210 protein-coding genes, 2 tRNA genes, 1 pseudogene and 1 riboswitch (2 of these 214 running past the window's edge) are annotated in these 230686 nt (G+C 58.4%); of the genes and pseudogenes, 108 read left to right on the top strand and 105 right to left on the bottom strand.

The window, feature by feature from the left end:
* From ACR3EM_RS14875 to ACR3EM_RS14865, 3 genes are all read left to right on the top strand, one after another.
* Positions 1-1062, top strand: partial view of a TfuA-like protein gene (locus ACR3EM_RS14875; RefSeq protein ID WP_480471424.1) — the 3' portion only. It extends 276 nt beyond the left edge of the window; 1062 of the gene's 1338 nt are visible here — the last part of the coding sequence; its start codon lies beyond the left edge, outside the window; its stop codon occupies positions 1060-1062.
* A gap of 30 nt (positions 1063-1092) precedes the next feature.
* On the top strand, positions 1093-2403 hold the full coding sequence (locus ACR3EM_RS14870) for a gluzincin family metallopeptidase (protein WP_480471423.1): 1311 nt from the start codon (positions 1093-1095) through the stop codon (positions 2401-2403).
* 137 nt (positions 2404-2540) lie between these two features.
* Positions 2541-3458: a pentapeptide repeat-containing protein gene (locus ACR3EM_RS14865; RefSeq protein ID WP_480471422.1), complete on the top strand. Its 918-nt coding sequence runs from the start codon at positions 2541-2543 to the stop codon at positions 3456-3458.
* Positions 3459-3510: 52 nt separating this feature from the next.
* Here the strand turns inward: ACR3EM_RS14865 and ACR3EM_RS14860 are convergent, their stop codons facing one another.
* The 4 genes from ACR3EM_RS14860 to ACR3EM_RS14845 all read right to left on the bottom strand — a co-directional run bounded on the left by ACR3EM_RS14860 (position 3511) and on the right by ACR3EM_RS14845 (position 7201).
* Complete coding sequence (locus ACR3EM_RS14860; RefSeq protein ID WP_480471421.1) at positions 3511-5232, bottom strand: adenylate/guanylate cyclase domain-containing protein; 1722 nt, start codon at positions 5230-5232, stop codon at positions 3511-3513.
* 126 nt (positions 5233-5358) lie between these two features.
* Complete coding sequence (locus ACR3EM_RS14855; protein WP_480471420.1) at positions 5359-6021, bottom strand: GNAT family N-acetyltransferase; 663 nt, start codon at positions 6019-6021, stop codon at positions 5359-5361.
* Positions 6022-6143: 122 nt separating this feature from the next.
* Entirely contained in the window at positions 6144-6443 is a 300-nt protein-coding gene (locus ACR3EM_RS14850) for a lipid-A-disaccharide synthase N-terminal domain-containing protein (RefSeq protein WP_480471419.1), read from the bottom strand.
* Positions 6440-7201 carry a glycosyltransferase family 2 protein gene (locus tag ACR3EM_RS14845; protein WP_480471418.1) on the bottom strand — a complete coding sequence of 254 codons (762 nt, stop codon included), beginning with the start codon at positions 7199-7201 and terminating at the stop codon, positions 6440-6442. The genes ACR3EM_RS14850 and ACR3EM_RS14845 overlap by 4 nt, the downstream gene beginning before the upstream one ends.
* 117 nt (positions 7202-7318) lie before the next feature.
* On the opposite strand from ACR3EM_RS14845, the gene ACR3EM_RS14840 reads away from it, so the two are divergent.
* The 7 genes from ACR3EM_RS14840 to ACR3EM_RS14810 all read left to right on the top strand — a co-directional run bounded on the left by ACR3EM_RS14840 (position 7319) and on the right by ACR3EM_RS14810 (position 16279).
* A complete protein-coding gene (locus ACR3EM_RS14840; protein WP_480471417.1) occupies positions 7319-8806 on the top strand; it encodes an ArnT family glycosyltransferase in 1488 nt (495 codons plus the stop codon).
* A gap of 154 nt (positions 8807-8960) precedes the next feature.
* Entirely contained in the window at positions 8961-10088 is a 1128-nt protein-coding gene (locus ACR3EM_RS14835) for a LacI family DNA-binding transcriptional regulator (RefSeq protein ID WP_480471416.1), read from the top strand.
* A gap of 29 nt (positions 10089-10117) precedes the next feature.
* Positions 10118-11473 (top strand): ABC transporter substrate-binding protein, encoded by a 1356-nt coding sequence (locus ACR3EM_RS14830; RefSeq protein ID WP_480471415.1) that lies wholly within the window; start codon positions 10118-10120, stop codon positions 11471-11473.
* A gap of 57 nt (positions 11474-11530) precedes the next feature.
* Positions 11531-12763 carry a carbohydrate ABC transporter permease gene (locus tag ACR3EM_RS14825; RefSeq protein WP_480471414.1) on the top strand — a complete coding sequence of 411 codons (1233 nt, stop codon included), beginning with the start codon at positions 11531-11533 and terminating at the stop codon, positions 12761-12763.
* Complete coding sequence (locus ACR3EM_RS14820) at positions 12763-13971, top strand: carbohydrate ABC transporter permease (RefSeq protein WP_480471413.1); 1209 nt, start codon at positions 12763-12765, stop codon at positions 13969-13971. The genes ACR3EM_RS14825 and ACR3EM_RS14820 overlap by 1 nt, the downstream gene beginning before the upstream one ends.
* Before the next feature lie 5 nt (positions 13972-13976).
* Positions 13977-15224: an MGH1-like glycoside hydrolase domain-containing protein gene (locus tag ACR3EM_RS14815; RefSeq protein ID WP_480471412.1), complete on the top strand. Its 1248-nt coding sequence runs from the start codon at positions 13977-13979 to the stop codon at positions 15222-15224.
* Complete coding sequence (locus ACR3EM_RS14810) at positions 15224-16279, top strand: ABC transporter ATP-binding protein (RefSeq protein ID WP_480471411.1); 1056 nt, start codon at positions 15224-15226, stop codon at positions 16277-16279. Before ACR3EM_RS14815 ends, ACR3EM_RS14810 begins: the two co-directional genes overlap by 1 nt.
* Positions 16280-16442: 163 nt before the next feature.
* Here the strand turns inward: ACR3EM_RS14810 and ACR3EM_RS14805 are convergent.
* A tRNA-Arg gene (locus ACR3EM_RS14805) sits at positions 16443-16519 on the bottom strand.
* 38 nt (positions 16520-16557) lie between these two features.
* Here ACR3EM_RS14805 and ACR3EM_RS14800 point away from each other — a divergent pair.
* Positions 16558-17658, top strand: a complete 1101-nt coding sequence (locus tag ACR3EM_RS14800; RefSeq protein ID WP_480471410.1) for a LacI family DNA-binding transcriptional regulator — start codon at positions 16558-16560, stop codon at positions 17656-17658.
* A gap of 6 nt (positions 17659-17664) precedes the next feature.
* Positions 17665-18876: a winged helix-turn-helix domain-containing protein gene (locus tag ACR3EM_RS14795; RefSeq protein ID WP_480471409.1), complete on the top strand. Its 1212-nt coding sequence runs from the start codon at positions 17665-17667 to the stop codon at positions 18874-18876.
* Positions 18877-18883: 7 nt separating this feature from the next.
* Here ACR3EM_RS14795 and ACR3EM_RS14790 read toward each other — a convergent pair whose 3' ends face one another.
* The gene (locus tag ACR3EM_RS14790; protein WP_480471408.1) at positions 18884-19774 is read right to left on the bottom strand and encodes a helix-turn-helix transcriptional regulator; all 891 of its coding nucleotides are present in this window, start codon (positions 19772-19774) and stop codon (positions 18884-18886) included.
* Positions 19775-19938: 164 nt separating this feature from the next.
* Complete coding sequence (gene hpaR, locus ACR3EM_RS14785) at positions 19939-20373, bottom strand: homoprotocatechuate degradation operon regulator HpaR (RefSeq protein ID WP_480471407.1); 435 nt, start codon at positions 20371-20373, stop codon at positions 19939-19941.
* 136 nt (positions 20374-20509) lie between these two features.
* Here hpaR and ACR3EM_RS14780 point away from each other — a divergent pair, with 136 nt between their 5' ends.
* Positions 20510-21919, top strand: coding sequence for a pyridoxal phosphate-dependent decarboxylase family protein (locus ACR3EM_RS14780; protein WP_480471406.1), 1410 nt, complete (start codon positions 20510-20512; stop codon positions 21917-21919).
* On the opposite strand, the gene ACR3EM_RS14775 is transcribed toward ACR3EM_RS14780, so the two are convergent.
* Positions 21916-23058, bottom strand: a complete 1143-nt coding sequence (locus ACR3EM_RS14775) for a DUF3095 domain-containing protein (RefSeq protein WP_480471405.1) — start codon at positions 23056-23058, stop codon at positions 21916-21918. The two genes, ACR3EM_RS14780 and ACR3EM_RS14775, sit on opposite strands and share 4 nt — an antisense overlap.
* Before the next feature lie 145 nt (positions 23059-23203).
* Between ACR3EM_RS14775 and ACR3EM_RS14770 the strand changes: the two genes are divergently transcribed.
* The 4 genes from ACR3EM_RS14770 to ACR3EM_RS14755 all read left to right on the top strand — a co-directional run bounded on the left by ACR3EM_RS14770 (position 23204) and on the right by ACR3EM_RS14755 (position 28323).
* On the top strand, positions 23204-24376 hold the full coding sequence (locus tag ACR3EM_RS14770) for an MFS transporter (protein WP_480471404.1): 1173 nt from the start codon (positions 23204-23206) through the stop codon (positions 24374-24376).
* A 15-nt stretch (positions 24377-24391) separates the two neighbouring features.
* On the top strand, positions 24392-25426 hold the full coding sequence (locus ACR3EM_RS14765; protein ID WP_480471403.1) for a glycosyltransferase family 4 protein: 1035 nt from the start codon (positions 24392-24394) through the stop codon (positions 25424-25426).
* 113 nt (positions 25427-25539) lie between these two features.
* On the top strand, positions 25540-26562 hold the full coding sequence (locus tag ACR3EM_RS14760; protein ID WP_480471402.1) for an aspartate-semialdehyde dehydrogenase: 1023 nt from the start codon (positions 25540-25542) through the stop codon (positions 26560-26562).
* Positions 26563-26694: 132 nt separating this feature from the next.
* Positions 26695-28323, top strand: a complete 1629-nt coding sequence (locus ACR3EM_RS14755) for a DUF4139 domain-containing protein (protein WP_480471401.1) — start codon at positions 26695-26697, stop codon at positions 28321-28323.
* Positions 28324-28385: 62 nt separating this feature from the next.
* Here ACR3EM_RS14755 and ACR3EM_RS14750 read toward each other — a convergent pair whose 3' ends face one another.
* The 3 genes from ACR3EM_RS14750 to ACR3EM_RS14740 all read right to left on the bottom strand — a co-directional run bounded on the left by ACR3EM_RS14750 (position 28386) and on the right by ACR3EM_RS14740 (position 30998).
* A complete protein-coding gene (locus ACR3EM_RS14750) occupies positions 28386-29504 on the bottom strand; it encodes a DUF1996 domain-containing protein (RefSeq protein WP_480471400.1) in 1119 nt (372 codons plus the stop codon).
* Positions 29505-29717: 213 nt separating this feature from the next.
* Positions 29718-30254 (bottom strand): SRPBCC family protein, encoded by a 537-nt coding sequence (locus ACR3EM_RS14745; protein WP_480471399.1) that lies wholly within the window; start codon positions 30252-30254, stop codon positions 29718-29720.
* 93 nt (positions 30255-30347) lie between these two features.
* Positions 30348-30998 (bottom strand): carbonic anhydrase, encoded by a 651-nt coding sequence (locus ACR3EM_RS14740; RefSeq protein ID WP_480471398.1) that lies wholly within the window; start codon positions 30996-30998, stop codon positions 30348-30350.
* Positions 30999-31128: 130 nt separating this feature from the next.
* Here ACR3EM_RS14740 and ACR3EM_RS14735 point away from each other — a divergent pair, with 130 nt between their 5' ends.
* The 3 genes from ACR3EM_RS14735 to ACR3EM_RS14725 all read left to right on the top strand — a co-directional run bounded on the left by ACR3EM_RS14735 (position 31129) and on the right by ACR3EM_RS14725 (position 33710).
* Positions 31129-31530 (top strand): hypothetical protein, encoded by a 402-nt coding sequence (locus tag ACR3EM_RS14735; RefSeq protein ID WP_480471397.1) that lies wholly within the window; start codon positions 31129-31131, stop codon positions 31528-31530.
* A gap of 63 nt (positions 31531-31593) precedes the next feature.
* A complete protein-coding gene (locus ACR3EM_RS14730) occupies positions 31594-32976 on the top strand; it encodes a leucyl aminopeptidase family protein (RefSeq protein ID WP_480471396.1) in 1383 nt (460 codons plus the stop codon).
* Positions 32973-33710, top strand: coding sequence for a C40 family peptidase (locus tag ACR3EM_RS14725; protein WP_480471395.1), 738 nt, complete (start codon positions 32973-32975; stop codon positions 33708-33710). The genes ACR3EM_RS14730 and ACR3EM_RS14725 overlap by 4 nt, the downstream gene beginning before the upstream one ends.
* Here ACR3EM_RS14725 and ACR3EM_RS14720 read toward each other — a convergent pair.
* The 10 genes from ACR3EM_RS14720 to ACR3EM_RS14675 all read right to left on the bottom strand — a co-directional run bounded on the left by ACR3EM_RS14720 (position 33707) and on the right by ACR3EM_RS14675 (position 44679).
* Positions 33707-34057, bottom strand: coding sequence for a DUF2794 domain-containing protein (locus ACR3EM_RS14720; RefSeq protein WP_480471394.1), 351 nt, complete (start codon positions 34055-34057; stop codon positions 33707-33709). The genes ACR3EM_RS14725 and ACR3EM_RS14720 overlap by 4 nt on opposite strands.
* An 80-nt stretch (positions 34058-34137) precedes the next feature.
* Positions 34138-35802, bottom strand: a complete 1665-nt coding sequence (locus ACR3EM_RS14715; protein WP_480471393.1) for an ABC transporter permease — start codon at positions 35800-35802, stop codon at positions 34138-34140.
* A 93-nt stretch (positions 35803-35895) separates the two neighbouring features.
* A complete protein-coding gene (locus ACR3EM_RS14710) occupies positions 35896-37113 on the bottom strand; it encodes a phenylacetate--CoA ligase family protein (protein ID WP_480471392.1) in 1218 nt (405 codons plus the stop codon).
* Positions 37114-37132: 19 nt separating this feature from the next.
* The gene (locus ACR3EM_RS14705) at positions 37133-37966 is read right to left on the bottom strand and encodes an ABC transporter ATP-binding protein (protein WP_480471391.1); all 834 of its coding nucleotides are present in this window, start codon (positions 37964-37966) and stop codon (positions 37133-37135) included.
* Positions 37967-38074: 108 nt separating this feature from the next.
* The gene (locus ACR3EM_RS14700) at positions 38075-39358 is read right to left on the bottom strand and encodes an ABC transporter substrate-binding protein (RefSeq protein WP_480471390.1); all 1284 of its coding nucleotides are present in this window, start codon (positions 39356-39358) and stop codon (positions 38075-38077) included.
* Positions 39359-39432: 74 nt separating this feature from the next.
* Positions 39433-40509 carry a branched-chain amino acid ABC transporter permease gene (locus tag ACR3EM_RS14695; RefSeq protein ID WP_480471389.1) on the bottom strand — a complete coding sequence of 359 codons (1077 nt, stop codon included), beginning with the start codon at positions 40507-40509 and terminating at the stop codon, positions 39433-39435.
* Positions 40510-40512: 3 nt separating this feature from the next.
* Positions 40513-40770 carry a hypothetical protein gene (locus ACR3EM_RS14690; protein ID WP_480471388.1) on the bottom strand — a complete coding sequence of 86 codons (258 nt, stop codon included), beginning with the start codon at positions 40768-40770 and terminating at the stop codon, positions 40513-40515.
* Between the two features lie 2 nt (positions 40771-40772).
* A complete protein-coding gene (locus ACR3EM_RS14685; protein WP_480471387.1) occupies positions 40773-41759 on the bottom strand; it encodes a branched-chain amino acid ABC transporter permease in 987 nt (328 codons plus the stop codon).
* Positions 41760-41837: 78 nt separating this feature from the next.
* On the bottom strand, positions 41838-42656 hold the full coding sequence (locus ACR3EM_RS14680; RefSeq protein WP_170694891.1) for an ABC transporter ATP-binding protein: 819 nt from the start codon (positions 42654-42656) through the stop codon (positions 41838-41840).
* Positions 42657-42735: 79 nt separating this feature from the next.
* Positions 42736-44679 carry an AMP-binding protein gene (locus ACR3EM_RS14675; RefSeq protein ID WP_480471939.1) on the bottom strand — a complete coding sequence of 648 codons (1944 nt, stop codon included), beginning with the start codon at positions 44677-44679 and terminating at the stop codon, positions 42736-42738.
* Positions 44680-45121: 442 nt separating this feature from the next.
* Here ACR3EM_RS14675 and ACR3EM_RS14670 point away from each other — a divergent pair, with 442 nt between their 5' ends.
* On the top strand, positions 45122-45790 hold the full coding sequence (locus ACR3EM_RS14670) for a class I SAM-dependent methyltransferase (RefSeq protein WP_480471386.1): 669 nt from the start codon (positions 45122-45124) through the stop codon (positions 45788-45790).
* Positions 45787-46707: a hypothetical protein gene (locus ACR3EM_RS14665; RefSeq protein WP_480471385.1), complete on the top strand. Its 921-nt coding sequence runs from the start codon at positions 45787-45789 to the stop codon at positions 46705-46707. Before ACR3EM_RS14670 ends, ACR3EM_RS14665 begins: the two co-directional genes overlap by 4 nt.
* 135 nt (positions 46708-46842) lie before the next feature.
* Here the strand turns inward: ACR3EM_RS14665 and mutT are convergent, their stop codons facing one another.
* The 3 genes from mutT to ACR3EM_RS14650 are packed head-to-tail and all read right to left on the bottom strand — an operon-like array spanning position 46843 to position 49320.
* Entirely contained in the window at positions 46843-47241 is a 399-nt protein-coding gene (mutT, locus tag ACR3EM_RS14660; RefSeq protein ID WP_170334201.1) for an 8-oxo-dGTP diphosphatase MutT, read from the bottom strand.
* Positions 47238-48464, bottom strand: coding sequence for a bifunctional glutamate N-acetyltransferase/amino-acid acetyltransferase ArgJ (gene argJ / locus ACR3EM_RS14655; RefSeq protein ID WP_480471384.1), 1227 nt, complete (start codon positions 48462-48464; stop codon positions 47238-47240). The genes mutT and argJ overlap by 4 nt, the downstream gene beginning before the upstream one ends.
* Before the next feature lie 7 nt (positions 48465-48471).
* Positions 48472-49320, bottom strand: a complete 849-nt coding sequence (locus ACR3EM_RS14650) for a peptidylprolyl isomerase (RefSeq protein ID WP_480471383.1) — start codon at positions 49318-49320, stop codon at positions 48472-48474.
* Between the two features lie 176 nt (positions 49321-49496).
* On the opposite strand from ACR3EM_RS14650, the gene secA reads away from it, so the two are divergent.
* The 3 genes from secA (at position 49497) to ACR3EM_RS14635 (ending at position 54808) form a co-directional block, all read left to right on the top strand.
* Positions 49497-52214: a preprotein translocase subunit SecA gene (gene secA / locus ACR3EM_RS14645; RefSeq protein WP_480471382.1), complete on the top strand. Its 2718-nt coding sequence runs from the start codon at positions 49497-49499 to the stop codon at positions 52212-52214.
* Positions 52215-52314: 100 nt separating this feature from the next.
* Entirely contained in the window at positions 52315-53235 is a 921-nt protein-coding gene (locus ACR3EM_RS14640) for a hypothetical protein (RefSeq protein WP_480471381.1), read from the top strand.
* A gap of 25 nt (positions 53236-53260) precedes the next feature.
* Positions 53261-54808, top strand: coding sequence for a phosphate ABC transporter substrate-binding/OmpA family protein (locus tag ACR3EM_RS14635; RefSeq protein WP_480471380.1), 1548 nt, complete (start codon positions 53261-53263; stop codon positions 54806-54808).
* 3 nt (positions 54809-54811) lie between these two features.
* Here ACR3EM_RS14635 and radC read toward each other — a convergent pair whose 3' ends face one another.
* The 13 genes from radC to dnaK all read right to left on the bottom strand — a co-directional run bounded on the left by radC (position 54812) and on the right by dnaK (position 66421).
* The gene (radC, locus tag ACR3EM_RS14630) at positions 54812-55567 is read right to left on the bottom strand and encodes a RadC family protein (protein ID WP_480471379.1); all 756 of its coding nucleotides are present in this window, start codon (positions 55565-55567) and stop codon (positions 54812-54814) included.
* 35 nt (positions 55568-55602) lie between these two features.
* The gene (locus tag ACR3EM_RS14625; protein WP_480471378.1) at positions 55603-56337 is read right to left on the bottom strand and encodes an ABC transporter permease; all 735 of its coding nucleotides are present in this window, start codon (positions 56335-56337) and stop codon (positions 55603-55605) included.
* Positions 56334-57062 (bottom strand): ABC transporter ATP-binding protein, encoded by a 729-nt coding sequence (locus tag ACR3EM_RS14620; protein WP_480471377.1) that lies wholly within the window; start codon positions 57060-57062, stop codon positions 56334-56336. Before ACR3EM_RS14620 ends, ACR3EM_RS14625 begins: the two co-directional genes overlap by 4 nt.
* Entirely contained in the window at positions 57059-57733 is a 675-nt protein-coding gene (tenA, locus tag ACR3EM_RS14615) for a thiaminase II (protein WP_480471376.1), read from the bottom strand. The genes ACR3EM_RS14620 and tenA overlap by 4 nt, the downstream gene beginning before the upstream one ends.
* Entirely contained in the window at positions 57730-58665 is a 936-nt protein-coding gene (locus tag ACR3EM_RS14610; RefSeq protein ID WP_480471375.1) for an ABC transporter substrate-binding protein, read from the bottom strand. Before ACR3EM_RS14610 ends, tenA begins: the two co-directional genes overlap by 4 nt.
* 20 nt (positions 58666-58685) lie before the next feature.
* Positions 58686-59651 carry a ThiF family adenylyltransferase gene (locus ACR3EM_RS14605; RefSeq protein WP_480471374.1) on the bottom strand — a complete coding sequence of 322 codons (966 nt, stop codon included), beginning with the start codon at positions 59649-59651 and terminating at the stop codon, positions 58686-58688.
* The gene (locus tag ACR3EM_RS14600) at positions 59648-60244 is read right to left on the bottom strand and encodes a thiamine phosphate synthase (RefSeq protein WP_480471373.1); all 597 of its coding nucleotides are present in this window, start codon (positions 60242-60244) and stop codon (positions 59648-59650) included. The genes ACR3EM_RS14605 and ACR3EM_RS14600 overlap by 4 nt, the downstream gene beginning before the upstream one ends.
* Complete coding sequence (locus ACR3EM_RS14595) at positions 60241-61005, bottom strand: thiazole synthase (protein ID WP_480471372.1); 765 nt, start codon at positions 61003-61005, stop codon at positions 60241-60243. Before ACR3EM_RS14595 ends, ACR3EM_RS14600 begins: the two co-directional genes overlap by 4 nt.
* 2 nt (positions 61006-61007) lie before the next feature.
* Positions 61008-61202: a sulfur carrier protein ThiS gene (thiS, locus tag ACR3EM_RS14590; protein WP_480471371.1), complete on the bottom strand. Its 195-nt coding sequence runs from the start codon at positions 61200-61202 to the stop codon at positions 61008-61010.
* Positions 61186-62163, bottom strand: coding sequence for an FAD-dependent oxidoreductase (locus ACR3EM_RS14585; protein ID WP_480471370.1), 978 nt, complete (start codon positions 62161-62163; stop codon positions 61186-61188). The genes thiS and ACR3EM_RS14585 overlap by 17 nt, the downstream gene beginning before the upstream one ends.
* Positions 62160-62963 (bottom strand): bifunctional hydroxymethylpyrimidine kinase/phosphomethylpyrimidine kinase, encoded by an 804-nt coding sequence (gene thiD / locus ACR3EM_RS14580; protein ID WP_480471938.1) that lies wholly within the window; start codon positions 62961-62963, stop codon positions 62160-62162. The genes ACR3EM_RS14585 and thiD overlap by 4 nt, the downstream gene beginning before the upstream one ends.
* A 47-nt stretch (positions 62964-63010) precedes the next feature.
* Positions 63011-63116: riboswitch (TPP riboswitch) on the bottom strand.
* 174 nt (positions 63117-63290) lie between these two features.
* Positions 63291-64439, bottom strand: a complete 1149-nt coding sequence (dnaJ, locus tag ACR3EM_RS14575; RefSeq protein ID WP_480471369.1) for a molecular chaperone DnaJ — start codon at positions 64437-64439, stop codon at positions 63291-63293.
* Between the two features lie 74 nt (positions 64440-64513).
* Entirely contained in the window at positions 64514-66421 is a 1908-nt protein-coding gene (gene dnaK / locus ACR3EM_RS14570; RefSeq protein WP_480471368.1) for a molecular chaperone DnaK, read from the bottom strand.
* Between the two features lie 213 nt (positions 66422-66634).
* Here dnaK and ACR3EM_RS14565 point away from each other — a divergent pair, with 213 nt between their 5' ends.
* Positions 66635-67237, top strand: a complete 603-nt coding sequence (locus tag ACR3EM_RS14565; RefSeq protein ID WP_480471367.1) for an alpha-ketoglutarate-dependent dioxygenase AlkB family protein — start codon at positions 66635-66637, stop codon at positions 67235-67237.
* Between the two features lie 57 nt (positions 67238-67294).
* Here the strand turns inward: ACR3EM_RS14565 and ACR3EM_RS14560 are convergent, their stop codons facing one another.
* The gene (locus ACR3EM_RS14560; RefSeq protein ID WP_480471366.1) at positions 67295-68116 is read right to left on the bottom strand and encodes an ABC transporter permease; all 822 of its coding nucleotides are present in this window, start codon (positions 68114-68116) and stop codon (positions 67295-67297) included.
* A gap of 123 nt (positions 68117-68239) precedes the next feature.
* On the opposite strand from ACR3EM_RS14560, the gene cysQ reads away from it, so the two are divergent.
* The 7 genes from cysQ (at position 68240) to ACR3EM_RS14525 (ending at position 76146) form a co-directional block, all read left to right on the top strand.
* Positions 68240-69037, top strand: a complete 798-nt coding sequence (gene cysQ, locus ACR3EM_RS14555; protein WP_480471365.1) for a 3'(2'),5'-bisphosphate nucleotidase CysQ — start codon at positions 68240-68242, stop codon at positions 69035-69037.
* A complete protein-coding gene (locus ACR3EM_RS14550; protein WP_480471364.1) occupies positions 69037-69837 on the top strand; it encodes a 3-deoxy-manno-octulosonate cytidylyltransferase family protein in 801 nt (266 codons plus the stop codon). The genes cysQ and ACR3EM_RS14550 overlap by 1 nt, the downstream gene beginning before the upstream one ends.
* Positions 69834-70817, top strand: coding sequence for a UDP-glucose 4-epimerase GalE (gene galE / locus ACR3EM_RS14545; protein ID WP_480471363.1), 984 nt, complete (start codon positions 69834-69836; stop codon positions 70815-70817). Before ACR3EM_RS14550 ends, galE begins: the two co-directional genes overlap by 4 nt.
* Positions 70814-71860 (top strand): glycosyltransferase family 2 protein, encoded by a 1047-nt coding sequence (locus tag ACR3EM_RS14540; protein WP_480471362.1) that lies wholly within the window; start codon positions 70814-70816, stop codon positions 71858-71860. The genes galE and ACR3EM_RS14540 overlap by 4 nt, the downstream gene beginning before the upstream one ends.
* A 147-nt stretch (positions 71861-72007) precedes the next feature.
* Positions 72008-72994, top strand: coding sequence for a glycosyltransferase family 2 protein (locus ACR3EM_RS14535; RefSeq protein WP_480471361.1), 987 nt, complete (start codon positions 72008-72010; stop codon positions 72992-72994).
* On the top strand, positions 72991-74688 hold the full coding sequence (locus ACR3EM_RS14530) for a DUF5927 domain-containing protein (RefSeq protein WP_480471360.1): 1698 nt from the start codon (positions 72991-72993) through the stop codon (positions 74686-74688). The genes ACR3EM_RS14535 and ACR3EM_RS14530 overlap by 4 nt, the downstream gene beginning before the upstream one ends.
* 6 nt (positions 74689-74694) lie before the next feature.
* Entirely contained in the window at positions 74695-76146 is a 1452-nt protein-coding gene (locus ACR3EM_RS14525) for a nodulation protein NodH (protein WP_480471359.1), read from the top strand.
* Here the strand turns inward: ACR3EM_RS14525 and ACR3EM_RS14520 are convergent.
* The 8 genes from ACR3EM_RS14520 to hslO all read right to left on the bottom strand — a co-directional run bounded on the left by ACR3EM_RS14520 (position 76130) and on the right by hslO (position 85381).
* The gene (locus ACR3EM_RS14520) at positions 76130-76648 is read right to left on the bottom strand and encodes a L,D-transpeptidase family protein (protein WP_480471358.1); all 519 of its coding nucleotides are present in this window, start codon (positions 76646-76648) and stop codon (positions 76130-76132) included. The two genes, ACR3EM_RS14525 and ACR3EM_RS14520, sit on opposite strands and share 17 nt — an antisense overlap.
* Positions 76649-76710: 62 nt before the next feature.
* Positions 76711-77496 (bottom strand): ion transporter, encoded by a 786-nt coding sequence (locus tag ACR3EM_RS14515; RefSeq protein WP_480471357.1) that lies wholly within the window; start codon positions 77494-77496, stop codon positions 76711-76713.
* 22 nt (positions 77497-77518) lie between these two features.
* Entirely contained in the window at positions 77519-78742 is a 1224-nt protein-coding gene (locus tag ACR3EM_RS14510; RefSeq protein WP_480471356.1) for a class I SAM-dependent RNA methyltransferase, read from the bottom strand.
* Positions 78743-78792: 50 nt separating this feature from the next.
* Positions 78793-80625, bottom strand: a complete 1833-nt coding sequence (locus tag ACR3EM_RS14505) for an ABC transporter ATP-binding protein (protein WP_480471355.1) — start codon at positions 80623-80625, stop codon at positions 78793-78795.
* The gene (locus ACR3EM_RS14500; protein WP_480471354.1) at positions 80622-82460 is read right to left on the bottom strand and encodes an ABC transporter ATP-binding protein; all 1839 of its coding nucleotides are present in this window, start codon (positions 82458-82460) and stop codon (positions 80622-80624) included. Before ACR3EM_RS14500 ends, ACR3EM_RS14505 begins: the two co-directional genes overlap by 4 nt.
* Before the next feature lie 194 nt (positions 82461-82654).
* Positions 82655-83809 (bottom strand): CCA tRNA nucleotidyltransferase, encoded by a 1155-nt coding sequence (locus ACR3EM_RS14495; RefSeq protein WP_480471353.1) that lies wholly within the window; start codon positions 83807-83809, stop codon positions 82655-82657.
* Complete coding sequence (locus tag ACR3EM_RS14490; protein ID WP_480471352.1) at positions 83806-84405, bottom strand: CoA pyrophosphatase; 600 nt, start codon at positions 84403-84405, stop codon at positions 83806-83808. The genes ACR3EM_RS14495 and ACR3EM_RS14490 overlap by 4 nt, the downstream gene beginning before the upstream one ends.
* Positions 84395-85381, bottom strand: coding sequence for an Hsp33 family molecular chaperone HslO (gene hslO, locus ACR3EM_RS14485; RefSeq protein WP_480471351.1), 987 nt, complete (start codon positions 85379-85381; stop codon positions 84395-84397). The genes ACR3EM_RS14490 and hslO overlap by 11 nt, the downstream gene beginning before the upstream one ends.
* Before the next feature lie 77 nt (positions 85382-85458).
* Between hslO and ACR3EM_RS14480 the strand changes: the two genes are divergently transcribed.
* The gene (locus ACR3EM_RS14480) at positions 85459-85905 is read left to right on the top strand and encodes an NUDIX hydrolase (protein ID WP_480471350.1); all 447 of its coding nucleotides are present in this window, start codon (positions 85459-85461) and stop codon (positions 85903-85905) included.
* On the opposite strand, the gene ACR3EM_RS14475 is transcribed toward ACR3EM_RS14480, so the two are convergent.
* The gene (locus ACR3EM_RS14475) at positions 85902-87176 is read right to left on the bottom strand and encodes a PP2C family protein-serine/threonine phosphatase (RefSeq protein WP_480471349.1); all 1275 of its coding nucleotides are present in this window, start codon (positions 87174-87176) and stop codon (positions 85902-85904) included. The two genes, ACR3EM_RS14480 and ACR3EM_RS14475, sit on opposite strands and share 4 nt — an antisense overlap.
* Before the next feature lie 143 nt (positions 87177-87319).
* Here ACR3EM_RS14475 and ACR3EM_RS14470 point away from each other — a divergent pair, with 143 nt between their 5' ends.
* The gene (locus ACR3EM_RS14470) at positions 87320-87649 is read left to right on the top strand and encodes an Hpt domain-containing protein (protein ID WP_480471348.1); all 330 of its coding nucleotides are present in this window, start codon (positions 87320-87322) and stop codon (positions 87647-87649) included.
* Here ACR3EM_RS14470 and ilvA read toward each other — a convergent pair.
* Positions 87646-88872: a threonine ammonia-lyase IlvA gene (gene ilvA / locus ACR3EM_RS14465; RefSeq protein WP_480471347.1), complete on the bottom strand. Its 1227-nt coding sequence runs from the start codon at positions 88870-88872 to the stop codon at positions 87646-87648. The genes ACR3EM_RS14470 and ilvA overlap by 4 nt on opposite strands.
* A gap of 58 nt (positions 88873-88930) precedes the next feature.
* Positions 88931-89662 (bottom strand): hypothetical protein, encoded by a 732-nt coding sequence (locus ACR3EM_RS14460; RefSeq protein ID WP_480471346.1) that lies wholly within the window; start codon positions 89660-89662, stop codon positions 88931-88933.
* Between the two features lie 175 nt (positions 89663-89837).
* On the opposite strand from ACR3EM_RS14460, the gene ACR3EM_RS14455 reads away from it, so the two are divergent.
* The 3 genes from ACR3EM_RS14455 to msrA (ACR3EM_RS14445) all read left to right on the top strand — a co-directional run bounded on the left by ACR3EM_RS14455 (position 89838) and on the right by msrA (ACR3EM_RS14445) (position 92261).
* Positions 89838-91064 carry an argininosuccinate synthase gene (locus ACR3EM_RS14455; protein ID WP_171171502.1) on the top strand — a complete coding sequence of 409 codons (1227 nt, stop codon included), beginning with the start codon at positions 89838-89840 and terminating at the stop codon, positions 91062-91064.
* Between the two features lie 138 nt (positions 91065-91202).
* Entirely contained in the window at positions 91203-91484 is a 282-nt protein-coding gene (locus ACR3EM_RS14450) for an SCP2 sterol-binding domain-containing protein (protein WP_480471345.1), read from the top strand.
* 105 nt (positions 91485-91589) lie between these two features.
* A complete protein-coding gene (gene msrA, locus ACR3EM_RS14445; RefSeq protein ID WP_480471344.1) occupies positions 91590-92261 on the top strand; it encodes a peptide-methionine (S)-S-oxide reductase MsrA in 672 nt (223 codons plus the stop codon).
* Here the strand turns inward: msrA (ACR3EM_RS14445) and ACR3EM_RS14440 are convergent.
* A complete protein-coding gene (locus tag ACR3EM_RS14440; protein WP_480471343.1) occupies positions 92258-93130 on the bottom strand; it encodes a ribokinase in 873 nt (290 codons plus the stop codon). The genes msrA (ACR3EM_RS14445) and ACR3EM_RS14440 overlap by 4 nt on opposite strands.
* Positions 93131-93133: 3 nt before the next feature.
* On the bottom strand, positions 93134-95389 hold the full coding sequence (locus tag ACR3EM_RS14435) for an NADP-dependent malic enzyme (protein ID WP_480471937.1): 2256 nt from the start codon (positions 95387-95389) through the stop codon (positions 93134-93136).
* Positions 95390-95550: 161 nt separating this feature from the next.
* On the opposite strand from ACR3EM_RS14435, the gene mutS reads away from it, so the two are divergent.
* The gene (mutS, locus tag ACR3EM_RS14430; protein WP_480471936.1) at positions 95551-98166 is read left to right on the top strand and encodes a DNA mismatch repair protein MutS; all 2616 of its coding nucleotides are present in this window, start codon (positions 95551-95553) and stop codon (positions 98164-98166) included.
* Positions 98167-98196: 30 nt separating this feature from the next.
* On the opposite strand, the gene ACR3EM_RS14425 is transcribed toward mutS, so the two are convergent.
* Together ACR3EM_RS14425 and hrcA are read right to left on the bottom strand one after the other, a co-directional pair.
* Entirely contained in the window at positions 98197-98760 is a 564-nt protein-coding gene (locus ACR3EM_RS14425) for a nucleotide exchange factor GrpE (RefSeq protein ID WP_480471342.1), read from the bottom strand.
* Positions 98761-98770: 10 nt separating this feature from the next.
* Positions 98771-99835, bottom strand: coding sequence for a heat-inducible transcriptional repressor HrcA (hrcA, locus tag ACR3EM_RS14420; RefSeq protein WP_480471341.1), 1065 nt, complete (start codon positions 99833-99835; stop codon positions 98771-98773).
* A gap of 112 nt (positions 99836-99947) precedes the next feature.
* On the opposite strand from hrcA, the gene rph reads away from it, so the two are divergent.
* From rph to ACR3EM_RS14400, 4 genes are read left to right on the top strand one after another with little or no spacing between them, the layout of a single operon-like run.
* Positions 99948-100661 (top strand): ribonuclease PH, encoded by a 714-nt coding sequence (gene rph / locus ACR3EM_RS14415; RefSeq protein ID WP_480471340.1) that lies wholly within the window; start codon positions 99948-99950, stop codon positions 100659-100661.
* Positions 100658-101272 (top strand): RdgB/HAM1 family non-canonical purine NTP pyrophosphatase, encoded by a 615-nt coding sequence (gene rdgB, locus ACR3EM_RS14410; RefSeq protein ID WP_480471339.1) that lies wholly within the window; start codon positions 100658-100660, stop codon positions 101270-101272. The genes rph and rdgB overlap by 4 nt, the downstream gene beginning before the upstream one ends.
* Positions 101262-102416, top strand: coding sequence for a radical SAM family heme chaperone HemW (gene hemW, locus ACR3EM_RS14405; RefSeq protein ID WP_480471338.1), 1155 nt, complete (start codon positions 101262-101264; stop codon positions 102414-102416). Before rdgB ends, hemW begins: the two co-directional genes overlap by 11 nt.
* A 3-nt stretch (positions 102417-102419) precedes the next feature.
* Positions 102420-102773: a YbaN family protein gene (locus ACR3EM_RS14400; protein ID WP_480471337.1), complete on the top strand. Its 354-nt coding sequence runs from the start codon at positions 102420-102422 to the stop codon at positions 102771-102773.
* Here ACR3EM_RS14400 and ACR3EM_RS14395 read toward each other — a convergent pair.
* The 7 genes from ACR3EM_RS14395 to ACR3EM_RS14365 all read right to left on the bottom strand — a co-directional run bounded on the left by ACR3EM_RS14395 (position 102763) and on the right by ACR3EM_RS14365 (position 110135).
* Positions 102763-103656, bottom strand: a complete 894-nt coding sequence (locus tag ACR3EM_RS14395; RefSeq protein ID WP_480471336.1) for a ParB/RepB/Spo0J family partition protein — start codon at positions 103654-103656, stop codon at positions 102763-102765. The two genes, ACR3EM_RS14400 and ACR3EM_RS14395, sit on opposite strands and share 11 nt — an antisense overlap.
* 20 nt (positions 103657-103676) lie before the next feature.
* Positions 103677-104480, bottom strand: coding sequence for a ParA family protein (locus ACR3EM_RS14390; RefSeq protein ID WP_480471335.1), 804 nt, complete (start codon positions 104478-104480; stop codon positions 103677-103679).
* On the bottom strand, positions 104473-105096 hold the full coding sequence (gene rsmG, locus ACR3EM_RS14385; RefSeq protein WP_480471334.1) for a 16S rRNA (guanine(527)-N(7))-methyltransferase RsmG: 624 nt from the start codon (positions 105094-105096) through the stop codon (positions 104473-104475). Before rsmG ends, ACR3EM_RS14390 begins: the two co-directional genes overlap by 8 nt.
* A complete protein-coding gene (mnmG, locus tag ACR3EM_RS14380; protein WP_480471333.1) occupies positions 105093-106961 on the bottom strand; it encodes a tRNA uridine-5-carboxymethylaminomethyl(34) synthesis enzyme MnmG in 1869 nt (622 codons plus the stop codon). Before mnmG ends, rsmG begins: the two co-directional genes overlap by 4 nt.
* Before the next feature lie 12 nt (positions 106962-106973).
* On the bottom strand, positions 106974-108260 hold the full coding sequence (gene mnmE / locus ACR3EM_RS14375; RefSeq protein ID WP_480471332.1) for a tRNA uridine-5-carboxymethylaminomethyl(34) synthesis GTPase MnmE: 1287 nt from the start codon (positions 108258-108260) through the stop codon (positions 106974-106976).
* 31 nt (positions 108261-108291) lie between these two features.
* The gene (gene rho, locus ACR3EM_RS14370) at positions 108292-109563 is read right to left on the bottom strand and encodes a transcription termination factor Rho (protein WP_480471331.1); all 1272 of its coding nucleotides are present in this window, start codon (positions 109561-109563) and stop codon (positions 108292-108294) included.
* Between the two features lie 122 nt (positions 109564-109685).
* Positions 109686-110135 (bottom strand): CopD family protein, encoded by a 450-nt coding sequence (locus ACR3EM_RS14365; protein ID WP_480471330.1) that lies wholly within the window; start codon positions 110133-110135, stop codon positions 109686-109688.
* Positions 110136-110539: 404 nt separating this feature from the next.
* Here ACR3EM_RS14365 and ACR3EM_RS14360 point away from each other — a divergent pair, with 404 nt between their 5' ends.
* Genes ACR3EM_RS14360 through dnaQ form a run of 4 tightly spaced genes read left to right on the top strand, consistent with a single transcriptional unit; the run spans position 110540 to position 113274 of the window.
* Positions 110540-111139, top strand: a complete 600-nt coding sequence (locus ACR3EM_RS14360; RefSeq protein ID WP_480471329.1) for a Maf family protein — start codon at positions 110540-110542, stop codon at positions 111137-111139.
* The gene (locus ACR3EM_RS14355; RefSeq protein WP_480471328.1) at positions 111136-111969 is read left to right on the top strand and encodes a shikimate dehydrogenase; all 834 of its coding nucleotides are present in this window, start codon (positions 111136-111138) and stop codon (positions 111967-111969) included. Before ACR3EM_RS14360 ends, ACR3EM_RS14355 begins: the two co-directional genes overlap by 4 nt.
* A complete protein-coding gene (gene coaE / locus ACR3EM_RS14350) occupies positions 111966-112559 on the top strand; it encodes a dephospho-CoA kinase (protein ID WP_480471327.1) in 594 nt (197 codons plus the stop codon). The genes ACR3EM_RS14355 and coaE overlap by 4 nt, the downstream gene beginning before the upstream one ends.
* Positions 112552-113274 carry a DNA polymerase III subunit epsilon gene (dnaQ, locus tag ACR3EM_RS14345; protein WP_480471326.1) on the top strand — a complete coding sequence of 241 codons (723 nt, stop codon included), beginning with the start codon at positions 112552-112554 and terminating at the stop codon, positions 113272-113274. Before coaE ends, dnaQ begins: the two co-directional genes overlap by 8 nt.
* A gap of 25 nt (positions 113275-113299) precedes the next feature.
* Here the strand turns inward: dnaQ and secB are convergent, their stop codons facing one another.
* Positions 113300-113803, bottom strand: coding sequence for a protein-export chaperone SecB (secB, locus tag ACR3EM_RS14340; RefSeq protein WP_480471325.1), 504 nt, complete (start codon positions 113801-113803; stop codon positions 113300-113302).
* Between the two features lie 54 nt (positions 113804-113857).
* A complete protein-coding gene (locus tag ACR3EM_RS14335; protein ID WP_480471324.1) occupies positions 113858-114358 on the bottom strand; it encodes an FxsA family protein in 501 nt (166 codons plus the stop codon).
* Positions 114359-114466: 108 nt separating this feature from the next.
* On the opposite strand from ACR3EM_RS14335, the gene ACR3EM_RS14330 reads away from it, so the two are divergent.
* The 3 genes from ACR3EM_RS14330 to ACR3EM_RS14320 are packed head-to-tail and all read left to right on the top strand — an operon-like array spanning position 114467 to position 116750.
* Complete coding sequence (locus ACR3EM_RS14330) at positions 114467-115126, top strand: Tim44/TimA family putative adaptor protein (protein WP_480471323.1); 660 nt, start codon at positions 114467-114469, stop codon at positions 115124-115126.
* Positions 115123-116163 carry a murein transglycosylase A gene (mltA, locus tag ACR3EM_RS14325; RefSeq protein WP_480471322.1) on the top strand — a complete coding sequence of 347 codons (1041 nt, stop codon included), beginning with the start codon at positions 115123-115125 and terminating at the stop codon, positions 116161-116163. Before ACR3EM_RS14330 ends, mltA begins: the two co-directional genes overlap by 4 nt.
* Positions 116163-116750 (top strand): Smr/MutS family protein, encoded by a 588-nt coding sequence (locus tag ACR3EM_RS14320; protein WP_480471321.1) that lies wholly within the window; start codon positions 116163-116165, stop codon positions 116748-116750. The genes mltA and ACR3EM_RS14320 overlap by 1 nt, the downstream gene beginning before the upstream one ends.
* A gap of 8 nt (positions 116751-116758) precedes the next feature.
* Here ACR3EM_RS14320 and ACR3EM_RS14315 read toward each other — a convergent pair whose 3' ends face one another.
* Together ACR3EM_RS14315 and hslU are read right to left on the bottom strand one after the other, a co-directional pair.
* Positions 116759-117856 carry an alpha/beta hydrolase gene (locus ACR3EM_RS14315; protein ID WP_480471320.1) on the bottom strand — a complete coding sequence of 366 codons (1098 nt, stop codon included), beginning with the start codon at positions 117854-117856 and terminating at the stop codon, positions 116759-116761.
* A gap of 99 nt (positions 117857-117955) precedes the next feature.
* Positions 117956-119263, bottom strand: coding sequence for an ATP-dependent protease ATPase subunit HslU (gene hslU / locus ACR3EM_RS14310; RefSeq protein ID WP_480471319.1), 1308 nt, complete (start codon positions 119261-119263; stop codon positions 117956-117958).
* A 189-nt stretch (positions 119264-119452) separates the two neighbouring features.
* Between hslU and ACR3EM_RS14305 the strand changes: the two genes are divergently transcribed.
* Both ACR3EM_RS14305 and ACR3EM_RS14300 read left to right on the top strand, forming a co-directional pair.
* Positions 119453-119854 (top strand): DM13 domain-containing protein, encoded by a 402-nt coding sequence (locus ACR3EM_RS14305; protein ID WP_480471318.1) that lies wholly within the window; start codon positions 119453-119455, stop codon positions 119852-119854.
* 104 nt (positions 119855-119958) lie between these two features.
* Positions 119959-121200 (top strand): MFS transporter, encoded by a 1242-nt coding sequence (locus tag ACR3EM_RS14300; protein ID WP_480471317.1) that lies wholly within the window; start codon positions 119959-119961, stop codon positions 121198-121200.
* Here ACR3EM_RS14300 and hslV read toward each other — a convergent pair.
* Positions 121192-121749 carry an ATP-dependent protease subunit HslV gene (gene hslV / locus ACR3EM_RS14295; RefSeq protein WP_170334334.1) on the bottom strand — a complete coding sequence of 186 codons (558 nt, stop codon included), beginning with the start codon at positions 121747-121749 and terminating at the stop codon, positions 121192-121194. The two genes, ACR3EM_RS14300 and hslV, sit on opposite strands and share 9 nt — an antisense overlap.
* 196 nt (positions 121750-121945) lie before the next feature.
* On the opposite strand from hslV, the gene ACR3EM_RS14290 reads away from it, so the two are divergent.
* Positions 121946-122143, top strand: coding sequence for a DUF1127 domain-containing protein (locus tag ACR3EM_RS14290; protein ID WP_480471316.1), 198 nt, complete (start codon positions 121946-121948; stop codon positions 122141-122143).
* Positions 122144-122199: 56 nt separating this feature from the next.
* Here the strand turns inward: ACR3EM_RS14290 and ACR3EM_RS14285 are convergent, their stop codons facing one another.
* From ACR3EM_RS14285 to regB, 10 genes are all read right to left on the bottom strand, one after another.
* Complete coding sequence (locus ACR3EM_RS14285) at positions 122200-122562, bottom strand: Lin0512 family protein (protein ID WP_480471315.1); 363 nt, start codon at positions 122560-122562, stop codon at positions 122200-122202.
* Positions 122562-122909 carry a Lin0512 family protein gene (locus tag ACR3EM_RS14280; protein ID WP_480471314.1) on the bottom strand — a complete coding sequence of 116 codons (348 nt, stop codon included), beginning with the start codon at positions 122907-122909 and terminating at the stop codon, positions 122562-122564. The genes ACR3EM_RS14285 and ACR3EM_RS14280 overlap by 1 nt, the downstream gene beginning before the upstream one ends.
* Before the next feature lie 75 nt (positions 122910-122984).
* Positions 122985-123305, bottom strand: a complete 321-nt coding sequence (gene trxA, locus ACR3EM_RS14275) for a thioredoxin (protein WP_480471313.1) — start codon at positions 123303-123305, stop codon at positions 122985-122987.
* A 60-nt stretch (positions 123306-123365) separates the two neighbouring features.
* Entirely contained in the window at positions 123366-126725 is a 3360-nt protein-coding gene (gene addA / locus ACR3EM_RS14270; protein WP_480471312.1) for a double-strand break repair helicase AddA, read from the bottom strand.
* Complete coding sequence (gene addB, locus ACR3EM_RS14265) at positions 126722-129649, bottom strand: double-strand break repair protein AddB (RefSeq protein WP_480471311.1); 2928 nt, start codon at positions 129647-129649, stop codon at positions 126722-126724. Before addB ends, addA begins: the two co-directional genes overlap by 4 nt.
* Complete coding sequence (locus tag ACR3EM_RS14260; protein ID WP_480471310.1) at positions 129642-130328, bottom strand: nucleotidyltransferase family protein; 687 nt, start codon at positions 130326-130328, stop codon at positions 129642-129644. The genes addB and ACR3EM_RS14260 overlap by 8 nt, the downstream gene beginning before the upstream one ends.
* Positions 130325-131329 carry an aminoglycoside phosphotransferase family protein gene (locus ACR3EM_RS14255; RefSeq protein ID WP_480471309.1) on the bottom strand — a complete coding sequence of 335 codons (1005 nt, stop codon included), beginning with the start codon at positions 131327-131329 and terminating at the stop codon, positions 130325-130327. Before ACR3EM_RS14255 ends, ACR3EM_RS14260 begins: the two co-directional genes overlap by 4 nt.
* Positions 131326-131796, bottom strand: a complete 471-nt coding sequence (gene tsaE / locus ACR3EM_RS14250) for a tRNA (adenosine(37)-N6)-threonylcarbamoyltransferase complex ATPase subunit type 1 TsaE (protein WP_480471308.1) — start codon at positions 131794-131796, stop codon at positions 131326-131328. Before tsaE ends, ACR3EM_RS14255 begins: the two co-directional genes overlap by 4 nt.
* A gap of 41 nt (positions 131797-131837) precedes the next feature.
* Positions 131838-133331 carry a PAS-domain containing protein gene (locus ACR3EM_RS14245; protein ID WP_480471307.1) on the bottom strand — a complete coding sequence of 498 codons (1494 nt, stop codon included), beginning with the start codon at positions 133329-133331 and terminating at the stop codon, positions 131838-131840.
* Between the two features lie 65 nt (positions 133332-133396).
* On the bottom strand, positions 133397-134788 hold the full coding sequence (gene regB, locus ACR3EM_RS14240) for a sensor histidine kinase RegB (protein WP_480471306.1): 1392 nt from the start codon (positions 134786-134788) through the stop codon (positions 133397-133399).
* Between the two features lie 89 nt (positions 134789-134877).
* Between regB and ACR3EM_RS14235 the strand changes: the two genes are divergently transcribed.
* From ACR3EM_RS14235 to ACR3EM_RS14225, 3 genes are all read left to right on the top strand, one after another.
* A complete protein-coding gene (locus ACR3EM_RS14235) occupies positions 134878-135495 on the top strand; it encodes an SCO family protein (RefSeq protein ID WP_480471305.1) in 618 nt (205 codons plus the stop codon).
* 86 nt (positions 135496-135581) lie between these two features.
* Complete coding sequence (locus ACR3EM_RS14230; RefSeq protein ID WP_050604676.1) at positions 135582-136136, top strand: ActR/PrrA/RegA family redox response regulator transcription factor; 555 nt, start codon at positions 135582-135584, stop codon at positions 136134-136136.
* An 88-nt stretch (positions 136137-136224) separates the two neighbouring features.
* Positions 136225-136596, top strand: a complete 372-nt coding sequence (locus tag ACR3EM_RS14225) for a VOC family protein (RefSeq protein WP_480471304.1) — start codon at positions 136225-136227, stop codon at positions 136594-136596.
* On the opposite strand, the gene ACR3EM_RS14220 is transcribed toward ACR3EM_RS14225, so the two are convergent.
* Positions 136593-137186 (bottom strand): HD domain-containing protein, encoded by a 594-nt coding sequence (locus ACR3EM_RS14220; protein ID WP_480471303.1) that lies wholly within the window; start codon positions 137184-137186, stop codon positions 136593-136595. The genes ACR3EM_RS14225 and ACR3EM_RS14220 overlap by 4 nt on opposite strands.
* 207 nt (positions 137187-137393) lie before the next feature.
* On the opposite strand from ACR3EM_RS14220, the gene ACR3EM_RS14215 reads away from it, so the two are divergent.
* The 4 genes from ACR3EM_RS14215 to ACR3EM_RS14200 all read left to right on the top strand — a co-directional run bounded on the left by ACR3EM_RS14215 (position 137394) and on the right by ACR3EM_RS14200 (position 140672).
* The gene (locus ACR3EM_RS14215; protein ID WP_480471302.1) at positions 137394-137711 is read left to right on the top strand and encodes a hypothetical protein; all 318 of its coding nucleotides are present in this window, start codon (positions 137394-137396) and stop codon (positions 137709-137711) included.
* 102 nt (positions 137712-137813) lie between these two features.
* The gene (gene ahcY, locus ACR3EM_RS14210; RefSeq protein ID WP_480471301.1) at positions 137814-139202 is read left to right on the top strand and encodes an adenosylhomocysteinase; all 1389 of its coding nucleotides are present in this window, start codon (positions 137814-137816) and stop codon (positions 139200-139202) included.
* Positions 139203-139216: 14 nt separating this feature from the next.
* Positions 139217-139963 carry an extensin-like domain-containing protein gene (locus ACR3EM_RS14205; RefSeq protein WP_480471300.1) on the top strand — a complete coding sequence of 249 codons (747 nt, stop codon included), beginning with the start codon at positions 139217-139219 and terminating at the stop codon, positions 139961-139963.
* Between the two features lie 367 nt (positions 139964-140330).
* Positions 140331-140672: a DUF2853 family protein gene (locus ACR3EM_RS14200; RefSeq protein ID WP_480471299.1), complete on the top strand. Its 342-nt coding sequence runs from the start codon at positions 140331-140333 to the stop codon at positions 140670-140672.
* Between the two features lie 210 nt (positions 140673-140882).
* On the opposite strand, the gene ACR3EM_RS14195 is transcribed toward ACR3EM_RS14200, so the two are convergent.
* The 4 genes from ACR3EM_RS14195 to tsaD are packed head-to-tail and all read right to left on the bottom strand — an operon-like array spanning position 140883 to position 143632.
* A complete protein-coding gene (locus ACR3EM_RS14195) occupies positions 140883-141305 on the bottom strand; it encodes an EVE domain-containing protein (protein ID WP_480471298.1) in 423 nt (140 codons plus the stop codon).
* A complete protein-coding gene (locus ACR3EM_RS14190; protein ID WP_480471297.1) occupies positions 141305-141574 on the bottom strand; it encodes a YciI family protein in 270 nt (89 codons plus the stop codon). The genes ACR3EM_RS14195 and ACR3EM_RS14190 overlap by 1 nt, the downstream gene beginning before the upstream one ends.
* Before the next feature lies 1 nt (position 141575).
* Positions 141576-142538 carry an NAD(P)H-dependent glycerol-3-phosphate dehydrogenase gene (locus ACR3EM_RS14185; RefSeq protein WP_480471296.1) on the bottom strand — a complete coding sequence of 321 codons (963 nt, stop codon included), beginning with the start codon at positions 142536-142538 and terminating at the stop codon, positions 141576-141578.
* On the bottom strand, positions 142535-143632 hold the full coding sequence (gene tsaD, locus ACR3EM_RS14180; protein WP_480471295.1) for a tRNA (adenosine(37)-N6)-threonylcarbamoyltransferase complex transferase subunit TsaD: 1098 nt from the start codon (positions 143630-143632) through the stop codon (positions 142535-142537). Before tsaD ends, ACR3EM_RS14185 begins: the two co-directional genes overlap by 4 nt.
* A gap of 97 nt (positions 143633-143729) precedes the next feature.
* Here tsaD and ACR3EM_RS14175 point away from each other — a divergent pair, with 97 nt between their 5' ends.
* The 3 genes from ACR3EM_RS14175 to ACR3EM_RS14165 are packed head-to-tail and all read left to right on the top strand — an operon-like array spanning position 143730 to position 147234.
* Positions 143730-144443 carry a uroporphyrinogen-III synthase gene (locus ACR3EM_RS14175; RefSeq protein WP_480471294.1) on the top strand — a complete coding sequence of 238 codons (714 nt, stop codon included), beginning with the start codon at positions 143730-143732 and terminating at the stop codon, positions 144441-144443.
* Between the two features lie 54 nt (positions 144444-144497).
* On the top strand, positions 144498-145736 hold the full coding sequence (locus ACR3EM_RS14170; protein WP_480471293.1) for a COG4223 family protein: 1239 nt from the start codon (positions 144498-144500) through the stop codon (positions 145734-145736).
* Between the two features lie 10 nt (positions 145737-145746).
* Complete coding sequence (locus ACR3EM_RS14165; RefSeq protein ID WP_480471292.1) at positions 145747-147234, top strand: heme biosynthesis HemY N-terminal domain-containing protein; 1488 nt, start codon at positions 145747-145749, stop codon at positions 147232-147234.
* A gap of 9 nt (positions 147235-147243) precedes the next feature.
* Here the strand turns inward: ACR3EM_RS14165 and ACR3EM_RS14160 are convergent, their stop codons facing one another.
* From ACR3EM_RS14160 to ACR3EM_RS14140, 5 genes are all read right to left on the bottom strand, one after another.
* A complete protein-coding gene (locus tag ACR3EM_RS14160; RefSeq protein ID WP_480471291.1) occupies positions 147244-148017 on the bottom strand; it encodes a citryl-CoA lyase in 774 nt (257 codons plus the stop codon).
* A complete protein-coding gene (locus ACR3EM_RS14155) occupies positions 148014-149201 on the bottom strand; it encodes a CaiB/BaiF CoA transferase family protein (protein WP_480471290.1) in 1188 nt (395 codons plus the stop codon). Before ACR3EM_RS14155 ends, ACR3EM_RS14160 begins: the two co-directional genes overlap by 4 nt.
* A complete protein-coding gene (locus ACR3EM_RS14150; protein ID WP_480471289.1) occupies positions 149191-150702 on the bottom strand; it encodes a tripartite tricarboxylate transporter permease in 1512 nt (503 codons plus the stop codon). The genes ACR3EM_RS14155 and ACR3EM_RS14150 overlap by 11 nt, the downstream gene beginning before the upstream one ends.
* Before the next feature lies 1 nt (position 150703).
* Complete coding sequence (locus ACR3EM_RS14145; protein WP_480471288.1) at positions 150704-151186, bottom strand: tripartite tricarboxylate transporter TctB family protein; 483 nt, start codon at positions 151184-151186, stop codon at positions 150704-150706.
* Positions 151187-151255: 69 nt separating this feature from the next.
* Positions 151256-152236, bottom strand: a complete 981-nt coding sequence (locus ACR3EM_RS14140; RefSeq protein ID WP_480471287.1) for a Bug family tripartite tricarboxylate transporter substrate binding protein — start codon at positions 152234-152236, stop codon at positions 151256-151258.
* 109 nt (positions 152237-152345) lie between these two features.
* Here ACR3EM_RS14140 and ACR3EM_RS14135 point away from each other — a divergent pair, with 109 nt between their 5' ends.
* The 11 genes from ACR3EM_RS14135 to ACR3EM_RS14085 all read left to right on the top strand — a co-directional run bounded on the left by ACR3EM_RS14135 (position 152346) and on the right by ACR3EM_RS14085 (position 163941).
* Positions 152346-153014 carry a response regulator transcription factor gene (locus tag ACR3EM_RS14135; protein WP_480471286.1) on the top strand — a complete coding sequence of 223 codons (669 nt, stop codon included), beginning with the start codon at positions 152346-152348 and terminating at the stop codon, positions 153012-153014.
* A complete protein-coding gene (locus ACR3EM_RS14130) occupies positions 153004-154371 on the top strand; it encodes a sensor histidine kinase (protein ID WP_480471285.1) in 1368 nt (455 codons plus the stop codon). Before ACR3EM_RS14135 ends, ACR3EM_RS14130 begins: the two co-directional genes overlap by 11 nt.
* Positions 154350-155348, top strand: coding sequence for an ABC transporter substrate-binding protein (locus ACR3EM_RS14125; protein WP_480471284.1), 999 nt, complete (start codon positions 154350-154352; stop codon positions 155346-155348). Before ACR3EM_RS14130 ends, ACR3EM_RS14125 begins: the two co-directional genes overlap by 22 nt.
* A gap of 77 nt (positions 155349-155425) precedes the next feature.
* A complete protein-coding gene (locus ACR3EM_RS14120) occupies positions 155426-156508 on the top strand; it encodes an MHYT domain-containing protein (protein ID WP_480471935.1) in 1083 nt (360 codons plus the stop codon).
* A gap of 139 nt (positions 156509-156647) precedes the next feature.
* Complete coding sequence (locus tag ACR3EM_RS14115) at positions 156648-157481, top strand: FAD binding domain-containing protein (RefSeq protein WP_480471283.1); 834 nt, start codon at positions 156648-156650, stop codon at positions 157479-157481.
* Positions 157482-157493: 12 nt separating this feature from the next.
* A complete protein-coding gene (locus tag ACR3EM_RS14110; RefSeq protein ID WP_480471282.1) occupies positions 157494-157988 on the top strand; it encodes a (2Fe-2S)-binding protein in 495 nt (164 codons plus the stop codon).
* On the top strand, positions 157985-160402 hold the full coding sequence (locus ACR3EM_RS14105; protein WP_480471281.1) for an aerobic carbon-monoxide dehydrogenase large subunit: 2418 nt from the start codon (positions 157985-157987) through the stop codon (positions 160400-160402). Before ACR3EM_RS14110 ends, ACR3EM_RS14105 begins: the two co-directional genes overlap by 4 nt.
* Before the next feature lie 115 nt (positions 160403-160517).
* A complete protein-coding gene (locus tag ACR3EM_RS14100; protein WP_480471280.1) occupies positions 160518-161369 on the top strand; it encodes an AAA family ATPase in 852 nt (283 codons plus the stop codon).
* The gene (locus tag ACR3EM_RS14095) at positions 161369-162559 is read left to right on the top strand and encodes a vWA domain-containing protein (protein WP_480471279.1); all 1191 of its coding nucleotides are present in this window, start codon (positions 161369-161371) and stop codon (positions 162557-162559) included. Before ACR3EM_RS14100 ends, ACR3EM_RS14095 begins: the two co-directional genes overlap by 1 nt.
* 12 nt (positions 162560-162571) lie before the next feature.
* Positions 162572-163381 carry an XdhC family protein gene (locus tag ACR3EM_RS14090; RefSeq protein WP_480471278.1) on the top strand — a complete coding sequence of 270 codons (810 nt, stop codon included), beginning with the start codon at positions 162572-162574 and terminating at the stop codon, positions 163379-163381.
* 107 nt (positions 163382-163488) lie between these two features.
* Complete coding sequence (locus ACR3EM_RS14085; RefSeq protein ID WP_480471277.1) at positions 163489-163941, top strand: SRPBCC family protein; 453 nt, start codon at positions 163489-163491, stop codon at positions 163939-163941.
* A gap of 10 nt (positions 163942-163951) precedes the next feature.
* Here the strand turns inward: ACR3EM_RS14085 and ACR3EM_RS14080 are convergent, their stop codons facing one another.
* From ACR3EM_RS14080 to ACR3EM_RS14065, 4 genes are read right to left on the bottom strand one after another with little or no spacing between them, the layout of a single operon-like run.
* The gene (locus tag ACR3EM_RS14080) at positions 163952-164956 is read right to left on the bottom strand and encodes an aldose epimerase family protein (RefSeq protein ID WP_480471276.1); all 1005 of its coding nucleotides are present in this window, start codon (positions 164954-164956) and stop codon (positions 163952-163954) included.
* Positions 164957-164962: 6 nt separating this feature from the next.
* The gene (locus ACR3EM_RS14075) at positions 164963-165712 is read right to left on the bottom strand and encodes a phosphate/phosphite/phosphonate ABC transporter substrate-binding protein (protein ID WP_480471275.1); all 750 of its coding nucleotides are present in this window, start codon (positions 165710-165712) and stop codon (positions 164963-164965) included.
* Positions 165709-166326 carry a response regulator transcription factor gene (locus ACR3EM_RS14070; protein WP_480471274.1) on the bottom strand — a complete coding sequence of 206 codons (618 nt, stop codon included), beginning with the start codon at positions 166324-166326 and terminating at the stop codon, positions 165709-165711. The genes ACR3EM_RS14075 and ACR3EM_RS14070 overlap by 4 nt, the downstream gene beginning before the upstream one ends.
* Complete coding sequence (locus ACR3EM_RS14065; RefSeq protein ID WP_480471273.1) at positions 166323-168713, bottom strand: ATP-binding protein; 2391 nt, start codon at positions 168711-168713, stop codon at positions 166323-166325. The genes ACR3EM_RS14070 and ACR3EM_RS14065 overlap by 4 nt, the downstream gene beginning before the upstream one ends.
* Before the next feature lie 243 nt (positions 168714-168956).
* Here ACR3EM_RS14065 and ACR3EM_RS14060 point away from each other — a divergent pair, with 243 nt between their 5' ends.
* The 5 genes from ACR3EM_RS14060 to ACR3EM_RS14040 all read left to right on the top strand — a co-directional run bounded on the left by ACR3EM_RS14060 (position 168957) and on the right by ACR3EM_RS14040 (position 176202).
* Complete coding sequence (locus ACR3EM_RS14060; protein ID WP_480471272.1) at positions 168957-169919, top strand: TAXI family TRAP transporter solute-binding subunit; 963 nt, start codon at positions 168957-168959, stop codon at positions 169917-169919.
* 107 nt (positions 169920-170026) lie between these two features.
* On the top strand, positions 170027-172651 hold the full coding sequence (locus tag ACR3EM_RS14055) for a TRAP transporter permease (RefSeq protein ID WP_480471271.1): 2625 nt from the start codon (positions 170027-170029) through the stop codon (positions 172649-172651).
* Positions 172648-173079, top strand: coding sequence for a universal stress protein (locus ACR3EM_RS14050; protein ID WP_480471270.1), 432 nt, complete (start codon positions 172648-172650; stop codon positions 173077-173079). Before ACR3EM_RS14055 ends, ACR3EM_RS14050 begins: the two co-directional genes overlap by 4 nt.
* 73 nt (positions 173080-173152) lie before the next feature.
* Positions 173153-174901, top strand: coding sequence for a gamma-glutamyltransferase (gene ggt, locus ACR3EM_RS14045; protein ID WP_480471269.1), 1749 nt, complete (start codon positions 173153-173155; stop codon positions 174899-174901).
* Between the two features lie 95 nt (positions 174902-174996).
* Positions 174997-176202 carry an MFS transporter gene (locus ACR3EM_RS14040; RefSeq protein WP_480471268.1) on the top strand — a complete coding sequence of 402 codons (1206 nt, stop codon included), beginning with the start codon at positions 174997-174999 and terminating at the stop codon, positions 176200-176202.
* Positions 176203-176261: 59 nt separating this feature from the next.
* Here ACR3EM_RS14040 and ACR3EM_RS14035 read toward each other — a convergent pair whose 3' ends face one another.
* Together ACR3EM_RS14035 and ACR3EM_RS14030 are read right to left on the bottom strand one after the other, a co-directional pair.
* On the bottom strand, positions 176262-177737 hold the full coding sequence (locus tag ACR3EM_RS14035; RefSeq protein WP_480471267.1) for an NAD-dependent succinate-semialdehyde dehydrogenase: 1476 nt from the start codon (positions 177735-177737) through the stop codon (positions 176262-176264).
* A gap of 2 nt (positions 177738-177739) precedes the next feature.
* Positions 177740-179017 (bottom strand): 4-aminobutyrate--2-oxoglutarate transaminase, encoded by a 1278-nt coding sequence (locus tag ACR3EM_RS14030; protein WP_480471266.1) that lies wholly within the window; start codon positions 179015-179017, stop codon positions 177740-177742.
* 151 nt (positions 179018-179168) lie between these two features.
* Here ACR3EM_RS14030 and ACR3EM_RS14025 point away from each other — a divergent pair, with 151 nt between their 5' ends.
* The 8 genes from ACR3EM_RS14025 (at position 179169) to ACR3EM_RS13990 (ending at position 188298) form a co-directional block, all read left to right on the top strand.
* Positions 179169-179735: a cupin domain-containing protein gene (locus tag ACR3EM_RS14025; protein WP_480471265.1), complete on the top strand. Its 567-nt coding sequence runs from the start codon at positions 179169-179171 to the stop codon at positions 179733-179735.
* 137 nt (positions 179736-179872) lie between these two features.
* Positions 179873-180394, top strand: coding sequence for a VOC family protein (locus ACR3EM_RS14020; protein WP_480471264.1), 522 nt, complete (start codon positions 179873-179875; stop codon positions 180392-180394).
* Between the two features lie 70 nt (positions 180395-180464).
* Positions 180465-180815, top strand: coding sequence for a hypothetical protein (locus ACR3EM_RS14015; RefSeq protein ID WP_480471263.1), 351 nt, complete (start codon positions 180465-180467; stop codon positions 180813-180815).
* 113 nt (positions 180816-180928) lie between these two features.
* Positions 180929-181897, top strand: coding sequence for a carbon-nitrogen hydrolase family protein (locus tag ACR3EM_RS14010; RefSeq protein ID WP_480471262.1), 969 nt, complete (start codon positions 180929-180931; stop codon positions 181895-181897).
* A gap of 42 nt (positions 181898-181939) precedes the next feature.
* A complete protein-coding gene (locus ACR3EM_RS14005) occupies positions 181940-184672 on the top strand; it encodes an aminotransferase class I/II-fold pyridoxal phosphate-dependent enzyme (RefSeq protein WP_480471261.1) in 2733 nt (910 codons plus the stop codon).
* Positions 184673-184694: 22 nt separating this feature from the next.
* Positions 184695-186143, top strand: a complete 1449-nt coding sequence (locus ACR3EM_RS14000) for a biotin carboxylase (protein WP_480471260.1) — start codon at positions 184695-184697, stop codon at positions 186141-186143.
* Between the two features lie 8 nt (positions 186144-186151).
* Entirely contained in the window at positions 186152-187141 is a 990-nt protein-coding gene (locus ACR3EM_RS13995; protein ID WP_480471259.1) for a C45 family autoproteolytic acyltransferase/hydolase, read from the top strand.
* Positions 187142-187242: 101 nt separating this feature from the next.
* Positions 187243-188298, top strand: a complete 1056-nt coding sequence (locus tag ACR3EM_RS13990; protein ID WP_480471258.1) for a glycosyltransferase family 2 protein — start codon at positions 187243-187245, stop codon at positions 188296-188298.
* Here ACR3EM_RS13990 and ACR3EM_RS13985 read toward each other — a convergent pair.
* A complete protein-coding gene (locus ACR3EM_RS13985; RefSeq protein WP_480471257.1) occupies positions 188295-191474 on the bottom strand; it encodes a glycosyltransferase family 2 protein in 3180 nt (1059 codons plus the stop codon). The two genes, ACR3EM_RS13990 and ACR3EM_RS13985, sit on opposite strands and share 4 nt — an antisense overlap.
* A 217-nt stretch (positions 191475-191691) precedes the next feature.
* On the opposite strand from ACR3EM_RS13985, the gene ACR3EM_RS13980 reads away from it, so the two are divergent.
* The 6 genes from ACR3EM_RS13980 to ACR3EM_RS13955 all read left to right on the top strand — a co-directional run bounded on the left by ACR3EM_RS13980 (position 191692) and on the right by ACR3EM_RS13955 (position 200018).
* Positions 191692-192843: a GSCFA domain-containing protein gene (locus ACR3EM_RS13980; protein ID WP_480471256.1), complete on the top strand. Its 1152-nt coding sequence runs from the start codon at positions 191692-191694 to the stop codon at positions 192841-192843.
* Positions 192844-192855: 12 nt separating this feature from the next.
* Positions 192856-193662, top strand: a complete 807-nt coding sequence (locus ACR3EM_RS13975; protein WP_480471255.1) for a class I SAM-dependent methyltransferase — start codon at positions 192856-192858, stop codon at positions 193660-193662.
* Between the two features lies 1 nt (position 193663).
* Positions 193664-195442 (top strand): FkbM family methyltransferase, encoded by a 1779-nt coding sequence (locus tag ACR3EM_RS13970; RefSeq protein WP_480471254.1) that lies wholly within the window; start codon positions 193664-193666, stop codon positions 195440-195442.
* Between the two features lie 436 nt (positions 195443-195878).
* Positions 195879-197225: an HAD hydrolase-like protein gene (locus ACR3EM_RS13965; protein ID WP_480471253.1), complete on the top strand. Its 1347-nt coding sequence runs from the start codon at positions 195879-195881 to the stop codon at positions 197223-197225.
* A 242-nt stretch (positions 197226-197467) separates the two neighbouring features.
* On the top strand, positions 197468-198646 hold the full coding sequence (locus tag ACR3EM_RS13960; protein WP_480471252.1) for an aminotransferase class III-fold pyridoxal phosphate-dependent enzyme: 1179 nt from the start codon (positions 197468-197470) through the stop codon (positions 198644-198646).
* A gap of 352 nt (positions 198647-198998) precedes the next feature.
* A complete protein-coding gene (locus ACR3EM_RS13955) occupies positions 198999-200018 on the top strand; it encodes a GlxA family transcriptional regulator (RefSeq protein ID WP_480471251.1) in 1020 nt (339 codons plus the stop codon).
* A 97-nt stretch (positions 200019-200115) separates the two neighbouring features.
* On the opposite strand, the pseudogene ACR3EM_RS13950 reads toward ACR3EM_RS13955, so the two are convergent.
* Positions 200116-200325 (bottom strand): annotated as a pseudogene (locus tag ACR3EM_RS13950) (transposase); the annotation flags it as partial.
* Between the two features lie 224 nt (positions 200326-200549).
* Positions 200550-200636: transfer RNA gene (locus tag ACR3EM_RS13945), tRNA-Leu, on the bottom strand.
* Positions 200637-200834: 198 nt separating this feature from the next.
* Between ACR3EM_RS13945 and ACR3EM_RS13940 the strand changes: the two genes are divergently transcribed.
* Positions 200835-201818, top strand: a complete 984-nt coding sequence (locus ACR3EM_RS13940) for a complex I NDUFA9 subunit family protein (RefSeq protein WP_480471250.1) — start codon at positions 200835-200837, stop codon at positions 201816-201818.
* On the opposite strand, the gene ACR3EM_RS13935 is transcribed toward ACR3EM_RS13940, so the two are convergent.
* Positions 201819-202622, bottom strand: coding sequence for an undecaprenyl-diphosphate phosphatase (locus ACR3EM_RS13935; protein ID WP_480471249.1), 804 nt, complete (start codon positions 202620-202622; stop codon positions 201819-201821).
* A 229-nt stretch (positions 202623-202851) separates the two neighbouring features.
* Here ACR3EM_RS13935 and ACR3EM_RS13930 point away from each other — a divergent pair, with 229 nt between their 5' ends.
* The 8 genes from ACR3EM_RS13930 (at position 202852) to ACR3EM_RS13895 (ending at position 215078) form a co-directional block, all read left to right on the top strand.
* A complete protein-coding gene (locus ACR3EM_RS13930) occupies positions 202852-204285 on the top strand; it encodes an NAD(P)-dependent oxidoreductase (protein ID WP_480471248.1) in 1434 nt (477 codons plus the stop codon).
* Between the two features lie 29 nt (positions 204286-204314).
* A complete protein-coding gene (locus tag ACR3EM_RS13925) occupies positions 204315-204749 on the top strand; it encodes a GFA family protein (RefSeq protein ID WP_480471247.1) in 435 nt (144 codons plus the stop codon).
* The gene (gene gltB / locus ACR3EM_RS13920; RefSeq protein ID WP_480471246.1) at positions 204746-209278 is read left to right on the top strand and encodes a glutamate synthase large subunit; all 4533 of its coding nucleotides are present in this window, start codon (positions 204746-204748) and stop codon (positions 209276-209278) included. Before ACR3EM_RS13925 ends, gltB begins: the two co-directional genes overlap by 4 nt.
* A gap of 184 nt (positions 209279-209462) precedes the next feature.
* A complete protein-coding gene (locus ACR3EM_RS13915; RefSeq protein WP_480471245.1) occupies positions 209463-210413 on the top strand; it encodes a Hint domain-containing protein in 951 nt (316 codons plus the stop codon).
* 38 nt (positions 210414-210451) lie between these two features.
* Positions 210452-211192, top strand: coding sequence for a monofunctional biosynthetic peptidoglycan transglycosylase (gene mtgA, locus ACR3EM_RS13910; RefSeq protein ID WP_480471244.1), 741 nt, complete (start codon positions 210452-210454; stop codon positions 211190-211192).
* A gap of 60 nt (positions 211193-211252) precedes the next feature.
* Positions 211253-211918, top strand: a complete 666-nt coding sequence (gene fzlA / locus ACR3EM_RS13905; RefSeq protein ID WP_480471243.1) for an FtsZ-binding protein FzlA — start codon at positions 211253-211255, stop codon at positions 211916-211918.
* A 56-nt stretch (positions 211919-211974) separates the two neighbouring features.
* The gene (gene queG, locus ACR3EM_RS13900) at positions 211975-213012 is read left to right on the top strand and encodes a tRNA epoxyqueuosine(34) reductase QueG (RefSeq protein WP_480471242.1); all 1038 of its coding nucleotides are present in this window, start codon (positions 211975-211977) and stop codon (positions 213010-213012) included.
* Between the two features lie 62 nt (positions 213013-213074).
* On the top strand, positions 213075-215078 hold the full coding sequence (locus tag ACR3EM_RS13895) for a hydantoinase/oxoprolinase family protein (protein WP_480471934.1): 2004 nt from the start codon (positions 213075-213077) through the stop codon (positions 215076-215078).
* A 24-nt stretch (positions 215079-215102) separates the two neighbouring features.
* Here ACR3EM_RS13895 and msrA (ACR3EM_RS13890) read toward each other — a convergent pair whose 3' ends face one another.
* Both msrA (ACR3EM_RS13890) and msrB read right to left on the bottom strand, forming a co-directional pair.
* Positions 215103-215615 carry a peptide-methionine (S)-S-oxide reductase MsrA gene (gene msrA / locus ACR3EM_RS13890; RefSeq protein ID WP_480471241.1) on the bottom strand — a complete coding sequence of 171 codons (513 nt, stop codon included), beginning with the start codon at positions 215613-215615 and terminating at the stop codon, positions 215103-215105.
* A complete protein-coding gene (gene msrB, locus ACR3EM_RS13885) occupies positions 215615-216061 on the bottom strand; it encodes a peptide-methionine (R)-S-oxide reductase MsrB (RefSeq protein ID WP_480471240.1) in 447 nt (148 codons plus the stop codon). The genes msrA (ACR3EM_RS13890) and msrB overlap by 1 nt, the downstream gene beginning before the upstream one ends.
* A gap of 143 nt (positions 216062-216204) precedes the next feature.
* On the opposite strand from msrB, the gene ACR3EM_RS13880 reads away from it, so the two are divergent.
* Positions 216205-216726: a glutathione peroxidase gene (locus ACR3EM_RS13880; protein WP_480471239.1), complete on the top strand. Its 522-nt coding sequence runs from the start codon at positions 216205-216207 to the stop codon at positions 216724-216726.
* Here the strand turns inward: ACR3EM_RS13880 and ACR3EM_RS13875 are convergent.
* The 5 genes from ACR3EM_RS13875 to ACR3EM_RS13855 form a co-directional block, all read right to left on the bottom strand.
* Positions 216702-217589, bottom strand: a complete 888-nt coding sequence (locus ACR3EM_RS13875; protein ID WP_480471238.1) for a DMT family transporter — start codon at positions 217587-217589, stop codon at positions 216702-216704. The two genes, ACR3EM_RS13880 and ACR3EM_RS13875, sit on opposite strands and share 25 nt — an antisense overlap.
* A 111-nt stretch (positions 217590-217700) precedes the next feature.
* Entirely contained in the window at positions 217701-217988 is a 288-nt protein-coding gene (locus ACR3EM_RS13870; RefSeq protein WP_010442901.1) for an HU family DNA-binding protein, read from the bottom strand.
* Between the two features lie 130 nt (positions 217989-218118).
* Complete coding sequence (locus ACR3EM_RS13865) at positions 218119-219582, bottom strand: AMP nucleosidase (protein WP_480471237.1); 1464 nt, start codon at positions 219580-219582, stop codon at positions 218119-218121.
* Complete coding sequence (gene ade / locus ACR3EM_RS13860) at positions 219579-221381, bottom strand: adenine deaminase (RefSeq protein ID WP_480471236.1); 1803 nt, start codon at positions 221379-221381, stop codon at positions 219579-219581. Before ade ends, ACR3EM_RS13865 begins: the two co-directional genes overlap by 4 nt.
* Before the next feature lie 167 nt (positions 221382-221548).
* Positions 221549-222424, bottom strand: a complete 876-nt coding sequence (locus tag ACR3EM_RS13855; protein ID WP_480471235.1) for a LysR family transcriptional regulator — start codon at positions 222422-222424, stop codon at positions 221549-221551.
* 114 nt (positions 222425-222538) lie between these two features.
* On the opposite strand from ACR3EM_RS13855, the gene ACR3EM_RS13850 reads away from it, so the two are divergent.
* Both ACR3EM_RS13850 and ACR3EM_RS13845 read left to right on the top strand, forming a co-directional pair.
* Positions 222539-223294 (top strand): class II aldolase and adducin N-terminal domain-containing protein, encoded by a 756-nt coding sequence (locus ACR3EM_RS13850; protein ID WP_480471234.1) that lies wholly within the window; start codon positions 222539-222541, stop codon positions 223292-223294.
* Positions 223295-223317: 23 nt separating this feature from the next.
* Positions 223318-224304 (top strand): sterol desaturase family protein, encoded by a 987-nt coding sequence (locus tag ACR3EM_RS13845; RefSeq protein WP_480471233.1) that lies wholly within the window; start codon positions 223318-223320, stop codon positions 224302-224304.
* Positions 224305-224330: 26 nt separating this feature from the next.
* On the opposite strand, the gene ACR3EM_RS13840 is transcribed toward ACR3EM_RS13845, so the two are convergent.
* The gene (locus ACR3EM_RS13840) at positions 224331-224963 is read right to left on the bottom strand and encodes a class I SAM-dependent DNA methyltransferase (protein WP_480471232.1); all 633 of its coding nucleotides are present in this window, start codon (positions 224961-224963) and stop codon (positions 224331-224333) included.
* Positions 224964-225050: 87 nt separating this feature from the next.
* Between ACR3EM_RS13840 and ACR3EM_RS13835 the strand changes: the two genes are divergently transcribed.
* Together ACR3EM_RS13835 and ACR3EM_RS13830 are read left to right on the top strand one after the other, a co-directional pair.
* Positions 225051-225917 carry an SDR family oxidoreductase gene (locus ACR3EM_RS13835; protein WP_480471231.1) on the top strand — a complete coding sequence of 289 codons (867 nt, stop codon included), beginning with the start codon at positions 225051-225053 and terminating at the stop codon, positions 225915-225917.
* Positions 225918-225956: 39 nt separating this feature from the next.
* Positions 225957-226940: a glycosyltransferase gene (locus ACR3EM_RS13830; protein WP_480471230.1), complete on the top strand. Its 984-nt coding sequence runs from the start codon at positions 225957-225959 to the stop codon at positions 226938-226940.
* Here ACR3EM_RS13830 and ACR3EM_RS13825 read toward each other — a convergent pair.
* Positions 226937-227719 (bottom strand): aldolase/citrate lyase family protein, encoded by a 783-nt coding sequence (locus tag ACR3EM_RS13825; protein WP_480471229.1) that lies wholly within the window; start codon positions 227717-227719, stop codon positions 226937-226939. The genes ACR3EM_RS13830 and ACR3EM_RS13825 overlap by 4 nt on opposite strands.
* A 64-nt stretch (positions 227720-227783) precedes the next feature.
* The gene (locus ACR3EM_RS13820) at positions 227784-229400 is read right to left on the bottom strand and encodes a GMC family oxidoreductase (RefSeq protein ID WP_480471228.1); all 1617 of its coding nucleotides are present in this window, start codon (positions 229398-229400) and stop codon (positions 227784-227786) included.
* Positions 229401-229740: 340 nt separating this feature from the next.
* Between ACR3EM_RS13820 and katG the strand changes: the two genes are divergently transcribed.
* Positions 229741-230686, top strand: partial view of a catalase/peroxidase HPI gene (katG, locus tag ACR3EM_RS13815; protein WP_480471227.1) — the beginning only. The gene runs 1256 nt beyond the window's last position; only the first 946 of its 2202 coding nucleotides appear in the window; it begins with the start codon at positions 229741-229743; its stop codon lies beyond the right edge, outside the window.

Genomic DNA, 230686 nt, shown 5'->3' with positions numbered 1-230686 from the left:
GGCGTCGGACGGGTGTTCGAGGACTACCTCAGCGGCGCGATTATGGATGATGACGAGGTGGCGGTGCTGCATGGCCCTGCCGAGTTGGGCTTTATGCCGCTGAGCGAGCCGATGGTGTCGATCCGTGCCACGCTGGAAGTGGCGCAGACGGCCGAGGTGCTGTCGGCAGAGGATGCTCGGACCTTGTTGGACGCAGCCAAGGCTCTGCACTATCGCGACCGGGTTTGGGACAAGGTGATCGCGGCGGCGGGCACCATCTCGGGTCTGGACGAATTTCGGGACTGGCTGCCCGAAGGGCAGGTGGATGCCAAGGGCGATGACGCCCGCGCGATGCTGGCGCAGATGGCGCGGTATCTGGAGGCAGACACCGACACTGCTGCCGCGCCGCGCGTCGAACGCACGTTGGCCTGGCGCGAGCTGCGGGATCGGGTCAATTCAGAAACCACCCCGCCAGATCAGGACACGCGGGCACTGGTGGATGAGTTGCGGCTGGACCCCGACCTCTATGCCCGGTTGCGCGACCGCGCCGCTTTGCATCTGCTGGCGCGGGATGAGGCGCGCAGGGCCGAACACCAGCCCGATCGTGATACCCTGCGAAAACACATGGCCGCGCACCGGTCTGCGGCCCGCCTGCCCCGTCAGGCCGATCTGATGGAGTGGCTGCAGGACAATGACCTGACCCCCGCGCAATACGAGGCGATGCTGGCCGACCGCGCCCGCAAGGATGCGGCCATCGCAGCGCGGGCGGATGATCTGGATGCCGCCGTGCTAGCCGAGCTGCGCCACGATGGTCATTATGCAGCGTTGCGTGACCGGGCGCGGCGCAAAGCTGACCGTATCGAGACGTTGGATCGGGTGAATGGCCGCACGAACCGAACGCAGTCGCTGATCTGGTATTTTGAAACACGTCTTGACCAAGCGGTACCGGATGATCTTGAATCCTATGCAATCGCGCTGGGCCTTGAAGGGCGCGAGGCGTTTCTTGATCTGATTGAAGCCGAATTCATCTTTTGCCACGCCGGTGGCGACCCCGAGGATCAGCAGCCCGATACGCGGGCCTAAGGTTAGCCGGGACGATAACGGGAGGGGACATTGACGATCTGGCCCGATTACTCGGAAAACGAAACTCCGGGCACGCGGTTCCTGTTGTATCCGCAATCGCCCTATTTAGAGCCGAATTCGAAACCTGAACTGGTCGAGATCTCGGCCCCGCAGGGCTCGATCGGGCCCGGCCCTTCTGGGCCGCGCATGTATGCGATGTACCCGGTCGACAAGACGACCCCTTATGGTGCGATGATCGAAGGCGAGGACGGCCCCGAGATGTACCTGCCCGCCTGGGACGGCTATATCCTGCCACCGCCTGAACCCGATGAGTTCGGCAATTTCATCCATATCGATCCCGACGATCCGGCCTTTGAAGCCGCCCACCTGTTTGGCGCAGCCCATTTCACCATGGATGTCTGGGAGGGTTATTTCGGCCGCCCGATCCCCTGGCATTTCGAGCGCGATTTCGAGCGGCTGGAACTGTCGCTGCTGCCCAGCCTCGACAACGCGCATATCGGCTGGGGGTTTCTGGAAACCGGCGGCACCCGCGAACATGGGGACGAATACCGCCCCTACAGTCTGAACTTCGACGTGGTGGCGCATGAAATCGGCCATGCCATCATCTACAGCGTCATTGGCCTGCCCTCGGAAGACGACGCAACGGGCGAGTATTACGGGTTCCATGAATCGGCGGCGGATATGGTGGCGCTGCTGGCCTCGCTTCATTTCGGCTCGGTCGTGGATGAGGTGCTGAAGAACACGCGCGGCAATCTCTATACCTATAACCGGCTCAGCCGCTTTGCCGAGCTGTCGCAGAACGCGCAGATTCGCATCGCGGCCAATGACCGGACGCTGTCCGAGTTTTCGCATGGGTGGTCCAGTGAACACGCGCTGTCGGAGCCGCTGACCGGTGCGATGTTCGATATTCTGGTCGATATCTATCACGAACGGCTGGTCGCCCATGACGTGATCGATCCGGAAATGGAGGAGCTTTCGGACGAGCTGGAGGGCACCGATGAATACAACGCCATCATGCAGGACCTGTTCGACGAACATTACGCTGCCGACCCCGAAGGCTTCCGCGTCGCGCTGATCGAGGCGCGGGATTTGCTGGGGTCCTACCTTGCCGACGCCTGGGAAATGCTGGATGCCGACATGCTGAGCTATTTCGGGGTCGAGCGCGCGCTGGTTGTCGTCGATCAGGAGATCACCGGCGGCGCGTTCCGCCAGATTATCGAGGGCAATTTCCGCATGCGTGACATCGGGCTGACACGGCCCGGTCCACGTCTGACCAAGCCGGATGGCTCCAGCCACGCCGCGTCCGTTCGCACACTGTCACCCGAGATTAAGGAACCTTAAAGTCTTTGTTTTTGCCCCGGTTTTATGGCAGGTTGTGCGCACGGGGTGATAATTTGACAATCGACGTGCAGTGAAATGCGCAAACTGGGACAGGCGCGGCCCGAGGCCCCGTCGACCCCCGATAGGGAGAAAGTGATATGTCTGAGTCGTTACTCAGTTTTTCCGAGGTATTACTGTTCGGACGAGAATTAAGTGATCTTAAACTGAGACAGAAGTCAGTCCGGCTCGCAATTGAGGTGGCGACGGGTTATGATTTTACGCAGGAGATCACCAAAATTGATGGTGTGGCTGTGCGGGAAGATGACCGGATCCTTGTGCAGGCTGGAGACAGTGCAAACGACGAGTCAGGGATCTACAAGATCTACAAGGACAAGAACGACGGGAACAAACTGAAGCTGGGTAAGCGCAAGAAAGTCCCGTTTGAATCATTTGTCTACATTCGCCGGGGTCGCGTTTTCAAACACACGTTCTGGCAGCAGACGGCTGACAGGCATAGCGAGCAGCTATTCATCGAACAAGATGATCGCAGAAGGGGTCGTGGCGTCAACAACTTCATCGGGGACCAGTTCGGAGGCGATGCCCGGCTGGCCCGGATCTATGGCTTCGCATATGATGGCACCTACTACGAGATGCCCGAACCGACGATCTTCCTGGTCCATGGCGAAGGCGACAGCGCCACCGGCGGCAACTTGCCTTACGGCTTCAAGCTTGAAGACCCCGGGAAAGACACGACGCGGCAGGCCGCACGTGCGCCGCTTGATCCATCCAAATCCGGCGTTGCAGCGGCGGATTACCAGATGGCGAATGATATCCGCGTCTGGAACTATGATCAGGCCGATTACACCATCCGTATGGATATCGCAGCCGGTCAGATCGAAGAGGTCCTGCTGGACGTCTATTTCGAATACGACGCCCCGATGATGGCCGGAGCCAAGGTGAGTGGCGCGAAGGTCAGCGGTGCCAAGGTCTCTGGCGCCAAAGTCAGTGGCGCCAAGGTGAGCGGTGCCAAAGTCAGCGGTGCCAAGGTCAGCGGCGCGAAGGCACGCGGCGAATAACAGCTGATATATTCGAGAATGGGGCGCGTCGATCACGCGCCCTTTTTCTTGCTCAGAACCCGGCCTTCTTGAGGCCTTCGAGGAAGTGCTGCGTGTCATCTTCCAACAGATCCGGCTGAACCTTGGCCCAGCGCGCCAGGGAAAAGTTGGGATGCGCCGCCCGGTGCTTGTCAGCAATCTGGCGCGCCATATCCATATCACCCTTATGCGCATAACTCGCGGCCAGAACCCGCTGCCCTTCGGTCGGGTTGTTCATCTTGTTGACCGCAGAAATCACATCGTCATAACGCTTGAGGTTGTAATACGCGCCACCCAGATGCCAGAGGTACTGATCCGGGAAATAGGGGTTCAGGCGCATCGCTTGCTGAAGGTGTTCGATCGCTGTCTCGTTATCCCCTGAATGCGCCAACGCATCGGCATAGTCCGAATGCATGTCGGCATCATTGGGGTTCAGCGAAAGTGCACGTTTGTAAGATTCAAGCGCGGTCGCATGTTCCTTGCGATAAAGCTGCACATAGCCCAGTTCGCCAAAGCCACGCGCATCAGTCGGGTCCAGTTCGACCGCACGCAAAGCCAGAGAAAGGGCTTTGTCGAGCGCACCGCCCGGGTCTTCGGCCCAGGAATAACGCCAGTCGATATTGAGCGTCCGCGACAGGGCAGCTGCCGCGCGGGCATACCCTCCGTCCCGTTCGAGCGCCGATTCATAACAATGCTGCGCCTTACGATTGTCGTTGCGCGTGTATTTGAAGATATGATGCTGGCCCTGCAGAACCGAGCCATAGGCCCGAAGATCTGACGGAATGGCCTGCACCATGCGCTGCTTTTCATGCGATTCAATCATCACCGCCATGGCTGCGACGATGCATTCCGTGACGTCGTCCAGAATGTCAAAAATATCATCGAGCTTGCGGTCGAACCGCTCACCCCAGATGGTCCGTTCGGTATTGGCGTCCAGCAATTCGGCTGTGACGCGGATGCGGCTGGAGGAACGGCGGACGCTGCCGCGTGCCACATAGCGCACGTTCAGCCGGCGCGCGGCCTCGTGCGGTGACATCGACTGCGTCTTGAAGAAGAAGGATGAGTTGCGCGCAATGACGAACAGGTTCCGGAACTTCGACAGGTTCATGATGATGTCATCGGTCAGCCCTTCGGCGACCCAGCTGTCATCCTCATCCCCACCCTGGCTGGCAAAGGGGAGCACGGCAACTGAAGGGATATCGGGCCGCTCCAGCAATTCAAGATGCATATCGGGCCGCAGGGTCGCGGCCATGGTCGCGCCCTCGACTTCGCTGCGGACGCAATAGGTCGCCACCGGCGACATGATGTTCTTGAGCTGCTTGGGCCCAAGGAATTCGTAGCCATAACGCAGGCGATTGCGGATCTGCTCATAGACTGCGGCGCTGACATAGACCCGTTCCGGTTCCGCAATTTCCTGTAGGCGAGCGGCGATGTTGACGTTGTCGCCATGGATGCCGCGATCATCCTGCAGAACCTCGCCCATATGGACACCGGCGCGGAACTTGATCTGTTCATGTGCCATCCGCGCCTGATTGTGCTGCGCGGCAATCCGATGCAGTTCCACGCTGAACTCAACCGCGCTGGTGGCGGTTTCAAATAACGCCAGAATGCCATCGCCGCGCACTTCGATCACCCGGCCCTGATACTGCTGGCAAATCGTCTCAAGCTGTGACAGCAGAGATTTCAACGCGTTATACGTATCCATCTCGTTCTCACTCATCAGACGGGAATAGCCCACAACGTCGGCAAAAAGCACCGCGCCGAGCTTCTGTCTGAGTGAGGGGTCTGAACCGGTTGTATTCACTGGCAATACTCGAATGTCGTGTCGCGTCGAATCCGACGAGTGTACTCTAGCAAAATCTGCCTCGATACAGGCGTTATTTCAGTCATCGCAATCCGCCCGGGGTGGCCAGCTCCAGTCGGCCGAGCCGAAACTGACCACAGTATCGGAATGCAATTCCTGCGCCAGAACCTGCCGCCGTGTGGTCCAGTCCTGCTGCAACATACCAACAACCACCATGTCGTGGAACTGTCCGTCTGCGAACCACGCCTGTCGCATGGTGCCTTCGATCTGACATCCGACCTGACTGATCAGATCGCGGCTGCTGTGATTATCGGCCCGGTAATACGAGGTGATCCGGTTGAGCCCCAGCTGCCGGAACGCAAAATCCAGCAGCAGCGCAATCGCCCGGACAGCAACACCATGGCGGCGCACAGATTTGTCGATGAAAATCGGGATCACGGCATCGCGGTTGACCGGTGAAATCGCTTCGAGCCCGATCATACCCACCGCGTCACCGCCTTCGGATTCGATGATGAACCAGCACTTCCTGCAATCGGGCGCGGAGCTGAGCGCCTCTTCCCAAATCTGTTCGGTTTGCATCAGATTCAGCGGAACGCGTGACGTCCGGTCAAACAGTGCAAGGTCGTGTACATCCTGAAACCAGCGCGCAGCCGTTTCCATATCCGACTTCTCGAGCGGACGCAGCCGGAACAACCGGGGTGTAGCATCGGGCAAAGGCAAAGCCTCCGAATACAAATACAAAAATCTATCCGCGCGATACTAGCACAGATGATTCAAAAACGAGAAATAACTTGTTCACACAAGGATTCAGATAAGCCGAGACCCGCTGAGCGGGCCGGTTTCTCAACAACGTGCGCGAGGTCCTAGCGGTTTTCAGCCCGGATCAGGAAAATGTTGCGTAGATAGATCGACAAGCCCATAGACTGGCCGAGAATAAAGACGGGATCACGGCGATAGATCGCATAGCTGAGCAGGATCAGCCCGCCGCCGATGGACAGATACCAGAAAGCCATAGGGATGACCGATTTCTTGGCCCGTTCCGAGGTGATCCACTGAACGATGAACCGGGCGCTGAACATCAGCTGCCCGGCAAGGCCGATAAAGACCCAAAGCGCCTCCGTCGGACTGTCGACACGCAGGATTTCGAGAATGGCTTCTTTCACGACCGTCCCGCCTCTTTTGCCGAGACCGATTTGGCGCGGCGCATCAGCCAGACGACGCCGAACAGATCCCAGATGCCGACCATCGCACGGCCGAAATTGGTATATTTGGATTGCCCCGACAGACGCTGCTGATGTGCGACATCAACCAGCGCGACCTGCCAGCCATAGGCTTTGAACAGCGCGGGCAGATAGCGGTGCATGTGATCGAAATAGGGCAGGTTCAGAAAGGCCTGCCTTCGGAAGGCCTTGAACCCGCATCCGGTATCGCGGGTGCCGTCCTTCAGCATCCATCCCCGCAGCGCATTCGCCGCGCGCGAGGCCAGTTTTTTCGAAACGGTGTCCTTCCGCCCCAGCCGCTGCCCGGCCACAAGACCGATCTGCCCGCTGTCATCCGCCAACAGCGGAGACCAGATCTTTGGCAGCTCCTCGGGCGGGTTCTGGCCGTCACCGTCAAGCGTACAGCAAATCTCGGCCCGCGCGGCCTGGACGCCCGAATGAACAGCGGCGCTTTGCCCTCCGGCAGGTTTGTGCTGCAGGATACGCAGTTGCGGGCAGGATTGTTGGAACGTCTTCAGCGCCTCATAGGTGCCGTCTGTCGAGCCGTCATCGACAGCGATGATCTCGAACGCCGGCAAATCCGCAGCGGCAGCACAGATGCCTTGCAGCAGATCAGCCGCGGCGCCTTGCTCATTATGCATGGGGATGACAACAGACACGGTGGGTCGGCTATCGGACTGAGGCTGAGTATCGCTGGGCATGACGAATTTGTGTTCTTGATTCAGACACCATGGCTTGTGATTGATCAGGAGCGTAAATTCAAGTAGCCAGCCAGCCGAAAAGCGGGTTTCAGCACAACTGATCGAAAGGTGGGCGTGGTGAACGTCAAATCGACCGAACGCCTTCTGGCGCATGACTGGGCGCCTTACATCGTGACGGGCATCGTCATCGCGATTCTGTGGTGCTGGTACACGATCGGGCTGGGACAGGACGGGCTGTCGAAGATCGATGAGTTCTTCACCTATGACCGCAGCCTCGGCTTTGCCCGCAACGGCGATTGGTTCACGGTCTTTTCACAGAACGAACCCAGCCTGAAGAAACCTCCGCTGCAATATTGGATGACGGCGGCGATGATCGAGATGGGCCTGTCACATATGACAGCCCTGCACCTGCCTTCGATGCTGTTTGCGCTGGGCACGTTGATCGCGACCGCTTGGCTCGCACGGGTCATGGTGCCGGATCATCCCTGGCTGATGCTGCCTGCGGTACTGCTGGTCTCCAGCTCTCAGAATTTCTGGGGTCACGCCACTTCGGCCATGCTGGACAATGGCGCGATGTTCTTCTCGACCCTTGGCGTCGCCATCATGCTGGCCGCTTTTGAGCGTCCGCGCCTGTGGCCCTGGTTCGCCGTTACGGTGTTTCTGTCCGGGATGCAGAAAAGCCCGACACCGCTGGCCTTTCTGGCGATCGCTTTGCTGACCTTGATCCTGACGCAGCGTTGGCAGGACCGTCCCACAAGTGAGATCTGGAAAAACCGGACATTCCTGTGGAGCATGGCGGCCTGTCTGCTGCTAGCTTTCTTCTGGCCACTGTTTCAATATCTGCGCTTTGGCTTCGGGGCCGAGTTTCAGGGCAGTGTGCGTACCGAGATGCTGGACCGTTTTGCACCCAGCGTTTCCGACCGTAGCCTGAAGAAACTCTCGGAGATCATTCTGGGCAACGCGCCGGGATTGCGGCTGGTGGGATTGATCGGGCTGTTCTTCCTGCCCTTCAAATTTGGACGCCCCCGCCTGCTGGCCGCAACCGGGATTGCCGTGGTTTTCTTCCTGGGCATGTGGATGGCATCGGGGAAGGTCTATGACCGCTATACGCTGCTGATCTTGCCGATGCTGATGGTTGGTGCCGCGGGCGGTATCATGCTGATCTCGAAACGGCTTTGGGTGCGCGTGCTGCTCATCGCTGTGCTTTGTCTGTCCGAAAAAGGCCCACTGAAACGATCCGTCGACTATAGCCACCCCAACACGGCCGAACAGTTCGGCATTGACCTGCAGGACCTGCTTGAACCGCTGCAATCCATGGTTCAGCCCGGCGAAACACTGGTGGTATGCGGCTTTGACAACCGGCACCGTCTGCCGCTGGGGGCAGCCTCGGTCTATGCGTCACCCGATCAGCGTTTCGTTTATATCAGGCGCCCTGATCTGCGCGGTTATCTGGATCGGTTTGGCTATGTTTCCGGCCCGTTGCGCGGTGTTTGCCGCGCGAAAGAGCTTGATCAAATTGCCGATGACCTAGACGGTCTTGTCCGGCAGCCTGTTAACGGGACAAAATTTGTCTATTGGACAGCGGACAGCTTGATCAACCAATAGGGCCTTGACCGTATTGGCTGTATCGCTGCGAGGCTATGCAACCCTAGACTGGGCCTTCGATTCTTCCAGGCATTCCTGAACATCGCCTCTGGCAGCGTTGGGCATATTTTATTTTTTCGTTGCCGAAACCGGTTTCGGTGCGAATTAATAGGGAATGATAACGAATCCAACACTGCAAAGGCGTCAGTCTTCACCGCATCGCCTCTCGTCCCCCAAAAGGGTAAAGCTGGACGAGCTGGCAAAGCATCTCGGGCTTTCCAAGAGCACCGTGTCGCGCGCCTTGAACGGGTATCCGGATATTTCTGAGGCCACGCGAAAGCGCGTTGAAGTCACAGCGCGTAAGATGGGGTATCGTCCGCTCAGCCATGCGCAGGCCATCCGAACCGGGCGGGTGCGCGCCATTGCAATGGTGATCAACAGCGAAGAGCCTGACCGGCATAATCCTTTTCTTCAGGACTTTCTGGCCGGCGCGTGCGAAGCGGCGAGCGCGTTAGATTGGACAATGACAATTTCCACGGCGAAGTCCGAGAAAGACATGCTTGAAGTCCTGGGGCGGCTTGTCGAAGAACGCAAGGCTGATGGGTTCATCCTGCCCCGGACCGAGGTCGACGACCCGCGCGTGAAATACCTCAGAGAGCTGGGAGTTCCGTTTATCCTTTATGGACGTACCGGATACGGGCAAGCGGGCGCGCAGCATGACACATCCTGGTTCGATATCTCCGGCGAAACGGCGATACGGGATGCGGTTGATCGACTCGTCCGTATTGGCCATACGCGCATTGGCTATGTCGGCAGCGATCCGAAATTCAACTACAGCCATCTGCGCCGCGACGGGTATCTCGAAGGCCTCAAGGCCGCAGGTCTGCCCGCCGATCCTGAGCTGATCCGGGAAGGCGCGCGCACGCGCGAAGAAGGTGCTGTTGAGGCGCGCGCGCTTTTGACATTGGGTCGCCCGCCAACAGCGATCGTGTTTGCAACGGATCTGGCCGCGCTGGGGTGTTATCCGGTCTGCACAGAACTGGGCCTTGAGATCGGGCGCGACGTTTCAATCCTGGGATATGACGGCATACCCGAATGCCAATATGTCAGCCCCGGGCTGACTACCTTCAGCGTGGACTCTCAGCGTGCCGGTGAACGCCTTGCAACCATGTTGATCCGCCAGACTCGCGGTGAAGCACCCGCTGATCTGCGCGAGCTGAGCGAGGCCGTGCTGATTGAGCGCGAATCCGACGGGCCACCGCGGCTGACCCCCGAGGGGCTGGCCCGGAAAATCCAACTTTAGAATGTTCATAACCGGGGAGGAGACCGACTATGAAAATTGCACCTGCAGCATCGCGAATGATGCTTGGAACATCGCTTGCGTTGATACTGACGGCGGTGTCGGCACATGCGGATACGATCCGCTTCTGGACCACCGAAGAACAGCCCGAGCGGCTGGCCAAGCAACAGGAAATGGCCGATCAGTTCAAGGCTGAAACCGGCACCACGGTCGAGGTGATCCCAGTCACCGAAACTGATCTGGGTACCCGCGCCACCGCCGCCTTTGCCGCTGGAGATCTGCCGGATGTGGTCTACCACCCGCTGCAATACGCCCTGCCATGGGCTGAGGCCGGCATTCTGGACACCGAAGCCGCGACCGAAGTGATCGAAGAGCTGGGCGCCGACACATTCGCCCCCGGCGCACTTGGCATGGCGGCGTTCAACGGCGAAACCGCATCGGTGCCAGTCGATGGCTGGACCCAGATGGTTGTGTATCGCAAGGACCTGTTTGATGAGGCCGGACTTGAGGCCCCGAATTCCTTCGCTAATGTCCTTGCCGCGCTGGAGCAGTTGCACAACCCGCCCGAGTTGTATGGCTTTGTCGCAGCCACCAAGGTGGACGAAAACTTCATGAGCCAGGTGCTGGAGCATGTGTTCCTCGCCAATGGCGTGACGCCGGTGGGTGCGGATGGTTTCCAGCCTCTGGATGAGGCCAAAACGACCGAGGTTCTGGATTTCTACAAGGCAATCTCGAAAGCTTCGCCTCCGGGTGAGCTGTTCTGGAAGCAGTCGCGTGAACTGTATTTCGATGGCAAGGCCGCGATGATCATCTGGTCTCCGTTCATTCTGGATGAACTGGCCGGTCTGCGTGACAGCGCCCCGCCCACCATCAACGATGATCCGACCTCGCGCGATCTTGCGTCGAAAACCGGTATCGTGACCAACTTCGCTGGCCCGTCCAACCCGGATGGCGCGGCTTGGGGTGACGTTCGATACTTTGGCATCACTAACGACGCGGATACCGACGCGGCGATGGAGTTTGTGAAATACGCCATGGATCAGGGCTATACCCAGACGCTGGCCATCGCGCCTGAGGGTAAGTTCCCGGTCCGTCGCGGCAATGCTGACAACCCGACCGCCTTCTCCGAAGCCTGGGCCGAATTGCCCGTCGGTGTCGATCGCAAGGCCCCGTTGGGCGAGCTTTATGATCAGGCGATGATCGACGAGATCGTTGGTGGTCTGGACGTGGCGCAGCGCTGGGGCGTCGCCGAGGGTCAGCTGGCGTTGGCGTCCAAAATGATCAACAGCCAGGCCATCAACCGGGTCGTGCGTCAGTATATCGATGATGAAATCGATGCAGCCGCTGCGGTGGCCGCGATGAACGACGAACTCGCCAAGGTTCAGTGACCTTGTGACACATGCAGCGGCGAATGTGCCGCTGCACCCAACCCTTCGAGGTATCCCATGACTTCGGCCACCCCACCGACAGGAACCGGGGCGTTAGCCAAACGCGAGGCGCGTCTGGCCTGGACGCTGCTGGCTCCGACCGTGATCAGTGTATCGCTTGTGGTGATCCTGCCCTTGCTGGCGATCATCTGGATCAGCTTCAAACCGTTCACCCTGTCCGACCTGCGCCCGCCTGCACCGGTCGTTCGTGAAAGTCTGCGCGGATCCGGCGAGGATCTGCGGATTGAATACCGCGTTCGCAACTCAAGTCAGGATATCGCCATTGTCGGCGTTACCCTGACCGATGTTCTGCCAGACGGCGTAACGGCGCGCGAGGTGACAAGTCCCTGTGTTCTGGACGGGCAAAACCTGTTCTGCGATTTCAACACTCTGGAAGGCGGTCAACGCGAACGCATCCGCATCCCTGTTACCGTGGACGGAGACCCGGACGCTTTCGAAGAGTTGCTTGAAGGGTCGGAGCCAAGCGTAACCGGCAGCGGGCCCAGCGTCCTAACCAATCTTGAATTCAGCTTGGAGAACTACGCCCGTGTCTTTGACGGTGACGAGTTCTGGGGCGTTCTATGGGTCACGTTGTTCTACACCGTTGTCGGCACCATCGGGGCTTTGGTGATGGGCCTGTTTGCAGCCTTGTTGCTGAACAAAAGCTTCAAAGGACAAGGGTTCATACGCGGCCTCTATCTGTTCCCCTATGTGGCGCCAGTCATCGCTGTGGCCTTCACATGGGTCACCTTGTTCGACCCGTTCTCAGGTTCTGCCAACGCATTGTTGGTGCAGATGGGACTAAGCAGTGAACCGATCAACTTCTTCGGGGAACGCCCTTTGGCGCTGATCATGGTGACAGTGTTCGAGATCTGGCGCTATTTCCCGCTGTCCTTCCTGTTCATTCTGGCGCGGATGCAATCCATCGACTCTAGCATGTATGAAGCAGCGGATATGGATGGAGCCTCACCATTCCAGAAGTTCTGGCTGCTGAGCATCCCGCAACTGCTGGGCATCCTGTCGGTACTATTCCTGCTGCGCTTCATCTGGACGTTCAACAAGTTCGACGACATCTTCCTGCTGACCGGCGGCAACGCGGGTACCCGCACGCTGACGGTGAATGTCTATGAACAGGCCTTTGCGATTTCAAACATCGGCGCAGGCGCGGCGGTGGCTGTAGTAATCCTGCTCTGCCTGATCGCATTCAGCTTCGTCTTCTTCCGCTTCATCAGCCGTGAGGAGGGTTTGTGATGCGCAAAGGGTATATAATCGCGCCGTTGTTGGGCGCGCTCTGGCTGGTGGTGATCGCCACAACTGTCGCCATCACCATGTCATTTTCAACCGGGGCAGCGTTCCGACCTCAGGTCCTGCTCTGCCTGATCTGGGGGGCTCTGGCCGGTCTGATCTATGTCCGCTTCCCGGCGCAGCGCGCACCGGCTCGTCTGGGTATATCCGCACTGTTGGGCCTGTCTTGCCTGACCGGGTTCGGGCCGGTTCTGATCGGCTCGGACACCTCGTTGCAGGCGGTTTTGGTCACTGTGGTGGCGATGGCGGTTGTGATGCACCTGTCCATGGCAGCAATCCTGCAAGAGACGCCGTTCGGAGAACTCACGCGTCATGTATACGAAGCGGCGGTGATCCGGTTCTGCACGGGTTTCGGCTATATCTTCTTCACCGCGATTGTGATCATCCCGTTCTATGTGATGGTAATGACCAGCCTGAAATCGCAGCAGGCCCTGTTGCAGAACCCGCTGGATTTCTCGGTCGATCTATCGCAAGGCACCGCGCTGTTTCGCAGCTATACCGAGCTGTTTCGGGATTTCAACTTCGGCACCTATCTGTGGACCTCGCTTTATGTCTCAGTCTTGACGGTGTTCATCACCTTGCTGTTCAGCGTCCCCGGTGCCTATGCGGTGGCACGGTTCCGGTTCAAAGGGCAAAAGGCGTTCTCACGCTCGATCCTGCTGATCTACATGGTGCCAATGATTGTTCTGGCACTGCCGATCTATATCGCATTCTCACTGACCGGGCTGCGCAACTCAATCCTTGGCATCGTCATGATCTACCCGGTCACCACGATCCCGGTCGCGCTGTATATGCTGCAAGGTTATTTCCGTGGCCTGCCGACGGAGGTGGAAGAGGCCGGTCTGATGGATGGGCTGTCGCGGCTGGCGGTGATCTGGAAAATTACCCTGCCACTTAGCCTACCTGCGCTGGCGTCGGTCTCGCTCTACGTCTTCATGATCGCATGGAATGAGTTCCTGCTGGCCTTCATGCTGCTGGACGACCCGTCGAAATTCACCCTGACCCGAGGCGTCACGATGTTGAATTCCTCGGAAATTCCCCGACAGCACCTAATGGCCGGTGCGGTGATCGCCACCGTTCCGATCATGGCGCTGTTCCTGGGACTTGAACGTTTCATGACCAAGGGCCTGACTGCGGGGTCCGTCAAAGGATGACTGAGATGAACCAACATACAAACCCCGACCGCGAGGCGCGCAACATACTGGTTGCCAATGATCGCGGCGGCTACACCATCCCGACCGAGGGGCTGTACCCCTATCAATGGAACTGGGACAGCGCGATTGCGGCGCTTGGCTTTGCCGAGTTCGACATAGACCGGGCATGGGTCGAACTGGAAACACTGTTCTCAGGCCAGTGGGACGATGGACTGGTGCCGCACATCCTGTTCCACAAACAGGATGACGGATATTTCCCTGGTCCGGATGTCTGGGGCGGCCATGGGCCGATCCCGTCCTCTGGCATCATTCAGCCCCCAGTGGCTGCAACTGTGGCGCGGAAGATCTGGGAAAAAGATGGCGATGCGGGCGCGGACCACGTTCGTGCTCTCTTCCCGTCTCTGCTGGCGTGGCATCGCTGGATCATGAGATGGCGACTCGACGAACACGGCGCGGTTTGCACCACACATCCGTGGGAAGCTGGCCGGGATAACGCGCCCGACTGGGACAAGGCGATGAAAGGCGTCGACCCCACAGGCGTTGGAGACTATCAGCGGCGTGACACAAGCCACGTCAACAGCGCCGATCGACCGACCAAGTACGACTATGATCGGTATATCAAACTGGTTCAGATCGGGTGCCAGGTCGGCTGGGATCAGCAGAAACTGCTGGGCCTGAACCCATTCCGGGTCGCCGATCCCACTATGACGTTCATCACCCTGCGCGCCGCGCGCGATCTGCTCGTGATCAGCGAAAGGCTTGGTATTGCGGCGGATGGGCTAAGCGATGACATTCAGAAGCTCAACGCCGGCGCTCGATCATTGTGGAACGAAACGCTGAACTCGTTCGACTCGCGCGATGCGCTGACTGGTGAATGGGCAGGAAGTGTCTCTAACGCGTCGTATCTTTGCTGGTATGCGGGCCTCGATTCACAGCCCATGCTGGAACGGTTGCAGGCGGCGCTTGCGAATGTGCCATATCCGGTTCCCAGCTATGACCCAGCGATGCCCAACTTCGACCAGCGCAGGTATTGGAGAGGCCCAACATGGGGTTTCATGAACATGCTGATTGGGTTCGGACTGGCTGACATGGGGCACCTGTCAGAAGCCGAAGCACTACGTCTGAAAACCGCGCAGCTGATCGCAACGAACGGCTTCGCGGAATATTACGATCCACTCACCGGTAGCCCCGCCGGAGGAAATTCATTCACCTGGACTGCGGCTGTCTGGCTGCACTGGGCAGGGAGGAACTAATGGGCAGCATCGAACTAAAATCAGTCGAAAAATGGTTCGGCACGGCTCAGGTCATCAAAGGTGTCGACCTTAAGATCGAAGAGGGCGAGTTCATTGTCTTCGTGGGCCCGTCCGGCTGCGGAAAATCCACGCTGCTGCGCATGATTGGCGGGCTTGAAGACATCTCGCGTGGCTCGCTTTTGATCAATGACAGCGACGTCACGGACCATCCGCCGTCCAAGCGGGGGCTGACAATGGTCTTTCAATCCTACGCGCTTTATCCGCACCTTACGGTCGCTGAAAACATGGGCTTCTCGCTAAAGGTGGCCGGGGTCCCGAAGGCTGAGATCGCTGAGCAGGTCAACAAAGCCGCCGAAGTACTGAAGCTGGGCCCCTTCCTGGAACGTCGGCCCAAGGACTTGTCCGGCGGTCAGCGTCAACGCGTCGCCATTGGCCGGTCCATCGTACGTGATCCGACGGCGTTTCTGTTCGACGAGCCTCTCTCAAACCTCGACGCAGCCCTTCGGGTCGAAATGCGGTATGAGATTGCAAAGCTCCACCAAAACCTGAAGCGGACGATGATCTATGTGACGCACGATCAGGTCGAAGCGATGACCTTAGCTGATCGCATCGTCGTGCTGGAATACGGTAAAATCGCGCAAGTCGGCACCCCGCGAGAGCTTTATGAACGCCCGGCCAATCTGTTTGTGGCGCAGTTCATCGGCAGTCCGAAAATGAACATACTACCCTGCACTGCTCAAGACGGTAGCTACACTCTGGACCGTGGCAGAGGTGGCAGTTTTTCTGGGTCTGGAATTGCCAACAGGCTTGGCATCCGACCCGAACACATCGAAGTGGTCGCGGCAGGAGACGGCCAAAGCGATGGCGTCATAGAAGTGATCGAATACCTCGGGGCAGACACGTTCCTGATCGTGGATTGCGGTACGGAAGAGAAAGTGACCGTTCGCCTGAACGGGGACACAGACCTCAAACCGGGGGCAAATATTGGCCTGCAATTCCCGACTGATATGTTGCACTTCTTCGACGAAAACGGCGACGCGCTGAGTCTGGAATAAATTCGGCTGACCTTCTGCTTGAAGCTGTTCAGTCAGTTCAAATGAATGGGTCACACCTCGACCGTAATGAAAAGCCGAGATGCCCCTGAACCACAACAATTGCTGGCCCACACCCTGTGCGGCCAGCACCCTCGCAACATTTTCCTAATGATATCAGTCAGGCTGGCGACCCCGGCAGGATTCGAACCTGCAACCTGCCCCTTAGGAGGGGGCTGCTCTATCCAGTTGAGCCACGGGGCCGCGCGACGTTTTCTGTAGCGGGGTTTTTTTGGATTGTCATGGGCTTTGCACAAGTGTTGAACAGATTGCCCTGTTCACGCTACCATCGGCGAAACAACAATGCAGGTATCCCGGTGACAACAGAAACTAAACGCCCGCTTACCCTTCGTGATGTGTCAGAAGCGTCCGGAGTGTCTGAAATGACGGTCAGCCGGGTGCTGCGCAATCGAGGGGATGTCTCGGACGCCACCAGAACCCGTGTTCTGGCCGCCGCGAAAGAGCTTGGGTATGTGCCCAACAAGATCGCAGGCGCGCTGGCGTCCAGCCGGGTGAATCTGGTGGCGGTGATCATCCCGTCTCTGTCCAACATGGTCTTCCCAGAGGTGCTGACTGGTATAAATCAAGTGCTGGAGGATACCGAGCTGCAGCCAGTGGTCGGCGTCACCGACTATCTGCCCGAGAAGGAAGAGAAAGTACTGTACGAGATGCTCTCGTGGCGGCCTTCGGGCGTGATCATTGCCGGGCTGGAGCACACCGAAGCCGCGCGCGCCATGCTGGATTCGGCCGGCATTCCGGTGGTCGAGATCATGGACACCGATGGCAAGCCCGTAGACGCGATGGTGGGGATTTCGCATCGACGCGCCGGGCGCGAAATGGCGCAGGCGATCCTGAAGGCCGGATATGAGCATATCGGCTTTATGGGCACCAAGATGCCTCTGGACCACCGCGCCCGGAAACGGTTCGAGGGTTTCACCGAGGTTCTGGGCAAGCACGGGGTCGAGATCGAAGATCGCGAGTTCTACTCGGGTGGCTCGGCGTTGGCCAAGGGGCGCGAGATGACGCAAGCCATGCTGGAACGCTCACCCGAATTGGATTTTCTGTATTATTCCAACGACATGATCGGCGCAGGCGGGCTGCTGTATCTGCTGGATCAGGGGATAGATGTTCCTGGTCAGATCGGCCTTGCCGGTTTCAACAATGTGGAGCTGTTGCAGGGTCTGCCGCGCAAGCTGGCCACTATGGATGCCTGCCGGACCGAGATCGGGCGTACCGCTGCCCAGATCATCGCGGCAAAGCTGGCTGATCCGGAGGCAGAGGTCGAAACCCGCGTCACCCTGACCCCCAAGATCAGCTATGGTGATACGCTGAAACGGCGCTAAGACGTCATGGCGCTGCAACGACTGGACAATCGGGCGGCGCGTGCCCTGTTCATGGACCGCCATGCGCTGCTGGAGCAACCCGCAGGCGGCTCCAAGGGCGAGGATTTGTTGCAACTGATCCATCGGTTAGGGTTCGTTCAGTTGGATAGCATCAACACCGTCGCCCGCGCCCATGACATGATCCTATATGCGCGCAGACCCAGCTATCGCGCGCGTCACCTCAAGCGGCTTTATGAACGCGACCGGGCGTTGTTCGAGCATTGGACACATGACGCCGCGGTGATTCCGATGGAGTTTTATCGTCATTGGCATCTGAGATTTCTGCGCGATGCCGACATGCTGAAAGCGCGTTGGAAGAACTGGCGGCGCGACGGGTTTGAGCAGAAGTTCGAAACGGTCCTGCAACATATCCGCGATCATGGCCCGGTTGGGTCCTCTGATGTTGGAAAGGACGAGAAAAAGGGCTCGGGCGGTTGGTGGGACTGGCATCCGTCCAAGACCGCGCTGGAATATCTTTGGCGGTCGGGCGCACTGACGGTTGTGGGCCGGGACGGGTTTCAGAAACGCTATGACCTGACCGAGCGCGTGATCGACACTCATCTCTGCCCCGGAGGCTCATGCGATGCCGAAGCCACGGTGGATTGGTTGTGCAACGCAGCACTCGACCGATTGGGATTCGCGACATCCGGTGAGCTGGCAGCCTTTTGGGATACGGTCAGCGCCGCCGAGGCCAAAACATGGTGTGAACAGGCTCTAACACAGGGTCATATCGAGGAAATAGCTATCACTTGCGCAGACGGGAATGCGCGGAAGGTTTTTGCACGCCCCGGCCTTTGCGATGAAGCCGCTGCTTTGGAGCCTGCCCCTGGTCGGAACCGGGTGCTCAGCCCGTTTGATCCAATGTTGCGCGACCGGAACCGCGCCGAGCGGCTATTCGGTTTTCATTACCGGATCGAGGTTTTCGTACCCGAGCCCAAACGCGTCTACGGTTATTACGTATTTCCGTTGCTGGAGGGCGACCGGCTGATTGGGCGGGTCGACATGAAGGCGCAGCGGGATCGGGACCTGCTGCATGTCCGGGCAGTGTGGCCCGAGCGCAAGCTGCGCTGGTCAGATGCGCGCACCCGACGGCTGCAGGCCGAGCTGGACCGGGTACGCCGATTTGCAGCGCTCGGGGATGTGGAATTTGCGGAGAACTGGCTGAAAGACCCTAAATAGGGTCTATTTAGTCCAGAAAACCCTGCTGCTTGATCAATTGTTGAAGTTCCGACAGCGAAACCTCAACCGATCGGCCCGAGGTATCCATCTGAGCATCCGCACGACCATAAAGCGCCTCACGGCTGGCCAGGATACACTTCAACTGTTCCATCGCTTCCGGGTTTCCTGCCATGGGGCGTTCATCGCCCTGCGCACGTACCCGATCCATATGCTCGGACGGTGAGGTGCGCAGCCAGACCGTATGAAACCGATTGAGCAGGTTCGTATAGGTCGCGGGTTCGGACACGATCCCTCCGGCCACTGCCAGAACCAGCCTGTCATATGAGTTGATCACCCTGTCCAGCGCCTGCGCTTCGAGGTTGCGATACCCATCCTGACCGAAAAAGGCCATGACCTCGGGCAAAGGCATGCCTGCCATCTCTTCGATCCTGGTCGTCAACTCGACAAAGGGCAGGTCGAGTTCAGCCCCCAACAACGCACCCAAAGTCGACTTTCCAGCCCCTCGCAACCCGATCAGGCAGATCCGTTGCGCCTGTGCGTTCCAGTCTGGTTGCGGGCGCAAGGCCTTCATTACGACTTCTTTGACGTCGTCGCTGGCTTCGCGATACAGCTCGGTCATCTGCAACGCGTCCGAATCCCAAGGATCATCCTCTCCGACCAGCCATTCGACCTTGTAGTCCAGGGCCTTGGCAACGCGCTGCAACAATCCGATTGAGATATTGCCCTCGCCCGCTTCAAGCTGCGCAAGATAGCGGGGCGAAACTTCGGAGCTTTCGGACAGAACCCGGCGCGGAATGCCACGCATCTGCCGCGCGCGCCTGACACGAGCGCCGACGCGGGCGCTCAGATCCTGGGGGTCGGTCTCATTTTCCGCATTTGGCGGCGTGGAGGCATCCATTCCGGTCAAACCGTTTGTGTAATATAATGCACAGGCTACGACGCGATATCCAAACGGGCAACGATTTTGGTAAATTCACCGGCCCTTGAGCAAATTTTAACAGAGAATTTCATCCGAGGTTTATTCCGAAAACCCTTGAATAGAGCCTTTTTTACATGCCTTGGCTACGGGTCCAGATCATACAACTCACCCAGCAGGTCCAGCAGCATCTCGTGCCGGTCTTCACCCAAAAGCTTGCGCATATGTGCCGCCTGTTCGAGGATTGCGGTCAGATTGGCCTGGATAATCGCCAGCCCTTCGTCGCTGATTTCAACAATCTGGCGGCGACGATCCTTAAGGTCCTGGCGCCTGACGATCAGCTTCTTATCTTCCAGCTTCTTCAGAATCCGGGTCAGGCTGGGCAACAACAGACAAGCCCGCTCCGCGATCAGAGTAGGCTCTTGCGGGCCTTCTTCCTGCAAGACGCGCAACACACGCCATTGCTGTTCCGTCACGCCTGCATGGGCCAGAACCCCACGAATGGGCCCCATTACCTTTTCCCGCGCACGAAGCAGCGCAATCGGCAAGGAACGAGAAGTCAGGGGTAAGTCGTCAGCCATAAGGAATTTTGGCGCAATTTCAGATATTTCGCAAGGGATCGCCGACTATGACCAATCATGTGGTCTGGACTTTACTTAACTTGTTTAGTATATGAACGTTGAAACGCTGACAGAAGAACATCCGAAGGGGATCATGATGAAGTGGAATGAATTCTCCGACTGGGGCAAGAAGGTTGCTGAATGGACGCAGGATTATCACCTGACGGTCGGAGACAAGCCCGTGCGCGCCCGGACCGAGCCCGGCGATATCCTGAACGCTCTGCCTGCTCATCCGCCCGAGAATGGTGAGCCGGTCGAGGATATCTTTCGCGATTTCGAAGACATCGTGATGCCCGGCATCACCCATTGGCAACATCCCCGGTTCTTCGCCTACTTCAACTCGAACGCCTCGGCCCCATCGGTTCTGGCCGAGTTCCTAGCCAGCGCCATCGCGCCGCAATGCATGCTGTGGCAGACCTCGCCCGCCGCGACCGAGATGGAAACGCGGATGATGGAGTGGCTGCGCGAGGCGCTGGACCTGCCGGAAGGGTTTGCTGGGGTCATTCAGGATTCGGCATCATCCGCGACGCTGGCCGCTGTGCTGACCATGCGCGAGAAGGCGATGAATTGGCAGGGCAACAGCCAGGGTCTGTTTAGTCAAAAACCACTGCGCATTTATTGTTCGTCCGAGGTCCATACCTCAATCGACCGCGCCATCTGGGTTGCCGGGATCGGACAGGATAATCTGGTGCGCATCCCGGTTCAGGGCGACTGGCGCGGGATGGATCCTGTGGCGCTGGAGGCGGCAATTCAGTCCGATTTAGACTCTGGTTTTCAGCCAACAGGCGTGATCCTGTGTGTCGGCGGAACCGGAACAGGCGCAACTGACCCGGTGGATCGTTGCCTTGAGGTTGCACGGAATTATGACCTCTACACCCATGTGGATGCTGCTTGGGCCGGGTCAGCCATGATCTGTCCGGAATATCGTCATTACTGGCCCGGGATCGATCAGGCCGACAGCATCGTGTTCAATCCACACAAGTGGCTGGGCGTCCAGTTCGATTGCTGCGCGCATTTCCTTAAAAACCCTGATGATCTGGTGCGCACGTTGGCGATCAGCCCGGAATATCTGAAGACACATGGCAAGGACGGGATCATCAACTATTCGGAATGGTCCGTGCCACTGGGCCGACGGTTCCGGGCGCTGAAGCTGTGGTTCGTCATTCGGACCTATGGGCTGGAAGGGCTGCGCGCACGGCTGCGCAATCACGTCAACTGGTCAGTGGCGCTGCATGACCGGCTGGCAGCAGAGCCGGATTTTCGGATCGTGACGCCGCCGATGTGGTCACTTTGGACCTTCCAGTATGCACCGCAAGGGGCCACCGATCTGGACGATCTGAACCTGCGACTGGTGAATGCGATCAATGATGACGGACGGATCTACCTGACCCAGACCCGTGTGGACGGCGATCTGGTCATCCGCTTTCAAGCTGGCCAGTTCGAAACCACCGAACAAGACGTGATGATGGCCTATGACGTCATCACCGAGATCGCGCGCGGGCTTTAAGCCCGCATGGCGGCTGCGGCCTGGGCATAGCCGCCCGAGGCTCCGTCAACGAAATGAACATGATCGTCGCGCATGGCCGAGGGCACAAAGCAGGTCATCATCGCCTCTTGCTGGGCATGCAGGCCGTATCGGATTTTGCCGTGCGCTTGCGCGTCTTCCAGCATCCGGGTGATCTGCTCCAAGGTGGCCGGGTCGCAATCCAGTGTCATCTTCAGTCCGTCGTCAAACTTGCGGAAATCCGCGTTGCGGCTCACCATCTCTTTGTAATGGTTGGGTTCGAATTGCCCCAATCGCATGCCGGTCTTGAACAGCAGCCCGATCATCATATTCCCAATCGTCAGCCGTATCTTCTGCAACAACAAATTGCGCCCGGCGCGTGAGACATGGGCATCAATGTCGACACCGGGCGGAGGGAAACTCATTGGTGGTCCCTTGGGGGGAACGGGGTGTCCGGCGCGCTCCAACCCTTCGGCAACGGATAGAACGGATTGAGTGAGGGCGGCGAAATCTGCCTCATTAGACTCTGATGTGGGTTGAATAACGACTGAAACGATCTGCCCATGCCGCGCCGGGCTATTGGACCATCGGCAGGACAGGCCGGTCAGGTCAGGCAAGGCATCTGGCCCGGCGGGCTGAATGGCGAAGTGCCCGGATTTCATCTGCGCCTCGGCCCAGGCCAGACCACCGCCCGAGAACATCGCATAATCGACACCGGTCGAGGGTGCATAGCGGGCCACGCGCAGATCGCGCCCAGCGGTGCGAAGATCGGCAACAGCGACCAGCGCCGTACGCAGTGTGATGGCGAATTCAGCCTCAGCCCAGCTTTGCAATGCTGCAAGTGTTACCCGCGCGGTTTCGGCATCCTCACCCGATACGGCGAACCCGGCTCCATCGCCACCGAAGACATATGGAAAGACACGACCGTCCAGTGCATTGATCATGCCTGAAATCACCGCGGCCCCAACCATGTTGACGGTCTTGTACCGGCCCCGCGCGATCTCGCCGGTCGAATCCACGATGTCGGCAACGCCCAGAAACCAGGTGTCGGGCACAGGTGTGAACCGCGCGGGATCGCTGAGGCTCAGGAAACTTTCTGAAATGGGAACTGAATCATAAAATACAGGGTCTGAGGGGGCCATGGTGCTCTCTGAAAATCTTAAAGCTGATCTGAACATAGCCCAAAAGTGAAGAATGTCCGCCCCTGATGGGACGTCGCGCATGCTTGTGCAGGCCAGCATGACGTGCCAAGCATCGCTGCAAAGCATTCAGGCGAAGGGGCAGTAGATGCAGGCAGGATTGATCGTTTTGTGTCTGGCTTATGTCCTGAGCCAGTTTTTTCGCGCATTCCTCGCCGTCCTGACCACCGATCTGGGCCGGGATATCGGGGCCACGCCCGAGGACCTCGCCTTTGCCTCGGGCCTTTGGTTTCTGATCTTTGCCGCGATGCAGATACCCGTCGGCTGGGCGCTGGATCGTGTCGGTCCAAGGCGCAGTTCCGCGGCGTTGTTGCTGATCGGAGGCGCAGGCGGGGCTGGCCTGTTCGCTGTCGCCACCACTCCGTTCCATGTGGCACTCGCCATGGCGCTAATCGGGGTTGGATGTTCGCCTGTCCTGATGGCGTCCTACTACATCTTCGCCCGAGAGTTTCCGCCCGCCAAATTCGCCACGCTTGCCGCAGTGATGCTGGGGGTGGGGTCTGTCGGCAATCTTGTGGCCTCTTACCCGACCGCATTGGCGGTCGAGCTGATGGGCTGGCGCGCCACGCTGGCAGGGCTCGCGATCATCTCAGGTGTGGTGGCCGCGGGGATCTGGCTGACGGTGCATGATCCCAAAAAGGTCGAAACCGAGCAAAAAGGATCGGTTCTGGACCTGCTGAAAGAACCTGCGCTGTGGGCCATTCTGCCGCTCATGCTTGTGGCCTATGCGCCCTCGGGGGCGACCCGAGGGCTCTGGGCCGGTCCGTATCTGAATGACGTGTTCGGGCTGAGTACTTCTCAGATCGGGACGGCAACCCTGATCATGGGGGCCGCGATGATTGCGGGCACTTTCGCCTATGGGCCGCTGGACCGTATCCTGGGCACCCGGAAATGGGTGATCCTGGGCGGAAACCTGATGGGAGCCACGGCGCTGGGTCTGCTGTGCCTGTGGATCGACCGCGGCGTATGGACCTCAGTTCTGTTGCTCGCCGTGATCGGCTTCATGGGCGCCAGCTTTCCGGTGATCATGGCCCATGGCCGGGCTTTTGTACCCCCGCATCTGGTCGGGCGGGGCGTCACGCTGCTGAACCTCTTTGGCGTCGGCGGCGTTGGGCTGGCGCAGTTTGCCACCGGACGCATCCATGCGGCCAGCGCCGGGATCAGCCCAGCCGCGCCCTATACCGCGATCTTCGGCTTTTTCGCCGCCGCCCTTGCCATTGGCTGCATGATCTATCTATTCAGTCGGGACAGCGTGGACTGAAACCGGAGACCGCCCGTGCAGGACATTGAGGTGATTGCGCCCAATCTGAAGCATTCCCTGTCGGGCGTGACAACCACGGTGATCCGGCTGCTGCCAATCCAGCAGAAGATGATCAGCATCCGCGCCACCGGGCCCGGCCTGCCTGATGATTTGCCCCATATCAGACTCTGGAAACTGCTGTTTCTGCGTAATCGCAAACGGGTCTGGCATGCGCGCCGCAACACCGAGATGCTGATGGGTCTGGCCCTGCGCACTGTGCTTCGGCGCAATTACAAGCTGCTGTTCACATCGGCCGCGCAACGGGATCATTCCGGGTTCACCAAGCGGCTGATCTCGAAGATGGATGCGCTGATTGCGACGACCCCTCAGGCGGCCTCGTTTCTGGAACATCCCGCAACCGTCATCATGCATGGTGTGAATACCGAACTGTTCCATCCCGCCGAGGATAAGCACGCCCTGCGTCAGAAGCTTGGCCTGCCAGACGGGCTGTTGATCGGCTGCTTTGGCCGTATTCGCCCTCAGAAAGGGGTCGATCTGCTGGTTGAGGCCGCCCTGCAGGTCCTGCCCAATCACGCGGACGCCCATGTGATCTTCACCGGGCGCGCCACCAAGGAATTCGAAGCGTTTCAGGCTGAACAGGAACAAAAGCTGCAGGATGCCGGGCTTGGCGACCGCGTGCATTTTCTGGGTGAACGCCCCTGGGATGAGATTGTCGAGACCTACCGTGCGCTCGACCTGTTCGTCGCCCCTGCGCGACACGAAGGTTTCGGCCTTACGCCGCTGGAGGCGATGGCCTCGGGTGTTCCTGCCGTTGCCTGCCATGGGGTTGGCGCGTTCAGCGCGCAGATCAAGGATGGTGAGACCGGACGGCTGGTCGAAAAGGACAATGCCCGAGCGCTGGCTGAGGCGCTGGAGGATATGCTGCAGGATCGCACTGCGCTCGCTGCTGCAGGGAAGGCCGCGCGAACCCATGTCGAACAGAATTTTCGAATCGAAGGCGAGGCTCAGGCCATCGTCGAGGTTTACCGAACGTTGCTGAAACAGGACTGAATCGCTCTGAACTGCGTCAAATCGCTGTGGCAGAGTGAAATAAGCCGAAACCCCTCTTTTTTCTTTGCCGCAACGCGGCTATGAACGCGCGTCCTTAACTTTGGAGACATGAAATGGGCTATCGCGTCGTAGTCGTCGGCGCCACGGGCAACGTGGGCCGCGAAATGCTGAACATCCTGGCGGAACGCCAGTTCCCCGTCAATGAACTTGCCGCCCTGGCAAGCCGTCGTTCGCTGGGCACTGAGGTGACTTTTGGCGACAAGACGCTCACTACCAAAGATCTGGACACATTCGATTTCACTGGCTGGGACATGGCGCTGTTTGCTGTGGGTTCCGAGGCTACCAAGGTCTACGCCCCTAAGGCGGCGGCAGCTGGCTGCGTGGTGATCGATAACTCGTCGCTGTATCGCTATGACCCGGAGATTCCGCTGATCGTGCCGGAATGTAACCCCGAGGCGATCCACGACTACAAGAACAAGAATATCATCGCCAACCCCAACTGCTCGACCGCGCAGATGGTTGTCGCGCTGAAGCCGCTGCATGACCGTGCGAAGATCAAGCGCGTTGTGGTGTCGACTTATCAGTCGGTTTCCGGTGCCGGTAAGGAAGGCATGGATGAGCTTTGGGATCAGACCAAGGCCATCTACAACCCGACCACTGAGGTTGAGCCGAAGAAATTCCAGAAGCAGATTGCCTTCAACGTCATTCCGCAGATCGACGTCTTCATGGAAGACGGCTCAACCAAGGAAGAGTGGAAGATGGTTGTCGAGACCAAAAAGATCGTCGATCCGTCGATCAAGGTCACCGCGACCTGCGTGCGCGTTCCCGTGTTTGTCGGCCATTCCGAGGCCGTGAATATCGAGTTCGAGGAATTCCTGGACGAAGACGAAGCCCGCGACATCCTGCGTGAAGCACCGGGCATCATGGTCATCGACAAGCGCGAAGCCGGTGGCTACGTCTCGCCCATCGAATGCGCGGGCGATTTCGCCACCTTCATCAGCCGCATCCGTCAGGATTCGACCATCGAGAACGGCCTGAACCTGTGGTGTGTATCCGACAACCTGCGCAAAGGTGCGGCTTTGAATGCGGTACAGATCGCCGAACTGCTGGGCCGTGAGGTTCTGAAAAAGGGCTGAGCCGTTTCAACAACTTGAATGCGAAGAGGTCGTATCGAAAGATGCGGCCTCTTTTCTTTATTGAGGCTTGTCAGAGGCTGAATTGCCTGCAACCCTTGCGGGAAGATGACACCGTTTCTTTTGCGAGATTTCATGCGACAGCTTCTATATCTTCTGGCCCTCGCCCCAACTCTTGCTCAGGCCGACACCTTTGCAATCGACACCAAGGTCAGTGAGGTCACTGTTTACCCTGAAGGGGCCGAGGTGATCCGAACCGGGTTGCTGGATATTCCGGCCGGGCGTCACCGATTGGTCTTGTTGGGGGTCCCGGCCAACGATACCGACACTCAGCTTGCGACGATGCAGGTCCATGCTGAGGGTCTGACACAGACCGCGCTGGTGGTGCGCGGAGATGATGTACCGTGGCACGATTACGCAAGCGACGATATCAAACAGGCCGAGCAGCGCATCGAGGGTATCAAAGACAAGATTATTGAAGTGCAGGATCGTGCTGATGCGGCGTTGCTAAAGGCTGATGCCGCGCGGCACAAAATTGCGTTCCTGGCCAATCTGGGCAGCAACGAAGGGTTGGCCGGATCAGATGCAAACAGCCTGCGCGAGATCGCCCGCATGGTCGGTGACGAAGGACTGTCTGCTGAAGAAACCGTTCAGTCCGCCGAAATCGAAGCACGGACAATCCGCAAAGAGCTGGGTGATCTGAAGCTCGAACTTGAAGCCGCCCAAGATGATCTGGCCGCTTTGGTTCCCGAAACCGAGGAGCGTCTGTTTCTGGCCGTCGATGTGGTCGCAGACAGCGCCATCAACAGCACCGTATCGGTGTCTTATCTGGACTTTTATTCGGCCAACTGGGTACCGGGTTATGAGTTCGACCTGACCACCGGCGACGCGCCCGAAGTCACAATCAGCCGGCAGATTCGGGTCAATCAGAGCACCGGAGAGAACTGGAAGGACATCACCTTGCATGTCTCGACGCTGCAGCCGGTGGGCCAAAACAGCGCCTCACCGCTTTATCCGCAGCGCAGATCGATCCGGGAAGAACCAAAGGCCCAGGACAGATTTGCGAGCCTGGCAGAAGGCGTGGTTGAAGCGCCCGTGGTCGTCGAAGAGACCTCTCAATGGGCCCCCAGCGCTGCGTCGGTGCAGGGCACCGGGATTACCTATACGCTGCCGCAACCGGTCTCGATCGCCAGTGATCATGAACTGGCCGAATTCGAACTGGACAGCATGACGCAATCCGCCGAGGTCTATGCCCTCGCGATACCGTTGCGGGATAAAACAGCCTTTCGTACGGCCCGCTTCACCAACCCTTACAAGCAGAACCTGCTGACGGCACCCTTGGCGCGGTGGCGTGTGAATGGCGTATTGGTGGCCACTGAATATTCTCCTGAAATTGGGCCATCCGAGCAAGTGGAGATGGGTTTTGGCCCGCTCTATGGCGTGACCGTTGACCGCCGAATTCTGGATCGCAGCAGCGGTGACACCGGCCTGATTTCCCGCTCGAACCAGCGTGTGGAACGGGCACAGATCACTGTGGAAAACCTGACAGATCGCGCCTGGCCTTTGCGGCTTGTTGATCGCGTGCCTTATTCCGAACAGGAAGATCTTGAGATCAGCTGGACCGCAAATCCCCGACCGACCGAAGAAAACGTCGACGACAAGCGCGGTATTCTTGCGTGGGATATGGATCTGGCGCCGGGTCAGCCCGAAATCATTCTGCTGGATCAGGAAATCAACTGGCCTGAAGGGATGGTGCTGGACTGATTATCCCTGCCCCGTCAGACCGGGCTGCTGCGGCATTGGAACCGACTATAATGATGATTGATCTAGTGCTGCATTAGCATCGGAGGCAATCCCCCAAGTGCCACAGGTGTCGCAGAGACCCCGTCTGCAACCTTGAAAAAATCATAGACCCGGCTGCCGTCCGGGGCGAAGAACTGATCTTGCCATTGCGCCTGCAGTCCAGGGCCACATTCCCTGAATCCATCGCGGACACAATCCGCCATGATCTGCGCGGATTCTTCTGTCCATCCGGCAACATAATCAGCATGCGCGGACATGCCCTTGGGCACATTGTGCATTTGGTCAGATGAGAAAGACCAGCCCGAGTCGAATGGCACGCCAGCCCAGTTCACATTCTGAGTCAGCTGCGGGATCGTATAAGGATGCGAGAGCGGGCAATCGCCGTGTGAATAGGCCATGTGGTCAGTTCCGCCCGGACTGGACAGAACCGGGTCCCCATTTTCATCAACGGCGATACAGTCGGGGAAGATCACCTCGAGCGTGAGCCCATCAGTCGGGGAAATTCGGATGGATGCTGTCCATCGTTCCTCGTCAATCTTGCTGATAGCGATCCCGCCCGAGCCCTCTACGTCTGCATTGGTCAAAATCTCAAGGCCCGCCGGAATTGGTTTGATTTTACTCCGATCATTCACCCAGCTTTTATAGTAGTTGTTGATCAGGGTCGGCAGCACAACTTCTCCGTCTTCGTTATAGAGCGCCGGTATCCAATAGGCCGATCGGTTGGTGATCCCCCCGTCGCAGGTCGTTCGCCCTGAATTGGCGATTTGATCACCGGTCGAATGAGCGTCGACCTCTGTGTTTCCAAAGAACATATGCAGATGCGCTGCCCCTTCCTGACCCGGAAAGACAACCGGATCGTGATAGGAATAATGCGACGGGACGCAGAAGAAGCGAAAACCGTGGTGGTCCAGAACATCATTGCCACCTTGCGGTGCCGGCATAGAGCTTTTCTCGGTTCCGCGCGTCACCACATAGTTGAATTCTGGCGCGACGTGCTGTGCGTGCGCCGATTGTGCTGTGCCATCAATTACAACACCGAATGTCGAGACCAGACACCACGTCAGCACCGATCGCCCTCCGCGCGATTGAGCCGGGGTGCCCGGGTACCGGAAGCAAGCCGTCTGAGAAATCCGTTGTGTCATCTGCGCTTCTTCTTTCACCTATCCGAGTGCTAGGTCGAAGTGGTGCGGCGTCGAATTGATTTAACCAACACCTGATCCAGCTGTCAAAAGCCTGAGCGCAGATGTGATCAAGCAGATGCTTCCAACCGTCGGATACTTGGCAAGCGGTCCGAAGACCGGATGCGACAGGTTCATACCTTCGTCTTACGTAGTGGGCGCGTTATCCTCAATCAATCAGCTCTGCCCTTCGACCAGCGCCTTCAGGTTATCCAAGCCGCGCTCATAGTCGCTACCGACCCAGTGATCCATCATCAACCCCATCCAGCGAGTCATCGGGTTCATACCCAAATCGGAGGTGAACCCCCAGGTAACCTCGGTTCCCGCCCCTTCGGGCTGCAGCACAAATGACGCCGAGGCCGTGCCCATCGGCCCGAAATCGAGCGAAGTTCTGACCTTCTGGTTTTCGACACTTTCGACGATTTCCTGCGACCCGGAGCCAACCTGCGGATGCTCCGAGCTCCAGTTCAGGGTGTTACCAACCCCGGTTTCGGGCCCGCTGTAGGTCAGCTTTGTTTCAGGGTCGCGTGACAGCCACGGAGACCATTTCTCGGTCTCCTGCATCGAATTCACATAAGGAAAGATCGCTTCGGGTGGGGCATCTATCGTGATGCTGCGCGACACTTCGGCCTTGCCGGGCAACAGATAAGATACCCCGGCGAGGGCCACAACAATCACGATCAGAGTGACGATAATACGTTTCAGCAATCGCATGAGAATGATCCAATTCGTAAAGCTACGTTAGGATCATATCAAAAAATGGCGGTAGATCAGAGGCTGATCTACGCTGCCCTGCGTTTTGCCCGGTCAAACGGTAACGAACTGCTTCTCATGCGGATCGTAACATTCCAGCCCACCTTCACCGATATCGGTCCACAACCCATGTAAGCTGAGCGCGCCTTCTTCAACGGCCGAGGACACGAAAGGGAAGGTCATCAGGTTCTCGAGCGAGGCCACTACCGCATAGCGTTCAAACTGACGTGCCTGATCGGCGCTGTCTTCGATATCGGCAACCAGATCGAATTTCGGCTTCAGGATTTCCATCCAACGCCCCACAAAGCTTTCCTTGGCTTCCAGTTGTGGTGCCTGCCCCTTGCACATGTCGATGCAGCCCTGCACCCCACCGCACTGCGAATGCCCCAGCACAATGAGATGCGCCACTTTCAACGCGGTGACCGCATATTCGATGGCCGCGCTGGTGCCGTGGTGATCGCCATCCGGCAGGTAGGGCGGCACAAGGTTTGCGATATTGCGGTGGATGAAGAAATCGCCCTGATCCGCCCCGAACATCGAAGTGACATGCACCCGGCTGTCACAACATGAAATCACCATCGCCCGTGGACGCTGACCTTCGGTCGCGAGCCGTCGGTACCAAACCTGATTTTCCGAGTAGGTTGTCGCTTTCCAACCATGATACCGTTTGACCAGATAGCTCGGCAAAGGTTTGGCAAGTTTCATTCTGATATTCCTGTGGTCTGACTGTTCTGCTCTCTAACCCAAATTCGCACAAAATTCGAGACATTATCCCGATACAGCGCAACGATTTGCAAAGGTATGTGATGACAGGGTGACCCTATGCCGTGGGGGCATGAAATTAGGGGTTAATGTGGTGGAAAAGATAATCACGCTTGAACAGAAGGAATCCGTGCGTCTGGACCCGGACCGGCTGAGCAGCCTGTATCATCAGCTGGGCGACGCCAACGCGCTGGACGTGCTGTGCCGCACAGTCGAGGAACTGGCGGTGCGTCTGTCGAATTGCCAACGCTTCTGGCGGCAGCGGGACTGGGCGGCATTGCGCAAATGCGCAAGGTCACTGGTGGCAATCGCGGGTCAGATCGGGATGACGGCGCTGGCCCGCGTCGCGGGCGATGTTGCGCATGCGGTCGATACCGGCGATGTGGTGGCCACAGGGGCGACGCTGGGACGTCTGATCCGAGTCGGCGAACGCTCGCTGACTGCGGTCTGGGATCAGCAGGACCTTTCCGTCTGAGGGGGGTTGCGGGCGGATCGCAGGCGGCTAGTCTGGGCGCAACAAGATCCAGTCGAGACACCTATGACCCTTTGCTTTGCCCCGCCTTCCGATCCTGCGCTTCCGCTCTACGTACTCGACCAGTCCGAGCTTGATGGATGGCTATCGGATCAACCCAGCCCGGTGCAGAATTGGGTGGCGGCGAATGGCTTTTCCGCTGCTTTGGGGCAGACCTTGTTGATCCCGGGACCAGAGGGCGCACCAGAGGTTGCACTGGCGGGCTACGGCAACGCAGCCAAGCGGGCGCGCAAGCGCTTTCCGCTGGCAGCAACGGCCGAGGCTTTGCCCGAAGGCACCTATCGCATCGCGTCCGGTGTACCGGCCGACGTGCTGGAGGCCGAATGCTTCGGCTGGCTAATGACCGGCTATGTTTTCGATCGATACGCCCCGAGCAGCCCGGCCAAGGCCAAACTGGTCGCCCCTGAAGGCATCGATACAGCGCGGATCGAAACTCTGGCCAATGCCGAGCTTCTGATCCGACATCTGGTGAATACGCCAGCCTCGGATATGGGGCCTGAGCAGTTGCAGATTGCGGCAGAAGTTCTTGCCGAGGAATGTGGCGCGCGCTGTTCGGTCATCACGGGCGATGCTCTGCTGGAACAGGATTTCCCGATGATCCACACGGTCGGTCGTGCCGCCGCACAAGCGCCGCGCCTGATCGAGCTGAACTGGGGCAGAAGTGGGCCAAAGCTGACGCTGGTCGGCAAAGGGGTTTGTTTCGACACTGGAGGACTGAATCTGAAGCCCGGCGCCTCCATGGGCCTGATGAAAAAGGATATGGGCGGTGCCGCCAATGTGTTGGGGCTGGCGCAGATGATCATGAAGCTGGGGTTGGATGTGCAGCTGCGCGTGCTGATCCCGGCGGTTGAGAACGCGGTTGCGGGCAACGCCTTCCGGCCCGGAGATATCCTGACCGCGCGCAACGGGTTGACCGTCGAGATCAACAACACCGATGCCGAAGGGCGACTGGTGCTGGCCGATGCTCTGGCACTGGCCGAGGAGGGAGAGCCTGATCTGGTGATTTCGATGGCAACACTGACAGGCGCGGCGCGGGTGGCCGTGGGGGCCGATCTGGCCCCGTTTTATACCGATGATGATGGGGCCGCAGAGGCTCTGGCGCGCGCAGGCCGTGCCGCTGCTGATCCGGTCTGGCGAATGCCGTTTCACGAACCTTACGAGGTGTTGATCGAACCGGGAATTGCCGATCTGGACAATGCGCCATCTGGCGGATTTGCAGGCTCGATCACCGCCGCGCTGTTCCTGCGTCGTTTTGTGGGTAACAGCCGGTACATGCATTTCGACATCTATGCATGGCAACGCGGCAAGGAACCGGGGCGCAACAAAGGCGGATTGGGTCAAGGTCCCCGCGCCCTGCTGACCGCTCTGCCTGAGATTCTCGATCTATGAGTGAAGCCCGCATTATCCGACCGGTCGTCGATCTGCTGCGTCAGCCCGAGGGGCCACGCGACCGGCAATTGTTGTTTGGAGACACCGTATCCGTCGTCGAAGAGCAGGACGGTTGGAGCAGGATCATATCGGCAAAGGACGGCTACCCCGGCTGGGTCGTGACAGACAATCTAGGCCCGATTGAACCACAGACGCATTGGATCGTTGCCGCCGCGACCCATGCCTATGCCGCGCCGGATATGAAAAGCCTCGATCAGATATCGCTGAGTTTTGGAAGCAAAATCAGGGTTCTGTCAGAACAGGATGGATTTTTGGAAACGGCGCTGGGGTTCATCCCCAAGGCTCACGCGGTGCCCGCCTATTCCCGCCTTACCGATCCGGTCGCTGCCGCGCAGCTGTTTCTGGGCACGCCATATCTATGGGGTGGCAACAGCCGGTTCGGGCTGGATTGTTCAGGTCTGGTGCAAGCCGCCCTTCTGGCCTGCGGCATTCCCTGTCCCGGAGACAGCGGCGATCAGGTACATGCCGTTGGTGAACCCGTGCCCGAAGGCACCCCCCCAAAACGCGGAGATCTGTTGTTCTGGAAAGGCCATGTCGCATGGGTCGCCGCCGAGAACCTTCTGCTGCATGCCAACGCCTATCACATGGCGGTTGCGCTGGAACCGATGGATCAGGCGATTGCCCGCATTGCACAACAGGGCGATGGGCCAGTCACGGCGCATAAAAGGCTCTAATCCGGGTCAACAGCCCGGATCAGTTTGCGCTCCAGCACCCGCAGAACGGCACGCAGATCATGTCCGCGCTTCAGGATGCGCCCGTCCATACCAACCACCGAATACATCCCCTGCCGCAGCCGCAGACGGGGGTGTTTCTCGACCCGATAGATCGGATGCTCGGCCGTCCGGCGAAAGATTGAAAACACCGCCGTATCGCGCAGGTTCGAAATCCCGTAATCGCGCCATTCTCCGGCGGCGACCATTCGGCCATAGACTGACAGGATTTGAGACATCTCGCGCCGGTCAAACGCGACCGGCATCTGGGCAGAGCCGGACCCGAACCGGCTGGGAGGCTGCATGTTCATGCCACAAGCCTTGCCGGAAATTGCATTTGAATCAAGCCCAGCGCAAAACGGGTGTTGTATTTTTGAAGCGTCGTGTGCGGTTACCGACGCCCGACCTGACGGCAAATCAGGATCACCGGCAGCAGCCCGACGGCCAGAATGACTAGCGACGGCACCGCCGCGCCCTCAAGCCGTTCGTCCGAGGCCAAACGATACGCCTGAACCGCCAGCGTGTCGAAATTGAAGGGCCGCATGATCAGGGTTGCGGGCAGCTCTTTCATCACGTCGACGAAAACGATCAGCAGCGCGGTTAGCAGCGACGGCGTCAGGATCGGCAGATGCACCCGGCGCAGGGTACCCAGAGGACTCTGTCCCAGCGACCGCGCGGCAGCGTCCATATTGGCGTGCACCGTGCTCTGGCCGCCTTCATAAGCGCTGAGCGCGGCGGCCAGAAAGCGCACCATATAAGCGGCAATAAGTAACCATATGGACCCGGTGACCAGCAGCCCTGTCGAAATATCAAAGGTTTGGCGCATCCACGCATCCAGCGCGTTGTCAAATCCAGCAAAGGGCACGATCAGTCCAACGGCGATCACCCCGCCCGGCACCGCATAACCCAACCGTGCTATGTAAGCTGCCGAAGCCGCCCCGCGCCCCGGGCGCAGACGTTGGAAGAACCCCACCGAAATTGCCGCGCAAACCGTGATCACCGCTGCAGTACCGGCCAGCGTCAGTGAGTTTTGTATGAAACCGATATAGCGGCGTGAAAGCAGGTTCTGTTCGGATTCCAGACCCATCTGCACAAGGATCACTACGGGCAGGAGGAACCCGAACAAGACCGGAATCGCGCAGAGCAAAAACGCCGCGAGCGATTGCCAACCCTTCAACTTTGCCGCTGGCAACACTGCATGACGTTTGCCCGCCTGATAATATTTGGCCTTACCCCGTTGCGTACGCTCAGCCACGGCCATGACCAGAGCAAAACCCAAAAGACACAGGGCAAGCTGGGCCGCAGCGGCGCGGTCGGCCATGGAAAACCAGCTGGTATAGATGCCGGTGGCAAAGGTCTGCACACCGAAATAGGCGACGGTGCCGAAATCGGCGATGGTCTCCATCACCGCCAGCAACACACCTCCGGCAATCGCCGGGCGTGCCATCGGCAGCGAGACACGCCAGAAGGCATGCCACGGGCCATTGCCCAGCGCTCGAGCCGCCAGAAAGGCCGTGGCGCTTTGCTGCAGGAAGGCCGCGCGCGCCAGCAGATAGACATAAGGGTAGAGCACGAGGATCAGCATCACTGCTGCACCCTCGGTCGAGCGGATTTCGGGGAACCAATAGTCGCGCGGGCCCCAACCGGTGACCTCGCGTAGTGTGGTTTGCACAATTCCGGGATGGTCCAGAATGAAGGTGTAGGCATAGGCCAGCACATAGGCCGGAAAAGCCAGCGGCAGGACCAGGGCGATCTCCAACACGCGCACGCCGGGGAAGCGTGTCATCGTAACCAGCCAGGCAGCGCCGACGCCAATCGAGAACGTGCCCGCCGCGACCAGCACCACGAGGATCGCTGTGGTCAGGGCGTAGCCAGGCAAAACAGTCTCTAACAAATGAGAAATCGTGTCAGTGCCACCGGTCACCGCCGCCAGAACAACGGCCACCATCGGCAACAGGCAGGCTGCGGCCACTGCGTATGCAATACCGCCTACCAATCGCGTGCCCAAGGCTCCGCGATTGTGCGTTCCGTGTTCTGAATATTCGACTTCGGCCATGGCGTCTGACTGAGAATCCCGCAGGGTCTGCCTTTAATCGACCAAAACGCTAAGAAACACCAGTGGGCGGGCCAACAAATCTGCGGCAGATCGCTATTCGTAGACGCGCTGATCCTCGATCACCAACCCGTCCTTGGGCAAAGAGCCGGGGGCCACGACCTCGATCGCGCCTTTCAGTTTAAGCACCTCGACCACCGATTTGGCATAGGCCCCATCATTCTCGCAGGGGCTTTCGATCTGGACGGTCATGGTATCCATCTCGCCTTGGCGGGCGGCGATAACGCGGGCCTTGACGATCTCATCATGCTTGTCGACCAGCGCCGCAACCTGCTCGGGGCGGACAAACATGCCCTTGATCTTGGTGGTCTGATCGGCCCGACCCATCCAGCCCTTGATCCGCAAGTTTGTGCGTCCGCAAGGGGATTCTCCGGGCATGATCGCCGATAGATCGCCCGTGGCAAAGCGGATCAACGGGTAGTCGGGGTTGAGCGTCGTCACCACCACCTCACCAACCTCTCCGGGTGCGACCGGCGTACCGGTGCCGGGGGTGACGATCTCAACAATCACATGTTCGTCGATGATCATGCCTTCCATGGCGGGGCTTTCATAGGCGATGTTGCCCAGATCAGCTGTCGCATAGCATTGCAGACAGGCAATGCCCCGATCCGCATATTCCTGACGCAGAGATGGGAACAGCGCACCGCCACCCACAGCAGCTTTCGAGAATTGCAAAGCAACCCCCATCTCATCAGCCTTGTCGAGGATGATCTTCAAATAGTCCGGCGTGCCCGCGTAAGCGGTGCAACCGATGTCGCGCGCTGCAGTCACCTGCAGCTCTGTCTGTCCGGTTCCTGCGGGCAGCACGGCAGCTCCAACGGCTTGTGCGCCGCTTTCAAAGATCATCCCGGCAGGTGTCAGGTGATAACCAAAGCAGTTCTGAACGATATCGCCCGGGCCAACCCCGGCGGCATTCAGGAACCGGCCCATCCGCCACCAGTCATGATCGGTGCTGCCCGGTTCATAAATCGGGCCCGGCGACTGAAACACATGCTGGAAATGACGCGCGGGTTTGACAGTAAAGCCACCAAACGGGGGGCGGGAGCCCTGCGCCTGTATTAAATCCGACTTGCGCAGCACCGGCAAACTGGCCAGTGCCTCGGCGCTGGTCACGGCGTTCGCGTCGATCCCGGCAAGGATATCCGCATAGCCGGGGGCCGATTTTGCGCGCGCGATCTGTTCAGGCAAAGCGCGCGCGTGATCGGCGTTGCGTTCATCGGCGGATCGGGTTTCAAGCTTGTCGAAATAGGTCATCGAAATATCCTCCACCCGCTTACAGCCATCTCTTGCGGCGGCGGTATGAGCGCACATCGCGAAAGCTTTTGCGGCCTTCATCCGACATGCCGAGGTAGAATTCCTTCACATCCGGGTTTTCGCGCAGTTCCGCTGCGGGGCCGTCCATCACCACGCGACCGGATTCCAGAATATAGCCGTAATGCGCAAATCTTAGAGCCACATTTGTGTTCTGCTCGGCCAGCAGGAAGGACACGCCTTCTTTCTCGTTCAGGTCCTTCACGATGCCGAAAATTTCTTCAACCAGCTGTGGGGCCAGACCCATCGAAGGTTCATCCAGCAGGATGGTCTCGGGGCGCGACATCAGCGCCCGGCCCATCGCCACCATCTGCTGCTCTCCACCCGAAGTATAACCGGCCTGGCTGCGGCGGCGTTCCTTGAGGCGCGGGAAGTAATTGTAAACCAATTCCAGATCCTGCTGGATCGCAGCCGAGCCATCCTTGCGGGTATAAGCGCCGGTCAGCAGATTTTCCTCGACCGTGAGGTGTTCAAAACAATGGCGGCCCTCCATCACCTGAATGACGCCCTTTTCCACCAGATCGGCGGGATCACTTTCGTGAACGCTCTCGCCGCGGTACTTGATCGAGCCTTTGGTGACCTCTCCACGTTCTGAATGCAGCAGGTTCGATACCGCCTTCAGCGTCGTGGTTTTGCCCGCGCCATTGCCGCCCAGCAAGGCCGTGATGCCGCCTTTGGGCACAGTCAGGCTGACGCCTTTCAGCACGAGGATCACATGGTTGTAGATCACCTCGATATTGTTGACCTCAAGCAGGGTTTCCGCCTGCACGTCGGTGGTTTGTGCCGCATCCAGCATCAGCGCGTGTCCTCATGCCTGCCCCTCAGGGGCGGTTCGTGAGGAGCGGCAGGCAACCCGCCGCTCCGATTGTCTATGCGCCCCAGATCGTTCGGGGCGCAGCGTTGTTTATTCGCAGCGTGCCGAAATGTTGTTTTCAGTCGCGTAAGCGCCCGAGTCTTCTTCGATCAGCGCGTTGATGACCTCGACATCGGTTGGCTTGAAGTCCTGAACCGGGTTCCAGGTGCCGGCTGCTGCATCCCACTGGACGACGCCGACCAGTCCGGGGCCACCGTGGTTTTCACAGGAAACCGAGAACTCGGGTCCGAAACCGGCCATGCCCAGACCTTCCATCTTGGCATTGGTGATCTCCAGCGCTTCCATGCCATCGCGCATCATCGATGCGTCGATGTCTGCAGTGCCGTGCATGTCCTGTGCGGTCTTTACCGCTTCGGCCGCCAGCATCGCAGCATAGAGACCGCGGTTGTACTGAACCGTGCCTAGCTGATCACCCGAGCCTGCAGCTTTGCCCGCGTCCACAACATATTTCTGCAGATCGTCATAGACCGGATAGTCTTTGCCGAGACCGGTGAAGGTCAGCGCCTTATAGCCGGTGGCTTTGTCGCCTGCAGGCTCAACGTCGAATTCCGCGCCAGACCACCAGACACCGATGAAGTTCTCCATCGGGAAGCGGATGTTGGCAGCTTCCTGAACCGCAACCTGGTTCATGACGCCCCAGCCCCACATGATCACATAGTCGGGCTTTTCACGGCGGATCTGCAGCCACTGCGACTTCTGCTCCTGACCGGGATGGTCAACGGGCAGCAAAGTCAGCTCATAGCCATGCTTTTCGGCCAGTGTTTCCAGCGTGCGGATCGGCTCTTTGCCGTAGGCCGAGTTGTGATAGACCAGCGCGATTTTCTTGCCGCTCAGGTCACCACCGTTTTCATCAAGCAGATAGTTGATCGAACCCGATGCACCGTTCCAATAGTTGGCCGGATAGTTGAACACATGGCTGAACACTTTGCCGTTCGCGGCAGAGGTCCGACCATAACCCATCGTGTGCAGCGGGATGCCATCTGCTGTCACTTTGGGGATCAGCTGATAGGTGATACCGGTCGACAGCGGCTGATAGACCAGAGCACCTTCGCCCTTGGTCGATTCATAGCATTCCACACCTTTTTCAGTGTTATAGCCGGTTTCACATTCGATCACCTTGGCCGGAACACCTCCGATGCCGCCATCGCGTTCGTTCAGCAGGGTGAAATAGTCGGCGTAACCGTCTGCAAACGGGATACCGCCTGCCGCGTAAGGGCCAGTCCGGTAGCTGAGCGACGGGAACACAAGGTCGGCCATGACCGGGCCTGCGGCCATCACGGCGCCCAGCGCCAGGGTTGCCAGTTTCTTGTTCATCGGGTGTCTCCTCCCTTGATTGATCCGATGTTGGGTTTCGGGTTTCACACCCGTCTTTTCGTTGGGCAGACCCCTTAGTGCGGGAACGGCCAGAGTCTGAGTTTTTCTTTCGCCACACGCCACAGCTGCGCCAGCCCGTGCGGTTCGAGGATCAGGAACATGATGATCAGCGCGCCCACGATCACGAGGTTGAGATGCGCGACGATATCCGTGGGCCAGCCCAGCAGATCGACGCCGAGCAGCTTCAGTACAACCGGCAGCAGAACCAGAAAGGCTGCCCCGGCGAAGGACCCGAAAATCGAGCCTAGCCCGCCAATAATGACCATGAACAGCACCAGGAATGACTTCTGGATACCGAACACCTCGCCCACTTCGACCGCGCCCAGATAGACCGCAAAGAACAGTGCACCCGAGATACCGACAAAGAACGAACTGACGGCAAAGGCGGTCAGCTTGGCCTTGAGCGGGTTCACCCCGATGATCTCGGCCGCGATGTCCATGTCGCGGATCGCCATCCAGGTCCGGCCCGTGGTACCGCGCGTCAGATTGCGGGCAATGATGGCGCAGACCGTCAGGAAGATCAGGCAGAACAGATAGGTGGCCCAGGCCGGCGCGTTCGGGCCAGTGATGATAATGCCGAACACATCCCGCTCGGGCGCGTTGATCTGACCCGAGGCCGAGTAGTTGTAGAACCACGGCACCCGGTTGAAGAGCCACACAAGGAAGAACTGCGCCGCCAGTGTGGCCACCGCCAGATAGAACCCTTTGATCCGCAGTGACGGCAGGCCGAACAACACGCCAACCAGCGCCGTGACACCTCCGGCAAGGATCACATGGATGAACATGCTGACATCCGGAAAGGCCGTCATCAGCTTGTAGCAGGCATAGGCCCCCACAGCCATGAACCCACCGGTCCCCAGCGAGACCTGCCCGCAATAACCAACCAGAATGTTCAGTCCGATCGCCGCAATGGCGTAGATCAGGAAGGGCAGAAGCAAAGCATTCGCCCAGTAGTCATTGATGATGAACGGAATGATCCCGAACGCCACCGCCAGCACGACATAATACCGATACCGGTCAAACTTGATCGGGAAAGTCTGGCTGTCGGCGATGTAAGAGGTTTTGAAATCCCCGGCCTCACGATAAAACATATCTTACTTTCCCCATTCTTCCTGCGCCCGATTACGGGCAGCGGAGTCCAATTGGTTGGTGCCTTTGGCATATCCGGTTGCCTCAGAGGCGCGCACCAGTTTCATGTAAGCCAGAACACCCATGACCAGCCCGGCAAAGGCCAGAATCGCGGCAATCACCAGTTGACCTTCGCTCAGGTCATCGGAGGTCAGAGCGATATATCCGAAGGCCCAGAACCCTGCCCATGCGATCACGTTGATGATGGCGATCAGCTTGGTCATCGCTACACCCTCTCGATGATCTTTTCGCCGAACAGACCCTGCGGCCGGAACACCAGAAAGATCAGCGCCAGAACATAGGCAAACCAGTTCTCGGTCGCGCCACCCAGCGCGGGGCCGAGTGCGAACTCGAACAGCTTCTCGCCCACGCCGATGATCAGCCCACCGACGATGGCGCCGGGGATCGAAGTGAACCCGCCCAGCATCAGTACCGGCAGCGCCTTGAGCGCGATCAGAGACAGCGAGAACTGCACACCTGATTTGGTGCCCCACATGATGCCTGCGACCAGCGCCACAAACCCGGCCACCGACCAGACCATGACCCAGATGAAGTTCAGCGAGATTCCCACCGACAGCGCCGCCTGATGGTCATCCGCCACCGCGCGCATCGCCCGGCCCTGCTTGGTGTACTGGCTGAATGCGACCAGAGCCGCCACTAGAAGTGCAGCGATGATCGTCGCCACGATGTCCAGATTGTCGATAAAGAAGCCGTAATCAAAGATGTTGAAGGTCGTCTCATCGATCCACAGGTTGATGCCTTGCGGCAAGCCTACATCCAGCGTCTTGATCTCGGATCCCCACATCAGGTCAGCCACACCCTCTAGGAAATAGGCCAGACCGATGGTTGCCATGAACAGGATGATCGGTTCCTGCCCGACCAGATGGCGCATCACGAACCGCTGCACCGCCCAGGCCAGCAACACCATTACGGCCATGGTCAAAAGGATCGCCAGCAGCGCAGGCACGTTCCAACCGAAATTATAGACATGCGTGCCGAAGGTCGCATTGATCAGATGCGCAAAGGGCACCTGACCATTCATGATCCCAACCAGCGTCATCGCTGCGAACAGGGCCATAACCCCTTGGGCGTAATTGAAAATGCCGGATGCCTTGTAGATAAGCACAAACCCCAGCGCGACCAGAGCGTAGAGGACCCCGGCCATCAGACCGTTGAGGATGACCTCCATCGCAAATACGAGTTGTTCAGGCATCAGAGGGTCCTCCGATCAAATGTTGTCGGGTACAGGGCAGGAGAAAATTCGGCGAATTTTCTTGGCGCGGCTCGAAGGTCAGTCATGGCTGACCCCCAGATAGGCGTCGATGACCTCTTGGTTGTTGCGCACCTCGTCCGGCGTGCCATCACCAATTTTCTTGCCATAATCCATCACGACCACTCGGTCGCTCAGGTCCATTACAACGCCCATGTCATGTTCGATCAGGGCAATCGTTGTGCCAAACTCATCATTCACGTCGAGGATAAAGCGGCTCATGTCCTCTTTCTCTTCAACGTTCATCCCGGCCATCGGTTCGTCCAGCAACAGTAGCTTGGGCTCTGCCGCCAGCGCACGTGCCAGTTCGACGCGCTTTTTCAAACCATAGGGCAAGCGCGACACAGGTGTCTTGCGGATGTGCTGAATTTCAAGGAAGTCGATGATCTTCTCGACGGCCTCGCGGTTTTCAGTCTCTTCCGCTTCGGCCTTACCCTTCCACCAAGCTTGCTGAAAAATGTTGGTCTTCATGTAACCCAAGCGCCCGGTCATGACGTTGTCCAGAACGCTCATTCCTTCGAACAGAGCGATGTTTTGAAACGTCCGCGCAATCCCTTGCTGCGCCACCTCAAAGGGCCGCATCGGCGGGCGCTTAGACCCGTGGAACCAGACCTCACCTTCCTGCGGGACATAAAACCCCGAGATCACGTTCAGCATCGAGGACTTGCCCGCCCCGTTCGGCCCAATGATCGCGCGGATTTCGCCTTCGCGAATATCGAACGAGATATCCTTGATCGCCACCACACCGCCAAAACGCAGGGTGATGTTCTTCATCTCCATCACCACGCCGCCGATCTTGCGGCCGTCTTCGGTGACATATCCTTCGGAATTATCCAGCATCAGCCTCTCCCAGACTTACGCAAAAACGGGACGGCGGGCGGGGCGATGACCGCAGGTCGAGCGGCGCGCGCCAGGCCCATCATTCCGCCGCCACCTTATGCTGTGCGACCGGCACCACCGGTGCGTCGACAATCTCCAGCGTCGCAGAAATCGAACCCTTGCGACCATCCTCATAGGTCACTTCGGTGGTAGTCGACACACTCTCGGACCCGTCATAAAGCGCTGCGATGATGTCGTGGAACTTCTCCTCGACAAAGCCACGGCGCACCTTGCGGGTCCGGGTCATCTCACCATCATCCGCATCCAGTTCCTTGTGCAGAACCACAAAGCGATGCACCTGACAGCCCGACAGCATCTCATCCGCCGCGACCGACTTGTTCACTTCTTCGACGTGGCTTCGAATCGTCTCTAACACACGGGGATGTCCCGCCAGTTCCTGATAAGAGGCATAGGCCACGTTGTTACGCTCCGCCCAGTTTCCTACCGCCGTCAGGTCAATATTGATGAAAGCCACGCAACGGTCCTTGCCATTGCCGAACAGCACGACCTCAAGAATATCGGGATAGAACTTCAGTTTGTTCTCGACATATTTCGGCGCGAACATCGACCCGTCGGCCATTTTGCCCACGTCCTTTGCGCGGTCGATGATCCGCAAATGGCCCGAGGTTTCCTCGATGAATCCGGCATCCCCGGTGGCCACCCAGCCTTCGGCATCTTTGGTCGAAGCCGTGGAATCCGGGTTGTTGTAATACTCCACAAACACACCCGGCGAGCGATAGTGAATCTCGCCGCTGTCATCGATTTTCAGCTCAACCGCAGGGGCCGGTACGCCAACCGTATCCGCGCGCACCTCGCCATCGGGTTGCTGTGTGATGAACACGGTCGCTTCGGTCTGGCCATAAAGCTGCTTCAGGTTGATCCCCAAAGAACGATAGAAATCAAAGATTTCCGGCCCAATCGCCTCGCCCGCCGTATAACCCACACGGAAACGGCCATAGCCCAACGTATCCTTGAGCGGCCCATAAACCAGCATATTGCCCAGCGCGTATTTCATCTTGTCGCCAAACCCGACGGGCTTCCCGTCCAGCAACTGGCCACCAACCTTCTTGGCGTGCGCCATGAAGTGGTGGAACATGCGCTGCTTCAGCTTGCCTGCATCCTCCATCCGGATCATCACATTGGTCAGCTGGGTTTCGAACACGCGCGGCGGAGCGAAGAAATAGGTCGGCCCGATCTCGCGCAGGTCAGTCATCATCGTGTCGGCGCTTTCTGGGCAGTTCACGCAGAAGCCGCACCAATAGGCCTGACCGATGGAGAAGATGAAGTCGCCCACCCAAGCCATCGGCAGATAGGACAGGATGTCCTCATTCCGGGTCAGGTGGTCGAATTCAGCAGAATTCTTGGCGCTTTCAATGACATTCCGGTTCGACAGCACAACACCCTTGGGCTTGCCCGTTGTTCCGCTGGTATAGAGCATCACGCAGGTATCGTCATAGGTGATCGCTGCGATGCGCTTGTCCAGCTCGGCATCAAACCGCGCGTGACCGGCGTTGCCCTCGGCCATGATGTCCTCGAGCGCGTTCATCTGGGAGTGGTCATACTTCCGCATCCCGCGCTTGTCGGTATAGAGTATGTGTTTGACCTGATGGAGGTTTTCCTGAATCTCGATGACCTTGTCGACCTGCTCCTGATCACCGCAGACGACATATTTCGCGCCACAATGTTCCAGCACATAGGCCATCTCTTCGGCGACCGAGTCCTGATACAGAGGCACCGGAACCGCACCCACCATCTGCGCCGCGACCATCGACCAGTAATGTGCAGGACGGTTGCGGCCTATGACGGCGATATGGTCGCCAGGTTCAACACCGATTTCCAGAAACCCCAACGCAATAGCGCGGATTTCTTTCGCGGCCTCTGCCCAGCTCCAGCATTGCCAGATGCCGAATTCTTTTTCACGGTAGGCCGGGGCATCCCCGAACTGCATGACATTGCGGTGTAACAGCGCCGGAAGAGATTGCATCCCTTCAGCGCCCGACTGCGTCTGAGCCAATCTTTTTCTCCTCCCCACCCGACCCCTCCTCCGGGACGGAAATGGCGGCTCCGGGTCAGGCCCGAACGCCAATGCCCCGATTAGGGACAGGCGGAGGATCAGCGTCAAGTTTTGCCTGATGTTTTCTCAATTCTTACGAATTGTAACAGCGTCAGAGGGGTGATCTTCCGAGTTGTACAAGATGTACAAAATGAAAAACCGGGACAAGTCACGCTGCAACCGACGACAATAGATACAGTTGGACGAAACAGACGGCATACCCAAAGAAAGACTCCAATGCGAGTTGAGTTGGTTTGCAAGCCACAGTGTTTCGCCCCTGGCAATTGCGAATGAAGAAGCAATTGCAGTCGTGCCGGAGCTCTGACAAAACTCTCGCAGTGTCGTTCAACTGCCGCATGAAAGAATACCCTTAATGACCGAAAACTCACTTGGGCTGGTCCCGCCTGAAGATCGACACGCATTCTGGAACAGCTTTTATACCCGCTCAGCAGAGTCGTGGGAGCTGTCGCTGCCGTCACAGTTTGCCGCGTTTGTGGCCAATGAAATTGATCGGAAAGCACACGTCATTGATATCGGGTGCGGAAATGCACGTGATAGTTTTTTCTTTTCACGTCATGGATTTAAAGTAACCGGATTGGATGCATCAGAGGCCGCCGTCGAGTCAGCGCAGAAACACGCAGGATTGCAGGGCGGAGATGGCCTCGAGTTTGTCAGAACCAATCTTAAGGATGGACGGGTTCGACAGGTGCTGTCTGATCGGCGCGCCGAAACCGTGTGCGTTTACGCGCGTTTCTTTTTGCACGCGATTACAGACGACGAGGAAGATGCGCTGATTGATGCGCTCCATAACGGATGTGAACCCGGAGATATTGTTGCATTCGAATACCGGACATTGGCAGATCGAAACACCGAAAAAGTCGCCGCTCCGCATTTCCGGCGCTACCTGAGCGCGGCTGAACTGGATGAAAAAATGGAACGGTGCCAGTTCATGAAATGCTACGGAATCGAAGGTATCGGTTTTGCCAAATACAAGTCAGAAGACGCAATCGTGGCCCGAGCAATCTATGAAAAACAGCCATGAATGAAGCAAAGGTCCTGAGGCGCGTCGCAGCACTGCGCACCAAAGTGTTTGAGCATGCTTCAACCCGAACCGCACTGCCGCGACCACGCAGAACGCGTCTGGCGTTGGAATCGCTGGCAGATCATGTTCGGAGGTTGGGAAATCCGACACTGCATGACGATTGGGAGGAAACCTATATTCTGTTTTCCTGCCATACGCGGATCAGGCCTGCACGAATACATGGTCGGCTAAAGCAGATGGAAATACGTTATGCAAAAAAGGGTCAGGAGGCCCGATTCACGGCCTTTTTTGCACTTATCAGACAAACTCTGCATCCAGATTTCATCACACCGCATGGCTACAACAGAACATTCGGTGAAATGGCGGATAATGACATATTCTCGAAACTCGACGCTGAGCTGGCACCCGTAGTTCAGCTGGGAAAACCGATAATACTCTATGCCGGGGCATTGTTGGGGCATATCCGGGAAGGCCGGCTGATCGCGCATGACGATGATGTCGATTTTGCCGTGCATCTAGGCGAGTGCACGCTTGAAGGCGTTTCTGAAAAATGGTCGCAATACCAAAAGGTCTTGTTGGATAGCGGCTGTCTGGACATCTCTTCTTCAGCTGGGAACTCGATCATATTCAAGGTGAAGAACAGCTTGGGTATCGATATCGACCTGTTTCCGGCATGGACAGAAAACGGACGCTTCAGCGTCTATCCCTACGCGCTCAACGACCTGCCGGAGAGTGCGATATTCCCGCTAAAGCCATTGAATGAAGGGGTTATCATGCTGCCCCAAGACGCACCCGCCTTACTGGCACAAAGCTATGGTGAAAACTGGCGCGTGCCCGATCCTCTTTTTCATTTCGACTGGCCTGCCGCACGCCGTAGATTTGCGCCCCTGTTGCAGCGGGATGTCGACCCCGGGTGACGAGACCACTTGTCAGCGTCGTCCTACGATTGCCTTTCGCATGGAACCATAACGGCCAAGACGCAAGCGGCGCTGGCTTCGCAATTTGATACGCAGACGCCGTGCTTAATCCTGATCTGGCAGGAAGGTGAGGCCTTACAACCAATCCCGCAAAATCGGAATCAGCGGCACGTCCGCCGCTGGCATTGGATAGTTCCGCAGATCATTTGCACGCACCCATTTCAGCGCCTGACCTTCTTTAGACTGCGGGATGCCCTCCCATTTGCGACAGGCGAACAGCGGCATCAGCAGGTGGAAATCGTCATAGCTGTGGCTGGCGAAGGTCAGGGGGGCGAGGCAGGAGGCCCAGGTGTCGATGCCCAGTTCCTCGTGCAATTCGCGGATCAGGGCGGCCTCGGGGGTTTCGCCGGGTTCGATCTTACCGCCGGGGAACTCCCAGAGACCGGCCATGGATTTACCCTCGGGGCGTTGGGCCAGCAGAACGCGGCCCTCGATGTCGATCAGGGCGACCGCGGACACCAATACTGTCTTCACGAGCGATAATCCGCGTTGATCTCGATATATCCGTGGGTCAGGTCGCAGGTCCAGACTGTGGATTTGCCCTCGCCAAGTCCCAGATCGACGGCGATCACAAGGTCCTGGCCCTTCATATAAGCGGCGGCGGCGTCTTCGCTGTAGTCGGGGCTAACCCAACCTTTTTCGGCGACGAGGATATCTCCGAAGGAAATGCTCAGATGGTCGCGATCGGCGGCGGCGCCGGATTTGCCGATGGCCATGACGATGCGGCCCCAGTTGGGGTCTTCGCCCGCGACGGCGGTTTTGACGAGCGGCGAGTTGGCGATGGCCAGTCCGTGGGTTTTGGCGTCAGCATCCGTTTCCGCTCCGGTCACACGAATTTCTACGAATTTCGTGGCCCCTTCACCGTCGCGCACCACCTGCTGCGCTAGGTCCAGCATCACCGTTTCCAGAGCGTCCGCAAAGGCGGTATTACCGGTTGTATCGACGCCCGACGCTCCGGTCGCGCATAGAAGCAGGCTGTCTGAGGTCGAGGTATCGCTGTCGACAGTGATGCAGTTGAAGGTGCGGTCGGTCTGCGCACCCAGCATCACTTGCAGGGCGGATTGGTCGACCTGAGCATCTGTGAAGATATAGACCAGCATCGTCGCCATATCGGGCGCGATCATGCCGGAGCCCTTCGCAATCCCCGCAATAGAGACTGTTTTGCCGTCAATCTCGACCTGAGCGGAGGCCCCTTTGGGGAAGGTATCGGTGGTCATGATCGCCTGTGCCGCGTCCTTGATCGCGTGGCGGCTGAGGCCTGCTTTCAGCGTCTCAAGCTGTGCGACGATGCGGTCATGGGGCAACGGTTCGCCGATCACTCCGGTGGAGGAGGTAAAGACCCGCTCTACCGCGACACCCGTGGCTTTGGCGACCGCTTCGGTCACCTCGGCTACCGAGGTCTGGCCGTAGTGGCCGGTAAAGGCGTTGGCATTGCCTGAGTTCACCAGGATCGCCGCTGGCCCGTCAGATGGCCCGCCGATCTTGTCCTGACAATCCAGAACCGGTGCTGCGCGGGTAGCGGAGCGGGTGAAAACCCCGGCCACCGAGGTGCCCGGATCGAGCACCGCCAGCATCACATCAGTACGGCCCTGATAGCGCACGCCTGCCTCGACCGTGGCAAAACGCACGCCGTCGATGGCGGGCAGTTCGGGAAAGCCCGCCGGAGCCAGCGGAGAGACCTTGGTAATCGTCGCCACGGGAAGCTTACTCCTGAACCAGTTCGAGCTGACGCACGATCTCGGGACCGGCACCGTTGAGCGCGGGGCGTTCGATCTGAGCGCTCTGGGTCAGCTCGTCGATCTTGGCCTGAATGGCCTCCTGCCGGATGGTCTGGGCCAGATCGCCGCGCACTTCGTCAAGCGCGGGGGCCTCCGATTTGCGCTTGTCGTTCAATGCCACCACGTGCCAGCCGAACTGCGTCTGTACCGGGTCCGAGACCTGACCTTTTTCCAACGCAACAACCGCGTTTTCGAATTCAGGCACCATCTGGCCTTTGCCGAACCATCCCAGCGAACCGCCATTGGGGCCCGAGGGACCCGTGGATTTCTCTTTCGCCAGTTCGGCGAAATCGGCTCCGTCATCGAGTTGCGTCTTGATCTCGTTCGCCTCTTCCTCAGTCTCGACAAGAATGTGGCTGGCGTTGAACTCATCTTCGCCTACAAACTCGGCGAATTGCGCGTCATAGGCAGACTGGATCGCTTCGTCCGTCACTTCGGCGGCGGTGATCGCCTCGACCGTCTGCACCGCGCGCAGCGAACGGGTTTCATTTTCCAGCCGCAAGGCGTTTAGGGTGTTCAGCTCGCCCTGCTCTTGGCTCAGCAGGTGCTGCTGGATCAGTTGTTCAAGGATGAAGTCATATAGAACGTCGTCTTCCAGCTGCTGATACTGCGCGGGCAGAGCCGATGCAGTAGCGATGACGTGACCCAATGTGATTTCGTCGTCATTCACGCGTGCCACAACAGTCGACGCATCCGGTGCGGTCTGGGCGGCCAGCGGCAGAGCCATCACGGCAGCAAGCGCCAGCGATGGCAGAAAAGTGAGGCCTTTGGGCATGGAATCATCCTATTTCTTTGCCGCGACAGGGCGCAGCGTTGACACTTCAGAACCTGCCGCTTACATCGCTTTGAAGCCTTGGACAGGGCCGCCTTTCACCCCCCGTATCTATGGGTTGCGCGCAAGGTGGGCAAGCCTGTCGCAACCACGATAAGAACAGATCCGCTGGAGTGAACATGCTGGGACTCGGAACGCTCGCCAAAAAGGTGTTCGGAACACCGAACGACCGCAAGATCAAGGCGACCCGCCCCCTGATCGAAAAGATCAACGCGCTGGAACCCGAGTTTGAGAAACTGTCCGATGAAGGCCTGATCGAAAAGACCGCCGAGCTGCGCCAACGCGCGCTGGATGGAGAGAATCTGGACGCCCTTTTGCCCGAGGCTTTTGCCAACGTGCGCGAAGGGGCCAAGCGGGCATTGGGTCTGCGGGCGTTTGACGTGCAGCTGATGGGCGGTGCCTTCCTGCATCAGGGCAATATCTCGGAGATGAAAACAGGTGAGGGCAAGACACTGGTCGCCACCTTCCCCGCTTATCTGAATGCGCTGACCGGCAAGGGCGTGCATGTGGTCACGGTGAACGAATACCTGGCCAAGCGTGACTCGGAATGGATGGGCAAGGTGTTCGCCGCCGTGGGCATGACCACCGGCGTGATCTGGTCGGGCCAGCCCGATGCCGAGAAGATGGCCGCGTATAAATGCGACATCACCTATGCCACCAATAACGAGCTGGGCTTCGACTATCTGCGCGACAACATGAAGGCGGATCTGGAGCAGGTCTATCAGAAGCACCACAATTTCGCGATTGTCGACGAGGTGGATTCGATCCTGATTGATGAGGCACGTACGCCACTGATCATCTCGGGCCCGTCGCAGGACCGCTCGGATCTGTACACCGCCATAGATGCGCTGATCCCGTCGCTGAGCGACGATCATTTCACGCTGGACGAGAAGTCCCGCAACGTGACCTTCACCGATGAGGGCAACGAGTTTCTTGAGCAGCAGCTGATCGCTGCGAGTCTGATCCCCGAGGGGCATTCGCTGTACGATCCGGAAAGCACGACCGTGGTGCACCACGTCAATCAGGGCCTGCGCGCCCATAAGCTGTTCCAGCGCGACAAGGATTACATTGTTCGTGATGGCAACGTGGTGCTGATCGATGAATTCACCGGCCGCATGATGCCGGGCCGCCGCCTGTCCGAAGGTCTGCACCAGGCCATCGAGGCCAAGGAAGGCGTGCAAATCCAGCCCGAGAACGTGACGCTGGCCAGCGTGACCTTCCAGAACTATTTCCGCCTGTATGACAAGCTGGGCGGCATGACCGGTACGGCCCTGACCGAAGCCGAGGAATTTGCCGAAATCTATGGTCTGGGTGTGGTCGAAGTGCCGACCAACAAACCCATTGCGCGTCTTGACGAAGACGATCAGGTCTATCGCACCGCCGGTGAGAAATACGGCGCGATGATTGAGGAAACCAAGAAGGCTCAGGAAACGGGCCAGCCGGTCTTGCTGGGTACAACGTCTATCGAAAAATCCGAAGTGCTGAGCCAGATGCTGCAGAAGGAAGGCATCGAGCACAACGTTCTGAACGCCCGCCAGCACGAGCAGGAAGCGCAGATCGTGGCCGATGCGGGCAGATTGGGCGCAGTGACCATCGCCACCAACATGGCCGGTCGCGGCACTGACATTCAGCTCGGTGGCAATGTCGAGATGAAGGTGCTGCAGGCGCTGGCCGAGAACCCCGAGGCCGACCCGGCCCAGCTGCGCGCAGCCGAAGAGGCCCGCCACGCGGAAGAAAAGGAAAAGGTTCTGACTGCCGGTGGTCTCTATGTGATGGCGTCCGAGCGTCACGAAAGCCGCCGCATCGACAACCAGCTGCGGGGTCGTTCGGGCCGTCAGGGTGACCCAGGCCGCACCGTGTTCTACCTGAGCCTCGAAGACGACCTGATGCGCATCTTCGGCTCGGAACGGTTGGACAAGGTTCTGACCACGCTGGGCATGAAAGAAGGCGAGGCGATCATTCACCCCTGGGTGAACAAATCGCTGGAACGGGCGCAGTCCAAGGTCGAAGGCCGTAACTTCGACATGCGCAAAAACGTTCTGAAATTCGACGACGTGATGAACGACCAGCGGAAGGTGGTGTTCAGCCAGCGCCGCGAGATCATGTCCTCGGATGACCTGTCGGAAATCGTCTCGGACATGCGCGAACAGGTGATCGACGATCTGATCGACGAATACATGCCACCGAAATCCTACGCCGATCAATGGGACACGGACGGGCTGCATGAGGCGATCAAGGACAAGCTGACCATCGACGCGCCGGTTCAGGACTGGGCCGCCGAGGAAGGCGTGGATGATGAACAGGTGCGCGAGCGTCTGATCAACGCCGCCGATGAGATGATGGCGCAGAAGGCGGCTGCCTTTGGCCCCGAGAACATGCGCAACATCGAAAAGCAGGTTTTGCTGCAGACCATCGACGGAAAATGGCGCGAGCATCTGCTGACGCTGGAGCATCTGCGCTCGGTCGTTGGCTTCCGGGGTTACGCCCAGCGCGATCCGCTGAACGAATACAAAAACGAAAGCTTCCAGCTGTTCGAAGGTATGCTCGACAGCCTGCGTGAGACGGTGACACAGCAATTGTCGCGCGTCCGCCCACTGACCGAAGAAGAGCAGAAAGAGATGCTGGCGCAGATGCAGGCACAGCAAGCGCAGGCACAACAGGCAGTGGATCAGGCGGCAGATCAGGCCGAAGCGGTTGCCGAAGCCGAAGCTTCGGGCGATGCACGACCGGGGTTTGTCGAAGATGATCCTTCAACCTGGGGTAACCCGTCGCGCAATGACAGATGCCCCTGTGGATCAGGCAAGAAATTCAAGCATTGTCATGGTAGACTGACCTAAGGTCACCTTCTATCCGACACAATGAGTCCGCCTCGCGGCCACATATTGGCCGTGATTGAGGGTCAAATTGCGACTCGCTCCTTCAACTGGGGAGGGTGTCTTGTTTGTAATAAAGAACTACGTGACCACGGGCGGAACCGTTGCCTGCGCCCTGGCTATCGGATACTTGATGCAGAGCGGATCCGCTCAGCACCCCGCGCCTGATGCGGGCTCGGAACGTGTTGCTTCGATCGCGCAGCAATCGGTGGGCCTGTCAGGGCTCGAAGCTGTTGTGCTGACCTCATCGACCCCGACCGCCGCACGTGAAAATGTATCACCCGACGCCCCTCTGACATCGCGTGTTCAGCCACGCTTCCCCTCGAACTGTGACCTGAGCGCGCGTGCAATGGCCGTACCCGGCGCGAATGTCCGGCTTCGGGTCAAAGCGCCTTGTCACATGGATCAACCGATCGAGATTCATCACAGCGGGCTGGTGTTTTCGACCCGCACGGATGCGCTTGGCCGGCTGGACCTGACGGTACCGGCGATGGCGGAATACGCCATTTTCCTGATTTCCTTCTCTGATCAGAAAGGCACCGTGGCCACGACCCATGTGCCCGAGATCAAGACCTATAACCGCGTTGCGCTGCAATGGGAGGGCGAGACCGACCTTCAACTGCATGCGCTCGAATTCGGTGCCAGCTATGGCGAAAACGGCCATGTCTGGTCCGGTTCCGAGGCCGGTGGCGCGGGTTCCGTGATCCATCTGGGCCAGGGCGATTCGGAGAAGGCGCACAGTATCGAAGTCTATTCATTCCCGACCAATACCGGGATCGAGGCCGGATCGATCGCGCTGTCGGTCGAAGCCGAAGTGACGGAAGCCAATTGTGGTGCAGACCTGCATGTGCAATCGTTGGAATGGCGCGCCGATCAACGTCTGCGCTCGCGCGATCTGACGCTGGAAATACCCGGCTGTGACGCGACTGGCGATTTTCTGGTGTTGAATAATCTGTTCTCAGACCTGACAATCGCTGCAAAATAAACAGCTGGCAGGTCGACACTTCCTCATGACATTTTTTCGTGCGGCGATAGCTGCGCTTTTTGTCTTGCCCGGCGCAACGGGTGCAATCGCGCAGGACATCACCCTGACCTCACATGACGGCAAGGTTGAGGTGGTGGGCACTTTGCTGGGCTATGATGGCGAATTCTACCGGGTCGACACCCAGTTCGGAGAGCTGACGGTCGACGGCTCGGGTGTAACCTGCGACGGCCCCGCCTGCCCCAACCTGACCGATTTCGTGGCCGAGATTCGCCTGTCCGGCGCATCTGTCATGGCCGAAACGCTGCTGCCTGCGCTGATTCAGGGCTTTGCCGCGCAAGAAGCGCTTGAGGTTGCGCACTCACAGGATGGAACCACCTATGCGCTGCACCAGCCGGATCGGCAGGCTCCGCTGGCCCGTTTGATCCTGCGCGCAACCGATACCGGGCAGGGCTTTGTCGATCTGGCCGAAAACACCACGGATATCGTTCTGGCCCAGCGCGAGATACGGGATACCGAGCAGGACCTGACACGTGCGGCAGGGCTGGGTGACCTGACCCATCCGCGCAGATCCCGCGTTCTGGCGCTGGACGCGATGGTGCCGGTTGTGTCTGCGGATAATCCGGTACAGCAGATCTCGGCCGCTGATCTGGCGCGTGTGTTTGCGGGTGAGATCATCAACTGGGCTGATCTGGGCGGGCCGGACGCGCCGATTGCGCTGAACCTTACGGTGCCCGGATCGGGGCTGGCACAAGCGGTGGACGATCTGCTTATGAAGCCAGTGGATGCCACGCTGGCCGAGGCAATCACGCGTCATCCCCGCAACAGCGATCTGGTGCGCGTGGTCTCGGACGACCCATTTGCCATTGGTATTGCCAGCCTTGCCGAGACCGGTATTGCGCGCGTGTTGCCGCTGGCCGGCGGATGTGGTCATGCCATCATGGCGACGCGCCAATCGGTAAAGACCGAAGATTACCCGCTGACCGCGCCGATGTTCCTGTATCTGCCACAACACCGCCTGCCCAAACTCGCGCGGCAGTTTTTGTCCTATACGCAAAGCCCCGAGGCGCAGTTGGTGATCCGGCAGGCCGGATTTGTCGATCAGTCGCCCGAAGCCATCCGCCTTGGCCTGCAGGGCGACCGGCTGGCCAACGCCATCGCAACCGGCGGCACCGAGGTCGGTCTGGACGCGCTGCAACGCATGATCGAGGTCTTGCGCCCGATGACCCGACTGTCGCTGTCCTTCCGGTTCGAGCCGGGGTCATCCCGCCCTGATGCCCAGTCACGCTCGAACATTCTGCAATTGGCCCAGGCATTGGAAAGCGGCGCTCTGGACGTGCGCAAGCTGAGCTTTGTCGGGTTCAGTGACGGGGTGGGCGGTGCCGACGCAAATACGAGGATCGCCCTGCGGCGTGCCCAGACCGTTCGCAATTTGGTACTGGCTGCGGTTGAAACCAGCATGCCCGATAGTGTCGAGATCACGACCGAGGGCTTTGGCGAAGCCATGCCAATGGCCTGCGATGACACCGAATGGGGCCGCAAGGTAAACCGCCGAGTCGAGGTCTGGGTGCAGTAACCGTCACAGATACCCTTGCGAGCGGAAGCTCAGCTCGGTCGATTTTCCGATGATCAGATGATCATGCAGGGTTAGTCCCAGCGCCGAGCAGGCATCCTGTATCCGGTTGGTCATATCAATATCCGATTGCGAGGGCGTCGGATCGCCTGACGGATGATTGTGAACCAGGATCAAGGCCGAAGCGTTGAGCTCCAGCGCGCGTTTGGCCACCTCGCGCGGGTAGACCGGAACGTGATCGACGGTGCCTTTGGCCTGTTCCTCATCCCCGATCAGCGCATTCTTGCGATCCAGATAAAACACGCGAAACTGCTCAATCTCGCGATGCGCCATCGTCGTGTGGCAATAGTCCAACAGGGCGTCCCAACCCGAGATCACGTGCTTCTGCATCACCCTTGCGCGGGCCATGCGATGCGCGCAGGCCTCAAGGATTTTCAGATCGGTGATCACGGTGTCCCCGACGCCCTTGATCTGGCGCAGCCGTTCTTCGGGCGCAGTCAGCACCCGGTTGAAATCGCCGAATGCATCCATCAGCAGCCGGGCCAGCGGTTTCACATCCTGCCGGGGGATGGACCGGAACAGGACCAGCTCCAACAGTTCATAATCCGGCATCGCGGACGAGCCGCCCGACATGAACCGTTCGCGCAGCCGCTTGCGGTGGTCTTTGATGTAGGAGGGTAACCGACCACCGGGCAGCGGCTGCGCCGGCGCTTCGTCTGTGTCGAACAGCATGGGGGCTTCGGCAAAGGCGTCCTGTGTCATGGGCCTACCCTGACGCAGAATCAGTTTCCGAATGGTTAACGCATCTCGCCGGCCATGCGCGCCGTGGCGCGGCGGACAACCATGTGCAGCACAATCGAAAACACGCCCAATGTCAGCATCGCGGCAAACATCAGGTCGGTCTTTGCACGACCATTGGCCAGCAGCATCAGATAACCCAGCCCCTGCGAGGAGCCGACCCACTCGCCGATCACCGCCCCGATGGGCGCATAAACCGCCGCCAACCGCATCCCCGAGGCCAGCGACGGCAGGGCGGCAGGGATACGAATGTGCCAAAGAACCGACCGCTTGCTGGCCTGCATCGTTCGGGCCAGATCCAGATAGCCCGGCGGCGTCCGCATCAGCCCGTCAAAGAAAGATGAGGTGATCGGGAAATAAATGATCAGCACCGCCATCGCCACCTTCGACCAGAGGCCGTAGCCCAGCCACAGCGTCAGTAGCGGGGCCAATGCAAAGACCGGCAGCGCCTGCGTGAACACCAGCATCGGCTGCACCAACACGCGCGCCGCCCGCGAATTGGCCAGCTGCAGCGCTGTGACCACACCCAGAAGCGTGCCACAGGCCAGACCGATCAGCACTTCGATGGCCGTGATCCAGGTGTGTTCGGCAATCAGCCAGCGGTTCTGCCACCAGGTCTCGGCAACGACGGCAGGTCCGGGCAGGATGAATTTGGGCAACCCGGTGATCGAGACGATGCCTTGCCAGATGGCAAGGGCAAACAGGGTCGCGGCGAGGGCAGAGAGGTACTTCATACCGCCCCCTCACGCAGCAGCCGTAGCAAAGCGCCTTGGGTTTCAAGCGTTTCAAGATCGTCCACGTGGCGCGGGGCCGGAGCTTTCGGGGGGTCGCAGGGCGTCAGACCCTGCTGCGTCATCACGGTGATCGATTGGCCCAGACGCGCGGCTTCTGCCGGGTCATGGGTGACAAGCAGAACGGTCCGGCCCTGCAGCACCTCGGCGGCCAGATCCTGCATATCAGCGCGGGTGCGGGCATCGAGTGCCGAGAATGGTTCGTCCAGCAACACGATGGGGCGGTCTTCCATCAGCGTGCGGGCAAGGGCCACGCGCTGACGCTGGCCGCCTGACAGCTCGGCGGGCTTCTTGGTCATATGATCTTGCAGGCGCATCCGCGCGATCAGGCGCTCACGACGGTCCAGATCGATCGCCTCACCCCGCAGGCGCGCGCCCAGCGAGACATTCTGCGCCACCGTCGCCCAAGGCAGCAGCAGATCGTCCTGCGCCATATAGGCCACCCGATCCGGGACCGATTGCCCATCGCTGGCAGTGATCTGGCCTGAGAATTCGGCCCCGGTCTCCAGCCCCGCAATCAGCCGCAAGACGGTGGTTTTGCCCACGCCCGATCCGCCCAGCAGGCAGGTCCACGCCCCGGCCCCAAGGGTCAGGGTCAACGGAGCGAATAGCGTCGCCCCGTCGATGGTGGCCGTGCCGCTGATGGACAGATCGGGCGCCGGGGTCATGGGGTCAGGCCCATCTGCCAGAAATTCACCTCCAACTCGGTCGCGGTGCGGAAGGTCTGGCAAAGGCGTTCCCAGCGCGGTGAGGCCTCAAAATCTGCCCCAATACGCCTTGTTAGAGCATCATCCAGAAGCGCGCCGACCGCTTTGCACGCGCCCTGGTAGTCTTCACCGGCATAGGTGCTGATCCAGTCGCGATAGGTCTCGGACGTCGCCTCGACCGCCAGCCGCTTGCCGATCTCGCCATAGCCCATGACGCAGGGCGCAAGCGCCGCCAGAAGGTCGAGCAGATCGCCACTGTACCCGGCCTCTAGCACAAAGCGGGTATAGGCGAGATTTTCGGCGCGTTCGGGGGTGGCGAACAACTCCTCCTGCGAAATGCCCGCTGCTTCGCAAATGCCGATATGCAGCTGCATTTCTTCGGCAACCAGCGCATTTACGGTGCCCACGGCAGTCAGCATCTCGGAATGCGTTTCCGATTTCACCACCGCCAGCGCCCAGGCGCGGGAGAAGTGGATCAGAAACACGTAGTCCTGCCGCAGGTAATGCAGGAACGCCTCACGCGGCAGCATCCCGTCTTTCATACCTTCGACAAAAGCGTGGCGGGTGTAGTCCCGCCACGGCCCTTGCGCCGCATCACGCATCAGCTTGAAGGCTTTGCCAAAATCGCTCATTGCGCGGTCACGTCGATGGCGATGTCGCTGACAGGGTTGATGCTGTCGATCATGCCGCTATCCTTCAGGAAGGCTTCGAACCGCGCATAGCGACCAGCCTCAAGGCCCGCAGGACGCAGCGCAAAGCGCGGCAGCGTGTCGACCCAAGCGCGGGCGTTCAGCTCGTCCTGCAATTCGGGCGAGGTGCCCGAGAAGATCTCCCAGCTTTTTTCGGGGTTGTTGACGATATATTGCGTCGCCTTCTCGGTTGCGGCGAGGAAGCGGGTCACCTTGTCGATATCCATGGTCTCGGGGTTGGCCACATAGATCAGCTCGTCATAGGGCGGCACGCCTTCTTCCTCGATATAGAAGCAGGTGCCGGGAACACCTTCGATATCCATCTGGTTCAGTTCGAAATTGCGATAGGCACCGATCACGGCATCAACCTGACCGGTCATCAGCGAGGGCGAAAGCGAGAAATTCACGTTGATCAGCTCAACCTCATCCAGCGCTACGCCGTATTTGCCGAGAACCGTGCTCAGAACAGCCTCTTCCACACCCGCGACCGAAAAGCCGATTTTCTTGCCTTTGAGGTCGGCGGGCGATTTGATCGGGCCGTCTTCCAGCACCAGCAGGCAGTTGAGCGGGGTTGCAACCAGCGTGCCGACGCGTTTCAGGGGCAGGCCCTCATGGATCTGCAGATGCAGTTGCGGCTGGTAAGACACGGCCAAATCGGCCTGTCCGGCGGCCACCAGACGCGGCGGCGCGGACGGGTCGGCGGGCGGGACGATTTCGACCTCAAGACCCTGTTCGGCGAAATAGCCGTTTTCCTGCGCTACGATGATGGGGCCATGGTCGGGGTTGATGAACCAGTCCAGCAGGACGGTCATCTTGTCCTCGGCCCAGGCGGGCGCGGCGGCCAGCAGGGCGATTGCAGCGATCAGTTTCTTCATATCTCGCGTTTCCTTTTCATTCACGAGGTTGAGGCCGCGACGAGGACAATCTCGCCCGGCCAATCCGGTTGAATCTTTTCAGCCGCGCGCCATGCACGCAGACCGGTGGCACAGCACAGTGCAAGCCGTTTGCCATTATTAGGGTCTATTTCATGCAGTTTATCCGGCGAAACGCGCGCCGCGCCGGGATGCACGGGGATGGGCGCTTCGTCGTGACTGCGCAGGTCAACAATCTGGTCATCTGTCGTCAGTTGGTCGGCCGAAAGGAAGCGAAAACAGCTGTTCGGCTCGGGCGCATCGTCGAACCGGAAACTGCTGCTGCGCAGGGTACGGCCATCATATTGCACCATCTGACCCTGCGGCGATGGCTGGATGCCAAGGATCAGGTTCAGCGTCATCTGCGCCTGCGTCGCACCGATGATGCCCACGACCGGACCCAGAACCCCAGCGGTCGCGCAGCTGGCCCCACTGTCCGGTGCGTCCGGGAACAAGGCACGCAACGACGGGGCACCGCCGCAAAACCCGCCAACATAGCCAGACAGGCCCAGCACCGAGGCGCTGATCAGCGGTTTACCCTGGGCCAGACAGGTGTCCGACAGGATATAGCTGGCCGCATAGCTATCTGCGCAGTCGAGGATCACATCCGCCTGCGCCACCATGGAAGCGGCATTCACGCTTGTTAGAGCCTGTTTTTGACCGGCAAGCTCGATCTCGCCATTCAGCGCCCGGCAACGATCAGCCGCGACATCCGCTTTGAAGCGCCCGCAGTCCGCCTCAGTAAACAAGGTTTGACGATGCAGGTTCGACAGATCAACGGTATCGCCATCGACGATCGTAATCTGCCCGATCCCGGCCCCGGTAAGCAAAGGAAGCGCCGGAGCAGCCAGACCACCCGCGCCGATGACCAGCACATGAGCCGACGCGAGGCGGGCCTGCCCCTCGGCCCCTGCTTCGGGCAGCAAGGTCTGGCGGGCGTAGCGGCTCATCTGGTGACCTCGATCCACTGACGCACGCGCGCCTCGGGGTCGGTGTTCAGGGTGATATCCGTGACAACCGAGACGATGTCTGCCCCAGCATCCAGCACACCCGGCGCACGTTCAACGCTCATCCCGCCGATACCGACCAAGGGAATGTCCCCGACGCGTGCCTTCCATTCGGTCACGCGCGGCAAGCCTTGCTGATGCCACTTCATCTTTTTCAGGATGGTCGGATAGACCGGCCCCAGCGCGACATAGTCCGGGTCCATGGCCAGAACACGCTCAAGCTCATCATCGTCATGGGTTGAAACGCCCAGTTTCAGGCCGGCTTTTCGGATAGCGGTAAGGTCGGCATCGTCCAGATCCTCCTGCCCCAGATGAATCCAGTCACAGCCCAGATCGATGGCCATTTGCCAATAGTCATTCACCACCAGAACAGCACCCTGAGCACGGCAAAGGTCTCGTGCGAGTGCGATCTGCTCGCGCACCACCGCATCGGGCTGGTCCTTCACTCGCAGCTGCACCAGCTTCACGCCCAAAGGCAGCATCCGCTGCAGCCAGTCCACGTGATCAAAGATCGGATAGAAACGGTCCAGTGTCATGACAGGAAGGCCTTTCCAATCACGGGGGTCGAGGGTTCCGCCATATCGCGCGCCTCAATCGGGTCGGCCTGATGGGCCATTTGCCCGGCCTCAATCGCGCGCATCATGGCGCGGGCCATCATCCCCGGATCACCGGCGCGAGCCACGGCGGTGTTCAGCAGAACGGCGTCATAACCCAGCTCCATCGCGTGCGCAGCGTGGCTGGGCAGTCCAATACCCGCGTCGATCACCAGCGGCACATCGGGGAATTCCGCCCGCATCGCACGCAGAGCGTATTCATTGTTCAGCCCGCGACCCGAGCCGATGGGTGCACCCCAGGGCATCAGCACCTCGCACCCGGCCTCAAGCAGGCGTTCGCCCACAATCAGATCATCGGTGGTGTAGGGGAAAACCTGAAACCCGTCCTCGGTCAGGATGCGCGCAGCCTCGACCAGTTGGAACACATCCGGTTGCAGGCTGTCAGTGTGACCGATCAGTTCCAGCTTGATCCAGTTGGTGTCGAAGACTTCGCGCGCCATCTGGGCGGTAGTCACCGCCTCTTTCACTGTATGGCACCCAGCCGTATTGGGCAGGATCAGCACGCCAAGGTCCTGAATCATCTGCCAAAACGTCTGCCCGGCCCCGGATTCCCGGCGCAGGGAAACCGTCGCCACCCCTGCCCCGCTGTCGCGGAAGGCTTGCTCCAGAATCGCGGGGCTGGGATATTGCGCGGTGCCCAGCATCAGCGGGTTGGGCAGTTCGGTTCCATAGAATGTCTTCATCCTCAGCCCCCCTGCATCGGCGCGACCACTTCAACCCGGTCGCCATCCGTCAGTTTGTGGGCGATGCGCAGGCTGGAGGGCACGAAATCTTCGTTCACAGCGGTGGCGACGCGGCCCGAAAAACCGCATTCCTCCAACAGCTCGGTCAGAGTTTCGGCCCGCACTTCGCGCGCCTCGCCGTTAAGCACGATCTTCATCGACCATCTCCGAATGTTTGTTCTCAAGCGCCAAATCAGCCACGCCTTTTGCCAATGCCGGGGCGAGCAGATAGCCGTGGCGGTACAGCCCGTTGGCATAGATTGTCCGACCCAAGCGCCGGATACGTGGCAGGTTATCCGGAAAAGCGGGGCGCAGATCGACGCCGATCTCCAGCACCTCCGCCTCACCAAAGGCCGGGTTCAACGCATAGGCCGCGCTGAGCAATTCGAGCATCGACCGCGCCGTGATCCGGCTGCTGTCCTCGGATTCGATCATCGTCGCGCCCAGCATATAGACACCATCACCACGCGGCACGATATAGAGCGGCATGCGCGGGTGCAGCAGACGCACAGGTCGCGTCAGCACCACATCCGAGCAGCGGATTACCAGCATCTCACCCTTCACGCCGCGCAGATCATGCAGAACCTCACGCGCGTGCAGCCCCCGGCAATCAATCGCGTTCTCAAGCCGCGCAGGGGCGAGTTTCTGATGAAAGGTGACGCCCTGATCTTTCAGGTCACGATATAAGTCCTGCAACGCCTGGCGCGGATCGACATGAGCCTCATCCGTGAAATAGAGGCCTTTACCAAATCCATGCAAATCAGGCTCTAACGTGGAGATATCGTCGTGCGCCACCTCCTCAAAGCCATGCGTTCGACGCGCAAAGCGGCGCAGATCCGGCAGGTCCCGGGCATTGGCCACAACCAGCGTCCCCCGGCGATCCATCCTAGTCCGCGTCGCCCACCAATCGATGGCTTGCTGACCCAGGCGCAAAACCGGCTCTTCGGCGTTTTCAAACTCACACCAAGGGGCCAGCATCCCCCCGGCCCACCAGGAACATCCATGCGGACCCGGAGAACCACCAGGATCAAACACCTGCACCCGCGCCCCGCGCGAAGACATCTCACTGGCCACCGCAAGACCGGCGACGCCTGCCCCTATGACGGACCAGACAGTCACGCGGACCAGACCCGATGAAAGTGATGCACCGGCCCGTGACCCCGACCGATCCTCAGATCATCCGCCGCCAAGATTGCGCCCTGCAAATACTCATGCGCCTGAGAAACCGCCCCCTCAAGCGAAAGGCCTTGTGCCAGTCCAGCCGCAATCGAAGAGGATAGGGTACATCCAGTACCATGCGTGTTCCTGGTGTGTTGCCGCGGCGCCTTAAATTCGTGCAACGGGCCCAATGCGTCAATCAGCAGATCATGACAGACATCCCCGGCGCCATGTCCACCCTTCATCAGAACAGATTTTGCACCCAGCGCACACAACGCCCGTCCCTGTGCAACCATGTCATCGGGCGATTCTGCCACAGATTGCTCAAGCAGGCGCGCGGCCTCAGGCAGATTGGGGGTCAATACGGTGGCGCGCGGGAGAAGAACCTCACGCAGCGTCTGCACCGCCTCATCTGCCAGCAGAGCATCCCCCGACTTGGCGATCATGACCGGATCGAGCACGACCGGACCATCAAACTCGGAAATTGCACTCGCCACCGTGTGGATAATGTCGGGCGTGGCCAGCATGCCGATCTTGATGGCCCGAACGTTCAAGTCACTGAGAACCGCATCGATCTGCGCTGCGATAACGTCGAGCGGTATACCGTGCACAGCCGTCACGGCCCGCGTATTCTGCGCGGTCACGGCGGTTATGACGCTGGCACCGTAAACGCCCAAGGCCGACATGGCCTTAAGGTCGGCCTGAATCCCAGCCCCGCCGCCACTGTCCGACCCCGCGATTGTCAACGCAATAGGCGCCATCCGCATGCTCCATCTGTTTAGGGGCAACGGAGGCGTGGAAAACGTCTGCTCAGTGTAAGACCGTTCCCTCCGCCGGTATTGCCCGGATCAGGTTCGATGGGTTGATGCAACAGCAGCTCTCAGCCCCTTGAAAGGGCACCCCAACGGTTGGCGCGGACCATCTCAGGTGGGGCGCAAAGAATCAAGGGGATTTTGCGAGGCTCTGCCTCGCGCTCCGGGATATTTGGGGCCAGATGAAGAACGGATCCCCCGCTTCATCTGGCTATGAATATCCCAAGGGAGACGCCCGAAGGGCGGCGGGGGCAGAGCCCCCTTTTTTGAAGCGGTTCAGCCCTTCATGCCATCCCAAAAGGATTTGACCGAAGAGAAGAAGCTTTTTGATTCCGGGTGGTTATCTTCGCCCAGATCGTCAAACTCGCGCAGCAGATCTTTTTGGCGGCTGGTCAGGTTTACCGGCGTTTCCACAGCCAGCTCGATGAACATGTCGCCGACACCGCCGCCGCGCAGGGCAGGCATGCCTTTGCCGCGCAGGCGCATCTGGCGGCCAGACTGGCTGCCTGCAGGGATCTGAACGCGGCCGCGACCGCCGTCGATGGTCGGCACCTCGATAGATCCGCCCAGCGCGGCCTTGGCCATTCTGACCGGCACGCGGCAATAGAGGTTTACGCTGTCGCGTTCGAACAGTTTGTGCTCGGACACTTCGACGAAGATATAAAGATCGCCCGGAGGACCACCGCGCATTCCAGCCTCGCCCTCTCCCGCCAGACGGATGCGGGTGCCGGTCTCGACGCCAGCAGGGATGTTCACCGACAAGGCGCGTTCTTTTTCGACACGACCAGCGCCACCGCAGGATTTACAGGGGTTTTTGATGATCTGCCCAAGACCGGAACAGGTCGGGCAGGTGCGTTCGACTGTAAAGAAACCTTGCTGTGCGCGAACCTTGCCCATGCCGGAACAGGTCGGACAAGCCGTTGGTTCGACACCACCTTCGGCCCCCGTGCCCTCGCAAGAAGAACAGGCAACAGCCGTGGGCACGTTGATGGTTTTTTGCAGGCCTGCATAGGCCTCTTCCAGCGTCACGCGCAGGTTATAACGCAAGTCCGACCCGCGTGCGGCGCGGCGTCCGCCGCCTCCGCGCTGACCACCCATGAAGTCGCCGAACAGGTCGTCGAATACATCCGAGAATGCGCTGGAGAAATCGCCTTGCCCGCCAAAGCCGCCACCGGGGCGGCCTCCGCCCCCCATGCCGTTTTCAAACGCGGCGTGGCCAAAGCGGTCATAGGCGGCCTTTTTATCGGCATCGCGCAGTACATCATAGGCCTCATTGGCCTCTTTGAACTGCGACTCGGCATCAGGATTGTCCTTGTTGCGATCGGGATGCAATTCCTTAGCTTTCTTGCGAAAGCCTTTCTTGATCTCATCCGCAGAAGCGCCCTTGGACACGCCGAGCACTTCGTAATAGTCGCGTTTGGACATCAGTATTTCCTTCTGCCTCAACGTAATCGGGCCGGCCCGGCAACCGGACCGGCCCAAATTGGCCCGGTTACCCGTTAGTTACGCTTGTCGTCGTCCAGATCTTCGAACTCGGCGTCGACGATGTCATCTTCACCCGGCGCTTCATCGGCGGCAGCAGGCTCTTCTTCGCCCTCTTCCGCTTGCGCCTTGTAGATGGCTTCGCCCAGCTTCATGGCCGCCTCGGTGACGTTCTGGATGCCCGACTTGATCTTGTCAGCATTGTCCGTTTCCAGCTCATCCTTGAGCGCGGCAACGGCCAGCTCGATCGCTTCGACGGTCGACGGGTCGACCTTGTCGCCATGTTCCTCGATCGATTTCTCGGTCGCGTGGACAAGGCTTTCGGCCTGGTTCTTGGCTTCGACCAGCTCTTTGCGGGCCTTGTCCGCCTCGGCGTTTTCCTCGGCGTCCTTGACCATCTTGTCGATATCTTCATCCGACAGACCGCCCGAAGCCTGGATAGTGATCTTCTGCTCTTTGCCCGTGCCTTTGTCCTTGGCCGAAACCGAGACAATGCCGTTGGCATCGATGTCAAAAGTCACCTCGATCTGAGGCATTCCGCGCGGTGCGGGCGGGATCTCTTCCAGATTGAACTGACCCAGGATCTTGTTGTCCGCAGCCATTTCGCGCTCACCCTGGAAACAGCGGATGGTCACGGCGTTCTGGTTATCCTCGGCGGTCGAGAAGACCTGAGACTTTTTGGTCGGGATCGTGGTGTTGCGGTCGATCAGACGGGTGAACACGCCACCCAGCGTCTCGATACCCAGCGACAGCGGAGTCACGTCCAGCAGAACCACGTCTTTGACGTCACCCTGCAGAACACCAGCCTGAATGGCGGCGCCCATGGCAACCACTTCGTCCGGGTTCACACCCTTGTGCGGCTCTTTACCGAAGAACTTGGTGACCTCTTCGATCACTTTCGGCATGCGAGTCATACCACCGACCAGAACAACTTCGTCCACGTCGCCAGCCGACAGGCCCGCGTCTTTCAAGGCAGCCTGGCAAGGCTTCATCGACTTTTTGATCAGATCGCCAACCAGCGATTCCAGCTTGGCACGGGTCAGTTTCATGACCATGTGCAGCGGCTGACCGTTCGAACCCATCGAGATGAACGGCTGGTTGATTTCAGTCTGCGAAGTCGAAGACAGTTCGATCTTGGCTTTTTCAGCGGCTTCTTTCAGACGCTGCAGGGCCATCTTGTCAGCAGAAAGATCGACACCGTGTTCCTTTTTGAACTCATCTGCCAGGTAGTTGACGATGCGCATGTCAAAGTCTTCACCACCCAGGAAGGTGTCACCGTTGGTCGACTTAACCTCGAACAGGCCGTCGTCGATTTCCAGAATGGTCACGTCGAAGGTACCACCACCAAGGTCATAAACCGCGATGGTTTGGGTTTCTTCTTTGTCCAGACCATAGGCCAGAGCAGCCGCTGTCGGTTCGTTGATGATCCGCAGCACTTCCAGACCGGCGATTTTGCCGGCGTCTTTGGTGGCCTGACGCTGCGCGTCGTTGAAGTATGCCGGAACGGTGATGACCGCCTGCGTGACGTCCTCACCCAGATAGCTTTCGGCGGTTTCCTTCATCTTGCCCAGAGTGAAGGCCGAGATCTGGCTTGGGGAGTACTTTTCACCGCGGGCTTCAACCCACGCGTCGCCATTGCCGCCATCAACGATGGCATACGGCACCATTTTCTTGTCTTTTTCGACTTCGGCATCATCCACACGACGACCGATCAGACGCTTGACGCCAAAGATCGTGTTGTCGGGGTTGGTGACCGCCTGACGTTTTGCAGGCTGACCGACCAGTCGCTCATCTTCGGTGAAGGCGACGATCGAGGGCGTGGTCCGCGCCCCTTCGGCGTTTTCGATGACCTTCGGCTGCGAGCCGTCCATGATGGCCACACACGAGTTGGTGGTACCGAGGTCAATCCCGATTACTTTTCCCATATTTTCAATCCCTTTCTCTTCAAGGCGATGTCCCGAGGGTTGGACCCGTTGCGGCATCCTGCCCCCGATTGATGTGCGCGACAGCACTACACCATCGCGCGTCGAGGCGTATATAAGGACGAGATCAGGGGCCTGCAAGCGTTCAGAAACGCTGGTTTTAGGGATTCTGCGGCCTTTTTTGGCAAGGTTTTGGCAAGGTTTGGGGATTCTTGAATGGCGCGGCTGCTTTTGCGTGGATTTGACATCCGCAAGGGCTATCTGGATGCGGCGGTGCAAGCTGGTTTGATTGACCTGCTGCGACCGATTCTGAAAGCTGCACCGCTCTATCGGCCTGTTACACCTTCAGGCAAGGAAATGTCGGTGCGCATGACCTCGGCAGGGCCGTTGGGCTGGGTCACGGATCGGACGGGGTATCGGTATCAGGACAGCCATCCAAAGGGCATGACATGGCCCGCGATTCCGGATGAGATTTTGGCGATCTGGCAGGACCTGACCGGCGCGGACCGGCAGCCAGATTGCTGTTTGATCAATTACTACGGCGAAGGCACCCGAATGGGCCTGCACCAGGACAAGGATGAGGCCGATTTTTCGTGGCCGGTTCTGTCAATCTCATTGGGCGATGACGCGCTGTTCCGCATCGGCAACACCACGCGCGGCGGCAAGACCGAGTCGATCTGGCTGAGCTCGGGCGATGTAGTGATAATGGGAGGACCGGCTCGGCTGGCCTATCATGGGGTGGACCGTATCCGTTTTGGCTCGTCCCGGTTGCTGCCCAAGGGTGGGCGAATTAACCTGACGCTGCGGGTTGCGACATGATGCGCAATCCGACAAGCGGGAGCCGGTTTTCGGAACAAATTGCGCGGCTGGCAAAGATCAACGCCGCGCATCCCAGCTTTTCGAGACCTGCTTACGGGTATAGAACTCGGCCAACAGCCCGATCATAGTCAAAACGATGCCGACCCAAAGCGCGTATTCCCAGCTGCTGTTGCGGGGAAAATAGTTGCGGAACACAAAGCCCCGGCACTGGTCGATGATATGAAACAGAGGGTTCCAAGCGAACATGGTCAACATGAAACCGCCCAGCGCATTGCCCACGAACATCTTACCGGAAAAGACCATGTTCATACGGCGATAAACGTTGTTCAGGATCGTCGCCGTGTTTGGAAACCACGGCTTGATCGACAGAAAGACCAGCCCGACTGCGCATCCTGTAAACCACGCCAACACCAGCATCGCAAAGGCTCCACCAGGTTCCTGAATCTCGAGCGGTGAGACTGTCACGCTGTAGACAAACAGGATTATCAGGATCGACATCAGCTGCGTATATAGCGCCCCGAAGGCCGCAGCCGAAAGCATCACCATCATGGTCATCGGTGAATGTAGTGTCATCGGATTGTTGCCAGTCCCTACACCAGAAACGGCCCCAACCGTTTTGATATGCGTGATGAACAGAAACACGCCAGACAGCAGAAACAGAATGAACTCACCCCGGATTTTTGCAATCCGTGTGCCCATGAAGGACAGGATGAAATAAAATGCGGTTGCGACCACAACCACCTGAAGAATGTTGATAATGATCGCCATCACGGCATTGGCATGCTGTGAGCGGATATTGCGCACCACCGCGTGAAAAATCAGTTCGGCCGTGGTGAAGGCCCCGCCCAGCAGTGACCGATTTCTTTGATACTTGAACACTCGACTGCTCTTTTCTGCTGCGTTGCCCGCGACTGTGGCACGAAATTCTTGCCGTTCCGTATCCGCCGCATCATAAGTCCGTCAGCAACACGGATCAACAAACCTCAGGAACGGAGCTTTTTTGTGACCTATGACGCCCTAATTCCCGTCATCCGGCGGCTGGCCCTTCAGGCCGGGGACAAGATCATGCAGATCTATGAGGCGGATGATTTCGACGTCAAAGTCAAATCCGATTCCAGCCCGGTGACCGAGGCGGACGAGGCGGCGGATGCGCTGATCTCGGCCGGGTTGCGCGAGGCCTTTCCCGATATCCTGCTGGTGACCGAGGAACAGGCGGCCTCGCATTCGGAAAAGGGTGAGACTTTCCTGATCGTTGATCCTCTGGACGGTACCAAGGAATTCATCAACCGGCGCGGTGATTTCACGGTGAATATCGCGCTGGTCGAGAGTGGCGTGCCGACGCGAGGCGTGGTGTATGCGCCGGCGCGGGGCCGGATGTTCTATACTCAGGCTGATGGGCAATCGGTCGAGGAAACCGGTGTCCTGGACAAAGATCAGCCGGGCGCTCTGTCACCGATATCAGTCTCTAAACCGGACAATTCGGCGTTGATGATCGTTGCGTCCAAGTCGCACCGGGATCAGGCAACCGAGGATTACATCAACAAATATCAGGTGCGCGACAGCAAGAGCGCCGGGTCGTCGCTGAAGTTCTGTCTGGTTGCGACCGGCGAGGCCGACCTCTACCCTCGCGTGGGTCGCACGATGGAGTGGGACACTGCCGCAGGCCATGCCGTTCTGGCCGGTGCTGGCGGCGATGTGGTGCGTTTTGACGACCATTCGCCGCTGACCTATGGCAAGGACAGCTATGCCAACCCGTTTTTCATCGCCTATGCTCCGGGCGTAGATCTGAAGGAAGCCTGATGTCTGTATTGATCGCCATTCCCGCCCGCTATGCCTCGACCCGCTATCCGGGCAAACCTCTGGTGCCGCTGACCGGCGCCAATGGGGCCAGCATGACTTTAATCGAACGGTCCTGGCGCGCGGCGATATCCGTTTCGGGCGTGGACCGTGTGGTTGTGGCCACCGATGACGACCGCATCCGCGAAGTCGCCGAGGGTTTCGGGGCCGAGGTGGTGATGACCTCGGACACCTGCCGCAATGGCACCGAACGCTGCGCTGAGGCGCATGCGGTGCTGGGCGGTGGATATGATATCGTGGTTAACCTGCAGGGCGACGCGCCGCTGACCCCGCATTGGTTCGTCGAAGACCTGATCAACGGGTTGCGCGCCGCGCCTGAGGCTGGTGTGGCCACCCCGGTTCTGCGCTGTGATGGCGATGCGCTGAACGGGTTGCTGAATGACCGCAAACATGGCCGTGTGGGTGGCACGACGGCGGTGTTCGGGAACGATCACAGCGCGCTTTATTTCTCGAAAGAGGTAATTCCCTATACCGCCGAGACCTATTCCAGCACCGACCCGACCCCGGTGTTCCACCATGTCGGTGTCTATGCCTATCGTCCCGACGCGCTGGCGGCCTATCCCGGCTGGACAAGCGGTCCGCTGGAAACTCTGGAAGGGCTAGAGCAGCTGCGGTTTATAGAAAACGGCCGCAAGGTTCTGTGCGTCGAGGTCGAGGCAAAAGGCCGTCAGTTCTGGGAGCTGAACAACCCACAAGACGTCGCCAAGATCGAGGAGATGATGGCCGCGATGGGACTGGAATGATCCATATTCTGGTCACCGGCGGCGCTGGCTATATCGGATCGCACGCCTGTAAAGCATTGGCGCAGGCGGGTTATGTTCCGGTGACCTATGACAATCTGATCACGGGTTGGCGGGACGCGGTGAAATTTGGACCCTTCGAACAAGGCGACCTGATGGATCGCGCCCGGCTGGATGAAGTGTTTACCAGATACCAACCCGCCGCCGTGATGCATTTCGCCGCCCTCAGCCAAGTGGGCGAAGCGATGAACGAGCCAGGAAAATACTGGTCGAATAACGTGACCGGGTCCTTGAACCTGATCCAGGCAGCAGTGGATGCGGGATGTCTGAACTTCGTCTTTTCCTCGACCTGCGCCACCTATGGCGACCATGACAATGTGGTTCTGGATGAGGCCACGCCTCAGCACCCCCTGAACGCTTATGGCGCGTCAAAGCGGGCCATCGAGGATATCCTGCGCGACTTTCAGATGGCTCATGGGCTGAATCACGTGATCTTCCGCTATTTCAACGTCGCTGGCGCTGACCCCGAGGCGGAGGTTGGCGAGTTCCACCAGCCTGAAACACATCTGGTTCCGCTGATGCTGGATGCCATCGCGGGTAAACGCGACGGGCTGACCGTGTTTGGCACGGACTATGATACGCCCGACGGCACCTGCATTCGCGACTACGTGCATGTTTGCGATCTGGTCGATGCGCATGTTCTTGGGCTGCACTGGCTGGAGCAGGGCAAAGACAGCCGCGTATTCAATCTGGGCACTGGATCGGGCTTTTCGGTGATGGAGGTGATCGAGCATTCCAAAGCCGTCACCAACCGCGAGGTGCCCTATACGATTGGGCCGCGACGTGCAGGGGATTGCACACGGCTCGTCTCGGGCTCGGTCCGGGCCGAAGAAGAACTGGGCTGGACGCCCAAAAGATCCACGTTAGAGACGATGATCACCGATGCGTGGCGCTGGCATCAGACCGGCGGCTATTCGACGTGAGCACACAAGACCAGCCGCTGAATTGGGTGCAGCGCTATAAGCTGCGCCTGAAACGCCGGCGGTTGTTATGGCGATCGTTTCGCAGCCGTCATCAGCTGACGGTGCTTTCAGATCGGACAAACCAGATCAAGCCGGGTGACATTCTGGCCTTCACCACCCTGCGCAACGAGATCACCCGTCTGCCCTGGTTCTTCCATCACTACCGCAGGCTGGGCGTTAATCACTTTCTGATGATGGACAATGGTAGCGACGATGGTTCGGTCGCTTACCTGTCGGAGCAGCCCGACGTATCGCTGTGGCAGACCAAAGCCAGCTACCGCGCGGCGCGGTTTGGGCTGGACTGGCTGACATGGTTGCAGATGCGCTATGGCCACGGCCACTGGACGCTGATGGTCGATGCCGATGAACTGCTGATCTATGCCCATCATGAAACACGCCCGTTGCAAGACCTGACCGCATGGCTGGATGCGCAGGATCAAACCGCATTTGGCGCGTTGATGCTGGACCTGTACCCCAAAGGTCCTTTGGGGGCACAAACCCATGACCCTGAAGCCGACCCGATCCAGATTCTGAGTTGGTTCGACCCCGCGCGCTATCGCGCCCAGCGCCAGCAGCCTTTGGGCAACCTGTGGGTTCAGGGCGGGGTGCGTGAGCGGGCGTTTTTTGCTGATCAGCCGAAGAAATCCCCAACGCTGAACAAAATCCCGCTGGTGCGCTGGTCGCGGCGCATGGCTTATGTGAACTCTTGCCATTCCGCTCTGCCGCGCGGGTTGAACTTTACCTATGACGGGCCAGAGGGGCAGACCCCGTCGGGCGTGCTGCTGCACACCAAATTTCTGCCCGAAGTCATCGAAAAATCCCGGTCAGAGAAGACGCGACATCAGCATTTTCACGACCCGGACCAATTCGGCGCCTATTACGACGGGATCATCAGCGGACCTGATCTTTGGACCCCGCAATCCGAGCGGCTGCGCGATTGGCAACAATTGCAGGCCCTCGGTCTGATGAACGCAGGGGGATTTCCGGCCACAGCGGGGAAGTAAACCGTATTTAAACCCGTTGCCTCACAAGGTGCGAAAGTGTCATAAAAAGTTAATTGTCCGGCACCACTCAGGCCCCAGGCGGCCCCGGGCAGGCACACGTATCAAAACGGGTTAGGCAGCCGCGTGAGCCTTTTGGATTCCTATCGCATGAGATTGCGGCGCAAGCGCCGTCTGCTGCGTTGCCTGCGCAAGCGGCGCGAATTGAAGGCGGTCCACAACCAGACCGCGCAGATCCGGCCCGAAGACGTTCTGTTGATGAGCGTCGTGCGCAACGAAAAGATCCGCCTGCCCTATTTCCTCGACTATTACCGCAAACTGGGCGTCAGCCATTTCCTGTTTGTCGACAACAACAGCGACGACGGCACGCGCGAATACCTCTCGGATCAATCCGACGTGTCCGTGTGGTGGACCGATGCCAGTTACAAGCGGTCGACCTATGGCGTGGATTGGTCGAACTATCTGCTGCGCACATACGCCCACGGCCATTGGGTGCTGACGGTCGATCCTGATGAGTTCCTGGTCTACCCGTTCTGTGACACCCGCCCGATCGACGCGCTGACCGATTGGCTGGACGATACCGGCGTACGCAGTTTCGGCACTATGCTGATCGACATGTACCCCGAGGGCACGATTGAGGATGCGCCCTATGACGAGGGGCAAAATCCGTTCGAGCTGGCACCCTGGTTTGACGCTGGAAACTACATGATCACCCGCAACCCGGCCTACGGAAACCTCTGGATACAGGGCGGCGCGCGGGCGCGGGTGTTCTTTCAGGACGCACCAAAGAAAGCCCCCGCGCTGAACAAAATCCCGCTGGTGAAATGGCATCGCCGCTATGCTTATGTCAGCTCGACCCACGCGCTGCTGCCGCGCGGCCTCAATCAGGTCTATGAGGAAAAGGGCGGCGAGAAAACCAGTGGCGCGCTGCTGCATGCCAAGCTGATCGACACGTTGGGCGACAAGGCGCGGGAAGAGATACAGCGCGGTGAGCATTATCGCGCCTCAGGTGAATACAAGGCCTATGCCACGCAGTTGGACTATAATCCGGTGTTCTGGAACAAATGGTCCGAGAAATATATCAACTGGCGCCAGCTTGAGATCCTTGGCCTGATGTCGAAAGGAAACTGGGCATGAGCCTCGGCATCGTCATGCTGGTCCACACCGCGCTCGACCGGGTCGAGCAGGTGGCACGGCATTGGACGGCCTCGGGCTGTCCGGTGGTGATCCATGTGGATCGCAAAGTGCCCGGGAAAACCTACTCCGACTTTGCGGCAGCCTGTGCTGACGATCCGCTGATCCTGTTCTCGGACCGGCATGTCTGTGAATGGGGCGGTTGGGGAATTGTCGCAGCCTCGCAATCCGCGGCTGCGCTGATGCTGGAACGGTTTCCGGATGTCCGGCACGTCTATCTGTCTTCGGGCGCCTGTCTGCCCTTGCGCCCGGTGGGCGAATTGATCGACTATCTGGCCGACCGTCCCCGCGTCGACTTCATCGAAAGCGCCACGACACGGGATGTGAGCTGGACAATGGGCGGTCTGGATCTTGAGCGTTTCACGCTGCGCTTCCCGTTCTCATGGCGCAAACAGCGTCGATTGTTTGACGCTTACGTGCGCCTGCAGCGCGCATTGGGGATGCGCCGCACCATACCCGAAGGGCTGGTGCCCCATATGGGCAGTCAGTGGTGGTGCCTGACTCGACAAACCCTGTCCGCGATCCTGCAGGACCCGAAGCGCGAGGAATATGATCAGTATTTCCAGCGCGTCTGGATCCCGGACGAAAGTTATTTCCAGACGCTCGCGCGGCTCTATTCCACCCATATCGAAAGCCGATCGCTGACCCTGTCGAAATTCGATTATCAGGGTCGACCGCATATGTTCTATGACGACCACCTGCAGCTGCTGCGCCGGTCCGACTGCTTTGTGGCACGCAAAGTCTGGTACAAGGCGGACCGGTTGTATCAGACCTTTCTGACCGACCAGAGCAGCGCCATGACCCCGGCGGAACCCAATCCCGGCAAGATCGACCGGCTGTTCTCAAAAGCGGTCGAACGCAAAGTGCGCGGGCGCGATGGGCTGTACATGCAAAGCCGCTTCCCACGTCACAACGCTGAGCTGAATTTAACAGCTTATCCCTATTCGGTTTTTCAGGGCTTTACCGAGCTGTTCGAAGATTTCGAACCCTGGCTGGCCAACACCACCGGTGCGCGGGTGCATGGTCGCCTGTTCCACCCCGGCCACGCGCAGTTTGCAGGCGGTGAGCCCCTGATCAACGGCAGCCTCTGCGATTGTGCCGCCTTGCGCGACTATAACCCTGATGCGTTCCTGTCGAACCTGATCTGGAATACCCGCGGTGAGAGGCAGTGCTTTCAACTCTGCCCGGCGGATACGCAGAAGATAAATGAGTTCCTTGTGCGAGATAAAAACGCCCAGATCGCAATCGTCACCGGTGCCTGGGCCGTGTCGCTGTTCCGGTCCAACATGAACTTTGCCGATATCCGGTGCGAGGCGGCGCGCTTGCAACAGCTGGAGAGCAAACAGTTGGAGCTTCTGGATACGGCCAGGGCCAGGGCGCGTATCCGAACCTGGACGATGGCAGAATTCGTGGAATCTCCGATGGATCCGCTGCAGACCATTCTTGAGGATATGGGCGTACCGCAGCCCAACCACCTGACAGAAGCACCGACGATGGTGGATCTGACCGGGTTTGGAAAGTTCCTGCAAAACCTCAAGAACCAGGGGATGCACCCCTATCTGATGGGGGATTTCCCGGTCGACGATGTGTTCGGCACGCAAGCCAAAACGTTCAAGAAACCCTATCTGGTGCAGTAATCCTGAATGACCCGCGCCTTTGACACTTTCATCGTGCTGGCCGATATGCGCACAGGATCGAACCTGTTGGAACAGCATCTGAACACGTTCGAGGGCATCACCTGCCATGGGGAGGCATTCAACCCGTATTTCATCGGTTTGCCGAAACTGGATCAGCTTCTGGGTTTCACCCTGAAAGAGCGCGATGAAAACCCGAATGCCCTGATCAAGGCAATCCGGAACGCGCCCGGCGCAATCAACGGGTTTCGCTTTTTCAGCGATCATGACGCGCGCGGCCTTTCGCCAATGCTGGACGATCCACGCTGCGCCAAGATCATCCTGACCCGTAATCCGCTGGACAGCTATCTGTCGTGGAAGATCGCGATGGAAACCAAGCAGTGGAAACTGGTCAATATCAAACAACGGCGCGAGGCGCAGGTTGCGTTCGATGCCGATGAATTCGCCGAACAACTGCAGCAGCGGCAGAGTTTTCAACAGTCGGTGCTGAGCCACCTGCAACAAACGGGGCAGGTGCCTTTCCGTATCGACTATGAAGATCTGAACGATCTTGAGGTTCTGAACGGTCTTGCTGCGTGGTTGGGGGTTGATGAGCAGCTCGAAGCGCTGGATCAGCATCTGAAACGACAAAACCCAGCGCCCGCGCTTTCAAAAGTGACTAATCCCCAAGAGATGGCAGAGGCGTTGTCGCATCAGGATCGGTTTGGCCTGCACCACATCCCCAATCACGAACCGCGTCGCGGCCCGGCTGTATCGCGTTATGTGGCCACTCCGCGAACACCGCTGTTGTATCTGCCCGTGCGTGGCGGCCCAGAGGCCGAGGTAGCGCAATGGATGGCTGATCTGGACAGGGTCGAACCGGACGGTTTGCTGACCGGGCACAATCAGAAACAGATGCGCAGCTGGATGCAGGGGCATCCCGGGCATCGCAAATTCACCGTTCTGCGCCATCCGCTGGCGCGCGCGCATTCGGTGTTCTGTTCCCGCATCCTTAGTACCGGGCCGGGTGCCTACAAAAAGATCCGCAATATGTTGCGCAGACGGTACGAGCTGCCGATTCCCGAGGCCCTTGATCAAGACGACTACACGCTTGATCAACATCGGGAGGCGTTTGCGGCATTCCTCGAAATGCTTCAACGCATTCTGGCCGGTCAGACACCGATCCGGGTCGACGGGGAATGGTGCGGTCAGGCGCAAACGCTTGAGGGGATGGCCAGTTTCGCCATGCCCGACCTGATCCTGCGCGAGGATGAGATGGCGACCGCCATGCCCGCGCTCGCCGCCAAGCTAGGCCATCAAGATCCCGTAACCCCAATCGCTGCGCAGACAGACATGCCATTCTCGCTGGAACAGATTTACGATGCGCCGTTGGAAACGCTGGCAGTGCAAGCCTACCAGCGCGATTATCTGCTGTTTGGGTTCGAAAGCTGGAAACCGCTTAACATCAGGCGCGCAGAGTGATGACCGTGCCCTCGTTCACCATCGCGTAAATCTCTTCGATCTCTTCGTTAGTTACGGCGATGCAGCCAGCCGTCCAATCCGGGGTTTTCTTCGCGCGCTTGAACTCGGATCGCAGGTTGGGCTGGCCATGGATAAAGATATCACCACCCGGATCAACACCCGCGGCCTTGGCTTGCGCGATATCGGCCGAGTTCGGATAGGAAATGCCCAGCGACAGGTGATAGCGACTGCGCGGATTGCGGCGGTCGATCAGATAGGTGCCCTCGGGCGTGCGCCCGTCGCCCTTCTTAGTTTTGGTGCCGGTCGGCGCAAACCCAAGATCGACCTTATATTCCTTCAGGATCTGCTCATTATGCAGAAGATAGAGCTTTCGCGCGCCCTTGTTGATAACCAGAGAGGTCACCTCGGGCCCGTTATATGACAAAAATTTAGGGCTGGCTGATGCACAAGCCGAAAGGCTTAGCGTTGCCATCGCCCCCAATCCAAATGCTCGACGATCCATGAGTTTCACTGCCTGCTGCTCTTTTTTGCCAATTATTATGCCAGATTTGTGCGAAACTGAAATCACTTTTTGATGTTCGACTGCTCTGCCAGGCGGCGTTCGATCGATTCCAAACGTTCGAGCACCTCGTCACGGTAAGCATCGGTTTTCACCTCATCCTCGGCATGGTGGGCATCCTGCATCGAGTTCACGATCAGACCGACGAGCAGGTTCACCACCGCGAATGTGGTCACCATGATGAAGGGCACAAAGAACAACCAGGCATAAGGGTAGATATCCATCACCGGGCGGACGATGCCCATGGACCAGCTTTCCAGCGTCATAATCTGGAACAGGGTATAGGCCGACAGACCCAGATCGCCGAACCAGTCCGGAAAGCTGTTCGAGAACAGTTTGGTCGAGATCACAGCCCCGATGTAGAACAGGATCGCCATCAGCAGGAACACGCTGGCCATGCCCGGCAAGGCCGAGATGAACCCTTCGACCACCCGGCGCAGCCGAGGCGCGACCGAGATGACGCGCAGAACCCGGAGGATACGCAGCGCCCGCAGAACCGAAAGCGCCCCGGCGCTGGGTACAAGGGCGACACCGACGATCACGAAGTCAAAGACATTCCAGCCGCTGGTGAAGAACCGGCGCCCGGTGGCGATCAGCTTCATCACGATTTCGACAACGAAGATGGTGAGGCACAGTTTGTCGAGTGTCACGATCAGCGGACCCGCCACCTCCATCAGCGTGGGTGAGGTTTCCATCCCCAGCAGAATCGCGTTGAACAGAATCACACCGGTGATGAATTTCCCGAAAGCCGGGGCTTCGATGACGGGCAGCAGACGTTGGGCGATCCCCATGCGGGTGGTCCTTATCTCAGGGCTATTTGTTTAAGACGAACCGAGCGGCAAGTTCGGTGTGTGACGACCATCGAAATTGGTCAACCACCTGTACCCATTCAAGGGTATATCCGGCGTTAACCAACATTTTTGCGTCGCGAGCAAAGGTCACCGGATTGCATGAGACATAGGCGATCACCGGGCGTTTGGCTTCGGCCAGCTCAGCCACCTGCGCCTCGGCCCCCGCACGCGGCGGGTCGAGGACAACGGCATCGAACTTCCGCAATTCATCGGGCATGAGAGGGCGGCGAAACAGATCGCGCGCCTCGGTTGTGACCTGTTTCAGGCCTTGCGCCTTGCGCCAGCCCTGATCCAGGGCTGTGGTCATCTCGGCTTCGCCTTCAACCGCGTGCACCTCGGCCGATTGGGCCAGCGGTAAAGAGAAGGTGCCGCAGCCCGCGAACAGATCAACAATCCGCTTAGCGCCCTGAGTTGCCTCGGTAACGGCCTGTAACAGAGCCTGTTCTCCGTCTTTTGTGGCCTGCAGGAAAGCCCCGGGCGGCGGGACCACACCGGCGGCGCCAAAGCGCTGCAGGGGCGGTTCCCGCATGGCAATCACCTCATCGTCCCAGCTGAGCCGGGCAAGGCCGTGATGTTCGGTCGCTTGCGCCAGCGCCAGTTCCAGCGGGCCGTCCAGCGGCTTGCCACCTTTCACCGCCACATCCAGACCGTTTTCGGACAGGGTCAGCGTCACGGCCAGCACACCCTTGCGACTGCCGCCCAGAAGGGCCAGCGCCTCGGCCACCGGGATGGCGGCGATCAGGGCGGGGTGCAGCAGATGGCAGTCGGGGATTTCGGTGATCGTGTCCGACGCGCGGCCATGGAATCCGGCCAGAGTGCCCTTTTTGGTGCGCCGCACCGCGATAGTGGCCCGGCGGCGCGAATGTTCGGGCGAGGTGTGAATGGGCCGCATCGGGGCATCGAGCCCCTGCGCGGCCAGCGCGTTGCGCACCACCGCAACCTTCCAGTCGGCGACAAAATCATCGGCCGCGTGCTGCAACTGGCAACCACCACAGGCCTTGTAATGGCGACAGGGCGCTTTGACCCGCTGATCCGACGGGGTTTCAACACGGATGTCGGACAAGACCTGTCCGTCGAGCGTTCCGCTGACCACCTCGCCCGGCAGCGTGCGGGGCGCGTAGACAGGCCCATCGGCGATGCCGTCACCCTGATGGCCAAGGCGGTTTATGGTGTAGTGCTGCGTCATGAGGGCCTGATAGCGGGGGTTTGGTCGCAACAAAACCCCTCTGCGGTGTTTTACTCCGCCGCCTCGGCCTGAATGAACCCGCCCGACTGACGGTGCCAGAACCGGGCATAAAGCCCGCCACGCTCCAGCAGCGCCTCGTGCGTACCGCTTTCCACGATATGTCCGTGATCCAGAACGATGATCCGGTCCATCTCGCTGAGCGTTGATAGGCGATGGGCAATGGCCAGCACCGTCTTGCCCTGCATCACCCGGTGCAAGGCGGCCTGAATCGACGCCTCCACCTCGGAATCCAGCGCCGAGGTTGCTTCATCCAGCACCAGAATCGGTGCGTCCTTCAGGATGGCCCGAGCGAGCGCAATGCGCTGTCGCTGCCCGCCGCTGAGCTTCACCCCACGCTCGCCCAGATGCGCGTCATAACCGGTACGGCCCTGCGCGTCCTCGAGGCCCAGAATAAAGTCATGCGCTTCGGCTTTGGTGGCGGCCTCGATCAGTTCAGCCTCGGAGGCATCGGGGCGGCCGTAGAGGATGTTCTCGCGGGCCGAGCGATTGAACATCGCGGTTTCCTGCGTGACCATCCCGATCTGGCGGCGCAGGCTGTCCTGCGTCACTGTCGCGACATCCTGCCCGTCGATGCGAATATCGCCTTTTTCCCCGTCATAGAGCCGCAACAATAGCGAAACGAGGGTGGATTTTCCAGCACCCGAGGCCCCGACAATGCCCAGTTTCTCACCCGGCGCTGCGGCGAAATGCAGATCGGAGACACCGCCAATATCACGACCATAGGCAAAGCTGACGTGATCAAAGGCGATCTCGCCCTCGGTAACGGTCAAAGGCACTGCATCAGGCGCGTCCTCGACCCGGTTACGCTTGGCCAGCGTGTTCATCCCGTTCTCGATCTCGCCGACATTGGCGTAAAGGCCCATGAGCGTAAAACTGACCCAGCCGGTCATCTGCGAGATGCGGATCGACACTGCCCCTGCGGCCACGATATCCCCAGCCGTCGCCGTACCCACCTGCCACAGCCACAGCGTCGCCCCGATCAGCAGAACCGGCAGCACCCCTGCCAGCACCATCAGGATAAAGCGGAAGCTGGCCGACAGCCTGCCGAAATCCAGAGACCTTTCGCGCAGGTCGACCATCGAGTTGCGCGCGGCCTGATCTTCGAACGCGGAATGGGCGAACAGTTTGACGGTTTTGATGTTGGTGATCGTATCCACCACCTGCCCCGACACCATCGCCCGCGCCCCGGCCCGCGCAGCCGAGCGTTTGCGGATGCGCGGCAGATACCAGCGCACCAGCAGGAAATAGACCACCAGCCAACCCGCAAACGGCAGCATCACCAGCGGATGAATAGACCCCAACAAAAGCAAAGAGCCCGCAAGTGAAGCCAGCGCAAAGACAATGGCGCTGATCGTCTCGGACACGACCGACGTCATCGCGTTCGAGGTTTGCATCTGTTTCTGCGCGATCCGGCCGGCGAAATCATCGTCGAAATAGGTCACCGACTGGCCCAGCGTCCAGCGGTTCAGTTTGGCCAGCACCAGCGGCGCGATATTGGGCATGACGATATAGTTGTTCGACAGCGACGACAGCCCGAACAGCGCCGGACGCAACAGCATGAAAAACGCCGCAGCCCCCAGGATCATCCACAGATTGCCGCCGGCCCAGAGCGTGTCGGGGCGGCTGGCGGTTGCCACATCGATGACACGGCCCAGAATCCACGCGGTTCCGGCCTCCATCGCGCCTGCGGTGGCCGAAAAGAAGGCGGCCACGAACAGCATCGGCCAGGCCCCGGACAGGCACCAGCGAATGAACGCCCCCAGCGTCTGCGGCGGGGGCGTGTCGATGTTTTTGAATGGTTGGATGAGGTCGGCAATCCTCATTCAGCGGCCTCCGGGTTCAGGAAGCCCCCAGATTGCCGTGCCCAGAACTGAGCGTAAAGCCCTCCTTGCGCCAACAGGTCGGAATGACCGCCCTGTTCGACGATGCGGCCACCATCCATCACCAGAATGCGGTCCATCTGCGCAATCGTGCTGAGCCGGTGCGCGATGGCGATCACGGTCTTGCCTTGCATCATGCCGTAGAGCGTTTCCTGAATCGAAGCTTCGACCTCGGAATCTAGGGCGGATGTCGCCTCGTCCAACAGCAAAATCGGCGCGTCTTTCAGGATCACCCGCGCAAGGGTCACGCGCTGCCGCTGACCACCGGACAGTTTCACGCCCCGCTCGCCCACATGCGCATCATAGCCAATGCGGCCCTGCGGATCCTGCAGATCGAGGATAAACTCATGCGCTTCGGCCTGTTTCGCAGCATCTCTCATCTGCGCCTCGGTCGCGCCGGGGCGGCCATAGAGGATATTGGCCCGCACCGAACGATGCAGCAGAGCGCTGTCCTGCTGAACCATCCCGATATGGCTGCGCAAACTGTCCTGCGTCACGGTCGAGATGTCCTGACCATCGATCAGAATCGCCCCCTGCTCCACGTCGTAAAACCGCAAAAGCAGCTTGACCAAGGTCGATTTCCCGGCACCCGAACGTCCGATCAGACCGATCTTTTCGCCCGGTTTGATGGTTAGGTTGACGTGATCCAGCCCACCGGCCTTGCGGCCATAATGATGCGACAGGTCACGGATTTCGATCTGTCCCTGCTCCAGCCGCAGGGGCTCGGCCTCGATCTCATCCAGCAGTTCGATGGGCTGCGCGATGGTCTCCATCCCTTCGGCGACGACACCGAGTTGACGGAAGAAACTGGTCAGGGCCCACATGATCCAGCCGGTCATGGAATTGAGCCGCAGCGTCAACGCTGTCGCCGCTGCGACCACCCCAACCGAAGCGCTGCCCTGCATCCACAGAACAAGCGCCCAGCCGACAACCCCAACGATCAGCATGCCATTCAGTGTGACCAGCACCGCATCCATGATGGTGAAGATCCGCATCTCGACCTGAAAGGTGTGCCGGGTTTCCTCGATGGCTTCGCGGGCATAGTCCAGTTCCTGCGAGTCATGGGCGAACATCTTGACCGAATGGATGTTGGTATAGCTGTCCACCACACGCCCCGTCACAGCCGAACGCGCATCGGATGCGGCCTTGGAGGCCGGCCCGACCCGCAGAACCGCCCAGCGCACCAGCAACGCATAAAGAGCAAACCAGATGACCAGCGGCAGCAGCAGACGGGGATCGGCTGCCATCAACAGAATCCCCGCGCCGACCAGATAGGCCAGTGAAAACGAAATCGCGTCGAAGACCTGAAAAACGGCCTCACCCGCCGCCGGAGGGGTCTGCATGATCCGATTGGCAATGCGGCCGGCAAAATCATTCTCGAACCAGCCAACCGACTGACGCAAAACATGCTTATGCGCACGCCACCGGAAGATGGTGCCGATATTCGGCAGGATTGCGTTGTTCAACAACAGCACGTCGACGACATGGAGCAAGGGCCGCAGCAGCAGGACAAACGCCGCCATCAGCATCAGCTCGGTACCGTGTGCTTGCCAGACTTCTGATGGCGCGCCGGACAGCAGATCGACGACACGGCCCATGTAGTAGATCAATCCGACCTCGACCGCGGCCACGACAACCGAGATCAGGCCTGCCCACAGGAACACGCGATAAAACGGACGGGTATAGTCCAGCATGAAGGGCCAAAGCCGCGTGGGCGGCGTATCGACTTCTTCATAGGCGACAAAAGGGTCAACAAGGTTTTCAAAATAGCGAAACATGGAGGGTGCTCCGATTGAGCAGAAAATAGGTCATGCGAAGAAAGATGGCGCCAGAACACCACCCCTACGGGTCACGTGTTCCGGGCTTTAGCCGAACCAGATCCCGTAATACATTCGCATTCCCCCCTCCATTATGAGATAGGCGCACCCTGCCAAATCAAATCGAGTTTGTCATCCCCTTTTGAGACTTCCCGCTAGTCCGCCAGCAAATCTTCGCGGCTGAGCGCGAAATCCGACGCGATCCAGCGCGCCTCAAGCTCGGCCAGTTTTGCGCCCAGAGCCGGGCCCGAAAAGGCGGGGATCAAATCCGCCGCTTTGATCGGAAAACTGGCCGCGGCCCCTTGCTCCAAGGCGCGGCGCAGGCCGTCGGACCAGGGCTGTTCCAGAAATGCGCAACGCAAAAGCGTCTCGTGCAATCCACCTTCCGCGCCATAGCGATAGCCCAGTTCTGCGACGCTGGTCGTCGCCATCGCCTCGTCGCGCATCCGGGTCAGGCGCTGCAGCTGCGCCTTGCTGAGACGTAGGGTTTTGGCCACCTCAGGCGGAGCAATCGCGGCCAAACGGCGAATCGCTTCGGGCGTGGCGTGGGCGTCTTGCTCCAGCTGGATCAGGATCGCCAAAGCCCGGTCATCCGCGCCGGGCAAAAGCCGTGCCAAAACACCCGTGCTGCGCATTGCGGCGACCGACGGCGCGGGGTCGGGCGCAGCCAGAAGCTTCAGCATCTCGGCCCCGACGCGTTCGCGGGAAAGTGTCTCTAATCCGTCCAAATTCGCGGCAATCGCATCAAGCGCATCGGGATCAAACCCCTCGTCCGCATCGCCATACCAGGCGTGAAACCGGAAATATCTGAGCGACCGTAGGTAATCCTCGCGGATGCGATCACTGGCCTCACCAATGAAGCGCACATGCCGCGCCTGCAGATCCGGCAACCCGTTCAGAGGATCAAGGATCGTGCCGTCAGCTCGGGCATAAAGCGCGTTCATGGTGAAATCACGGCGCGCGGCGTCTTCTTCGACCTTGTCGGAAAAGGCGACGACGGCGCGACGGCCATCGGTTTCGACATCACGGCGGAACGTGGTGATCTCATGCGGGATTCCACTGCTGACCACCGTGATGGTGCCATGCTCGATCCCTGTCGGTACCGGCTTCAGGCCCGCCAGTTGTGCCAGTTCAACCACATGTTCGGGCCGCGCATCGGTCGCGATGTCGATATCCGAGACCTGCGCACCAAGCAGCGCATTGCGCACACAGCCACCTACGAACAGCGCCTGAACCCCACCTGCGGTCAGTGCGGCGCATACCTTCTGCGTTGCTGCTTCGGTAATCCAGTCTTCGGTAATCCGCATCATTCGCTCATCCGCGCCGCCAACCCTCGCAGCATCCGCGCCGTCGCGCCCCAGATGTAATAGGGGCCATAGGGCACAGCATAGTAATATCGCCTTTGTCCGCGCCAGCGGCGCGACTCGACGACATAATTCTCCGGGTTCAACACATGCGCAAGCGGGACCGAGAAAACCTCATCCACCTCACCGGGTTCGACTATCGTGTCGAAAGTCGTTTCGAGCACTGCAACGACCGGCGTTACCGCAAAAGACGTCACCGTTTCATGTGTCGGCAGATGACCCAGAATACACGGCAAGTCGATCGGCAAACCGATCTCCTCCTGCGCTTCGCGCAAGGCCGTAGCGGTGACATCCGCATCACCTTCATCCTGTTTGCCGCCCGGAAAAGCGATCTGCCCCGGGTGGTGTTTCAGCGCTGACGAACGCTTGGTCAGGATCACCTGAGGTGCGTCATAGGCCAGAGAAACAGGCACTAACACGCCAGCAGGGCGCAGTTTGCGCCCTGCTGGCAGCACCGTCTCGGGGTTCAGATCAAAGTCACTGGACCCGGAGCCGTCGCGGCCCAGCGCCGCTGTCAGCTCTGAGATCAGATCACGCGCCATCCGGGCCTTCGGCCTCGAACCCGACGGTCGCAGGGTCCAGCACATAATGCGCGCCGCAGAATTGACAGTCTGCTGTGACGGTGCCTTCGTCCGTGGTCATTGTCGCAATATCCTGCGCCGAATAGATCGACAGGCTTTGACGCACGCGATCTTCGGAACAAGTGCAACCGAATTTTACCTGCTGCGCATCATAGACGCGAGGCTGTTCCTCGTGGAACAAACGTACCAGCAGGTCAGTCGGCGCAACCGACGGCCCAATCATCTCCAGATCATCCACGGTGTCGAGCAGGATGTTGACGCGGCCCCAGTTCTCGCCCTCTTCACCGTCTACCAGATCTGAGGCGGTCAGTATCTCTCCGGTCCCCTCGCCCGATGCGGCAAAGGGTGAGGCCTTGGGCATGTGCTGCAGCATGATCCCACCCGCGCGCCAGTGTTCACCAACACCGGGTTCGGTCGATTTGCCGAAGCTGAGCGAGAACCGGGTCGGCAGCTGTTCGGACTGCGCAAAATAGGCCTCGGCACAGGCGCTCAGCGATCCTCCGGCCAGCGGGGTGATGCCCTGATAGGGATGCGTGCCCTCGCCTTGGTCGATCATGATCGCGAAGTACCCGTCACCCACCTGATCAAACGGGGCAGCGTCGGTCAGACGATCCCTGTCAAAGCTGGCATAGGCGCGGATCTGCGCGGGTTCACCTTCCTGCTGAGGTGCATAATAATCGGTCGCGATCATACGCACCGCGCCTTTGGATTGCACCTGCAGAGACAGCTTCCAGCGCAGCGACACCGTTTGCCCGATCAACGCGGTCAGCAGGGCCATCTCAGCCACCAGTGCCTCGACCACTTCGGGGTAGTCATGCTGCTTCAGGATGCCGCCCAGCACCCCATCCAGCCGGGCCACGCGACCACGCATGTCCGGTACATCGAGTTGAAATGGCAGGACGGTATCGTCCCACGCGATTTTGGTTCCAAGAGACATGAGGGTTTCCTTACACGCCACAGGTTGGCATACCGCCACCATATAGGTCGAACAGATTGGGTTGAAAGGGGCCATACATGATCAGACGGTTCGGTGAAAGCCCCGAAGCCGGGCGGACATATACGCGACGCGTCGGTGTCTATTCCTTGTTGCCGCAAGGCAACCGCCTGTTGCTGACCTGTCAACTGGAACCCGGCCCCGATCTGCAACTGCCCGGCGGCGGCATCGATCCGGGCGAATCCCCGATCACTGCCTTGCACCGAGAAGTGTTCGAAGAAACCGGTTGGCTGATCGCCGCCCCGCGCCGCGTGGGCGCGTTCCGCCGGTTTACCTATATGCCCGAATACGATCTGTGGGCCGAGAAGATCTGCCTGATCTATCGCGCCCGCCCCGTCCGCCGTATCGGTCCCCCGACCGAGCCGTTTCATGAAGCCTTGTGGATGGAGACCACGGACGCCGTGCATCTGCTGGGCAATGAGGGGGATGCCTATTTCGCCCAGCGGCATCTGCAGGGGCTGCTTTAGGTCCCGTTATATTCGAAGAACACGGCCGAGACGTCATCCTCCAGCCCGTGATCCGGCGACATGACCTGAGTCAGGTGCCAGAACATATCGTCCAGGAATTCTGAGCCTACATTCTCGGTCAGGCACTCGGTGGCCATCTGCTGCAGACCGCCCTCGTCCAGCAAGCTGCCATCCCTGAGGCGGCATTCAGTGAACCCATCAGAATGAAGCAGCAGCTTGTCGCCAGGCTGCATATAAGTTTCGGTCTGCTGAAAGCAGACATCCGGTAACAGGCCGATGGGCAAGCCGCCCTCGCCCAGAAACTCAGCCCCGCCATCGGCGCGCAACAGCAAAGGATGTGGGTGCCCGGCCTGCACCATCTTCACGTGCCCGTTGCGCAGATCGACGATGGCGTAGACCATTGTAAAATATTCCTCGACCCCGGCATCGGCGATCAGGCGCGAGTTCAGCTGCTCCGCGACCTCCTCAGGCGGCAGCAAGGCGTAGAACTTGTTGAAGCGCCGCTCCATCGCGACGTTCTGGTCGAAATACGTGCTGGACAGATACCCACCCAGCCGCGCCGTCATCATCGCCGATGTGATCCCGTGGCCAGAGACATCGATGCTGTAGAAGCCCAGCCGATTGACGCCGGGCGAGAACATGCCCACCAGATCGCCGCCGATATGACCACAAGGTTTCAGCAACAGGCTGACGCGGGACTTACCAAATTGCCCGGTCAGTTCAGGCACCAGAGATTCCTGAATTTTGCGAGCCTGCATCAGGTCCTTGTCAATGGCATCATGCGCCAGTTTCAGTTCATCCAATGCAGTCTCGATCAGGCGGTTTTTCTTGGACAGTTCACGCTGCATGTCCAGAATCCGGGCACCGGCCGAAATGCGGGCGCGCAGCTCATCAGCCTCCAGCGGTTTGATCAGGAAATCATCCGCCCCTGCATCCAGTCCCTTCGCGACCTCCTGCTTTTCGCTTTTTGAGGTCAGCAGGATGAAATAGCTATATTGCTCGGTTTCGAGCCCACGAAAGGCGCGGCAGAATTCCAGCCCGCTCATCCCCGGCATGACCCAATCGCTGAGCACCAGGTCAGGTCTGTTGTCTTTACACAGGTCAATCGCGGCCTCACCCGTATCGGCCTCAAGCACCTCAAACCCCCACTTTTTAAGTGAGGCAACCAGAATCCGCCGTTGCAGCCTGCTGTCATCCACCACCAGAACCCGACGGATCGCGCCGAAGTCCAGCTCAACCCGGCTGTCTGATTGACCGACTTCCGGCACCATTAAATCCCTGTGCTCATCCAATATCTCAGTTGGGCCAACGCTAAGACCGCTGGTTTAACATCTGGTGAAAAACCGCACGCCTAGAGCTTAACCACTTCTTTACCGCTGCGGCGGTATGCACAGACCAACCGCAAGAGGGTGGCATGATACAGTGGTCCAGAGTCAGGCAATTGCGCGACGAGGTCGGCGCGGATGAGTTCGACGAGGTGGTCGAGATTTTCCTGGACGAAGTGCAAGAGGTGATTGCCAAACTGCGCCAGGATGCAGGGCGTTCCGAGATGGAGCAGAACCTGCATTTCCTGAAAGGCAGCGCGTTGAGCCTTGGTTTTGATAGCTTCTCGAAGCTTTGCCAGGACGGAGAGCGCCGTGCCGCCGCGGGTGAAAGTGCCGCCGTTGATCTACCTGAGATTTTCGCGGCCTATGACGAGTCGAAAACACTGTTTCAGACCGGTCTGGCCGACAACCTGCGCTAGATCACAAACTGCGCCAATGTCTCGTCTTCGGTGATGTCCGTATAGGTGAACCCGGCCTCATCCAGATGCGCGAACAGACGCATGAAATTCTCGGGCTTACGGGTTTCGATCCCGATCAGGACCGATCCAAAATTGCGCGCCGATTTCTTCATGTATTCGAAACGTGCGATGTCATCTTCGGGGCCGAGGATGTTCAGAAACTCCTTCAACGCTCCGGGGCGCTGCGGCAGGCGCAGGATGAAGTATTTCTTCACTCCGGAATATCGCTGGGCGCGCTCTTTGACTTCGGGCAGGCGTTCGAAATCGAAATTACCGCCTGAGGTCACACACACCACGGTCTTGCCCCGGATAAAGCTTTGAATATCGCCCAGCGCCTCGATCGCCAGCGCGCCGGCGGGCTCCAGCACGATGCCCTCGACATTCAGCATCTCAATCATGGTGGTGCAGATGCGGTCTTCGGACAATGTCAGCACATCCGACAGGTGACGCGATTTCAGCAGCTCAAAGGGTTTTTCACCGATCCGGCCCACCGCCGCGCCATCGACAAAATTGTCCACATGGTCCAGCGACACCGGATGCCCCGCTGCCAGCGCGGCGCGCAAACAGGCCCCACCCGCTGGCTCGACAAACAAACAATGCGTGCGGTCGCCAAACCAGGTTGCTACTCCTGCGGACATGCCGCCACCGCCCACAGGCAACAGCACATGATCGGGAATGCTGCCCAGTTGTTCCTCAATCTCAGCCGCAAGCGAGGCCTGACCCTCGATCACATCCTCATCGTCGAAAGGAGACAGAAAATGGCCACCCTGTTCCGCGCACCATTTCTGCGCGGCAGCCAGTGTGTCATCGAAATAGTCGCCGATCAGGTGAACCTCGATATTGTCGCCGCCAAAGATGCGGGTCTTCTGGATCTTCTGCTGCGGCGTGGTCACCGGCATGAAGATCACACCCCGCACGCCCAGATGCTTGCACATATAGGCCACACCCTGCGCGTGATTGCCCGCGCTGGCGCAGACAAACAGATCCTGCCCCTGCTGCTTGCGCATAGCGTTGAACGCACCACGAATCTTGTAGGACCGCACCGGGCTGAGGTCTTCACGCTTGAGCCAGATTTCGGCCCCGTAACGGTCAGACAAATGGGCATTCCGCTGCAACGGCGTTGCGGGAAACACAGAGCGCATTGCCTGTTCGGCGGCGCGGGCGCGGGTCATGAAATCGGTCATGTCGATTTCCCTGCCCGATCGCCGCTGAAAGGGCAAGGAATACATATGTGTACGCGGGTCAGGAGAGTTCGCGCTTTTCGATGAAGACGCCATAGATCGTCGTCAGGATGCTGACATTGATCAATGGAACCACCAGCATCATGGCAAAGACCACAACCAACGGCCCAATGATCGGAACAAACAGCAATATAGATGCCAGAAACTGAAGCAGCATCTGAAACAGCGCCGACAGGATCACCAACAGGACAATTGCACCCTCGGCACCAGCTGTTGCCTGCCAGGCTTCCGACAGCTTCAGGTTTCGTCCGATTGCCGCACCGGGCAGGATCGGAGAAACCCGATAGAATGCCACCGTCAGCAATACGACAACCAAAAACCAGACCAGGATTCCCACCACCGCCGGAGCTTGCCCCAACATCCCTATGACAAACATGGCCGGGATCATAGCGACTGCTGCCAGCAGCAGCAGCATCAGGAGTCTCCCAAAATAGGCCAATACGCGATCCGATCTGAATGCGGGAAGAAAACCGACCGGATATTCTTCGAGCAGCACGAAACGATGCCAGGACACGACGATCCAAAGCATGATCGTAAAAATCGAAAGCAGCACACTCAGAAGAAAGCCTGCAATCGCACCTGACGAAGCGGCGTCAGGCAAGCCGTTCGGCTCCGTCGAGATATCCTCGAATGAAATGCCAAACAGAACACTGAGAGCTATGACGATCAGGCCTCCAATCAGCGCAGGCACCAACGAAATCTGGAGAGCCTGCTTCAGGTTCCTCAAAACCATCTTCACCGAATGCACGAGTATTTCTAATCCCTGCATAAATACTGCCCCCTCAACCAATCCTTGTTCTCTGTCCGCCCGTTTCACCTGAATTCCCGCCCTGCGTCAATCCACGCTGCTTGCCCCCGCGTCCAAAACCCGTTAGGGGCCAGTCGTTCTACGCATAAAGGGAAGTCAGATGTCCGCGCCCAAGAAAGTTGTTCTGGCCTATTCCGGTGGCCTTGATACCTCGATCATTCTGAAATGGCTGCAGACCGAGTATGGTTGTGAGGTCGTGACCTTCACCGCCGATCTGGGTCAGGGTGAGGAGCTTGAGCCCGCGCGCAAGAAAGCCGAGCTGCTGGGGATCAAACCCGAGAACATCTATATCGAAGACATCCGCGAGGAATTCGTCCGCGATTTCGTCTTCCCGATGTTCCGCGCCAACGCGCAATATGAGGGGCTGTACCTGCTGGGCACCTCGATCGCACGACCGCTGATCTCGAAACGCCTGGTCGAGATTGCTGAGGCAACCGGCGCTGACGCTGTCGCCCATGGTGCGACCGGCAAGGGCAACGATCAGGTTCGCTTTGAACTGGCCGCTTACGCGCTGAACCCCGATATCAAGGTGATCGCGCCGTGGCGCGAGTGGGACCTGACCAGCCGCACCAAGCTGCTGGAATTTGCGGAACAGAACCAGATCCCGATTGCCAAGGACAAACGCGGCGAGGCGCCCTTCTCGGTCGACGCGAACCTGCTGCACACCTCGTCCGAGGGCAAGGTTCTGGAAGACCCCGCCGATATGGCGCCCGACTATGTCTATCAGCGCACCGTCCATCCCGAGGACGCGCCGAATGAGCCCGAATTCATCGAAATCGGCTTTGAAAAAGGTGACGCGGTCAGCATCAATGGCGAGGCGATGAGCCCGGCCACCATCCTGACCAAGCTGAACGAATATGGCGGCAAGCACGGCATTGGCCGTCTCGATCTGGTCGAGGGTCGTTTCGTGGGCATGAAATCGCGCGGCATCTATGAAACGCCGGGCGGCACCATCCTGTTGGAAGCGCATCGCGGGATCGAGTCCATCACCATGGACCGTGGCGCGATGCATCTGAAAGACCAGCTGATGCCGCAATACGCCGAGCTGATCTATAACGGCTTCTGGTACTCGCCCGAGCGTGAGATGCTGCAGGCCGCCATCGACAAGTCGCAAGAGCACGTCACCGGCACCGTGCGGGTGAAACTGTACAAAGGTCTGGCCTCGACCGTTGGCCGTTGGTCTGATCATTCGCTCTATTCCGAGGCGCATGTGACCTTTGAGGAAGACGCTGGTGCCTATGACCAGAAAGATGCAGCTGGTTTCATTCAGCTGAACGCGCTGCGCCTGAAACTGCTGGCCGCACGCGACAAGCGGCTGAGCAAGTAAGCGAACTCACATATCGACACCAAAGCCTGGCAATCCTTTGGATGCCGGGCTTTTTTGTGGGCGTCTTCCCGCTGCGTCAGGCTTGATCGACGCATGGGAGTGTCTTTACGCATACGTCAATCAGGAAAAGGACGGATCATGCTGCAGGACATCGCCGACGGGATTCAAAAAGGTCTGGATGGCAAGAACTTTGACGGATCGCTCAAATTCGATTGCGGCGATGACGGCGTGATCGTTTTGGCCGACAACACAGCTTCGACCGAAGATCGTGAGACAGACTGCACCATCCGCATCTCGCAGGACAACCTGACCAAGCTGCTGACCGGAAAGCTGAACCCGATGACGGGGGTTGCACTGGGTAAGCTGAAGATTTCGGGCAATATAGGTGTCGCGATGAAGTTGGGGCAGTTGCTGGGGTAACGGGCGATCACGGATAAACTCGTCTCACCAGCACGTGACAAACGATGTCAGCGCATTGCAAGCGGGTGAAACTGAGGGCAGCTTGGTCTCGGAAGGAGACCTGCCATGACCCGGACTGCTTATCTGAACTGCATCAAACCCTCTCTGCTGTTTGCGCTGATCCTGCTGACGGCCATGTTGCGTGCTCTGCCCGCCCCGGCAGCGGGGTCCGAGACGCTGACGGTCGCCGGAGGCTGTTTCTGGTGCGTGGAATCCGATTTCGAATCCGTCCCCGGCGTGCTTGGGGCGGTGTCAGGCTATACCGGTGGCAAGACGGCGAACCCCACCTATGATCAGGTGTCCAAAGGTGGCACCGGTCATTATGAGGCGGTTCAGATCACTTTCGACCCCGCCAAAGTATCGCGTGAAACACTGTTGAACATGTTCTTCCGCTCGGTTGATCCCACCGATGCAGGCGGCCAGTTCTGTGATCGGGGCGACAGCTATCGCACCGCCATTTTCGTCTCTAACACAGGGGAAAAGGCGCTAGCGCAGAAAGCCAAAGGTAATGCTCAGCAGGCATTGGGGCAGACCGTCGTCACACCGATCCTGCAGGAAGGCACATTCTATCCGGCCGAAGAATACCATCAGGATTACTACAAGGGTGACAAGCTGGTCTTTACCCGCTTTGGCCCCAAGCGCCAGAAGAACGCTTATAAGGCCTATCGAAATGCGTGTGGCCGCGATGACCGTGTCCGGCAATTGTGGGGTAGCGCTGCGCCCTTCGCTGGGTCTTAATCGAGCTGCGCCTCGCGCACCTCTTTCAAATCCGGAATAACATCCGCTGTGCCGTGCCGCGTGACCATCAGGGCCGCGGCACGCATCGCTTGGGCGATCGCCTGCGCCATCGGCATCCCTCGATCCATCCCCGCCAGCACATATCCGGTGAAGGTATCCCCCGCGCCGGTCGTATCGACAGCGCTGACCTTATGGGCCTCGAACTGCTGAGGGTCATGGCCTTGATGGTAATACCGCGCGCCTTTTGCACCCAGCGTCACGATCACATGCTCTACAGGCAGGTCCGAGGGCGCAAGGCCTGACGCGGCCTGCAACTGCTCGGCCTCGACCTCGTTCAGGATCAGGAAATCCAGAAATGGCAGGACAGCCTGAACCGCGTCGGCCTGAAATGGGGCGGCGGCGTAGCAAACGGTCAGGCCAAGGTCGCGGCCCAGCCGTGCTGCCTCGATCTGTGCGTTGGTTTCGTTCTGCATCACCAAAACGTCCCCGGTGACGGCCTCACCCAAGGCCCGTTGCAGCTGCTGCGCCTCCAACGCGTGATTGGCACCGGGGTAGAGGATGATCAGGTTTTCACCCTCGGCATCCACGGCGATGATTGCATGACCGGTTGGGGTATCGGTCTCAGAGATAAACCGGGTATCAACCCCATATTCGGTCAATCGGTCGCGCGCCCAGCGCCCATCTGACCCGACGGCGCCGATATGCGCCACCCGCGCCCCAGCCCGGGCTGCCGCCACCGACATATTGGCCCCCTTGCCACCCAGAAACCGATCAAGCCCGCCCGCCGCTAAGGTTTCGCCCGCTTCCGGCAAATGCGGCAGGGCATATACCATATCCGCGTTGATCGAGCCCAGGTTCCAGATCGTCATGGTCTATCCAATATCGCAGGAGGCCAGAATAGCCATGTTCAGAATGTCATTCGCGGTCGAGACGGTCGAGCAGATCTGAATCGGCTTGTCGACGCCGGACAGGATCGGGCCGATCACGGTCGCCCCGCCCATTTCCTGCATCAGTTTGGTCGAGATCGAAGCCGAGTGCCGCGCCGGCACGATCAGGATATTGGCCGGCCCGGTGAGGCGCTGAAACGGGTATCCAGCTTGCTGATCCACGTTCAGCGCGACGTCCACGGTCATCTCGCCCTCGTACTCGAAGTTGACGCCGCGCTGGTCCAGAACCACCGGCGCGCGGTGCATCTTCTCAGCCCGCTCGGACACCGGATAGCCAAAGGTCGAGAAGCTGACAAAGGCCACCCGAGGCTCCAACCCCATGTGACGCGCCACCGCGGCCGAACGTTCGGCGATCGTGGCCAGATCATTTTCATCGGGCCATTCGTGCACCAATGTGTCACCGATCAGAACGATACGACCTTTGTGCAGCAGTGCAGTCACACCGGCTGCACCATGGGCGGCATCGGCATCAAATACGTGATTGATACGATCCAGCACATGCGCCGATTTGCGCGTAGCACCGGTCACCAGACCGTCGCCATGACCATGCGCCAGCATCAGGGATGAGAACACATGCCGGTCGCGCGCCGCGAGGCGGTAGATGTCTTTCCGGTCAAAACCCTTACGCTGCAGGCGTTTATACAAAAAGTCTGTATAGGTCTCGAGATGTGTGGTGTTGGCCGCATTCACCACTTCCAACTCGCGTACCGCATCCCCCAATCCAGCTTCTTCCAGCTTGAGTTTGACATCGTCCGGACGGCCCACAACCAACGCCTTGCCGAAGCCCGAGCGCTGATAGGTCACTGCGGCGCGCAAGACGCGGGGATCGTCGCCCTCGGCAAAGATCATCCGGCTTTGTGCCTGACGCGCACGGGCGTTCAGGCCGCGCAGGATGCTGGCAGTTGGGTCCATGCGGGATTTGAGGCTCAGCTCATAGGCGTCCATGTCGATGATCGGACGGCGGGCTGCGCCAGTGTCCATACCCGCCTTGGCGACAGCAGGCGGAATACGGTGGATCAGGCGCGGATCAAACGGCGTCGGGATGATGTAATCACGCCCAAAGGTCAGCGACTTGCCATAAGCCATGGCAACCTCATCCGGCACGTCCTCACGCGCCAGATTGGCCAGCGCATGGGCGCAAGCGATTTTCATCTCATCATTGATGGCGCGGGCATGAATGTCCAAAGCGCCGCGGAACAGATAGGGAAATCCCAAAACGTTGTTGACCTGGTTCGGGTAATCGCTGCGTCCGGTGGCGACGATGGCATCGACGCGCACTTCATGGGCTTCTTCCGGCGTGATCTCGGGATCCGGGTTGGCCATGGCGAAGATCACAGGATTGTCGGCCATACTGGCAACCATATCTTGTGTCACGGCGCCTTTGACCGATACGCCCAAGAATACATCGGCCCCCTTCATCGCTTCTTCGAGAGTCCGAAGATCGGTGGAGATCGCGTGCGCCGATTTCCACTGGTTCATGCCCTCGGTCCGACCCTGATAGATCACGCCCTTGGTGTCACAGACGATGCAGTTCTCATGCCGCGCGCCCATCGACTTGAGCAGTTCGATACAGGCGATGCCCGCAGCCCCGGCCCCGTTCAGAACGATCTTCACATCCTCGATCTTCTTGCCCGAGATATGCAGCGCGTTGATCAGACCCGCCGCACAGATCACCGCTGTGCCGTGCTGATCATCGTGGAAGACGGGGATGTCCATCTCCTCCTTCAGGCGCTGTTCGATGATGAAACATTCAGGTGCCTTGATGTCCTCAAGGTTGATACCGCCAAAGGTCGGCCCCATCAGGCGAACCGCGCGGCAGAACTCATCCGGGTCCTCAGTGTCCAATTCGATATCGATCGAGTTCACATCGGCGAACCGTTTGAACAGGACAGATTTCCCCTCCATCACCGGTTTCGAGCCCAGCGCACCGAGATTGCCAAGGCCCAGAACGGCTGTGCCATTCGAGATCACGGCAACCAGATTGCCCTTGTTGGTATAGTCATAGGCCGTTTCGGGTGCCTCGGCGATGGCTTCACATGGAACAGCAACACCGGGGCTGTAGGCCAGCGACAGATCGCGCTGCGTGGTCATGGGAACGGTGGCCTGCACCTCCCACTTGCCGGGGGTCGGGTCCAGGTGAAAGGCCAGTGCCTCTTCTTTGGTGATCTTCGCTTTGGGCATCTTCTGGGTCGTTTCCATGACTTCAGGGCTGATGCGTCATAGCGCAGGCGCGCGCGCGCCTCAACGACAATGCGTTTTCACCTTTCGTCGCACGAAGGGGATTTGTAAGGTCGCGTCCGGAAGACGCCAATAGGGGGCCGCTTTTGTCCACAGTCACGCCAATGATGGCGCAATATCTAGAGATCAAAGAGGCCCATGCCGACGCCCTGCTGTTCTACCGCATGGGCGATTTCTACGAGATGTTCTTCGAGGACGCCGTCAACGCTGCCGAAGCGTTGGACATCGCCTTGACCAAACGTGGCAAACACAACGGAACCGATATTCCGATGTGCGGCGTGCCGGTCCATTCGGCTGAGGGCTATCTGCTGACCCTGATCCGCAAAGGCTTTCGCGTCGCCGTCTGCGAGCAGATGGAAAGCCCGGCAGAAGCGAAGAAAAGAGGCTCTAAATCGGTGGTAAGGCGTGATGTCGTGCGTCTGGTGACGCCCGGCACGCTGACCGAAGACGCCTTGCTGGAAGCCCGCCGTCATAACTTTCTGGCCGCCTATTCCGAGGTGCGGGACGAGGCAGCGCTGGCTTGGGCTGATATCTCAACCGGTGCGTTTCACGTGATGCCTTTGACATCCGTTCGTTTAAGCCCCGAGCTTGCGCGACTGGCTCCGTCCGAGCTGATCGTAGCGGATGGCGCGGATCAGCCGCTGCAAGAACCGGTCCGCGATCTGGGTATCTCACTCACCCCTATCGGACGTGCAAGTTTCGACAGCACAGCGGCAGAGAAACGCATCTGCGGTCTGTTTCACGTGGGCGCGCTGGATGCGTTTGGTTCCTTCGGGCGCGCCGAAGTGTCGGCCATGGGCGCGCTGATCGACTATCTGGAGATCACTCAGAAGGGCAAATTGCCCCTGCTGCAAACGCCTTTAAAGGAATCCGAAGATCGCGTCGTTCAGATCGACGCCGCCACACGCCGCAATCTGGAACTAACCCGATCTCTGTCCGGCGGTCGTGCCGGATCGTTGCTGTCGGTTGTCGACCGCACCGTCACACCCGGTGGTGCGCGGCTGCTGGAGCAGCGCCTGTCCAGCCCTTCGCGCAATCTGGATGTGATCCATGCCCGGCTGGATGCAGTGACTTTCGCGGCTGAGGACAGCTTGACCGCCTCAGACCTGCGCGAGGCGCTGCGCAAGACCCCGGATCTGGACCGCGCCCTTTCGCGGCTTTCCCTTGAGCGTGGAGGGCCGCGCGATCTGGCCGCCGTTCGCAACGGACTGACTCAGGCGTCAACGATTGCCGAGCTTTGCGGTACGCAGGACCTGCCAATATTGCTGTCTACAGCCGTTCAAAACCTTGTCGGCTTTGATGACCTCTTGGGTCTGCTTGACGAGGCGCTGGTTGCCGAACCGCCGCTATTGGCTCGTGACGGAGGCTTCATAGCCCCCGGCTTTGACTCGGAACTGGATGAGGCCCGAACTTTGCGCGACGAAGGTCGCTCGGTCATCGCCGGGTTTCAGCAGAAATACGCCGAGCATACCGGCATTGCTTCGTTGAAGATCAAGCATAACAACGTGCTGGGTTACTTCATCGAAACCACCGCCACACATGCCGAAAAAATGCTGAACCCGCCGTTCAGCGAGACCTATATTCACCGTCAAACCACAGCCAATCAGGTGCGCTTTACCACCGTCGAACTCTCCGAGATCGAAACCCGTATCCTGAACGCAGGAAATCTGGCTTTGGAGATCGAAAAAAGGCTCTATCAAAGGCTATCTGACGAGATTCTTACCCTTGCTGCCCGCCTGAACCAAGCCGCACGCGGGCTGGCTGAGCTGGATTTGACCACCGCCTTGGCAGATCTGGCACGCGGAGAAAACTGGTGTCGACCGCAAGTCGATGCCTCGCGCGCGTTCGATGTGCAGGGCGGTCGCCATCCGGTCGTGGAACATGCGCTGCGCCAGCAAAGTGGCGATGCGTTCATCGCCAATGATTGTGATCTGAGCGCCGAGGACGGTGCTGCCATCTGGCTGCTGACAGGTCCCAACATGGCCGGTAAATCAACCTTCCTGCGCCAGAACGCGCTGATCGCCCTGTTAGCGCAAATGGGCAGCTATGTTCCGGCAGAGCGGGCGCATATCGGTGTCGTCAGCCAGCTGTTCAGCCGTGTCGGCGCGTCCGACGATTTGGCCCGGGGCCGCTCGACATTTATGGTCGAGATGGTGGAAACCGCTGCCATCCTCAACCAGGCTGACGACCGCGCGCTGGTCATTCTTGATGAAATTGGCCGCGGCACCGCCACCTATGACGGCCTGTCCATCGCCTGGGCGACGCTGGAACACCTGCATGCCGCCAATAAATGCCGTGCCTTGTTTGCGACCCACTACCATGAATTGACCGCCTTGGCAGGAAATCTGGAAGGCGTCGACAACGCCACCGTCGCGGTCAAGGAATGGGAAGGTGAGGTGATCTTCCTGCACGAGGTGCACAAAGGCGCCGCCGACCGGTCCTATGGTGTTCAGGTCGCCCAACTCGCCGGTCTGCCTGCATCCGTGGTTGAGCGCGCCCGCGTCGTGTTGGATCAGTTAGAGAAAACCGAGCGCGAGGGCGGCAAGCAAAAGGCCTTGATCGACGACCTGCCCTTGTTTTCGGCAGCGCCACCTCCCCCGCCTCCGGCACCCAAGGCCTCACCGGTCACGGATATGCTTGACGAGATCTTGCCGGATGAGCTGACCCCGCGCGAAGCGTTGGACCTGATCTATAAATTGAAAGAGGCGGCCAGATCCTGACCGCCTCAAAATTCTTGGTTTTACAACTGCTTAGCTTGCAGGCATAGACGAAACGCCGACCTGCGCCGGGCGCAGCAGGCGGTCATGCAGCATGAAACCTTCGGCCGAGACCTGAATGATGTCCCCGGCTTTGGTGCCAGGCACCGGAGCCTCAAACATCGCCTCATGTACATTCGGGTCAAACCGGTCGCCAACTTCGGGCGTGATCACTTCAATCCCGTGCTTCTGGAACACGTCCTTCAACGCTCGCATGGTCAACTCGACACCTTCCAGCAGACCGGCGGCAGACTCTTTCTGCTCGTCGGTCGCGGCCTCAAGCGCGCGCTTCATATTGTCATAGACTGGCAGCATGTCGCGCGCCAGTTTCGACCCGCCATACTGCTCAGCATCCCGGCGCGCCTTGTCACCGCGCTTGCGGGCGTTCTCGGCGTCGGCCAGCGCACGCATGAACTTGTCTTTATAGTCGTCTCGCTCAGCACGCAGCTGATCGATCTCCAGCGCCTCTTCGCTGATCTCAGCAAATTCCTCGGCAAACTCTTCCGCTTCTGCGGACATGATATCGTCCAGAAATTCTTCGTTCTTGGGCTCTGCCATCTCTTACCCTCTAGCTCCGGTCGGATATCAGCTTGCCGACCAGTTGCGCCGTATAATCCACGATTGGCACGATCCGTCCATAATTCAGACGTGTGGGTCCGATAACCCCGACCGCACCGATTATCTTTCGATCAGCGTTCATATATGGAGACACCACCAAAGAGGAACCCGAAAGTGAGAAAAGTTTGTTCTCGGAACCAATAAAAATGCGCACACCCTCGCCATCTTCGGTCAATTCGAGGAATTCGGCGATGTCACGTTTGCGTTCCAGATCGTCAAACAGCGTTCGGATCCGGTCCAACTCTTCAGTCTGACCCGGTTCATTCAACAGATTCGCCCGCCCGCGCACAATCAAACGGGCCGAGTCGCCGCCATCGCTGTCCCAAGCGGCCATCCCGCTCTCGACCATCTCACGCGCCAGCACGTCGATTTCTTGTCTGCGGGCGTCGATCTGGCTTTGCATCTGACGCCGCACTTCGCTGAGCGTGCGCCCCTCGATCAGCGCATTCAGAAAGTTCGCCGCCTCACGCATTGAACTGGGTGTCTGCCCTGGCGGGGGGGTGAACAGCCGGTTTTCCACGTGACCGTCCGAGAATACCAGAACCACCAAAGCCCGGTCATGGCCCAGAGAGACGAACTCGATATGCTTGATCTCGGCCTCGTGCTTGGGTGTCAGAACCAGAGAGGCACCTTGTGTCACGTGTGACAATGCCGATCCCACACGGTCCAGCATTCCGCCCACATCGCCCGCGTTAGAGCCTAAAGTCTCGTCTAGTTTCTGCCGATCATCCGCACCCAAATCGCCAACTTCGAGCAACCCATCGACAAACATACGCAGCCCCTGCTGGGTCGGAATACGCCCCGCACTGATATGAGGGCTGTCCAGCAGGCCCAGAAACTCCAGATCCTGCATGACGTTGCGCACAGTGGCGGCGCTGACTTTTTCGGACAAAGTACGCGTCAGCGTGCGGCTGCCGACAGGCTCACCGCTGTCCAGATAACTTTCGACGATCAGCCGGAATACTTCCCGTGATCGGTCGTTCATCTCATCCAGAATTTTGCTCGCTTCACTCATCGGCGGTCCCCTGCTGGATCGTCATTAAATCGCAGGTAAATGAAAGGTCAATCGGGGTTGCATCGTAACGCTGCGGGGCGGTATCCCCAACCCAGTAGATAAAGGAATTCCCATGCGACCCTCAGGACGTGATCTAAACGAAATGCGCGCCGTTTCAATCGAAACGGGCTTTACCAAACATGCCGAAGGTTCCTGCCTGATCAAGATGGGCGATACCCACGTGCTGTGCACCGCCACGATCGAGGATCGCGTACCACCCTTCATCAAAGGCTCAGGGCTGGGTTGGGTCACCGCCGAATATGGAATGCTGCCACGGGCGACGAATACGCGGATGCGGCGCGAGGCTGCCTCGGGCAAGCAGGGTGGTCGGACTGTGGAAATTCAGCGCCTGATTGGCCGTGCGTTGCGCGCCGGTGTGGACCGGGTCGCCCTGGGTGAACGACAGATCACTGTCGACTGTGATGTGATCCAGGCTGATGGCGGAACCCGCTGCGCTTCGATCACCGGTGGTTGGGTTGCGCTGCGTCTGGCCGTCAATAAGCTGATGAAGACGGGAGAGGTGATTTCCGATCCGCTGGTCGATCCGGTTGCCGCTGTGTCCTGCGGTATCTATGCTGGTCAGCCGGTTCTGGACCTCGACTATCCCGAAGACAGTGAGGCCGGTGTGGATGGTAATTTCATCATGACCGGTTCAGGCAAACTGATCGAGGTTCAGATGAGCGCCGAAGGCTCGGTCTTCAGCCGCGCCCAGATGGACCAACTGATGGATCTGGCCGTAAAAGGCGTGGGCGAGCTGGCCGCAGCACAAAAGGCCGCCACCGCATGACCCGCAGGTTCGACGGGGACAGGCTGCTGGTTGCCACCCACAACAAAGGCAAGCTTGAGGAGATGGCGCATCTCCTCGAACCCTTTGATGTGACGGTGGTCGGCGCGGGCGAGATGAACCTGCCCGAACCGGAAGAGACCGAAGACACATTTGTCGGCAACGCCCGGATCAAAGCTCATGCCGCTGCGAAGGCGACCGGCCTGCCTGCCCTGTCGGACGACTCCGGGATCACCATTGATGCACTGGACGGCGCGCCCGGTGTCTATACCGCCGATTGGGCCGAAACCGGAAATGGCCGCGATTTCCTGATGGCCATGACCCGTGCCCATACTGAGCTGGAGGCTAAAGGTGCCGCGCATCCCCGCACCGCACAGTTCCGCAGCACATTGGTTCTGGCCTGGCCCGATGGTCACGATGAGGTATTCGAGGGCATCGCCCCCGGTCATCTAGTCTGGCCAATCCGAGGCGAAGGCGGGTTTGGCTATGACCCGATGTTTGTCCCCGACGGATACGACATTACCTTTGCCGAGATGGATCGTTGGGAAAAGAACAAGATCAGCCATCGCGGCCGCGCGGTTGAGATGTTCGTGAAAGGCTGCTTTGGCGGATGATTGGCGCAATGGGGGCTTTGGCCTGTATGTGCATTGGCCCTTCTGCGAGGCTAAGTGCCCCTATTGCGACTTCAACAGCCATGTTTCCAAAAATATCAATCAAAAACAATGGCTTGGTTGTTATCTTAGTGAACTGAAACGATCTGCCGCTGAAACACCAGATCGCGTGTTGAACACGATCTTCTTTGGCGGCGGCACCCCGTCGCTGATGGCGCCGGAAACTGTCGCCGCCATCATAGACGAGGCCCGCGCCCTGTGGCGGCCCGCAAACGACATGGAGATCACGCTTGAGGCCAACCCAAGTTCGGTCGAAACGGGTCGATTTGCGGCCTATCGAGACGCCGGCGTGAATCGGATCTCGATGGGTGTGCAGGCGCTGAACGATGAAGACCTGCGTCGGCTGGGCCGCATTCATACCGTCGCCGAGGCCCGAGCAGCCTTCGATATCGCCCGCACTTGTTTTGACCGCGTTAGCTTTGATCTGATCTACGCCCGGCAGCATCAGACTTTGGACGCATGGCGCGCAGAGTTGACCGAAGCCCTTTCGATGGCCGTCGATCATCTGTCTCTCTATCAATTGACGATCGAGGACGGCACGGCCTTTGGCGACCGGTATGCTGTTGGAAAACTGCGCGGCCTGCCCGAAGATGATAGCGCTGCCGATATGTATCTGGCCACGCAAGAGATCTGCGAGGCCCACGGATTACCTGCTTACGAGGTCTCAAACCACGCGCGGCCCGGTTCGGAATCGCAGCACAACCTGATCTATTGGCGCTATGGTGATTATGTCGGCATCGGCCCCGGCGCTCATGGTCGGATCACGCTGAATCGACGAAAGTTTGCAACCGAAACCCACCTGGCCCCGACGAAATGGCTCAAGTCTGCCGAGAATGGATCAGGAGAGAGCAATCGTTCAGAACTGAGCCGTCAGGATCAGGCCACCGAATACCTTATGATGAGTCTTCGCATATTTGAAGGACTAGATATTGAGAGATATCAAGCTCTCGCAGACCGGCCCTTAGCGCAGGAAAAACTACAGGCTTTAAGTGATATCGGCATGATCACGATTGGCGAAAACCGATTGCAGGCGACATCTGATGGGCGCGCCGTGCTGAATGCCGTAATCCGGGAATTGTTGGAGTAGCGCATGCAATATCTCTGGGCCGGTCTGGGATTGCTCTGCGTTGCGCTCGCCATGATTGGCGTTGCCCTGCCCCTGCTTCCAACTGTACCGTTTCTACTGCTGGCTGCATTTTTCTTCGCACGTTCGTCGTCACGGCTGCACAACTGGTTGCTCAGCCACCGAACTTTTGGACCGATGATCGTCGACTGGCAAAGCTCAGGTGCAATCCGACCAGCGGCAAAAAAGGCGGCCACCGTTTCGATCGCCGCCGTGTTTGTCCTGTCGGTCGTGATCTCAGTTCCGACACATGTCCTGATCATTCAAGCCATTGTGCTTGGGTGTGTCATGGTCTTTATCTGGACGCGCCCTAACGGCTGAGCTTGGCGCACAGATCGTCCAACTGATCCAGATTCTCATAAGCCAGCACCACTTGCCCCGATTCCGCACCAGCCTTGTGGTTGATGGTCACCTTCATTGCGAGAATCGCTGACAAGTCTTTCTCCAACGCGCGCGTATCGGCATCCTTCCCGGCATTCAGGTTTCTGGATCGGGGAGCGGGCTTATCAGCATCGCCCTGTTGTTTCTTAACCAAAGCCTCGGTCGCGCGTACCGACAGCCCATCGCGCACCACCTGTTTTGCCAGCTCTGACGGGTTTTCCGCGGTGATCAATGCCCGCGCGTGCCCTGCTGAAAGCTTGCCTTCAATGACTAGCGTCTGCACATCCATCGGTAATGAGAGCAGACGCAGCAAGTTGGCGATGTGGCTGCGGCTTTTGCCCAAAGCCTCGGCCAGTTTTTCCTGCGTGTGACCAAAACGATCCATCAACTGCTTGAAACCGGCAGCTTCTTCCACTGCATTCAGATCCGCGCGCTGAATATTTTCGATGATGGCGACCTCAAGCACCTCAGTGTCATCGAACTCACGAATAATGACAGGGATTTCATGCAGTTGCGCCATCTGGGCCGCGCGCCAGCGACGCTCGCCAGCGACAATCTCATATTGTCCACCTGTGATGCTGCGTACGATCAGAGGCTGAATGATCCCCTTTTCCTTGACCGAAGCCGCAAGTTCGTCCAGTTGCTCTTGCGCGAACCGGCGGCGTGGCTGATCCGGGTTTGCTTGCAGTTTTTCAATCGGAACCTTCAGATCAGGACGGCGCGGTTCAGCTGTGATCCGACCATCCGCCTCGGGCGCTACATCAGCCATCAATGCCGACAAGCCGCGACCTAATCCCCGGGATTTGCTTTTCTTGACGCTCACTATGCCCTCCTGACGTCCGCTTAGGCGGCTACTTTGTTATTCTTATGCATGATCTCTCGAGCAAGATGCCGATAGGCCATCGCCCCAAGAGACCCGGAATCATACTGCAGAACCGGCAACGCGTAAGACGGTGCCTCGCTCACCCGTACATTCCTGGGTATCTTGGTTTTAAATACCATCTCACCCAGATTGTCACGCGCATCCTTTTCAACCTGACGGGACAAGTTGTTGCGGTTGTCATACATGGTCAACACAACACCTTCGATTCTAAGGTCTGGATTCGCGGTCTGGCGCACCTCTCGAATGGTCAGCATGAGCTGGGACAGACCTTCAAGCGCAAAAAACTCGCTCTGTAGTGGCACGAGGACAGAATGCGCCGCGACCATTGCATTTACAGTCAGCAAATTCAGCGACGGAGGGCAATCGATCAGCACAAAGTCCAACCCAAAGGTATCTATTGCAGTCTGACGCAACGCGTCATGCAACAAATAACTGCGTTTTTCGTTTGAAATCAGTTCAATATCCGCTGAGCTAAGGTCAACCGTCGCTGGAACAACATAGAGATTGCTGATCTCTGTTTCCTGAACAACGGCCTCCAACGGGGCATCATCGAGTATGAGATCATATGTCGTCCAATCCCGGTCCTCGACACCCAAACCGGTCGAGGCATTACCCTGAGGATCGAGATCCACGACCAAAACCTTGCAACCCGCTTCTGCCAATCCAGCTGCCAGATTAATCGCTGTTGTCGTCTTTCCCACCCCGCCCTTCTGGTTGGCAACCGCAATAATCCGGGGCCCGGCAGGGCGAGACAGATCAACCACGAGAGACTCCTTTGATCTTCAGGATAACGGCTTGAGGTTCCGTTAAACTTGTAATCGGCTCAACCTCGAATTTCCATTCCTTGCAGGCCTCATCCAATTCTTTTTTCCAGGTTGCGCCTTTCGGCAACAAAGCAACGCCTTCAGGGCTTAAATGCCTATCACAAAAGGACAATAGACTGGTCAGATCTGACAACGCCCGTGCGGACAGGATGTCTGCCCGAAGCGGTTCAACATCTTCGATTCGCTTGGATATGACTTTGCAATTCGCGCCAGTTTCTCGTGCAACATTGCGCAGAAACGCCGATTTGCGTTGATCGCTTTCAACTAAGGTAAACTGCGTGTCCGGAGCAGTTTCAAGCGCCATGATCGCGCAAACCATGCCCGGAAATCCCCCACCACTTCCCAGGTCCACCCAATGAGCGACGGAACCTGAGCAGTGAAACACTTGCACCGAATCCTGGATGTGACGGGTCCAGATTTCTTTAAGACTGTTACGCGAAACCAAGTTTATCTTGGGATTCCAACGCTCAACAAGTTCAACATATTTGCGCAAGCGCTCCAATGTTTCACGTGAAACATTCAGGTTATCGGGCGCCGCACCTTGGATGGCACTCATGCTTTACGCACCTTCATATCGCGACGAAGCTTTGCCAGCACCAGAGTCAATGCCGCCGGCGTCACGCCTTCAACCCGACCCGCCTGAGCGATATTAGCTGGTTTGGCCTGGGACAGTTTTTGCTTCATTTCCGTCGAGAGACCATCGAGCGAGAAATAGTCAAAATCCCTTGGAATCACATGTGATTCATCTCGCTTCATAGCCTCGACATCCCGCTGTTGTCGCGCAATGTAATTGGCATAAAGCGCATCTCGCTCAATCTGACGGCGTGTCCCGTCATCGGTTTGGGAGAGTTCTGGTTCAAGCGCTATCAAATCTTCGAATACAACATTCGGAAAGGCCAGGACAGCCATACCATCCCGGCGATTACCGTCCTGATTGACCTCGATTCCAGCTGCGCGAATTTCTTTCGGCGTAAAAGTCCGTTCTGTGAGTTTTGATTTTGCCGCCAAAAGCTTATTCAGTTTTTCGGTAAAGGCTGATCGCCGCTTCTCTCCCACGCAGCCAAGCTCAATTCCCAATGGCGTCAAACGTTGATCTGCATTGTCAGCGCGAAGCGAAAGACGGAATTCTGCTCGTGAGGTAAACATTCTATACGGTTCCGCAACACCACGAGTGGTCAGGTCGTCGATCATTACGCCGATATAGCTGTCAGAACGTGTAAAAAACACCGATTCCAGCCCCTGAACTTCTCTGGCAGCGTTCAGACCGGCTACTATACCTTGGGCGGCCGCCTCCTCATATCCTGTGGTTCCATTGATTTGGCCCGCAAGATATAGCCCCGGTACATCAGGCAGCGACAGGGAAGCATCTAAGACTCGAGGATCAACATAGTCATATTCGATCGCATAGCCCGGTTGCTGGATTTCGGCCTGCTCAAGCCCTTTGATCGAGCGCACATATTCAACCTGAACATCCTGAGGTAATGATGTGGAAATACCATTGGGGTACACCGTGTGATCGTTTACGCCCTCGGGCTCTAGAAAAATCTGATGCGAGTCCTTATCCGCAAATCTCACGATCTTGTCTTCGATCGAGGGGCAATACCTAGGCCCCACGCCATCAATATGCCCGCCGTACATCGCGGACCGCGACAGATTACGCTCGATAATCTCATGCGTTTTGGCGTTGGTATGTGTGATACCACAGGCAATTTGCGGCGCCGTCACCGATTCCGACAGGAACGAAAACAAGGTAGGTTCGGTATCGCCATCCTGCCGCTCCAGCACATCCCAGTCGATTGTCCGGCCATCGAGGCGTGGAGGTGTCCCGGTTTTCAGACGCGCCATCGGCAGTGCGAAGCCGTCCAATCTTTCTGCCAGCTTCACTGAGGGTCGGTCGCCCATGCGACCTCCGGGCTTCGAAACGTCGCCAATATGAATGACGCCCCGTAGAAATGTGCCGGATGTCAGGATAACAGTCTGCGATGGGATCACCGAACCATCCGCCAAAACAACCCCGGTTACGCGTTTTCCATCCATTCGAAAATCGACCACTTCACCAGTGATGATGGTTAAATTCGGCTGATTCTGAGTGGCTTGAACCATGGCCGCGCGATACAGTGCGCGATCAGCCTGCGCGCGCGGGCCCTGCACTGCCGGCCCTTTTCGGCGGTTCAAAAGGCGGAACTGAATGCCTGCCTGATCTGCCACACGGCCCATGACACCGTCCAACGCATCGATTTCGCGAACCAGATGGCCTTTCCCAAGACCTCCGATGGCGGGGTTACAGGACATCACCCCAATATCCCGTTCGGACAAAGTGACCAGAGCAGTCGACACACCCATACGGGCGGCTGCATGGGCGGCCTCAGCCCCTGCATGGCCGGCACCAATCACGACAACATCAAACTCCGAATGTTTCACGTGAAACACTCCTCACTTACCCAGACAGAAACTGGCGAATATCTCATCCAGAAGAGTTTCGACATCGATTCTTCCCACCAGCGATTCAAGTGCACGAATGGCAGTTCGCAGCTCTTCTGCTGCTATATCATACATATCGGGACCTGATTCCAGAACCGCCTGCGCGGCGTTCAATGCCTCACTTGCCCTTATCATCGCAATTCGATGCCTTTCGCGTGTCGCAATACCATGACTGGTAGTTCGGTCACTCAAGACACGCGAAATGTTGTCTATGAGCCTATCGATCCCCTGCCCGGTTTTACCCGAGATTCCGTCTTCGGAATCGTCGCGCAGATCAGATTTTGGCAGAACATGGATATCACCCTTCTGCATATCAACACCCAAGGAGTCTGGATTGTCAGTCAGAAACACACGTAAATCGGCAGCATCCGCACGGCTGCGCGCCAGTTCAATCCCGAGGTTTTCGACATGATCCTCAGTCTCTCTCAAACCGGCCGTGTCCAACAATGTGACGGGCAAGCCTGCGAGATCCATTCGTACCTCGATCACATCTCGCGTTGTGCCTGCGTATTCCGAGGTGATTGCTGCCTCTCGACCCGCCAAAGCATTCAGCAACGTTGACTTCCCGGCATTCGGAAGACCAACAATCGCAACCTCAAATCCAGTACGGATCCGCTCAGCAATCTGTACGCCATTGGCCTCACGAGTCAGATCAGCCTTTACACCAGAAATCAGGCTCCGGACTTCGGGCGTTACATCTGTCGGTACTTCTTCATCTGCGAAATCAATCACAGCTTCCAGCAATGACGCCGCCCGGATCAGATCCCGCCGCCAAACCTCAGCCAGGGAACCAAGCGCGCCGGCCAGAATGGTTTGAGCCTGTTTACGCTGCGCTTCGGTTTCAGCGTCGATCAAATCGGCAAGCCCTTCGACCTGAGCCAAATCCATCTTGCCATTTTCCAAGGCTCGACGCGTGAACTCACCCGGCTCCGCTAGACGCAATCCATCCAAGTCAGACAGGCAACGCAGAACTGCATTGACCGAGGCGGTACTGCCGTGAATCTGCAACTCAACCACGTCTTCACCTGTGAAACTAGCCGGGGCCTGAAAGGTCAGCACCAACCCGTCATCCAGGCGCGCGCCATCTGGCGTGCACAATGTGCGCAGATGCATCCCGCGTGGGGGTAGCCCGCCCCCGGCCAACGTGTTCGCGGCCTCATGGGCATCAGGCCCCGAAAGGCGAATGACCGCTACACCTGCTTTGCCCTGGGCGCTGGCCAGGGCGAATATCGTATCCATGGATAGCCCCCGCGACAGTGCCGGTTCGGCGTCAGGTGTTCATTGAATCGAAGAATTCCGAATTCGTCTTGGTCTGTTTCAACTTGGACAGAAGGAACTCGATCGCATCGGTCGTGCCCATCGGATTGAGGATGCGGCGCAGAACGAAGGTCTTGGCCAGATCCCCCTTGTCGACCAGCAGGTCCTCTTTCCGGGTACCGGATTTGAGGATGTCGATTGCCGGGAACACGCGCTTGTCTGCAATCTTGCGATCCAGAACGATTTCCGAGTTACCCGTGCCTTTGAATTCTTCGAAGATCACCTCGTCCATCCGGCTGCCGGTATCGATCAGCGCCGTGGCGATGATGGTCAGCGAGCCACCCTCTTCAATGTTCCGGGCAGCACCGAAGAAACGCTTGGGCCGTTGCAACGCGTTTGCGTCCACACCACCGGTCAGAACTTTACCCGAGGACGGAACCACTGTGTTAAACGCCCTACCAAGTCTTGTGATCGAGTCGAGAAGAATAACAACATCTCGTTTATGCTCGACCAGACGCTTGGCTTTTTCGATCACCATCTCAGACACAGCCACGTGGCGAGTCGCCGGTTCATCGAAGGTCGAAGATACAACCTCACCCTTTACCGAGCGCTGCATGTCCGTCACCTCTTCAGGGCGTTCGTCGATCAGCAACACGATCAGGTAACACTCTGGATGGTTCTGTTCGATCGAATGCGCGATGTTCTGCAGGATCACGGTTTTACCGGTCCGCGGCGGGGCCACGATCAGCGAACGCTGACCTTTACCGATGGGCGAGACTAGGTCGATCACACGGGCCGACTTGTCCTTGATGGTCGGATCTTCGATCTCCATCTTCAAACGCTCTTCGGGATACAGCGGCGTCAGGTTGTCGAACAGGATCTTATGCTTGGCCTTGTCCGGATCTTCGAAGTTGATCTTGGTGACCTTTGTCAGAGCAAAGTACCGCTCGTTCTCATCCGGTGCCTTGATCTCGCCCTCAACCGTATCCCCGGTGCGCAACGAGTGCTGGCGGATCATCTCCGGAGAGACATAGATGTCATCAGGACCCGGCAGATAGTTCGCCTCGGGCGAGCGCAGGAAGCCAAAGCCATCCTGCAGGACTTCCAGCACACCATCGCCACCAACGGTCCAACCCTCATCCGCGCGCTCGCGCAGAATCTGGAACATCATCTCGCCTTTACGCATGGTCGAGGCGTTTTCGATCTCCAGCTCTTCGGCCATCGCCAGAAGGTCTTTGGGACTTTTGGCTTTCAGGTCAGCCAGATTCAGGGCGTCAGTTGTCATGATATATACCTTCACCGCTGATCATGCGGCACGAAGTGGAATTTCAGTACGGAAGATACGCCGCCCGGACGGGCGTGTTGTGATCTACATATGCGTCCGGACGAGCGGAGTCAAATAGGCGCTCAGAACTTCACTACGACCGCCAGAACGATGGCAACCATCAGAACAGTCGGAACCTCATTCATCATGCGATACTGCCGCCCTGTGAGCTTATTTCGGCCCTCTGCGAAGTCTTTGCGCCGTGCCATCAGCCAATGATGGAACCAGGTCATCCCGATCACCGCCGCGCCCTTGATCCAGGGCCAGCTCCAATCCCAGCCAACGATGCCCGGGGTGAACACCATGATCAAGCCACAGACCCAGGCCACGATCATTGCAGGGCGCATGATCACCCGCAGCAGTTTCTCTTCCATTTCAAAGAAAATCTGTTCTGCCCCGTCGACCGCTTGCGCCTTTTCAACGTGATAGACGAACAACCTGGGCAGATAAAACAAACCGGCCATCCATGAAATCACGGCCATGATATGCAGTGACTTCACCCACGGATATATCGTGAAAAGAAGATCGGTCATTTTGGCTCCGAACGTTGCTCGGAACTCTCCCTAATAAAAAAATAAGAAAAGAAAAAGGATGATGGTTTTGTAGGGTGCGTAAAATCCGTGGATTACTTTTTTACCCATGGGTTTTCCCCAGGTGGATGAATTCTTCCGGTACGCAAGCGATTCTGTTGGCGAAATAGAAAAACTTTATATTTCATATAGTTAATAGGTATCTTTGTTCGTACTTCTGGGGATAACTCTCAGAGTAAGTTGGGACATAACGGTTATCCTGCCAATCTGAGTTATCCTTACCCAGATTGGATGGTGTTCGAACGACTCGGGGAAGTTTTGCACCAAAATCCCGGGCTTGCGTGTCAACCGGAAAACCATACAAACCATTCAGGAACGCTCAACGATTTACACAGGTGGTTTTCCACATGTCTGTCCCCATTCTGCTGGCCTCAGGTTCGGCCATCCGGGCGCAGTTGCTGCGCAACGCGGGTGTGCCCTTTGACGTGCAGACCGCACGCGTGGATGAGGATACCGCCAAGCAAGCGCTGTTGGCGGAGGGTGCATCGCCGCGCGATATCGCCGATACGCTGGCTGAGATGAAAGCACGCAAGGTCAGTGACAAGAACCCCGGTGCGATGGTGCTGGGTTGCGATCAGGTGCTGGATTTCGACGGGCAGTTGCTGTCGAAACCTCAAAGCCTCGAAGAGGCGCTGGCGCAGTTGAAGGCGATGCGGGGTAAACGGCATATACTGCTTTCTGCCGCTGTGATCTATCAGGACGGTGAACCGATCTGGCGGCATGTCGGGCAGGTGCGGTTACGGATGCGGATGAGCTCGGATGCTTATCTGCGCGACTATATCGACCGGAACTGGGACAGCATTCGCCACGCGGTTGGGGCTTATAAGCTGGAGGAAGAAGGCGTGCGATTGTTTGCGACCATTGACGGAGACTATTTTAACGTCTTGGGTATGCCCCTGCTCGAGCTGTTGAATTTCCTGGCAATCAAAGGTGTGATTGAACAATGACCAAGACCCGCATTCCCTTGGCCGGGGTGATCGGACACCCGATTGCGCATTCGAAATCTCCCGTTTTGCATGGGCATTGGCTGAAATCCTACGGGTTGGCTGGGCATTATATTCCAATGGATGTCGCCCCGGCGGATTTGGAACAGGTTCTGCGCACGCTGCCAAAGGCAGGCTTTGTTGGTGCCAACGTCACCGTCCCGCATAAAGAGGCCGCGCTGAGGGTGGCCGATCACGTCTCGGATCGCGCCTCGGTAATCGGGGCGGCAAATACGCTGGTGTTCCGCGAGGATGGCTCTATCCATGCAGACAACACCGATGGTTATGGGTTCATGCAAAATCTGCGCAGCGGCGCGCCGGACTGGGTGCCGGGTGATGGCCCGGCAGTGGTCTTCGGGGCCGGAGGGGCCGCGCGTGCGGTCCTGCAGGCGTTGGCCGAGGCCGGTGTCCCTGAAATCTTGCTGACCAATCGCACGCGCACGCGCGCGGATCACCTGAAAGAAGAGTTCGGCCAGCGCATTACAGTGATCGACTGGGTACAGGCCGGCAATGTGATCGAAACCGCTGAACTGGTGGTCAACACGACCTCGCTGGGGATGCAGGGCCAGCCGGAGCTGCGTGTGCCGCTGGATGGGCTGCAACCCGGAGCCGTGGTCACCGATCTGGTTTATGCACCGCTGAAAACCCGGCTGCTACAGACCGCGGAAGAGGCCGGATGCACCACTGTCGATGGCCTTGGAATGCTGTTGCATCAGGCGGTTCCCGGTTTTGAGCGCTGGTTCGGTATCCGCCCCGAGGTGGACGAGGATCTGCGCGCGGCAGTGCTGGCATGAGTTTCGCGCTGGGCCTGACCGGTTCCATTGGGATGGGCAAAAGCACTACGGCGCAGATGTTCGTGGATGAAGGCTGTGCGCTGTGGGACGCGGATGCGGCGGTGCATCGGCTGTATTCCAAGGGGGGCACAGCGGTCGAACCAATGCGCGCGGCTTTCCCTGAGGCTGTTATTGATGACGCGGTTAGCCGTGATGCGTTGAAGCGGATCATTGCAGGGGACGCAACCGCCTTGAAACGGATCGAAGCGATTGTGCATCCACTGGTCGCTGCGGATCGGGCGGCGTTTCGGGACTCGGCGACAGCTGATATTTTGGTCTTCGACATTCCATTGCTGTTTGAAACCGGAGGTGACGCAGCAATGGATGCTGTTGCCTGCGTATCGATCTCGGCAGAGGAACAAAAGCGTCGGGTGATGGGACGTGGTACGATGACCGAGGCGCAGTTTGAGCAGATCCGCTCCAAGCAAATGCCGAATGAAGAGAAATGCGTGCGGTCGGATTATGTGATTGTGACGGATACGCTGGACCATGCCCGCGCGCAGGTGCAGGATGTGGTCAGGCAGATACGGGCGGGGATGGCAGATGCGTGAGATTGTACTCGATACTGAAACCACAGGGTTCGATCCCGAAAGCGGTGACCGGATCGTCGAGATTGGTGCGGTTGAGCTGTGGAACCACGTCGCCACGGGCGAGACCTATCACGTCTATATCAACCCCGAACGGTCGATGCCCGACGAGGCATTCGGCGTACACGGTATCGGCCCCGACCTGCTGGAAAACCCACGCCCGCCTGAAAAGGGTGAGGTAACGCTGAAGGACAAGCCAGTCTTCGCAAAAGTAGGCCAGAGTTTCCGCGATTTTGTGGGCGACGCCAAGCTGGTAATTCACAACGCTTCGTTCGACATGAAGTTCCTGAATGCGGAACTCAAGTGGATGGGCGTGCCGCTGATCCCGATGGATCAGGCAATCGATACGCTTGCTATTGCACGCAAGCGGTTTCCGGGATCGCCAGCTTCGCTGGATGCATTGTGCCGCCGGTTTGGCATCGATAACTCGAACCGGGTTTTGCACGGCGCGCTGCTCGACTCGGAAATTCTGGCCGAGGTTTATCTGGAGCTGATCGGTGGAAGACAGCCCGATTTCGGCTTGGCCTCGGCGGCCTCAAACGCAGCTGGTGGGGCGGATGAATGGCGCCCGACCGCGCGCCCGACGGCATTGCCGTCCCGCATCACAGAAGACGAGCGCGCAGCGCATCAACAATTTATAGAGAAACTGGGCGAGAACGCCCTGTGGACCCGCGCCTGACCCAAGCCACGCGCGGGTCAGATACTTATGCGTCAGCTTGTTGTGCCTGAGCAGCAGCCTGACGGCGTGCCAGCTCATTGCGGTACAGCGCGACGAAATCGATATTGTCCAGATTGACCGGTGGATAGCCACCGTCGCGGGTGATGTCGCTGACGATGCGGCGCAGGAACGGGAACAGCATGCGCGGGCACTCGATCATCAGGAACGGGTGCAGCTGGTCCTCGGGCACGCCTTCCACATGGAACAGACCGCAATAGTCGAGCTCACACAGGAACAGAACGTCTTCCATGCCTTTGGCTTTTGATGTCAGTTTCAGCTTGATCGAAACTTCAAACTGGTGATCTGCCGGGCGTTTCTTGGCGTCCAGGTTCACCTGAACCGAAATCTCGGGCTGTACATCGCCCGAAACGCCCTTCTGCGCCATCACGTTTTCAAAGGACAGATCGCGAATGAACTGTCCCAGAACGCGCATCTGGATTTGCGGGGCGGCCTGGGCCGCTGTGTTTTCTGTGGCGTCTTCGTCGGCCATGGATCTACTCCGAAAATGAAATTCGCCACTGCTTAGCAAGTTGGGCGGGGTAGCTCAATGCTGGTGCGGCCCTTCCACCCATTTCGAGGGCTTTGAGGGCTCCTGACGTGGTCGAACCTCGGTAAACTCTCCGTCAATCACATCGTCCTGATCAAACGGGTTTGGCCCAGACCGGAATTGCGTGCCGGTACCCATCTGGAAATGTGTGATGGTGGCCTTGGACTTGAGATAGCGAAACACCGCCACCCGGATGCCGGGAACAAGCAAAGCAAAGCCAATGGCATCAGTGAAAAACCCCGGCGTCAGCAACAACACGCCGGACAACAGGATCATCGCCCCGTGGGCCAACGGCTCAGTCGGGTCGTCCAGTTCAGCGAAGGACCGCTGCAGATTGGCCAGCGCCATGCGACCTTGTGTCCGCACCAATATAGTGCCCAAAACGGCGGTCAGGACCACGATTGCAAGCGTCGGCCACAGTCCGATCAGGCCGCCAACCTGTATGAACAGGGCAATCTCGATGATCGGAACCAATAAAAAAGCCAAGAACAAGTACATTTGCGGTATCCTTTAGCATGTGTCGGGCTGTGGACTTGCCCCCAACTGTCACCTACATAGTGGCAGAGGGCTGCGTATACAAAGCCCGGGTTCTGAAATGAGGACGAAATGAACTCACCCCTGATCCAGCTTCTGGTGCTGGCCGGAATTGCCATTTTCCTGATCCTGCGCTTGAAAAGCGTTTTGGGAACGCGGGAAGGTTTTGAAAAACCACCCCTTCAGCAGCAGCCTGACACCAATGGCGCGCGCCGTGATTTCGAGGTGATCGAAGGCGGCCCGGATCATGACATTACCGACCATGTTGCGGAAGACAGCGAGCAGGCGCAAACCCTGGCCGCGATGAAGCGGGTCGAGCCCAGCTTTTCCGTCAGCGAATTCGTGCAGGGTGCACGTGGTGCCTATGAGATGATCGTGATGGGGTTCGAAAAGGGCAATCTGGACGAAATCCAGCCTTTCCTGTCCGAAGAGGTGTTTGACACCTTTGTTTCGGTGGTCGCTGACCGTGAAGACAAGGGTCTCACCATCGAAGCCGAGTTTATCGGCGTGCGTGAGACTACTTTGGCCGATGCGAAATTCGACAAGGATTCCAATCAGGCTGAAATTACCATGCGCTTTGTGGGTGAGCTGACCTCGGTCGTACGTGATCGCGGTGGCGACATCATCGAAGGCAATCCCAACACCGTCAAACGTCAAAAGGACAGCTGGACCTTTGCCCGCGTCATGGGCTCGGACGATCCGAACTGGCTGCTTGTCGCCACGGACGCATGATTGCAGCGCTCCGGTCGCTTTTTCTGGGGGTCGCCATGACCACTGCCAGCGCCGCCGGAGCCGAGGCGACGCGATCCATCCTGTCATTCGATGACCTCGATGGTTGGGCCGCCGACGATCACGGGGCGGCCCTTTCGGTTTTTCTGAACACTTGCGGCGATCTGGATGATCCAGATTGGCAGGCGCTGTGCGGCGTGGCGCAGACTTATGAACCAGAGGCAGCGCGCGCCTTCTTCGAGTTGTTCTTTCGCCCCGTTCTGGTGGAAGATGGCGATGATGCTCTGTTCACCGGATATTTCGAACCCGAACTGGACGGCTCGAAAACCCCGACCGACACATACCGCTATCCACTCTACCGAATGCCACCCGAGGCGCGCGGGGCAGGCCAATGGCTCAGCCGCCGTGACCTGCTGACCGGAGAGGTCATGCAAGGCCGCGGCCTTGAGATCGCGTGGGTCGATGACCCGGTTGAGCTGTTCTTTCTGCAAATTCAGGGCTCGGGCCGTATTCGCTTGCCCGATGGCGGTGCGATGCGGGTTGGGTATGGCGGCGCGAACGGGCATCCCTATCGCTCGATCGGGGCAGAACTGGTCCGGCGTGGCGCGTTGGGCGCGCATCAGGTGAGTGCGCAGATGATCCGGGCCTGGGTGCGCAAGAACCCCGAAGCCGGGGCTGAACTGCTGTTTCACAACCCCTCTTATGTGTTCTTCCGGGAGGTGACGCGGGTCGCGCCCGAGTTTGGTCCGCTGGGCGCAATGAACCGTTCGGTCACGACTATGCGCAGTATCGCAGCTGATCCGGCCTATACCCCTTTGGGCGCACCGGTCTGGGTTGAGAAGGATGGTCGGGACCCATTGCGACGGTTGATGATCGCGCAGGATACGGGATCGGCCATCAAAGGTGCCCAGCGGGCAGATATCTTCTTTGGCACCGGCGATGAGGCCGGTCAGGCTGCCGGACGTCTGAAGGATCCCGGCCGAATGGTGGTATTGCTGCCGATCCAGCGGGCCTATGCGATGTTACCGGATGAATTCTGATGACACGGCGCAAACTCACCTCGGATGAGATCGAGCTGTGGCGCAAGGTTGCCAAACAGGCCGAGCGGTTGCACCCCGAACTGCCGCAAACCGTTCACCCCGTTACCCTGCCCAAACCCAAGCCAACCAAAACACCAAAAGCACGGATCGAGACGTTTGAACTTGGTCAGACGGCTGCTGCGAAACCCGCGCGACACAACCTGAAACCTTCGGTCACCGAAGGGCTGCGCGCCAGTCCCGTGCAGATGGACACCAAGGCGTTTGGCCGGATGAAGCGGGGTAAGCTGAAACCCGAAGGCAAGCTCGACCTGCACGGAATGCGGGTGGATACGGCCCATCCGGCATTGATCAGGTTCGTCCTGACCGCACAGTCGCAGGGAAAACGTCTGGTACTGGTGGTTACGGGCAAGGGTAAGGACCGCGACGAACCCGGCCCGATCCCGACGCCGCGCGGGGTGCTGCGCAATCAGGTGCCGCAATGGTTGTCTCTGCCACCGCTATCACAGGCGGTGCTGCAGGTGACACCGGCCCATATCAGCCATGGCGGCGACGGGGCCTATTACGTGTATCTCAGGCGCGTGCGCTGAGTGACACGTCACGGCGCACTGATCTGCGCCTCACCTGACTCGCTCAATACGATTTCGGTCGCGCCGGTTGGGTTGCGGGCGCTTGCAGGCGCAATCACATCAAGCCCGCGCTGTTCGGTTCCAAACGTGTTACTGACGCGGCGGGCCGACCCTATGATGGCAAGTAACGCCGGAGAGGTCGCTGCCACGAAATGCGAGGATTCCGCATCGCTGTTGAATGCGGTCGTATCGATGATGTTGATCTTGTAGTCGGACAGCGCTTCGGTGGAGCTGATATTGCCCAGCCGTTCACCCTTGGTCGTGCCACGCAGCCTGGCTGAAATATTCAGCAGCTTGTCCTTTTGCGAAACCATTACGATGAACGGATCGGGCGGCGTTCTGATCGTATCCATTTGCGAACGGAACAGGTCCACATCCAGATCGGGCGAGATCAGAACGACCCCTTCAAGATTGCGGTTGGACCAACCGGGTTCGCGCAATTCGGCCTGGCGCATCATTTCCATCGTCAACGCGGTTCCCATGGAATGCGCCACCAGAACCACGCGCCGGACACCGATGGATTTCAAATGGCGGACGGTTTGTTCCAGCCCGTCACGCGCGAACAGCATACTGTCCAGATCATAGGCATAGCCATAACCTGTGGCCTGGCTCGGCCAGGAATAGACCATGGTTGCGCCCGGAATCTCAAGATCGCGCCTTAGCTGAGCAGCACGAAACGCGGTTTCCGCCTGGGTCGTGTTGTAGCCATGAATGAAGATCGACACTTCATCCATGCCGTGCAGGCGGGATCTCAGATCGGTTGGTCCCTGCAATTCTTCCACGCCCGCCATGACGAATTGCTTTTTCGGGTTTGGATTGGCGTAGGAAAAATCCAATGTCCCCGGCGTATGGTTTGGTGGGATCGAAACTGTCATTTCGAGAAACTGCAACGTCTCACCTCGTCGAAATCCGTAAGAGCCATCAGGCTCGCGCGCACGGGTTGTTGTCGCATAGATGGTTTCCGGCGTGCCGACGCCTAGCGCTGAGGGCACGGTTTCAGATATCGTGCGGTCGACACATGCGGTCAGCGTCACCGCCATTGATGCAATCAAGATATAATGAAGCACGATAACAGCCCTTGGGATTCCTTCCCCAAAGCTAACGGATTCCCGCCCTGCGTCCAGCGCCACAGGGCAGCAATAGCGGCGAAAACCGGCCTGTCCGTGTTACAGAACGTAACGGCTGAGATCGGTTGATTTGGTCAACTCGCCCAGATTGTCCTCAACGAACTGCGCATTCACCGTGATCTCGGCCCCAGCCTGATCGGGTGCGTTGAACGAGAGCTCCTCGAACACGCGCTCCATCACAGTATAAAGGCGCCGTGCACCGATATTCTCGACGCTTTGGTTGACGTCTGCCGCGATGCGGGCCAGAGCGGCGATGCCGTTTTCGGTAAAGCTGACGGTGACCTCTTCGGTGCCCATCAGGGCGGTGTATTGACGGGTCAGGGCGTTGTCCGTCTCGGTCAGGATGCGCACGAAATCCTCTTCGGTCAGTGCGCGCAGTTCGACGCGGATCGGCAGGCGGCCCTGCAGTTCCGGCAACAGGTCCGACGGCTTGGCGATGTGGAAGGCGCCTGAGGCGATGAACAGGATGTGGTCGGTTTTCACCGGGCCATGTTTGGTGCTGACGGTGGTCCCCTCGATCAGCGGCAGCAGGTCGCGCTGCACCCCTTCCCGGCTGACATCGCCGCCGCGCGCGTCCGAACGGGCGCAAACCTTGTCGATCTCGTCCAGGAAGACGATGCCGTTCTGTTCCACCGACTCCAGCGCCACGCGGCTGACGGTTTCATCATCCAGCAACTTGTCAGCCTCTTCCCCGATCAGCGCATCATAGCTTTCTGCAACGGTCATGCGTTTCTTGACGGTACGCCCGCCGAACGCCTTGCCAAAAATATCGCCCAGATTCATCATGCCCATCTGGCCTCCGGGCTGGCCGGGAATGTCGAACATCGGCATCGGGTTGGAAGTATCCGACAGTTCCAGCTCGATCACAGTATCGTCCAGCTCTCCTGCTTTCAGTTTCTTGCGGAACATATCGCGCGTCCCTTCACGGGCGTCTTCGCCAGCAATTGCAGCGATCACGCGATCTTCGGCAGCCTGATGGGCGCGCGCTTTGACGTCTTCACGCATGTATTCTCGGGTCTGGATGATCGCCGCATCGGCCAGATCGCGCACGATCTGCTCCACATCACGGCCCACGTAACCAACCTCGGTAAACTTGGTGGCCTCGACCTTGATGAAGGGCGCGCGGGCAAGTTTGGCCAGACGGCGGCTGATCTCGGTCTTGCCCACGCCGGTGGGTCCGATCATCAGAATATTTTTTGGATAAACTTCATCGCGGATGTCATCCGCCAGCTGCTTGCGCCGCCAGCGATTGCGCAGCGCCACGGCCACGGCGCGTTTTGCGTCTTTCTGCCCGATGATAAAGCGGTCCAGTTCCGAGACGATCTCGCGCGGGGTCAGGTCGGTCATGTCAATTCTATCCGTCTGTTTCGCAGCGGAACCTAATCATGCGGCGCGAAAACACAAGCCGATCACGAAAAACTCACGTCCAACACACGGAGATTCGTATTGATGTGAATCGCCGGACGCCTAGCGGCTGCCGCATAGTTCCTTGCGTCGGGCAAGACTGCCTGCGTTAATCAATGGAGATACCTCATCATGATGACTCGTCGTTCGCTTTTTGTGAAAGCTGCCGCCACCGGTGCGGCGCTGACCTTGGCCAGCACCGGTGCCGCGTTGGCTGGTGGTGCCAAAAAGAAGGGGTCGTTCGAAGGCCGCTCGAACCATATCACAACCGGTTCAGTGAAACTGGTCAAAGATGGCGAACGTTACATTGTTGAGCTGGGTGACGATTTCTCGCTGGATGGCGGCCCCGATCCGCGCGTGGCCTTCGGCAAAGACGGTACCTATGCTCCTGACAGCAAGCTGGGTGCGCTGCTGAACCTGACCGGCAAGCAATCCTACGCCGTGCCGCCTACTATGGATGTGTCGGGCTATAACGAAGTGTACATCTGGTGCGAAGTTGCCGGTGTGCCGCTGGGCGTTGCATCGCTGAAGTAAACGTCATGGTCAGAGGCTGGCATTCCGGCCTCTGACACGCCGTTAGGTAACCAAGCCGCACTCTGATACACTCGCCCCAAGGCATTGGAACCGGGGGCGTTTTTATGACCAAAATTGCCAAGATCACCTTGTTGTTCGTGGTGTTTGTCGACCTGATCGGGCAGGGGTTGGTCTTTCCCATTATCAACTCTCTGATCATGGAGACGAAATCCGGTTTTCTGCCGGAAGGCACGCCCGAAGGTCGGCGGCATTTCTACTACGGCCTGGTGATCGGTTGTTTCTTCCTGTCCTGGTTTCTGGGTGTTGTCTATGTCTCAAAAGTCTCGGATTCGATCGGACGTAAGAATGCCCTGCTGGTCTGTCTGGGCGGTGCGCTTGCCGGATACGCCATCACCATTGCCGCGCTGTTCATGAACAGCCTGCTGTTGCTGATCATCGGGCGGTCAATCACAGGGTTCACTGCAGGAAACCAGCCCATCGCGCAGGCGGCGATGATTGACGGCAGCACCGATGCGGCCGACCGGGACCGCAACATGGGTTACATTGTGACCGGCGTCAGCTTTGGCCTTGTTGGCGGCCCGATTATCGGAGCGGTTCTGTCAGACGCCGCCCTTCTGGGCAGCTATGCCACCCTGAAAACACCGTTCTACGGCGCTTTCGTTCTGGTGCTGGTCGCCATCTTCCTTGTGACGACCTTCTTCAAGGATACCCGGACTGAGCGTGCACCCTTTGTTTTCCGGCCCCGTGACATCACCGACAGTCTTATTGCCGTGCGCGGTCATCCGATGGTTCTGAAAATCCTGCCGGTTTACTCGTTCTTCATGATCGCCAACGTGACATTCTATGTCTTCGTCGACAATTTCCTGACCAGCGCCTTTGGTTACGGCGTGATCGGAGGCAGCATGGCCATGGTTGTCATCGGCTTTGCGCTGGCCTTTTCAAGCACCTTCCTTGTCAAACCCGCACAGGAACGATTCAGCAAGCATTCGATCATCTATACATCGCTGATCGTGATGATCATTTGTGGCATCGCTTTTGCCTTCAGCCCCAATGGGGTCTTCAGCTATGTGCCGGTCTTCCTCTTCTATTTCCTGTTTGGTGTCGCCTACCCGACCATGCTGGGCCTGTTCTCCTCCAGCGTCAGCGAGGCGGATCAAGGCTGGGTCATGGGTGTGACCACCGCAGTCTTCTGTCTGGCGGGCGGTGTAATGTCTCTGATCGGGGGCGGATTGATGAGCATCGATATCCGCGTGCCCTACTACATCGTGGTTGTCGCCGCGATCTGCGGGCTGATCGGCATGCACCGACGCTGGAAAGGTAAAGAGATCAAGGCGCTCTTAGCCTGAGATCGTCTCGACCGTCAGATTGCCATTGGTATAGACGCAGATATCAGCAGCAATCGCCATCGCTTCGCGCGCGACCTGTTCGGCCTCTTTGTCGCTGTCCATCATTGCGCGCGCTGCGGCCAGCGCAAAGTTTCCACCCGATCCGATGGCGGCCACGTTATGCTCAGGCTCAAGCACATCCCCTGCCCCGGTGATGACCAGCAGGTCCTTGCCGTCGGTGACGATCAGCATCGCTTCAAGCTTTTGCAGATACTTGTCGGTGCGCCAGTCCTTGGCCAGCTCGACCGAAGCACGGGCCAGTTGGCCGGGCGTCGCTTCCAGCTTGGCCTCCAGCCGTTCCAGCAGGGTAAATGCATCCGCGGTCGATCCGGCAAAACCTGCCACAACCTCAAATCCGCCCGGCGACAGGCGGCGCACCTTGCGGGCGGTGCCCTTGATCACGGTCTGGCCCAGGCTGACCTGCCCGTCCCCGGCAATGACAACCTGCCCGCCCTTCTTGACGCCAATAATGGTCGTGCCGTGCCATCCGGGAAAATCGCTGTCTGCCATGGAAGCCTCCGTTTTCTCTGGCGTTCTATATGGGCCGCACGCGTCGGCGGCGCAACCGTTCTTAAACCGCTCAAAAGATATGCAATAGGCGCAAACCGGGACTGTTGAGTCAGCATTTGTGAGACTCAGTTGCCCGAGTTACATCAGCCTCACAACCGACAACGGGTCGGCTGTTTCTGTTATAAGGAATACGCACATGGCTAACGCAATCGCAAAAACCCATGCGCCGCTCGGAGCAGTCACCATCCTGCACGCAGTGGACGCAATCTTCCATCGCCTTGAAGACGTTGTCGAATGGCACCAATCGCGCAAGACGCGCAAGGAATTGTCACGCCTGACTAACGCTCAGCTGGATGATATCGGTCTGAGCCGCGGCGACATCGCCAAGTTCTGATCTGGCTTCAAACGGAAGCACAAGACAAGCCGCTCGACCGAGCGGCTTTTTCTTTGTCATCTCAGTACGTATTTTCCCGCCTGCGACGGTACAAAGGCCTCGATCGCGGCGGTTGCAACCACGTGGCGGGTGCCCGCTGCGTCATCCAACACATCCTGTCCGCCCGGAACCGCGAGCACTTCGGCGCGCCCCCTTGGCAGGTCCGCGGCGACAAGAGCGCAATCCACCTTGTCTGGGCGCTGGACGCCGATCGTCACCTTCACACGCATTTCATTGTGATCAATTCCCAGAGTCGAGAATAACGTGATTGAAGAATGGTGCAGCGCGTCCTGCACCGCGCGCCGGGCCGCCTTGGTATAATCCTGACCATACAGGTCGTTCCCCATACCCATTTCCAGAATGATGCGCTGTTCTTTCATCACGCGCCCTCCATATCGAACGAGACCGCAAGGGCAGCGTTGGCAATGACTGTGCGTCCCACACCGTCCGGCTTGTCGATATCCAGGCCGCCTTTGGTGACAGAGATATTTGGCGTCCCATAAGGGAATATAGCCTCAAGCTTGCCGATCTCGACCTGTTCAGGCTGCTGCACTCCGATCTCGACATCGATGATCATGGCTTCTTTTGGAAACCCAAACAGATCTGCCATGTTGATCGAGTTGTGCCACAGCGCATCCTTGATCGCACGCAGCGCCGCCTCGGTATAGTCGATACGCCGCAATGATGTGCCCATCCCGAATTCCACAAGCACCCGTGTCTTGGCCATCCGTCCTTCTCCGATATCTCAACAAAAAAGGCGCCCGATTACAGGCGCCTTTCATCGTATACTGATCACATCGGATCAGATCGATTCATCAATCCAGCTTTGCAGCGCGGCCTTGGGTGCGGCGCCAGCGCGGTTTGATACAACCTGACCGTCCTTGAAGATGAACAGCGCCGGAATGCCACGCACGCCCATGGCGGCGGCTGAGTTCGGGTTGCTGTCCACATCAACCTTGGCGATCTTCACCTTGCCGCCGTATTCCGTGGCCAGCTCTTCCAGAGCGGGGCCAATCTGCTTACAGGGTCCGCACCATTCGGCCCAGAAATCCACCACAACGGGGATGTCAGAGTTCTTGACTTCGGCGTCAAAGGTATCGTCGGTAACGGCAACGGTCGACATATTCTGTCTCCTGAATGGGGAATGCTTGGGCACAGAACCTAGGTGCCGCATTGAGGGAGGTCAAGATATCGAGTGGTGTGCCAGAGCATCTGTCACAAGATCGTGTGGCAACCACATAAGCTGCGCGCTGCGGGTCCAGAGGATCGCAGTCCGGATCCGGCGATCAGGGTAAATCTGCGCCAGCGCATGAGCATAGGCCCCCATCTGGCGCAACAGCCCGTCCGGACAGGTGCCAGCGCTGTCTGGAACAGTGGCATTTGATTTGAAATCAATCGCATGGATTTCGGTATCAGAGATAATCAATCGGTCGATGACGCCATGCATGCGGGTGCCATTCAGATCAGCAGAGATCGGAACCTCGGCCAGCGCCTCCGGCGCAAAAACCGCTTTCAGGTGATCCGCAGCCAGTACCGTTTCCGCCTCGTGAAACAGCTCTTGCCGATCCGCCTCGTGCATATCGGGTAGTAACTGGGTGCAAAGCTGTGGCCATTGGCCGCTGTCAACAGTGGGCAAGTGTTCGAGCAGCAGATGCAGGCGCGTTCCACGCAATTTCGCGGCCTCTTCATCCTGTCCGGCATCGCCGGGCAGCGCCTTTGCACCGCCTAGATCGGAAGGGCTGAGCGTTTCCGCAGGCGTGGGCGGTTCCTTTGCCATGTTGTGGAACATCTCGGGAAGGGTTTGGTCTTCGGGCATCTGGGTACGATGCTCAATCAAAGGCAACGCTTCCCAATCGCCATGCTCCAGTCGTTGCGTCTGCGTTCCGGGTATTTGCGTCGCGCCGGCACGGGTCATTGCGGCTTCAACCATCTGATACCAGCTGGTGCCGTCCTTGCCGACATCTCCCGCAGCAGCCACGATCAACCACTTTTCCGCTCGTGTTAGAGCCACATATAGCAGGCGAAGCCGTTCATTTTCCTCTCGTTGACGGGCCTCTTCCCGCGCCGTTGCGACAAGGGCGGGCGATGCATCGGACGGCACTTTCCACATTGGTGTCTCTCCGGCCATCATGATCTCGGCATCGCGCGGAGGTTGCCGTTTGCCCGTATCCGGTAGGATCACGATCGGTGCTTCCAGCCCTTTTGAGCCATGCACGGTCATCACCCGGATCATGTTGCCGACACCGCTCATCTGTCGTTTGATCTCAAGATCATCGGTCTGCATCCAGACCAGGAACCCGGTCAGGCTGGGGATATCCGTACGTTCATAGGCCAGCGCTTGTGACAGCAACGCATTGATCCCATCCTCAGCCTCGGCCCCCAACCGACCGAGCAGCTTCCTTCGTCCGTCATGTCGGGTCAGAATCCGTTCGATCAGATCATAGGGGCGCAGAAAGTCGGTCTGCCCGCGCAGGTCATTCAGGATGACGAGTGTCTCGGGGAATTCTTCGGCTCGCTTGCGCAGTGCGGCCCACAGGAACCCCTCGTCCCGTCTGTGCGCCAGATCGAATAGTTGCTGTTCTGACCATCCGAACAGAGGCGATTTCAGCACGGTCGCCAGCGACAGGCTATCTTCGGGCGTGGCCAGAAAACTCAGCAGCGCGGCGAGGTCCTTGACCGCGAGTTCGGCACCGACTTTGAGACGGTCAGCGCCTGCGATGGGCAGATCTGCCGCTTTGCAAGCGCGAATGATTTCGGCAAACAGGTCCGAGCGGCGCTGAACCAGAATGAGGAAATCCCCTGGCTGCACCTTGCGGCGTACAAAATTGCCGGGTGTGTCGCCATCTTCCGGAATGGTCTCTTCGTTGTCGATCAAGTCTTTAATCGACTTTGCCACCTGCTCGGCCAGAACCACAGTATGGTGTCGCGCGCCGGGTCGATCTACGGGGTCGGTCCAGTCGCCTTCCTCGTCTTCTTCGACCTTTTCAACCACGGGCCACAGGTCGACGCGACCCGGAAGATCACCCTTGAACGCGCGGTGCAGCGCGTCTTTGTGAAACCCGGCCTCAGCGCTGTTTTCGAACAGAATATCCACCAATCCGAGGATCGCGCTGGACGATCGGAACGAATACTCCAACGTCGAATCCCACAGTTTAGAGCCTGATTCTTGCAGTTTTCTCCCAAACTCGGCCTGCATCTGATCGAAAGCCTGTGGATCGGCACCCTGGAAGGAGTAGATTGACTGTTTCTTATCCCCAACGACGAAGATCGTACGTTCAATCCCGGAGCGGGCCCCCTCCCCGCTGGTGAATTCCTGCGCCAGTTTTTCGATCACGTCCCACTGATCCGGGCTGGTATCTTGCGCCTCGTCCACAAGAATGTGGTCGATGCCACCGTCGAGGCGGTACAGAACCCATTCCGCCACCGTCGGGTCGTTCAGAACCTGCCGTGCGCGCAGGATCAGGTCGTCGAAATCAAGCCAGCCGCGCAGCTGTTTGCGCCGCTCGTATTCCGGTAGGAAGGCCGCGGCAAAGCGGTGTAAAACAAGGGTTTTCTGCGCTGCAACCAGCGCCAACCGTTGTTCTCGCGCAGCTTCGACGCGCAGCATCAGCGCTTCCAGCTGTGGCATACGATCCGCCAGCACGCCTTCGCGCAGCGCTTTGGTAGGAAAACTGTTGATCTTGGCAGAGAACGGCTCCTTTGCGCCTTTGCCGGTCAGCAGCACGTTTTCCAGCAGCGGCAAGTGACTAAGCCGGGCGTCGGAGAACGCGGCCAGTTTGTCGGCAGCCTTTGCATTGTTACCGCCGCTTTCGGTCAGCGCGGGCAGCATGGATTGGATCAGCTCAACCTCACCACCCAGATAAACCCGGCCCAGCAGCGCATTTTCGTCAAAACCTGCAGGCAGTTCAAACAGTTGCAGCACATCATCCCACTGCAATGATTGTGCAAAGTGGCTGCGTTTCTGTGTGACAGCGGCAGTCAGTTTTTCGAAGCCGGTATCGGTGACGAACCGGGCGACATCTTCGATCAAAGCAGCCTGCGGACCCTCGGCAAAGTCCTCGACAATCTCTTCGCGCAGCAAGGCAGCGGCGCGGTCCTCCATCTCGGCGAATTGCGGGCTGACCCCGGCCTCAAGCGGAAACCGCCGCAGCAGCGAGGCGCAGAATGAGTGGATGGTCTGGATCTTCAATCCGCCCGGTGTCTCGATGGCGCGGGCGAAAAGGGTCCGCGCTTGCGCCAGACGGTCTGGATCAATCGCACCAGTCACGCCGAGTTCGAGCAACTCGCCCTCAAGGTCGCTGTTGTCTAGCATCGCCCACTTACCCAGTCGTTTGAACAGCCGGTTCTGCATCTCGCTCGCGGCAGCTTTGGTGTAGGTCAGGCACAGAATATGCTGCGGCTGCACCCCATCCAACAACAACCGCGCCACCCGGTCGGTCAGAACCCGTGTCTTGCCCGAACCCGCATTTGCAGCAAGCCAGGTCGATGCATCCGGGCGGGCGGCCTGCACCTGCCGCTCGGTGGCGTCGTTGCGCGGGCTCATCTCAGGTCCTCCGGGCAGGTGTCGGCTGAACGGTCCCATTCGCCAAACCGGGCCAGATGATCATAATCACCGGTATCGGTATCCTTGTGCAGCATTCGACGAGAGGTGAAGCCCTGATCAGGCTCTAAATAAGTGGAAATGAGCTGTTTGAGTTCGGCCAGAACCTTGTCTGCCGGCTCTTTCGACAGCGGAGCATCCACCTCTTTATACGCGCCACCCATGCCAATGAAGACAGCTTGGGCCACCGGCAGCGGATCGAATCCTTCAATCCCGCCTTGCTCGGCAATCGCGGCTTCGATCAGGAGTTGTTTGTCGAACTTGGCCTGCTGGCTTTCAGACGGAGGCACGCCGGTCTTGTAGTCGATGATCCGCATCGCGCCGCGGCTGTTCAGATCGATCCGGTCAGCGCGGCCCGAGATGGTGAAGTCCAACGGCGCAAGCGCCAGTTTCATCATCACTTCAAAGGCCACAGGTCCACCATCGCCGCGACGCGAGCTTTCGGCGGCCAGAAAACTGTCGGTGATCCGTTCAAGCCGCGCGAGCCAGAGTTTTCGCGCCGTGGGCCAGGCGACGTGGTTTTCCAGAAGTGCCTCGGCGCGTTTCAGGAAGTTTTCGCGTGTCAGCAGGGCCGGGTCCAGCACGCTGTCACGTACGAACTGCTCCAGTACCTCGTGAATCACGATCCCACGTAGCAGGGCGTCGGGCGCGCGGACCAGAGGGTCCAACGGTTTCAGACGCAGAACGTGGCGGGCGTAGATCGCATAGGGATCGCGGATCAGGCGCTTGATCTCGGTGACGCTCAGGCGTCGGGGCCTGGATGCCACGGGGGGCCGTGGCGAGGGCCGATGTGCCGCGTCGATCCGGGGAGCATGTTCCAGCGCCTCAGCCCAGCCCAGCAACTTGGCCCCTCGTGCACGCATAGCTTCAAGGGCGTCGGTGCCGCCTTGGTCCTGCAAGCCCTGTAACAGGTTCGTCAGACGGTTGAGCCATCGCGACGGGACAGTTTCCGCGTCATCCGAACGGGTGGAGCGGGACAGGACCACTTCGGTCGCTCCCACCGCCTGTTGAAAGTCGTGGGCCGACAAACCGATACGGCGTTCGGGCAGCAGCAATCCCGCAGCATTGCGCATCTGCCGGTTCAGCCAAGGGTCAGGCGCAGTGGCTTCGGGCCAGCTTCCCTCATTGAGGCCGCCAAGGATCAGCAGATCAGCGCCCTGAACCCGTGCCTCAAGGGTGCCCCAGATCATCAGATGCGGATGGGGCGCATCGCGATCACGCACCTCTTCGCCTGCCAGCAATGCACCCAGTAAATCTGCAAAATCATGCGCCGTCATCGCGCCGCCATGCTGCGCCTCAGAGTCCAGAGCAGCCATCACCGCCAGCGCTTTTTGACCGGCGTTTTTGTCCCAAAGCGTGCCGGTCTCACCATTTGATCCGGCTGAGATCGCCTCGACCAACTCGCGCAAATGGGCAACCCAATCGGTCAGTGGGCGCTCTGCAGGGCTGTATTGGTCGCAGAAAGACTGGATCACCCAGCGGACCCAGTCCTCGGGCGCTTCTGCACGGATGGCAAAGGCGGTCAGGCTGGCGCTGTCGGGAAAAGGCGGGCCGTGGCGGCGCAGGTCGAGCTCCAGATCGCGGGTACGCAGCAGGTGCGCGCCGCGATCCGCCCCATCATGGCAGAGCGGATGCTTGAGCAGGGTCAGCAGTGCCTCGGCATCCAGCCGACGGGCAAACAGGCCCGCCACGTGGCGCAGGAACCGCCCCGGAGGCGACAATTGCAGCGGCAGGCCCGCGCTGTCATCAGGCAGGATGTTCCAGCGATCCAGCGCAGCGCTGACCTGACGGGTCAGCATCCGATCGGGCGTGATCAGGGCGGCGGTCTGGCCGGTCTCGGCGGCTTGGCGCAAACGCAGGGCTATCGCCAATGCTTCGGCCCGGGGCGAAGTGGCCTCGATCAGCGTCACGTCTTTGGTTGCGCCCTGCAGATTGGTCAGGTTTGGACCTTCGGACATCCATGCATCGGTGACCGGGGCAGGGCGTAAGGCAAGCGAAATCAGCTTGTTACGTGCGGGCGAGGGGGGCTGTTCCTCTGTCCAGGGGTGAATCTGATCGGGTGTCAGATCAAGTTCGTGCATCAGCTTGCGAAAGCGGTATTGCGGATGATCTTCCGAGGTCAGAGCGTCATCGAGATTACGCCAAACCTGCCTTGGCTGGTCGAAATCATAGCCGGGCAGCACCAGCGCCCCTTGTGGCAGGCGCGCGATAGCTTGCATCAGCATCATTGTTGTGCCGCGCGATCCGGTAGAGCCGGCAAGGATGATCGGGTGGCCTGGAGGGGCCTCTTGCCAACGTGTGATCAGTGTCTCGACCACGCGCCGTTGCCGCGCCTGCGGGTCCATAGCGCCATCGCCTGCGTGCATGAAATGATCCGCGATACCGATGAAGGCCTGCGCGCGCGCCCAGTGGCCGGACATATCGCTGACATCCAGATTGCGGATCGCGTCGGGAGGAACGCCTTCGCCCTGCATCTCATCAATCAGCGCCGCCAGACTGTCGGACAAATCGAACAATGACGACCGCGCCGCCAGATCGGGCTGCTGATCCAGCAGCTTGGCGATCAGCTGAGTCAGTTCCAGCCGTCGCCGTAGCGGTGGAATTGCGGGCGGCACCTGCGCCAGATTGGCGCCTTCGCCCAGATCGGTGACCAGAGACAGCTTTGGCAGCAGGCAAGGTGGCCCCTGATCGAACAGCTCTCGCACGCGTCGCGCCATGCGGCGCGTGTTGACTACCAGCTGAACCCGCGCCAGTGCTTCGGGCGGGTGTGTTTCGAACCGTTTGCGCAGCCCGTCGACCAGCACACGGGGGAAGTCTGCACCCGGCGGGACGGCAAAGACCCGCGGCTGGAGGCTGGGCTCAAACATCGGCGATCAGACCTTCGGCGAGTGCGACCCCTTCGGGTCGGCCAACGTCGCACCAGCGACCGGGGTAGGACAACGCAAACAGGCGGCGGTCCTCCAGCATCCGATCCCACAGGAGATTCAACGAGAACACATCCTCGGCAACATCGTGCAGGCCTTCGGTTTTTAGAATTTGTGCCCCGCCATAGACCAGACCGGCGCCGCGGGTGATCCGACCGGTGTTGTCTTGCGCGAAATCACCCGGTCCTGAATGCCCAAGTGTTTGGCTTGTCGGGATGCACATGAGCAGCGCATCCATTTGGTCGGGGTCCCACCGCTCTTGCAGCATTTGCAACGGGTTGGGCCCGGCCCAGATCGCATCACTGTTGAGTGTAAACACCGGATCCGGCCCGAGCATTGGCAAAGCGGCCTTTAACCCACCTCCGGTTTCCAGAATCTTTGGTACTTCGTGTGATAGCAATACCCCTTTTGGGTCCAGATGCCTTGTCAACTGATCCGCGTGATAATGCGTATTGGCCACGACCCGCAAAGGCTGCAGCGGAGTGATCAGGTCCAGCGCGTGGTCGATCAGAGGCCGCCCGGCCACCTCAATCAGAGGTTTGGGACGGTTCTTGGTCAGCGCACCCATACGCGTGCCGAAACCGGCGGCAAACAACATTGCAGCCTTTGGTGCACGGGTCATTGCGACCTCAGCTTTGCAAGATTTTCAGGGCTGGGCGGGGGCAGGGCATCGCGCAGCAGATCGGCCACCGAAACAAGCGCCGGATGTTCCAGATCGCGCATCAGATGGGCCCAAGCGGCAGGGATCAGATCGACATAATGCGGCTTGCCATAGTCCGTCGCCAGCCGTGCGAACCCACCCAGGATGCGCAGGTTCCGCTGCGCACCCAACACTGCATAGGCGGTGCGAAAATCGTGACCATCGACACCAGTCGCCGAGATATAGCGGTCGATCATCCGCATCTCGATCCCGGCGGGTACATTGCGGCGCACGTCCTGCAGCAGGGACATCAGATCATAGGCGGGATGACCCAGCATCGCGCTTTGAAAGTCCAGCAGGCCGACTCGCGCGATCCCCTCGCGTTCGGGCAGCCAGATCAGGTTCTCGGCGTGATAGTCGCGTTGCACCACCACCCGCGCGCCGCCGGTTTCCCGGTGCAGGATATCGGCAAAGCGCAGCTCGAACCGCGTGCGCGCCTCGGCATCATGCGCGCCAAGAACGCCTTGCGCGTATTTGGTGAAAGACAATGCCGAAAATTCGGTCATCAGGGCGGGGTCGTAGCTGTCCAGTGACAGTGTCGGCCCGGCGTGCAGGTGCACCAGAACGTCCGTCGCCGCATCATAAAGCGTCCGCTCTTGCGATGGGTCGTCATCAAGCACGCGGGCAAACAGCGCATCGCCCAGATCTTCGAGCAACAGGAACCCGTATTCGGTATCTTCGGCGTAGATCTCCGGTGCGCTCAGGCCGAGCGATCGCAGGTAGTTTGCCATGCGCACAAAGGATTCAACATCTTCACCCTTGTCAGGCGGGGCATCCATCAACACGGCGGTCTGCCCTGTTGTGGGATCGGTTAAGCGTTCGTATCTGCGGTTCGACGCATCCCCGGCCAGAGGTGCTTGTTGCGCACCGCGCCATTTTGATTGTGCAATCAGCGCTTCGGCCAGAATCGCTCGGTTCGTCATGGGGTCTTCTCCAGCCTGGACGTCCACTTCGGGCTGGTCCAGCTCAGTTCCAGATGCCGTAGGTCCTGATCGTCCGGGTCAGTTGAGAAGCGGATCAACAGCGCCGAATGCGGTTTCAGCGTGTCCAGTTTCTCGGGCCATTCGATCAGGCAAATGCTGGTTTCGAAGGCGTCAACCAGGCCCAGCTCTTCGATCTCTTCGACCGATGAAAGGCGATAGAGATCCGAGTGCCAGACCTCACCAACCTTCGTGTCATAGACCTGTACGAGCGTGAAAGTGGGCGAAGGGACATCTTCGGGTACGGCAAGAACGGATTGTATCAAAGCTCTTGCGAAATGAGTTTTGCCGCTGCCGATTGCCCCATCCAGCAGAATGGTATCACCCGGCCGAAGTGCACCCGCCAAATTGGCGGCGAGCGAGGCTGTTTCTTCGGGGGATTTCATGGTCAGAGTCAACGGCGCAGTCATGGCGCCACAATGAACCTGCGCCCGGTCGGCTGCAACCCGGTTCAGGCACTGATTTTCTGTGGCGCAGCGCGGCTTTCCAACGCGTCAAGGGTACCGAAACGAACGATTGTTGCACCGTTCTGCATCGGGTTGATTGTGCAGGTCAGTTTGGCCCCGGTCTTCAGGGTCAGATCAGCCGACCATTCGGCACGATTCTCGCGGATGTTCACGAAATCCCGAATCTCACCCAGAACTGGCGTTGCGGTGCAATGATCCTGCCATTGGCGCGTCACTTCCAGCACTGTCGCGCAGTCCAGTCCGGCCTCTTCTACCTCGCCCCAAAGCATGTGGTAGGCAAGATTTGTGAATGCCAGTGTTCCGTCATCCGCAAAGACTGCGATGGCATCGGCAAGCTTGTCGAGGATTGACTGCATCAAGTCCATCTCGGACCGGAAACGCCGGGTCAGAGTGATTTCGGCCGTGATGTCTTCGAACAGAAAGGCAACGGCGCCGTCCGGATGTGGACGGCCGCTGACTGAATACACCGACCCAGAGGGCAGCGACCATGTCTCTTGGTAATTGCCGTCTTCCGCGGCCTCGATCAGGTCGTTCATCTGCCGACGCCAGCTGCGGTAGTTCTTGGGCTCTGGCATCATGTGCTGATCCCGCAATCGGTCAAAGAAGCTGGACAAGCCCGGTCGACAACTGAGGAAGTCTGGCGGCAGCGTAGTCAGATCGATCAGCGCAGGATTGAACAAGGCCAACTGCCGGTTCCGGTCAAAGATTGCCAGTCCGATTGACAGCTGGGCGAAGGTCTTGGTCATGGTCTGAACGAATTTGCGTTGGGCAGTTTCAGCTTCGACAATCGCATTGATATCAACCGCATAGCACAGCTGCCCCTCATCGCGGATCACGCGGGTGAGGTCGAACCAGAGCCGGGCATTGCTGTCTTTCACCGCAACAGAAACGCGGGATTTCCGGCCCAGCTGAGCATCGTCCGTAGGCGCGGGAACCAGAGGTTCGGTCAAATCCGCATCGGGGCCGCCAACCTTGCGCACCAGCGCGACATAGGCAGCATTGCACCAGCTGACTCGATTGGAGGCATCCAGCAGCCAGACCGGATAGGAGGCCTGATCCATGGCCAATCGGATCGGGTCATTCACATCCCGATGCTGAGTATGTGTCTGCCCGGTCAGGTCGCGCAGTTCGACGCGAATTATACCTTCGATCCATTCGCACTGCACCTCGCGGTCTACGGTGCAATCAATAGCGGATACCACCAGGGTGCGGTTAGTGCGCACCGTGTCGGGGGTTTCGGGAAAGGCGGGGAAATCGCGCTGCAGCAAGCGTTTGAGATCGGCCCAGGAGTTGACCGTTTCAAAGCCGTTCAGGGCGATGTCGGAATGGCTGATCAATCGGGTGCCGTCGAACAGAAACACGGTGTCAGAGCACAATCCGTAGTCGTGGCGCCGTGGTGTCGGGCGTGGCGACAGCCAACGAATGGCAAAGCCTGCAGAAACCAGACTGATCGCAGCCAATATGATCCAGTCGGCCATGGATTGCGCACCCCGATTACCTCATCCGGACCTATATGACCGGCAAGTGTTAACGGGGTGTTAACTCAGATCTGAAACGGCTGGTTGGCGCCCGAGGGAACCGGCGTGTCACCGATCTGAGCGTCGATCAACTTGCGCGGCCAGACGACCTTGACAATTGCACCGCGCCGCTCGGGTTGATCCGTCAGGTTCTGATAAGGATCGGAGCCATTGGCGAAATAGAGCTGAGCCCCGCTGCGTTCCAACAGGGTTTTGGCGATGAACAGGCCCAGGCCCATGCCTTCGTATTCGGGGCGGCTGCTGCGATCCGCCCGCCGCCGCCGCATGAAGGGATCGCCGATCCGTCCGATGATGTGAGACGGATACCCGCGCCCGTCATCCATGATGCAGACGGTGATCAGTTCCGAGGTCCATTCGGCCTCAACCCAGACAGTGTCACGTGCGAAGTCCACCGCATTCTGGATCAGGTTGCGCAGCCCGTGAATGATCTCGGGCTTGCGCAGGATCGAGGGTTGTTGCACGTCGCCGTCCAACACCGGACCTTCGGCAAAATGCACCTCTTTGCCCCGGTTGATGTGAGGTTCCGCCGATTCATGGATGACTGTCGACAGGGGTGCCTGACGCAGATGCAGATCGTCTTTGCCTGCCCGTCCCATGTCGCGCAGAATATCGCGACAGCGGTCGGCCTGTTCGCGGATCAGGGCGGCGTCTTCCTTGAGCTCCGGCCGGTCGTCAAGTTCTTCGATCAGCTCGGAGCTGGCCAGCTTGATCGTGGCCAAAGGTGTCCCCAGCTCATGCGCGGCAGCGGCCACCACACCACCCAGATCGGTCAGTTTCTGCTCCCGCGCCAGCGCCATATGCGTGGCCGAGAGCGCCTCGGACATCGATTGCACTTCGGAACTGATGCGGTGGGAATAGGCGCCGATAAACACGATGGCGATGATGATCGCGGCCCAGTTGCCGAACAGCAAGATATCGGGGATATCCAGAACCAGCCCCAGATTGGTGCGCAGGGGCAAGTGAAATTGCGCCAGTAACGTGGTCAAAATCACGGCGACCCCCCCGATAATCAGGGTTGAGCGTGTGCTCATGACACTTGCGGAAATCGTCACCGGACCAACCAGAAGCAGGGCAAATGGATTGTTCAACCCGCCGGTGAGATAGAGCAGGACCGACAGCTGCGACAGATCGAACAGCACCATCAGAAAGTTTTCGAACTCTGACAGGCGCTTGTTTTCTGGAAACAGTAAGATGGCTGTGAGGTTACCCATTACCGAGACGCCGATGGCAAAGTAACACAGGCCAAGCTCCAGCTGGACGTGGTAGTATTGCTGGGCCACCGTTATCGCAGTGAACTGGCCGACGATTGCGACCCATCGCAACAGGATCAGCGTGCGCAAACGAATCCAGGTGCTGCGCTCTTGTCCGCGCCAGAGGCTGGTCTTGGAATCGGTCATCGGTCGATTATGTCCTATTGCGTCGGCTCACCATGTTGATAGGAGTGCGGGCCGAACCGATCAACAACCTTCGCATTAGGATAGTCCCAATGATTCGTCTTTACGCCGTGCTCGCAGCTGTTGTTCTGGCCGTTGGCGTGGGTGCAATGTGGCTGCTGACACGCGGCGGGTCGGATGACAAGTTCGCGCAGTGCCGCTCAAGCCAGATTGCAGGCGGAACGGCGGCGATCGGCGGCCCGTTCGAGCTGATCAACAGCAAGGGCGAAACCGTGACCGACAAGGATGTGATCACCGAGCCCACATTGATTTATTTTGGCTATACTTTCTGCCCCGATGTCTGCCCCTTCGATATGTCCCGCAATGCCGAGGCCATCGATCTTCTGGCCGAGCGCGGGCTATCGGTAACGCCTTTGTTCATCTCGATCGATCCCGACCGCGACACGCCCGAGGTTGTAGGTGACTATGCCTTCAACCTGCATGAGCGCATGATCGCGCTGACCGGTTCGCCAGAACAGGTCAAGGCTGCCAGCAAGGCCTATAAGACCTACTACAAGGCTCAGGACAAAAGCGACGAGTATTATCTGGTCGATCATTCCACCTTCACCTATCTGGTTACGCCCGAGAATGGATTCCTTGAATTCTTCAAGCGCGATGACACGGCCGAGCAGATGGCGGACAAGGTGGGCTGTTTCATTGATCAGATCTAGCAGGCAACGGGTTGTTTGACCTTTGGGGTGGCGCTGCTATTACTCATGTTCGAGCCAAAGGCATGAAATAGCGGAAAGACCAACATATGGCAGACAGTTCCCAGCTTGACATCGGCCCTGACAAATCGCTGCTCCTGGTAGATGATGACGAGCCGTTTCTGAGACGTCTGGCCAAAGCCATGGAAAAGCGCGGTTTTGAGGTTGAAACCGCCGGTTCCGTTGCCGCTGGCCGCGCCATATCCACCGCCCGCCCGCCTGCCTATGCAGTTGTCGACTTGCGCTTGGAAGACGGCAATGGCTTGGATGTTGTCGAAGTGCTACGCGAGAAGCGCCCTGACAGCCGGGTTGTGGTTCTGACCGGTTACGGCGCGATCGCCACTGCGGTCGCAGCGGTCAAGATCGGCGCAACGGATTATTTGTCAAAACCCGCCGACGCCACCGACATCACCAACGCGCTGCTGGCCAAAGGCGACGAACTGCCCCCACCGCCGGAAAACCCCATGAGCGCGGACCGCGTGCGCTGGGAGCATATCCAGCGGGTTTATGAGTTGTGCGACCGGAATGTTTCCGAGACTGCGCGGCGCCTGAACATGCACCGCCGGACGTTGCAGCGGATTTTGGCGAAGCGTAGTCCTCGCTAAGTGTCAGTCACCGCTTCGTGATTTGCTAACTCGGGCTTTGTTTTCGAGTGTCCGCGTCGAAACATAAAACAACGCAGGAAACTCGCAAATGATTGGCTATGTAACCATTGGCGTCTCGGACATGGAGCGCGCCAAGAAGTTTTATACTGATTTACTCTCGGACCGGGATGCCAAGGTGACGTTCGATGCAGGGCGCATTGCATTTATCGGCAATGAACCCGGTGCGCCAATGTTGGCCGTATGTGAACCTTACGATGGTGCGGCCTGTGCGCCGGGCAACGGCACGATGGTGGCCTTTCCTGCAGACTCAAAAGAACACGCTCAATCATTGTATGAAAAGGCAATCAGCTTGGGCGCTACCGACGAAGGTGAACCCGGTCAGCGCGTTCCGGACGTGTTCTACGGGGCTTATGCTCGCGATGCAGACGGCAACAAGCTATGTTTCTATGTCTTTGGCTAAATCTGTTTTAGCAGAGACTGATGTCGATCCGTATACGCCCGTCGCACTTCGACCGGCGGGCGTAATTTTATCTCCAATCCCTCCATCACTGCCTTATCAGGTCGACCAAAAAATTTCGTCGCTTCGGCCTCGGAAAAACCCGCGATCTGCGTTGCCTCCATCCAGGCGCTGATCTTGTCGGCCTTCTTGATCTGCCGTTTTACCGTCTTCGGCACCTCCGCAGGCAATCCGAACCTAATATGGATCGCCGCCGCCAGACGATCATCCAGCGCGCCGTAATCCGGACCGACGGCGGATTTGACGGGCGAGATCATGTCTCCGATCACATATTCCGGCGCATCGTGTAACAGGGCCGCCAATCGCCATTTCACCGGCGCTTTCGGCGCGATACGGCCAAAAAGCTCTTCGACCAGCAGGGAATGTTCGGCCACGGAATAGGCGAAATCACCCGCCGTTTGTCCATTCCAGCGCGCCACAAAGGCCAGACCGTGGGCGATATCCTCAATCTCGATATCTACCGGGGTGGGGTCCAGCAGGTCCAGCCTGCGGCCCGACAGCATTCTCTGCCATGCGCGGGGTTGTGTTGCCATTCTGCCATGCCTTGTGAAGTGGGACACATTAAAATCGTATTTTTCTGCTATGATGTACTTGTCAGGATCACCAGCTGCCAACGTTTTCTTGAGCATTCGTGCTTTGAAACCGAACCAACCGATCCCGACATCAAGGACTGAGGGGGGTGCTGACTCCTTTCAGTTGCGCCCCTCTCGAAACGAAACACGTATCGAAAGGAGCTTGCTATGTTCAAGCGTTTGTTTGCAATCGCCCTGACCTTTGGAATGGCTGCCACTGCGCCGCCCGTTTTTGCCCAGAATAACTGTGCCGACCGAGAGCAGCTGATTTCCAAGCTGCAGGACAACTATGCCGAAGAACTTGCCTTTGGTGGTCTGCAGAAATCTCGGGGCGCGCAGTCGGTGATGGAGGTCTGGACCTCGAAGGAAACGGGAAGTTACACCGTTCTGGTCACGCAACCCAATGGCATAAGTTGTATCGTTGCCGTTGGCACGGATTTTTTCCAAGCGATCCCGAAGATCAAGGTCGAGGGTACGCCGAGCTGATTTTCAAGGCGTAGATTCCCGTTTCCGGCCATCCACATTGCCTCCTGTCCCAAGGAATGCTAGGGGCAGCCCGGACCGAGATTTACCGGAGTGGAGAACCTGATGGCCGGGGACTATATCGTTAAGGACATTTCATTGGCGGGCTTTGGCCGTAAAGAACTGGATATCGCTGAAACGGAAATGCCGGGCCTGATGGCCCTGCGCGCCGAATACGGTGAAAGCAAGCCGCTATCGGGCGCGCGGATCGTCGGTTCGCTGCATATGACCATCCAGACCGCCGTTCTGATTGAAACATTAGTGGCGCTGGGCGCGGATGTACGCTGGGCGTCGTGCAACATCTTCTCAACACAGGATCACGCAGCTGCGGCGATTGCAGAGGCGGGTATTCCGGTATTCGCGATCAAGGGTCAGACGCTGGAAGAGCACTGGGATTATCTGGACAAGTCCTTCCTATTCGAAGACGGCCCGAACATGATCCTGGACGATGGCGGTGACGCGACGCTTTACATCCTGCTGGGCGCTCGCGCCGAAGCAGGTGAGGACATTATCCCCGTTCCGGGTTCGGAAGAGGAAGAGGTGATCAAGAAACAGATCGCCAAGCGTATGGCGGCGAGCCCCGGCTGGTTCACCAAGATGCGCGACCAGATCCAGGGCGTGTCCGAGGAAACCACCACTGGTGTGAATCGCCTGTATCAGCTGGTGAAAGACGGCCATCTGCCATTCCCCGCGATCAACGTGAATGACTCGGTCACCAAGTCGAAGTTCGACAACAAATACGGCTGCAAGGAATCGCTGGTAGACGGTATCCGCCGTGCCACCGACACCATGATGGCCGGTAAGGTCGCAGTTGTGTGCGGTTACGGCGACGTGGGCAAAGGCTCGGCCGCTTCGCTGTCTGGCGCGGGCGCGCGTGTGAAAGTGACCGAGGTCGACCCGATTTGCGCGCTTCAGGCTGCGATGGACGGCTATGAAGTGACATTGCTGGAAGATGAAGTTGCAACGGCGGATGTGTTTATCACCACCACCGGTAACAAGGACGTGATCCGCATCGAGCATATGCGCGCGATGAAGGACATGGCCATCGTCGGCAACATTGGTCACTTCGACAACGAAATTCAGGTGGCCAGCCTGAAGAACCACAAATGGACCAACATCAAAGAACAGGTGGATATGATCGAGATGCCCTCGGGCAACCGTATCATCTTGCTGTCCGAAGGCCGTCTGTTGAATCTCGGCAACGCCACCGGTCACCCGTCCTTCGTTATGTCTGCGTCCTTCACCAACCAGGTTCTGGCGCAGATTGAACTGTTCACCAAGGGCGACCAGTACGAAAACAAGGTCTATATCCTGCCCAAGCATCTGGATGAGAAAGTGGCCCGCCTGCATCTGGACCGTATCGGTGTGAAACTGACCAAGATGGACAACGAACAGGCGGCTTATATCGGTGTTGCACCGGAAGGCCCTTACAAGCCTGAGCACTATCGCTACTGATTGCTGGTCCGGGTATGACCGAACCTTCTGGACGCCGCCGGGTTTTTCATCTGGCGGCGTCCTTTTTTTCTCTTCTTGTTTTTCTGTTTGTCTTCGGCGCGGGTGGTTACTGGCTATTGGCGCATCCTCAGTCTCCGGTGCCGGTGCACTGGAACCCGTTGCGCGATCTGAACGTGAAAGCCCCGGTGACGCCAATCACGGCACTACAGCTGCGCCGAGCCCTGGCGGATGAAACGCAATGTCGACTGGCTTTGACTCAGGCCGATGTTGCGTTCACTGAGATGGAGGATCTGGTCATCGATCAGAATTGCGGTATCGCTGGACAAGGTCAGCTATCAGGCCTGGTCAGCGCCGACGTCAGGGCGGTCGAGACACGCTGCACCACCGCCCTGCGATTGACCATGTGGGAACACCACGTCGTGCAGCCCGCCGCGCGGGATATTCTGGGCACTGATGCACGCGCCCTACGCCATATCGGCAGCTACAATTGCCGGCGGATGCGCACCGCGCGGGGTGCAAACAATGGATGGAGCAGTCATGCGACCGCAGATTCGATTGACATCGTGGGCGTGGAACTGGGCGATGGGCGAACCCTTAGCCTGATCGACGACTGGTCCACACCCGGCCCCGAGGCTGACTTTCTTCATCAGATCGGGCGCGGCGCATGCGATTGGTTTCGCGTTGTTCTGGGTCCGAATTTCAACCGCTTGCATGCAGATCATTTCCACTTGCAAGGACCCGGTTGGGGCTATTGCCGATAGATGTTCCGGTCCCGCCAAACAGGGTCGGGAAAGGGGTCGGCGACCACTGACCGCTCGAAGCGGGCGGTCTTGTTGGATTTCTTGCGAGGATTCCTCTCCATTGTTCGGAACAGATGAGCGGAGCATGGATACACTCTTCTGCATCGACACGAACATGCGCCCATCGGGTCCGATCGCCAAATCACCCGAGGGCACCGATTTTTCGAATTCAAGACAGGTTTCCAACTCGGTGGCAGAGTGATTCCGCTTACGGGGAATGTGCGGAATTTTTCCCTTTGTGTGAGCATATCTTCTGGCTAGGCTGCCTGCATCTGTTTTTAGGATATGAAAATAACACCACAACATCTGTACTACGGGAGAGTGCTTAATGGGAAAACGCGACGAGCTGATCGCCAAGTATGCCGAGGATCTGAAATCCAAATGTGGCGTGGATGCCGATATGGACTTGCTGACCAAGGTGACCATTGGCTGTGGTCCGGCCATTTATGACGCTGATGCTTCGACGGTGGCGGCCAGTCAGGAAAGCGAGCTTGAGACGGTCAAGAACAACTTCCTGGTCAAAAAGCTGGGTCTGGCTGATGGCCCTGAGCTGATGGAAGCGATCAACAAAGTTCTGGAAACCTATGGCATGTCCGAGCGGAACAAATACCGCGCCGTCGTTTATTACATGCTGACCAAGCATTTCGGCAAAGAATCGGTCTACGGCTGATCCCGGTACCAAGCCTGCAACGCCCGTCGAAACACGGCGGGCGTTTTGCATTTGAGATTTAATTTAAGGACTTGGCGTTTGAAACAACCGCCGGAATTCGGTTAGGGTCAGGTCGTGACCAGGACGGTCAGAACCAGATAATTCTATACACGTGTGGTGAGTTGGGAGCACGTGGGGTAGGGAAGGTTCTGCGCTGTCAGGGCCTTCCCTTTAATCCGATTTCGTCTCGCCCATGGCGCAGATCAACGCCCATTCTTCATCAGCAACGGGTTGCACAGACAGGCGCGAATTCTTGACCAGAACCATGTCATCCAGCCGTCCTTCTGCCTTGATCTGATCCAATGTGATATGCGTGGTGAAAGGGCGAACGGCCTTGATATCCACGCATTCCCAGCGCTCATCATCGGTGGTGCTGTCGGGATGGGCTTCGGAACAGACCTCAACGATGCCGACAATCGCCTTGTCCTTTTGCGAATGATAAAAGAACCCACGGTCCCCGACTTTCATCTGCCGCATGAAATTACGCGCCTGATAGTTGCGGACGCCATCCCATTCCTCGCCCGCATCCCCTTTGTCGACCTGCTGATCCCAGCTCCAGGTCGAGGGTTCGGATTTGAACAGCCAATATGCCATCAGCCGATCACCCGCTTCCATTGGATCAGCTCGACCGAGTCGAACAGTCCGGCCAGCGCATAGGGATCGTTGCGCGCCCACTCCTGCGCTTCGGCCATGTCTTCGACATCCAGAACGATCAGAGAGCCAATCATGGCTTCCCCATCCAGCAACGGACCAGCCTGTGCTACCACGCCGGTCTCTTCGAGATAGGCCAGGTGTGCGGGACGGTTATCCAGCCGGGTTTGCAGAGCGCCGGGTTTGTCACGGGCGATCAGGGCGATGAGCATCTTATTCCTCCTTGAGTGGGCGACCCAGCAGGGCCTGAATCGCGTCGGTCACACTGTAGGCACCGCTGCTGAGTTTCGCCACCGTTGTGCTGATGGGCATATCCAGCCCTTCGGATGCGGCGATATCAGACATGGCTTGCGCGGTGGCGACGCCTTCGACGGTCGTTGCGCTGTCAAACGGCTGATTTAGACCCAAACATAGGCCAAAACGGTAATTTCTGGACAATTCGGACGAACAGGTCAGGACCAGATCACCCAGCCCGGACAGTCCCATCAATGTTTCTGGCTGCGCACCGCGCAGGGCCGCAAAGCGTTGCATCTCGGCAAACCCGCGCGTAATGAGCGCGGCGCGGGCGCTGTCGCCCAATCCGGCCCCAATCGCGGCTCCGCAGCCGATCGCCATAACGTTCTTTAACGCGCCGCCAAGCTCGGCCCCGACCGTATCTGACGTGCGATAAAGGCGCAGGTTCGCGGTTGTCAGCTCTTGCTGAAGGGAGGTGCCCAGTGCAGCATCCGCGCAGGCAAGCGTCAACGCGGTCGGCAGCCCTCGGGCAATATCGTCAGCAAAACTGGGCCCGGTCAGAAGCGCGGGATGCGCATCGGGGATTGTCTGCGCGATGACTGAGATCGGCCCAAGACCTGAAGACTGCTCAATCCCTTTGCAACAGGCCACGATAGTCTTGCCCGGCAGTAAAGCTGCGTGATCTCGCAGTGCCCCGCGCAGCTTTTGCATCGGAACGGTCATCAGCAGGACGTCACTTTGTGCCACAACCTGTATGTCTGATGTCACACGGATCGCATCCGGAAGAGAGACGCCCGGTAGCCGGGCAGCGTTCTCGCGATTTGCCGCCATCGACCGCGCATGTTCCGCGTCACGCGCCCACAGGGTGACAGGCCCGTTTCCCGCGAGTGAGATCGCCAGAGCAGTCCCAAACGCCCCCGATCCCAATACAGAAACGCTCATGCCTTCGCCCCTTTCTTTCCGCTGCCCAGCATTGCCGGGCTGGTCTGGTCCAGCGGCCAGCGAGGGCGGGCGGTCAGGTCCAACCCATCCTGTGCGCCGGCGCGGAAACGCTCCAGACCTGCATAGGCAATCATCGCAGCGTTATCCGTACACAGGGCAAGCGGCGGGGCCGTAAATCGGGCGCCACAGTCTTGTGAAACAGTCTCTAACGCTGCACGAATTGCTGTATTTGCCGCTACACCCCCGGCCACTGCGATGACTGACTCCAAAGGGGTGGCCTCGAGGTAGAGCGAAATTGCACGCCGGGTTTTTTCGGCCAGCGTATCCACTATGGCCTGCTGAAATCCCGCGCACAGATCGGCGCGGTCTTGCCGGGTGAGGCCTCCCTTCTCGGCCACGATCTGATCGCGCATCCGCATCAGCGCGGTCTTCAGCCCGGAAAATGACAGATCGCATCCGGGTCGATCTAGCAAAGGCCTTGGGAATCGAAATCGTTTGGGGTCTCCTACGCGGGCTTCGGCCTCGACCGATGGTCCGCCGGGTTGGGGTAGCCCCAACAGGCGCGCCGTCTTGTCGAAGGCCTCACCGGGCGCATCGTCTATCGTTCCGCCCAATCGCGTGAACCGGTCCGACCCATGGGCGATCAGATATTGGCAATGCCCGCCTGAGACCAACAGCATTAGGTAGGGGAACGCAATTCCGTCGGTCAGGCGAGGGGTCAAAGCGTGGCCAGCCAGATGATTCACTCCGATCAACGGCAGCCCGGTTGCGGCGCTCAGACCTTTGGCGCACATGACGCCGGACATGACCCCTCCGATAAGGCCGGGGCCGGCAGTGACGGCTATGGCATTGAGATTACCAAGGCCAATATTAGCCTGCGTTAGAGCCTGTTTGACACAGATATCCAGCTTTTCCGCATGCGCCCGCGCCGCGATCTCGGGCACGACGCCCCCATAGGCGCTGTGCAGATCGGTTTGACCATGTACCACGGATGACAGGATCTGAGGCAGCGCGCCTTCACCGTGGCGCACGACGGCTGCAGCTGTGTCATCGCAGCTGCTTTCCAGCCCGAGGACTGTAAGTGTTTGCACCATTGGCCCGATCCGTTGCATCATGATTGGCAAGCGGGGTATCACCCTGCGCGGATGCAAACAATCCCAAGGCCGAAGGCGCCGATAGTTGTATTTGTTGATGACCCGCCCGCGTGCCGCCTCTGACAGGTTCGTCGCGCAGCTACCGGACCGCGTCAGATCGCAGGTCTCGGTTCTTGTTTCCCCACTGTTGGAGATCAGACCCATGGCCGTCCCGGTAGAGACGGACGGTATCGGCGGGTTGATCTTTACCTCGGCTAACGGAGTCAACGCAGCGGCCGCGCTGGGCGTAGATCGAGACCTGCCCGCGTGGTGCGTGGGTCCGTCAACCACAGAAGCGGCGAAAACCGCAGGTTGGATGGCCCAAATGGTGGGCGCAACTGCTGAAGAGTTGGTCGCGGGCCTGTTACGCCTCAGACCCGGCAGCCCATTGTTGCATCTGCGCGGAGAACACAGCCGCGGCAATATTGCTGAACGGTTGACCGGTTCGGGCCTGACCACGCGTGAACAGCCGGTTTACCAGCAACATTTGTTGCCGCTGAGCGATGAGGCGTCTTTAGCGGCTGAAGGCAACCAACCGGTTATTGCCCCTCTTTTTTCACCCCGCTCGGCGCGACATTTTGCCGAGGTTTGGGCCGGGACTGCGCCTCTGTGGTTGGCTGCAATCAGCGATGCAACGGCGGAACCCCTTAAATCCTTGGCTTTCGAGAGTTTGAGGATCGCGAATGAGCCGAGTCCGGACCAAATGCAGAAAGCCGTTAAAAAACTTGTGAAACATGCGATGCGGGTTGAGAGCGCGCCGGGTGCAGATTAACTTGGTCTGGTCTGTTGTTCATGTGTTTTTGGAATCGATAAGGGGAATAAGGCGGTGGCTGATAAGAAAAAACCCGATCAGGAACCGGTCGAAGACCCCAAAATTGAAGAGGTGGCAGAAGCTACCGAGGCCGAAAGCACTGCCGTTTCGGATGAGAAGTCTGTTGACGCGCAAGAGGCTGCAGATGAGGTAACTTCCGAAGCCGAAGCCGAAGCCGAAGCCGAAGCCGAAGCCGAAGCCGAAGCCGAAGCCGAAGCCGTCGAAACGACTGCGTCCTCAGAAGAAACCGCGCAAGAGAAAGTGATCGAACGCACCGTAGAAAAGCGCGGTGGGTTTGTGCCGGCTTTGCTGGGTGGTGTTGTTGCTGCCGGGATCGGATTTGCCTTGGGCAGCGGTGGGTTTTCTTCTCAAGGGACCGACAGCGCGGATGCGATTGCCGCACTTGAATCCAAGTTGGCGGATCAATCGGATCAGATCGCTAAGCTGACTAGCTCCTTGAGCGACGGCCCGGATGTCTCGGCCCTGACCGATCAGATCAAAGCGCTTTCAGACAAGCTTGCGCCCGTTGAAACGGATCTGAGTTCGGTGAAATCCAGCGTTGATACGCTGGCGGGGCAGGTCAAACCGTTGGGAGACCGCCTCTCAGCGCTTGAAGCGAATCCGATTGAGGCGGGCGTTTCGCCTGAAACCGCCGCTGCTTTTGAGACTGAACTGAAAAAACTGCAGGATTCGCTGGCCGCGCAACGCAGCGAAGTTGAGAAGATGGTATCTGATGCGCAGGCGCTTGAGGCCAAAGCCTCGGCTGAGGCGCGCGCAGCGACCAATGCCGCGATCCTGTCGCGATTGCATGGCCAGTTGGATGCGGGTCAGCCGTACACAGAATTGGTTAGCGAACTAAAGGCGGGTGGTGTTGACGTTCCGGATGCTTTGGCCGGGCCGGCGGATAACGGCGTCGAGACGATCTCAGCCCTGCGCGCCTCTTTCGCTCCGGCGGCGCGGACGGCATTGGCGGATGCGCGGGATGCGAATAAGGGCACCGGCCTGGTCGCATTTCTGCAGCGTCAGACCGGCGCGCGCTCGGTCACCCCGCAAGAAGGTGACAATCCGGATGCAGTCCTGTCGCGCGCTCAGGCGGCGCTGTCGGATGGTGATTTGTCCAAGGTGCTGAGCGAATTGAACTCTTTGCCCGAAGCGGCGCAGACCGCGTTGGCGGATTGGGCGCAGGCGGCACAAACGCGGCTCTCGGCTGTTGAGGCTGCAAATACGCTGGCTTCAAGCCTGAACTCGAACTGAAGGACCTGCCATGCTGTGGTCATTGTTAAAGATCCTTGTTTTTGTTGCGATTATCGGTCTGCTGGCCATAGGTGCCGGGTACCTGATGGAAACCAGTGGTGGGGTGCAGATCACCGTCGCGGGCACCGAATACACGCTGGGGCCGCTGCAATCGGTGATCGCGTTGGGCGTGCTGGTGTTTGCGGTCTGGCTGTTCTTCAAGCTGCTGACGCTGCTGATAGCGACGCTGAAATTCCTGAATGGAGATGAAACAGCCCTTTCCCGGTATTTCGACCGCAGCCGCGAGCAGCGCGGGTATCAGGCGCTGGCGGATGGGCTGATGGCGCTGGCCTCGGGCGAAGGGCGCACGGCGATGACCAAGGCCAGCAAGGCCGAGAAGTTGTTGAACAAGCCTGAGCTGACTAACCTTCTGGTGGCGCAGGCCGCCGAGATGACGGGTGATACCAAGAAGGCGGAAGAGACTTACAAGAAGTTGGTAACTAACAATGCCACGCGGTTCGTGGGTGTGCGCGGGATCATGAAGCAAAAGCTGGCTTCGGGTGATGATGACACCGCGCGCAAGCTGGCCGAAAAGGCGCTGGCGCTGAAACCGCGCCATGAGGAAACGCAGGATATCTTGTTGAACCTGCAGACCAAGGCGCAGGATTGGGCCGGGGCGCGGTCGACTTTGACATCAAAGCTGAAGGCGGGTCACCTGCCGCGTGACGTGTTCAAACGGCGTGATGCGGTTCTGGCCCTGTCCGAGGCCAAAGAGATTTTGGCAGACGGGGCGACGGTCGAACAGCAGGAACACGCGATTGAGGCCAACCGCCTGTCACCCGATCTGGTGCCCGCTGCCGCGATGGCGGCGCGGGCCTATATCGAAAAGGGCAAGGCGCGGGCTGCAACCAAGATTCTGAAAAAAGCGTGGGAGGTGCAGCCGCACCCCGATCTTGCCCATGCCTTTGCTGAAATCGCGCCCGAAGAAACGCCGGAACAACGGATCAAGCGGTTTACCGCGCTGACGCGCATCCACCCGGAAAACATGGAAACCCGCCTGATCCTGGCCGAGCTGAACATCGTGGCCGAGGATTTCCCCGAAGCGCGTCGTGCGCTGGGCGATGTGGTTGAAAAGCAGGGCGATGCCCGCGCTTATACGCTGATGGCGGCCATTGAGCGGGGTGAGGGTGCCTCGAACGCGGTGGTGCAGGGCTGGCTGGCCAAAGCGCTGAATGCGCCACGCGGGCCGCAATGGGTTTGTGACAACTGCCATGACATTCAGCCTGAATGGGGCCCGGTCTGCCAAAACTGCGGCAGCTTCGATACGCTCAGCTGGCAAACGCCCCAGACGCCCGAGATCGCAAGCGCGACTGGTGTGCATATGCTGCCGCTGATCGTGGGCGCGCTGGAGGATCAGTCTGAGGCCGAAGATGAACCGGAAGCCGAAGCGCCCGAGGCGGAAGAGGTGATTGAGGTCAGCGCCGAGCCGGTTGAAGTTGAGGAAGAGAAACGGGCTTAGCGGTTTGCGCTAGGAAGTTTCGCCGGTATAGGTCCAGCGGTATTTGGGCGGGGTGGGTCCTTTGTTGCGCCCACCTTGCTGCATCTGCTCCCATGCATGCGCCAGAATTCCGACCGAACGTGACAGGCAGAACAGACCGCGCGCAAGGGGTGGGGCAAAACCCAGCTCGGCATAGATGACGGCGGTGGCCCCATCGATATTCATCGGAACCGGCTTCCCTTTTCGTCGCCAAAGCGCAGCTTCCACAGCGCGCCCGATTTTCATGTATCGCCCTTCGCAAGCCCCTACTTCGACGGCTTGTTCGACCAATTCCATCAGTCTCGGCGCGCGCGGGTCGGTTGGAGTGTGAAACCTGTGGCCAAAGCCGGGCAGAATCTTTCCGCTAAGCGCGGTCCAGTCATCCAACGCGGTATCCAGGTCCTCGGAGTGGGTGTCTATGAAATGATATAGCTCGACCGCTTGCTCTCCGGCCCCGCCGTGGACGTCGCCCAACATATTGACTGCGCTGGCCATGGCGTTGTTCAGAGGTAGGCCGCAGGTCACCGCCATCCGCGCGGTCGCGATTGAGGGGGCTTGCGGGCCGTGATCCACGGCTGCGACCAAAGCTGCTTCGAATAATCGGGCCTGTGCGGATGTTGGCCTGTCACCACGCACCATCAGCCAGATCATTTCTGCGAAGCCAACTGTGCCGATCAGGTTTTCAATCAGCTGACCACGCAATGCAATCCGCCCAGGTTCCATATCAATGATGGCCGTCTGCCACCAGTCGGCCACGTCACTCATATGATTCCCTCTTTCTGCAGGGCGTCGATCTCGGCGTCTGACAAGCCCAGCTCGGACCAGATCGCAGCGTTGTCGGCGCCAAGTACGGGTGGGGCGGTTTGGGGCATCTTGCGTTGGCTATCCATGACCACCGGACTGCCCGCCAGACGCATGTCTTCACCGTAAGCCGAGAGAGTTCCGATCAACCCCCGGCCCTCCATTTGATCATCCGACAGTGCCTCAGGCACCGTCAAAACCTGCCCTGCAGGTACGCCGAGCGCGTTCAATTCGCGAACCCAATCTGTGGCTGGTCGGGTGATCAACGTGCGTTCGAGCTCTTGCCGAAGGGCATGACGGTTTTGTTTGCGATCTTCGCGAGTCTGATAGTCGGGATGGGTTAGCAAATCCTCTCGGCCCAGATGTCTCGCCAAGGTCAGCCACTGTTCATCCCGATTGGCCGCGATGTTGATCGGGCTGTCGGATGTGGCGAAGGTTCCTGACGGGGCTGAGGTCGTGTTTTCGTTGCCATGGGCACCCGGCTGAACACCCCCCAATATGTAGTTCGAAACAACCCATCCCATTGTCGAAATAACAGCCTCGGTCATGGCAACATCGAGAAACGCCCCGCGTGGATTGGCGTTCAAGGCCGCGCTGATGGCAAAGGCTGCAGTCAATCCGCCTACGGTATCCGCCAAAGGATAGCCGACGCGATAAGGCGCTGTATCGGGCGCGCCGGTGATGGACATGACTCCGCTGAGGCCCTGGGCAATCTGATCATAGGCCGGATCGTTACGGCGTGGACCGTTCTGACCGAACCCGCTGATCGCGCAATAGATCAGGTTGGGATTTTCAGCGCGCAAGACCTCATAACCCAGCCCCAGCCGGTCCATCACACCGGGGCGAAAGTTCTCAACCAAAACGTCTGCGGTTTGAACCAGCCTTTTAAGCAGTGCCTTTCCCTGCTCGGCCTTCATGTCTAGCGTGACAGACTTCTTATCGGCGTTTTGTGCCAGAAAGCTGATGCCCATTCCGGCCTTGTTCCGGTCGGGATCCGCGCCCAGCTCGCGGGCCAGATCACCGGTTCCGGGGCGTTCAACCTTGATGACCTCGGCCCCCATCAGCGCCAGTTGGTAGCAACAATAGGGGCCCGCCAGAACATTGGTCAGGTCAAGGACGCGGACCCCCGAGAGCGGCTCAGTCGCCATCGGCCACGCCTGCCGCCCGCGCCTTTGCACGACGTGCGCGGTAGCTTGGCAGCAGAACCAACAGCACGGCGATGACCAGCAAGCCCAGCGTCATTGGGCGTTCCCAAATGAAGGCGATACCGTCGTAGAGCTGCATGGAGCGAGCGAAATTATCCTCCATCATACCGCCGAGGATGAAGCCGATCAGCAAGGGAGCAAGTGGATAGTCTGCAAACTTCAGTGCCGTGGCACAGACCCCGAACCCGACCAGTATCAGCAGTTCTGTGGCGTTGTTCTGCCCGATATAGGCCCCCATCAAAGTGAAGAACAGGATGAACGGGATCAGATAGTTGCGCGGAACGGCGAGCACCTTGGCGATGTAGGGGATCAGCGGCAGGTTCAGGATCAGCAGGACGAGGTTGCCGATGAACATCGACATGATGACCGCCCAGAAGATCTGCGGCTCATCGATCATCAGACGCGGACCGGGTGTGACGTTCAGCGCGATCAGCGCGCCAAGCAGGATGGCAGTGGTTCCCGATCCAGGAATGCCCAGTGTCAGCAGCGGTACGAATGAACCGGTACAAGCCGCGTTATTTGCCGCTTCAGGCGCTGCAAGCCCCTTAATAGAGCCTTTTCCAAACTCTTCCTGCTCTTCTTTAGGGGCAATGTTACGCTCGACCGCATAGCCAAGGAAGCTGGCGATGGTCGCCCCCGCGCCTGGCAGGACGCCGATAAAGAATCCCTGAGTCGATTGGCGGCCAATGACCGGAGCGATGGCTTTTGCCTCGTCTTTCGTGATGCGCAGGTCTTTGATTTCGCCATCATCGCCTTGCAGGTCTTTGGGTTTGAGGACCAGGAACAGGGCCTCAGGTAAGGCGAACATCGCCATGGCCAGCGTTATGAAACCAAAGCCGGATTGCAGATCCATGATACCCATGGTGAAGCGCGGCAGGTTGAACAACGCACCTTCGCCAACGGTGGCCATGATCAGGCCGAGGATGGTCATGATCAGTGCCTTGGCTACCTGACCCGAGCCCGCGAAGGCGGCGATCGCAGATAGGCCCACAACCATCAGTGCGAAATATTCAGCCGAATGGAACAAAAGCGCGACCGACGACAGGGCAGGGGCGAACACCATCAACAGAATTGCACCCAGCGTCCCACCAGCAAAACTTGCGATTGCAGCGATGGTCAGAGCTTTCCCGGCCTTGCCTTGTCGCGCCATCGGATAGCCGTCAAAGCTTGAGGCCACCGTGCCCGCGACCCCCGGCGCGTTCAGCAGAATGGACGACGTCGAGCCCCCGAAAATCGCGCCGTAATAGACCCCGGCTAACAGGATCAGAGCAGCGGATGGGTCTCCCATCGAAATCGCGACCGGAATCATGATCGCGATGATCGACATCGGTCCCAGCCCGGGCAGCATGCCGATGAATGTGCCAATAAGGCAGCCCGCGACGACCATCAGCAGGTTTTGAAGCGAAAAGGCCGTTTGTAGGCCGATCAGAAGTCCTTCGAGCATGTCAGCCTCCGAACACGCCCGGCAGGGGACGCATGTAAATTCCAAGAACTTCCTGAACCAGATACCAGACTGCTCCGGTTGCGATCAGAGCCACGGGCACCATGATGTGCCACTTGCGCTCGCCCAGAATATACGAGCCGAGGATCAGGAAGGCCGAGGTGGCGATCAGAAAGCCGACCGGGCGCAAACACAGCGCATAGACGACCATCAGCACCAGCAGCGAAATCGCCTGACCCAGATGGTATTCGCCCAGACGTCGGTAATCGATATCCGCCTCTTTCAGCTCGCTTTTTTCAAAGCCCAGCAGGATGATCGTCGAGGCGATGATCCCGAGGATGGACAGAACCTTGGGGAAGGTACTGGGCCAAATCGGGTTTCTTTGCATGAAAGGGGGCAAGCTGCCGTCCATCGTAAACCAGGCCGCATAACCGTAGGTTAGACAAATCCCAAGCAGAACAAGCGCGATCCAGCGATCCAGCGCCATGGTGTCCCCTCCCATCTTATTGTTGTGTGTTTTGGGGCAGAGCGGTGGCCCGCTCTGCCGGAGCCGCCTTTAGAGGAAGCCCAGTTTCTTCATCAGATCGCTGATCTGCTTTTCTTGATCTTCAAGGAAGGCCGAGAAATCGTCGCCCGAGTTGTGGATGTTCACCCAACCATTCCGCGCACGTACTTCTTCCCATTCGGGTGTTTCATACATCTTGGTGATGGCGTCCTGATAGGCAGCCAGCTTGTTCTCAGGCAGTCCGGGGGCTGCGAAGAAACCGCGCCAGTTGACGAAGGTGGTGTCGATCCCCTGTTCCTTCATGGTCTGTGCGTCCGGGGCGGCATCCACGCGCTCCTCGGCGGTGACGCCGATGATCTTCACCTCACCCTGATTGGCCAGATCGACAGCTTCCGAGAAGCCAGTCGACAATGCCGCGATCTCACCAGACAGCAGCGCCGCCATGGCCTTACCGCCTGCATCATAGGGGATGTACTTGACGCCCAGCGCATCTTTGCCAGCCGCTTCCATCACCATGGCTGCCACCAGATGGTCCATGCCGCCCGGAACCGAACCGCCGCCGATTGCGGTAGCACCTGGATCCGCATCATAGGCAGCCAGCAGGTCTGCCATTGAGTTGATCGGGCTGTCCTTACCGACCACGATGGCCGCATAGTCGCCAATGGTGCCTGACACCAGGGTCAGGTCGCGGAAGTTATGCGGGAATACACCCGTCAGCGACCGGATCACGATGGGCGTCGAGTTCACCATCAGGGTTCCGTGATTGCTTTCGGCGTTTTCGATCAGATAGCCGATGGCCTTACCGCCGCCGCCGCCCGACATGTTCTCGTAAGACGCGGTGCCGACAAGGCCCGCATTTGTCAGCGCCTCTCCGGTCCCGCGCGCGGTGCCGTCCCAGCCTCCGCCAGCACCGCCGGGGATCAGAAAGTGGATGCTGTCCACAACCTGGTCCTGCGCCAGCACGGGGCCGGTCAGGCCGACTGCGGCCACAGCTGCGATCAGGGCGCGACGGCCCAGTTTGAATGTTGTCATGATGTCCTCCCATTTGACATCCGGCCGCGGGGCGGCTCAGATTATTGGGAAGTTTAACCACACGAACCTGACATCAACCTGTCACGCGTTAGGATACGCCCCCACCCTCATGAAATTCCTTCTGGTCGAAGATAATCTGGATCTCGCAAACGCGATGTGTGCCCGTATGCGTCTGGATGGACATGTCGTTGATCATGCAGCAAAATTGGACGATGCGACGGCCTATGCCGAGATCGAGGAATACGACCTGATCCTGTTGGATATCATGCTGCCTGATGGGGACGGGCGGGACTTTCTGGAGCGTCATCGGGCCCGTGATCCTGATACGCCTGTCATCGTTCTGACCGCGCGCAGTCAGGTTTCGGATCGAATCGGATCGCTCGATCTGGGGGCGGATGACTATGTGACCAAGCCCTTTGATCATGCCGAATTGGAGGCCCGGTGCCGGGCCGTTCTGCGCCGTAAATCCGGAATTGCCAAATCAAGGATTGAGGTCGGCGGGATCGTGTTTGACCCGGTGGCCGGCCATCTGTCAGTCCGGGGTGAGACGATATCCCTGCGTAACCGCGAGCTGCGAATGATGGAGCTGTTCATCAACGCGCCGGGGCAGGTTTTTTCGAAACAGAAGCTGGCCGACAGGTTGTTTTCTTACGACGACAACGTCTCGGATAACGCGATCGAGGTCTATGTGGGCCGATTGCGCAAGCACCTTGAAAAGTCCGAGTTGAAAATCACCACCCTGCGCGGGTTGGGCTACAGGCTGGATCATGACGGTTAGCCCGGCTGTATCAGGATCGCTCAGAAATCGTCTTGTGCTGGCACTGATCAGCGGCGCGGCGCTGCTGGCTGTTCTATTGTTCTTCGCGGTTCGAAATTATGCAGCACAAGTGGCGCAGCAGGGGCAGGACAACATCCTTGGTGCCTCGGCGGCGTCGATCCTCGATGCGGCGGCGCTGCGCGACGGGCAGCTTGAGATCGATATTCCCTATGCCGCATTTTCCATGCTGGCGACGCCATCGGATGACCGGGTTTTCTATGCGATCTATCAGGATGGTGCGTTCATATCGGGGTATGAGGATCTTGAGGTCGCTCAAGACACGGATGACGGCAATTGGACCTTTGGTGCGGGCGAGTTGCGGGGCGAGCGCATTCGGCAAGTCAATGCCAGTCGCACTCTGGTCGGTCTGGGCCGTCAGACAGAGATCGAGGTCGCACTTGCGCAGACACAGGATGCATTGGCCGAAACGCTGGATCAGATTTCGCGTAACGCGGCCTTTCTGGGGATCGGGTTTTTCATACTGACAGCAGCCCTGTCCTTCTGGGTCACAACCGCAACCATCGGACAGCTGAACAAGCTGACGACCTCGGTGACCCGTCGCGGACCACAGGACCTGAGCCCGTTCCGAAAACCGGTGCCCAAGGAAATGGCCCCTTTGGTGTCTTCGCTGAATTCATTGATGGGGCGATTGGATCAGTCCCTCAGCCAGTCGGAAGATTTCATCGCTGAGGCGGCGCATCGGGTGCGCACGCCCTTGGCGACCGTCCGGTCCTACGCCGAGGCGACCTTGCAACGTGTTGAACGCAAGGAAAACCGGGAAGCCCTGCGCGCGATGGTGCGTGCCATCGACGAAAGCTCTCGGGCGGCAGGGCAATTGCTGGATCATGCCATGATCACATTTCGCGCCGATCATCTGGAACGAGAGGATCTTGATCTTGTCGCCCTGACCCATGAACTTGTGCAGCGTTTGACGCCCATCGCCGAGATGAAAGACCTCTCGTTATCTCTGATAGGTGATGCATCGGTGCGGTACTCGGGCGATCCGATCCTGCTGCAGAACGCTGTGCGCAATATGGTCGATAACGCATTGAAATACGCGCCCTCCGACAGCACGGTCGAAATCAATGTCACCGCAATGCCTCAGACCCAGATCAGCGTCAAAGATTCAGGCCCCGGATTTCCGCCCGATGAGATCGGCATGCTGACCCGCCGCTTTGAACGGGGCCAGAATGCCACCGGAACCATCGGCTCGGGTCTGGGTCTGACCATCGTGCAGGACGTGGCGACCGCGCATGGCGGCACGCTCGTTTTGACCAATCAACCAGAGGGCGGCGCATGCGTTACTTTATCGCTCTGATCCTGCTTCTGCTGCCGAGTTTCGGAGCGGCCGAGGACTGGGAGGATCGTCAGCTGTTCAACGATGGGGCGGAGGGTGCGCCTCTGCGTGTCATATCAAGTACCGACACCGTTCTATTCGCACCGTTCATCGAGGACTTTGTAACCAGAAATCCCAATGTTAGTGTCGAATATTTGGTTTCCGGAACTGCCGATATTTATGAGCGCGTACGTGCGACGCCTGATGCATTCGATATCGTTATTTCCAGTGCGATGGATTTGCAGTTGAAGCTCACCAATGACGGTTTTGCGCTGCCACTGGACGATATGCCTGTTCCCACTTGGGCGCAGTGGCATGACAGTCTGTTTGCCTTCACTTCCGAGCCTGCCACCATCGTGGTAAACCGCGCCGCCTTCGAAGGTCAGCCCATTCCACAAACACGTCAGGGCTTGATCGAGGCGCTGCGTGAACGGCCCGAGACGTTTCGGGGTAAGGTCGGTACTTATGATGTGCGGCAGTCCGGGCTGGGCTATCTGTTTGCCACGCAGGATGCGCGCGTGTCGGAAACTTATTGGCGTTTGATGGAGGTAATGGGCAGTCTGGATGTCCGGTTGTATTGCTGTTCCGGGGACATGATCCGCGATCTGGCCGACGGAGAAATTCTCGTTGCCTATAACGTGCTGGGTAGCTACGCGGCGGTTCAGGCCGAAGGCAAAGACGCGCTTGAGATTATATTGCCGTCGGATTTCCAGACCACGATGATGCGAACGGTCATGGTTTCGAAGGCGACACAAAGACCTGAAGTTGCCGAAGCTTTCGTGCGTTATCTGATTACTGGCACAGCGCAATCGTCACAGCGACCACCACTGCCAGTCTTGTCTGCGTCCGCCGACGGTGAGCAGGAAGCAATCGGATTGAACCCGGCGTTGCTGACCTATCTGGATGTATTGAAACGCAGAAAATTCATATCCGCCTGGGAGAACGCCGTTATTCAATAGTGATGCCAGCACCGATTGTACCGGGCGATTCCGTTTGCTAACGTCGCCCTCGCGTCGGGGAGGGCGTGACAACCCAAATGCTGGACTATTCACATAACGCCTGGCTTGTGGCGGCCTCATTGGCCGTGGCGCTAATGGCCGGGTTCACCGGCCTCTACCTGACCCATGGCGCATCCCGGCTGGACAGTCAGCGACGCAAGCTTGTCGTTGCCCTAGCGGCGGTCATTCTGGGCGGTGGGATCTGGTCGATGCATTTCGTTGCTATGCTAGGTCTGCAACTGCCGATCCTGTTCTATTATGACGCTCTGATCACTCTGATCTCTGCTCTGGTGGCGATCCTGATGGTCGGGCTGGCACTGCTGCTGCTGCATTTTCGCCCGCGCACGTCGCAGACAATGATCGGGTCCGGGGTGATCGTGGGGCTCGGGATCGTGGTGATGCACTATATCGGCATGGCCGGAATGCAATTGTGCCGCCCGGTCTACAATGTTCTGGATGTTTTGCTTTCGACGCTGGCCTCGGTGATGCTGTCCGTGGCGGCCATCTGGGTCGCCTACGGCAACCGCACGCAGCGCAACATCCTGCTCGGAACGGTCTGCTTCGGGCTGGCCGTATTTACCATGCATTTCGTTGCAACCGGTTTGACTGACTTCGTCGCCAGCGACAGTGCTGGTGGCGCAGGGCCAGTGCTGGATAATCAGGTTCTGGCGATGGGTGTCACAGTTTCGGTTTTTCTGATCTGTGGTGCCTTTCTGTTAACCGGGATTTCGTTCATCGAACCAAAAGAACAACCAAGTAGTGAGCCTGCGCCTGAACCGGCGACATTGCGCGCCGGTGTCCCGTTCGAGCGTGAGGGTCAGACCTTTTTCACCGAACCCGCCAGTATCGCCGCCATTCGGGCTGAAGGGCATTATACCGTCCTCTATATCGATGCCGAAAAACTGTTCTGTCCATGGTCGATAACCGAGGCAGAAGCGCGGTTGAAACCCGACGGTTTTTTGCGCGCCCATCGCAGTTATCTGGTGAACCCCAAACACGTCTCAAGTTTTGAGCGTCACAAGGACAATGGCACCTGTTATTTCGACGGTGTCGATGCATTGGCCAAGGTACCGGTTAGCCGGTCGCGCCTGACAGATATTCGCGAGGCGCTGGGCGTCTAATCGCAGCTCGTGCAGCTTATTCGCATTTCGTGAAACAAGCTGCGCGCCCTGTTTCTACATTCTGGAACGCCGGAGTGCGCCGTCCTTTTCTGACCTCAGGGCCCCCAAGGCATACCGCTCGGACCCAGGGAGGAAAAACATGATACCAGCCGGTTTTGAGTATCACCGGCCAGGCGACATCGCCTCGGCCATCGGCATTTTGCAGGAACACGGAGACGAGGCGCGCGTGATCGCGGGTGGGCACAGCCTGATCCCGATGATGAAGCTGCGCATGGCCGAGATGGGCCATCTGATCGATCTTCAGGCCATCGAGGAACTCAAGGGAATTCAGGTCGGGTCCGACAACGTGACGTTGGGTGCGATGGTCACTCAGCACGAAATGATTACCCATGACGGTCTGGCTACGGCCATCCCCCTGATCCGCGAAGCGGCATTGCAGATCGCTGATCCTCAGGTGCGCTATATGGGCACGGTCGGCGGCAACGTCGCCAATGGCGATCCGGGCAATGACATGCCGGGGTTGATGCAGTGCTTGAATGCGACGTTTGAGCTGTCTGGCCCCGATGGAAATCGTAGCGTTGCGGCGCGTGAGTTTTATGAGGCCGCCTACTTCACCGCGCGCGAGGATGAGGAAATCCTGACCCGGATTTCAATTCCAGTGCCGGGCGCAGGCGTGGGTCAGGCTTATGAAAAGCAAAAGCGCAAGATCGGAGATTATGCGACTGCAGCCGCCGCTGTGATGGTCGGAAATGGCACAGCCTCGGTCGCGATGACCAATCTGGCCGACACGCCAATCTGGTCCGAAGGCGCGAGCAGCGCTTTGGCGGGCGGTGATGTCGAAGGCTGCGTGGCCGCAATGCTCGACGCCATCGACCCGGTCGAAGACAATCGCGGCCCCGTCGAATTCAAGAAACACGTGGCCGCCGTCATGCTGCGCCGCGCCATCGACCGTGCGCAAAGCCGCGCGGGTTGAGGAGGGGAAACCATGTCAAAAATGCATGTCAAACTCACCGTGAACGGCAAGCAGGTCGAAGGTCTGGCCGAGCCGCGCACATTGCTCATTCACTTCCTGCGGGAAGATCTGAAAATCACCGGTCCCCATATCGGTTGCGAGACCAGTCATTGTGGGGCCTGCACCGTGGATATCGACGGCAAATCCGTCAAATCCTGCACAACCTTTGTGGCACAGGTGAACGGAGCTGAAATCACTACTGTCGAAGGCCTCACCAATGACGATGGCAGCCTTGGGGTTCTGCAAGAGATGTTCCGCGAACATCACGGGCTGCAGTGCGGTTTCTGCACGCCAGGCATGATTACCCGCGCGCATCGTCTGCTGCAGGAGAACCCGAACCCGACCGAGGAAGACATCCGCTTTGGAATGGCGGGGAACCTCTGCCGCTGCACCGGATATCAGAACATCGTCAAGGCGATCTCGGCCTCGGCTGACATGCTGAACGCTCAGAAGGAGGCTGCGGAATGAACGACCAGACTCTGACCCCCGAAGAACGCGCCGCCAACCTCAAAGGCATGGGCTGCGCCCGCAAACGTGTCGAGGACGTGCGATTTACCCAAGGCAAGGGCAACTATGTCGATGACATCAAACTGGACGGGATGCTGTTCGGTGATTTTGTGCGCTCCCCCTACGCACATGCCCGTGTCGTCAGTGTGAACAAAGAGGCGGCCTTGGCCTTGCCCGGTGTCGTTGCCGTTCTGACTGCCGAGGATCTGTCGCCGCTGGGTCTGCACTGGATGCCGACGCTGGCCGGTGACAAACAGATGGTGCTGGCCGACGGCAAGGTGCTGTTTCAGGGCCAGGAGGTTGCCTATGTGGTGGCCGAAGATCGGTATATCGCAGCGGATGCGGCGGAGCTGGTCGAGGTGGAATACGAAGAGCTGCCCGTCATTACCGACCCGTTCGAGGCGCTGAAATCCGACGTTGTACTGCGTGAAGATCTGGAAGGTCAGACCGAAGGCGCCCACGGCCCGCGCAAGCATCACAACCATATCTTCACTTGGGAACAAGGCGACGAGGACGCGACCGAAGCGGTTCTCGCCGAGGCTGATGTGGTGGCGGAAGAGATGGTTTATTACCACCGCACACATCCTTGCCCGCTGGAGACCTGCGGCTGCGTGGCGTCGATGGACAAGGTGACCGGCAAGCTGACGCTCTATGGTACGTTCCAGGCCCCGCATGCGATCCGGACCGTGGTTGCGCTGATCTCGGGGATCGCTGAACACAATATCCGCGTGATCAGCCCTGATATCGGTGGCGGTTTCGGCAACAAGGTGGGGGCCTATGCAGGCTATGTCTGCTCGGTTGTGGCCTCGATCGTCACCGGCCAGCCGGTGAAATGGGTTGAGGACCGGATGGAAAATCTGATGTCCACCGCCTTTGCCCGCGACTACTGGATGCAGGGCAAGATCGCCGCGACCAAGGATGGCAAGATCACCGGTCTGTGGTGCCATACCACTGCGGATCACGGTGGTTTTGACGCCTGCGCCGATCCGTCTAAATTCCCGGCGGGCTTCATGAATATCTGTACCGGGTCGTATGACATCCCGACCGCTTATCTGGCCGTCGATGGGGTCTATACCAATAAGGCTCCGGGTGGTGTGGCTTATCGCTGTTCCTTCCGCGTGACCGAGGCCGCCTATTTCATCGAACGGATGATCGAGGTTCTGGCCATCAAGCTGAACATGGATGCGGCCGAGCTGCGCCGGATCAACTTCATCAAGGCTGATCAGTTTCCATATCAGTCCGCGCTGGGCTGGGAGTATGACTCGGGTGACTATCACACCGCTTGGGACAAGGCGTTGAAAGCTGTCGACTACGAGGGCCTGCGGGCTGAGCAAGCGCAGCGGATCGAGGATTTCAAGGCAGGCAAGACCCGCAAGCTGCTGGGGATTGGTCTGACGCATTTCACGGAAATCGTGGGTGCGGGGCCGGTCAAGAATTGCGACATCCTTGGGCTGGGCATGTTCGACTCGTGCGAAATCCGCATCCACCCGACGGGCTCCGCCATCGCGCGGCTGGGGACGATCAGCCAGGGTCAGGGCCATGCCACGACCTTTGCCCAGATCATCGCCAGCGAGATTGGTCTACCCGCGGATGATATCACGCTTGAAGAAGGCGATACGGACACCGCGCCTTACGGGCTTGGAACCTATGGATCGCGGTCAACGCCTGTGGCAGGTGCTGCGACGGCGATGGCCGCACGTAAGATCCGCGCCAAGGCGCAGATGATCGCAGCCTATCTGCTTGAGGTCCACGACAACGATGTCGAATGGGACGTGGACCGCTTTGCCGTCAAAGGCGCGCCCGAGCGGTTCAAGACCATGAAAGAAATCGCCTTCGCCGCTTACAATCAGGCCATTCCCGGCTTGGAGCCCGGTTTGGAGGCGGTCAGCTATTATGATCCGCCGAATATGACTTATCCGTTCGGAGCCTATATCTGTGTCATGGAGATCGACGTGGATACCGGTGAATGGGAAGTCCGACAGTTCTATGCGCTGGACGATTGCGGCACCCGGATCAACCCGATGATCATCGAAGGCCAGGTCCATGGTGGCGTGACCGAGGCGCTGGCCATCGCGATGGGTCAGGAAATTGCCTATGATGAGATGGGCAATGTGAAGACTGGCACGCTGATGGACTTCTTCCTACCGACCGCGTGGGAGACGCCGAATTATACCACCGACCACACGGTAACGCCGTCTCCGCACCATCCGATTGGCGCCAAAGGCGTGGGCGAAAGCCCGAATGTGGGTGGTGTGCCTGCATTCTCGAATGCGGTGCATGATGCATTCCGGCCTTTTGGGTTGGTGCAGAGCCATATGCCGCATGACCACTGGCGGATCTGGAAGATCGCCAATGGGTTGGGGATGCATGGGTGATTGAGGTCGGACCGGCTATGGCCGGTCCGACCAAGCAAGGGGGCGCTGCCCCCTTGGACCCCCGGGATATTTTTAGCCAGATGAAGAATGGATCCTGGTTTTGACTTTGAATGATGTGCAGAACGGTTTGGTCGTGCAGGGCTATGTCGCCGATGAGCGATTGGCGATGGCGTTGCATTTGGCGCAGGCTTTGGGTCGGCCGTTGCTTTTGGAAGGGCCCGCCGGCGTGGGCAAGACCGAGGTCGCCAAGGCCGTGGCAGCGTGGCGGGATACGCGTTTGATCAGGCTGCAATGCTACGAAGGGTTGGATGCCAGTCATGCTATCTATGAGTGGAACTATCAGCGGCAATTGCTGGCGATCCGGGCCAGTGAAGCGCGGGGCGGAACCCATGAGGCGCAATTGTTTTCGGACGAGTATCTACTAAAACGTCCTTTGTTAGAGGCTATATCTGAAGAAAAGCCCCCGGTTCTTCTGATTGATGAGATCGATCGCGCGGATGAGGAATTTGAAGCGTATCTTTTGGAGATTCTGTCGGATTTTCAGATCACGATCCCTGAACTGGGCACTGTGAAAGCACAGGTTCGGCCGATTGTGATTCTGACGGCCAACGGGACGCGTGATTTGTCGGATGCGCTTCGGCGGCGCTGTTTGTACAGTTTTCTCGACTACCCGTCTAAGGAGACAGAGTTGGCGATCCTGCAGGCGCGGATGCCTCAGATTGAGGGTGTTTTGGCGCGGCAGATCATTGGGGTCGTTCAGGCACTGCGCAAGGAAGATCTTGAGAAGACGCCCGGTATTGCCGAGATGCTCGATTGGGCTGCGGCCTTGTCGGGATTGGGCGTCAACGATCTGGCGAAATCCCGGGATGAGGTGCAGGCGACCCTTGTTTGTCTGCTGAAGACTGCTGCTGATTATAATGTGGCACCGCCTGAGGTGATGGACCGTCTGATCGGGAAGGTGGCGTGATGCAGGTGACGCGTTTTCCTTCAAGGGCTGCGGGTCTGTCGGATCGTATGTCAGGGTTCATAGCGCATTTGCGGATGAACGGTCTGCGCGTTGGGTCGAAAGAAACGGCGGATGCTTTGGCGGCGCTTTCGGTGGTTGAGGCGACCAACGCGAACCAGGCGCGTCAGGCGCTATGCTCCTTGTTGGCGGGGGACGCCGAGGAATGGCGGCGCTTTGATGAGCTTTTTGATGCCTACTGGTTCAACGTGGGGAAGCAACGAGGGGGTTTGGCACAGAATGCACATGTGCAGGTTCAGTCAGCGAAACCGATGATCTGGCAGCGCCCGGATGAGGGCACGGATAACACCCAAACGGAGTCCAATCAGGCAGCCACCACTCCTGATCCGGGCGACAGCGAGGCTGAAGGGATGGACGGGACGCTGATTGCGACCCGAACGGCCAACCTGTCGCGTCGGGATTTGCGCGAATTGATGGATGAACAGAGTCTAAAACAGGCGGAGTTGGTCGCTGCGCGGATCGCCCGCGCTATTCGGGATCGTCGTTCGCGGCGACGGAAACGTGCTTTGCGTGGACCCGTGCTGGATATGCGGCGCATCCAGCGGGCCAGCTTGGCGCGTGGGGGTGAACCCATGGACCTGTATCGCCGCGCACGGCCACCGCGTCCGATGCGGATCGTGGCTCTTTGCGACGTCAGCGGATCGATGACCGTCTATTCCCGTGTGTTCCTGGCCTTTCTCAAAGGATTGATTGGCAGCGGGACCGAGGCAGATGCCTATCTGTTTCATACCCGACTGATGCGGGTCACAGATGCGTTGCGCGATCACGATACGCTGCGCGCTGCGGGGCGCTTGTCGCTGATGGCCGAAGGGTTTGGCGGCGGCACTGATATCTCGGGTAGTCTTGAGAGTTTTCTGAACGGTTATGGCGCGAGAGCGCTGAACGGGCGGACTATCGTGCTGATCCTGTCGGACGGCTATTGCAGTTCCGACCCGGACGCGCTGGGCGCCGTTTTGGCACGGATCAGGCGCAAGGCACGGCGGATCGTCTGGCTGAACCCGCTGAAAGGGTGGCCGAGCTACGAACCGGTTGCTGCAGCGATGCAGGCCGCACAGCCCCATCTGGATGCGCACTTGCCTGCAAATACGCTTGAGGCGCTAGCCGCGCTGGAACCCCAGTTTCGCAAGTTGTGAAAGGAGACCTGCATGCCCGGTTTCGACATATTCGACACAATCGAGGAGCTGCGCCAGAGTGGCGAGAATTTCTGTGTCGCCACCGTGTTGCGCACGGCGGATGTGACCTCGGCCAAGGCGGGGGCCAAGGCGGCGATCACGCGGGACGGCCGGATATTGGGTCATTTAGGTGGGGCCTGCGTGCAGCGCGCTGTTCGCGCTTCGGCCAAAGCTGCGCTGGACAGCGGTCAGCCGGGCATTATCCGTGTGAAGCCTTTGGACAAGGTGGTGGCCATGACAGACCCTGACGGCGTGCAGACATACAAAAGTGGATGCCCCAGTGGCGGGACGGTGGATCTGCTGGTTGAACCATATCAACACGCGCCGCGGCTGGTGATCTTCGGTGATTCTCCGATCGCCTCGGCATTGGCGGCACATGGTACTTTGGCCGGGTTGCGGGTTTGTCTGCCCTTCGGCGCAGAGGGGCCAGACCAGATCGGCTTTGACCCGCATGATCTGCCTGCACTGGGGCTTGAGGTGCGTGATTTCGTAGTTGTGGCCTCGCAGGGCAATGGGGACGGTGCTGCGCTGAAGGCGGCGTTGGAGTCTCCGGCGCTGCGTGTTTCGATGGTGGCCAGTCGCCGCAAGGCGCAGGTGCTGTGTGACAAGCTGATTGAAAACGGTCTGGACAAGGGTCGGGCCGCGCAGCTCAAAGCACCTGCCGGCTTGGATATCCAAGCGGTCGACCCCCATGAGATCGCACTTTCGATCCTGGCCGAGATCGTGCGCTGGCGAAACACCGATACTTCGAAGGAGAGTCGTGATGATGAGAAGATGGCGTAGCTTTGTGCGGGTGATCTGGCCTGCGCGTCCTGAGCTAAGTGTGAAAGAAGCGACGGAAGAGGCGCTGCGCGTCTATCCAAGGTGTTGTTGATCAAAGGAAAACACGAATGGAACTGAGTGATGAAATCCGCATTAGCGCCCCACGCGATGTCGTTTACCAGGCGCTGAACGACGTCGATGTGCTGCGCGAATGTATTCCCGGTTGTGAAGAACTGACGCAAGCGGGCCCGGATCAGCTTGAGGCGAAGGTCGTACTAAAAATCGGACCGGTAAAGGCGAAGTTCTCAGGCGAGGTGACGCTGGACACCTCAAATGCACCAGATGGGTTCTCGCTGATGGGCGAAGGCAAGGGCGGTGCTGCCGGGTTTGCCAAAGGCGGGGCCGATGTGACGTTGACCGAAGATGGAGACGAGACCATCCTCTCCTATACGGCCAAGGTTGATATCGGCGGCAAGATTGCGCAGCTGGGCAGCCGGTTGATTGCTGGAACGGCCAAGAAGCTTTCGGGCAAGTTCTTCACCAAGTTTGGAGAGGTTGTATCAGAGCAAACCGTTTCCTGAAGTGTCACTGTTACCGCGTGATCTGAAGCGTGGTCTCGTGCCGGTAGACCGAACCCGGATACAGGATCGTTGATGGAAAGCCGGACTGGTTCGGTGCATCGGGCCAGCCCTGCGGTTCGAGCGCCAGGCCGGCAAACGGGCGGTAGGGGTGACCGCGTAACCCAATCTGGTTGGGTTCATCCAGGGTGGCGGCGGAATATACCTGCAGCCCCGGTTCGGTTGAGGCAAGACGCAGGCAAAGCTCTGAGTTTGGACCGTAGAGCCATGCGACAGGTCGCACCTCTTGCTGTTCGTTGGATGTGCAGAAGCAGTGGTCGATCGCCTGTGATCCGATCGGTCGACGCGTTTGGAAATCCAGAGGGCTATCTTTCACAGGGCGCAGTGCCCCTGTTGGGATAAGGTCGTCATCCACTTCCAGATAGCTGGGTGCTTTGATCTGCAGTTCATGCCCTGCGATCGTCCTGTCGTCATCGAGGTTGAAATAGCTGTGCGGCGCAAAACTGCAGGGGCTTGGTTGGTCACACTCCGCGTGGATCATCAGGCGCAAAGTGTGATCGGCATCAAGTGAATAGGTCGCCCGGACAGCCATATTGCCAGCAAATCCCATGTGGCCATCGGGCAGGTCCAGCGACAGGGTGACCGAAGTCTCGTTCACCGCCTCGATCCGCCAGACTAGATGGGCGCTACCTTCGCGGCCGCCATGCAGCGTGTGCTTGCCGAGATAGTTGACATCTGTGTAGCAGACCTGCCCGTCGATCTCGTATCGTGCACCACCGATGCGGTTGGCAAAGCGTCCAACGATGGCACCAAGATAGGCGCTGCTGTTCAGATATCCCTCCAACGTTGGCCATCCCAGCACCAATGGGTGCGATATGTCCTCAAGTCTGAGGTCCTGCAACGTTGCACCATAGGTCAGAATGCAGGCTTGCATGCCGCCATTCTTCAGCTTGATGCGATCTATGGGCTGGCCATCTGGCAACTGTCCGAAAGCGCTGACATTTGAGTAGGACCCCATACTCATCTAGCCGTGTTCAGGAGGGTTGGGGACGGCGAGGTATTGCTGGGCAGAGATGCGCACAATGTCACGCAATCCAAGCGCTGTCCGGTCTGTCGCATCCAGCTGTCCGATGGCCGATTGAACCGCTGTAAAGATCGCCTCTGCGTCATTTCCTTTTGCGGTAATCAGGGGCAAACCCGGCGTGGGTTCGGTCCAGTCCAGATCACGTAAACTCGAAGCCCAATCCTCATGCTCGCGCATCAAACGCCACGAAACTGCATCCAGCGCGGCGATGTCTGCCCGGCCTTCGGCCACCGCGCGGGCTGAGTTCAGATGCCCTTTGGTCTGGAGCTGATCCCTGAACCAGAACCCGCGTGGGGCGAGGTGCCAATAGGGCGCCGCATAACCCGATTGCGAGAAGGTTTGGTTGTAGGCAAAGACCGCATCCTGATAAGCAGCCAGATCCTCGCGTGTATCATCAGAGCGCACGACCAGCGCGCTGCGGTAATAGCCGGGCGGGCATCCCTCAACGCCGTAGTCCGGCGTGCCCACCAGTTGCACCTTGTCGTGCAGCCACAAGCGAAAGGGCATGCCACAGGTTTGGCTGAGCACCAGATCGGAGGATTGCCAGACCGAAAACTCCTCGGCTTGCTGGGACAAATGTACGGGGCTGTCGATCCCCACGTGGCTCAGGTCGTTGCGGATCAGGGTCCAAAACCGCTCATGCGCGCCGTCAAGCTGGGGGCGGGCATACATCATCAGGCTGGCGATCATTGCATGTGTCCGAACAGCTCATAAAGCTCGATGGTGGTTTTCACCCCGACCTTCTGTTGAATACGCCCACGATGTATCTCGACCGTGCGTGGACTGATGCCCAGTTCGGCGGCGATCTCTTTGCTTGAGGTGCGGGCAGGGTGGGTCAGGATATGCTGCAGCACCTGCTCTTCCCGCTCGGTCAGCAGGCCGCGTTTGTCTGCCAGTGCCTGCCGGTGTGCCTTTTCTGCGCGCAGACCTGCGCCCACGTCCCAGGCCGCTTCTATGCGCTCAATCAACACGCTCAGGTCAAACGGCTTGACCAGAAAATCAATCGCCCCGGCCTTGGTGGCGCGCACCGATTCAGGAATGCCACCATGGCCTGAGATGAAGATGATCGGAAGGGTCGAGTTCTGTTGGACAAGGTGATCCTGCAGTTCCAGCCCATCCATTCCGGGCATGCCGTAGTCCAGGATCAGACAGCCCGCGGCATCTGCATCTACCTGATCCAGAAAGGACTGAGCATCGGGGAAATGCGCAACCTTCATGCCGCGCTTGCCAAGCGAGCGGGACAGGGCGATGCGCACGTCATCATCATCATCTACGATAAAGACGGTAAGCGGTTCCGGAGTCATGAAGTGTTTTCCTCAGCCCGGTCGCTGCGACGCAAGGTGAAACAGAACCGCGCGCCGGTACCCTCGGTCGGGTCGTGCCAGATCCGGCCGCCATTGGCTTTGACGATGGTTCGGCAGATCGACAGGCCCAATCCCATGCCGTCGGTCTTTTGGGTATCAAACATATTGAACAGGGTTACATCCTCATTGACGCCGGGCCCATTGTCTTCGACGCGAACCTCGACACACTCTTCGCTCACAAGCGTGGAGATTGTGATCCGGCCCGCCTCACCCGGATCCCGGTCCAGTGCATCGATAGCATTTCGCAGCAGGTTGACCAGTACCTGAGCGATCTGGGTGCGGTTGCCGATGACAGCGGGTAGGGTGCTCTCGTCATAGACCAGCTTGATGTCATGCAGCTTGGCCTCGCCCTCCATCAGCGTGACGGTCTGATGGATCAGCCCGCCCAACTCGAACGGGGCCTGCCGACCGCGGTCTTTGCGCACCACGTCCCGCAAGGCACGGATGATGTCCCCCGCGCGGCGCGACTGACGGTCAATGTCGGATAGAATCTCGTTCAGTTCAGGATCGGGATCACCGATTTCCTCAAGCGTGATCTTGGCCGCATCGACATTGTAGGAGATCGCGCTGAGCGGTTGGTTCAACTCATGCGCCAGCCCCGAGGCCATCTCGCCCATCAGATTTACCCGCGCCACATGGGACAGATCGCGGCTGAGGCGGCTTACCTCGTCTTCGGCCTGTTTCCGGTCGCTGACATTGTCGATGATGGCTACAGCATGATCGGGGACGCCATTCTCGTCCCGGATCAGGATCGCATTCACGCGCAGCCAGATGGTCGATCCATCTTTGCGGACGAATTGGTTTTCCGCGATGAACTCGGAATCCTGTAGCAGCGTTTCGCGGAACTTGACCGCGATTTGCTGGCCGTCTTCAGGTAGAATATCGGCCAGTGTCATCCTTTCCAGCTCATCTGGCTGATATCCCATGATGTCGCATAGCTGTTCGTTGGTGCGCAGAAACTGTCCCGTCTCGGGGGTGATCTGGGCCATCCCGCGCGAAGCCAGATCGAAAGTGCGGCCATAGGCGGTTTCGAACCGTTGCCGTTGTCGAACTTCCTGTGTCAACGCCGCGCCGGTGTCTTCCAGCTCGCGATAGGGGCTGTGCAAGCCTTCCTCGGGGGTGATCTCGCCGCTGGACAGCTGCTGGCTCTGGCTGGCAAATGTGCGTACCGGGGCATAGATCCGGTCGGCCATGGCCAACCCGATTGCACCAGTCAGAATGGCGATGGCCAGCGCGATCCAGACGCCTTGTGTCCGGTTTTTCTTGATCTCGCCGATAAAGTTGTCTTCGGCTGCATAAAGGCCGATCAGCCAGCGCAGCCCCGGTTCCGAGACTTCGATCAGCATCGCGACGTAATCCTGACCGTTCAGCTGGAAATCCGTATGGACAGGGCCGTCAGCGTCACTCAGGCCGGTTTGCACCACATCTCCGAATGCCTTTTGCGCGATGGGGTCGGCGATCTGGTCCACACGGGTCAGTTCAGGCGCTTCCATATGCGCCTCCTGCCGGATCAGGACCAGTGTGGGATGCGCCAGAACCGCACCGTCTTCGTTCAGGACCAGCGCTGCACCACGCCGTTCGGACCAGATGTCCAGCAAAAACCCGGACAGGGCGTCGATCTGGATATCGACACCCAAAATGGCACGGATATCTCCGGCGTCGTCCAATATGGGCACACTGTAGGTGATCCCCGGTTGGCGTGCCGTGAAGAATATGTAGGGTTCTGTCCAAATCGGTGCTTTGGTCTCAGAAACCATCCTGAACCAGGGACGGGTGCGAGCCTCATAGGTATCGGTTTGGGTGGTGGCCGTTTCCAGCAGTGTGAACTGATCGTTGCGCCATTGGAAATCGGCCGGATGTTCAGCGGTGCCCTGCAGGAATGACGGAACGAACTTGGTGCGATAGCGTCCGGGCTCTTCGGCGCGCATGACATAGACAAACCTGCCCGTCGCATCGGCCAGATACATCCCGGCAAGCTGAGGCGCGACCTGTAGCTGCTGGAAGAAATGGCTTTCCAGCGCGCTGGGATCGCTGATGTCCAGCACGTCATTTTCCGCAAGCCGCCGCGTTGCATCCAAGGCCTGCCGGGCCGGGTTCAAAAAGCTTTTGACCTGGCCGATGACATTGACGCTGACCTCATTCAGCGAATTTCGCGATTGCCGCAACAGCGCGTTTTCCGAGCTGACAAAGGTCGACAGGATCACCGACAAGATGGCGAGGAACTGCAAACCACCCAGACACAAGGCAAGCGTTGCACGCAGCGACCTGCGTCTGCGGGCGGGTTCGGCCTGTTCCTGGCGGAGTTCTTGTTGTCCAGCGTAGTTCAATTCCTGTCCAAATGACCTTCTGTTCGGGTCGATGCCACAGCTTTGGCTGCGATCAGTTGCCCTCTTTCCCCTATTCGTCGAATCCGAGCCTATACGTAATCAACCGTATAGACACCTGCTGTTTGGTTTCGCTTTCCTCTTAATCATCGGGGGGCCTGATTCCAGTGCGATTTTTTCTGTTGTGTTCTGAAAGGTTTCAGGCACCCCAACAGATCAAAAAAGACTGACAACAGGAGTGTCAAAGTGTTCAAGAAAACCTCAATTACCGCATTTGCCGCGGCGGCCTTGATGGCACCAGCGGCATATGCAGAAGAGTTTATCACGATCGGAACTGGCGGCGTTACGGGTGTCTATTACCCGACGGGTGGCGCGATCTGCCGTCTGGTCAACAAGGGCCGGAAAGAACACGGGGTCCGGTGTTCGGTGGAGTCGACTGGGGGGTCGGTTTACAACATCAACACCATTCGCGAAGGCGAGCTTGAGTTTGGGGTGGCACAGTCGGACTGGCAGTACCACGCATTTAACGGCAGCTCGAAATTCGAAGAAGCCGGCCCGTTTGAGAACCTGCGTGCCGTGTTCTCGGTACATCCAGAGCCGTTTACGGTTGTGGCGCGTGCCGACGCGGGTATCTCGAATTTCGAAGACCTGAAGGGCAAGCGCGTCAATATCGGCAACCCCGGTTCCGGTCAGCGCGGCACCATGGAGGTTCTGTTGGGCGAAATGGGTTGGACAACTGACGATTTCGAACTGGCGACCGAGCTGAAAGCGGCTGAACAGTCGGCGGCTCTGTGCGACAACCAGATCGACGCGATGGTTTACACCGTTGGTCACCCGTCCGGTTCGATCCAGGAAGCGACCACCGCCTGTGACTCGGTTCTGGTGAACGTCAGCGGTGATGCAGTCAGCAAACTGGTTGACGACAATTCATTCTACCGCACGGCCACCATCCCCGGTGGCATGTACCGTGGTTCGGACGGCGATACATCGACCTTTGGTGTGGGCGCGACCTTCGTGACCTCGGCAGACGTGTCGGATGATGCGGTCTATGCGGTTGTCAGCTCGGTCTTCGAGAACTTCGATGACTTTAAAAAGCTGCACCCGGCCTTCGCCAACCTCAAGCCTGAAGAGATGATCGCGGATGGCCTGTCGGCACCGCTGCACCCGGGTGCTGAGAAGTATTACAAAGAAAAAGGCTGGATTCAGTAACCAGACCTGACGCGGGGCGCCTTTCGGGGCGCCCCGATTCATATCCGGGTTAACCGGTGACAAGACGGCCACAAAAAACCAAGGCCGAAGGACGGGGAGATTTTACCATGAGTTCCGACGACACACAGGGCAATCGCCCTCTATCCGAAGAAGAGCTTCAGGATCTGGTCGCCTCATCCGATGCGGGTGCGCGCAATCCGGCTGGGAATGTGGGGCTGTTTCTGGCGATCGTTGCTGTCTTGTGGTCGGTGTTTCAGGTCGTGTTGGCCTCGCCCCTGTCGAACTACCTGCTGCCGGGCAGCGTAGTGAACAACTCGCGCCAGATTCATCTGGCCTTTGCGATGTTCCTGGCCTTTGCGGCTTATCCGGCGCTTAAATCCAGCCCGCGAAACTATATCCCTGTTCAGGACTGGATTATGGGGATCGTGGGCGCCTTCCTGGCGCTGTACGGCTATTTCTTCTACCAAAAGATCGTTGATGCGGGCGGCCTTGCTGACGACACGGACAAGTGGTTTGCACTTGTCGGTCTGCTGCTTCTGTTCGAAGCCGCGCGTCGCGCACTTGGCCCCGCGATGGCAATCATCGCAACGATCTTTCTGGCTTACGTCTTCTTCGGCTCGTCCGATTGGGTCCCCGAAGTGATCCGCTGGAAAGGCGCCAGCCTGCAAAAGGCGATGAGCCATATGTGGATCACCTCCGAAGGTGTCTTTGGCATCGCTTTGGGCGTGTCGACCAAATTCGTCTTCCTCTTCGTTCTGTTCGGCGCGCTGCTGGATAAGGCGGGTGCGGGCAACTACTTTATCAAGATGGCCTTCGGCGCGCTGGGGCACCTGCGCGGTGGCCCGGCCAAGGCCGCCGTTGTCGGCTCGGCTGCGACCGGCCTGATCTCGGGCTCGTCCATTGCGAACGTTGTGACAACCGGTACTTTCACCATCCCACTAATGAAGCGGGTGGGCTTTTCTAGCGAACAAGCGGGCTCGGTCGAGGTCGCCTCATCCGTGAATGGCCAGATCATGCCGCCGGTGATGGGCGCTGCTGCCTTCCTGATGGTGGAATATGTGGGCATCTCCTATGTCGAGGTAATCACCCATGCCTTCCTGCCTGCCGCAATCTCCTACATCGCGCTGGTCTATATCGTGCACCTTGAAGCGGTGAAGCGGAACATGCCGACGCTGGGCGATCGCGTTGTTTCGATGGGTCGTACGATTGGCGGCATGGCGCTGTTCTTCGTGGGCTTTGCTGGGCTCTGCTATGGCATCCAATACCCGATCAAGGCGATCATAGCGATCATGCCTGATGCGTCGGGACTGGTCCTGTCGGCGCTGATCGTGTTGGCTTATCTGTTCCTGTTGAAACTGGCTGCTGGGGTCGAGGATCTGGTTCCAGATGATCCCAACGCCAAAGAGGTCGAACTGCCGGTGATCGCCGAGATCTACAAGGCCGGTCTGCATTACCTGCTGCCGATCATCGTGCTGGTCTACTTCCTGATGATCGAACAGAAATCGCCCGGTCTGTCCGCCTTCTGGGCAACCTCTCTGCTGTTCGTGATCCTGCTGACGCAAAAGCCACTCAAGTCCATCTTCCGGGGTGAGAGTGACACCGCGAATGCGTTCAAAGATGGGGTTGTCGATCTGTGGAACGGGTTGATTGACGGCGCGCGCAATATGATCGGCATCGCTCTCGCGACCGCTACAGCGGGTGTGATCGTGGGCACTGTGACGCTGACCGGTGTGGGCCAGGTAATGGCCGATCTGGTCGAGTTCCTGTCGGGCGGCAACCTGATCGCCATGCTGGCGCTGGTGGGGCTGCTGAGCCTGATCCTAGGGATGGGTCTGCCGACCACGGCCAACTATATCGTCGTCAGCTCACTGATGGCGGGTGTGGTTGTCGAACTGGGCGCGCAGGATGGTCTGATCGTGCCGCTGATCGCGGTGCATCTGTTCGTGTTCTACTTCGGTATCATGGCTGATGTGACACCGCCCGTGGGTCTGGCGAGCTTTGCGGCTGCCGCTGTTTCGGGCGGGGACGCGATCAAGACAGGCTTCACGGCTTTCTTCTATTCCCTGCGCACCGTAGCCCTGCCTTTCGTGTTCATCTTCAACACCGATTTGTTGCTGATCGATGTGGGCTGGGTGCAGGGCATCTTGGTGGCCGTCTCTGCGACCATCGCGATCCTGATCTTCACCGCCGGTACCATGGGCTGGTTCCTGACCAAGAACCGCATCTATGAAAGCGTCGCGCTGATCCTGATCGCTTTCGCGCTGTTCCGTCCGGACTTCTTCATGAACCGCATCGCACCGCCCTTTGCGCAGATCGAACCGGCACAGCTGACACAGGCCGTGGGCGAGGCTGCACCCGGCAGCACCATGCGGATCGAGGTCGCAGGTCCTGACTTTGACACCGGCAATATGACCGAAACCACGGTGGTTCTGGACATTCCGGAAGGGGCCGATGGTGCTGCGCGCGTTGACGCTCTGGGTTTGATCACGCTGGAAGAAGACGGCCTGATCAAACTGGACGAGCCGCTGTTTGGCACTCCGGTCGCGGATGAGCTGGACATGTTCGACTATTATGCTGACGACGCTGTTCGCATCACCAGTATTCAAGCCCCGCAGAGCCAGCCACCGAAAGAGCTAATCTTCATTCCGGCGCTGCTTCTGCTGGGTCTCATTGCCTTCCTCCAGCGCGGCCGCGCCGCGCGCGTCAACGAAGAAGAGGTCGTTACATCATGATTAAATCTGTCCTCTGTGCCGTGGATATCAGCAATGACGATCTGGATGCAGGCGTTCTGGAACGGGCAGCGGTGCTGGCCGATCTGGACGGCGCGCAGCTGGATGTGGTGACGGTTCTGCCGGATTTTGGCGAAAGCTGGGTCTCGGGCTTCTTCCAGCCCGAGTTCCATGAAAAGGCGGTGGAGGCGGCGCAAGAAAAGCTGATCCAGCTTTGCGCCCGCACGCTGGGCGAGGAGCGAAACGCCAGCATCCGCCATGTGGTCGCCACTGGCACCGCCTATCAGAAAATTCTCGAAACTGCCGAAGGCGCAGGCTCTGACCTCATTGTCATCGGAGCGCACAAACCAGACCTCAAGGACTACCTTCTCGGACCAAACGCGTCCCGCGTCATCCGACACTCAAACGCGTCCGTCTATGTGGTCAGATAGTGGTCAATTCGGTTTGAAAGTGTTTTTGTAACGAGTGTTTCGGTTTCCAAAAAACTTTCAAAGGTGAATTGCTATGAAAACCCTGTTGAAGACAACAGCGGCGATGGTCTTTGGCACCGTCGCCAGCATGGCTGTTGCACAAGACCCTGCGCCAGAATTTGGCTATGGCTGGGAAGACAAAGACTCGGTCACCGGGACCGAGTTCATGGTTTCCGCCGCAAACCCGATTGCCGCAAAAGCCGGATATGACGTGCTGTTGGCGGGAGGCACCGCCGCGGACGCGATGATCGCGGTTCAGTTGATGCTGAATCTGGTGGAGCCGCAATCCTCGGGCATCGGTGGCGGTGCGTTCATGTTGTATTGGGACGCCTCAGCCAAAACTCTGACCACCTTTGATGCGCGTGAAAAAGCACCCGCCAAGGCCACGCCCGAACGCTTTCTGTTACCGGACGGGGAAAAGATGCCGTGGCCCGAAGCTGTTGTAGGGGGTCAATCTGTCGGCGTGCCGGGCATTCTGCGCCTGATGGAAGTGACCCATAACCTTTATGGAAAGAAAGACTGGGCCTCGCTGTTTCAGTCCACCATCGATCAGGCCGAGCAGGGGTTCGAGGTCTCGCCCCGCATGGCAAATTCGATCCAAAGCACCATTGAGCGTGAGCGTTCTGTCGGTGTGTTCCCGGCGGGTAAAGCGTATTTTTTCAACGAAGATGGCACCCCGCTGCAGGCCGGGACGTTGCTAAGGAACCCCGAATTTGCGCAAACCCTGCGTATTCTGGCCGATCAGGGCGCGGGCGCTTTCTACAGCGGTCCGATTGCCGAGGATATGGTTGCTGCGGTTGCGGCGACTTCGAAAGTCGAAAACAACATCACGCTTGAGGATCTGGCCGCCTACCGGGTCAAAATCCGTCCCGCCGTCTGTGCCGATTATCGCGGCTATGACGTCTGCGGTATGGGCCCGCCGACCTCTGGTGGTCTGACCGTGGGGCAGATTCTGGGCATCCTGAGCAATTTTGACCTCAATGGTACCGGTTGGAACGCAGAGATGGCGCATCTCTATGCCGAAGCGGCCAAGCTTGCCTATGCTGACCGCGCGCTCTATATGGCCGATAGCGATTTTGTCGATGTACCGGTCAAGGGCCTGCTGGATAAGGATTATCTAAAGCTGCGCTCAGAAATGATCGACCCAGCAGCGGCTGGTGAGAAGCGCCAAGCGGGTGAGCCACCGCGTGATCACACTGCTCTGTTTGCACCGTCACAGAATCCGGATCGCCCCGGCACCAGTCACATCGTGATCCGCGATCAGTATGGCAACGCGCTGTCGATGACGACCACGATCGAAACCGCCTTTGGCAGTCGGGTCTTTGTGCGGGGCTTTCTGCTGAATAATGAGCTGACCGACTTTGATCGCGCACCCATGGATGGTGACCGGCTGGTGGCCAACCGGGTCGAAGGGGGCAAGCGTCCGCGCAGCTCGATGTCGCCAACCATCGTGATGAAAGAGGGTGAGCCCTATTTGCTGATCGGCTCACCCGGAGGCAGCCGCATCATCAATTATGTGGCCAAGACCATCATCGCGATCCTTGATTGGGACATGGACCCGCAGGACGCCATCGAAACAGGGCACTTCGTCCATCGTAACGGGTCATCCATGGATCTGGAGCAGGGAACATCCGCTGCTGAATTCGCAGATGCGTTGACCGGCAAGGGGCATGAAGTGAAACAGGTTGACCTCAATAGCGGGCTGCACGCAATCCTGATCAAGGATGGCCAACTGATCGGCGCTGCCGATCCGCGTCGCGAAGGTGTGGCATTGGGTCAGTAGCTCAAGACGGCAAAGGGTTGCCACAGAGCATTCGCGAGGTGCTCTGCGCGGCCCTTTTCTCTTGCTTTGCCGGCGCACTCGTCCGATAGGGCGGTATGTTCAAAAGCCGCGCCATAACCTTCATTCTGATCACGTTGATGATCGATGCCATTGGCATTGGCATCGTGTTCCCCATCATGCCTGACCTGATGGATCGCGTGGGCGCGGGCGATACCGGGCAGGGGGCCTTCTGGGGCGGCTTGTTGATGGCTGCTTATGCCGGGGCGTTGTTTCTGTGTGGACCTGTTGTCGGTAGTATCTCGGACGCCGTTGGCCGCAGGCCGATCCTGATTGCGGCACTGGTCATGCTGGCGCTTGATTACGTGATCATGGCTCTGGCAGGCACGTTCTGGCTGCTGCTGCTTGGGCGTACGCTCGCGGGGTTGGCTGGGGCGACTTATATTACCGCAACAGCTTATATTGCAGATATATCCGCGCCGACCGAGAAGGCCGCGAATTTCGGCCTTATCGGGGCTGCGTTCGGGATCGGCTTTGTTCTTGGGCCCGCCATCGGCGGTATTGCCGCCGAGATTAGCATCACCGCACCTTTCTGGATTGCCGCTGTCTTATCGGCGGCGAACGCACTGTTCGGCGTGTTTGTCCTTCCCGAAAGCCTAACACCCGAGAAACGCCGACCTTTTGGCAAACGCGACCTGAACCCGTTCAAATCGATCTTCGATGCCTTTCGTTTTCCGGGGCTGGCCGTTCCGTTGTTGTGCATATTCATTTTCGAATTCGCCAACATGGTTTACCCCACGCTCTGGGCCTTTTGGATTCGTGAAGTCTTTGGCTGGTCCACGCTCTATATCGGTTTGTCTCTGGCGGCCTATGGCGTACTGCTGGCCTTCGTGCAGGCAGGTCTGATGCCGCTTTTCATCCGGTGGATTGGCGACTACCGAACCCTCCTCTTGGGAATGACATCAGCGCTGATCGGAATGATCGGTTTTGGGTTTACGGCAACGGTGACAGCACTTGTCATCTTTATTTTGCTGGCTGCGTTGTCTGATCTGGTGCCTGCACTGATCACGGCGATGGCCTCAAATCAGGCCGACGAAGACCGGCAGGGTGTTGTGCAGGGGGTGATTGCGTCGCTGTCTTCAGTGGCAGCGGTCTTGGCACCCCTGGCCATGACCGGCCTCTTTCAGGCCTCGGTCGATAGTAACGGGACCTACATGCCCGGCGCGCCATTTTTCTTTTCGGCAGCGCTGGTTCTGCTGATGATGCCCTTGGTGTTTCGACTGCGCGGACACGCATCGGTCTGAAATGAAAAACGCACCCGCAGCGGGCTGCGAGTGCGTTGAAATTTTAAGGCATTGGGCGTCTACTGGATTTCACCCATGCAGAGATATTTGATCTCAAGGAAATCCTCGATCCCGTATTTCGAACCCTCACGGCCAAGGCCCGATTGCTTGACGCCGCCAAATGGGGCGACCTCGGTCGAGATCAGTCCGGTGTTAATGCCCACCATGCCCGATTCCAACGCTTCGGCCACGCGCCAGACGCGGGCCAAATCGCGGCTGTAGAAATACGAGGCCAGACCGAACTCGCTGTCATTCGCCATGGCAACCACGTCGTCTTCTTCTTCGAATTTGAACAGAGGCGCGACGGGGCCAAAGGTTTCATCCTTCGCCACCACCATGTCTCGGGTCACGCCAGTCAGAACGGTGGGTTCAAAGAAGGTCCCGCCCAGATCCGAGCGTTTGCCGCCCAGAGTGACAGTCGCGCCTTTGGAGACCGCGTCCGATATATGTTCTTCGACCTTGGCAACCGCCGCGTCGTTGATCAACGGGCCTGTCGTGATGCCATCGCCAAAGCCGTCACCTACATTCAGCGCCTTGGTTTTTTCGGCCAGTTTGGCAGCAAACTCGTCATAGACGCCCGCCTGCACATAGATGCGGTTGGCGCAGACGCAGGTCTGACCGTTGTTGCGGAACTTGGCGATCATCGCGCCGTCAACGGCGGCATCCACATCGGCGTCGTCGAAGACGATGAAGGGTGCGTTGCCGCCCAGCTCAAGCGACATCTTCTTGATCGTGCCCGCAGCCTGACGCATCAGGATCTGGCCCACCCGGGTCGAGCCGGTGAAGGTGATCTTGGCAACCTTGTCGTTGGTGCACAGCTCATTGCCCACGCCCGAGCTGTCGGTGCCCGGGATCACGTTGAAGACGCCCGCCGGAATACCGGCACGTTCGCCCAATACCGCCATCGCCAGCGCCGAGAGCGGCGTCAGAGTTGCGGGACGTGCCACGAAGGTACAACCCACGGCCAGCGCCGGGCCAACCTTGCGGGCGATCATTGCATTGGGGAAGTTCCACGGTGTGATCGAGCCCACGACGCCCACAGGCTGTTTCAGCACCACGATGCGCTTGTCGCGCTGATGGCCGGGGATGACGTCGCCATAAACGCGTTTGGCCTCTTCCGAGAACCACTCGATGAAGGATGCGCCATAGAGAATCTCTCCGCGCGCTTCAGGCCAGGGTTTGCCCATCTCGGCGGTCAGGATCGTGGCTAGATCGTCGGCGTTTTCGACCATCAGATCGAACCACTTGCGCAGGATCGCAGCGCGTTCCTTGCCTGTCTGAGCGGCCCAGTCCTTCTTCGCGGCATAAGCGGCATCGATGGTCTGCGCGGTGCCTTCGATGCTGACATCGGTCACATTGGCGATCAGATCGCCTGTGGCCGGGTTGTGAACTGGGAAAGTCGCCTCACCCTCAACCCATGCGCCGTTGATATAGGCACGGGTTTCCAGAAGGCTGGGATCTTTCAGTTCCAGCTTGGTCACTTTGGTATCCAGCATGTTCAGGCTCCTTTGACAGCGTCGACCGAGGCTTCGAGGATATCCATGGCCTCGGCGAAGATCTCGTCCTGCACCGTCAGCGGTGCGAGGAAACGAATTACGTTCCCATATACGCCACATGTCAGCAGGATCAATCCGCGCTTGAGCGCTTCGGCGCGCACGGCGTTCGCCATGTCGGGGTTCGGGGCGCTGCCATCGGAGGTGTTGAACTCGGCCGCGACCATGAAGCCCGGGCCGCGAATGTCGACGATTTCGGGCGTGCGGGCGCGGATGGATTCCAGACGCTGTTTCAGGCGTGAACCCAACTCATTGGCGCGGGCGCATAGGTCTTCTTCCTCGATTACATCCATTACCGCATGGGCAGCGGCGATTCCCAACGGGTTGCCGCCATAGGTGCCACCCAGACCACCGGGGTTTGCGGCATCCATCAGCTCGGCACGGCCGGTGACAGCGGCCAGAGGCAGGCCACCGGCCAGACCTTTGGCCATGGTGGTGATGTCTGCGGACACATCATAGGCGTCCATCGCAAACAGGTTACCGGTGCGGGCAAAGCCGGTCTGAACTTCATCGGCGATCAGCACGATGCCGTGTTCATCACACAAGGTGCGCAGGCCACGCATAAGCTCGGCAGGGGCAGGGTAGAAGCCACCTTCGCCCTGAACCGGCTCGATGATGATCGCGGCAACGCGGCCCGGATCGAGATCGGCCTTGAACAGCTTGGTCAAAGCGCCCAGCGAATCCTCGACCGAGGTGCCGTGCAGCTCAACCGGGAAAGGGACGTGATAGGTGTCAGGCATCATTGCACCGAAACCGGCCTTGTAGGGCTGCACCTTGCCGGTCAGGGACATGCCCATGAAGGTCCGTCCATGGAAACCACCACCGAAGGCGATCACAGCGGGGCGGCCGGTGGCGGCACGGGCGATCTTGACGGCGTTCTCGACTGCTTCGGCACCGGTGGTGACAAAGACGGTCTTCTTGTTGAAATCGCCCGGAACCTTCTCGTTCAGGCGCTCGGCCAGACGGATATAGGTTTCATAGGGCAGAACCTGATGGCAGGTATGGGTGAAGTTCGAGGCCTGTTTCTGCACCGCCTCCATCACCTTGGGGTGGCAATGCCCGGTATTCACAACGGCGATGCCTGCTGCGAAATCGATATAGCGCTTGCCTTCGACATCCCAGACCTCGGAGTTCACGGCACGGTCCACATAGACCTGCGTCTGCATTCCCACGCCCTGCGCGATCGAGGTGTTGCGGCGTTCAGCAATCTGAGCATTCAGCATCTTGCGTCCTTTCGGGTTATCGGGCGCGCGCGCCCGTAAATCTGACCGCGTGACTGTAGAGCCCACAGCCCCGAGCGAAAGCCTGTTTCTTGTGAATCATAAGTCCTTGATTTACGGTCCCGGCACCCCTCAAGTGATGCGGATAGTGAACATGAAGAACGCCAATCAAGATGATCTGACCCTCGGCTTGCGCCTGCGCACCCTGCGTGAACGGGCCGGCCTGTCACAGCGGGCGCTGGCTAAAAAGTCGGATGTACCGAACTCCACCATCTCTTTGATCGAGTCTGGTAAGATGAACCCCTCTGTTGGTGCGTTGCGCCGGATATTGCAGGGTATTCCTATCGGCATGTCCGACTTTTTCTCGTTTGAGATCGAGCCCGAACAGACCGTGTTCTATGCCGCTGAAGAACTGACCGAGATCGGCAAGGGCGGGTTGTCGCTGCGGCAGGTGGGCTCGAACCTGCATGGCCGCGCAATGATGATCCTGCAGGAAACCTATGATCTGGGCGCTGACACGGGCCGCGTAATGTACGGGCATGAGGCGGAAGAGGGCGGCGTGGTGATCTCGGGCCGGGTCGAGGTCACTGTGGGCGATCAACGCAAGGTGCTGGGGCCTGGTGATGCTTACTACTTCGACAGCCGCGCGCCGCATCGGTTCCGGCAGGTGGGGCCTGAAAAATGCCGGATCATCAGCGCCTGCACCCCGCCGACATTTTGACCGCCGATGCAGGAATCTCAGCACTATGCATCATAGTGTTGCAATATTCGTCGAGTTGATCCACAGTATGATGCATAGTGTGGGATTTTCCTGCATATTCCAACGGGCGACCCCCGCCCTATTCGGAGATTTCGGATATGAAAAAGAAGCCTGCTACCCTGCCCCGCGGCTATCGCACCTGCACCGCATCGCTTGCCGTCTCGGACGTTCCCGCAGCGCTGCAGTTCTATGAAAATGCCTTTGACGCCAAGATTCAGGCCTATGACGCGGAAGAGGCCCCCGGCTTTGCAGCCATCAAGATCGGCAACTCGATGCTGTTCGTCACCGCTGGCTGGGGCGCGCATGTTCCGTCTGTACCCGGCACCGTTATTCCGGTTGGCCATCATATGTATGTCGAAGATGCTGACGCCACGCTGACGACCGCCCTGGAAAATGGCGCGACGCTGATCGCAGACGCAAACGACACCTATTGGGGCGAGCGCTGCGCCACCGTTGCGGATCCGTTCGGTCATATCTGGACACTGGCGACACGGATCGAGAACCTGAAATCCGAGGATATCAGTGAGCGCCGCAAAGCGTTGTTCCGCGCCATTCAGGATCAGGATGCCGAGGCCGTGGTCGAATCCGTCGAGACAGCAGAGCAGACCGAGGCCGCGTGATCCTGACAGAGGTTGAACAACCGAAGGGTCGTGAGGTACCGGAATGGGTGTGTTCTTTAACAGGCTAATCATGAACGACGCACCCCTTCCCACTTTCACGATCCGCCAGAACGATCTGGCCATCCTCGCCGCCGAGAACCGGATCGGAGATTATCCGGTCGCCGTACGCACCGCCCGAGAGGTGGTCAGCGGCGGCTTTGCCAACCAGTCGGCGCATCCCAATACCTGGACAGTCTATTTTCTGGTCGACGGCCAATGGGCGCTGGTTGAATCCACGCGCGGGCTGCGGCGGGAATGGTCAAGCCTGGACCGGTTGGAAAAATGGCTGCGCAGCTGCGGCTTCCGGTTCTTCTGGGTGCGCAACGATATCGACTTTGTAGAAACGCTCGGCGAAGAGCTTACCGAGGAAGAGGCCGGATAGATCAACTGCCTGCGGATAGTGGGCTTGCGCTAACATACGGTTTTATGTTCCGATGAAGAACGCCTGGTCACAGCGGCGGTCGCAATCGGCAAGAAAATGAGAAGAAACGAAAAATGACCCCTTTTGCGATAACCGGAATCCAGATGCATGTCGGTGCGTTGCACTCGAATGTCGAGGCGATGTTGCATCGGATTGATGTGATGATGGCGCGGTTCCCCTGGACCCAGATGGCCTTGTTCAGCGAGCTGGCCCCCTATGGCCCGCTTGACCGTTTTGCCCAGCCCTTTCCCAATGATGACTTGTCGCGGTTTCAGGATGCGGCGCGGCGTTATGGCATTTGGCTGATCCCCGGCTCGATGTTTGAAAAGCGCGAGGATGGGCGGGTTTTCAACACCTCGGTTGTGATCAACCCGGATGGTGAGATCGTCTCGAAATACTCCAAGATGTTCCCATTCAAGCCATATGAACAGAACATCGCATCGGGCACTGATTTCTGCATCTTTGACGTGCCGGATGTGGGCCGGTTTGGCCTTTCGATCTGCTATGATATCTGGTTCCCCGAAACCACCCGCCATCTGACCAGCCAAGGGGTCGAGGTGCTGCTGCACCCGGTTCTGACCGGCACCACCGATCGTGAAGCTGAGCTGTCGATCGCCAAGGCCACCGCGGCGCAGTTCCAATGCTACGTGTTTGACGTGAACGGTCTGGCCGCTGGTGGCGTTGGCCGTTCACTGGTCGTCGACCCGTCGGCCACCGTTCTGCACCAGTCCGCGGGGCAAGAAGATATCTTCCCGATTGAGATCGATCTGGACCAGGTTCGCCGCCAGCGCGAGGTCGGGCTGAAAGGCCTGGGTCAGGTTCTCAAAAGCTTCCGTGACCGCGAGGCGGATTTCCCGGTCTATGATCGCACCAGTGGGGCGGATGCCTATCTGCACACGTTGGGCCCGCTGCGCATTCCGCAAAAAGGCGACGCTGCCGGTGTTGCCGCATCCGACCCCAGAACGGCACTGGGATATAGCGAAGACGCTGCGACCAAGCCCGATAATCTTTATCTCTACAAAGGGCGCTCTGGCACAGACTGATCCCGAGGCAGCTCTTCGGTATCGGTAGAAAGGACAAACTTCATGCACGGCATTTCCGACAGCGAAAAGCTCCACACCATCTCGGACTACTACAGCGCCTCACAGCTGAGGGCAGACCGATGGAGCGCGCTGCGGGAAACGGCCGAGTCGCTGGACCAGGGCGGAAGCGAAAAGGATCGAGATCGCGCACGGCAGTTGCTGCAGGCATTGGCCCCGATCGAGGTGTATTTCGCTTTCCCTGGGGGGTCGGCCTTCGACTATCTGCGCCGACTGCTGGATCATGGCAATTTTTCCGATTTCTCGACTGCCGTGCGGCGGGTGTCGCGGGCGCTCACCTCGGGGGCTTATCGCCGCCGTTCTATCCCTCTGATCGCGGATGAAACCGAAGGTGATGAGTTCGAGGATGAAGCGGCCCAAAGCCATGAGGCCCGCGCGCTGGGGCGGCCCTATTTCGAGGTGATGATCGTCGACAATGTCAACGAACATCAGGAACGGTTCCTGCAATCCAGCCTGCAACGGATGCGCCGCAGCGAAGACCCGTTCATTTATGAAACCGTCATAGTCCCCAGTGTCGAGGATGCCCTGATCGGGGTTCTATTCAATCAGAATGTACAGGCGGTCATTGTTCGCCCGGGCCTTAGCCTGAAGTCCAAGAACGAAACCAATGTTTTGGGCCGCTATATCAGCCTCTATGGCGAGGGCGCCGATCTAGATGCGCTGTCCCCCTCGGAATACGGCCCTGAAACCTGCCGCAGGATCGGCATGCTGCGCCCCGAGCTGGACGCTTATCTAATCACCGACCGTTCGGCGGAAGATATTGCCGGTCTCGATCTGGGCCTGTGCCGGCGGGTGTTCTACAATCAGGAAGACTTTCTGGAATTGCACCTGAACATCCTGCGCGGAGTGCAGCGGCGCTATAAGACGCCGTTCTTCACGGCGCTCAAGGAATACTCGAAACAACCCACTGGCGTGTTCCATGCCATGCCGATCAGTCGGGGCAAATCGATCAGCCGCAGCCATTGGATTCAGGACATGGGGGCGTTCTACGGATCGAACATCTTCATGGCCGAAACCTCAGCCACCTCGGGCGGGCTGGATTCGCTGCTGGAACCGCGTGGCCCGATCAAAGAGGCGCAAGAAGCTGCCGCCCGTGCATTCGGCTCTAAACAGACGTTTTTCGCCACCAATGGTACGTCGACCTGTAACAAGATCGTCGTTCAAGCTCTGGTCCGACCCGGCGACATCGTTCTGGTCGACCGCGACTGCCACAAATCCCACCATTACGGCATGGTACTGGCGGGGGCGAGCGTGGTCTATATGGACAGCTATCCACTACACGATTACTCGATGTACGGCGCGGTGCCGATCCGTGAAATCAAGCACAAGCTGTTGGCTTTGAAGGCCGAGGGTAAGCTGGATCAGGTCCGTATGGTGCTGCTGACGAACTGCACCTTCGACGGCATTGTCTATAACGTGCAGCGGGTGATGCAGGAATGTTTGGCGATCAAGAAAGACCTTGTGTTCCTGTGGGATGAGGCATGGTTCGGCTATGCCCGTTTTGCCCCGAATACGCGTGTGCGCACGGCGATGCGCTCGGCCAACCTGCTGCGCGAGCGGTTCCGCACCCCGGAACATGCCGAGGCTTATGCGGCGCAGCAGGTTGAACTGGAAGGCGCGGATGACGAAACCCTGCTGAACACCCGCCTGATCGCGCCGCCGGATGCGCGGGTGCGGGTCTATGCCACGCAATCAACGCACAAGACGCTGACCGCGCTACGGCAGGGCTCGATGATCCACGTCAACGACCAGCAGTTCAAAGGTGCGGTCGAAGAGGCCTTTCACGAGGCTTACATGACCCACACCTCGACCTCGCCCAACTACCAGATCATCGCCTCACTGGATGTAGGTCGCAGGCAGGTCGAGATCGAGGGCTATGAATTCGTTCAGCGACAAGTCGAAAGCGCGATGGCAATCCGCCGGGCGGTGACGACCCATCCGCTGCTCAGGAAGTATTTCAAGTTGGTCACAGCGGGCGACATGATCCCCGAGGAATATCGCGAAAGCGGCATGACCAGCTATTTCGACCCCGATCAGGGCTGGGCTGATGTCTGGGATTGTTGGGCAAAGGACGAATTCGTTCTGGATGCCACCCGCATCACGCTGCATGTGGGCGCGACCGGCTGGGATGGCGATACGTTCAAGACCAAGATCTTGATGGACAAGTACGGCATCCAGATCAACAAGACCTCGCGCAATACCGTGTTGTTCATGACCAATATCGGCACCACGCGCAGTTCGGTTGCTTATCTGATCGAGGTGCTAGTCGAGATCGCCAAGGAACTGGACGATCTGATGGACGACGCGTCCAAGATGGAAAAACGAGCCTTTGAGAAGCGCGTCAGAAACCTGAGCGAACACGTCCCGCCGCTGCCCGATTTCAGCCGGTTCCACGATGCGTTCCGTTGTGAAAAAGGCACCGAGGCGGGGGATATCCGTACCGCCTTCTTCCTGTCTTATGACGAAGATAACTGCGACTACGTCGAGCCAGACAAAGAGATGCTTGAGCGGCTGGAGGCCGGAGAGGAGATGGTCTCGGCGACCTTCGTGATCCCGTACCCGCCGGGCTTTCCCATTCTGGTGCCGGGGCAGGTGATCAGCCCCGAAATCCTCAAATTCATGCAGGAACTGGACGTTTCGGAAATCCATGGATTCCGCGCCGATCTGGGCCTGCGCATCTTTACAGAAGACGCTTTGAAATCAGTCAAGAACCCCTAAGGGGTCAGGGAGGACAACAATCATGCCAAAGAAGGTGCTAAAGAACATCTCGGAAATCCGTCGGTATTTCCACACCAACAAGGACCCGATCTATTTTGTATCGGCGACCAATTTCAACCTGTTGGGGCTGGATGAATGGGTGATGAACTTCACCTATATCTGCTACATGGATTGCTTTGACGGGCGACATCCGAACGTGTTCGTGCCTTCTGAAATGCCGCATGATGAGTTCCAGTCCATCGAAGACATCAACAACTATCTACTGCAGCACAAAGAAGTCATCGATCTGGTCAAGCGGCGCGGTGGTAAACCCAAGTTTGTCTTCCTGATGTTTGATGAAACGACCGAGAAGCTGGTCAAGGAACTGGGCGGGCAACTGTGGTTCCCCAAGGCCAAGCTGCGCACCAAATGCGACAACAAGATCGAAACGGTCCGCATCGGCAACAAGGCAGGTGTTCCTTCCGTGCCTAATACCCTGAGTGTGGTCAAAAGCTACGATCACCTGCAGAAAATCTGCGACAAGGCCGGGCTGGGCCATGATCTGGTTCTGCAATCGGCCTTTGGTGACAGCGGCCATACGACGTTCTTCATCAAGTCCGAGGCCGATTTCAACAAGCACAAAGATGAAATCGTCGGCGAAGGCGAGATCAAGATCATGAAGCGGATCGACTGTCGCGGGGCGGCGATCGAGGCCTGTGCAACCTCGGAAGGCACCATTGTGGGCCCGCTGATGACCGAGCTTGTGGGTTTCAACGAACTCACCCCCTATCGCGGCGGCTGGTGCGGGAACGAGATCTTCTCGACCGCTTTTCCTCCGAAAGCCAGAGAACAGGCGCGGCAGCTGACCTTCCAGTTCGGGGAAGAGCTGCGCAAATCCGGCTATCGCGGATATTTCGAACTCGACTTTCTGATCGATAAAAAAACTGATGAGTTATGGTTGGGTGAGTTGAACCCGCGCATCACCGGCGCCAGTTCGATGACCAACCACGCGGCCTTTGCCCATGCGGACGCGCCGCTGTTCCTGTTCCACCTGTTGGAATTCTCAAAGAAGCCATTCGAGCTGGATGTCGAAGAGCTAAACGCGCGCTGGGCTGACCCTGACATGATCGACAGCTGGTCGCAGATGGTGATCAAACACACCGATGACAGTGTCGACCGCATCACGCAGGCGCCGCAATCGGGCATCTACAAGATGCTTGAGGATGGCCGCGTTGTATTTGACCGCTTCGACTATCACCGCCGCGCTGTGGGTGAGAATGAGGCGTTCTTCTTGCGCATCTCGAATGTCGGCGATTATCGCTATGAAGGCGCTGATCTGGGTATTCTGGTGACGCGCGGCCGGTCGATGACCAAAGGCTTCAAGCTGACGGACAATTCGAAGAAATGGATCCATGGCATCACCTCGGCCTATACGGCTGAGCCCCTGCCTGCTGCGCAACCGATGCAAGACCCCGCGTTCAAGATCATGTAGAAAGCCCCATGGCGCTTGTTTTTCGCTCAATCGACGAGGAACAGCCCGGTCCCAAGCTGGCCGGGCTGTTTGCCGAATACTGGCCCGCCTATCGCGATTGGTGGGCGCAAGAGGGGTATTCGGCCCGTCCCACCTATCGCGAATGCCTGCGCGCCTTGCAAAAGCACATGCCCGAGCTCCTGCCGCTCTATGAAGAGGTGGTCGAACTGGTCGGAGGCAGCGATAGCCAGGCGCGGTTTCTCAGCTTCTACTGCCCGCCGAAATACCTGTCGGGCTGCAGTCAGGCGATCTGGCGTGGCAAGACCCCGTTTCTGGTGCGCAACTATGACTACCATCCGAAGACGTTTGATGCGGCACTGCTGAAAACCCACTGGGGCGGGCGCGGGATCATCGGGATGAGTGACGGTGTTCTGGGCCTGCTCGATGGGATCAACGATGCGGGTCTGACCGTCTCGCTTACCTTCGGCGGGCGGCGCGAGGTGGGGGACGGGTTCGGTGTTCCGCTGATCCTGCGCTATGTGCTGCAAACCTGCGAAACCACGGCTGAAGCGGTCGACTGCCTGTGCCGCATCCCCTGTCACATGAGCTATAACGTCACCGTATTGGATGCGAAACATAACCACAGCACAGTTTACCTTGCCCCGGACCGGCATCCGCAGATTTCGGATGTGCCGGTGGCGACGAACCATCAGGGTCAGGTTGAATGGTCCAAACACGCGCGGTTTACAGCGACGGTCGAACGCGAACGCTTTCTTCTGAACCGGCTGAACCAGCACCGGGAAAGCGAAAAGCGTTTTATCGATGCCTTCCTGCGCCCGCCGCTTTATTCCACCGCGTTCAAATCCGGGTTCGGAACGCTTTACACAGCCGTCTACCGACCCGCAAAAAAGCAACTGCAACTGCTTTGGCCCGGGGCATCGTGGGATTTGTCTTTCGATGAATTCTCGGAAGGTGAGTTCAGCCTGTTGCTGCCCGATGAGGCCGAGGCCGCGTATTGACGTGCCCGCTGGCCGAATGATCAGGATTATGCGATCCTTGTTTCTGAGCGTCCAAAACCTTGATTTCTGGCGATCTTAACTTGTTGAACGGGATATGACCCATGCGCTGCCTGATCGTGACCACCATGCGCAACGAAGGCCCGTTCATTCTGGAATGGATTGCTTATCATCGGGCCATCGGCGTTACGGATTTCCTGATCTTCAGCAATGATTGCGAGGACGGAACCGATGAGATTCTGGATCGGTTGCATGCGCTGAAAATCGTCTACCACAAGCCCAACCCGCGCAAAGGCAAGAAAACGGTGCAGTGGCAGGCCCTGAGCCGCGCATCGAACCACCGGCTGGTCGAGCAGGCCGATTGGATATTGGTATCGGATGTGGATGAGTTCCTGTGCATTCACGAAGGCAGCGGCCAGATCGCCGATCTGATTGCGGCGCGGCCCGATGCGGATGGGTTTGCTGTACCGTGGCGGATGTTCGGGCATAATCAGCAAGTTGCCTTTCAGGATCAGCCGATGACGCGCCTCTTCACTCGCGCGGCCCCTGCAACATTGCTATGGCCATGGCGTGCGGTGCAGTTCAAGACACTGTTCCTTGCTGATCAGCGGCTGGACCGGCTGGGCGTGCACAGGCCCCGGTTAAAGGACGGTGCGGAATTCAACATGGTTGATGGCAATGGTGATCCGGCCCCTGCCATACCCGGCACGGTCATTCCCAGCGTCGCGCCGAGATATGGGTTGGCGCAGTTGAACCACTACGCTCTGGGCTCGGTCGAGAACTATCTGGTCAAGGCCGAACGGGGTCGCCCCAATCACAGCGAAGACCCGATTGATCTGGCCTATTGGATCGACCGCGATTTCAATCAGATCGAAGATGCCACGATCCTGCGCCACGCCGATGCGATTGCCGACGGCGTGGCCGAGCTGCGCGCCGACCCTGAACTGGATCAATTGCATACCCGATCCGTCGCGTGGCGGCACCAACGCATCAAAACGCTGATGCAGGATTCAGATATGTTCTACACGCACGCGCGCCTCTGTCAGATCGGCCCGACGCGCGTTCTGCCGATGACCGCACAGCGTCGCATGTGGAGCCAGCTCATGTCGATCCGCCGGGCGATCCACGCCGAGAAACAGGCGCGTGAGCAGGACGGCTAATCGGCCACCTCAGCTTCGGTGCGCTCGGGCATGAAAATCGCGTCAGGTTGGTCAGGCGCGGAAATCTTTTCGTAGAGGCGTGCATATTCAGGCAGGGCCTTCAATTCGGCCACCTTACGTTTGTGCGTCTCGACAGCTGACTTGTGCAGCGCCGCGATCTCGGCATCGGCCATAATCCGATACAGTTCTTCGCGGGCACGTGGCACATGCTGTTGAATTCGGGCGTCACGTTCACTGTTATAGTTCCGGCGGTCCCAGTAATACCCGCCCATATCTTCATCGACATGGTTCACCCGCCCCCGATCACGCTTGACCAGATAGCTGTCGGCAGATCGCAAAGTGTAGTGGTTCAGCGTGACGAGATCATAACCTAGCGACCGTTTGGTTGACCGCCAGCTGTTTGATGCATGCACCTGTTCCGGCATTTCCAGACCAGATCCATTAACCCACCGTATCTCAGACAGCCGATCTTCGTCCGGGCTCAGCGGCCTGTGAACGCCGAGCTTGGCATAGGGCGCAGATTTGTGGACCATTGTCTTGAAGCCCCAGCCCATGCGCGGCTTAGGGATGAATTGAGGCGCGCAGCGGTCGAAGGTTTCGATGACCCACTTGTCTTCGAAATCGGTAACGTCCGCATTCCCGAACAGCTTCCATGTCATCGAGATCAGGTTCGGTTCATTCATCGCCGCGAACAGCTCGGGCATGGTACCATCACCCACATGGATGTTTATGAACTCGTCACAATCCATGCACATGTACCAATCCGCATCCGAGATCAGAGGATGGGTGATCGCATGGTTCAGCGCTCCGCGTTGCGGTTTTTGCCCTTTGTCTGACTTGAATGGATTGTCCAGTCGCGTCACATATCCCAGCGCCTGCAAGCGGTCCAGCAGCTCAACCGTCTCATCGGTACAGCCATTGGTATAAATCAGAAAATCCGTCACCCCGATCGAGCGATGATAGGCGACCCATTCCAGTAGAAAAGGTGCCTCATTCCGCATTGTTGTTACAAGCGTGATCTTATCGCGTGAGAGGGGGGGGACGGGTTTGAGGGGCGAGAATAGTGTTTCGACACGTTTCTTGATGCTCTCATAAGCTTCTTGCGCGTCGTCTCCCAGTAGGATGGGATGACCCGAGGCTTGCAGAACTTCAGCTTGCGGTTCCGGTTCTTCGGGTGGTGTCGGTTGGGGCTGATCGCTGACAAAGGGCTCACCTGTCAGCGCGGTATGGGAAAGTGGTGCAAAACCTGGCTGAACGTCGTCCGATACACTGTGGGACAGGATGTCCTGAGACAGGATCTGGTAGAGCTGGTTGTATTCAGGCAGGTCCTTCAGAGCGTTGATCCGCGCGCGATGCCAGTTGCAGCTTGCCTCATGCAATTCTGCCAATCGTTGGTCCGCGAGCAGGTCGTCACGTACAGGCTTGGATTTCTCGAAATGTGACCGGATAGAGGTGTCCTGTTCGTCATTGCGGTTGTGGATATTCCAATACCCGATGCCCTGTTCGCGGTTGATGTGATTGGTGCGGCCGCGGTCGCGTTTGACCAGATAGCTGTCCAGCGACCGGATCGAGTAATGGTTCAGCGTTACCAGATCGTAGCCCCAGCTTTCCAGCGACGACCGCCAGCCCTTTTCGTGATAACGGTCGGGCATCTGTCGGCCCGATCCGTTGACCCAATGGGGCATGGTCTCTGTCACCGGCTCCAATGGTCGGTGGATGCCGAATTTCGAATAGCTCGACGGTCTGCGCGCGAAGGTTTTGAAGCCCCAGTTGTGATGGGGCACGCGCACTTTCTGCGGGGCGCAGCGGTCAAACTGGAGCGGCACAGGGTTATCAGCGAAATCGACAACACCGGAACAACCGAAGAACCGCCAGGTCATTGCGATAAGTTCAGGATTTCCAGTGGCGTTCATGAGGGATCGCAAGGTGCCCTCGGGCGTGTGGATGTTGATATATTCATCCACGTCAAAGACCATGTAAGCATCTGCCGCCTGAATCACCGGATGATCCTGCGCCAGTGCCAGCGCCACGCGCTGCGGCCGTTCGCCTTTGTCTATGCGTGCTGGGTTGTCGACGCGAGTGACCAGCCCGCGTTCAGCAAGACAGTCAAGAATCTCATCTGTGCCGTCCGAGCAGTCGTTGGTGTAGATCAGGAAATGGGTAAATCCCAGCCACAGATGATAAGCGACCCAATCCAGAATATAGGGTCCCTCGTTCTTCATGGTTGTCACCCCAACAACCGATTTCAGGGGTGCAGTATCGCTGACCGCGGGTGTGGCCGCCGCATATTGCTTGCCGTCGATCTCTTCCCGAAACACCTTGGCGAAGGCGCTATTGGGATCGGGGTTTGGATAATCCCGCAATGGAGCATTCAGCGGGTTGATCTTGTGCTTGATTAGCAATTGCCCCAGCAGACCGGTCGGATCGGGTACACCCTTGTAATGCTCGGCCAGAAACTTGCGCATTCGCCGACCGTACAGATGCACCGAATAGGTATTGTCGGTGACGTAATCGCTGATCCGGTTGTTGGGCTTTACGATCTTGCGACGGTCTTTGAATGTGTAGGGATAGAGCCCCTCCTGCGGGAAGGCATAGCGATCTTCGCCGGTCTTGTGCAGGAAGTGCGAGACCGCATGCGGCCCCCAGACACCCCATGGCTGTTCGCCAGCGTGAACCGGGTTGCCAGCGGCTTTCTTCTCTTCCAGTTCCTTGACGTATTTCTCGCCATACCAAGTCGGGATGGCAAATTCGTCCGAGCAATGATCCAGCAGCAGACGCAGTGCTTCGCTATCGCGGGGCAGGCCTAATACACCACCATTGATGTGCTTCTTGCTTTCCCAGCCAAAGAAATGGCCGGTCTCGGTAACGAAGGGTTTGCGGCAATAGGCGTCCGTGTCGGCCCAGATCATTCGGTCGGCGTCACGCAGCATGTGGTATCGGAACAGATCGGAATGCAGCGCAGGCGAGCCGGTGCGTTCGTGTACCAGAAACCCGGTTTCAGGCAGGACATCGGCGGCATCGCGAAACTCGACCCCGTTCGGCACGCGATCGACATCCTCGTAGGTGTAAAGGATGGTATGGTGCCCCGCATCGAGGAAAGACTGAACGCAGAGCTGCTCGAGAAAGCTCAGCGAACCGCGCATCCACAGCATGCCGATTTGGTGAAGGTCTGTCATGTTATGCTCTGCAACCTCGCCTGAGCCGTCAGGGGACCCCGTCGACCTGTTTTTCGCAACTCTATTGGATCAGGTGGGGTGCGTCCAGCAAGCCTCAGCGAAAAGGCGGGCAACAAAACATCGCTAGAATTCAGATGGTGTTGTGGATAGATGTAGCTGCAACAAGGCGCAGCTTTCCGCCAACAATAAGCGCCAGGGCAACTGACTTGAGGGCGATATGGCAAGATCGAACCGTGCGCGTCACTTCAACTTTCAACGCACGACGAAAAATACACCTGAATTCAGAACCTGGTTTCGGGGTGAGCACACGAATGCCAACCCGAATGTAGCGCGCATGATTCCAGCGGATGCAGTTGGAAAATACGTGCTGAAAGGCTGGACCCCGAAAGAACCGTTCATCACCCCCGACACACAGATTACAGCCTTTGGCAGCTGTTTTGCGGCGAATATCTCGGAATGGCTGTCGCGTCGGAACTATCGTGTTCTCAACAAGGAAGAAGATGCCAAAGATGCCTATGTCGTGACCTGTGGCGAAGGCATGGTGAATTCTTTCGTGATCCGCCAGCAATTCGAGTGGGCATGGGAAAACAAGGTTTTCGAAGGAGAGCTCTGGCATGGCTACAAGGCCGAATCCTATGGTTATGACCCTGAGGTGCAGGCGGAAACCAAACGTATATTTGACGAAACCGATGTGTTCATCCTGACCTTCGGATTATCAGAGATCTGGTATGATGAGGTCACTGGGAACGTGTTCTGGCGCACCATTCCCAAAGATGTTTATGACCCATCGCGGCACAAGTTTCGCGTGTCGACGGTCGAAGAAAACAAAGATAACCTGCGTGCTATCTACCATCTGATCCGAAAACATCGGCCGGATGCCAAGATACTGTTTACCCTGTCTCCGATCCCGCTGATCGCGACGTTCCGGGATAACTCATGCCTGACGTCGAACTCCGTCTCGAAAAGTGTTCTGCGCGTGGCTCTGGACGAAGTGGTCCGTGAGTTCCAAGACGAAGGCGTTCTGCACTATTGGCCGTCCTATGAGATCGTCACAGATGTCTTCAAGCTGCCCTATGTTGCGGATCGAAGGCATCCGAAACAAGCACCTCTGAAGTTCATCATGACGCTGTTTGAACATACCTGGTGCGTGGACGGAGACACTCCCAAACCGTCGATTTTGCAAGCTTGGGCGCAGGCCGGTGCCGAAGCTGAGCTGTTTCCGCCCGCCATGTCGCGCTGCATTCTGGCCAAACGCTGGAGCAGGTTACAGACCCTGATCGAAAAGGACGAATTCGACAACGATCCCGCTATCAATACGGCGCTTTCGAAGCTTGCGCAGGAACTGGTCGATGCTTCGAACAAGAACTGAGGTCACCTGGTAATGGTTGCACCGAATACGCTGACGAATGACGATTTCAAACTCAAAGGACAGGTCGGCAGGCGCGGCACCCGCACCCTTATTAACGTGCAGGAGATTGCGGCCAAAGACGGCTCCTACCGGTATCTGGAGATCGGCTCGTATCTGGGGAAATCCTTGCAACCACATGTCATGGATGACGACTGTATCGAAGCGCTGTCGATCGACCTGCGCCCCGAAATGACCCCGGATGCGCGGGGGGCATTAGATCAGTACAAGCATGTGACGACCCAGGATATGCTGGATGGCCTTCGGCAATATGCAAACGACAGCCAGATGCAGAAACTGTCAACACGCGAGACGACGTCCGCATCGTTGCGCTCGGACCCGCCCGAGGCCCGGTTTGATCTTGCGTTCATTGACGGCGAACACACGATCGCGGCAGCCTTTACGGACTTTTTGAACGTGCTGACCGTGATGAAAGAGAAATGCATCGTGGTCTTTGACGATACGCACATCATCTATCCGGCGGTCCAGAACGCTACGAGCTATCTGGAGAGCCTGGGTGCTGAGCATGCGGTGGTTTTTGGCGGTGGATACATCTCCGCGATCTTTATCGGCCCAGATACTGGAGTTCGGGCGACCATGCTAAAGGACAGCAACCGGATACCACTTGAGGTGTTGGAGGCGAAATATGACGAAGTACTTGCAGATAGCTACGTAAAACGCAGCATGACGCGGTTACTGCGGCAGCAACCAGATCTGCGTAGCAAAGCTATCAGATGCCTGCGCAATTTAGGATACCGGATTTCGTCTCCGGACGGAGAATGACATGTCAGATGGCAATTCCATGCCTGCAAGGTTGGCGGAAACAGATTCAAGCTTTAACTATGCAGAGACGATTGAGGTTCAGGGGCTTCGCATCCCATTTGTACCTCAGGTCATAACACCGAAGATCGAGCGCCCTATGCGAAACAATCGCTATGAAAAGGGCGAATGCGAGGCGGTCAGAAAACTCTTGAGTTCTGGCGATCGGGTACTGGAGTTGGGTGCTGGCGTTGGTCTGATTTCCGGGGTGGCAGCTCAGGTGCCCGGTGTTGAAAAAGTTGTTGCGTTAGAAGCCAATCCTGAACTCATCGGGTTGATTGAAGAAACCCACCGCATCAACGACATTGCAAATGTCGATATTCGCAACGGAGTTGTCTGCGCGAAGAGCAGTCAAGCCATGGACTTCTATTTACGAAAGGATTTCTGGGCCGCTAGCATGGAGCCGGACTCTCGGCCTTTCACGCGGGTCGTATCTGTTCCAGGTTATGGCATTGACGAGCTGTTGAAGGAAGTACGTCCGACCGTCATCATCGCTGACATAGAGGGTGCCGAGCTCGATCTATTCAACAACACGTCGCTTCAAGGCGTGAACACGGTCATCCTTGAGCTACATCCAAAAGTTTATGGCGAAGCGGGACAGGATCGCGTGTTCGCCAGGTTTAATGCGCTCGGTTTTGAAGTGAACCAAGATTACCTCAAAGGTTCGGTTTGGGTTTTGGAGAGATCCGCAGATCGCTTGCAACCTGCGAGAGCGGCACTCCCTGATCCAACGCACAATCTGGAAGACCCGACGGTCACCATCATCACCTGTATGAAGAATGAGGGGCCTTTCATCCTCGAATGGCTGGCGTTTCACAAATCAATCGGCATCAGTAATTTTGTCGTTTTCTCAAATCACTGCACGGATGGCACGGATCTTCTGCTGGACCGACTGGATGAGTTGGGTGAAATCATTCACTTGCCCAATCCGGCTGTTGTGATGCAGTCGACTTACTACCAGCCTGTTGCGATTAAGTATGCGCGACAAATGCCTGTTGTCAGACGGTCTGACTATGTCATCTCGATGGACGTGGATGAATTCGTCAACATCCGGGTTGGTGACGGTCATTTTACCGATCTGTTAAGGGCGGCGGGCCCCTTTCATGCTCTGTCCATGAGCGAGCTGAATTTCACATCAAGCGGGCATAAGGCATATCACGATGTATGGTTGACTGAGGAATATAAGGTTCACGATAATCCGTCGCCAGGTCCCTGGAAGGCGCGCCGAGGTGTTAAGACGATCCTGCACGGATTAGCTGCGTTCGAACGTCCGTCGAACCACCGCCCTTTGATACACCCGGGATCCGAAAATGATCTTGTATGGTTAGATGGTTCAGGCCGTCCAGCACCGTTTGAGTTCGTCACCGATGAAAAGCAGAAAAGCTATGATTGCAGGGGGGCCTATGATCTGGTGACGCTCAATCACCATGGATTACGCTCGGTAGACTCGTATCTGATCAAGATGGATCGGGGCGATGTTGTGAACAAAAACCGCAGAGTAAATAACAAATACTATCGTGTTCGGATGCGAGGCGGGTCATCAGAAAACTGGATCGCCCATCAGCTGCCAGCTGCACGGGCGGCAGAGGCTGAGTTGCTGCAGGACACAGAAACCAAGCGTTTGCATAAGCTGTGCGTCGCCCGTCACAAGGCACGGATCGCCGAAATCGCGGATCAGCCAGACGTACGCGAGTTGAGGGAATGGATAGAGGCCAAGTATTTCTCGCCTCAAACGGAAGACTAACGGCAAATACTAGGCAAGTTTTACTGCAGCGCGCGAAATGCCATTCCAATATCCGCTGTCATTCACCCAGGACTGGGAAGCGATGGAGGGCTGCGTGGGTGCTTGAGGCACTACCAGGCAATGCCTCACTCCCGATACAACCATCGTTTTTTTGTGACATGTACCTGCGGTTGATTGATCACTGGCCCACTACAAATATGACTAACCCATACGCAAATATTGAAGCCCTTAATGAATAGAAGGTGCAGCAACTGGATAGTTAGCAATTGGTTCTGCTGTAGCATCGAATCTGGGTTCGATATTCGCCTGTGCTGATGGAAGTGCGGCGCATCCTCACAGGACAAATTACTGGGGTTGCGAGTTAGTCTGGAAGTGGATAGTTCTCGGGCGCGTTTTCCAACAACGAATATCTGCTAATACACTCAAATTGGTATTCATGAATATGATCAAAGTTTCTGCTCTTGTGCCTCTAAAACTTCAGTCGAGGAGATTGCCAAACAAGAATTTTCTGCGTTTGGGCGATCACCCGCTTGCATACCACATTTTCAGAACGCTCGTGGAGTTGGAGAGTGTTGGAGACGTTTTTAGCTACTCAAGCCAACCTCAAGTAATGAAGCTGCTTCCTGCAGGCGCGAGATTTCTTGCTCGACCACCTTATCTGGATGGGGATGGAGTAAAGGCAAATGAGCTGTTTCGGTATGCCGTTGAGCGTATAGATGCTGATGTAATTGTCTTATGTCATGCGACTTCGCCGTTCATACGCAGCGAAACACTGCGAGACGCAATTGAGAAGGTGACGTCTGGAGAGTACCGCTCGGCAGCGGCGGTCGAGAAGTTACAAACCTATTGCTGGTTTGATGGTGAGCCGATTAACTACAATCCGGAGATGATCGCTCAAACTCAGAGTCTTACACCGGTGTTCGCAGAAACAAGCGGTGCCTATGTTTTTTGGAAAGAAGATTATCTCGCTCACAACACGAGAATAAACGCTCCGGTGTATTTGGCGGAAGTTGATCATCGTGAGGCCGTGGATATTGATGAGCTTTCAGATTTTAATCTTGCGGTTAAGTTGCTGGATTACACAGCCGAAAGTGTCAGTTCGACCCAGGACCACTTCTTTGTGAATTTGATGAATTCACAAGCAAGGAATAGAAACGTTGAGCTGGTAGCGTTTGACTTGGATGGTGTCTTGATCGATTCAGTGCCCGCAATGGAACTGTCTTGGGACGCTACAATGCGTGATGTGGGGTTGTCAGTACCGTTCTCTTCCTATGCACAGTTTATCGGATATCCGTTTAAGGCGATCCTGGAGCACTTGCAGATTGATGACGCCCATCATGATGAAATCGCTCGCCTTTACAATTTGTATTCGCTTGAAAATCAGCATCATATTCGGGTGTACGATGGGGTCGAAGACGGGCTAAAGCAGCTTGCTTCATATGGATTGAAGCTGGCTGTTGCAACCTCGAAGAACCGCGAGCGAACCACGGCAATACTTGATGCACTATTGCCTGACATCGCATTCGATTGCTTAACCACGCCTGACGATGTCAAAGCAGGCCGCGGAAAACCTTCCCCCGATCAACTCTTGAAGTGTGCCTTGACTACCAGTTCTGATCCATCGCGTTCGGTTTACATCGGGGATATGGAAGTCGACAAACAAGCTGCCGTAAGAGCAGGGTTTCACTTCGTACATGCCGGTTGGGGGTATGGAAGTATCGAGAATACTGAAGACGTCTGGTTCGCAAATATAACCGACTTCACCAGATACATCATTACATGATCTCCAGTCGCAAACTAATCAGACTTTTTTTCGCGATTAAAGGCTTACAACCATGAGCGGGCCGGGCGTACGCGCAAGCCCGCCCCAAGATAAGAGTTAAGACTTTAATCGAACAAACAGGACTGAACTAGGCGGACTGTCAGCGTTTCCCTTTGAGATCATGTTTGGGAGCTCAAAGATCGGGGCGTTTTGGAACCCGATGCTACAGATCCCCAAAGCGCTCTTATGGTCGGACTGAGATTGTGGATGCGATCACTCAGCAAGCGCGCATGCTGCCTTATGCAAACCCGTTTCGCAATACGACGACTCCTCCGGCGGCGGAACTCACCGCAAAGCTGGCCGAGCTTGCTCCTGGCGATCTGAATCATGTTCTGTTTTCTAGCGGTGGGTCTACGTCTAACGACGCGGCCCTGCGAGTGATCCAGCTCTACTTCAACAGCATCGGCAAGCCCAATAAGAAGCAAATTCTTGCCCGCCATAGCGGCTATCACGGCAGCACAACGGTTTCGGCCGCGCTCTGCGGTATCCCATATAACAAGATCGGTTTTGACCTTCCTGAAGTGGGGGTTCATTACTTGTCGGCGCCTTACGCCTATCGAGATGCTGATGGTTTGTCGGACGCAGAGTTCTGCGACAAGCTGGTTGAGGAATTCCGGGCAAAAGTGGAAGAGGTCGGAGCGGAAAACATCTCATGCTTCTTCGCTGAACCAATTATGGGCATGGCCGGTGTGCTGCTTCCGCCTTCTGGTTACTTCAAACGGATTTCCAAGATCTGTAAAGATAACGATATTCTCATTCTGGCAGATGAGGTTGTGACGGCATTCGGCCGATTGGGGCATATGTTCGCGTCGCAGGCAATGTTTGAGATGGATCCCGATATTGTCGTGGTGGCGAAGGGCCTGACATCCGGCTATCTGCCGCTTGGTGCCACCATCTTGAGTGACAAGATCATGGAAGCCCTTAGAACGCCGATCGAAAAAGGCTCGATGTTCACACATGGGTTTACTTATGCGGAACACCCGGTCTGTTGTGCCGCCGCTTTGAAGAACATCGAAATCATGGAGCGTGAAAATCTGTGCGACCGTGTACTAGAATACGCGCCCTACTTCATGGGCAAGCTGAAAGCGCTTTCGGACCTGCCGATTGTGGGGGACGTGCGTGGCGAAGGTTTCATGGTCGCGATTGAAAATGTCGCGGACAAACAGAGTAAAGCTCTGTTTGATGCTGAAATTGATATCGGCGAACGCATCGCTGTCAATTGCCGTGAGATGGGGCTGATCATTCGACCGGCCGGTCACCTGAACATCCTGTCTCCACCCTTGACCATGTCCTATGAGAACATTGATTGCTTGGCCGATACGTTGCGTAAGGGCATCGAGAAAACACAGGATGAATTGGTGCGCGAAGGCTTGTTGAAGTGAGCACAGGCTAAGATCTCAGGATGTGCCCGTCGCATTTCTTCGTAGGGAATGTGGCGGCACCTTCGTCATTCGCCTTATCTCTTCGCTGATTGTTTGCTCAGGGCCGCGTGCAGCACGAGGCCTACAGCAAGATATGTCTGTCCGCGCGATGTGCGCGGCGCAGAGAACTGGTAAGACGCTGATGATTTAATCGTTTGCTTGCTAAATTTAACTTGTAGCGATGCAGATATTTAATGAACGGCCAAAAAACGCGAATGGCAGAGGCGAGAAGGGCTTTTATATGCGTTGACGAAGGAAGGAATAATGCTGATCGACCGTGCCTTCCTGTCGGCGCATAAAATGGGGAGAAAAGATGGCTAAACTGGATCACAATGAATTCGCGCGATCGCGCGAGGTTATGCTGTATGTTCTTCCTGACTTCATTGTTACAGAACTGGCGGCAATTCTGGATATTCTGCAATGTGCAAATTCGGTTTCAGGCAAGGAGTTGTATACATGGAATATCGTTTCAAACTCAGAAGGCGCTATAGAATCGACCGCCGGGATTGAAGTTAAAGCCAGCGACTTCCGGACCGTGAGCAAACCGCCAGACATTATGGTTTTCCTCGACGGAAAAGAATGCAAAAAACATGCATTGGAGCTAAAAACAGCGGTAAACTGGGTTAGGCAACGGTCATCCGAAATGGTGATACTATCCGATGCCGTAACGTCTGTTTCGAGCACCGGTTTTTTTGGTCATAAGCCGGTTACAGCACATTGGAAAGAACTAGCCGCAGTTGACTTTGAGCTTCACCCAAGCGTTTTGGATGATGCAATATTTTCTGAGTCTGAGCGAATGCTCACATCCGGTGGTTATATCGCTACTTTTGATGTCATGTTATATATTATCGACAAACATTTGGGTCGCTCGTTTGCTGCTCATGTTGCGGATATTTTAATAAAGGGTGAAATTAGAGAGCAATGCACAAAACAAAGGAGATCATTACAGGACCGGTTAGGTGTTGATGATGTGAGAGTTTTAAAAGCGGTCAAAATCATGAAGAATTACAGCTATCCAGATTACAGCACATCAGAAATCGCAAAAGAGCTGAATATGAGTGCCCGTCACGTAGAGCGGTTATTCAAAAAATATTTCGATCAGAGTCCTATGAAATTTTTTATGGGACTAAAGCTGGAAAAAGCAAAGTCGATGGTTGAACAAACCAGTATTCCGATTTCTGAAGTTGCACACATCTGTGGATTTTCCAGCCTGTCAACGTTCAACCGATCCTTCCGAAGGAAATTCTCTGTAACTCCTTCTAGCATCCGACGTGCGCAGCTTAGTGAGTTGAAATCATCGCTCAATAGGTGGGAAAGGTCGAACATACATTGACGATTGGCTCAGGCTCAAGGCCATTGGTTTCCGAGCGTGTACGTGAGTCGCAGTTCGGAAACGGGTGGGGATGTGTCATCAGATTTAGGCTCAGTACTCATAGCCGGGAAATGACGAGAGCGGCAAGAACGATGGCAGACAGGAGCACTTTTGGGAACCTGTCGTATCGGATGGCAACACGCCTTCAATCCGTGAGTCTGCCGAACATGATCTCAATCTGGTTGCGGCGCCTGTACTTGCGCTTGTTGTGCTTCACTGGTGTTTAGCGCTGTTTGTGATCAGGGATGCACGCATGTATCCCTCGCTCCATGAAACGGCTCATTGTGGCGTCTGACAGCGGTTTTCCCTAGCTGACGGAAACAGGGCATACGACTGCGAAAGCGCCATACCCCAAGGATTGCATTCCGTTCGATACACTTAGGTATGATCAGAATCGCTCCTGCTTCAAAAATGACTAGAGGCACTGCGTCACCTTTACGAGGCGCGAGTTCTATCTAATCCATTGAAAATTATGTGCTTAAAGGGAAGAAATGGTGCCCAGGAGAGGACTCGAACCTCCACGTCCATACGGACACTAGCACCTGAAGCTAGCGCGTCTACCAATTCCGCCACCTGGGCAGGTGTCGTGGAGGGGCGTTTAAGCTGACTGGCGGGGGGCGTCAACCAGATTCGCGTCAGTTTTGTGAAGTTTTTTGTAACGCCCCCGTTAGATCGGTCAGGACCTCCGATTTTCGCAGACACGCGGCGTTATTGCGCCTTGTTCGCCGCGCGCTTGGGCGCTAGATCAAAACAGACCCAGACAGCAGGAGCGCCATCATGTCCAAACTGGTCACGATTTACGGTGGATCGGGCTTTGTCGGCCGCTATATCGCGCGCCGGATGGCCTCAGAAGGCTGGCGCGTGCGTGTGGCCGTACGGCGACCCAATGAGGCGATGTTCGTAAAGCCATACGGTGCCGTTGGTCAGGTTGAACCCATCTTGTGCAACATTCGTGATGATGCCTCGGTTGCTGCAGCGATGCATGGGGTCGATGCTGTGGTCAATTGCGTAGGTGTTCTGAACGAATTGGGGCAAAACGCATTCGACGCTGTTCAGGCAGATGGGGCTGAGCGTATTGCCCGACTGGCTGCGGCTCAAGGCATTGAGCGGATGGTGCACATTTCTGCGATTGGCGCGGATATAGATTCGGACAGCGCGTATTCGCGCACCAAAGCTCAGGGTGAGGCAGCCGTGCTACAGCATATGCCGAACGCTGTCATTCTGCGCCCGTCTGTGATCTTCGGTACCGAGGATCAGTTCTTCAACCGCTTTGCCGGAATGACTCGGTTGAGCCCGTTCCTGCCGCTGGTAGGGGCCGAGACACGGTTTCAGCCGGTCTATGTGGATGACGTGGCACAGGCCGCGGTTCAGGGTGTTCTAGGCAAGGCCCAGCCGGGGGTTTACGAACTGGGCGGGCCTGAGACCAAGACCTTCCGTGCCCTGATGCAGCAGATGCTGGGCGTGATTCATCGCCGCCGCGTCATTCTGAGCGTACCATTCCTGGCCGCGAAGGTTATGGCCGGGGCTTTGGATATAATGAAATTCGTCAGTTTCCAGGTGTTCCCGAACAACATCCTGACCCGCGATCAGTTGAAGAACCTACGGCGCGACAATGTCGTGTCGGAAGGCGCGAAAGGATTTGCTGAGTTGGGGATCGAGCCCACTACGCTCGAGTCGGTGCTGCCAGATTACCTGTGGAAGTTCCGCCCGTCGGGTCAATATGACGACATTCAAAATTCGGCCAAAAACCTGCGGATCTGATCAGCTGTAGGCGATCACAAGCAAGACCGCACCCAGAATGACCCGGTATATCACGTAGGGTGTAAAGCTGACGCTGCGCAGCAGTCGCATCATCAGGCTGAGCGCCAACAGGGCCGATGCAAAGGCAAAGACTGCCGCAATCGCTCCGTCCTTGGCCAGTTGCATATTGGCTTGCTGGATCACATCAAAAGACAACAGCACGCCCGAGGCTAGAATGGTCGGGATCGACATCAGCATTGCAATCCGGGCACCATCTTCGCGGGTGTAACCAAGTTTGCGTGCGCCGGTAATGGTGATGCCCGAGCGTGACGTTCCCGGGATCAGTGCCAACATCTGCCAGACACCCATGATGAGTGCATCACGCAGGCTCCAGTCGCCCGCCTGCTTGGTCTGTGCGCCCTTCTGATCCATCCAGTAAAGCAGCAGCCCGAAGCCCAGCATCGTCCAGCCGATTACGGCAATCGACCGTAAAGCTTGTTCGAGGCCGGTCATGTAAATGATTGCACCCGCGATCACGGTCGGGATTGTGGCGATGATCAAACCCAGTGCCAGACGCGCCTCTGGCTTGTCGGTGCGACCCTGCAGCACCTCAGGAAGGCCGGACAGCGCTTTTCTTACATCGCTCCAGAAATACAAAACGACCGCACCCAGCGTTCCCACATGGACTGCGACGTCAATCGCAAGCCCTTGGTCGTCAATCCCTGTGAGGCTGGGCAGCAGAATCAGATGTCCCGATGATGACACGGGCAGAAACTCGGTGACGCCCTGAATGATCGCCACGAGAATCAGGTGGAAAAGGCTCATCTGCTCGACCCTGCGCTATGGTCATATTGTTGTGATCAATGGGTATAAGTGTGGTGCGTGAAAGGAAAGTGCTCAAATAGGTCCGAAGCGGAGCTAAAATCGGGAATAATTTCGCGCCCAAAGCCGAATTTCCCTGAGTATTTGATAAATAAGTCAGCAATATTGACTTTTAATCTGACTGCTCATCTTTTAAAGAGGCCTGACCTAGCCAATTCATGGAGTCTGACCCGTGGCCAAGCAACCGATGCTGAAATTTGTGCAGATCGATCGCGTCATGCCTGAAAAGCGTGCTGCAAATGACCGCAAGGAAGACTTTGACGAAATCTATGCCGAGTACGCGGCCGAGAAGGCAGCTGAGCAAGCCAGCCGCTGTAGCCAATGCGGCGTGCCCTATTGTCAGTCGCACTGCCCGTTGCACAACAACATCCCCGATTGGCTGAATCTGACAGCAACAGGGCGCCTTGAAGAGGCTTATCAGACCAGTCAGGCCACCAATACCTTCCCCGAGATTTGCGGGCGTATCTGCCCGCAGGACCGTCTGTGTGAGGGTAATTGTGTGATCGAGCAATCCGGCCACGGCACGGTCACGATCGGCTCGATCGAGAAATACATCACTGACACTGCGTGGGACCAAGGCTGGGTGAAACCAGTCGCACCGGGCGCTGAGCGCAGCGAGAGCGTTGGTATCATCGGCGGCGGGCCGGGTGGCCTTGCGGCAGCGGATATGCTGCGGCGTGCGGGCATTCAGGTGACCGTCTATGACCGCTATGACCGCGCGGGCGGTTTGCTGATGTATGGCATCCCCGGCTTCAAGTTGGAAAAAGACATTGTGCAACGGCGCAATGACCTGCTGGCCGATGGCGGCGTCGCGTTCGAATTGAACTGCGACGTGGATGCCGCGAAGTTCGAAGAGATCCGCACCAAGCATGACGCGGTGATCATTGCCACCGGCGTTTACAAATCCCGCGATTTGTCCATGCCGGGCAGCGGTCTCGCCGGGATCGAAAAAGCCATCGACTTTCTGACCGCCTCGAACCGCAAGAGCTTCGGAGATGAGGTTGAAGACTTCGACAATGGTCGCCTGAATGCCGAGGGCAAAAAAGTTGTCGTGATCGGTGGCGGTGACACCGCGATGGATTGTGTGCGCACATCGATCCGTCAGGGCGCGACCTCGGTCAAATGTCTGTATCGGCGCGACCGCGCCAACATGCCGGGTTCGCAGCGTGAAACGCAGAATGCTGAGGAAGAAGGCGTAATCTTCGAATGGCTGAGCGCGCCCAAAGGGTTCACCGGCGATGATACGGTTTCAGGCGTGATGGTGCAGAAAATGCGCTTGGGTCAGCCCGATGCGTCGGGACGTCAGGCCCCTGAGGTGATCGAGGGCGCGGATTACGTTGAGGAGTCCGATCTGGTGATCAAGGCACTGGGGTTCGAGCCCGAAGACCTGCCAACCCTGTTCGGTCAATCTGACCTGCCGGTGACCCGCTGGGGTACCGTCAAAGCGGCCTTCCAGACTGGTGAGACCGAGATGGACGGTGTCTATGCCATCGGTGACATCGTGCGCGGTGCCTCTTTGGTCGTATGGGCGATACGCGATGGTCGTGACTGCGCCGAGGCCATTATCGACCGGTTTAACAGCAAGGCTGCAGTCGCAGCCGAGTAACCCCAAGCCCAGCGACAGGAGGGACAGCAATGCCCGAATTGCAAGGCCAATGCATGTGCGGCGCGGTCACCGTGACCGCCACTCCGGCGAAGGACACGCTGGGGGCCTGCCATTGCGACCAGTGCCGCCGCTGGACAAGTTCGATGCTGGTGACGTTTCCGGCCGAGCCCGGCTATGCTGCTTTGGGCCCGGTCAAAACCTTCACCTCGTCGGAATGGGCCGAGCGTACCTTTTGCGCCGATTGTGGCTCGGCGCTCTGGTACCGGATCACACTGCCGGGCGAGATGCACGGCCAGACACAGATGGCGGCGGGCCTGTTTGATGACACAGGCCACGCGCTGAAACTTGAACTTTATATCGACAAAAAGCCCGAGGGCTATGCGTTTGCAGGCGAGCGCCGGCAGATGACCAAAGCTGAGGTCGAAGCCATGTATGCCCAACCGGAAGAAGGAGACAGCCAATGACCAAATATGATGCCGATTGGGTGCGGGCCGAGGAAGCCAAGCGTCAGTGGATGGCCGAAAACGGTCTCTATTCCGAGGAAGAAGAGCATTCCTCCTGTGGTGTGGGTCTTGTTGTATCCGTTGATGGCAAGCCGTCGCGCAAGGTTGTCGACGCTGGGATCGATGCGCTCAAGGCTGTCTGGCATCGCGGTGCCGTCGATGCCGATGGCAGAACCGGCGATGGGGCGGGTATCCACGTGCAGATCCCGGTGCCCTTCTTCTATGACCAGATCCGTCGCACGGGCCATGAGCCCAACATGGGTCAGTTGATCGCGGTTGGTCAGGTCTTTCTACCGCGCACTGATTTCGGGGCGCAGGAGCAATGCCGGACCATCGTAGAAACTGAAGTTCTGCGCATGGGCTACTATATCTACGGCTGGCGTCATGTGCCTGTCGATGTCACCTGCCTGGGTGACAAGGCCAACGCAACCCGTCCTGAGATCGAGCAGATCCTGATCTCGAACTCCAAAGGCGTAGACGAAGAGACGTTCGAGCGTGAGCTGTATGTCATTCGTCGCCGCATCGAGAAGGCAGCGATGGCCGCTGGTATTTCCGGTCTGTATCTGGCGTCGTTGTCCTGTCGCTCGATCATTTACAAAGGTATGATGCTGGCCGAGCAGGTCGCGGTTTTCTACCCCGACCTGATGGATAAACGGTTCGAGTCCGCCTTTGCGATCTATCACCAGCGCTATTCGACCAACACCTTCCCGCAATGGTGGCTGGCGCAGCCGTTCCGCATGCTGGCCCATAATGGTGAGATCAATACGCTCAAGGGTAACGTCAACTGGATGAAGAGCCATGAGATCCGCATGGCCAGTGGAACCTTTGGCGACTATGCCGAAGACATCAAGCCGATCATCGCCGGTGGATCATCAGATTCGGCCGCATTAGACTCGGTTTTTGAGGTTCTGGTACGCGCGGGCCGCTCGGCCCCGATGGCGAAAACCATGTTGGTTCCGGAAAGCTGGTCCAAGCAGGCGGTGGAACTGCCGCAGGCCTGGCGCGACATGTATTCCTACTGCAACTCGGTGATGGAGCCGTGGGATGGTCCTGCCGCTCTGGCCATGACCGATGGTCGCTGGGTCTGCGCCGGTCTGGACCGGAACGGTCTGCGCCCGATGCGCTATGTGGTCACCGGCGATGGTCTGGTGATTGCCGGGTCCGAGGCCGGGATGGTCCCGATTGATGAGGCCTCGGTGGCCGAAAAGGGCGCTCTGGGTCCGGGTCAGATGCTGGCCGTGGATATGAAGAAGGGCAAGCTCTTCCGCGACAAGCAGATCAAAGACAAGCTGGCGCGGGCGCTGCCGTTCGGAGAATGGGTCAGCAAGATCAACGACGTGGATGCCACGTTGGGCAGTGCGAGCGAAAAACCCCTGTTTTCGGGCGAAGAGCTGCGCAAGCGTCAAATCGCTGCCGGCTACTCAGTTGAAGAGCTGGAACAGATTCTTGCGCCTATGGCCGAAGATGGCAAAGAGGCGCTGGCGTCGATGGGGGATGACACACCCTCGGCCGTGCTGTCGAAGCAGTATCGCCCGCTCAGCCACTTTTTCCGGCAGAATTTCAGCCAGGTCACCAACCCGCCGATCGACAGCTTGCGCGAATATCGCGTCATGTCGCTGAAGACCCGGTTCGGCAACCTGAAGAACGTGCTTGACGAGGACAGCAGTCAAACCGAGATCGTGGTTCTGGAAAGCCCCTTTGTCGGCAATGCGCAATGGGAGTTGCTGGTCGGGCAGTTCAACGCCCCTCTGGCCGAGATCGACTGCAGCTTTACCCCGGGCGAGGGGCAGTTGGACGTGGCCCTTAGCCGTATCCGTGCCGAGGCGGAGGAGGCCGTGCGCTCGGGCGCTGGGCATCTGGTGCTAACGGATCATCATTCGGGGCCGGACAAGGTGGCGATGCCGATGATTCTGGCCACCAGCGCGGTGCACAGTCACCTGACTCGGCAAGGTCTGCGAACGTTCTGCTCGCTCAACGTACGGTCGGCTGAATGCGTCGATCCACACTATTTCGCGGTGCTGATTGGTTGTGGTGCGACCGTCGTGAACGCCTATCTGGCCGAGGATTCTTTGGCGGACCGGATCGATCGGGGACTGCTGGACGGCACCCTGACCGAAAACGTGGCGCGGTATCGCGAGGCGATTGATCAGGGTCTGCTCAAGATCATGGCAAAGATGGGCATTTCCGTCGTGTCCTCGTACCGCGGCGGTCTGAATTTCGAAGCAGTCGGTCTGAGCCGCGCCATGGTGGCCGAGTATTTCCCCGGCATGACGAGCCGGATTTCAGGCATTGGTATCCATGGCATTCGCGTCAAGGCCGAGGCGATACATGCCAAGGGTTGGACCAGTGGCTTGGATGTGCTGCCCATCGGTGGTTTCTACAAGGCGCGGAAATCGGGTGAGACCCACGCTTGGGAAGCGACCTCGATGCATATGATGCAAATAGCCTGCAATAGAGCCTCATATGAGCTGTGGAAGCAGTATTCGGCCAAGATGCAGTCGAATCCACCGATCCACCTGCGCGACCTGATGGATTTCAAACCGCTGGGCAAGCCGGTGCCGATTGAAGAAGTGGAATCGATCACCTCTATCCGCAAGCGGTTCGTCACGCCGGGCATGTCATTGGGCGCACTCAGCCCTGAGGCGCACAAGACGCTGAACGTGGCGATGAACCGGATCGGTGCGAAATCCGATTCGGGTGAAGGTGGAGAAGACCCGGCGCATTTCGTGCCGGAACCCAATGGCGACAACCCGTCGGCCAAGATCAAACAGGTGGCCTCGGGCCGGTTCGGCGTGACTGCCGAGTACCTGAACCAGTGTGAAGAGCTTGAGATCAAGGTCGCGCAAGGTGCAAAACCCGGTGAGGGCGGTCAGCTGCCGGGCATGAAGGTCACCGACCTGATCGCGCGTCTGCGGCATTCGACCAAGGGTGTGACGCTGATCTCGCCGCCGCCGCACCATGATATCTACTCGATCGAGGATCTGGCGCAGCTGATCTATGATCTGAAACAGATCAACCCGCGCTGCAAGGTGACGGTGAAGCTGGTGGCATCCTCGGGCGTTGGCACGATTGCGGCTGGTGTCGCCAAGGCCAAAGCCGATATCATCCTCATTTCGGGTCATAACGGTGGCACCGGCGCATCACCCGCAACCAGCATCAAATATGCCGGTCTGCCGTGGGAGATGGGCCTGACCGAGGCGCATCAGGTTCTGGCGATGAACAACCTGCGCGACCGCGTGACCCTGCGCACCGATGGTGGCCTGCGGACTGGTCGCGACATCGTCATGGCTGCGATGATGGGCGCCGAGGAATACGGCATTGGCACCGCAGCGCTGATCGCGATGGGCTGTATCATGGTACGTCAGTGCCAGTCGAATACTTGCCCGGTTGGTGTCTGTACGCAGGATGAATCCTTGCGGGCCAAGTTCACCGGCAATGCGGATAAGGTCGTCAATCTGATCACGTTCTATGCGCAGGAAGTGCGCGAGCTGCTGGCAAGCCTGGGTGCGCGTTCGATTGATGAGATCATCGGTCGGGCCGATCTGCTGGCGCAGGTCAGCCGTGGCTCGGCGCATCTGGACGATCTGGACCTGAACCCGCTGCTGATCACTGTCGATGGCGCGCATGACATCGTCTACAATCGCGACAAAGATCGGAATGCGGTGCCGGATACTCTGGACGCCGAAATCGTGCGTGACGCCGCCCGGTTCTTGAAAGACGGTGAGAAGATGCAGCTGTCTTACGCTGTACAGAATACACACCGGACCGTGGGTACGCGGGTTTCCAGCCATATCGTGCAGAATTTCGGGATGCGGAACACGTTCCAGGATGACCACCTGCATGTGAAACTACAGGGCTCAGCTGGGCAGTCTTTGGGGGCCTTTGCGGCTCCGGGGCTCAAGCTGGAGGTCTCGGGTGATGCCAATGACTATGTTGGCAAGGGTCTGTCGGGCGGCATGATCGTCGTGCGCCCACCGCAGGTTAGCCCGCTGAAGGCGGATGACAACACCATCATCGGCAACACCGTCCTCTACGGTGCCACCGACGGCTATCTGTTCGCTGCTGGCCGCGCTGGTGAGCGCTTTGCGGTGCGAAACTCGGGCGCGAAGGTGGTGATCGAAGGATGTGGCTCGAACGGATGTGAATACATGACCGGCGGTGTGGCCGTGATCCTGGGCGATATTGGTGCCAATTTCGGAGCGGGCATGACCGGGGGCATGGCCTATCTGTACGACCCGGACGGTAAAGCCGAAGCCCTGATGAACAAGGAGACCCTGGTCACCTGCCCAGTAACGGTCGACCACTGGGAAGATCAGCTGAAATCGTTGATCGAGCACCACGCTGCAGAAACCTATAGCCGCAAAGCCGCAGATCTGCTTCAGCACTGGGATGTCGAAAAGGCACACTTCCTGCAGGTTTGCCCGAAAGAGATGTTGAACAAGCTCAGCCATCCATTGACCTCGGAAGTGGCAGCCATGCCGGCAGAATAGGCTTTGATGCGGGCAGAAACTTAACCTTGCGTGTTTGAAAAGACACGCAAGGCCCTCATTTGCGTATGCATAATGCGCCGATTCTTGCCCGCATTGGCGAAAAACACCTAGCTTTGGACATAGTTTGTTCTGGAATTGCGGGCATTCTGCGTTCCGACAGATATGAGTGAAGTGGAGTTGTTACATGCCCACGAGTTATACAGATCAGTTCTTTTTGCTCGACCCGGCAAACCCCGGGGCGAACGGCACGGTGGTGGGCTCCACTCTGACTGTGCAAAGTTTCGAGATCATCGACCAGAATGACAATGATCTGATCAACCGGCTGAATGGCGACTCGGTGGATGGGGTGGATATTACCGCCTCGTATTTCAACGATATGGTGACAATCGAACTGCCAGATGGAACTCAGGTCACTTATACCGGCGTCACCTTCTATCTGGCCGATGGGCGAGAGGTATTCACGCCAACCGATGGATCGGTACTCCAGCAGGGTACATTTGTATCCTCGTCTGTGACCGATTTCAGCGACAACGGCGGCTCCTTTGGTTCGGTCGACATCAACAATGGTGATCTTGGCCCGCCCTGTTTCACACCAGGCACTTTGATCGACACTCCCGATGGACCGCGTTTGATTGAAGATCTCGAACCCGGTGATCTGGTGACAACCGCCGACAGCGGTCCAAAACCTCTTCTTTGGGTGGGACGCACGGTCGTGGAAGCCGATGGAAAATTCGCTCCGATCCGGTTCGAGGCCGGTTTGTTTGGGCTGAAGAGTCCGCTGCTAGTGTCACCGCAGCACCGGATGCTGATCGATGATTGGCGCGCGCCCTATCTTTTTGGCCATGCTGAGGTGTTGATCGCTGCCCATTGTCTGGTGAACGGTACCACTGTGACCCGTGTTGAAGGCGGAAAGGTGGAATATATCCACCTGCTGTTCCGGCGTCATGAGATCATATTTGCCAACGGCGCCAAGAGCGAAAGCTATTATCCCGCCCATGCGGTTTCGCAATCAGAACGTGACACGCAAGCCGAAGTCCTTGCATTATTCCCCGAGTTGCAAGCCCGTGGGGCGGTTGCGGCCAAGACCGCACGCCCGGTGATCCGACCGCGCGATGCGCGCCTGATGGCGAAATAATCCGTTTCAAATACGCTGGTCGCGGCGTATAGCAGGGCATGGCAAAAAAAGCAGGCCGCAAGACAGGCGGTAAGAAAAAGCAGGCGACTAAGACAAACAGTATATCAGGCGCGATCGTGTGGATCCGGCGCTGGGCTTTGCGCGCCGTTCTGGCCATGTCGGTGGTTTTTGCGGCTTTGGTGCTGCTCTATTCGGTCGTGAATCCGCCCGTCACACACACCATCTGGTCCGAATGGCGGCGGCTGGGCAAGATCGAGCGTGAATGGGTGCCGATCGATGAGATCGCGCCTGTCATGGCACGGTCGGTCGTCGCGGCCGAAGACGCCAACTTCTGCCTGCATTGGGGGTTTGACGTTGAAGCGATCAGAGACGCGTTAGAAGACGGCGGCAATCGCGGGGCCTCAACAATCACGCAACAAGTGGTGAAGAACGTGTTCCTGTGGCAGGGACGTAGCTGGGTGCGCAAGGCACTGGAGACCTCGATGACTCCGGTCGTTGAGCTGATCTGGAGCAAGCAGCGCATCCTTGAAGTTTATCTGAATGTCGCTGAAACCGGACAGGGTGTCTTTGGCGTCGAGGCAGCCGCACAGAAATACTATGGCGTCAGCGCCGACAAGATGTCCCCCGTGCAGGCGGCGCGGCTGGCAGCGATCCTGCCGTCTCCACGCAACCGCTCGGTGACGGACCCGTCGGTCCGAACCCGGCGACGCGCGGCTTCGATCCTTGATGGAGCGGCCACCATCCGCGCAGATGGACGCGCCGATTGTTTCGAGGATTGAAACCTCGCCCCCTCAACGGCTAAAGCTTGAGGCGTATTCTACTGGTTCGAATGGAAGTCCATGGCGCGTCTGTTTCACGTTCCCCTCTCACCCTATTGCCGCAAAGTTCGCCTGTCTCTGGCCGAAAAGAAGATCGAGGTTGAGCTGGTCGAAGAACGATACTGGGAGCAGGACCCGGATTTCCTGCGTCGCAATCCGGCGGGGAAAATTCCGGTGCTGCGGCTCGACGGTCAGATCATGGCCGAGAGTGCGGCGATCTGTGAATATATCGAAGAGACCCGCCCCGAGCCGCCTCTGATGCCCAAGAAACCCGAAGCGCGGTATGAAGTGCGGCGTTTGGTGGGATGGTTTGATGACAAGTTCCATCACGAGGTCACTTCAAAACTGCTTTATGAGCGGGTGAACAAGAAGGTGACGGGGCAGGGCTATCCGGACAGCAAGAACGTCAAGGAGGGGGCGCGGGCGATCAAGTACCATCTGGATTACATGGCCTGGCTGCTGGACCATCGCCGCTGGCTGGCCGGGGATCAGATGACATTGGCCGATTTTGCCGCTGCGGCGCATTTGTCGGCGTTGGATTATATTTCGGACGTGGACTGGAACCGGAGTTCCGCGGTGAAGGATTGGTACGCCAAGATCAAGTCCCGTCCGGCTTTCCGTTCGATTCTGGCGGATCAGGTTCCGGGATTCCGGCCGCCTCCGCATTACGCTGATTTGGATTTCTGATATTCAGGATAGGACCGGGGCTGTCTGTCCCTGGCCCCGAAGGTATTTTTGGCCAGATGAAGAGCGGATCGGAGCTGAAGGAGCGGTTGGTGGAGCAAGCCCTGTCTGAGGGGTTTGTCGCTTGTCGAGTGTGTCGTCCATGGGATGTACCACAGGTACCTGAGCGGTTGGCTGCTTTTCTGGAGGCCGGGTATCATGGGCAGATGGGCTGGATGGCCGAGCGTAGTCATTGGCGCGGCGATCCATCTGTGCTGTGGCCAGAGGCGCGGTCGGTGATCATGCTGGCTGAGAGTTATACGCCCGCTCATGATCCGACTGAGGTGTTGGCGCATCCTGAGCTGGGCGCGATCTCGGTCTATGCACAAAACAAGGATTATCATGATCTGGTCAAGAAACGCCTGAAGCGCCTGGCGCGTTGGTTGATTGCCGAAGCAGGCGGCGAGGTTAAGGTCTTTGTGGATACCGCGCCGGTGCCAGAGAAAGCACTGGGGCAGGCTGCCGGGTTGGGCTGGCAGGGCAAGCATACGAATCTAGTCAGTCAGGATTGGGGGAATTGGGCCTTTTTAGGGTCTGTTTTCACCACATTGGATTTGCCCGTGGATGGCGCTGAGGTTGATCACTGCGGATCGTGCCGGGCCTGTTTGACAGCCTGTCCAACTGATGCCTTCCCGGCGCCCTATCAGTTGGATGCGCGCCGTTGTATCTCGTATCTGACCATCGAGCATAAGGGCCCGGTAGATGAGGATTTGCGGGCGCTGTTGGGGAATCGGATATATGGCTGTGATGATTGTCTGGCCGCGTGCCCCTGGAACAAGTTTGCGGTCGCGGCGAGCGACTTTCGCTATGCGGCGCGTGAAGATTTGAACGCGCCACCGCTGGCGGAACTGGCGATGCTGGACGATGCGGCGTTTCGGGCGAAGTTCTCGGGGTCGCCCATCAAACGGATTGGGCGGGATCGGTTTGTGCGGAACGTGCTTTACGCGATCGGAAATTCCTCTCAACCCGCGTTGAGGCATATTGCCCAAGGACTGACCGATGATCCCGATCCAACCGTGGCTGACGCTGCGCGCTGGGCGGTGTCTCAGTTGTCGTAAACGGGCTGGACGCGCCGCAGGAAAACGCTACACCCGATTCTGGCGAACAGATGGAGGACCCGATGGCGCTGGCTTTGGGGGTAGACACGGGCGGAACCTATACGGACGCAGTGCTGATCCGGGATGAGAGCGAGGTGATTGCCTCGGCCAAATCCCTGACCACGCGGGCGGATCTGGCCATTGGCGTTGGTCGGGCGGTTTCTGCGGTGCTTGAGACGGCTGGGGTTGCGCCCGATCAGATCGGCATGGCGTCGTTATCGACCACATTGGCCACAAATGCTCTGGTCGAGGGGCAGGGTGGACGCGTAGCACTGATCTATGTCGGGTTCCGGGAAAGCGATCTGGAAAAGCACGGGCTGCGCGATGCATTGAAAGGTGACCCAGCTTTGGTTCTGGCTGGTGGACACAATCATGCAGGTGGTCAGGCTGCGGAATTGGACATTCCGGCGTTAGAGGCTTTTTTAGATTCACATACGGGCATCTCTGGCTATGCGGTCGCGGCGCAGTTCGCCACCAGAAATCCGGCGCATGAACTGGAGGTCGCACGCGTAATTTCTGAGCGTACGGGTGTTCCCGTGACATGCTCTCACCATCTGTCGGCCAAGTTGAACGGACCGAAGCGGGCGGTGACGGCTGTGCTGAATGCGCGGTTGATCGGCATGATCGACCGGCTGATCGGACGGGCGCAGGATCAACTGCGTGCACAGGGCATTACTGCTCCGATGATGGTTGTGCGCGGGGATGGTGCGCTGATGAGCGCCGAGCAAGCGCGGGAGCGACCGATTGAGACGATTCTGAGCGGCCCCGCGGCCTCGATTGTAGGCGCGCGCTGGTTGACCGAGGCTGAGAATGCACTGGTGTCAGATATCGGAGGCACCACAACCGATGTGGCGCTGATCCGGGATGGGAAACCAGCCATCGACCCTGCTGGCGCGCAGGTGGGCGGTTTTCGGACCATGGTCGAGGCGGTGGCGATGCGCACCCATGGTCTTGGTGGTGACAGTCAGGTGCATGTGGTGACCGAGGGCCTGGGCGGTGGTGTCTTCCTTGGGCCGCGCCGGGTGCTGCCAGTGTCGCTGATCGCATCCGAGGCTCCGGATGTGGTGCATGCTGCACTGGATGAGCAGCTACGGACCACGACGGTAGGCGAGCACGACACTCGGTTTGCCCGCCGGGTGCCGGGCATTCCCGCCGAAGGAGTGGGGCCGCGCGAATCCGTATTGCTGGACCGCCTGGGGAATGATGTCGTGCCCCTCGGCAATCTGTTGCAGACACGTATGGAGCATGGGGCTCTGAACCGTTTGGTGGATCGCGGAATAGTGCAGGTTTCGGGCGTCACGCCATCGGATGCCAGCCATGTTCTGGGACGGCTTGAGGATTGGGATCGCTCGGCTGCGCTCAAGGCGTTGGAACTGGTTGCGCGCAAGCGTGTTGGGTCGGGAGATCGCCTGGAACTATCGGCTGAAGCATTGGCGCAGATCATTGTAGATCAACTGACAGAACAGACCGCTTTGACCTTGTTAGAGACTGCTTTTGCCGAAGAAAGCGATGGACTCGGATTGCCAGCTAAAGATCTGGCGCGGCATGTGCTGACGCAGCGCGGGTTGGCAAAGCATCGTGGGCTAGTGGCGCTGGATACGGCGTTGAATGTGGATGTGGTGGGTCTTGGGGCCTCGGCCCCCAGTTATTATCCAGCGGTCGGAGAGCGGCTGCATTGCAAGATGGTGCTACCCGAACATGCCGGTGTTGCAAATGCTATCGGTGCGGTTGTCGGGCGCTTGACTCTGCGGCGGACCGGGTCCGTTACATCTCCGGCTGAAGGCCGCTATCGGGTGCATCTGGAAGAAGGGCCGCAGGATTTCTCGGACTCGAATACTGCCCTGAAGTTGCTTGAAGACGTGTTGCGCGGTGAGGCTGAAGGCGCGGTGCGCGAAGCGGGCGCTGAAGATATCCGCGTGAGCGTCGAACGCGACATCCGTACCGCCAAGATCGAGGCGCAGGAGGTGTTCGTCGAAGCGCTGATTACCGTCGAAGCCAGTGGAAGACCTCGGGTGGCGGTCGGGTAGCCCCGCGCGGGGCTACCGGAGTCCTTACTCTGCTGCGCTGGATCGCTTTGGCAGTACCCAATCCGGGCGTGGGAAATGGCAGGTATAGCCGTTGGGGATACGCTCCAGGTAATCCTGATGCTCGGGCTCGGCCTCCCAGAAATCACCAACCGGTTCGACCTCGGTCACGACCTTGCCGGGCCAGATGCCGCTGGCATTCACATCGGCAATCGTGTCTTCGGCCACCTGTTTCTGTGCATCATCCACGTAATAAATGGCCGAGCGATAGCTCATCCCGCGGTCATTGCCCTGACGGTTAGGCGTGGTGGGATCGTGAATCTGGAAGAAGAACTCCAGCAGATCGCGATAGGTAATCCGGGTCGGGTCGAACCAGATCTCAATTCCCTCGGCATGGGTGCCATGGTTGCGATAGGTGGCGTTGGGCACATCACCACCGGTATAGCCGACGCGGGTGCGGGACACGCCCGGCAGTTTGCGGATAAGGTCCTGCATGCCCCAAAAGCAGCCTCCGGCCAGAACGGCGCGTTGATCGGTCATCAGATTTCCTCCACATGGATTAGGAATTCGCGGTACCCTTCGGCCTCCATCTCGTCGCGATGGATGAATCGCAGCGAGGCGGAATTGATGCAATACCGTAGCCCACCATGTTCGCGAGGGCCATCGGGGAACACGTGGCCCAGATGGCTGTCCCCATGTTTCGAGCGTACTTCGGTCCGGATCATGCCCAAGGTGCGGTCTTCCAATTCTTCGACATGTTCATGGACGATGGGCTTGGTGAAGCTTGGCCAGCCACAACCGGATTCGTACTTATGGGTGGACGCAAACAAAGGCTCACCCGAGACGATATCCACATAGATACCCGGTTCCTTGTTGTTCAACAGTTTGCCGGTGCCCGGGCGTTCGGTCCCGCTGCGCTGGGTCACATGAAACTCTTCCGGTGACAGGGCGGCGATGGCCTGGGGGTCCTTGGTATAGCGGGACATGGCTCCTCCGGTATTTTGTTAGTGGTGTACTATTTGGGCACATCCGCGGGAAAATCAAAATCATATTTCAGTCTGCTCGCGGGTCTGTGCAGATGATCCAAACCGCCGCAGATCGCGTATCTTGTGCAAGAGGAGGTAAAAAGATGATTCGGATGGCTCTGTTGACGGCTCTGATTTTGCTGGCAAAGGTGGTGCAGGCCGCACCGCTGACTGCCGAGTTCTCCTCGATCGATGGAGGAAAGTTGTCATTGGAAGACTGGCGCGGGCAGCCTGTGCTTGTGGTCAACACCGCGTCCCTTTGCGGGTTTACCGGGCAGTACTCTGCCCTGCAGGACCTGCATGAGGCTTACGAGGATCGTGGATTGGTGGTTCTGGCGGTTCCGTCGAATTCCTTCAATCAGGAGTTGGAAACGACTGTAGAGGTCAAGGAGTTCTGTGAGTTCAACTATAATCTGACGCTGCCGATGACCGATATTACCGAGGTCAAAGGCCCCAATGCTCACCCGTTCTACAAAGAGGTCGCAGCTGAGGTGGGTTTTGTACCCAGCTGGAACTTCAATAAGATTCTCATCGGCCCGCAGGGCACTGTTGTCGCCACCTATGGATCGGGCACCAAGCCCAATGCGTCGAAACTGATCAATCAGATTGAAGCTTTGCTGCGCTGAGCGGGTTGCCGCGACAGCTGCACCGCAAGAATGCCCAATGTGGTGATGCCGACTCCAAGCAGATCCAGCGGGCCGAGATTCTCGCCCAAGAGCATTGCTGCGATGGCAACACCGAAGACGGGGTTCAGAAAGTGGAACGTTGCAGCCCGGATCGGGCCGATGCGATCCAGCAGCAGGAACCAGATCAGAGTGGCCAGAAGGCCAGGGAACAGGGTCGTATAGGTAAATGCCAGTACAAACGGCAGTGTAGGATGGATATAGATCGTCTCGAACACTGGGGCGGCGAGGAACAGTGCTGCTGAGCCCACAAGCATTTGCAGACCGACCACCATCATGAAGTTCCCGCCCGAGGTCGCCCCCCGCACTGCCAGTGTGGCGAAGGTCAGCGCCAGTGCTCCGATCCCGCAAAGGAACACACCGAACAGATCAACGCCGGCGCTGATCCGGCTGCTCATGATCAGCGCAACTCCGACAAAGCCTGCCAGTAACCCGAGGATACCTAATGGGCGCAACCGCTCACTCAGCAGCAACCACCCGGCCAGCGCGACCAGCAGGGGCATGGTTGATGCGATAATTGCCGCCACCGAGGCTTCGACGGTTTGCATCGCATAGAAATTCAGACCCAAATACAGGGCATTTTGGCAGATTCCGAACAAAATGGTTGCGCGCCATTGCGGTCGGGTCAGACGCCAGCTCTGCCCCATGGCCCGTGCAATCGCTACGCCAATCAACCCGGAAATCAGAAATCGCAGCGCGAGCGAAAACAGGGGCGATGCATCAGCCACAATGATCCGGGCCGAGGTAAAGGCCGAGGACCAGATCAGGGCAAACACAAGCCCCATGGCAATGGCGCGCAGATCCATTTCGGCCTCCTGATGAAATCCGGGCGACTTTCACTGGTTTTTGCATCAACCGCAAGGAAAAGGGGCCGCCCGATGGCGACCCCTTCGATCTTGCGATCTGTCAGCGGCGGATTAGCCGTTGACGCTGTCCTTCAGAGCCTTCGCGATGGTCATCTTGACCACTTTGTCGGCTTCTTTCTTGAACTGCTCGCCGGTGGCGGGGTTGCGCACCATGCGCTCGGGGCGCTCGCGGCAGTAGATTTTGCCAACGCCGGGCAGGGTGACGGCGCCACCGGCCGAAACTTCGCGGGTGATCAGGCCGGTCATGGCCTCCAGCGCGGCATTCGCGGATTTCTTGTCAGTTCCCATTTCCTCAGCGAGAGCAGCAACCAGCTGAGTCTTTGTCATAGGCTTTGCCATTTCTTGGTCTCCTTAACGTGCCCGATAATTTGGGCCTCACCGCGTAACTGTAACGGGATATTGTGGATGAACACAACGAATAGTAGCGCTGAAAACCCTAAAAATATGGGGAAATCGTTGCTTTTTTGCTTCAGAGAAAGGCCGTTTCGTCGAAGGAACGCAATTTCCGGCTGTGCAGACGCTCCAACGGCATTCCGCGCAGATGTTCCATTGCCCGAATTCCGATGGCCAGATGACGACTGACTTGGGTGGTATAGAACGCCGAGGCCATGCCGGGAAGCTTTAATTCGCCATGCAACGGCTTATCCGACACACACAGCAAGGTTCCGTAAGGTACGCGGAAGCGATAACCATTTGCGGCAATCGTTGCGCTTTCCATATCCAGTGCGATGGCCCTCGACTGGCTGAGCCTTTGTACCGGTCCTGACTGGTCCCGCAGTTCCCAGTTGCGGTTGTCGACCGAAGCGACGGTGCCGGTGCGCATGATCCGTTTCAGCTCATACCCTTCCAGTTTGGTCACCTCGGCGACGGCTTGTTCAAGTGCGACCTGAACCTCAGCCAGCGGCGGGATCGGCACCCAGACCGGCAGATCGTCGTCCAGCACTTTGTCCTCGCGCAGATAAGCATGGGCCAATACGAAATCACCCAAGGCCTGCGTGTTGCGCAATCCGGCGCAATGCCCAACCATCAGCCAGGCGTGGGGGCGCAAAACAGCGATGTGGTCGGTGGCAGTTTTTGCATTCGACGGCCCGACGCCGATATTCACCAGCGTAATGCCCGATCCATCGGCGCGTTTCAGATGATAGGTGGGCATCTGTGGCAGTTTCAGCGGCTGCTCAATCGGGGCGTTTGCGTCGGTGATCTCGACATTCCCGGTTGAGACAAAGCTGGTGTAGCCGCTGTTCGGATCAGCGAGTTGAGTACGAGCGTAGTTCTCGAATTCCGAGACGTAGAACTGGTAGTTGGTGAACAGAACATGGTTCTGAAAATGGCTGGGATCGGTGGCGGTGTAATGAGATAGCCGAGACAATGAATAATCGACGCGCTGGGCAGTAAAGAGAGCCAAAGGACCGATGTCATCGTCGTGGTCATATACACCGTTGACGATATCATCATTGGTCGTCGTCAGATCTGGCACGTCAAACACATCGCGCAGGGTGAAACCTGCGGCACCCTGATGTGGAACATGCAAATCTGGATTGCTGGCAACGGCAAAATGAACCGGGATCGGTGTGTCAGAGGCTCCGATCGTGACTGGCTGATCGTGGTTTCTGATCAGCAGCGCGATCTGCTGGGTCAGGTAGGACCGGAACAGATCCGGTCGGGTCACGGTTGTTGTATGTATGCCGGGTTCCGACACGTGACCAAAGCTCAGGCGGCTATCGACCTGAGCGTAGGACGAGGTTTTGATGCGAATTTCCGGATAATAGGCTCTGAATCGATCGGTAGGCGTACCGTTTTTCATCGCTTCGGCAAAGCTATTGCAGAGGTAGGTCGTGGCCTGTTCATAGAGCATTTCCAAACGCGCTACCGCAGCAGCTGGATCGGTGAATTGCTCGGGCTTTGGGACGTCGGGTGAATTGAGAACGGTCATGCAAGAGGTTCCAGAAGATCAATCTTTTCGAATGTGCGCACATCCACCAGCCCAAGGTCCGAGATCCGCAATTCGGGGATTACGACCAGGGCCAGAAGCGAGTGCTGCATATATGCGTTGTTCAACTGACAGCCACAGGCCTGCATCGCCTCGACCATCTTTTGCGCTTTGGCGGCCACTTCGGCCGCCGGGCTATCAGACATCAGCCCGGCAATGGGCAACTCCACCAGCGCCAACTCCTCACAATCGCGGAAGATCGTGATGCCGCCGCCAACTTCTGCCAGCCGATTGGCGGCCAGCGCCATTTGTTCGCGGTCGGTCCCCACGACAATCATATGGTGACTGTCATGCGCAACGGTCGATGCCATGGCCATCCGCCCCTGATACCCGAACCCCGAGACAAAGGCGTTGGTCACACCGCCCGTGGCGCGATGTCGTTCAACCAGCGCGATTTGACAGACGTCGCCTTCCCCTTCAACCAGACCGCCGATGATCGGCAGTTCCGATTTCAACGCCTGTGTCGGCGCCTGATTTTCAACCACACCGATGACGTTGGCCCTGACACGATTAGCGCCAGCAGGTGCTGTGATCTCAAAATCAGCGGCGCTCAGCGTATGGCCCAGATGCACTGTGTTGCGGGCATTTGTCGGCCAGTCGAGATGCGGGCAGTCGACGGTGACTTTGCCCTGTTCTGCAACGATCTGACCCCGGGCGATCACCGTTTCGATGGACAGTTCGGTCAGATCCGAGGTCAGGATCACGTCTGCGCGCCGCCCCGGGGTGATTGAGCCAATCTCACGCTCCAGCCCGAAATGCGTCGCGGTGTTGAGGGTCGCCATCTGCAGCGCGACCACAGGATCGCATCCGCAGGCAATCGCGTGCCGGACCACGCGGTTCATATGGCCGTCATTGACCAGAGTGCCCGAATGGCAGTCATCCGTGCACAAGATGAAGTTGCGCGGGTCCAGCCCCTTCTCGGTGACGGCGGTAATCTGACTTTCGACGTCATACCAGGCCGAGCCCAATCGCATCATCGAGCGCATCCCTTGCCGCACCCGTGCAATGGCATCGGCTTCACAGGTGCCTTCGTGATCGTCGGCGGGGCCTCCGGCCACATAAGCGGCAAAATCAGACCCTAAATCAGGCGAAGCATAGTGTCCGCCCACGGTTTTACCCGCCCGTTGCGTCGCCGCGATCTCGGCCAGCATCTTTGGGTCGCCATGAATCACACCGGGAAAGTTCATCATCTCGCCCAACCCGATGATACCGGGCCAGGACATCGCCTCGGCCACATCCTCGGCGGTGATCTCATAGCCTGTCGTCTCAAGCCCCGGTGCCGAGGGCGCGCAGGATGGCATCTGGGTGAAAATGTTCACGGGCTGCATCAAAGCTTCATCATGCATCAGCCGTACACCCTCCAACCCCAGCACATTGGCGATCTCATGGGGGTCGGTAAACATCGAGGTCGTGCCGTGCGGGATCACGGCGCGGGCAAATTCCGCTGGGGTCAGCATCCCCGATTCGATGTGCATATGCGCGTCACACAATCCGGGGATCATATAACGGCCTTTTGCCTCAATGATCTGAGTGGCGGGCCCGGTGCAATGAGAGGCGTCGGGTCCGACATAAGCCACACGTCCAGCGGCAATGGCTATGTCATGATCCGGCAGCAGTTCACGCGTATGTACGTTCACCCAGATCCCGCCACGGATGACCATATCGGCGGGTTCGCGGCCTGAGGCCACAGCAATAAGGTGGGGGGCGGTGTCGGGCCAACTGGGGAAAGTCTTGTATTCCATGGCCCAACTTTCCCGAATGCGACCGAAGGTGCAACCCCTGCCAGCGGGGTATCATCAAATCATCATAATACCTGAATGGTGAACCACCCTCAGCGCGTCAGCGCTGCCACGCCCAACCAGAGGATTGGCCCCGCAGGGGCCATGACTGTGGGCGGGAGGGCACCACCTCAATCCTGCAGATCCGCCTCGATCTCGGCGCGTACCCAGTTGGCGAACGCCGTCGCCCCGGGGTTCTCTTCGGCCTGAGGGGACAACAGTAGGTAATACGCTTCGGGCATCTCGGCGCGGTGAGCGAAAGGCGCGATCAACCGTCCTTGCTCGATCAGATGCCGGACGATGGTGTCATGTGCCAGACAAAGTCCGCCGCCTGCCATCGCGATCGACAGGCTGACCAGATAGGTCGTCGCATAGGTGATCTGTGGGTTCTTCCACATTAGACTCTGTTCTTCGGCCCAACTCGCCCAGTTTGACAGCAAATTTGAGCAATCGAACAAAGGCTGCTGTTGAAGATCCTCCAACGTAACGGCGAAATCGGGCGCGCAGACCGGATAGTAGTGATCGGTGCGCAACAGCTCGGTCCGAACCGTGTCGGCGGGGCGCAGGGAATATCGAATCTCGACTGCCGCGCCTTCTGCCATTTCGCGCGGCTCCCACAGCTCAGTGAATATGTTCAGATGCACCTCCGGATGCTGTTCCCGAAACCGTGGCAGTCGCGGCGACAGCCAATTGACCGCAAAGCTGATGTTGCTTTGCACCTGCACTGCATTTTGCTGTGCGCCCGTCACGGCTTGTGTGCCGCGCACGAGCGTACGGAAGGCCTCGCGCACAACGGGCAGATAGGTGATGCCCGCCTCGGTCAGCTCCAGCGCGCGGGGACGACGCAGGAACAAAGGCTGCCCCAGATAGCCCTCCAGCGACTTGATCTGTTGGCTGACCGCGCTTTGCGTCATGTTCAGATCGCGCGCTGCGCCGGTAAAGGACAGATGTCTGGCTGCCGCCTCGAATGTGCGCAGCCATCCCAGCGGAGGAAGTTGTTTCTGCATCTGTATAACCTCGCCATTAGTTTAGCTAATGAGATAGGTGTGTTTTTTTCGTTGGTCAAACTTTTGCGGTGCAGGCACCATTTTTTGAAACCTCTTCCGCCCAAGGAGCACGATATGAGCGTGACCAACCTGCGCCCCAACATGGATTACTGGCCTGAACGCGTCGACATGGCCGCCGCCTTTCGCTGGACCGAGCGGTTGAATATGCACGAAGGCGTGGCCAATCACTTCAGTCTGGCCGTGAATCCAGACGGCACGCAGTTCCTGATGAATGCCAACCAGATGCACTTTTCAAGGATCAAGGCGTCCAATCTGTTGCTGTTGGATGCCAATGACAACGAAGTTATGGACCAACCCGGCGCACCAGATCCGACCGCCTGGGGGCTGCACGGGTCGATTCATCGTCATTGCCCTCACGCGCGTTGCGTAATGCATGTGCATTCTATCTTCGCCACTGTTCTGGCGTCATTGGCGGACAGCACTTTGCCGCCGATCGATCAGAACACGGCCACTTTCTATAACCGCTATGTCATCGATGAGGAGTTCGGGGGGCTGGCGTTTGAAAGTGAGGGCGAGCGCTGCGCATCGATGCTGTCGGACCCTAAGAAGAAGGTCATGATCATGGGGAACCATGGCGTTTTGGTGATCGGTGACAGCCCGGCAGATGCCTTTAATAGACTCTATTATTTTGAACGTGCCGCCGAAACCTATATCCGCGCGTTGCAGACGGGCCAGCCTCTGCGCGTCCTGTCGGGCGAGACCGCCGAGAAGACCGCGCAGGAGCTGGATGATTATCCCGATCAGGCCGAGGCGCATCTGCGCGAGATTAAGGCCATTCTGGATGCCGAAGACTCGGATTACGCAACCTGAAGACTCTGCAAGGAGCATCTGCCATGACCGACGTTCATGACCCGGAAGCAGCGCGTTGGAATTATCGCCCTGAAGGGCCGGTTGGGCTGAATCCACTGTTCAGCTGGCCTCCGCGCCCCATGGCCGTTTTGCGGTGGTATCGCGGGGCCTGGCTGCCATTGACTTCGCTAACCCTGTGCATGGTGCTGGCCAGCATTGCATATGTCGCGTTTTTCCCCGCGTTAGAGACAATGCAGAACTTTGCACCCGGCTGGATGTTCCGCATCTGGCTGCTGAACATGGTACCGCAAATCCTCGTGGCAGGTGGGCTGCATTGGTGGCTTTACATGCGCAAGGGACAGGGCATGTACAAGAAGTTCGACCGTCGGGATCTGACCCGCGACAACGGAACTTTCACCTTCCGCAATCAGGTGTGGGATAACATCTGGTGGACACTCGGCAGCGCCATGACGGTGGCGACCGTCTATCAATGGGTCATCTACTGGGCGATGGCCAACGCCTATGTACCGGTTGTTACATGGGCCGCTGCACCCGTCTGGTTCGTGATCTGGATGCTGTTTATTCCCATGTGGTCCGGTCTGCATTTCTATTGGGTGCATCGGCTTGAACATCACCCGAAGCTCTATAAGCATGTCCATGCCGTGCATCACCGCAACGTCAATATCGGACCGTGGTCAGGCATTTCGAACCACTGGTTCGAGAACATGCTCTACTTAACCACCTATTTCATCCACCTGATTGTGCCGTCTCACCCGCTGCATCTGCTGTTCCACGCCTATTTTCAGCAGATCAGCCCGGTGCTGTCCCATTCGGGGTTCGAGAAACTCAAAGCGGGTGAAACAGAGGCGGCCCGCGCGGGGGATTTCTTCCACCAGCTGCACCACCGCTATTTCGAGTGCAACTATGGTACTTCCGAAATTCCGTTCGATAAGTGGTTTGGCACCTATCATGATGGGTCGGCCGAGGCGACGGTGCGGACACGGGCCTACAAGAAACAGATGTATACCTGAGGGAGAATGACCCAATTATGGTCTGATCAGCAGGTCTCGAACAGGGCGATCAGCGCGCGGTCGTCTTTGTTCGGGCCTGCTGCCAGCTCACCGTAGATCCGGACTTCGGGCAGTGAAAGATTGCTGATCTGACTGTCCTCCAGATCCCGGAGGGCCTCTGCAAATCCCATCGTTTCAAAGTGCTTTGCGTTGATAGACAGGGCGAACTGAGCGCCCGGGCGGGCGACGCGCAGTAGGGCGGGCAGCACCTCGGGGCCGAGATGACCGTGAGTGAAGGTCCCAGAAGAGACGACGCCGGCATAACTCTCACGCGGGACCGGCAGACCATCGTTCAGATCAGCTTCGATCGCGTCGCGATAGATATCCTTGCGCATGGCCTGGTCCAGCATCTCGGCGCTGATATCGGTGGCATCGATTGGGCCAACGCCAAATCCGGCCAGAATACCGCCACACAGCCCCGTACCGGCACCGACGTCCAGAACCGGACCCTGCCCACCGGCGCTGACAAAGGCGCGGGCTGTGTGGATATGTAGCTGATAATCTTCCCGCGCAGCAAAGCCGTCATCATAATCCCCGGCCCATTCGGCGTAGAGGCGTTTGTTGTCTTCGGGTGATTTCAACGCGTAGGCCGCGTGCAGGTCTGGGGTTTTGTCGCTCATACATCAATGAATGCGCATCCGAGGATTCGAATCAAGTGCGGCCATCCGGCGCTTGCATCCCTGCGTTTGGCGGATCATCAAAGGGGTATGACACAGTGTTTGCTCTCTTTTGGTCACGGCTATTCGGCCCGCGCCACGTCCAAACAGATGGACCCGAACTCATGGCGCGTCATCGGGACCACGCGAGATGCCAGCCAGCTTGAGGTCATCCGGGCCACGGGCGCCGAACCGCATGTTTGGCCGGGAGAGGTGCCAGATCTGGATGGTGTGACGCATCTGCTGATCTCGACCGCGCCAACCGCCGAGGGCGACCCGGTGCTGGCGCAACTGCGGGACGAGATCGTTGCCCGCGCTGGGCAATTCACATGGGTTGGGTATCTGTCGACCACTGCGGTTTATGGCGATCATCAGGGCGAGTGGGTGGACGAGACAACGCCCACGGCCCCCACCGCTGAACGGGGCCGCTGGCGTGTTCAGGCCGAGAATCAGTGGGCTGAGATTCCGAACCTGTCGCTGCACATTTTTCGGCTGGCGGGCATCTACGGGCCGGGTCGGGGGCCGTTCTCGAAGCTCAAGCGCGGCGGCTTGCGGCGGATCATCAAACCGGGGCAGGTGTTTTCTCGCATCCATGTGGATGACATTGCGCAGGTTCTGATCGCCTCGATGGCGCAGCCTAATCCGGGGGCGATCTACAATGTCTGTGATGATGAGCCCGTCCCACCGCAGGATGTGATTGGCTATGCTGCCGAGTTGCAGGGCCTGCCGATGCCGCCCGCTGTGTCCTTCGATGAGGCTGATCTGACCCCGATGGCGCGGAGTTTTTACAATGAAAACAAACGGGTTCGGAATGATCGGATCAAATCCGAGCTTGGTATCTCACTGCTTTATCCCAATTACCGGGTCGGGCTGGAGTCGTTGATGCAGCATCAGGATGCGGCTGCGGCTGAGCGCTGAACCTTGTCAACAAAGTGTCGCGGGTTGTAAGGGGGTTCGATGGATGACCGCTCTGCCCCTTTGAAGATCACCGTGTCGACGCTGACCCGTCAGCGTCCCGAGATGTTGGCTGCACTGATCCAAAGCTGGGGCGAAATGACTCTGCCACCCGATTGCTCAGTCCGGTGTCTGGTGGTCGAGAATGACGCCTCGTCCTTCAGTGAAGCCACGGTTCGTGCGGCAGGAGCGACACTGCCCAATGGCGCTGCGCTTGAATATGTGTTGGAAACCGAGCCTGGCATCCCCTTTGGCCGCAATCGCGCTGCGCGTGAGGCGCTGGCGCAGGGGTCTGACCTGCTCTGCTTTGTGGATGACGATGAGGTCGTTGCGCCCGACTGGCTGGAGCGTCTGGTCGCCGGGTACCGGATCAGTTCGGCGGTTCTGCTGGGGGCTCCGCTGCGGGCTGCGGGACCGTCAGGTGCGGAGACTGCGCTGCAACGGCTGATGTTGCGCAACATCAGCAATCGGTATCTCGACAAGGAACGCGCCGCTGCCAGGAAGGCCACGTTGAACGATACCGGTGGAGTGACGATCGTCACCAATAACTGGTTGGGTGAGACGCGGTTGTTCAGTGAAACCGGCCTGTGGTTCGACGAGGCGATGCGCATGACCGGCGGCACGGACGCCAAGTTTTATGCAGAGACGGTTGCCGCAGGTTTGCCTGTAGGTTGGGTGCCGGATGCCTTTGTCTATGAGACTATTCCCCCAGCTCGGCTGTCTTTCTGGTATCAGGCCGCGCGCGGGCGGGATCAGGCCAACACTCATATGCGCCGCAAGCTGGATCAGAAACCTTCGCGCGCCATGGTCGGATTCCTTAGCGCGCCGTTCCGCCTTGTCGCGCTGTTGGTGCTGATGCTGCTCTTCCCGTTTCAGCCGGATCGGCGACTGATCCAGATCGCCCGGACCGCCGGTTGGCTGGTGGGCGTTCTGGGGATTCCGTTTGGCTATAAATCAGCGCTCTATAAGAAAGTGAGCGGTCACTAGCCCGGCAGAAGACGCGCGCGTGCGTCGTTGGCTTCGGCCCGCATCGCTTTTGCAAACAGAACCACATCAATTGCGGTGGCCATAAAGGTCACGCCAATATCTGCGCAGCGTTTCTGCATCGTCGGATCAAGCGTCAGGATGCCTGCGGCTTTGCTAGCCTTCACGATCCGGCTGAGCGCATCCATGATGGCTGCGTCTACATCGGGGTGATCCGCGTTGCCGATATGGCCCAGATCGGCCGCCAGATCCGCGGGGCCGATAAAGACGCCGTCAACGCCCTCGACCGCAAGGATGTCGTCCAGCGCGGCAAGTCCAGCACGGTTTTCAACCTGAACCAATAGGCAAACCTGCTCATCCGCTGTTTGCAGATAATCGGGAATGGCCGAGAATTTCGAGGCGCGTGCAAGGGCCGAGCCCACGCCACGCGTCCCGTTGGGAGGGTAGGTCACAGCGCGGACCAGTTCGCGCGCCTGTTCAGCGCTTTCGACCATCGGGATCAGCAGTGTCTGTGCGCCCGCATCCAACACCTGCTTGATCATCCAGGTTTCGCCCACCGGCAACCGAACCGCCGCATGCGCACCCGAGGCCTGAACGATCTGTAGCTGCCCGAGGATCGAACGCAGGTCATTCGGCGCGTGCTCTCCGTCAATCAGCAACCAGTCGAAACTGGCGGTTGCAGCGATCTCGGCAGCATATGTATCGGCCAGGCCCAGCCAGCACCCCAGCTGCAGCTGGCCATCCTTGAGGGCGTGTTTGAAAGTATTTGTCGGCGCCGGCATATCTCTCTCCGCTTATTACGTAGCGGTGTAGAGCTTTATGCGGGGCGCCTCAACGCATGTTTGGTCATGCGACCGAGAGAATCATGTCCGCAGCCTTTTCCGCGATCATGATGGTCGGCGCGTTTGTATTGCCTGAAACCAGGGTCGGCATGATCGATGCATCAACCACCCGCAGACCTTCTATCCCACGCACGCGCAGGTCTGGGGTCACAACCGCCAGTTCGTCCAGACCCATTTTGCAGGTGCCGACAGGGTGATAGATCGTATCAGCGCGCGCGCGGATATGGCGCTCCCAATCCGCGTCGCTTTGTGCGGTATCGGTGCCGAACATCTCTTTGTGACGGTAAGGCTCCAGCGCCGGGGCTTGCATGATTTCGCGTGTCAGACGTGCCCCCTTGATCATTGTGTCCAGGTCGCGCGGGTCGGACAGGAAATTTGGATCGATGGCGGGCGGTGCTTCCGGGTCTGAACTGTTCAGCGAGACGGTGCCCCGGCTTTCAGGTCTCAGCTTGCAGACATGGCAACTGTAACCATATCCCATATGCAATTTGCGCGCGTGGTCGTCGACCATGGCGATGGTGAAATGCAGCTGAATATCAGGTCGGTCAAGATCCGGAGTTGTTTTCAGAAATGCGGCTCCCTCTGCGAAGGGTGTGGCCGCCATCGACGTTCCATCTTTTCGCCAACGCCAGAGATGGCCAAGCAGTTTCAATGCCCCGACCGGACCGATGCCGAATGTGTCGGTGTCTCTGGTTTTGTAGGAGATCGTGAAGTCCAGATGATCCTGTAAGTTCTGCCCCACGCCCGGCAAATCATGTGCAACTGCGATTCCATGGCGCGAGAAGGTCTCAGCGTCGCCGATTCCCGACAGCATCAAAACCTGAGGCGATTTGAGAGCACCGGCGCAGACAAGAACCTCTCGCGTGGCGGTCACCTGCAGATTGCGCGCCTTACCCCGCCTCCGATACAGCACACCGGTTGCGCGTTTTCCCTCCAGCAGCAGCCGCTGTACGTGCGCGCCTGTGATGACGGTCAGATTGGGCCGCCTCATCACCGGGAACAGATAGGCGGCGGCGGCCGAGCACCGCTCGCCATTGCGGTCGGGGTCGTGAAACTGAGTGACCTGATAGAGGCCCGCGCCTTCATTGTCGCCCCTATTGAAATCCTCGGTCCGGCGATGCTGCATTTGGGTGGCGGCATCCACGAAGGCGCGCGTGATTGGGCGTTCCTCTTTCTGGTCTGAGACCTGAAGCGGCCCTGTCGCACCACGCAGATCGTCCGCCCCGCGCTCATTGTTTTCCGAGCGTTTGAAATAAGGCAGCACGCTGTCCCAGTCCCAGCCCTCGCAACCCAGATCGGCCCAGCCGTCATAATCCTGACGTTGGCCCCGGACATAAAGCATCGCATTGATCGCGCTTGAGCCTCCAAGGGCGCGTCCGCGCGGCTGGTATCCTTTGCGCCCGTTCAGTCCGGGTTGTGGAGTGGTTTCAAACGCCCAGTTGTTGATCCGGGGCCGACCCGGCAGCATGCCCACCACTGCTGCGGGCATGCGCACCATCAAGCTGTCACCGCGCCCGCCCGCCTCAAGCAGGCAAACGCGGGTTCGTGGATTCGCGCTCAGGCGGTTGGCCAGAACAGTGCCCGCCGAACCGCCGCCGACAATCACATAGTCGAATTGCATCTTGCTTTGACCTCCCTGCCGATGACGGTCACTGTGAAGGGCAATCACAGGAACGCAATTGTGACGCTGCGGCGAATAGAGGTCGTTCAAGAGCAATAGTTTTAAATTATTAATATCATCGAAAAACAAAACTTATATGCATCACCCAGAGTTGCTAAATCTACGCCAAGCAGAAAGAACGAGTCGTTAATGCTATTCTCCAAGATGAGGTCAGGGCCGACCCTTGCGAACAAGCGACGTGCCCGGACCAGTAAAGGATGCAAAGACACTCACGACCCCTGTTTCTCGTATTCAGAGTTAACCGCGCGACACACACATCTAGCCAGGACTGGAGACCGATATGGACGGAAGTGATACCCCTAACATGGGCAAATGCCCGGTGATGCATGGCGCCGAGGCCCGGACCAACCGGGATTGGTGGCCGAACCAGCTGAACCTGTCGATCCTGCACCAGCACGGGGTCGCCTCGAACCCGATGGGTGAGGCGTTCGACTACGCGGAAGAGTTCAAGAAGCTCGACCTGAAAGCGTTGAAAGAGGATCTCTATGCTTTGATGACCGACTCGCAGGATTGGTGGCCTGCGGATTATGGTCACTATGGCGGCTTGTTCATCCGCATGGCGTGGCACAGCGCGGGCACCTACCGGACGGCGGATGGCCGCGGCGGTGCTTCGACCGGCAATCAGCGTTTCGCACCGCTCAACAGCTGGCCCGACAACGGCAACCTGGACAAGGCGCGTCGCCTGCTGTGGCCGATTAAACAGAAATACGGCAACCAGATCTCTTGGGCCGACCTCTATATTCTGGCGGGCAACTGCGCCATTGAGTCCATGGGTGGCAAGACCTTTGGCTTCTCTGGTGGGCGCGAGGATATCTGGGCACCCGAAGAAGACATCTATTGGGGTGCCGAGACCGATTGGCTGGCCCCCACCGAGAATCCGCACAGCCGTTATTCGGGCGAGCGAGATCTGGAGAACCCGCTGGCCGCTGTGCAGATGGGTCTGATCTATGTGAACCCCGAAGGCCCGGATGGTGAGCCGAACGTATTGGCATCAGGCCGTGACATCCGCGACACCTTTGGCCGGATGGCGATGAACGACGAGGAAACTGTGGCTCTGGTCGCCGGTGGCCACACCTTTGGTAAGGCGCACGGCGCAGGCGATCCCGGCCTTGTTGGCCCCGAGCCCGAAGCCGCCCCGATCGAGGCTATGGGTTTTGGCTGGATCAACGATTTCGGCAGCGGCAAGGGCGATGACACCACGACCTCGGGTATCGAAGGCGCTTGGA

Source organism: Ruegeria sp. AH3 (assembly GCF_056536265.1).
Note: the sequence above shows the minus strand (reverse complement) of the source record. Positions and strands in the feature narration are given on the sequence as shown.

Bases quoted from the DNA above. Each gene is read 5' to 3' on its own strand.
- ACR3EM_RS14865 (WP_480471422.1), top strand. From the start codon at position 2,541: ATGTCTGAGTCGTTACTCAGTTTTTCCGAGGTATTACTGTTCGGACGA.
- ACR3EM_RS14845 (WP_480471418.1), bottom strand. From the start codon at position 7,201: ATGCCCAGCGATACTCAGCCTCAGTCCGATAGCCGACCCACCGTGTCT.
- ACR3EM_RS14835 (WP_480471416.1), top strand. From the start codon at position 8,961: ATGATAACGAATCCAACACTGCAAAGGCGTCAGTCTTCACCGCATCGC.
- ACR3EM_RS14830 (WP_480471415.1), top strand. From the start codon at position 10,118: ATGAAAATTGCACCTGCAGCATCGCGAATGATGCTTGGAACATCGCTT.
- ACR3EM_RS14825 (WP_480471414.1), top strand. From the start codon at position 11,531: ATGACTTCGGCCACCCCACCGACAGGAACCGGGGCGTTAGCCAAACGC.
- ACR3EM_RS14820 (WP_480471413.1), top strand. From the start codon at position 12,763: ATGCGCAAAGGGTATATAATCGCGCCGTTGTTGGGCGCGCTCTGGCTG.
- ACR3EM_RS14815 (WP_480471412.1), top strand. From the start codon at position 13,977: ATGAACCAACATACAAACCCCGACCGCGAGGCGCGCAACATACTGGTT.
- ACR3EM_RS14810 (WP_480471411.1), top strand. From the start codon at position 15,224: ATGGGCAGCATCGAACTAAAATCAGTCGAAAAATGGTTCGGCACGGCT.
- ACR3EM_RS14800 (WP_480471410.1), top strand. From the start codon at position 16,558: ATGGGCTTTGCACAAGTGTTGAACAGATTGCCCTGTTCACGCTACCAT.
- ACR3EM_RS14795 (WP_480471409.1), top strand. From the start codon at position 17,665: ATGGCGCTGCAACGACTGGACAATCGGGCGGCGCGTGCCCTGTTCATG.
- ACR3EM_RS14790 (WP_480471408.1), bottom strand. From the start codon at position 19,774: ATGGATGCCTCCACGCCGCCAAATGCGGAAAATGAGACCGACCCCCAG.
- hpaR (WP_480471407.1), bottom strand. From the start codon at position 20,373: ATGGCTGACGACTTACCCCTGACTTCTCGTTCCTTGCCGATTGCGCTG.
- ACR3EM_RS14780 (WP_480471406.1), top strand. From the start codon at position 20,510: ATGAAGTGGAATGAATTCTCCGACTGGGGCAAGAAGGTTGCTGAATGG.
- ACR3EM_RS14775 (WP_480471405.1), bottom strand. From the start codon at position 23,058: ATGGCCCCCTCAGACCCTGTATTTTATGATTCAGTTCCCATTTCAGAA.
- ACR3EM_RS14770 (WP_480471404.1), top strand. From the start codon at position 23,204: ATGCAGGCAGGATTGATCGTTTTGTGTCTGGCTTATGTCCTGAGCCAG.
- ACR3EM_RS14760 (WP_480471402.1), top strand. From the start codon at position 25,540: ATGGGCTATCGCGTCGTAGTCGTCGGCGCCACGGGCAACGTGGGCCGC.
- ACR3EM_RS14755 (WP_480471401.1), top strand. From the start codon at position 26,695: ATGCGACAGCTTCTATATCTTCTGGCCCTCGCCCCAACTCTTGCTCAG.
- ACR3EM_RS14750 (WP_480471400.1), bottom strand. From the start codon at position 29,504: ATGACACAACGGATTTCTCAGACGGCTTGCTTCCGGTACCCGGGCACC.
- ACR3EM_RS14745 (WP_480471399.1), bottom strand. From the start codon at position 30,254: ATGCGATTGCTGAAACGTATTATCGTCACTCTGATCGTGATTGTTGTG.
- ACR3EM_RS14740 (WP_480471398.1), bottom strand. From the start codon at position 30,998: ATGAAACTTGCCAAACCTTTGCCGAGCTATCTGGTCAAACGGTATCAT.
- ACR3EM_RS14735 (WP_480471397.1), top strand. From the start codon at position 31,129: ATGAAATTAGGGGTTAATGTGGTGGAAAAGATAATCACGCTTGAACAG.
- ACR3EM_RS14730 (WP_480471396.1), top strand. From the start codon at position 31,594: ATGACCCTTTGCTTTGCCCCGCCTTCCGATCCTGCGCTTCCGCTCTAC.
- ACR3EM_RS14725 (WP_480471395.1), top strand. From the start codon at position 32,973: ATGAGTGAAGCCCGCATTATCCGACCGGTCGTCGATCTGCTGCGTCAG.
- ACR3EM_RS14720 (WP_480471394.1), bottom strand. From the start codon at position 34,057: ATGAACATGCAGCCTCCCAGCCGGTTCGGGTCCGGCTCTGCCCAGATG.
- ACR3EM_RS14715 (WP_480471393.1), bottom strand. From the start codon at position 35,802: ATGGCCGAAGTCGAATATTCAGAACACGGAACGCACAATCGCGGAGCC.
- ACR3EM_RS14710 (WP_480471392.1), bottom strand. From the start codon at position 37,113: ATGACCTATTTCGACAAGCTTGAAACCCGATCCGCCGATGAACGCAAC.
- ACR3EM_RS14705 (WP_480471391.1), bottom strand. From the start codon at position 37,966: ATGCTGGATGCGGCACAAACCACCGACGTGCAGGCGGAAACCCTGCTT.
- ACR3EM_RS14700 (WP_480471390.1), bottom strand. From the start codon at position 39,358: ATGAACAAGAAACTGGCAACCCTGGCGCTGGGCGCCGTGATGGCCGCA.
- ACR3EM_RS14695 (WP_480471389.1), bottom strand. From the start codon at position 40,509: ATGTTTTATCGTGAGGCCGGGGATTTCAAAACCTCTTACATCGCCGAC.
- ACR3EM_RS14690 (WP_480471388.1), bottom strand. From the start codon at position 40,770: ATGACCAAGCTGATCGCCATCATCAACGTGATCGCATGGGCAGGGTTC.
- ACR3EM_RS14685 (WP_480471387.1), bottom strand. From the start codon at position 41,759: ATGCCTGAACAACTCGTATTTGCGATGGAGGTCATCCTCAACGGTCTG.
- ACR3EM_RS14680 (WP_170694891.1), bottom strand. From the start codon at position 42,656: ATGCTGGATAATTCCGAAGGATATGTCACCGAAGACGGCCGCAAGATC.
- ACR3EM_RS14675 (WP_480471939.1), bottom strand. From the start codon at position 44,679: ATGCAATCTCTTCCGGCGCTGTTACACCGCAATGTCATGCAGTTCGGG.
- ACR3EM_RS14670 (WP_480471386.1), top strand. From the start codon at position 45,122: ATGACCGAAAACTCACTTGGGCTGGTCCCGCCTGAAGATCGACACGCA.
- ACR3EM_RS14665 (WP_480471385.1), top strand. From the start codon at position 45,787: ATGAATGAAGCAAAGGTCCTGAGGCGCGTCGCAGCACTGCGCACCAAA.
- ACR3EM_RS14650 (WP_480471383.1), bottom strand. From the start codon at position 49,320: ATGCCCAAAGGCCTCACTTTTCTGCCATCGCTGGCGCTTGCTGCCGTG.
- secA (WP_480471382.1), top strand. From the start codon at position 49,497: ATGCTGGGACTCGGAACGCTCGCCAAAAAGGTGTTCGGAACACCGAAC.
- ACR3EM_RS14635 (WP_480471380.1), top strand. From the start codon at position 53,261: ATGACATTTTTTCGTGCGGCGATAGCTGCGCTTTTTGTCTTGCCCGGC.
- radC (WP_480471379.1), bottom strand. From the start codon at position 55,567: ATGACACAGGACGCCTTTGCCGAAGCCCCCATGCTGTTCGACACAGAC.
- ACR3EM_RS14625 (WP_480471378.1), bottom strand. From the start codon at position 56,337: ATGAAGTACCTCTCTGCCCTCGCCGCGACCCTGTTTGCCCTTGCCATC.
- ACR3EM_RS14620 (WP_480471377.1), bottom strand. From the start codon at position 57,062: ATGACCCCGGCGCCCGATCTGTCCATCAGCGGCACGGCCACCATCGAC.
- tenA (WP_480471376.1), bottom strand. From the start codon at position 57,733: ATGAGCGATTTTGGCAAAGCCTTCAAGCTGATGCGTGATGCGGCGCAA.
- ACR3EM_RS14610 (WP_480471375.1), bottom strand. From the start codon at position 58,665: ATGAAGAAACTGATCGCTGCAATCGCCCTGCTGGCCGCCGCGCCCGCC.
- ACR3EM_RS14605 (WP_480471374.1), bottom strand. From the start codon at position 59,651: ATGAGCCGCTACGCCCGCCAGACCTTGCTGCCCGAAGCAGGGGCCGAG.
- ACR3EM_RS14600 (WP_480471373.1), bottom strand. From the start codon at position 60,244: ATGACACTGGACCGTTTCTATCCGATCTTTGATCACGTGGACTGGCTG.
- ACR3EM_RS14595 (WP_480471372.1), bottom strand. From the start codon at position 61,005: ATGAAGACATTCTATGGAACCGAACTGCCCAACCCGCTGATGCTGGGC.
- thiS (WP_480471371.1), bottom strand. From the start codon at position 61,202: ATGAAGATCGTGCTTAACGGCGAGGCGCGCGAAGTGCGGGCCGAAACT.
- thiD (WP_480471938.1), bottom strand. From the start codon at position 62,963: ATGGCGCCTATTGCGTTGACAATCGCGGGGTCGGACAGTGGCGGCGGG.
- dnaJ (WP_480471369.1), bottom strand. From the start codon at position 64,439: ATGTCCAAACGCGACTATTACGAAGTGCTCGGCGTGTCCAAGGGCGCT.
- dnaK (WP_480471368.1), bottom strand. From the start codon at position 66,421: ATGGGAAAAGTAATCGGGATTGACCTCGGTACCACCAACTCGTGTGTG.
- ACR3EM_RS14565 (WP_480471367.1), top strand. From the start codon at position 66,635: ATGGCGCGGCTGCTTTTGCGTGGATTTGACATCCGCAAGGGCTATCTG.
- ACR3EM_RS14550 (WP_480471364.1), top strand. From the start codon at position 69,037: ATGTCTGTATTGATCGCCATTCCCGCCCGCTATGCCTCGACCCGCTAT.
- galE (WP_480471363.1), top strand. From the start codon at position 69,834: ATGATCCATATTCTGGTCACCGGCGGCGCTGGCTATATCGGATCGCAC.
- ACR3EM_RS14535 (WP_480471361.1), top strand. From the start codon at position 72,008: ATGAGATTGCGGCGCAAGCGCCGTCTGCTGCGTTGCCTGCGCAAGCGG.
- ACR3EM_RS14530 (WP_480471360.1), top strand. From the start codon at position 72,991: ATGAGCCTCGGCATCGTCATGCTGGTCCACACCGCGCTCGACCGGGTC.
- ACR3EM_RS14525 (WP_480471359.1), top strand. From the start codon at position 74,695: ATGACCCGCGCCTTTGACACTTTCATCGTGCTGGCCGATATGCGCACA.
- ACR3EM_RS14520 (WP_480471358.1), bottom strand. From the start codon at position 76,648: ATGGATCGTCGAGCATTTGGATTGGGGGCGATGGCAACGCTAAGCCTT.
- ACR3EM_RS14515 (WP_480471357.1), bottom strand. From the start codon at position 77,496: ATGGGGATCGCCCAACGTCTGCTGCCCGTCATCGAAGCCCCGGCTTTC.
- ACR3EM_RS14510 (WP_480471356.1), bottom strand. From the start codon at position 78,742: ATGACGCAGCACTACACCATAAACCGCCTTGGCCATCAGGGTGACGGC.
- ACR3EM_RS14505 (WP_480471355.1), bottom strand. From the start codon at position 80,625: ATGAGGATTGCCGACCTCATCCAACCATTCAAAAACATCGACACGCCC.
- ACR3EM_RS14500 (WP_480471354.1), bottom strand. From the start codon at position 82,460: ATGTTTCGCTATTTTGAAAACCTTGTTGACCCTTTTGTCGCCTATGAA.
- ACR3EM_RS14495 (WP_480471353.1), bottom strand. From the start codon at position 83,809: ATGATGCGGATTACCGAAGACTGGATTACCGAAGCAGCAACGCAGAAG.
- ACR3EM_RS14490 (WP_480471352.1), bottom strand. From the start codon at position 84,405: ATGGCGCGTGATCTGATCTCAGAGCTGACAGCGGCGCTGGGCCGCGAC.
- hslO (WP_480471351.1), bottom strand. From the start codon at position 85,381: ATGTCTCTTGGAACCAAAATCGCGTGGGACGATACCGTCCTGCCATTT.
- ACR3EM_RS14480 (WP_480471350.1), top strand. From the start codon at position 85,459: ATGATCAGACGGTTCGGTGAAAGCCCCGAAGCCGGGCGGACATATACG.
- ACR3EM_RS14475 (WP_480471349.1), bottom strand. From the start codon at position 87,176: ATGGTGCCGGAAGTCGGTCAATCAGACAGCCGGGTTGAGCTGGACTTC.
- ACR3EM_RS14470 (WP_480471348.1), top strand. From the start codon at position 87,320: ATGATACAGTGGTCCAGAGTCAGGCAATTGCGCGACGAGGTCGGCGCG.
- ilvA (WP_480471347.1), bottom strand. From the start codon at position 88,872: ATGACCGATTTCATGACCCGCGCCCGCGCCGCCGAACAGGCAATGCGC.
- ACR3EM_RS14460 (WP_480471346.1), bottom strand. From the start codon at position 89,662: ATGGTTTTGAGGAACCTGAAGCAGGCTCTCCAGATTTCGTTGGTGCCT.
- ACR3EM_RS14455 (WP_171171502.1), top strand. From the start codon at position 89,838: ATGTCCGCGCCCAAGAAAGTTGTTCTGGCCTATTCCGGTGGCCTTGAT.
- ACR3EM_RS14450 (WP_480471345.1), top strand. From the start codon at position 91,203: ATGCTGCAGGACATCGCCGACGGGATTCAAAAAGGTCTGGATGGCAAG.
- msrA (WP_480471344.1), top strand. From the start codon at position 91,590: ATGACCCGGACTGCTTATCTGAACTGCATCAAACCCTCTCTGCTGTTT.
- ACR3EM_RS14440 (WP_480471343.1), bottom strand. From the start codon at position 93,130: ATGACGATCTGGAACCTGGGCTCGATCAACGCGGATATGGTATATGCC.
- ACR3EM_RS14435 (WP_480471937.1), bottom strand. From the start codon at position 95,389: ATGCCCAAAGCGAAGATCACCAAAGAAGAGGCACTGGCCTTTCACCTG.
- mutS (WP_480471936.1), top strand. From the start codon at position 95,551: ATGATGGCGCAATATCTAGAGATCAAAGAGGCCCATGCCGACGCCCTG.
- ACR3EM_RS14425 (WP_480471342.1), bottom strand. From the start codon at position 98,760: ATGGCAGAGCCCAAGAACGAAGAATTTCTGGACGATATCATGTCCGCA.
- hrcA (WP_480471341.1), bottom strand. From the start codon at position 99,835: ATGAGTGAAGCGAGCAAAATTCTGGATGAGATGAACGACCGATCACGG.
- rph (WP_480471340.1), top strand. From the start codon at position 99,948: ATGCGACCCTCAGGACGTGATCTAAACGAAATGCGCGCCGTTTCAATC.
- rdgB (WP_480471339.1), top strand. From the start codon at position 100,658: ATGACCCGCAGGTTCGACGGGGACAGGCTGCTGGTTGCCACCCACAAC.
- ACR3EM_RS14400 (WP_480471337.1), top strand. From the start codon at position 102,420: ATGCAATATCTCTGGGCCGGTCTGGGATTGCTCTGCGTTGCGCTCGCC.
- rsmG (WP_480471334.1), bottom strand. From the start codon at position 105,096: ATGAGTGCCATCCAAGGTGCGGCGCCCGATAACCTGAATGTTTCACGT.
- mnmE (WP_480471332.1), bottom strand. From the start codon at position 108,260: ATGGATACGATATTCGCCCTGGCCAGCGCCCAGGGCAAAGCAGGTGTA.
- rho (WP_480471331.1), bottom strand. From the start codon at position 109,563: ATGACAACTGACGCCCTGAATCTGGCTGACCTGAAAGCCAAAAGTCCC.
- ACR3EM_RS14365 (WP_480471330.1), bottom strand. From the start codon at position 110,135: ATGACCGATCTTCTTTTCACGATATATCCGTGGGTGAAGTCACTGCAT.
- ACR3EM_RS14360 (WP_480471329.1), top strand. From the start codon at position 110,540: ATGTCTGTCCCCATTCTGCTGGCCTCAGGTTCGGCCATCCGGGCGCAG.
- ACR3EM_RS14355 (WP_480471328.1), top strand. From the start codon at position 111,136: ATGACCAAGACCCGCATTCCCTTGGCCGGGGTGATCGGACACCCGATT.
- coaE (WP_480471327.1), top strand. From the start codon at position 111,966: ATGAGTTTCGCGCTGGGCCTGACCGGTTCCATTGGGATGGGCAAAAGC.
- dnaQ (WP_480471326.1), top strand. From the start codon at position 112,552: ATGCGTGAGATTGTACTCGATACTGAAACCACAGGGTTCGATCCCGAA.
- secB (WP_480471325.1), bottom strand. From the start codon at position 113,803: ATGGCCGACGAAGACGCCACAGAAAACACAGCGGCCCAGGCCGCCCCG.
- ACR3EM_RS14335 (WP_480471324.1), bottom strand. From the start codon at position 114,358: ATGTACTTGTTCTTGGCTTTTTTATTGGTTCCGATCATCGAGATTGCC.
- ACR3EM_RS14330 (WP_480471323.1), top strand. From the start codon at position 114,467: ATGAACTCACCCCTGATCCAGCTTCTGGTGCTGGCCGGAATTGCCATT.
- mltA (WP_480471322.1), top strand. From the start codon at position 115,123: ATGATTGCAGCGCTCCGGTCGCTTTTTCTGGGGGTCGCCATGACCACT.
- ACR3EM_RS14320 (WP_480471321.1), top strand. From the start codon at position 116,163: ATGACACGGCGCAAACTCACCTCGGATGAGATCGAGCTGTGGCGCAAG.
- hslU (WP_480471319.1), bottom strand. From the start codon at position 119,263: ATGACCGACCTGACCCCGCGCGAGATCGTCTCGGAACTGGACCGCTTT.
- ACR3EM_RS14305 (WP_480471318.1), top strand. From the start codon at position 119,453: ATGATGACTCGTCGTTCGCTTTTTGTGAAAGCTGCCGCCACCGGTGCG.
- ACR3EM_RS14300 (WP_480471317.1), top strand. From the start codon at position 119,959: ATGACCAAAATTGCCAAGATCACCTTGTTGTTCGTGGTGTTTGTCGAC.
- hslV (WP_170334334.1), bottom strand. From the start codon at position 121,749: ATGGCAGACAGCGATTTTCCCGGATGGCACGGCACGACCATTATTGGC.
- ACR3EM_RS14290 (WP_480471316.1), top strand. From the start codon at position 121,946: ATGGCTAACGCAATCGCAAAAACCCATGCGCCGCTCGGAGCAGTCACC.
- ACR3EM_RS14285 (WP_480471315.1), bottom strand. From the start codon at position 122,562: ATGAAAGAACAGCGCATCATTCTGGAAATGGGTATGGGGAACGACCTG.
- ACR3EM_RS14280 (WP_480471314.1), bottom strand. From the start codon at position 122,909: ATGGCCAAGACACGGGTGCTTGTGGAATTCGGGATGGGCACATCATTG.
- trxA (WP_480471313.1), bottom strand. From the start codon at position 123,305: ATGTCGACCGTTGCCGTTACCGACGATACCTTTGACGCCGAAGTCAAG.
- addA (WP_480471312.1), bottom strand. From the start codon at position 126,725: ATGAGCCCGCGCAACGACGCCACCGAGCGGCAGGTGCAGGCCGCCCGC.
- addB (WP_480471311.1), bottom strand. From the start codon at position 129,649: ATGTTTGAGCCCAGCCTCCAGCCGCGGGTCTTTGCCGTCCCGCCGGGT.
- ACR3EM_RS14260 (WP_480471310.1), bottom strand. From the start codon at position 130,328: ATGACCCGTGCACCAAAGGCTGCAATGTTGTTTGCCGCCGGTTTCGGC.
- ACR3EM_RS14255 (WP_480471309.1), bottom strand. From the start codon at position 131,329: ATGACGAACCGAGCGATTCTGGCCGAAGCGCTGATTGCACAATCAAAA.
- tsaE (WP_480471308.1), bottom strand. From the start codon at position 131,796: ATGACTGCGCCGTTGACTCTGACCATGAAATCCCCCGAAGAAACAGCC.
- ACR3EM_RS14245 (WP_480471307.1), bottom strand. From the start codon at position 133,331: ATGGCCGACTGGATCATATTGGCTGCGATCAGTCTGGTTTCTGCAGGC.
- regB (WP_480471306.1), bottom strand. From the start codon at position 134,788: ATGACCGATTCCAAGACCAGCCTCTGGCGCGGACAAGAGCGCAGCACC.
- ACR3EM_RS14235 (WP_480471305.1), top strand. From the start codon at position 134,878: ATGATTCGTCTTTACGCCGTGCTCGCAGCTGTTGTTCTGGCCGTTGGC.
- ACR3EM_RS14230 (WP_050604676.1), top strand. From the start codon at position 135,582: ATGGCAGACAGTTCCCAGCTTGACATCGGCCCTGACAAATCGCTGCTC.
- ACR3EM_RS14225 (WP_480471304.1), top strand. From the start codon at position 136,225: ATGATTGGCTATGTAACCATTGGCGTCTCGGACATGGAGCGCGCCAAG.
- ACR3EM_RS14220 (WP_480471303.1), bottom strand. From the start codon at position 137,186: ATGGCAACACAACCCCGCGCATGGCAGAGAATGCTGTCGGGCCGCAGG.
- ACR3EM_RS14215 (WP_480471302.1), top strand. From the start codon at position 137,394: ATGTTCAAGCGTTTGTTTGCAATCGCCCTGACCTTTGGAATGGCTGCC.
- ahcY (WP_480471301.1), top strand. From the start codon at position 137,814: ATGGCCGGGGACTATATCGTTAAGGACATTTCATTGGCGGGCTTTGGC.
- ACR3EM_RS14205 (WP_480471300.1), top strand. From the start codon at position 139,217: ATGACCGAACCTTCTGGACGCCGCCGGGTTTTTCATCTGGCGGCGTCC.
- ACR3EM_RS14200 (WP_480471299.1), top strand. From the start codon at position 140,331: ATGGGAAAACGCGACGAGCTGATCGCCAAGTATGCCGAGGATCTGAAA.
- ACR3EM_RS14195 (WP_480471298.1), bottom strand. From the start codon at position 141,305: ATGGCATATTGGCTGTTCAAATCCGAACCCTCGACCTGGAGCTGGGAT.
- ACR3EM_RS14190 (WP_480471297.1), bottom strand. From the start codon at position 141,574: ATGCTCATCGCCCTGATCGCCCGTGACAAACCCGGCGCTCTGCAAACC.
- ACR3EM_RS14185 (WP_480471296.1), bottom strand. From the start codon at position 142,538: ATGAGCGTTTCTGTATTGGGATCGGGGGCGTTTGGGACTGCTCTGGCG.
- tsaD (WP_480471295.1), bottom strand. From the start codon at position 143,632: ATGGTGCAAACACTTACAGTCCTCGGGCTGGAAAGCAGCTGCGATGAC.
- ACR3EM_RS14175 (WP_480471294.1), top strand. From the start codon at position 143,730: ATGACCCGCCCGCGTGCCGCCTCTGACAGGTTCGTCGCGCAGCTACCG.
- ACR3EM_RS14165 (WP_480471292.1), top strand. From the start codon at position 145,747: ATGCTGTGGTCATTGTTAAAGATCCTTGTTTTTGTTGCGATTATCGGT.
- ACR3EM_RS14160 (WP_480471291.1), bottom strand. From the start codon at position 148,017: ATGAGTGACGTGGCCGACTGGTGGCAGACGGCCATCATTGATATGGAA.
- ACR3EM_RS14155 (WP_480471290.1), bottom strand. From the start codon at position 149,201: ATGGCGACTGAGCCGCTCTCGGGGGTCCGCGTCCTTGACCTGACCAAT.
- ACR3EM_RS14150 (WP_480471289.1), bottom strand. From the start codon at position 150,702: ATGCTCGAAGGACTTCTGATCGGCCTACAAACGGCCTTTTCGCTTCAA.
- ACR3EM_RS14145 (WP_480471288.1), bottom strand. From the start codon at position 151,186: ATGGCGCTGGATCGCTGGATCGCGCTTGTTCTGCTTGGGATTTGTCTA.
- ACR3EM_RS14140 (WP_480471287.1), bottom strand. From the start codon at position 152,236: ATGACAACATTCAAACTGGGCCGTCGCGCCCTGATCGCAGCTGTGGCC.
- ACR3EM_RS14135 (WP_480471286.1), top strand. From the start codon at position 152,346: ATGAAATTCCTTCTGGTCGAAGATAATCTGGATCTCGCAAACGCGATG.
- ACR3EM_RS14130 (WP_480471285.1), top strand. From the start codon at position 153,004: ATGACGGTTAGCCCGGCTGTATCAGGATCGCTCAGAAATCGTCTTGTG.
- ACR3EM_RS14125 (WP_480471284.1), top strand. From the start codon at position 154,350: ATGCGTTACTTTATCGCTCTGATCCTGCTTCTGCTGCCGAGTTTCGGA.
- ACR3EM_RS14120 (WP_480471935.1), top strand. From the start codon at position 155,426: ATGCTGGACTATTCACATAACGCCTGGCTTGTGGCGGCCTCATTGGCC.
- ACR3EM_RS14115 (WP_480471283.1), top strand. From the start codon at position 156,648: ATGATACCAGCCGGTTTTGAGTATCACCGGCCAGGCGACATCGCCTCG.
- ACR3EM_RS14110 (WP_480471282.1), top strand. From the start codon at position 157,494: ATGTCAAAAATGCATGTCAAACTCACCGTGAACGGCAAGCAGGTCGAA.
- ACR3EM_RS14105 (WP_480471281.1), top strand. From the start codon at position 157,985: ATGAACGACCAGACTCTGACCCCCGAAGAACGCGCCGCCAACCTCAAA.
- ACR3EM_RS14095 (WP_480471279.1), top strand. From the start codon at position 161,369: ATGCAGGTGACGCGTTTTCCTTCAAGGGCTGCGGGTCTGTCGGATCGT.
- ACR3EM_RS14090 (WP_480471278.1), top strand. From the start codon at position 162,572: ATGCCCGGTTTCGACATATTCGACACAATCGAGGAGCTGCGCCAGAGT.
- ACR3EM_RS14085 (WP_480471277.1), top strand. From the start codon at position 163,489: ATGGAACTGAGTGATGAAATCCGCATTAGCGCCCCACGCGATGTCGTT.
- ACR3EM_RS14080 (WP_480471276.1), bottom strand. From the start codon at position 164,956: ATGGGGTCCTACTCAAATGTCAGCGCTTTCGGACAGTTGCCAGATGGC.
- ACR3EM_RS14075 (WP_480471275.1), bottom strand. From the start codon at position 165,712: ATGATCGCCAGCCTGATGATGTATGCCCGCCCCCAGCTTGACGGCGCG.
- ACR3EM_RS14070 (WP_480471274.1), bottom strand. From the start codon at position 166,326: ATGACTCCGGAACCGCTTACCGTCTTTATCGTAGATGATGATGATGAC.
- ACR3EM_RS14055 (WP_480471271.1), top strand. From the start codon at position 170,027: ATGAGTTCCGACGACACACAGGGCAATCGCCCTCTATCCGAAGAAGAG.
- ACR3EM_RS14050 (WP_480471270.1), top strand. From the start codon at position 172,648: ATGATTAAATCTGTCCTCTGTGCCGTGGATATCAGCAATGACGATCTG.
- ggt (WP_480471269.1), top strand. From the start codon at position 173,153: ATGAAAACCCTGTTGAAGACAACAGCGGCGATGGTCTTTGGCACCGTC.
- ACR3EM_RS14040 (WP_480471268.1), top strand. From the start codon at position 174,997: ATGTTCAAAAGCCGCGCCATAACCTTCATTCTGATCACGTTGATGATC.
- ACR3EM_RS14035 (WP_480471267.1), bottom strand. From the start codon at position 177,737: ATGCTGGATACCAAAGTGACCAAGCTGGAACTGAAAGATCCCAGCCTT.
- ACR3EM_RS14030 (WP_480471266.1), bottom strand. From the start codon at position 179,017: ATGCTGAATGCTCAGATTGCTGAACGCCGCAACACCTCGATCGCGCAG.
- ACR3EM_RS14025 (WP_480471265.1), top strand. From the start codon at position 179,169: ATGAAGAACGCCAATCAAGATGATCTGACCCTCGGCTTGCGCCTGCGC.
- ACR3EM_RS14020 (WP_480471264.1), top strand. From the start codon at position 179,873: ATGAAAAAGAAGCCTGCTACCCTGCCCCGCGGCTATCGCACCTGCACC.
- ACR3EM_RS14015 (WP_480471263.1), top strand. From the start codon at position 180,465: ATGAACGACGCACCCCTTCCCACTTTCACGATCCGCCAGAACGATCTG.
- ACR3EM_RS14010 (WP_480471262.1), top strand. From the start codon at position 180,929: ATGACCCCTTTTGCGATAACCGGAATCCAGATGCATGTCGGTGCGTTG.
- ACR3EM_RS14005 (WP_480471261.1), top strand. From the start codon at position 181,940: ATGCACGGCATTTCCGACAGCGAAAAGCTCCACACCATCTCGGACTAC.
- ACR3EM_RS14000 (WP_480471260.1), top strand. From the start codon at position 184,695: ATGCCAAAGAAGGTGCTAAAGAACATCTCGGAAATCCGTCGGTATTTC.
- ACR3EM_RS13995 (WP_480471259.1), top strand. From the start codon at position 186,152: ATGGCGCTTGTTTTTCGCTCAATCGACGAGGAACAGCCCGGTCCCAAG.
- ACR3EM_RS13990 (WP_480471258.1), top strand. From the start codon at position 187,243: ATGCGCTGCCTGATCGTGACCACCATGCGCAACGAAGGCCCGTTCATT.
- ACR3EM_RS13985 (WP_480471257.1), bottom strand. From the start codon at position 191,474: ATGACAGACCTTCACCAAATCGGCATGCTGTGGATGCGCGGTTCGCTG.
- ACR3EM_RS13980 (WP_480471256.1), top strand. From the start codon at position 191,692: ATGGCAAGATCGAACCGTGCGCGTCACTTCAACTTTCAACGCACGACG.
- ACR3EM_RS13975 (WP_480471255.1), top strand. From the start codon at position 192,856: ATGGTTGCACCGAATACGCTGACGAATGACGATTTCAAACTCAAAGGA.
- ACR3EM_RS13970 (WP_480471254.1), top strand. From the start codon at position 193,664: ATGTCAGATGGCAATTCCATGCCTGCAAGGTTGGCGGAAACAGATTCA.
- ACR3EM_RS13965 (WP_480471253.1), top strand. From the start codon at position 195,879: ATGAATATGATCAAAGTTTCTGCTCTTGTGCCTCTAAAACTTCAGTCG.
- ACR3EM_RS13955 (WP_480471251.1), top strand. From the start codon at position 198,999: ATGGCTAAACTGGATCACAATGAATTCGCGCGATCGCGCGAGGTTATG.
- ACR3EM_RS13940 (WP_480471250.1), top strand. From the start codon at position 200,835: ATGTCCAAACTGGTCACGATTTACGGTGGATCGGGCTTTGTCGGCCGC.
- ACR3EM_RS13935 (WP_480471249.1), bottom strand. From the start codon at position 202,622: ATGAGCCTTTTCCACCTGATTCTCGTGGCGATCATTCAGGGCGTCACC.
- ACR3EM_RS13925 (WP_480471247.1), top strand. From the start codon at position 204,315: ATGCCCGAATTGCAAGGCCAATGCATGTGCGGCGCGGTCACCGTGACC.
- gltB (WP_480471246.1), top strand. From the start codon at position 204,746: ATGACCAAATATGATGCCGATTGGGTGCGGGCCGAGGAAGCCAAGCGT.
- ACR3EM_RS13915 (WP_480471245.1), top strand. From the start codon at position 209,463: ATGCCCACGAGTTATACAGATCAGTTCTTTTTGCTCGACCCGGCAAAC.
- mtgA (WP_480471244.1), top strand. From the start codon at position 210,452: ATGGCAAAAAAAGCAGGCCGCAAGACAGGCGGTAAGAAAAAGCAGGCG.
- fzlA (WP_480471243.1), top strand. From the start codon at position 211,253: ATGGCGCGTCTGTTTCACGTTCCCCTCTCACCCTATTGCCGCAAAGTT.
- queG (WP_480471242.1), top strand. From the start codon at position 211,975: ATGAAGAGCGGATCGGAGCTGAAGGAGCGGTTGGTGGAGCAAGCCCTG.
- ACR3EM_RS13895 (WP_480471934.1), top strand. From the start codon at position 213,075: ATGGCGCTGGCTTTGGGGGTAGACACGGGCGGAACCTATACGGACGCA.
- msrA (WP_480471241.1), bottom strand. From the start codon at position 215,615: ATGACCGATCAACGCGCCGTTCTGGCCGGAGGCTGCTTTTGGGGCATG.
- msrB (WP_480471240.1), bottom strand. From the start codon at position 216,061: ATGTCCCGCTATACCAAGGACCCCCAGGCCATCGCCGCCCTGTCACCG.
- ACR3EM_RS13880 (WP_480471239.1), top strand. From the start codon at position 216,205: ATGATTCGGATGGCTCTGTTGACGGCTCTGATTTTGCTGGCAAAGGTG.
- ACR3EM_RS13875 (WP_480471238.1), bottom strand. From the start codon at position 217,589: ATGGATCTGCGCGCCATTGCCATGGGGCTTGTGTTTGCCCTGATCTGG.
- ACR3EM_RS13870 (WP_010442901.1), bottom strand. From the start codon at position 217,988: ATGGCAAAGCCTATGACAAAGACTCAGCTGGTTGCTGCTCTCGCTGAG.
- ACR3EM_RS13865 (WP_480471237.1), bottom strand. From the start codon at position 219,582: ATGACCGTTCTCAATTCACCCGACGTCCCAAAGCCCGAGCAATTCACC.
- ade (WP_480471236.1), bottom strand. From the start codon at position 221,381: ATGGAATACAAGACTTTCCCCAGTTGGCCCGACACCGCCCCCCACCTT.
- ACR3EM_RS13855 (WP_480471235.1), bottom strand. From the start codon at position 222,424: ATGCAGAAACAACTTCCTCCGCTGGGATGGCTGCGCACATTCGAGGCG.
- ACR3EM_RS13850 (WP_480471234.1), top strand. From the start codon at position 222,539: ATGAGCGTGACCAACCTGCGCCCCAACATGGATTACTGGCCTGAACGC.
- ACR3EM_RS13845 (WP_480471233.1), top strand. From the start codon at position 223,318: ATGACCGACGTTCATGACCCGGAAGCAGCGCGTTGGAATTATCGCCCT.
- ACR3EM_RS13840 (WP_480471232.1), bottom strand. From the start codon at position 224,963: ATGAGCGACAAAACCCCAGACCTGCACGCGGCCTACGCGTTGAAATCA.
- ACR3EM_RS13835 (WP_480471231.1), top strand. From the start codon at position 225,051: ATGACACAGTGTTTGCTCTCTTTTGGTCACGGCTATTCGGCCCGCGCC.
- ACR3EM_RS13830 (WP_480471230.1), top strand. From the start codon at position 225,957: ATGGATGACCGCTCTGCCCCTTTGAAGATCACCGTGTCGACGCTGACC.
- ACR3EM_RS13825 (WP_480471229.1), bottom strand. From the start codon at position 227,719: ATGCCGGCGCCGACAAATACTTTCAAACACGCCCTCAAGGATGGCCAG.
- ACR3EM_RS13820 (WP_480471228.1), bottom strand. From the start codon at position 229,400: ATGCAATTCGACTATGTGATTGTCGGCGGCGGTTCGGCGGGCACTGTT.